The 205,768-nt window shown below is 70.4% G+C and carries 188 protein-coding genes and 22 pseudogenes; 101 read left to right on the top strand and 109 right to left on the bottom strand.

What is annotated here, in order from left to right; genetic code table 11:
- Positions 1-84 (top strand): annotated as a pseudogene (locus AC067M_RS18310) (IS5/IS1182 family transposase); the annotation flags it as partial.
- 6 nt (positions 85-90) lie between these two features.
- Here AC067M_RS18310 and AC067M_RS18305 read toward each other — a convergent pair.
- From AC067M_RS18305 to AC067M_RS18290, 4 genes are all read right to left on the bottom strand, one after another.
- The gene (locus AC067M_RS18305) at positions 91-972 is read right to left on the bottom strand and encodes a carbohydrate ABC transporter permease (protein ID WP_478698001.1); all 882 of its coding nucleotides are present in this window, start codon (positions 970-972) and stop codon (positions 91-93) included.
- Position 973: 1 nt separating this feature from the next.
- Positions 974-2,365, bottom strand: coding sequence for an ABC transporter substrate-binding protein (locus AC067M_RS18300; protein WP_478698000.1), 1,392 nt, complete (start codon positions 2,363-2,365; stop codon positions 974-976).
- 321 nt (positions 2,366-2,686) lie between these two features.
- Positions 2,687-3,757 (bottom strand): LacI family DNA-binding transcriptional regulator, encoded by a 1,071-nt coding sequence (locus AC067M_RS18295; RefSeq protein WP_478697999.1) that lies wholly within the window; start codon positions 3,755-3,757, stop codon positions 2,687-2,689.
- A gap of 204 nt (positions 3,758-3,961) precedes the next feature.
- A complete protein-coding gene (locus tag AC067M_RS18290) occupies positions 3,962-4,477 on the bottom strand; it encodes a hypothetical protein (protein WP_478697998.1) in 516 nt (171 codons plus the stop codon).
- A 39-nt stretch (positions 4,478-4,516) separates the two neighbouring features.
- On the opposite strand from AC067M_RS18290, the gene AC067M_RS18285 reads away from it, so the two are divergent.
- Together AC067M_RS18285 and AC067M_RS18280 are read left to right on the top strand one after the other, a co-directional pair.
- A complete protein-coding gene (locus tag AC067M_RS18285) occupies positions 4,517-5,467 on the top strand; it encodes an RICIN domain-containing protein (RefSeq protein WP_478697997.1) in 951 nt (316 codons plus the stop codon).
- A 455-nt stretch (positions 5,468-5,922) separates the two neighbouring features.
- On the top strand, positions 5,923-6,351 hold the full coding sequence (locus AC067M_RS18280; RefSeq protein WP_478697996.1) for a hypothetical protein: 429 nt from the start codon (positions 5,923-5,925) through the stop codon (positions 6,349-6,351).
- A 234-nt stretch (positions 6,352-6,585) separates the two neighbouring features.
- Here AC067M_RS18280 and AC067M_RS18275 read toward each other — a convergent pair whose 3' ends face one another.
- On the bottom strand, positions 6,586-7,428 hold the full coding sequence (locus tag AC067M_RS18275; protein ID WP_478697995.1) for a 4'-phosphopantetheinyl transferase family protein: 843 nt from the start codon (positions 7,426-7,428) through the stop codon (positions 6,586-6,588).
- A gap of 287 nt (positions 7,429-7,715) precedes the next feature.
- Here AC067M_RS18275 and AC067M_RS18270 point away from each other — a divergent pair, with 287 nt between their 5' ends.
- The 13 genes from AC067M_RS18270 (at position 7,716) to AC067M_RS18210 (ending at position 27,260) form a co-directional block, all read left to right on the top strand.
- Positions 7,716-10,259 (top strand): Pls/PosA family non-ribosomal peptide synthetase, encoded by a 2,544-nt coding sequence (locus AC067M_RS18270; RefSeq protein WP_478697994.1) that lies wholly within the window; start codon positions 7,716-7,718, stop codon positions 10,257-10,259.
- A 5-nt stretch (positions 10,260-10,264) separates the two neighbouring features.
- Complete coding sequence (locus AC067M_RS18265; protein ID WP_478697993.1) at positions 10,265-13,870, top strand: non-ribosomal peptide synthetase; 3,606 nt, start codon at positions 10,265-10,267, stop codon at positions 13,868-13,870.
- Positions 13,867-14,937, top strand: coding sequence for a 2,3-diaminopropionate biosynthesis protein SbnB (sbnB, locus tag AC067M_RS18260; RefSeq protein ID WP_478697992.1), 1,071 nt, complete (start codon positions 13,867-13,869; stop codon positions 14,935-14,937). The genes AC067M_RS18265 and sbnB overlap by 4 nt, the downstream gene beginning before the upstream one ends.
- A gap of 45 nt (positions 14,938-14,982) precedes the next feature.
- Positions 14,983-16,155 (top strand): 2,3-diaminopropionate biosynthesis protein SbnA, encoded by a 1,173-nt coding sequence (gene sbnA, locus AC067M_RS18255; protein ID WP_478697991.1) that lies wholly within the window; start codon positions 14,983-14,985, stop codon positions 16,153-16,155.
- A 44-nt stretch (positions 16,156-16,199) separates the two neighbouring features.
- Positions 16,200-16,784, top strand: coding sequence for an ECF RNA polymerase sigma factor SigK (gene sigK / locus AC067M_RS18250; RefSeq protein WP_478697990.1), 585 nt, complete (start codon positions 16,200-16,202; stop codon positions 16,782-16,784).
- Entirely contained in the window at positions 16,784-17,527 is a 744-nt protein-coding gene (locus AC067M_RS18245) for an anti-sigma factor (protein ID WP_478697989.1), read from the top strand. The genes sigK and AC067M_RS18245 overlap by 1 nt, the downstream gene beginning before the upstream one ends.
- Positions 17,528-17,665: 138 nt before the next feature.
- The gene (locus AC067M_RS18240) at positions 17,666-19,159 is read left to right on the top strand and encodes a HEAT repeat domain-containing protein (RefSeq protein ID WP_478697988.1); all 1,494 of its coding nucleotides are present in this window, start codon (positions 17,666-17,668) and stop codon (positions 19,157-19,159) included.
- A 249-nt stretch (positions 19,160-19,408) separates the two neighbouring features.
- On the top strand, positions 19,409-19,996 hold the full coding sequence (locus AC067M_RS18235; RefSeq protein ID WP_478697987.1) for a hypothetical protein: 588 nt from the start codon (positions 19,409-19,411) through the stop codon (positions 19,994-19,996).
- Between the two features lie 30 nt (positions 19,997-20,026).
- Positions 20,027-22,147, top strand: a complete 2,121-nt coding sequence (pabB, locus tag AC067M_RS18230; protein WP_478697986.1) for an aminodeoxychorismate synthase component I — start codon at positions 20,027-20,029, stop codon at positions 22,145-22,147.
- Positions 22,144-23,670: an AMP-binding protein gene (locus AC067M_RS18225; protein ID WP_478697985.1), complete on the top strand. Its 1,527-nt coding sequence runs from the start codon at positions 22,144-22,146 to the stop codon at positions 23,668-23,670. The genes pabB and AC067M_RS18225 overlap by 4 nt, the downstream gene beginning before the upstream one ends.
- Positions 23,671-23,700: 30 nt before the next feature.
- Positions 23,701-25,269 (top strand): class I adenylate-forming enzyme family protein, encoded by a 1,569-nt coding sequence (locus AC067M_RS18220; RefSeq protein WP_478697984.1) that lies wholly within the window; start codon positions 23,701-23,703, stop codon positions 25,267-25,269.
- Positions 25,266-26,444 (top strand): FAD-dependent monooxygenase, encoded by a 1,179-nt coding sequence (locus AC067M_RS18215; protein ID WP_478697983.1) that lies wholly within the window; start codon positions 25,266-25,268, stop codon positions 26,442-26,444. The genes AC067M_RS18220 and AC067M_RS18215 overlap by 4 nt, the downstream gene beginning before the upstream one ends.
- Positions 26,445-26,456: 12 nt before the next feature.
- The gene (locus AC067M_RS18210) at positions 26,457-27,260 is read left to right on the top strand and encodes an aminotransferase class IV (protein ID WP_478697982.1); all 804 of its coding nucleotides are present in this window, start codon (positions 26,457-26,459) and stop codon (positions 27,258-27,260) included.
- Between the two features lie 90 nt (positions 27,261-27,350).
- Here AC067M_RS18210 and AC067M_RS18205 read toward each other — a convergent pair whose 3' ends face one another.
- Together AC067M_RS18205 and AC067M_RS18200 are read right to left on the bottom strand one after the other, a co-directional pair.
- Complete coding sequence (locus AC067M_RS18205) at positions 27,351-27,836, bottom strand: carboxymuconolactone decarboxylase family protein (protein ID WP_478697981.1); 486 nt, start codon at positions 27,834-27,836, stop codon at positions 27,351-27,353.
- A gap of 48 nt (positions 27,837-27,884) precedes the next feature.
- Complete coding sequence (locus AC067M_RS18200) at positions 27,885-28,790, bottom strand: hypothetical protein (protein WP_478697980.1); 906 nt, start codon at positions 28,788-28,790, stop codon at positions 27,885-27,887.
- A 98-nt stretch (positions 28,791-28,888) separates the two neighbouring features.
- Here AC067M_RS18200 and AC067M_RS18195 point away from each other — a divergent pair, with 98 nt between their 5' ends.
- Together AC067M_RS18195 and AC067M_RS18190 are read left to right on the top strand one after the other, a co-directional pair.
- Complete coding sequence (locus AC067M_RS18195) at positions 28,889-29,284, top strand: cupin domain-containing protein (protein ID WP_478697979.1); 396 nt, start codon at positions 28,889-28,891, stop codon at positions 29,282-29,284.
- A gap of 27 nt (positions 29,285-29,311) precedes the next feature.
- Entirely contained in the window at positions 29,312-29,806 is a 495-nt protein-coding gene (locus AC067M_RS18190) for a hypothetical protein (RefSeq protein WP_478697978.1), read from the top strand.
- Between the two features lie 26 nt (positions 29,807-29,832).
- On the opposite strand, the gene AC067M_RS18185 is transcribed toward AC067M_RS18190, so the two are convergent.
- Positions 29,833-30,240, bottom strand: coding sequence for a DUF3224 domain-containing protein (locus tag AC067M_RS18185; protein ID WP_478697977.1), 408 nt, complete (start codon positions 30,238-30,240; stop codon positions 29,833-29,835).
- Between the two features lie 179 nt (positions 30,241-30,419).
- On the opposite strand from AC067M_RS18185, the gene AC067M_RS18180 reads away from it, so the two are divergent.
- On the top strand, positions 30,420-31,406 hold the full coding sequence (locus AC067M_RS18180; RefSeq protein ID WP_478697976.1) for a helix-turn-helix transcriptional regulator: 987 nt from the start codon (positions 30,420-30,422) through the stop codon (positions 31,404-31,406).
- Positions 31,407-31,574: 168 nt separating this feature from the next.
- Positions 31,575-31,904: pseudogene (locus tag AC067M_RS18175) on the top strand (transposase); the annotation flags it as partial.
- Positions 31,905-32,110: 206 nt separating this feature from the next.
- Here the strand turns inward: AC067M_RS18175 and AC067M_RS18170 are convergent.
- On the bottom strand, positions 32,111-32,548 hold the full coding sequence (locus tag AC067M_RS18170) for an Lrp/AsnC family transcriptional regulator (protein WP_478698017.1): 438 nt from the start codon (positions 32,546-32,548) through the stop codon (positions 32,111-32,113).
- Between the two features lie 85 nt (positions 32,549-32,633).
- Between AC067M_RS18170 and AC067M_RS18165 the strand changes: the two genes are divergently transcribed.
- Positions 32,634-33,551 (top strand): SMP-30/gluconolactonase/LRE family protein, encoded by a 918-nt coding sequence (locus tag AC067M_RS18165; protein WP_478697975.1) that lies wholly within the window; start codon positions 32,634-32,636, stop codon positions 33,549-33,551.
- Positions 33,552-33,610: 59 nt separating this feature from the next.
- Here AC067M_RS18165 and AC067M_RS18160 read toward each other — a convergent pair whose 3' ends face one another.
- Both AC067M_RS18160 and AC067M_RS18155 read right to left on the bottom strand, forming a co-directional pair.
- Entirely contained in the window at positions 33,611-33,925 is a 315-nt protein-coding gene (locus AC067M_RS18160; protein WP_478697974.1) for a hypothetical protein, read from the bottom strand.
- A gap of 51 nt (positions 33,926-33,976) precedes the next feature.
- Entirely contained in the window at positions 33,977-34,456 is a 480-nt protein-coding gene (locus tag AC067M_RS18155; protein ID WP_478697973.1) for a DUF4279 domain-containing protein, read from the bottom strand.
- A 94-nt stretch (positions 34,457-34,550) separates the two neighbouring features.
- On the opposite strand from AC067M_RS18155, the gene AC067M_RS18150 reads away from it, so the two are divergent.
- The gene (locus tag AC067M_RS18150; RefSeq protein WP_478697972.1) at positions 34,551-35,666 is read left to right on the top strand and encodes a right-handed parallel beta-helix repeat-containing protein; all 1,116 of its coding nucleotides are present in this window, start codon (positions 34,551-34,553) and stop codon (positions 35,664-35,666) included.
- Positions 35,667-35,713: 47 nt separating this feature from the next.
- The gene (locus tag AC067M_RS18145; protein ID WP_478697971.1) at positions 35,714-36,763 is read left to right on the top strand and encodes a methyltransferase; all 1,050 of its coding nucleotides are present in this window, start codon (positions 35,714-35,716) and stop codon (positions 36,761-36,763) included.
- A 75-nt stretch (positions 36,764-36,838) separates the two neighbouring features.
- On the opposite strand, the gene AC067M_RS18140 is transcribed toward AC067M_RS18145, so the two are convergent.
- The 8 genes from AC067M_RS18140 to AC067M_RS18105 all read right to left on the bottom strand — a co-directional run bounded on the left by AC067M_RS18140 (position 36,839) and on the right by AC067M_RS18105 (position 42,998).
- Positions 36,839-37,171 carry a TcmI family type II polyketide cyclase gene (locus AC067M_RS18140; protein WP_478697970.1) on the bottom strand — a complete coding sequence of 111 codons (333 nt, stop codon included), beginning with the start codon at positions 37,169-37,171 and terminating at the stop codon, positions 36,839-36,841.
- 21 nt (positions 37,172-37,192) lie between these two features.
- Positions 37,193-37,672 carry an SRPBCC family protein gene (locus tag AC067M_RS18135; protein WP_478697969.1) on the bottom strand — a complete coding sequence of 160 codons (480 nt, stop codon included), beginning with the start codon at positions 37,670-37,672 and terminating at the stop codon, positions 37,193-37,195.
- 1 nt (position 37,673) lies between these two features.
- Entirely contained in the window at positions 37,674-37,931 is a 258-nt protein-coding gene (locus AC067M_RS18130; RefSeq protein ID WP_478697968.1) for an acyl carrier protein, read from the bottom strand.
- A 47-nt stretch (positions 37,932-37,978) separates the two neighbouring features.
- On the bottom strand, positions 37,979-39,229 hold the full coding sequence (locus AC067M_RS18125) for a ketosynthase chain-length factor (RefSeq protein ID WP_478697967.1): 1,251 nt from the start codon (positions 39,227-39,229) through the stop codon (positions 37,979-37,981).
- Positions 39,226-40,494: a beta-ketoacyl-[acyl-carrier-protein] synthase family protein gene (locus AC067M_RS18120; RefSeq protein WP_478697966.1), complete on the bottom strand. Its 1,269-nt coding sequence runs from the start codon at positions 40,492-40,494 to the stop codon at positions 39,226-39,228. The genes AC067M_RS18125 and AC067M_RS18120 overlap by 4 nt, the downstream gene beginning before the upstream one ends.
- Positions 40,491-40,928, bottom strand: a complete 438-nt coding sequence (locus AC067M_RS18115) for a cupin domain-containing protein (RefSeq protein WP_478697965.1) — start codon at positions 40,926-40,928, stop codon at positions 40,491-40,493. The genes AC067M_RS18120 and AC067M_RS18115 overlap by 4 nt, the downstream gene beginning before the upstream one ends.
- Positions 40,929-40,996: 68 nt before the next feature.
- Entirely contained in the window at positions 40,997-42,142 is a 1,146-nt protein-coding gene (locus AC067M_RS18110) for a SchA/CurD-like domain-containing protein (protein ID WP_478697964.1), read from the bottom strand.
- 280 nt (positions 42,143-42,422) lie between these two features.
- On the bottom strand, positions 42,423-42,998 hold the full coding sequence (locus AC067M_RS18105; RefSeq protein ID WP_478697963.1) for a hypothetical protein: 576 nt from the start codon (positions 42,996-42,998) through the stop codon (positions 42,423-42,425).
- Between the two features lie 263 nt (positions 42,999-43,261).
- Between AC067M_RS18105 and AC067M_RS18100 the strand changes: the two genes are divergently transcribed.
- Complete coding sequence (locus AC067M_RS18100) at positions 43,262-44,929, top strand: cellulase family glycosylhydrolase (RefSeq protein WP_478697962.1); 1,668 nt, start codon at positions 43,262-43,264, stop codon at positions 44,927-44,929.
- A 64-nt stretch (positions 44,930-44,993) separates the two neighbouring features.
- On the opposite strand, the gene AC067M_RS18095 is transcribed toward AC067M_RS18100, so the two are convergent.
- From AC067M_RS18095 to AC067M_RS18085, 3 genes are all read right to left on the bottom strand, one after another.
- Positions 44,994-45,671: a LuxR C-terminal-related transcriptional regulator gene (locus AC067M_RS18095; RefSeq protein ID WP_478697961.1), complete on the bottom strand. Its 678-nt coding sequence runs from the start codon at positions 45,669-45,671 to the stop codon at positions 44,994-44,996.
- 95 nt (positions 45,672-45,766) lie between these two features.
- Entirely contained in the window at positions 45,767-46,333 is a 567-nt protein-coding gene (locus AC067M_RS18090; RefSeq protein WP_478697960.1) for a TetR/AcrR family transcriptional regulator, read from the bottom strand.
- Positions 46,333-46,653, bottom strand: coding sequence for a DMT family transporter (locus tag AC067M_RS18085; RefSeq protein WP_478697959.1), 321 nt, complete (start codon positions 46,651-46,653; stop codon positions 46,333-46,335). Before AC067M_RS18085 ends, AC067M_RS18090 begins: the two co-directional genes overlap by 1 nt.
- A gap of 398 nt (positions 46,654-47,051) precedes the next feature.
- Here AC067M_RS18085 and AC067M_RS18080 point away from each other — a divergent pair, with 398 nt between their 5' ends.
- A complete protein-coding gene (locus AC067M_RS18080) occupies positions 47,052-48,776 on the top strand; it encodes a hypothetical protein (protein ID WP_478698016.1) in 1,725 nt (574 codons plus the stop codon).
- A 57-nt stretch (positions 48,777-48,833) separates the two neighbouring features.
- Here AC067M_RS18080 and AC067M_RS18075 read toward each other — a convergent pair whose 3' ends face one another.
- The 6 genes from AC067M_RS18075 to AC067M_RS18050 form a co-directional block, all read right to left on the bottom strand.
- Positions 48,834-49,475 carry a cutinase family protein gene (locus AC067M_RS18075; RefSeq protein ID WP_478697958.1) on the bottom strand — a complete coding sequence of 214 codons (642 nt, stop codon included), beginning with the start codon at positions 49,473-49,475 and terminating at the stop codon, positions 48,834-48,836.
- Between the two features lie 151 nt (positions 49,476-49,626).
- Positions 49,627-50,844: a PucR family transcriptional regulator gene (locus tag AC067M_RS18070; protein ID WP_478697957.1), complete on the bottom strand. Its 1,218-nt coding sequence runs from the start codon at positions 50,842-50,844 to the stop codon at positions 49,627-49,629.
- A gap of 122 nt (positions 50,845-50,966) precedes the next feature.
- Positions 50,967-51,914: an alpha/beta hydrolase gene (locus AC067M_RS18065; RefSeq protein ID WP_478697956.1), complete on the bottom strand. Its 948-nt coding sequence runs from the start codon at positions 51,912-51,914 to the stop codon at positions 50,967-50,969.
- 79 nt (positions 51,915-51,993) lie between these two features.
- Positions 51,994-56,046: an acyltransferase domain-containing protein gene (locus AC067M_RS18060; protein ID WP_478697955.1), complete on the bottom strand. Its 4,053-nt coding sequence runs from the start codon at positions 56,044-56,046 to the stop codon at positions 51,994-51,996.
- Positions 56,043-57,806 (bottom strand): fatty acyl-AMP ligase, encoded by a 1,764-nt coding sequence (locus tag AC067M_RS18055; protein ID WP_478697954.1) that lies wholly within the window; start codon positions 57,804-57,806, stop codon positions 56,043-56,045. The genes AC067M_RS18060 and AC067M_RS18055 overlap by 4 nt, the downstream gene beginning before the upstream one ends.
- Positions 57,807-57,858: 52 nt before the next feature.
- The gene (locus tag AC067M_RS18050; protein WP_478698015.1) at positions 57,859-59,433 is read right to left on the bottom strand and encodes an acyl-CoA carboxylase subunit beta; all 1,575 of its coding nucleotides are present in this window, start codon (positions 59,431-59,433) and stop codon (positions 57,859-57,861) included.
- 326 nt (positions 59,434-59,759) lie between these two features.
- Here AC067M_RS18050 and AC067M_RS18045 point away from each other — a divergent pair, with 326 nt between their 5' ends.
- The 3 genes from AC067M_RS18045 to AC067M_RS18035 all read left to right on the top strand — a co-directional run bounded on the left by AC067M_RS18045 (position 59,760) and on the right by AC067M_RS18035 (position 63,573).
- Entirely contained in the window at positions 59,760-60,224 is a 465-nt protein-coding gene (locus AC067M_RS18045) for an SPW repeat protein (protein WP_478698014.1), read from the top strand.
- A 127-nt stretch (positions 60,225-60,351) separates the two neighbouring features.
- Positions 60,352-62,034, top strand: coding sequence for an alkaline phosphatase D family protein (locus AC067M_RS18040; RefSeq protein WP_478697953.1), 1,683 nt, complete (start codon positions 60,352-60,354; stop codon positions 62,032-62,034).
- 162 nt (positions 62,035-62,196) lie between these two features.
- Positions 62,197-63,573 (top strand): alpha-lytic protease prodomain-containing protein, encoded by a 1,377-nt coding sequence (locus AC067M_RS18035; protein ID WP_478697952.1) that lies wholly within the window; start codon positions 62,197-62,199, stop codon positions 63,571-63,573.
- Between the two features lie 28 nt (positions 63,574-63,601).
- Here AC067M_RS18035 and AC067M_RS18030 read toward each other — a convergent pair whose 3' ends face one another.
- The 5 genes from AC067M_RS18030 to AC067M_RS18010 all read right to left on the bottom strand — a co-directional run bounded on the left by AC067M_RS18030 (position 63,602) and on the right by AC067M_RS18010 (position 66,706).
- Positions 63,602-64,336: a serine hydrolase domain-containing protein gene (locus AC067M_RS18030; RefSeq protein ID WP_478697951.1), complete on the bottom strand. Its 735-nt coding sequence runs from the start codon at positions 64,334-64,336 to the stop codon at positions 63,602-63,604.
- A gap of 354 nt (positions 64,337-64,690) precedes the next feature.
- Positions 64,691-65,614, bottom strand: coding sequence for a DUF6895 family protein (locus tag AC067M_RS18025; RefSeq protein ID WP_478697950.1), 924 nt, complete (start codon positions 65,612-65,614; stop codon positions 64,691-64,693).
- The gene (locus AC067M_RS18020; protein ID WP_478697949.1) at positions 65,611-65,814 is read right to left on the bottom strand and encodes a hypothetical protein; all 204 of its coding nucleotides are present in this window, start codon (positions 65,812-65,814) and stop codon (positions 65,611-65,613) included. The genes AC067M_RS18025 and AC067M_RS18020 overlap by 4 nt, the downstream gene beginning before the upstream one ends.
- Positions 65,811-66,515 (bottom strand): hypothetical protein, encoded by a 705-nt coding sequence (locus AC067M_RS18015; protein WP_478697948.1) that lies wholly within the window; start codon positions 66,513-66,515, stop codon positions 65,811-65,813. Before AC067M_RS18015 ends, AC067M_RS18020 begins: the two co-directional genes overlap by 4 nt.
- An 11-nt stretch (positions 66,516-66,526) precedes the next feature.
- Entirely contained in the window at positions 66,527-66,706 is a 180-nt protein-coding gene (locus tag AC067M_RS18010) for a hypothetical protein (RefSeq protein ID WP_478697947.1), read from the bottom strand.
- A gap of 197 nt (positions 66,707-66,903) precedes the next feature.
- Here AC067M_RS18010 and AC067M_RS18005 point away from each other — a divergent pair, with 197 nt between their 5' ends.
- Positions 66,904-67,566: an HAD family hydrolase gene (locus AC067M_RS18005; RefSeq protein ID WP_478697946.1), complete on the top strand. Its 663-nt coding sequence runs from the start codon at positions 66,904-66,906 to the stop codon at positions 67,564-67,566.
- 67 nt (positions 67,567-67,633) lie between these two features.
- Positions 67,634-69,658: a M36 family metallopeptidase gene (locus AC067M_RS18000; RefSeq protein WP_478697945.1), complete on the top strand. Its 2,025-nt coding sequence runs from the start codon at positions 67,634-67,636 to the stop codon at positions 69,656-69,658.
- Positions 69,659-70,138: 480 nt separating this feature from the next.
- Here AC067M_RS18000 and AC067M_RS17995 read toward each other — a convergent pair whose 3' ends face one another.
- Positions 70,139-70,624, bottom strand: coding sequence for a MarR family winged helix-turn-helix transcriptional regulator (locus AC067M_RS17995; RefSeq protein ID WP_478697944.1), 486 nt, complete (start codon positions 70,622-70,624; stop codon positions 70,139-70,141).
- A gap of 124 nt (positions 70,625-70,748) precedes the next feature.
- Here AC067M_RS17995 and AC067M_RS17990 point away from each other — a divergent pair, with 124 nt between their 5' ends.
- The 6 genes from AC067M_RS17990 to AC067M_RS17965 all read left to right on the top strand — a co-directional run bounded on the left by AC067M_RS17990 (position 70,749) and on the right by AC067M_RS17965 (position 76,693).
- On the top strand, positions 70,749-71,909 hold the full coding sequence (locus AC067M_RS17990) for a PP2C family protein-serine/threonine phosphatase (RefSeq protein ID WP_478697943.1): 1,161 nt from the start codon (positions 70,749-70,751) through the stop codon (positions 71,907-71,909).
- 187 nt (positions 71,910-72,096) lie between these two features.
- Entirely contained in the window at positions 72,097-72,990 is an 894-nt protein-coding gene (locus AC067M_RS17985; protein WP_478697942.1) for an STAS domain-containing protein, read from the top strand.
- Positions 72,987-73,394 (top strand): STAS domain-containing protein, encoded by a 408-nt coding sequence (locus tag AC067M_RS17980; RefSeq protein ID WP_478697941.1) that lies wholly within the window; start codon positions 72,987-72,989, stop codon positions 73,392-73,394. The genes AC067M_RS17985 and AC067M_RS17980 overlap by 4 nt, the downstream gene beginning before the upstream one ends.
- Positions 73,394-73,840: an anti-sigma regulatory factor gene (locus tag AC067M_RS17975; RefSeq protein WP_478697940.1), complete on the top strand. Its 447-nt coding sequence runs from the start codon at positions 73,394-73,396 to the stop codon at positions 73,838-73,840. The genes AC067M_RS17980 and AC067M_RS17975 overlap by 1 nt, the downstream gene beginning before the upstream one ends.
- On the top strand, positions 73,837-74,919 hold the full coding sequence (locus AC067M_RS17970) for a SpoIIE family protein phosphatase (protein ID WP_478697939.1): 1,083 nt from the start codon (positions 73,837-73,839) through the stop codon (positions 74,917-74,919). The genes AC067M_RS17975 and AC067M_RS17970 overlap by 4 nt, the downstream gene beginning before the upstream one ends.
- On the top strand, positions 74,903-76,693 hold the full coding sequence (locus tag AC067M_RS17965) for a PP2C family protein-serine/threonine phosphatase (protein WP_478697938.1): 1,791 nt from the start codon (positions 74,903-74,905) through the stop codon (positions 76,691-76,693). The genes AC067M_RS17970 and AC067M_RS17965 overlap by 17 nt, the downstream gene beginning before the upstream one ends.
- Here AC067M_RS17965 and AC067M_RS17960 read toward each other — a convergent pair.
- From AC067M_RS17960 to AC067M_RS17930, 7 genes and pseudogenes are all read right to left on the bottom strand, one after another.
- The gene (locus tag AC067M_RS17960) at positions 76,633-77,154 is read right to left on the bottom strand and encodes a MarR family winged helix-turn-helix transcriptional regulator (protein WP_478697937.1); all 522 of its coding nucleotides are present in this window, start codon (positions 77,152-77,154) and stop codon (positions 76,633-76,635) included. The genes AC067M_RS17965 and AC067M_RS17960 overlap by 61 nt on opposite strands.
- 196 nt (positions 77,155-77,350) lie before the next feature.
- On the bottom strand, positions 77,351-80,494 hold the full coding sequence (locus tag AC067M_RS17955; RefSeq protein ID WP_478697936.1) for a glycoside hydrolase: 3,144 nt from the start codon (positions 80,492-80,494) through the stop codon (positions 77,351-77,353).
- A gap of 191 nt (positions 80,495-80,685) precedes the next feature.
- The gene (locus tag AC067M_RS17950) at positions 80,686-81,828 is read right to left on the bottom strand and encodes a 3-hydroxybutyryl-CoA dehydrogenase (RefSeq protein ID WP_478697935.1); all 1,143 of its coding nucleotides are present in this window, start codon (positions 81,826-81,828) and stop codon (positions 80,686-80,688) included.
- On the bottom strand, positions 81,797-82,867 hold the full coding sequence (locus AC067M_RS17945) for a ferritin-like domain-containing protein (protein ID WP_478697934.1): 1,071 nt from the start codon (positions 82,865-82,867) through the stop codon (positions 81,797-81,799). Before AC067M_RS17945 ends, AC067M_RS17950 begins: the two co-directional genes overlap by 32 nt.
- A gap of 228 nt (positions 82,868-83,095) precedes the next feature.
- Positions 83,096-84,388 carry an iron uptake transporter deferrochelatase/peroxidase subunit gene (efeB, locus tag AC067M_RS17940; protein WP_478697933.1) on the bottom strand — a complete coding sequence of 431 codons (1,293 nt, stop codon included), beginning with the start codon at positions 84,386-84,388 and terminating at the stop codon, positions 83,096-83,098.
- 302 nt (positions 84,389-84,690) lie between these two features.
- Positions 84,691-86,586 (bottom strand): annotated as a pseudogene (gene efeU / locus AC067M_RS17935) (iron uptake transporter permease EfeU); the annotation flags it as partial.
- Positions 86,587-86,661: 75 nt separating this feature from the next.
- Entirely contained in the window at positions 86,662-87,627 is a 966-nt protein-coding gene (locus AC067M_RS17930; RefSeq protein ID WP_478697932.1) for an alpha/beta fold hydrolase, read from the bottom strand.
- Between the two features lie 212 nt (positions 87,628-87,839).
- On the opposite strand from AC067M_RS17930, the gene AC067M_RS17925 reads away from it, so the two are divergent.
- Complete coding sequence (locus AC067M_RS17925; protein WP_478698013.1) at positions 87,840-88,112, top strand: DUF6355 family natural product biosynthesis protein; 273 nt, start codon at positions 87,840-87,842, stop codon at positions 88,110-88,112.
- 135 nt (positions 88,113-88,247) lie between these two features.
- Here the strand turns inward: AC067M_RS17925 and AC067M_RS17920 are convergent, their stop codons facing one another.
- The 4 genes from AC067M_RS17920 to AC067M_RS17905 all read right to left on the bottom strand — a co-directional run bounded on the left by AC067M_RS17920 (position 88,248) and on the right by AC067M_RS17905 (position 93,897).
- Positions 88,248-89,132: a LysR family transcriptional regulator gene (locus tag AC067M_RS17920; RefSeq protein ID WP_478697931.1), complete on the bottom strand. Its 885-nt coding sequence runs from the start codon at positions 89,130-89,132 to the stop codon at positions 88,248-88,250.
- 63 nt (positions 89,133-89,195) lie between these two features.
- A complete protein-coding gene (locus AC067M_RS17915) occupies positions 89,196-90,911 on the bottom strand; it encodes an FUSC family protein (protein WP_478697930.1) in 1,716 nt (571 codons plus the stop codon).
- Between the two features lie 112 nt (positions 90,912-91,023).
- Positions 91,024-92,067 carry an AEC family transporter gene (locus AC067M_RS17910; protein ID WP_478697929.1) on the bottom strand — a complete coding sequence of 348 codons (1,044 nt, stop codon included), beginning with the start codon at positions 92,065-92,067 and terminating at the stop codon, positions 91,024-91,026.
- A 123-nt stretch (positions 92,068-92,190) separates the two neighbouring features.
- The gene (locus AC067M_RS17905; protein WP_478697928.1) at positions 92,191-93,897 is read right to left on the bottom strand and encodes an NAD-dependent malic enzyme; all 1,707 of its coding nucleotides are present in this window, start codon (positions 93,895-93,897) and stop codon (positions 92,191-92,193) included.
- 335 nt (positions 93,898-94,232) lie between these two features.
- On the opposite strand from AC067M_RS17905, the gene AC067M_RS17900 reads away from it, so the two are divergent.
- From AC067M_RS17900 to AC067M_RS17890, 3 genes are read left to right on the top strand one after another with little or no spacing between them, the layout of a single operon-like run.
- Positions 94,233-95,783 carry a S8 family serine peptidase gene (locus AC067M_RS17900; RefSeq protein ID WP_478697927.1) on the top strand — a complete coding sequence of 517 codons (1,551 nt, stop codon included), beginning with the start codon at positions 94,233-94,235 and terminating at the stop codon, positions 95,781-95,783.
- Complete coding sequence (locus AC067M_RS17895) at positions 95,783-96,106, top strand: hypothetical protein (RefSeq protein ID WP_478697926.1); 324 nt, start codon at positions 95,783-95,785, stop codon at positions 96,104-96,106. The genes AC067M_RS17900 and AC067M_RS17895 overlap by 1 nt, the downstream gene beginning before the upstream one ends.
- A 2-nt stretch (positions 96,107-96,108) precedes the next feature.
- Entirely contained in the window at positions 96,109-97,179 is a 1,071-nt protein-coding gene (locus tag AC067M_RS17890) for a M14 family metallopeptidase (protein ID WP_478697925.1), read from the top strand.
- Positions 97,180-97,353: 174 nt separating this feature from the next.
- Here AC067M_RS17890 and AC067M_RS17885 read toward each other — a convergent pair whose 3' ends face one another.
- A complete protein-coding gene (locus tag AC067M_RS17885) occupies positions 97,354-98,310 on the bottom strand; it encodes a helix-turn-helix transcriptional regulator (protein ID WP_478697924.1) in 957 nt (318 codons plus the stop codon).
- 284 nt (positions 98,311-98,594) lie between these two features.
- On the opposite strand from AC067M_RS17885, the gene AC067M_RS17880 reads away from it, so the two are divergent.
- Positions 98,595-98,891 carry an ANTAR domain-containing protein gene (locus AC067M_RS17880; protein WP_478697923.1) on the top strand — a complete coding sequence of 99 codons (297 nt, stop codon included), beginning with the start codon at positions 98,595-98,597 and terminating at the stop codon, positions 98,889-98,891.
- A 38-nt stretch (positions 98,892-98,929) separates the two neighbouring features.
- Here AC067M_RS17880 and AC067M_RS17875 read toward each other — a convergent pair whose 3' ends face one another.
- The 4 genes from AC067M_RS17875 to AC067M_RS17860 all read right to left on the bottom strand — a co-directional run bounded on the left by AC067M_RS17875 (position 98,930) and on the right by AC067M_RS17860 (position 103,291).
- Positions 98,930-99,370 (bottom strand): ATP-binding protein, encoded by a 441-nt coding sequence (locus AC067M_RS17875; RefSeq protein ID WP_478697922.1) that lies wholly within the window; start codon positions 99,368-99,370, stop codon positions 98,930-98,932.
- A 158-nt stretch (positions 99,371-99,528) separates the two neighbouring features.
- Positions 99,529-100,275 (bottom strand): thioesterase II family protein, encoded by a 747-nt coding sequence (locus tag AC067M_RS17870; RefSeq protein WP_478697921.1) that lies wholly within the window; start codon positions 100,273-100,275, stop codon positions 99,529-99,531.
- 101 nt (positions 100,276-100,376) lie between these two features.
- Positions 100,377-101,936 (bottom strand): glycoside hydrolase family 97 catalytic domain-containing protein, encoded by a 1,560-nt coding sequence (locus AC067M_RS17865; RefSeq protein WP_478697920.1) that lies wholly within the window; start codon positions 101,934-101,936, stop codon positions 100,377-100,379.
- A 146-nt stretch (positions 101,937-102,082) separates the two neighbouring features.
- Positions 102,083-103,291, bottom strand: a complete 1,209-nt coding sequence (locus tag AC067M_RS17860) for a hypothetical protein (RefSeq protein ID WP_478697919.1) — start codon at positions 103,289-103,291, stop codon at positions 102,083-102,085.
- Positions 103,292-103,498: 207 nt separating this feature from the next.
- Here AC067M_RS17860 and AC067M_RS17855 point away from each other — a divergent pair, with 207 nt between their 5' ends.
- Positions 103,499-103,882 (top strand): hypothetical protein, encoded by a 384-nt coding sequence (locus AC067M_RS17855; RefSeq protein WP_478697918.1) that lies wholly within the window; start codon positions 103,499-103,501, stop codon positions 103,880-103,882.
- A gap of 65 nt (positions 103,883-103,947) precedes the next feature.
- Here AC067M_RS17855 and AC067M_RS17850 read toward each other — a convergent pair whose 3' ends face one another.
- From AC067M_RS17850 to AC067M_RS17830, 5 genes are all read right to left on the bottom strand, one after another.
- A complete protein-coding gene (locus AC067M_RS17850; protein WP_478697917.1) occupies positions 103,948-104,721 on the bottom strand; it encodes a M23 family metallopeptidase in 774 nt (257 codons plus the stop codon).
- A gap of 53 nt (positions 104,722-104,774) precedes the next feature.
- Positions 104,775-105,650 (bottom strand): C40 family peptidase, encoded by an 876-nt coding sequence (locus tag AC067M_RS17845; RefSeq protein WP_478697916.1) that lies wholly within the window; start codon positions 105,648-105,650, stop codon positions 104,775-104,777.
- A gap of 62 nt (positions 105,651-105,712) precedes the next feature.
- Positions 105,713-106,243, bottom strand: coding sequence for an RNA polymerase sigma factor (locus AC067M_RS17840; RefSeq protein WP_478698012.1), 531 nt, complete (start codon positions 106,241-106,243; stop codon positions 105,713-105,715).
- Positions 106,244-106,514: 271 nt separating this feature from the next.
- The gene (locus tag AC067M_RS17835; RefSeq protein WP_478697915.1) at positions 106,515-107,174 is read right to left on the bottom strand and encodes a M15 family metallopeptidase; all 660 of its coding nucleotides are present in this window, start codon (positions 107,172-107,174) and stop codon (positions 106,515-106,517) included.
- A gap of 106 nt (positions 107,175-107,280) precedes the next feature.
- On the bottom strand, positions 107,281-107,679 hold the full coding sequence (locus AC067M_RS17830) for a hypothetical protein (protein WP_478697914.1): 399 nt from the start codon (positions 107,677-107,679) through the stop codon (positions 107,281-107,283).
- A gap of 306 nt (positions 107,680-107,985) precedes the next feature.
- Between AC067M_RS17830 and AC067M_RS17825 the strand changes: the two genes are divergently transcribed.
- A complete protein-coding gene (locus AC067M_RS17825; protein WP_478697913.1) occupies positions 107,986-111,150 on the top strand; it encodes an AfsR/SARP family transcriptional regulator in 3,165 nt (1,054 codons plus the stop codon).
- Positions 111,151-111,188: 38 nt separating this feature from the next.
- Here the strand turns inward: AC067M_RS17825 and AC067M_RS17820 are convergent, their stop codons facing one another.
- Together AC067M_RS17820 and AC067M_RS17815 are read right to left on the bottom strand one after the other, a co-directional pair.
- Positions 111,189-111,722 (bottom strand): hypothetical protein, encoded by a 534-nt coding sequence (locus AC067M_RS17820; protein WP_478697912.1) that lies wholly within the window; start codon positions 111,720-111,722, stop codon positions 111,189-111,191.
- 85 nt (positions 111,723-111,807) lie between these two features.
- On the bottom strand, positions 111,808-112,569 hold the full coding sequence (locus AC067M_RS17815; RefSeq protein WP_478697911.1) for a carbonic anhydrase: 762 nt from the start codon (positions 112,567-112,569) through the stop codon (positions 111,808-111,810).
- 401 nt (positions 112,570-112,970) lie between these two features.
- Here AC067M_RS17815 and AC067M_RS17810 point away from each other — a divergent pair, with 401 nt between their 5' ends.
- On the top strand, positions 112,971-114,995 hold the full coding sequence (locus tag AC067M_RS17810) for a LodA/GoxA family CTQ-dependent oxidase (RefSeq protein WP_478697910.1): 2,025 nt from the start codon (positions 112,971-112,973) through the stop codon (positions 114,993-114,995).
- Positions 114,992-116,200, top strand: coding sequence for an FAD-dependent monooxygenase (locus AC067M_RS17805; RefSeq protein WP_478697909.1), 1,209 nt, complete (start codon positions 114,992-114,994; stop codon positions 116,198-116,200). The genes AC067M_RS17810 and AC067M_RS17805 overlap by 4 nt, the downstream gene beginning before the upstream one ends.
- On the opposite strand, the gene AC067M_RS17800 is transcribed toward AC067M_RS17805, so the two are convergent.
- A complete protein-coding gene (locus tag AC067M_RS17800) occupies positions 116,179-116,709 on the bottom strand; it encodes a hypothetical protein (RefSeq protein ID WP_478697908.1) in 531 nt (176 codons plus the stop codon). The genes AC067M_RS17805 and AC067M_RS17800 overlap by 22 nt on opposite strands.
- 110 nt (positions 116,710-116,819) lie before the next feature.
- Positions 116,820-117,446, bottom strand: coding sequence for a TetR/AcrR family transcriptional regulator (locus tag AC067M_RS17795; RefSeq protein ID WP_478697907.1), 627 nt, complete (start codon positions 117,444-117,446; stop codon positions 116,820-116,822).
- Between the two features lie 63 nt (positions 117,447-117,509).
- Between AC067M_RS17795 and AC067M_RS17790 the strand changes: the two genes are divergently transcribed.
- The gene (locus tag AC067M_RS17790; protein ID WP_478697906.1) at positions 117,510-118,469 is read left to right on the top strand and encodes a GNAT family N-acetyltransferase; all 960 of its coding nucleotides are present in this window, start codon (positions 117,510-117,512) and stop codon (positions 118,467-118,469) included.
- Between the two features lie 126 nt (positions 118,470-118,595).
- Here AC067M_RS17790 and AC067M_RS17785 read toward each other — a convergent pair whose 3' ends face one another.
- Positions 118,596-119,414 (bottom strand): SAM-dependent methyltransferase, encoded by an 819-nt coding sequence (locus AC067M_RS17785; protein WP_478697905.1) that lies wholly within the window; start codon positions 119,412-119,414, stop codon positions 118,596-118,598.
- 140 nt (positions 119,415-119,554) lie between these two features.
- On the bottom strand, positions 119,555-120,409 hold the full coding sequence (locus AC067M_RS17780) for an alpha/beta hydrolase (RefSeq protein ID WP_478697904.1): 855 nt from the start codon (positions 120,407-120,409) through the stop codon (positions 119,555-119,557).
- Between the two features lie 131 nt (positions 120,410-120,540).
- On the opposite strand from AC067M_RS17780, the gene AC067M_RS17775 reads away from it, so the two are divergent.
- The 4 genes from AC067M_RS17775 to AC067M_RS17760 all read left to right on the top strand — a co-directional run bounded on the left by AC067M_RS17775 (position 120,541) and on the right by AC067M_RS17760 (position 123,233).
- Positions 120,541-121,041, top strand: a complete 501-nt coding sequence (locus AC067M_RS17775; RefSeq protein ID WP_478697903.1) for a MarR family transcriptional regulator — start codon at positions 120,541-120,543, stop codon at positions 121,039-121,041.
- Between the two features lie 126 nt (positions 121,042-121,167).
- Positions 121,168-121,659: a flavin reductase family protein gene (locus AC067M_RS17770; protein WP_478697902.1), complete on the top strand. Its 492-nt coding sequence runs from the start codon at positions 121,168-121,170 to the stop codon at positions 121,657-121,659.
- Between the two features lie 65 nt (positions 121,660-121,724).
- Entirely contained in the window at positions 121,725-122,084 is a 360-nt protein-coding gene (locus AC067M_RS17765) for a hypothetical protein (protein ID WP_478697901.1), read from the top strand.
- Positions 122,085-122,372: 288 nt separating this feature from the next.
- The gene (locus AC067M_RS17760) at positions 122,373-123,233 is read left to right on the top strand and encodes an oxygenase MpaB family protein (protein ID WP_478697900.1); all 861 of its coding nucleotides are present in this window, start codon (positions 122,373-122,375) and stop codon (positions 123,231-123,233) included.
- A gap of 94 nt (positions 123,234-123,327) precedes the next feature.
- On the opposite strand, the gene AC067M_RS17755 is transcribed toward AC067M_RS17760, so the two are convergent.
- The 3 genes from AC067M_RS17755 to AC067M_RS17745 form a co-directional block, all read right to left on the bottom strand.
- Entirely contained in the window at positions 123,328-123,972 is a 645-nt protein-coding gene (locus AC067M_RS17755; protein ID WP_478697899.1) for a pyridoxamine 5'-phosphate oxidase family protein, read from the bottom strand.
- A gap of 35 nt (positions 123,973-124,007) precedes the next feature.
- The gene (locus tag AC067M_RS17750) at positions 124,008-125,165 is read right to left on the bottom strand and encodes a globin domain-containing protein (protein WP_478697898.1); all 1,158 of its coding nucleotides are present in this window, start codon (positions 125,163-125,165) and stop codon (positions 124,008-124,010) included.
- Between the two features lie 675 nt (positions 125,166-125,840).
- The gene (locus AC067M_RS17745) at positions 125,841-126,926 is read right to left on the bottom strand and encodes a DUF5937 family protein (protein ID WP_478697897.1); all 1,086 of its coding nucleotides are present in this window, start codon (positions 126,924-126,926) and stop codon (positions 125,841-125,843) included.
- A 100-nt stretch (positions 126,927-127,026) separates the two neighbouring features.
- Between AC067M_RS17745 and AC067M_RS17740 the strand changes: the two genes are divergently transcribed.
- Positions 127,027-128,220 carry an MFS transporter gene (locus tag AC067M_RS17740; protein WP_478697896.1) on the top strand — a complete coding sequence of 398 codons (1,194 nt, stop codon included), beginning with the start codon at positions 127,027-127,029 and terminating at the stop codon, positions 128,218-128,220.
- 402 nt (positions 128,221-128,622) lie between these two features.
- Here AC067M_RS17740 and AC067M_RS17735 read toward each other — a convergent pair whose 3' ends face one another.
- Both AC067M_RS17735 and AC067M_RS17730 read right to left on the bottom strand, forming a co-directional pair.
- Positions 128,623-129,423: a DUF5995 family protein gene (locus tag AC067M_RS17735; protein WP_478697895.1), complete on the bottom strand. Its 801-nt coding sequence runs from the start codon at positions 129,421-129,423 to the stop codon at positions 128,623-128,625.
- 285 nt (positions 129,424-129,708) lie between these two features.
- The gene (locus AC067M_RS17730) at positions 129,709-130,017 is read right to left on the bottom strand and encodes a hypothetical protein (protein WP_478697894.1); all 309 of its coding nucleotides are present in this window, start codon (positions 130,015-130,017) and stop codon (positions 129,709-129,711) included.
- A gap of 324 nt (positions 130,018-130,341) precedes the next feature.
- Here AC067M_RS17730 and AC067M_RS17725 point away from each other — a divergent pair.
- A pseudogene (locus AC067M_RS17725) lies at positions 130,342-130,515 on the top strand (lamin tail domain-containing protein); the annotation flags it as partial.
- 105 nt (positions 130,516-130,620) lie between these two features.
- On the top strand, positions 130,621-131,382 hold the full coding sequence (locus AC067M_RS17720; protein ID WP_478698011.1) for a ZIP family metal transporter: 762 nt from the start codon (positions 130,621-130,623) through the stop codon (positions 131,380-131,382).
- Positions 131,383-131,796: 414 nt separating this feature from the next.
- Here AC067M_RS17720 and AC067M_RS17715 read toward each other — a convergent pair whose 3' ends face one another.
- The 6 genes and pseudogenes from AC067M_RS17715 to AC067M_RS17690 form a co-directional block, all read right to left on the bottom strand.
- Positions 131,797-132,795 (bottom strand): aldo/keto reductase family protein, encoded by a 999-nt coding sequence (locus AC067M_RS17715; protein ID WP_478697893.1) that lies wholly within the window; start codon positions 132,793-132,795, stop codon positions 131,797-131,799.
- Positions 132,796-133,399: 604 nt separating this feature from the next.
- Entirely contained in the window at positions 133,400-133,774 is a 375-nt protein-coding gene (locus tag AC067M_RS17710) for a hypothetical protein (protein ID WP_478697892.1), read from the bottom strand.
- Positions 133,771-135,483, bottom strand: a complete 1,713-nt coding sequence (gene ctaD / locus AC067M_RS17705; RefSeq protein ID WP_478697891.1) for an aa3-type cytochrome oxidase subunit I — start codon at positions 135,481-135,483, stop codon at positions 133,771-133,773. Before ctaD ends, AC067M_RS17710 begins: the two co-directional genes overlap by 4 nt.
- Positions 135,484-136,076: 593 nt before the next feature.
- Entirely contained in the window at positions 136,077-136,511 is a 435-nt protein-coding gene (locus tag AC067M_RS17700; protein WP_478697890.1) for a DUF2267 domain-containing protein, read from the bottom strand.
- Positions 136,512-136,584: 73 nt separating this feature from the next.
- Positions 136,585-136,921, bottom strand: a pseudogene (locus AC067M_RS17695) (DUF2267 domain-containing protein).
- 126 nt (positions 136,922-137,047) lie between these two features.
- Positions 137,048-137,479: an Hsp20/alpha crystallin family protein gene (locus tag AC067M_RS17690; RefSeq protein ID WP_478697889.1), complete on the bottom strand. Its 432-nt coding sequence runs from the start codon at positions 137,477-137,479 to the stop codon at positions 137,048-137,050.
- A 130-nt stretch (positions 137,480-137,609) separates the two neighbouring features.
- Here AC067M_RS17690 and AC067M_RS17685 point away from each other — a divergent pair, with 130 nt between their 5' ends.
- Positions 137,610-138,266 (top strand): type III effector protein, encoded by a 657-nt coding sequence (locus tag AC067M_RS17685; protein ID WP_478697888.1) that lies wholly within the window; start codon positions 137,610-137,612, stop codon positions 138,264-138,266.
- A 328-nt stretch (positions 138,267-138,594) separates the two neighbouring features.
- On the opposite strand, the pseudogene AC067M_RS17680 reads toward AC067M_RS17685, so the two are convergent.
- Both AC067M_RS17680 and AC067M_RS17675 read right to left on the bottom strand, forming a co-directional pair.
- A pseudogene (locus tag AC067M_RS17680) lies at positions 138,595-138,936 on the bottom strand (LysR substrate-binding domain-containing protein); the annotation flags it as partial.
- A 420-nt stretch (positions 138,937-139,356) separates the two neighbouring features.
- A complete protein-coding gene (locus AC067M_RS17675; RefSeq protein WP_478697887.1) occupies positions 139,357-139,911 on the bottom strand; it encodes a winged helix-turn-helix transcriptional regulator in 555 nt (184 codons plus the stop codon).
- 91 nt (positions 139,912-140,002) lie between these two features.
- Between AC067M_RS17675 and AC067M_RS17670 the strand changes: the two genes are divergently transcribed.
- Both AC067M_RS17670 and AC067M_RS17665 read left to right on the top strand, forming a co-directional pair.
- On the top strand, positions 140,003-140,770 hold the full coding sequence (locus AC067M_RS17670) for a methyltransferase domain-containing protein (protein WP_478697886.1): 768 nt from the start codon (positions 140,003-140,005) through the stop codon (positions 140,768-140,770).
- A 161-nt stretch (positions 140,771-140,931) separates the two neighbouring features.
- Positions 140,932-141,054: a hypothetical protein gene (locus AC067M_RS17665; RefSeq protein WP_478697885.1), complete on the top strand. Its 123-nt coding sequence runs from the start codon at positions 140,932-140,934 to the stop codon at positions 141,052-141,054.
- Between the two features lie 179 nt (positions 141,055-141,233).
- Here AC067M_RS17665 and AC067M_RS17660 read toward each other — a convergent pair whose 3' ends face one another.
- Positions 141,234-141,857 (bottom strand): LysE family translocator, encoded by a 624-nt coding sequence (locus AC067M_RS17660; protein WP_478698010.1) that lies wholly within the window; start codon positions 141,855-141,857, stop codon positions 141,234-141,236.
- Positions 141,858-142,036: 179 nt separating this feature from the next.
- On the opposite strand from AC067M_RS17660, the gene AC067M_RS17655 reads away from it, so the two are divergent.
- The 3 genes from AC067M_RS17655 to AC067M_RS17645 all read left to right on the top strand — a co-directional run bounded on the left by AC067M_RS17655 (position 142,037) and on the right by AC067M_RS17645 (position 143,761).
- Positions 142,037-142,546 (top strand): N-acetyltransferase family protein, encoded by a 510-nt coding sequence (locus AC067M_RS17655; protein WP_478697884.1) that lies wholly within the window; start codon positions 142,037-142,039, stop codon positions 142,544-142,546.
- Positions 142,547-142,557: 11 nt separating this feature from the next.
- Positions 142,558-143,271 (top strand): maleylpyruvate isomerase family mycothiol-dependent enzyme, encoded by a 714-nt coding sequence (locus tag AC067M_RS17650; protein ID WP_478697883.1) that lies wholly within the window; start codon positions 142,558-142,560, stop codon positions 143,269-143,271.
- Positions 143,272-143,407: 136 nt separating this feature from the next.
- Positions 143,408-143,761, top strand: coding sequence for a hypothetical protein (locus AC067M_RS17645; RefSeq protein ID WP_478697882.1), 354 nt, complete (start codon positions 143,408-143,410; stop codon positions 143,759-143,761).
- 150 nt (positions 143,762-143,911) lie between these two features.
- Here AC067M_RS17645 and AC067M_RS17640 read toward each other — a convergent pair.
- A pseudogene (locus AC067M_RS17640) lies at positions 143,912-144,256 on the bottom strand (AraC family transcriptional regulator); the annotation flags it as partial.
- 227 nt (positions 144,257-144,483) lie between these two features.
- On the opposite strand from AC067M_RS17640, the gene AC067M_RS17635 reads away from it, so the two are divergent.
- On the top strand, positions 144,484-145,047 hold the full coding sequence (locus AC067M_RS17635) for a cysteine hydrolase family protein (protein ID WP_478697881.1): 564 nt from the start codon (positions 144,484-144,486) through the stop codon (positions 145,045-145,047).
- Between the two features lie 161 nt (positions 145,048-145,208).
- Here the strand turns inward: AC067M_RS17635 and AC067M_RS17630 are convergent.
- Both AC067M_RS17630 and AC067M_RS17625 read right to left on the bottom strand, forming a co-directional pair.
- Positions 145,209-145,337 (bottom strand): annotated as a pseudogene (locus AC067M_RS17630) (MBL fold metallo-hydrolase); the annotation flags it as partial.
- A 302-nt stretch (positions 145,338-145,639) separates the two neighbouring features.
- Positions 145,640-146,257, bottom strand: a complete 618-nt coding sequence (locus tag AC067M_RS17625) for a CGNR zinc finger domain-containing protein (RefSeq protein ID WP_478697880.1) — start codon at positions 146,255-146,257, stop codon at positions 145,640-145,642.
- An 86-nt stretch (positions 146,258-146,343) separates the two neighbouring features.
- Here AC067M_RS17625 and AC067M_RS17620 point away from each other — a divergent pair, with 86 nt between their 5' ends.
- From AC067M_RS17620 to AC067M_RS17610, 3 genes are read left to right on the top strand one after another with little or no spacing between them, the layout of a single operon-like run.
- A complete protein-coding gene (locus AC067M_RS17620) occupies positions 146,344-147,111 on the top strand; it encodes an MBL fold metallo-hydrolase (protein ID WP_478697879.1) in 768 nt (255 codons plus the stop codon).
- 23 nt (positions 147,112-147,134) lie between these two features.
- Positions 147,135-147,410, top strand: a complete 276-nt coding sequence (locus AC067M_RS17615) for a hypothetical protein (protein ID WP_478697878.1) — start codon at positions 147,135-147,137, stop codon at positions 147,408-147,410.
- Positions 147,411-147,460: 50 nt separating this feature from the next.
- Complete coding sequence (locus tag AC067M_RS17610) at positions 147,461-148,498, top strand: hypothetical protein (protein WP_478697877.1); 1,038 nt, start codon at positions 147,461-147,463, stop codon at positions 148,496-148,498.
- A gap of 111 nt (positions 148,499-148,609) precedes the next feature.
- On the opposite strand, the gene AC067M_RS17605 is transcribed toward AC067M_RS17610, so the two are convergent.
- A complete protein-coding gene (locus AC067M_RS17605; RefSeq protein WP_478697876.1) occupies positions 148,610-149,419 on the bottom strand; it encodes a GNAT family N-acetyltransferase in 810 nt (269 codons plus the stop codon).
- A gap of 175 nt (positions 149,420-149,594) precedes the next feature.
- Between AC067M_RS17605 and AC067M_RS17600 the strand changes: the two are divergent.
- From AC067M_RS17600 to AC067M_RS17590, 3 genes and pseudogenes are all read left to right on the top strand, one after another.
- Positions 149,595-149,711 (top strand): annotated as a pseudogene (locus AC067M_RS17600) (IS630 family transposase); the annotation flags it as partial.
- Positions 149,705-150,403, top strand: coding sequence for a beta-galactosidase domain 4-containing protein (locus AC067M_RS17595; protein ID WP_478698009.1), 699 nt, complete (start codon positions 149,705-149,707; stop codon positions 150,401-150,403). The pseudogene AC067M_RS17600 and the gene AC067M_RS17595, both read left to right, overlap by 7 nt.
- Before the next feature lie 22 nt (positions 150,404-150,425).
- The gene (locus AC067M_RS17590; RefSeq protein ID WP_478697875.1) at positions 150,426-150,671 is read left to right on the top strand and encodes a methyltransferase domain-containing protein; all 246 of its coding nucleotides are present in this window, start codon (positions 150,426-150,428) and stop codon (positions 150,669-150,671) included.
- 29 nt (positions 150,672-150,700) lie between these two features.
- Here the strand turns inward: AC067M_RS17590 and AC067M_RS17585 are convergent, their stop codons facing one another.
- Positions 150,701-151,450, bottom strand: coding sequence for a MerR family transcriptional regulator (locus AC067M_RS17585; protein ID WP_478697874.1), 750 nt, complete (start codon positions 151,448-151,450; stop codon positions 150,701-150,703).
- A gap of 47 nt (positions 151,451-151,497) precedes the next feature.
- On the opposite strand from AC067M_RS17585, the gene AC067M_RS17580 reads away from it, so the two are divergent.
- Together AC067M_RS17580 and AC067M_RS17575 are read left to right on the top strand one after the other, a co-directional pair.
- Positions 151,498-151,977, top strand: coding sequence for a DUF6194 family protein (locus AC067M_RS17580; RefSeq protein ID WP_478698008.1), 480 nt, complete (start codon positions 151,498-151,500; stop codon positions 151,975-151,977).
- A pseudogene (locus AC067M_RS17575) lies at positions 151,970-152,287 on the top strand (transposase); the annotation flags it as partial. The gene AC067M_RS17580 and the pseudogene AC067M_RS17575, both read left to right, overlap by 8 nt.
- 271 nt (positions 152,288-152,558) lie before the next feature.
- Here the strand turns inward: AC067M_RS17575 and AC067M_RS17570 are convergent.
- The 4 genes and pseudogenes from AC067M_RS17570 to AC067M_RS17555 form a co-directional block, all read right to left on the bottom strand.
- Positions 152,559-152,722 (bottom strand): annotated as a pseudogene (locus AC067M_RS17570) (alpha/beta fold hydrolase); the annotation flags it as partial.
- Positions 152,723-153,226: 504 nt separating this feature from the next.
- Complete coding sequence (locus AC067M_RS17565; RefSeq protein WP_478697873.1) at positions 153,227-153,427, bottom strand: hypothetical protein; 201 nt, start codon at positions 153,425-153,427, stop codon at positions 153,227-153,229.
- A gap of 916 nt (positions 153,428-154,343) precedes the next feature.
- The gene (locus tag AC067M_RS17560; RefSeq protein ID WP_478697872.1) at positions 154,344-155,255 is read right to left on the bottom strand and encodes a phosphotransferase family protein; all 912 of its coding nucleotides are present in this window, start codon (positions 155,253-155,255) and stop codon (positions 154,344-154,346) included.
- Between the two features lie 473 nt (positions 155,256-155,728).
- Positions 155,729-156,346 carry an SUKH-4 family immunity protein gene (locus tag AC067M_RS17555; RefSeq protein WP_478697871.1) on the bottom strand — a complete coding sequence of 206 codons (618 nt, stop codon included), beginning with the start codon at positions 156,344-156,346 and terminating at the stop codon, positions 155,729-155,731.
- Between the two features lie 698 nt (positions 156,347-157,044).
- Here AC067M_RS17555 and AC067M_RS17550 point away from each other — a divergent pair.
- A pseudogene (locus AC067M_RS17550) lies at positions 157,045-157,243 on the top strand (IS5/IS1182 family transposase); the annotation flags it as partial.
- Between the two features lie 50 nt (positions 157,244-157,293).
- Here the strand turns inward: AC067M_RS17550 and AC067M_RS17545 are convergent.
- Together AC067M_RS17545 and AC067M_RS17540 are read right to left on the bottom strand one after the other, a co-directional pair.
- On the bottom strand, positions 157,294-157,584 hold the full coding sequence (locus AC067M_RS17545) for a hypothetical protein (RefSeq protein ID WP_478697870.1): 291 nt from the start codon (positions 157,582-157,584) through the stop codon (positions 157,294-157,296).
- Positions 157,585-157,687: 103 nt separating this feature from the next.
- Positions 157,688-158,083 carry a hypothetical protein gene (locus AC067M_RS17540; protein WP_478697869.1) on the bottom strand — a complete coding sequence of 132 codons (396 nt, stop codon included), beginning with the start codon at positions 158,081-158,083 and terminating at the stop codon, positions 157,688-157,690.
- A 356-nt stretch (positions 158,084-158,439) separates the two neighbouring features.
- Between AC067M_RS17540 and AC067M_RS17535 the strand changes: the two are divergent.
- Together AC067M_RS17535 and AC067M_RS17530 are read left to right on the top strand one after the other, a co-directional pair.
- Positions 158,440-158,983: pseudogene (locus AC067M_RS17535) on the top strand (transposase); the annotation flags it as partial.
- Positions 158,984-159,055: 72 nt separating this feature from the next.
- The gene (locus AC067M_RS17530; RefSeq protein WP_478697868.1) at positions 159,056-159,595 is read left to right on the top strand and encodes a DUF6817 domain-containing protein; all 540 of its coding nucleotides are present in this window, start codon (positions 159,056-159,058) and stop codon (positions 159,593-159,595) included.
- A gap of 191 nt (positions 159,596-159,786) precedes the next feature.
- On the opposite strand, the gene AC067M_RS17525 is transcribed toward AC067M_RS17530, so the two are convergent.
- The 3 genes and pseudogenes from AC067M_RS17525 to AC067M_RS17515 all read right to left on the bottom strand — a co-directional run.
- Complete coding sequence (locus AC067M_RS17525; protein WP_478697867.1) at positions 159,787-160,842, bottom strand: hypothetical protein; 1,056 nt, start codon at positions 160,840-160,842, stop codon at positions 159,787-159,789.
- Positions 160,843-161,019: 177 nt separating this feature from the next.
- A pseudogene (locus AC067M_RS17520) lies at positions 161,020-161,807 on the bottom strand (IS5 family transposase); the annotation flags it as partial.
- A 399-nt stretch (positions 161,808-162,206) separates the two neighbouring features.
- A pseudogene (locus tag AC067M_RS17515) lies at positions 162,207-162,539 on the bottom strand (MBL fold metallo-hydrolase); the annotation flags it as partial.
- A gap of 625 nt (positions 162,540-163,164) precedes the next feature.
- On the opposite strand from AC067M_RS17515, the gene AC067M_RS17510 reads away from it, so the two are divergent.
- The gene (locus AC067M_RS17510) at positions 163,165-163,290 is read left to right on the top strand and encodes a hypothetical protein (protein WP_478697866.1); all 126 of its coding nucleotides are present in this window, start codon (positions 163,165-163,167) and stop codon (positions 163,288-163,290) included.
- Between the two features lie 10 nt (positions 163,291-163,300).
- On the opposite strand, the pseudogene AC067M_RS17505 reads toward AC067M_RS17510, so the two are convergent.
- The 6 genes and pseudogenes from AC067M_RS17505 to AC067M_RS17480 all read right to left on the bottom strand — a co-directional run.
- Positions 163,301-163,671, bottom strand: a pseudogene (locus AC067M_RS17505) (alpha/beta hydrolase); the annotation flags it as partial.
- A gap of 35 nt (positions 163,672-163,706) precedes the next feature.
- Positions 163,707-165,644, bottom strand: a complete 1,938-nt coding sequence (locus AC067M_RS17500; protein WP_478697865.1) for a hypothetical protein — start codon at positions 165,642-165,644, stop codon at positions 163,707-163,709.
- Between the two features lie 76 nt (positions 165,645-165,720).
- Entirely contained in the window at positions 165,721-165,972 is a 252-nt protein-coding gene (locus tag AC067M_RS17495; protein ID WP_478697864.1) for a hypothetical protein, read from the bottom strand.
- A 36-nt stretch (positions 165,973-166,008) separates the two neighbouring features.
- Entirely contained in the window at positions 166,009-166,344 is a 336-nt protein-coding gene (locus AC067M_RS17490; RefSeq protein ID WP_478697863.1) for a hypothetical protein, read from the bottom strand.
- A gap of 1,161 nt (positions 166,345-167,505) precedes the next feature.
- Positions 167,506-168,276, bottom strand: coding sequence for a phosphotransferase enzyme family protein (locus tag AC067M_RS17485; protein WP_478697862.1), 771 nt, complete (start codon positions 168,274-168,276; stop codon positions 167,506-167,508).
- Positions 168,277-168,318: 42 nt separating this feature from the next.
- Positions 168,319-168,540, bottom strand: a complete 222-nt coding sequence (locus AC067M_RS17480) for an aldehyde dehydrogenase family protein (RefSeq protein WP_478697861.1) — start codon at positions 168,538-168,540, stop codon at positions 168,319-168,321.
- Between the two features lie 34 nt (positions 168,541-168,574).
- Here AC067M_RS17480 and AC067M_RS17475 point away from each other — a divergent pair.
- Positions 168,575-168,942: pseudogene (locus AC067M_RS17475) on the top strand (IS630 family transposase); the annotation flags it as partial.
- Between the two features lie 843 nt (positions 168,943-169,785).
- Here AC067M_RS17475 and AC067M_RS17470 read toward each other — a convergent pair.
- From AC067M_RS17470 to AC067M_RS17460, 3 genes and pseudogenes are all read right to left on the bottom strand, one after another.
- Complete coding sequence (locus AC067M_RS17470) at positions 169,786-170,106, bottom strand: hypothetical protein (RefSeq protein WP_478697860.1); 321 nt, start codon at positions 170,104-170,106, stop codon at positions 169,786-169,788.
- 37 nt (positions 170,107-170,143) lie between these two features.
- Positions 170,144-170,637: pseudogene (locus AC067M_RS17465) on the bottom strand (transposase); the annotation flags it as partial.
- 146 nt (positions 170,638-170,783) lie between these two features.
- The gene (locus AC067M_RS17460) at positions 170,784-171,482 is read right to left on the bottom strand and encodes an SDR family NAD(P)-dependent oxidoreductase (RefSeq protein WP_478697859.1); all 699 of its coding nucleotides are present in this window, start codon (positions 171,480-171,482) and stop codon (positions 170,784-170,786) included.
- Positions 171,483-171,596: 114 nt separating this feature from the next.
- Here AC067M_RS17460 and AC067M_RS17455 point away from each other — a divergent pair, with 114 nt between their 5' ends.
- The 4 genes from AC067M_RS17455 to AC067M_RS17440 all read left to right on the top strand — a co-directional run bounded on the left by AC067M_RS17455 (position 171,597) and on the right by AC067M_RS17440 (position 175,409).
- Positions 171,597-172,463, top strand: coding sequence for a helix-turn-helix transcriptional regulator (locus AC067M_RS17455; protein WP_478697858.1), 867 nt, complete (start codon positions 171,597-171,599; stop codon positions 172,461-172,463).
- Positions 172,464-172,674: 211 nt separating this feature from the next.
- Positions 172,675-173,535 (top strand): class I SAM-dependent methyltransferase, encoded by an 861-nt coding sequence (locus AC067M_RS17450; protein WP_478697857.1) that lies wholly within the window; start codon positions 172,675-172,677, stop codon positions 173,533-173,535.
- A 51-nt stretch (positions 173,536-173,586) separates the two neighbouring features.
- Positions 173,587-174,297 (top strand): ThuA domain-containing protein, encoded by a 711-nt coding sequence (locus tag AC067M_RS17445; RefSeq protein ID WP_478697856.1) that lies wholly within the window; start codon positions 173,587-173,589, stop codon positions 174,295-174,297.
- Complete coding sequence (locus AC067M_RS17440) at positions 174,267-175,409, top strand: Gfo/Idh/MocA family protein (protein WP_478697855.1); 1,143 nt, start codon at positions 174,267-174,269, stop codon at positions 175,407-175,409. The genes AC067M_RS17445 and AC067M_RS17440 overlap by 31 nt, the downstream gene beginning before the upstream one ends.
- A 19-nt stretch (positions 175,410-175,428) precedes the next feature.
- On the opposite strand, the pseudogene AC067M_RS17435 reads toward AC067M_RS17440, so the two are convergent.
- From AC067M_RS17435 to AC067M_RS17425, 3 genes and pseudogenes are all read right to left on the bottom strand, one after another.
- Positions 175,429-175,703 (bottom strand): annotated as a pseudogene (locus AC067M_RS17435) (glutamate--cysteine ligase); the annotation flags it as partial.
- A 57-nt stretch (positions 175,704-175,760) separates the two neighbouring features.
- On the bottom strand, positions 175,761-175,928 hold the full coding sequence (locus tag AC067M_RS17430; RefSeq protein WP_478697854.1) for a hypothetical protein: 168 nt from the start codon (positions 175,926-175,928) through the stop codon (positions 175,761-175,763).
- A complete protein-coding gene (locus AC067M_RS17425) occupies positions 175,901-176,308 on the bottom strand; it encodes a hypothetical protein (RefSeq protein WP_478697853.1) in 408 nt (135 codons plus the stop codon). The genes AC067M_RS17430 and AC067M_RS17425 overlap by 28 nt, the downstream gene beginning before the upstream one ends.
- Before the next feature lie 299 nt (positions 176,309-176,607).
- Between AC067M_RS17425 and AC067M_RS17420 the strand changes: the two are divergent.
- Positions 176,608-176,944 (top strand): annotated as a pseudogene (locus AC067M_RS17420) (FAD-dependent monooxygenase); the annotation flags it as partial.
- Between the two features lie 168 nt (positions 176,945-177,112).
- Here the strand turns inward: AC067M_RS17420 and aztA are convergent.
- Positions 177,113-177,853 (bottom strand): zinc ABC transporter ATP-binding protein AztA, encoded by a 741-nt coding sequence (aztA, locus tag AC067M_RS17415; protein ID WP_478697852.1) that lies wholly within the window; start codon positions 177,851-177,853, stop codon positions 177,113-177,115.
- 15 nt (positions 177,854-177,868) lie between these two features.
- Here aztA and aztB point away from each other — a divergent pair, with 15 nt between their 5' ends.
- The 6 genes and pseudogenes from aztB (at position 177,869) to AC067M_RS17385 (ending at position 183,012) form a co-directional block, all read left to right on the top strand.
- On the top strand, positions 177,869-178,726 hold the full coding sequence (aztB, locus tag AC067M_RS17410) for a zinc ABC transporter permease AztB (protein WP_478697851.1): 858 nt from the start codon (positions 177,869-177,871) through the stop codon (positions 178,724-178,726).
- A gap of 63 nt (positions 178,727-178,789) precedes the next feature.
- Complete coding sequence (locus tag AC067M_RS17405) at positions 178,790-180,001, top strand: hypothetical protein (RefSeq protein WP_478697850.1); 1,212 nt, start codon at positions 178,790-178,792, stop codon at positions 179,999-180,001.
- A complete protein-coding gene (gene aztC / locus AC067M_RS17400) occupies positions 179,998-180,957 on the top strand; it encodes a zinc ABC transporter substrate-binding protein AztC (protein WP_478697849.1) in 960 nt (319 codons plus the stop codon). Before AC067M_RS17405 ends, aztC begins: the two co-directional genes overlap by 4 nt.
- Before the next feature lie 92 nt (positions 180,958-181,049).
- On the top strand, positions 181,050-182,249 hold the full coding sequence (gene aztD, locus AC067M_RS17395; RefSeq protein ID WP_478697848.1) for a zinc metallochaperone AztD: 1,200 nt from the start codon (positions 181,050-181,052) through the stop codon (positions 182,247-182,249).
- A gap of 295 nt (positions 182,250-182,544) precedes the next feature.
- Positions 182,545-182,667, top strand: a pseudogene (locus AC067M_RS17390) (exonuclease SbcCD subunit D); the annotation flags it as partial.
- A gap of 222 nt (positions 182,668-182,889) precedes the next feature.
- On the top strand, positions 182,890-183,012 hold the full coding sequence (locus AC067M_RS17385; RefSeq protein WP_478697847.1) for a hypothetical protein: 123 nt from the start codon (positions 182,890-182,892) through the stop codon (positions 183,010-183,012).
- 443 nt (positions 183,013-183,455) lie between these two features.
- Here AC067M_RS17385 and AC067M_RS17380 read toward each other — a convergent pair whose 3' ends face one another.
- Positions 183,456-183,776 (bottom strand): peptidase inhibitor family I36 protein, encoded by a 321-nt coding sequence (locus AC067M_RS17380; RefSeq protein WP_478697846.1) that lies wholly within the window; start codon positions 183,774-183,776, stop codon positions 183,456-183,458.
- A 566-nt stretch (positions 183,777-184,342) separates the two neighbouring features.
- Here AC067M_RS17380 and AC067M_RS17375 point away from each other — a divergent pair.
- The 3 genes from AC067M_RS17375 to AC067M_RS17365 all read left to right on the top strand — a co-directional run bounded on the left by AC067M_RS17375 (position 184,343) and on the right by AC067M_RS17365 (position 187,668).
- Positions 184,343-184,936: an isochorismatase family protein gene (locus tag AC067M_RS17375; RefSeq protein WP_478698007.1), complete on the top strand. Its 594-nt coding sequence runs from the start codon at positions 184,343-184,345 to the stop codon at positions 184,934-184,936.
- A 336-nt stretch (positions 184,937-185,272) separates the two neighbouring features.
- Positions 185,273-187,105, top strand: a complete 1,833-nt coding sequence (locus tag AC067M_RS17370) for an alpha/beta fold hydrolase (protein WP_478697845.1) — start codon at positions 185,273-185,275, stop codon at positions 187,103-187,105.
- Positions 187,106-187,509: 404 nt separating this feature from the next.
- A complete protein-coding gene (locus AC067M_RS17365) occupies positions 187,510-187,668 on the top strand; it encodes a hypothetical protein (protein ID WP_478697844.1) in 159 nt (52 codons plus the stop codon).
- A gap of 188 nt (positions 187,669-187,856) precedes the next feature.
- On the opposite strand, the gene AC067M_RS17360 is transcribed toward AC067M_RS17365, so the two are convergent.
- Positions 187,857-189,302 (bottom strand): MFS transporter, encoded by a 1,446-nt coding sequence (locus tag AC067M_RS17360; protein ID WP_478697843.1) that lies wholly within the window; start codon positions 189,300-189,302, stop codon positions 187,857-187,859.
- Complete coding sequence (locus tag AC067M_RS17355; protein ID WP_478697842.1) at positions 189,299-189,877, bottom strand: TetR/AcrR family transcriptional regulator; 579 nt, start codon at positions 189,875-189,877, stop codon at positions 189,299-189,301. Before AC067M_RS17355 ends, AC067M_RS17360 begins: the two co-directional genes overlap by 4 nt.
- Before the next feature lie 387 nt (positions 189,878-190,264).
- Here AC067M_RS17355 and AC067M_RS17350 point away from each other — a divergent pair, with 387 nt between their 5' ends.
- Complete coding sequence (locus tag AC067M_RS17350; protein ID WP_328395468.1) at positions 190,265-190,849, top strand: GNAT family N-acetyltransferase; 585 nt, start codon at positions 190,265-190,267, stop codon at positions 190,847-190,849.
- Positions 190,850-191,341 carry an ATP-binding protein gene (locus AC067M_RS17345; RefSeq protein ID WP_478698006.1) on the top strand — a complete coding sequence of 164 codons (492 nt, stop codon included), beginning with the start codon at positions 190,850-190,852 and terminating at the stop codon, positions 191,339-191,341. It begins immediately after the preceding gene.
- Here the strand turns inward: AC067M_RS17345 and AC067M_RS17340 are convergent, their stop codons facing one another.
- Positions 191,342-192,631, bottom strand: coding sequence for an MFS transporter (locus tag AC067M_RS17340; protein WP_478697841.1), 1,290 nt, complete (start codon positions 192,629-192,631; stop codon positions 191,342-191,344).
- A gap of 1,451 nt (positions 192,632-194,082) precedes the next feature.
- Between AC067M_RS17340 and AC067M_RS17335 the strand changes: the two genes are divergently transcribed.
- The 5 genes and pseudogenes from AC067M_RS17335 (at position 194,083) to AC067M_RS17315 (ending at position 197,374) form a co-directional block, all read left to right on the top strand.
- Positions 194,083-195,417 (top strand): glycoside hydrolase family 68 protein, encoded by a 1,335-nt coding sequence (locus AC067M_RS17335; RefSeq protein WP_478697840.1) that lies wholly within the window; start codon positions 194,083-194,085, stop codon positions 195,415-195,417.
- Positions 195,418-195,546: 129 nt separating this feature from the next.
- Positions 195,547-195,875: pseudogene (locus AC067M_RS17330) on the top strand (transposase family protein); the annotation flags it as partial.
- A 562-nt stretch (positions 195,876-196,437) separates the two neighbouring features.
- Positions 196,438-196,608, top strand: a complete 171-nt coding sequence (locus tag AC067M_RS17325; protein WP_478697839.1) for a hypothetical protein — start codon at positions 196,438-196,440, stop codon at positions 196,606-196,608.
- 98 nt (positions 196,609-196,706) lie between these two features.
- Complete coding sequence (locus AC067M_RS17320) at positions 196,707-197,069, top strand: MarR family winged helix-turn-helix transcriptional regulator (RefSeq protein WP_014173936.1); 363 nt, start codon at positions 196,707-196,709, stop codon at positions 197,067-197,069.
- Positions 197,070-197,095: 26 nt separating this feature from the next.
- Complete coding sequence (locus AC067M_RS17315) at positions 197,096-197,374, top strand: DUF1330 domain-containing protein (protein WP_478698005.1); 279 nt, start codon at positions 197,096-197,098, stop codon at positions 197,372-197,374.
- A 79-nt stretch (positions 197,375-197,453) separates the two neighbouring features.
- Here AC067M_RS17315 and AC067M_RS17310 read toward each other — a convergent pair whose 3' ends face one another.
- Positions 197,454-197,600, bottom strand: a complete 147-nt coding sequence (locus tag AC067M_RS17310; RefSeq protein WP_478697838.1) for a hypothetical protein — start codon at positions 197,598-197,600, stop codon at positions 197,454-197,456.
- A gap of 83 nt (positions 197,601-197,683) precedes the next feature.
- On the opposite strand from AC067M_RS17310, the gene AC067M_RS17305 reads away from it, so the two are divergent.
- Positions 197,684-198,133, top strand: coding sequence for a hypothetical protein (locus AC067M_RS17305; protein ID WP_478697837.1), 450 nt, complete (start codon positions 197,684-197,686; stop codon positions 198,131-198,133).
- A 273-nt stretch (positions 198,134-198,406) separates the two neighbouring features.
- On the opposite strand, the gene AC067M_RS17300 is transcribed toward AC067M_RS17305, so the two are convergent.
- Positions 198,407-199,876 (bottom strand): non-reducing end alpha-L-arabinofuranosidase family hydrolase, encoded by a 1,470-nt coding sequence (locus AC067M_RS17300; protein ID WP_478697836.1) that lies wholly within the window; start codon positions 199,874-199,876, stop codon positions 198,407-198,409.
- 543 nt (positions 199,877-200,419) lie between these two features.
- On the opposite strand from AC067M_RS17300, the gene AC067M_RS17295 reads away from it, so the two are divergent.
- From AC067M_RS17295 to AC067M_RS17275, 5 genes are all read left to right on the top strand, one after another.
- Positions 200,420-200,593 carry a hypothetical protein gene (locus tag AC067M_RS17295; protein WP_359730452.1) on the top strand — a complete coding sequence of 58 codons (174 nt, stop codon included), beginning with the start codon at positions 200,420-200,422 and terminating at the stop codon, positions 200,591-200,593.
- Between the two features lie 57 nt (positions 200,594-200,650).
- Positions 200,651-201,970, top strand: coding sequence for a transposase family protein (locus tag AC067M_RS17290; RefSeq protein ID WP_478697835.1), 1,320 nt, complete (start codon positions 200,651-200,653; stop codon positions 201,968-201,970).
- The gene (locus tag AC067M_RS17285) at positions 201,871-202,257 is read left to right on the top strand and encodes a hypothetical protein (protein WP_478697834.1); all 387 of its coding nucleotides are present in this window, start codon (positions 201,871-201,873) and stop codon (positions 202,255-202,257) included. The genes AC067M_RS17290 and AC067M_RS17285 overlap by 100 nt, the downstream gene beginning before the upstream one ends.
- Before the next feature lie 646 nt (positions 202,258-202,903).
- Entirely contained in the window at positions 202,904-203,029 is a 126-nt protein-coding gene (locus tag AC067M_RS17280; protein ID WP_478697833.1) for a hypothetical protein, read from the top strand.
- 197 nt (positions 203,030-203,226) lie between these two features.
- A complete protein-coding gene (locus AC067M_RS17275) occupies positions 203,227-203,841 on the top strand; it encodes a hypothetical protein (protein ID WP_478697832.1) in 615 nt (204 codons plus the stop codon).
- A gap of 91 nt (positions 203,842-203,932) precedes the next feature.
- Here the strand turns inward: AC067M_RS17275 and AC067M_RS17270 are convergent, their stop codons facing one another.
- Positions 203,933-204,661, bottom strand: coding sequence for a sulfite exporter TauE/SafE family protein (locus tag AC067M_RS17270; protein ID WP_478697831.1), 729 nt, complete (start codon positions 204,659-204,661; stop codon positions 203,933-203,935).
- A gap of 197 nt (positions 204,662-204,858) precedes the next feature.
- Between AC067M_RS17270 and AC067M_RS17265 the strand changes: the two genes are divergently transcribed.
- Positions 204,859-205,674 carry a sulfite exporter TauE/SafE family protein gene (locus AC067M_RS17265; RefSeq protein WP_478697830.1) on the top strand — a complete coding sequence of 272 codons (816 nt, stop codon included), beginning with the start codon at positions 204,859-204,861 and terminating at the stop codon, positions 205,672-205,674.
- Positions 205,675-205,768: the final 94 nt, after the last annotated feature.

The following is a 205,768-nucleotide window of genomic DNA, read 5'->3' as shown; positions in this document are numbered from 1 at the left end:
CAGATCTTCCGCAGAGCTCGCATCAGCCCCAATCGCATGACCGTCATCGCCAAGGCCGTCCTCACCCTGGAGAGGCAACGCTGAAAAGGCTCACTGCGTCCTCCTGCGGTTCGCGGTCAGCAGGACGGCGTAGGAGGCGATCACGATGACGAGGCCCAGCAGGAAGGACACCGTGGCCGCGTAGTTGAGCTGCTGGCCGGTGAAGGCGAGGGTGTAGGCGTACAGGTTGGCGGTGTAGGAGCTCGTGATGACGTCCGGGGCGATCTTCATCAGCAGGTTCGGCTCGTTGAACAGCTGGAAGCTGCCGATCACGGAGAACAGCAGAGTGAGCATCAGCGCCGGGCGCAGGGCCGGCAGCTTGACGGACCGGGCGATCCGCCAGGCGCCGGCACCGTCCACCGCGGCCGCCTCGTACAGCTCCTGCGGGATCGTGCGCAGGGCGGCGTACAGGATGATCATGTTGTAGCCGACGAACTCCCAGGTCACGATGTTGGCCAGGCTGCCCAGCATCCAGCCCTCGCTGAGGAAGTGCGGGGCCGGCAGGTCCAGACTCCGGCCGATCTGGGCGAACGGGCCGAAGTCCGGCCCGTACAGGTAGCCCCACATGAGCGCGGCGACCACGCTCGGTACGGCGTAGGGGACGAAGATGCCCAGCCGGATCACGCGCGCCAGGCGCAGCAGTCCGCTGTCGAGCGCGAGCGCGAACAGCAGCGCCAGCAGCAGCATCAGCGGGACCTGGATCACGAAGAACAGCACGACGCGCCCGACGCCGTGCAGGAGGAGCGGGTCCTTCAGGGCCTTGACGTAGTTGTCGAGGCCGACGAACACCGTGCCGCCGATGAGGCGTTGCTGGAACAGGCTCAGGCAGGCGGCGTGGGCGAGCGGGGCGAGGAAGAGCAGCAGGAACAGCACCATGAACGGTGCGACGAACAGGGGACCCGCGGCACGACGGGCCCGCACGGGGGAGGTCATCTCAGCTCCCCTTGACCGTGAAGCCCTGGTCCTTGGCGTACGTGGTGAGCCGTGACTGCCAGGTGCCCAGCGCGCGGACGGTGTCGGTGCGGTCGGCGAGGGACTTGCCGACGGTCTCCGTCCAGTCGGTCGCGGCCTGGTCGAGGAACGGTGGCCACTGGAAGGAGGAGTTGACGGTGGAGCTGATGTCGGCGAAGAGCTGGTTGACCTTCTGGCCGCCGTAGAAGGACGGCGCGTCGCCGACGAAGGAGGCGTCCGTGAGCAGTGCCTTCGTCGCGGGGAAGAAGAACTGTTCGGTCGCGAACATCTTCGCGCTCGCCGGGTCGCTGTTGAGGAACTTGGCGAACTCGGCCGCCGCGATGGGGTTCTTGGTGGACCGGATGACCGCGGTCGTGGAGCCGCCCCAGTTGCCGGAGCTCGGCTTGGCGGCGTCCCACTGCGGCAGCGGGGCCGCCCGCCACTTGCCCGCGGTCGCCTTGGCGGAACCGGACAGGAACACCGGCCCCCAGGCCGCGGTCAGCCAGGTGGCGTACTTGCCCTTGTTCAGCGCGGCGTACCAGGAGTCGGTGAAGTCCGCCTCGACCCCGATGACGCCCTCCTTCGCGAGACCACCCCAGAAGGCGCCCAGCTTCTGGGAGACCGCGTCGTCGACGCTGATGGTGATGTCGCTCTTGCCGCTGGTCGCATAGGGCTCGGCGCCCGCCTGCCAGAGCAAGCCGTGCCAGGCGGCGACCTGGTTGGCGGCGAGATTGGTGAGGTAGACGTCCGGGTCGGCCTTGTGCAGCTTGCGCGCGGTGGCGGCGAACTCGTCCCAGGTCCCCGGGACTTCGATCTCGTGCTTGTCGAAGATGTCCTTGCGGTACAGCATGCCCATCGGGCCGGTGTCCTGCGGTATCGCCCAGACCTCGCCGTCGCTGCCGCTGACCTGGCCCCAGGTCCAGTCGACGAAGGTGGACTTGAGCGCCGAGGCGCCGTACGGCCGCAGGTCGAGCAGGCTGCCCGTGATGGTGAAGGTGGGGATGGCCTGGTACTCGATCTGCACCATGTCAGGGGCGCCGCTGCCGGCCTTCAGGGCCGTACGCAGCTTCGTGTACTGGGGTGTTCCCTGGCCGGCGTTGACGACCTTGACCTTGATGGCCGGGTACTTCTTCTCGAAGAGCGCGATCTCCTGCTGGATGTTCGGGACCCAGGTCCAGAAGGTCAGCTCGGTCGGCGTCTTCATCGCCTTGTCGATGTCGGCCTGGCTGACCGGCTTCGCGGAGGCGGAGGAGCCGCCCGAGTCGCCGCCGCCGCACGCGGACAGGGCGGCACCGAGCGACAGGGCGCCCGTCGTGGTGAGGAAGAGCCGGCGGCTCAGGGAGGAGGAGCTGGGGAAGGATCCGGGTGTGGGCATGGTGAACTCCCGCCGATGCGAAGGTGGCGGCACGCCTGGCGAGGGCGTGCGGATACAGGGGTGGAGGGGAGGGGAACCGGGACGCGACGGACGGATGTCGCAGGGGCCGGGCCGCGTGCGGCGGCCGCCCCGCCTCAGGGGGCCGTCGGTGAGGGGGAGTGAGCGCGCGTCGCCGGTGTCACGGGATCGGCCGGAGCGGCGTGGGCGCGGTGGGGGAGAGGCGGTGGCCGGCAGGGACCGGTGGGGCGGCTCGCCCGCGGGCCGGGTGTCCGGCCGCGGGGTCCTGCTGGGGAGTACGGGTGGTGGCGTACGGGGTGCGGGTCAGGAGTGTGCGGCACGACCTCCCTTCGCGGGTGCGGGACCGGTCGACGCGCGGACGACGAGATCGACCGGTGGGCCGGTCGTCGGCAGCGGGTCCGCGCCAGGGTTCTCGATGGCGTGGACGAGCCGTTTCAGCCCCTCCTGCGCCACGGCGTCGAAGGGCTGACGCACCGTGGTCAGGGGAGGAGTCACATAGGCGGCGACCGGGACGTCGTCGAATCCGACGACGCTGACGTCCTCCGGCACCCGCCGACCGGCGTCGGCCAGCGCGCGGATCAGACCGATCGCCATGTCGTCGTTGGCGGCGAAGACCGCGGTCAGGTCGCCGTCGGAGGCCAGTTCGCGGCCCGCCGCGTAGCCGGAGGCGGCCGACCAGTCGCCCTCGACGACCGGCGGCACCGGTCTGCCGTGCGCGACGAGCGCCGCCCGCCAGCCCTCGAGGCGGTCCTTGGCGGCGTACCAGCGCTGGGGGCCCGCGAGGTGATGGACCGTCGCGTGACCGAGGTCCAGGAGGTGTTCCACGGCGGTCCGCGCCATCAGGTCGGCGCCACCGCCCGCGGCCAGCACCGTCGGAGCGGCGACAGGCGGCGGCGCGCCGAGGACCAGGACCGGCACGTCGACCCGGACGGAGCCCTCGCCGCCGCCCGACTCCTCGTCGATCGGCTCGGAGATGACGATGCCGTCCACACCCTGGTCGAGGAGTGAGTCGACGGCACCGGAGATGCCCGCCGGGTCGCCCTCCATCGTGTTGACCACCCGGAGCGCGTATCCCGTGTCCCGCACGACCCGCTCGACACCCATGAGGAGCGAGGCGGGCCCGTACAGGGCGGTCCCCAGCGTCACCACGCCGATGGAGCGGGTCCGTCCGGAGGCCAGCGCCCGGGCGGCGTTGTTCCTTCGGTAGCCGAGCTGCTCGGCCGCCTCGAGAACGCGTCGGCGCACGTCGGCGGAGACGTACGGCTCGTCGTTGAAGACCCTGGACACCGTCTTCTGGGAGACGCCCGCCAGCCGGGCCACGTCCACGCTGCGCGGCGCGGCGGAAGTCCCGCCCCGTCCTGTTCCTCGCGTCATGGTGTCTCCCGCGGCCCACTCGGATCGAGCCTTCATGCTGTCAGACGCGGGTCGTCTGACTGCGCTGTCATGTCTACGCAGTCATACGGCACCCGTCAAGACTCGGGGGGTAACGGCTGACATGAGGGAGCCCGGACGGTGTCTCCGTCCGGGCTCCCTTGTCGGCGCGTCTCGTAGGCGTCGTACGTATCGGGCGTGGCCGGGTCAGCGCGGCCGGCCGTAGTCGAGGACGATCCGCAGGACCGCGCGGAGTTCGACGTGGAGCGAGACCGGGGGAGTGCTGCGCTGGGCCCAGCGGTAGACCGCGCCCAGGTAGCAGTCGCGCAGGACGTGGCCGACCCGCTCGGAGTCGGTGTCAGGCGCCACCCTGCCCTGTTCCTTGCCCGGTTCGATGATCTCGGCGAAGATCCGGGCCGCGCGCGGCTCCTCGGTGAGAGGTCGCCCGGTCTTGACCCATGCCTCCAGCATGACCGGGGCGACCTCGCGCTCCGCCTGGAGTGTGCCGGCCACATCGCCGAGGCGGAGGTGGCCGGCGCCTTCCGCGCCCTGCGCGCCCTCGCACCGGGCGCGGTCGTCCTCGGCAGCTACCCGCGAGCAAGCCTGACGACGCCCCCGGTGCGCGAAGCCGTCGGCGCGGGGTGAGGACTTGTCCGGGCTGGTCAGTCGCTTGAGCGGGGCTGTCCCGGACAGACGGCGGTGCCCTCGGATGGCGTGATCCACCGTTGTCTCCCGTATCACCTCCGCCGCACGATGAGGAGCATGGGAGAGCCGGGGGAGCCGTCGCCGTACGAAGTCGTGGATGCCGCCGGTTTCGTGGAGGCGATGCAGAGACTCAAGGAGCGGTCGGGGCTCACGTACCGCGAGTTGGAGGTGAAGGCCGCCCGCAGCGGGGACGTGCTGGCCCGCAGCACGATCGCCGACGTCCTACGGCGGTCCGGTCTGCCCCGGCCCGAGCTCGTGGCCGCGTTCGTCCGCGCGTGCGGCGAGGAGCGGCACGTCGACGACTGGCTCGCGGTCAGAGAACGCATCGCCGCCGAGCAGGCCGCATCGCCGGACGGACCTGGGGAGGCGCCCGAGACCGGGGAGGCGGGCTCTGGACGTCCCCGTGCGAGGAAGTTCCGCCCGACCGTCCTCGCCGCCGCAGTCCTGATCCCGCTGCTCGCCCTGGTCGCCTGGAGCCTGCTCCCCGACAGCTCCGACGACGACCCCGGCAGCTCCGGCACCCCGGGCACACCGACCACGTCGGCCACGGGCTCCCCGGCCCCCGCCGACGGGTGGGTCACCATCCGCCCCTCCCGTACCCCCGACCTCTGCCTCACCGACGGACGCGACCGCGCCGGTGCCTACGACAGTGCCGTCGCGGTCCAGCTCCCCTGCGCGCAGGCGAGTGTGCCGCGCACCTACCTCGAACCGGCGGGCGAGGGCTTGTACCGCGTCCAGTGGCATCACCCCCAGCTGGGGAAGGGGTGCCTGACGGTCATGGCCTCCGGCCCGGTCAAGGGCATGCTCGAACCCCGGAACGACTGTGCCCACGCCACCCTGTTCCGTCTGCTCCCGGCCGGCGCGAAGGACACCGCGGGGTACTCGCTGCGTCCCGTCGGCGGCCGGTGCGTGGGGATCGCCGACGACGACACCGCCGTAGGGGCGGAGGCGGTCGAGGAACGCTGCACGGGCGGTGCGGACCAACGGTTCGTCGTCAGGGCGGACTGAGCGCGAGCCGCCCCAGGCCCGTCGCGGTCCGAAGCGGCAGGGACAGGTTTTCGGACAAGCCCGCCACCAGCCCGGACAGCGCTCCGCTGTCCGGGACAGCCGCCCCCTCTTGGCCGAGCCCCCGGCTCCCGGAACCATCGGTGGTGCCCGATCGGCGACGGGACCGACCCGCCGACGGCCGGCCCCGCGGGGGTGAGTCGGCCGAACGGCATCCGGGGGAAGGGGAAGCCGGCCGCGGCGCCATCTGCGCGCCGCGGCCGGCCACGACCACCCGTACGTTCCCCTACCGCCTGTTTGACGGCGATGGCCGGGTCGATCACGAGCTTTACGGACGAGAGCAACGCGATTGCCCTGGAGGCCTTCTGGGTAGCGTGGTTGCTGCTGGCCCGCGACGGAGGCGGTGCCGAGGTGAGTGCCCAGGTTCAACCGTCCGCGCTCTCCCGTCGGAGGTGCCCGTGACCGGCCCTGACATGCGCAACCTGATCGCGCAGGCCCGTGAACTGATGGCCGCTCTGCGGAACGATCCCGACGTCCGGCGCCGTGAGGAGCGACGGCTCGTCGCCTGGGACGAACCTGCCGACGAATTCCTCGAGACCGTCGGCGTCGTACTCGCCCTCGCCATGTGTCGAGTTCGGCGGAATCGTGGCGGACCGCCGCCCGATCCGGGGGCGAGTACGGAGTTCTGGCACGCCGTGCTCCGGGTCCTCGCGCCGGACGCGGTCGCGGAGGAGCTCTTCGCCGGCCTGCCCGTCGACCTCGACAGGGATACCCGGCGCCAGGTCCAGGCCCTGCGTCTCGCCTCGGTCGGTGTCACTTCCGCTTCGAGCCTTCGTTGGGCCCGTCTTGTCAGTGTGGCGCGCGATGTGGCCGCACGTCAGATCTAGGGCCTGACAGCTGTGCTATCGTTGATCTTGAGCAGGTCGCCGAACGGCGCAAGATCTGCCAGGCGTTGGTGGTCCAAGGAAAGACGCCCCGCTTCCTGCGGGGAGATGCAGGTGCAAGGCCTGCCCGGCGCTCCACGAAACCCCACCCCGGACACCCGGGGTGGGGTTTTTTCGGTTCGCGCCACGCCGTGAGGGTCGATGTCGATAAGGCGGCTTCGCCTGCGGCACCAGGAGTCACCGACCTCGTGCAGGACCGTCCGGTGCCGCTCGGGCCGCGCGGAGCGCGCATGCTCCCGCGTACCCTCCCGGCGCTGCCACATCCCCCAGCACCCAACCGCGCGGGTCGGTGCCGGGCCTTCGCCCGGCACCGACGTAGTCCCAGGCAGGGTCTCGTGAGAGTCCGGTTCCGATCCCCTTGAGGTACGCCTCCTTGCGCGCCCAAGTGCGGGTGAACGCCAGCGCCTTGGTGTGATCGGGTTCAGCGGCCAGTTCCGCTGCTTCCTTCCGGTGCAGGCAGGACGAGAGCTCCGCGACCACATCTGGCCGGGGAACCTGTTCGATGTCCACGCCCACGGGCCTGTCGGCGATTGCGATCAAGACGACGTCGCCGCTGTGGGAGATCGAGAAGTGGGCGTCTGCGTCGCGGACTGCGGGCTTCCCATGCAGGGCTCCGCAGGCAGGGCAAGGTTCTCGAACCAACTGCACCGCGTCGGCGGGGACGCCCAGGCGTGCCCCCAGCAGCACGCGTACCGCCACATGCGCCACGACGTAACGCAGGCGATCATCGGGCCGACCGAAGGCAGCCGCACGTCGTTGTTCCGCCGGCTCAAGGACGCCGGGAGCGAGGCGAGCTGCGTCGACCCCTTGATTCAGCGCGTCGACGAGCCACAACGACGGCCTGTCGTCGTAACGGGTGTCCCTGGGGGACGCTCGCCGGAACTCGGGCGCTTCGCTGAAGATCAACTCCGCCGGAGGCTGCTGAGCAGTGGGCAACTCGATCCCCGGCCGGGTCCGGGGACGCCGCTCGGCTCCCTTGTCGCTCAGCTCCAGAACCACGGTGTCAACGTACGACGTCACGGGAGAACGGTCCAGTTCTGCCTGGAATGCCTCTTCGGCGCGGCGAACTCTGGGGCGCGGTCGGGGCGGTGACGAATGCCCCGTCTCGCGATTCGAGACGGGGTCCGGGTCGCGAGAAATCTCCCCATGCGGAGATCCGTCCATGGCCCGGTGCCGAAACAAGAGCATGGGTGGTTTTGCCTCCGGCCCGCGGCGTTCGCACGCGGAGTCTGATGGGGAGCGGCGGTGTGCACCGCACACCGGCCCGTGCAGGCCGACGCTTCCCGGGAACCTTCCACGGAGCTGACATGGTGGACAAGCTGACGGAAACGCTGCCCTCCGCCCTGGAGGAGCCCACGGCAGTCCAGGACGGGGAGGGTGACCCGGCCGCAATCGAGAAGATCCTCACTGCTGTGCTGGCCGATGTCGTGCGCACCGAGCAGGTGCCGGTCGACGGTCACTTCTTCAATGAACTGGGCGCTGATTCGTTGGTGATGGCGCACTTCTGCGCCCGGGTCAGGAAGCGGGCGGACCTGCCGCCCGTGTCGATGAAGGACGTCTATCGGCACCCGACGATCAGGAGCCTGGCGACGGCGCTCGCGGACGCCCCACCCGCTCACCCGACCGAGCCGTCGGCCGGTGCGGCCCCGGCCCCGGAGCCGTTCCCGGCAGCGGCACAGCCTCCGCAGGGCACGCCGCATTACGTCCTGTGCGGCGCACTGCAGCTCCTGGCCTTCCTCGGCTACTCCTGCCTCGTCGCCCTGATCGCCGCATGGGGCTACGAGTGGATCTCCGCCGGATCCGGCCTGTTCGACGTGTACCTGCGGTCCGTCCTGTTCGGCGGTGCGGCCTTCCTGGGCCTGTGTGCCCTTCCCGTACTCGTGAAGTGGACGCTCATCGGCCGGTGGAAGCCCCGGCAGATCCGAGTCTGGAGCCTCGCGTACGTCCGCTTCTGGATCGTCAAGACGCTGGTCCGGTCGGATCCCCTGGTGCTGTTCAGCGGCTCGCCGCTCTACCTGCTCTACCTGAGAGCGCTGGGCGCGAAGGTCGGGCGCGGCGTCGTGGTCCTCTCCCGGAGCGCGCCCGTCTGCACCGACCTGCTGGTCATCGGCGACGGTACGGTCATCCGCAAGGACTCGTCCTTCTCCTGTTACCGGGCCCACGCCGGAGTGATCCAGACCGGCCCGGTCGCCCTCGGGAGGAACGTGCTGGTCAGCGAGGCCACGGTGCTCGACATCGACACCACGCTGGGCGACGGGGCCCAGCTCGGCCATGCGTCCTCGCTGCACCGCGGGCAGACGGTGGCCGACGGCGAGCACTGGCACGGATCTCCGGCACAGCGGACCGACGTGGACTTCCAAGCGGTGGGGGAGGTCCGCTGCGGTGCGGTGCGCAGGGCGGCCCACAGCGTTCTGCAGATGCTGGTCGCACTCGTCGTGTACGTACCGCTGGCGGTCGGCGGCGTGGCCGCGCTGCTCGCCGAGGTCCCGCAGCTCAGCCGGGCTGTGGAGCCTGGACCCGCGGCCTTCGCCGACGGGACGTTCTACCGCGACTCCCTGGTGTTCTCCTTCGTGCTCGTCTTCGGTGCCGTTCCCGTCGGTCTCCTCGTCCTGGCCGCGGTCCCCCGTCTGCTCAGCCTGACCATGACGCCGGGCAAGGTCTACCGTCTGTACGGCTTTCACTACGGGGTCCACCGGACGATCGCGCTCATGACCAACTGGAAGTTCCTGAAGCGCCTGTTCGGTGACAGCTCCGGCATCGTCCACTACCTGCGGTGCCTCGGGTACGACCTTTCCCAGGTCGAGCAGACCGGGTCGAACTTCGGTACGGAGATGAAGCACGAGACGCCGTTCCTGAGCTCCGTCGGGCGCGGGACGATGATCGCCGACGGGCTGTCGATCGTGAACGCCGAGTTCTCCAGTACCGCGTTCCGCGTCTCCAGGGCGTCGATCGGGCCGCGCAATTTCCTCGGGAACAGGATCGCGTACCCCACGCAGGGCAGGACGGGCGACAACTGCCTGCTCGCGACGAAGGTCATGGTGCCGATCGACGGGGAAGTCCGCGAAGGCGTCGGACTGCTGGGATCGCCGAGCTTCGAGATTCCCCGGTCGGTCCTGCGGGACAGCAGGTTCGACCGGTTCAAGGGCCCCGAGGAGCTCCGGCGCGGCCTTGCCGCCAAGAACAGGCACAACGCCGCCACCATGGGGTGGTACCTGCTGACGCGGTGGATCTACGTCTTCGGCCTCACCCTGCTCGCCGCGGGAGCCACGGAGCTCTACACCTCGTTCGGCGCGTCGGCGATCGTGCTGGCCGACGTCCTCGCCGTGGGGTTCACCGTCGCCTACTTCGTCGTCGTCGAACGTGTCGTCACCGCGTTCCACCCCCTGAGGCCACTGCTCTGCTCGATCTACGACCCGCGCTTCTGGCAGCGCGAGCGCTACTGGAAGGTGCCGTCGGAGACGTACCTGCGGGTCTTCAACGGCACCCCGTTCAAGAACGCGATCTGGCGGCTGCTGGGAGTCCGGGTCGGCAGCAGGGTCTTCGACGACGGCTGCCACTTGACCGAACGGACCATGGCCGCCATCGGGGACGACTGCACGCTCAACGCAGGGACCGTCATCCAGTGCCACTCGCAGGAGGACGGCACCTTCAAATCCGACCGCAGCACGATCGGCTCCGGCTGCACCCTCGGGGTCGGCGCCTTCGTCCACTACGGAGTGACGGTCGGCGACGGCGCGGTGCTCGCCCCCGACTCCTTCCTCATGAAGGGTGAGGCCGTCCCGCAGGACGCCCGGTGGGGCGGGAATCCGGCCAGGCAGCTCCGCCCGCCCAGCAGAGGTGAGGGGAGGTAGGGAGCATGGGAACGCCTGCGGAAACCGACCGGGAGTTCTGGCGGGACGTGCTCACCGCCGGCGGGGCCACCCTGGTCCCTCGATGGACCCTCGACCCGGTGAGCGGCATCGCCGAGCACGAGGCGATGCTTCCCGAGGACCTGATGGCCGCGGTGAGCCACCTGACGGACGATCCGGCGGTACCGCTCGGTTCGGTCCTGCTGGCCGCGCACGCCAAGGTGCTCGCCGCGCTGTCCGGCGAGCGTGAGGTCACCACCGGCTACGTCGCCGAGGAGGGCGGCCGGCCGCTGCCCTGCCGGCTGACCACCGAAGCAGACTCGTGGCGGACGCTGGTGCTGCACACCCACCGGGCCGAGTCGGAGATGCTGCTGCACAAGGACTTCCCGGTCGACGGTCTCCGACGTGAACTGGGCCTGCCCGGACCGTCGACCGAGGCCGTGTTCGATCCGACCGGCGGCGGGGGCGAGCTCGCCGAGGATGCCGTCATACGGCTGGAGTTCCCGCGCCGCGGCGGTCGGCGCTCTCTGCGGCTGCGGTACCGGACCGACGCGCTCGACGCGGACTGCGCCGCCAGGATCGCGGGCTACCACCTCACCGCGCTCAGGCTGATCGCCGCCGATCCGGACGCCGCGCACGGCCGGCAGAGCCTGCTCTCCCCCGAGGAGTACCGTTTCCAGCTCGAAGGACTGGCCGGACGCCGCCGGGAGCTGCCCGGCCACCGCTTCCACGAGCTGTTCGAACAGCGCGTCCGGGCGCACCCGGAGGCCGTCGCGGCCGCATGCGGCGACCGGCGGTGGACCTACCGGGAACTCAACGCACGGGCCAACCGGCTGGGGCGAGCCCTGCTGGCGCGGAAGCTGCGCCGCGAAGGCGTCGTCGCGGTGGTGACCGAGCGGAACCTGGACTGGGCGGCCGCCGTCCTCGCGGTCCTCAAGGCCGGTGGGGTGTACCTGCCCATCGAGCCGCACTTCCCGTCCGACCGCATCGCGACCATGCTCTCCCGTGCCGGGTGCGATCTCGTGCTGACCGAGCCGGGCAGCACCACGACACTCGACCGTGCCCTCGACTCACTGCCCGCGGTCCGGATGCTCTCCGTCGACGAGGCGTACGCGGAGGGCCACCCGGACTCCGACCTCGGCGTCGACGTCGCACCCGACCAGCTCGCGTACATCTACTTCACCTCCGGCTCCACCGGCGAGCCCAAGGGAGCCATGTGCGAGCACGCGGGCATGCTCAACCACCTCTACGCCAAGATCGACGACCTGGGGATCGACGAGGGGCAGGTGGTCGCCCAGACCGCGCCCCAGTGCTTCGACATCTCGCTCTGGCAGTTGGCCTCCGCGCTCCTGGTCGGCGGGCGGACCCTGCTCGTGGAGCAGGACGCCATCATGGATGTCCCGCGTTTCGTCGACACGATCGCCCGCGGCGACGTCGGCGTGCTCCAGGTCGTGCCGTCCTACCTCGACGCCGTCGTGTCCTACCTGGAGCGGCACCCACGCGAGCTGCCGGACCTGCGCTGTGTCTCGGTCACGGGTGAGGCGCTGAAGAAGGAGCTCACCGAGCGCTGGTTCGCGGTCGGAGCGAAGATCAGGCTCGTCAACGCGTACGGGTTGACGGAGACTTCGGACGACACCCACCACGAGGTCATGGACCGGGCGCCGGAGCGTGAACGGGTGCCGCTCGGGCCGCCCGTGAACAACGTGCACGTCTACGTCGTGGACGAGCGGCTGACGCCGGTTCCGCTGGGCGCTCCCGGCGAGATCGTGTTCTCAGGGGTGTGCGTCGGCCGGGGGTACGTCAACGACCCCGAGCGCACCCGGCTGGTCTTCACCGCCGATCCGCACCGCCCCGGCGAACGGCTCTACCGCAGCGGCGACCACGGCCGATGGCTGCCCGAGGGGAAGCTGGAGTTCCTCGGCCGCCGCGACACCCAGGTCAAGATCCGCGGCTTCCGGATCGAGATCGGCGAGGTCGAGAACGCCATGCTGCGTGTGCCCGGTGTCCGCGACGGTGCCGTGGTGGCAGCCCAGGGGAAAGGTCAGGGCGGACGCCTGGTGGCCTTCTACTCCGGTGAGCGCCCGCTGGAGGACGACATCCTCAGAGACCAGTTGGGCACATCGCTGCCCGCGTACATGATCCCGTCGGAGTTCCGCCGGCAGGAGAGCCTGCCGGTGACCGCCAACGGCAAGGTCGACAGGAAAGCACTGACCGCACTCGCCGCGCAGCTCGGCACCGTGGCGCCCGATGCCGGATCCGGCGGCACCGAGTCCGACCGGGCAGAGAAGCACCAGGAGGGCCGGGACGCGCCGCGCACGCCGACCGAGCGGCGGCTGGCCGCCGTGTGGGCCCGGGTGCTCGACATCCCGGAGCGTGACATCGGCCGGCACGACCACTTCTTCGACCGTGGCGGCACCTCGCTCGCGGCGGTGCGGCTCGCGATCGCCCTGGACCGCGCGGTGGACATCACCGACCTCACGCGCCACCCGATCCTGGCCGACCTGGCCCGCACGGTCGACGGGCACGCGACCGCCCGCGGGGGCACCGGGGGTGCTGAGCGCCGCCGGACCGTCGGCCTCCTCCCGAACCGCAACCGAAAGGAGACCGAGATGCCGTCCTCGATCCCCCTGTCGCTGCCCAGTGTCGACCTGCGGCCCGGCAGACCCCCGATCCTGCGTGCCGACGCCGCCGGCGATGCGGCGGGGTGGGCGGCCGAGCACCGGGAGGCGCTGCGCGCCGTCGTCACCGAGCACGGGTCGGTCCTGGTCCGAGGCCTCGGACTGGGCGACCAGGCCGAGACCGCTGCCGTCTTCCGGCAACTGGCCAACGGTCTGATGACCGAGAAGGAGGCCTTCGCGTCCCGGCGGACCTACTCCGACGGCGTGTACTCCTCGTCGAAGTGGCCGCCGAACCAGCCGATGTGCATGCACCATGAACTCAGCTACACGCTGGAGTTCCCCGGCCTGCTGCTGTTCGCCTGCCTCAGTGCTCCCGCCGCGGGCGGGGCGACCGCGCTGGCCGATGCGCCGACCGTGCTGAACGCGCTGCCCACCGAGCTCGTCGAGCGGTTCCTGCGGGAGGGCTGGCTGCTCACCCGCAACTACAACGACGAGATCGGAGCGTCCGTCGCCGATGCCTTCGGCACCGAGGACCGCAGCGCGGTCGAGAGCTACTGCCGCGCGGCCTCCATCGCGTTCGAGTGGCAGCCCGACGGTGGACTGCGGACCTGGCAGCGGCGCAGCGCCGTGGTGCGTCACCCGGTCACCGGCCAACGCTGTTGGTTCAACCAGATCGCGTTCCTCAACGAGTGGACGATGGCCCCCGAGGTGCGGGAGTACCTGACGGACGTCTACGGCGCCGACGGGCTGCCGTTCAACACCCGCTACGGAGACGGCGCACCGATCAGCGAGGACACCGTGCAGCTGCTCAACGACGCCTACCAGTCCAACACCGTGCGCGAGTCGTGGCAGACCGGCGACCTGATGCTCGTCGACAACGTCCGCACCGCGCACAGCAGAGAGCCCTACGAGGGGCCGCGCGAGGTGCTCGTCGCGATGACGGACGCGCTGCTTCTGGCCGACTGCTCACCGACCGTGGAGGTGACCGTCGCATGACCGCGACCAGGACCGCCGCGAGGGGGTCCACACCGGCCGGGCCGGTCACCGTGCCACCGTTCGCAGTGGTTTCCGGCGCCCAGGTCCAGCAAGCGCTGCAGGGGCGTGAGAACGAGATCGTGGAGTTGGTCGAGGCCACCTATCGGCTGCACAGCGCCGGTCGATCGGTGAATCCGCCCTCCATGTTCCTGCGCTTCCCCGACCGCCCGTCGTCCCGGATCATCGCGCTGCCCGCATCGATCGGCGGGGAAGAGCGGGTGGACGGCCTGAAGTGGATCTCCAGCTTCCCGCAGAACGTGTCGGCCGGCATCCCGCGGGCCTCGGCGGTGCTCATCCTCAACGACCCCGACACCGGCTACCCGTTCGCATGCATGGAAGCCTCGATCATCAGCGCCACGAGGACGGCCGCGTCCGCGGCGCTGGCGGCGGACCGGCTCAGCCGCGGCCGGCGGCGCCCGACGCGCATCGGGTTCGTCGGGACGGGCCTGATCGCCCGCTACATTCACACCTTCCTGACGGGTACCGGCTGGTCGTTCGACGCCATCGGCTTGCACGACGTGTCCGCCGGCAGCGCGGCCGGGTTCCGCTGCTACCTGGAGCAGTCGGGCGCCCCCGGCTGGATCGCCGTACACGACAGCCCCGAGCAGCTGATCCGCATGAGCGACCTGGTGGTCTTCGCCACTGTCGCCGGCCGGCCCCACATCCACGATCCGTCGTGGTTCGCGCACCGTCCGCTCGTGCTGCACGTGTCGCTGCGCGACCTGGCTCCGCAGATCGTGCTCGCCTCGGCCAACATCGTCGACGACGTCGAGCACTGCCTGAGGGCCGAAACCTCGCTTCACCTCGCCGAACGCCTCACAGGCAACCGCGACTTCCTGACCGGGACGCTGGACGACGTGCTGGCCGGACGCGTCACGCCGTCGGGGCACCAGACCGTGGTGTTCTCCCCCTTCGGCCTGGGAGTGCTGGACCTGGCAGTCGGCAAGTACGTCTACGACCAGGTGGCCGGCTCCGGAGAGCTCCACGTCGTCGACGGCTTCTTTCACGAGTTGCGCAGATACGGATGACCAGCATCCGCCCCTGGACCGCACTTCCGACACGCGGAGGACATCGTGTCAGTCATATCCGTTCCCTACACCTTCAACGAGGAGGATCTCTACGTCGACCTCGAGCCGGTACTCGAGCACCGGATCTTCCTGAAGTGCGAGGGGTTCAACTTCGCCGGCTCGATCAAGCTGAAGCCCGCGACCCAGATGGTCGAGGCCGCCGAGCAGGCCGGGGTCCTGACGCCGGAATCGGTCCTGCTCGAATCCTCGTCCGGCAACATGGGCGTGGCCCTCAGCATGATCGCGGCGAGCAAGGGCTATCGGTTCGTGTGCGCGACGGACTCCCGCTGCAATCTGTCGACCAGGTTGCTGATGGAGGCCCTTGGCGCTCGCGTGCACGTTGTCACCGAGCCGAGCGCCGAGGGCGGCTTCCTCGGCGCGCGGCTCGACTACGTCCGCAGGCTGTGCGCCTTGGACGACCGGTACGTATGGCTGAGCCAGTACACCAATCCGGGCAACTGGAAGGCGCACTACCACAGGACGGCACCGGCGATAGCCCGCTCTTTCCCAGGACTGGACGTGTTGTTCGTCGGGGCCGGCACCACCGGGACCCTGATGGGGTGCGCACGCTACTTCCGGGAGTGGCACCGGCCGGTCCGGATCGTCGCGGTGGACAGCGCCGGGTCGGTGACGTTCGGCGATACTCCGGGACGCCGGATGCTTCCCGGCCTGGGCATGAGCGTCCGCCCTCCCCTGCTCGACGAATCCTTCGTCGACGAGGCGGTGCACGTCGAGGAGGCGGACAGCATCCGCGTCTGTCGCCACCTGGCCAGACGCGGCTTTCTCTTCGGCGGCTCCACCGGCACCGTGGTCAGCGGCGCGATGCGCTGGCTGTCCCGGCATGACACGTCCGGCCTCACCGCGGTGGCCATCGCCCCGGACCTCGGCGAGCGCTACCTCGAAACCGTCTACCAGGCCAACTGGGTACAGGCCCTCTACGGCGAGGACGTGCTCGGGCCCGAAGGGACGGCCACCGCCGGCTCCCCGGCCACCCGCCCCGCACCACCGGCGACCAAGCCGGGCCCCCTGTACCGGCGCAAGGAGGACGAGACCCGGGCCGGTGACGGCACCGCCGCCAACACGAGCCGGCCGCCACCGGGGTCCTGGACAGCCCCTTCGCGCTCGCTGCCGGATGCGGCCGACGGCCGGGCCCCGGAGACTGTGGAGAGGGGCAGGTGAACCCGGTGAGGCAGGCCGGGGCAGGCACGCAGGCGGGAGAGGGTGTGGCGAAGCGACAGCCCCCCGGGGCCCGGCAGCTCGGTGCATCCGAGACGGACCGTCTCATGGTGGCCGTCGCCGCCGGCAGCCATGACGCCTTCGCCCGCCTGTACGACGCGGTCGCCGGCCCGATCTACGGAATCGCGTGCCAGGTCCTGCAGGACCCGGCACGCGCCGAAGAGGTCGCCCAGGAGGTCATGCTGGAGGTCTGGCAGACCGCCCCCCGCTATCGGCCCGAGAGCGGGCACGCAATGACCTGGATGATGACCATCGCCCACCACCGCGCCGTGGACAGCGTCCGCACCGCGCAGAGGTCCGCCGAACGCGAGCGCGCCGTCTCCCAGCACGAATCGACACCCGACTTCGACGACGTCGTGGAGACCGTGGAGGCGCTCGGAGAACGCGAGCAGGTCCTCTCCTGCCTGAAGGAGCTGACCACCGAGCTGCGGCAGCCGGTGCTGCTCGCCTACTACCGCGGACTGACCCATACCGAGATCGCTTCGGTACTGTCCCTGCCGCTGGGCACCGTCAAGAGCCGCCTGCGCAGGGCGCTGACCCGCCTGCGGAACTGCCTGGGAGCCCTGCGGTGATGACCGACGACCCGCACGACCTCACAGGCGCGTATGCCGCGGACGCCCTCGACCGGGAGGAGCGGGAGGCGTTCCGGCAGCACGTCGCCGGCTGCCCCGACTGCGCCCAGGAGACCGCCGGCCAGCAGGAGGCCGCAGCCTGGCTCGCCCTCGTGACAGCCCGCACCCCGCCGCCGCATTTGAAGGAACGCGTCCTTGCCGAGGCGGCCCGCGCTCCCCAGTTCCCCATGGAGCTCCCCGGTCGGGCGGACGAGCGGGGCGGCAGACGATCCCCGTCACGTCTGCTGCGTCTCGCGCTGGCCGCCAGTCTGGCCGGGGCCGCCGCGTTCGGCGGTCTGGCGGCCTGGCAGTACCAGGAGACGCTGCAGGCACGCCAGGAAGCCCAGAGCCACGCCGCCGACCTCGCCCAGCTCCTTTCGGCTCCCGACACCACCTTCGTCAAGAAGGACATCGCCTACGGCGGCTCCGGCACCCTGGCGGTCTCACACCGCCTGAATCAGGCCGCCTACTTCTGCCAGGACCTCGCTCCCCTCCCCTCCGGAAGGACCTACCAGTTCTGGTACGCCGGCCCCGGCGACACAGTCCGCTCCGCCGGGCTCCTCCCCGCCAGAGCCAGCATCCAGGCCGTGCCCCTCCCTCCGCCCGATGCCGCGGCCGCACTTGCCATCACCGTCGAACCGGGCACAGGCTCCCCCCGGCCCACCACTCATCCCCTCACCATCTGGCCCGTCCGCTCTTCCTGATCGTGTGGCGCCACCGGTTTCGCAGGCTCGCTCCGGGCGCAGCGGAGCGACCCGTGAACGGGCCGGTGCGGAGCACCCTCGGCGTCCTCGCGCTACAACCTCCGGGCGACTGAGGAGTCTTGCTTCACGGGGGGTGTCATGGGGGCTGATCACCAGATCGCTCACTTTCTGCGGGAACTGGGAGGACCGGCCCCGGAGCGGCGTGCGGCTGCGGCCAAGGGGCTGGGGAGGGTCGGCCGCCCCGATCACGCGGCCGTCCTCGTGAAGGCCACCGCTGACCGCGACCCCGTGGTGCGGGCGGCCGCGGCGCAGGGTCTGGGCCGGCTCGGGGCGCGGGAAGCCGGGCGCGAGGTGCTGCCGCTCCTGATGGGCGATGCGGACCCCCGCGTACGTCGCAGGGCCTCGCTTGCCGCGATCCGGCTGGGACTGGACGGCCAGGCGGGGACGGCGGCGTTCACGCGACTGCTCCGCGATCCGGACCGGCATGTGCGGATCAACGCCCTGATCGGGCTGGACGCGGTGGGAGTCCCCGGCGACGCTCCGGCCCTGGTGGCACTGCTCGGCGATCCCGACGGCGTCGTCTGGGGACGCGCCCGGAAGCTGGTGTACCGGTTCGAGGTGAACCCTGCCATCAGGGCGGAGGTGCTCCGCGCGGCCACGGAGGGGGTGGGCGCCACCCGGGCCCGGGCTTTGGACATGCTGCCGACCCGTTGCACCGAGGGGCTGCTGGAGTCGCTGCTCACCGGGCTGCGCGACCCGTCCCCGCTGGTACGGATCGCGGTGGCGAGGCGGCTGCTCGACGCCGACTCCGAGAACGCGGACGACGCCCTGGCCGCAGCGCTGGAGGGTGAGCGGGACCCGGACGCGGCGGCGCAGCTCTTGGTCTGGCTCGGGGAGCGCGGCGACCGGCGCGCGACCGGCCCGGCGGTGCGGTGGCTGCGCGATGTCGAGGCCGGACGGTGGGCCGCCCGGGCCCTGGGCCACCTCGGCACGCGAACCGCCGCCGAGCACCTGCGAACGGCACTCGACGACGAGAGGCTGCCCGGCCCCAGCCGGGCGGCCGCGGCCGCGGCCATCGGAGAGACAGGGGGATGGGACGCCGTGTGGCTGCTGCTCCCGCTCCTCGACGACCCCGATCCCCACCTGCGCGCGGGCGCGGTCGACGGTCTGGGCGCGCGGGTGTCCGGCGGACTCCGTTTCTGGGAACGCCATCTGGTGGCCTGGTCGCTGGGCGCGCACCTGGCCTCCGGGCGGGACGACGTCTGGCGGACACGCGACGCACTGCACGGACTCGCCCAGGCACTGCCCGCCGTACGGCGCTTGGCGGACGAGGCGCCCTCGGGGGAGGTCCGGGCCGCCGCTCTGTCGCTCCTCGACCTCGACGACACCACCGACGACAACGCCCGGAGCGATGTACGACGTTTCGTCAGAGCCCTCGACGATGCGCGCGACGCCGTCCGCTACCAGGCCGTGCGAGGGCTCGGGCGTTGGGTGGAGGGCGCAGGGGCCCTGCCGCCGGACAGCGCGGGCGTACGCCGACGACTGCTCTTCTTCGCCTCGAACGGCTCCGTTCGGCTGCGGTGGGCCGCCACCGACCTGCTCAAGGCCCTGGAGCGCGCCTCTGACGACTGACCCGGCCCGGAGCCGGGACTTTCGCAACAGGGATCTCCTCCATTCGTTTCTGAGCGGACGGCGATCGTGCATGCCCATTCCTAGACGCGGCAAGCGGTTTCGGAAATTAGCGGAAAATTACGTCCGGTATCACCTCGGCAGACGACAACAAGGCGACCCAAAAGACGCCAAAGAGTCGCGATTCGGACAGGGTGAAAAAACCTCGTTGAATATTTGAACGCCCTGTGGAGGTCGCCCGTATCGGATGGCGTGACCAGGAATCCCGTTACCGTCACCCTCGCGTACGCGGTGGTGCCGGGCCGCGAGGACCACTTCCACAACTGGGGGTGGGCCGTGCTGCGCTCAGGCGCGCAGCAGCCGGGCTTTCTCGGGGGTGGCGTGCTCGTCGACGGAGAGGCGGAGTGGCATGTGGTCTACCGCTTCAACGCAGAGGAGGCCGCTCGGACCTGGGAGAACTCCCTCGACTGGGTGCAGATGGCGGCCCGGCTCGAAGGGCTGGCCCGGGAGACGGGGCGCCGGACGGTGGTCGGCTCCCGCAGCTGGTTCGACGCCCAGGCCCCACAGCCCGCCACACCGGCCGCGCCCCGGCCGCCCCCGAAGTGGAAGCTGTGGTTCGTGAACATGAGCGCGGTATTCCCGCCCGTGCTTTTATTTAATCTATTAGTGCTCCCCTATCTCGGAACCCTCAATCCCCTCATCCGGACTCTGCTGTTGTGCCTGTGTGTGACAGCGCTTGTCACCTGGATTCTGATGCCGCGACTCCAGCGTTTCTTGAAGAAATGGCTGTATCCGCCGCTGCAGGCACTCCGTGGACGGCACAAACGGCGGACGGCGTAGGGCCGAGAACGACGCAAGGGAGGTGGGCGGGTGAAGACCCTGCTCATCGACAATTACGACTCGTACACGTACAACCTGTACCAGCTCCTCGCCGAGGTGAACGGCGAGGAACCGACGGTGGTCCTCAATGACACCCCGGCCGACGAGATTCCCGATCTTCGGGCGTTCGACAACGTGGTGATCTCGCCGGGGCCGGGGCACCCCGCCGATGCCCGCGACTTCGGCATCGCCGCCCGGCTCATCGCCGACGCCGAGGTCCCCGTCCTCGGGGTCTGCCTCGGCCACCAGGGGATCGCGGTGGGGGAGCGGGGCCGGGTGGGCCCCGCGCCGCGACCCCGCCACGGGCACCTGTCCACCGTCCGGCACGACGGCCGGGACCTGTTCCAGGGGCTGCCGCAGAACTTCGCCGTGGTGCGCTACCACTCGCTCTCCGTCGCCGAACCGCTGCCGGAGACCCTTCAGGCCACCGCCTGGGCCGAGGACGGCGTCGTCATGGGGTTGCGCCACCTCACCCGACCGCTGTGGGGCGTGCAGTTCCACCCCGAGTCGGTGCTCACCGACTACGGCCACCGGATGCTGGTGAACTTCCGCAACCTGACGGCGGAACGCGCCCGACGGCTCCGTACGAAGAACACCGCGGTGCCCGCCGGCGCGGTCTCCATCCCGCGCCAGCGCCGGGCCGTGACGCCCGTCCACCGGCTGCACTACCGCCGCATGGCCACCGCCGTGGACACCGAGGCCGCCTTCACGTCGATGTACGCCGACTCGCCCCGCGCGTTCTGGCTGGACAGCTCCCGCGTCGAGCAGGGACAGTCCCGCTTCTCGTTCCTCGGCGACGGAAGCGGCCCGCTCGCCGAGTTCGTGCGCTACGACGTGGAGGCGGGCGTGTGCGAGATCGAGCGGCCCGACCGCCCCACGCGCAAGGTCCGCTCCAACGTCTTCGACTACCTCAAGCGGCAGTTGGCCACCCGCCACGTCGACGCCACCGGCCTGCCCTTCGACTTCACCGGCGGCTACGTCGGCTACCTCGGCTACGAGACGAAGGCCGACTGCGGCTCACCGAACCGCCACCGGGCCCAAACCCCCGACGCCTGCTGGCTGTTCGCCGACCGCCTGATCGCCGTGGACCACGAGGAGGGCGCCACCTACGCCGTCTGCCTCGCCGAGGACACCCCGCAGGCCGCGCAGGAGGCCACCGACTGGCTCGACGCCACGACGGCCCGCCTCACCTTCGTGTCGGAACAGACCGCCCCGGCCGCACCCCCCGCCGCCGAGTCGGCCCCCGGCACCGCCGAGCCGTGGCTGGTCCGCGACCGCGCCCGCTACCTCGCCGACATCGACTCCTGCATGCGGGAACTCAACGCCGGGACCAGCTACGAGATCTGCCTGACCAACGCGGCCCGCCTCCCCGCACCGAGCGACACCTACGACTTCTACCGGGCGCTGCGCCGCGTCAACCCGGCCCCGTACGCCGCCTTCCTGCGCTTCGGCGACCTCGACATCGCCGGCTCGTCCCCCGAGCGGTTCCTGCGCATCACCCGGGACGGCGTCGCCGAGGCCAAGCCCATCAAGGGCACCGCGCCCCGGGGCAACAACCCGGCGCACGACGCGCGCCTGAGAGCCGAGCTGGCCGCGGACGACAAGACACGGGCCGAGAACCTGATGATCGTCGACCTGCTCCGCAACGACCTGGGCCGGGTCTGCCGGACCGGCACGGTACGCGTCTCCCGGCTCATGGCCACCGAGACCTACGCCACCGTCCACCAGCTCGTCTCCACCGTCGAGGGACGCCTGCGCGAGGGCACGGACGCCGTCGACTGCGTCCGGGCCTGCTTCCCCGGCGGATCCATGACCGGCGCGCCCAAGCTGCGCACCATGGAGATCATCGACGGACTGGAGACCGAGGCCCGCGGGGTGTACTCCGGCGCGCTCGGCTACTTCGGGTGCAGCGGCGGCGCGGACCTGAACATCGTCATCCGTACGGCCGTGATCGCCGACGGCCAACTGCACCTCGGTGCGGGCGGCGCGATCGTCCTCGACTCCGATCCGGTCGCCGAGTACGACGAGATGCTGCTCAAGACCGTCGCCCCGATGCGTGCCTACCGGGACCGCGCCGCCGCGCCCGCCGCCGAACAGGAGCCGGCCCGATGACCACACCCCAGACGACGCTGCCCCCCGCGCACACCGAGGCGCCCGGAAACCTGGCCGCCCAGCTCGCCACCCTCGCCGAGCGGCGCGGCTGGACGGACCGGCCGGCCTTCCACCAGGGCCACACCTCCTTCACCCACGGCGAGGTGCACGACCTCGCGGCCCGCGCCGCCACCGTCCTCGCCGACCACGGCGTACGCCCCGGCGACCGGGTGCTGCTCGCCCTGCCCGACTCCGTCACCTGGGTGACCACCTTCCTCGCCGTCGCCCGCCTCGGCGCCGTCGCGGTGCTCGTCAACCCCGAACTCCCCGCCCACGAGCACACGTTCATGGCCGAGGACACCGGGGCCGCCCTGTGCGTGACGGGCCCGGGCCTCGACGACCGCTTCCCGCACCGCACCCGCCTCGGCGCCGACCAGCTCGTCGCGCTCACCCGGACCGCCGAACCCACGACCACCGCCCACCAGGTCGACGCGCACACCCCGCTGTACGTCCAGTACACGTCCGGCACCACGGGCCGCCCCAAAGGCGTCGTACACGGCCACGGCGACCCGAAGACGTACCACGACCTCATCGGCCGACGGCTGCTGCGCATCACCCCGGACGACGTCACGCTGTCGGTGTCCAAGCTGTTCTTCGCCTACGGCTTCGGCAACGCCTTCGCCTTCCCGCTCTTCTCCGGCTCCTCCGCCGTCCTCATCGACCGCCGCCCCAACCCGGCCGCCGTGGACGAACTCGTCGTACGACACCGGGTCACCCTGCTCTACTCCGTACCGTCCGCCTACGCCGCCCTGGTGGCCGACCGGGCCGGCGGACACACCACCTGCTTCGCGAGCGTACGGGCCGCCGTCTCGGCCGGCGAGGGCATGCCCGACGGGCTCGGCGCACAACTCACGGAGCTGCTCGGCGCGCCGGTGCTGGAACAGATCGGCTCCACGGAGGCCGGACACGCCTTCTGCGCCAACAGCCTCCTGTACAACCGCCCCGGCACCGTCGGCCGTCCCGTACCCGGTTTCGAGGTGGAGCTGCGCGACCGCGCGGGCCACCCCGTGCCCGAGGGCGAGGAGGGTGAACTCTGGGTGCGGGGACCGACGCTGACGCCCGGCTACCTCAACCGCCCCGAGGAGACCGAGCGCGCCCTGGTCGGCGGCTGGCTGAACACCAAGGACCTGGCGCGCTGCGAACCCGACGGCACCTTCACCCACCTGGGCCGGGCGGACGACATGGAGATGGTCGGCGGCATCACCGTCTCCCCGCTGGAGGTGGAGTCCGTGCTGCGGACGCACCCGGCGGTCGCGGAGGTCGCCGTCGTGTCCGTCACCGACCGGCTGGGCGCGAGCCGCCTGCGCGCCTTCGTCGTCCCCGCCGGCCCACTGCCGCCGGGCCTGGAAGAGGACCTCATCCGGCTGGCCCGCGACCGGCTCGCCGCCTTCAAGGTGCCCCGCAGCGTCAGCTTCGTGCAGTCACTGCCGCGCACTCCCACCGGAAAGCTCCGCCGCCATCTCGTCCGCCAAGGCGCGTGGTGAGTCATGACCGCCACTGAAAGGACCCGGCTCATGCGACCGCACCAGCCCCTGCTCACCGACCGCGGCTTCTACCTCGGGCCGATGTTCCGGCAGGCGGCGGAACGCCACGGGCCGGTCTTCGTCACCCTCGACCGGCCGCTCGACGTCAGCCCCGGCCTGGGCGTCGACCTCACCTACACCGTCCTCGCCGACCTTGTCGACGAGCTGTCCGCACAGCTGTGGGAGGCCGGCGTCCGCCCCGCCGAAGAGGTGGCCGTCCACAAGACGGACAACGTCGACATCGTGCTGCTGACCTGTGCCCTCTCCCGGATCGGCGCCGTCCCCGCCCTGCTCTCGCCCGGCCTCGCCGGCCCGGTCGTCGGCCGGCTCCTCGAACGCCTCCACACCCCCTGGCTGATCACCGACCGGGCCAAGCTGGAGGGCCCGCTGAAGGACGTCGGCGTGGCCGGGCTCGTCCGCGGCACCCTCTCCGTGGACGACGCGCCGGGCGCCGTACCGCTGGAGAAGTACGCCGGGTCAGCGCCCCGCCGCCCGGTGCGGCTCCACTCCAGGGAACCCGCCCTGATCACCCACAGCTCGGGCACCACGGGCCTCCCCAAGCTGGCCGTGCACTGCGCGAACACCATGTGGAACCGGCTCGTACCGCAGAAGGCGATGGGCTGGCCCACCCGCGGCGAGACCGCGGCGCTGCACATGTCGTTCGTGCACTCGCGCTTCTACCACCTGCTCGGCGTCCTGCTGAGCTTCGGCAGCCCCCTGGTGCTGATCACCGACCCGGACCCCGCGAACGTCGCCCCGATTTTCACCCGGCACCGCCCCGGCATCGTGGAGACACACCCCAACACCTTCGTCCTGTGGGAGGAGTTGGCGGACGCGCCCGGAGCACCGCTGTCCCGCGTGCGTTCCTACGGCTCCACGTTCGACGCGATCCACCCGCGCACCGTGCAGCGGCTGCTCGACGCGTCCGACCGGCGCTCCCCGTGGCTGATCCAGCTCTACGGGCAGAGCGAGACCGGCCCCGTCGCCTTCCAGTGGTTCACCCGGCGCGGTGCGTCCCGCATGGACGGCCGCCGGGTCGGCATCGGCATCCCCGGCTTCACCCGCGTACGCGTCGCGGACGACTCCGGCCGCGGCGTCAAACCCGGTTCGCCCGGCCGGATCGAGGCCCGCACCAGGGGGCGCATCCTCACCTACCTCGGCGCCCGCGAGCAGTACCAGCGCCAACTCGACCGCGGCTGGTGGCAGATGGGCGACATGGGCTACCGCAGCCGCTGGGGCGCCCTGTACCTCATCGACCGCGAGATCGACCAGATCGACGCCGTGCACAGCAACCTCGAGATCGAGGACACGCTGATGTCCCGCCTGGAGGAACTGCGCGAGGTCGTCATCGTGCCGGGTGCGGACCGCGAACCGGTCCCCGTCGTCTGCGTACGCGGCGAACAGGCCCTCGACCCGGACCGCTGGCGGGAGGCGACCGCCGACCTCCCGACGATGGCGGAGCCCCGGCAGTGGCGGTTCGAGGACCTGCCGATGACGGCCACCTGGAAGGTGAAACGCGTGGAGATCACCCGCATGCTGGCCGAGGGTGCCCGCACATGAGCCAGGTCCTCGTGGTGGGCGCCGGCCCGGTCGGCCTGGCCGCCGCGCTCGCCCTGCGCTCGCACGGACTCCCCGTCCTCCTCCTGGAGGCCGACCCCGAGGACCGCGTACGGCCCGGCAGCCGCGCCCTGTTCGTCCACCGGGAGACCCTCCAACTTCTGGACGGCATGCGCCCGGGCCTGGCCGCCGAGATCACCTCGTACGGCCGGACCTGGCACACCAAACGCACCCTCTACCGCGGCCGTGAGGTGTACGCCCGCACCTTCCCGCCCCCGTCCGGAACCCCGCCCTTCACCAGCCTGCGCCAGGTCGACACCGAGCGCTTCCTGCTCGCCGCCTGCCGTGACGCCGGGGTGGAGTTCGTGTGGGGCGCCCGGGTGGCGGGCGTACGGTCCGGCCCGGACGCCGTCGCCCTCACCGGTGAGGACGGCCGCACCTGGACGGGCAGCCATGTCATCGCCGCCGACGGCGCCCGCTCGGCCGTACGCCGCGAACTGGGCATCACCCTGCAGGGCGGCCACTCGGCCGGCTTCCACGTCGTCGTCGACATCGCCGACCTGCCGGACGCGCAACTCCCGCTGGAGCGCGTCTTCCACTACGAGCATCCTGGCCTCGACGGCCGCAGCGTCATGCGGGTGCCCTTCACGGGCGGCTTCCAGCTCGACCTCCAGTGCCGCGACGACGACCGGCAGGAGGCGTACGGCACCGAGCAGGCCGTCCGCGCGTGGCTGCCCCGGGTCGTGGGGGAGGGGTACGAGGACCAGGTCCTGTGGGTGTCGACGTACCGCTTCCTGCGCAAGGTCGCCTCGGAGTTCACCGACTTGCACCACCGGGTGCTGCTCGCCGGGGAGGCGGCGCACCTCTTCCCGCCGTTCGGGGCGCGCGGCATGAACAGCGGGATCGCGGACGCCGCGGCCGCCGCCGACGCCGTCGCCACGGGCACGCCCGAGGCGGTCGCGGAGGCCGCCGCCCTGCGCCGGGCGGCGGCCCTGTTCAACAGCGACGCGGCCGGCACGGCGCTGGAACACCTGCGTCCCGCGCGCCGGATCGTCAAGGCCAAACAGCGCGCCGCCGCCGCGCTCTCCCCGCTCCTGCCGTGGTGCGGTGCCTGGCTGGAACACGCGCCCTACGGACCCCGCAACGGCTCACCGGCGAGCGCCGGCCGCAAGTACTGAACGGAGACTTCCATGACCGGACCGGCCGTCCTGGAAGGGCTGTTGGCCTGGAGTCCCGGCAGCGGGCTCATCCCCGCCGCGCAGGACGCCGGCGGACGGCTGCTGGCCGCCGACTCGTGGCTCGTGCGCGAGGGACGCATGCGCGGCCACGAGCGGCACCGTGAGCGTTTCCTGCGCGCCTGCGGCGAGTGCGACGGGCCGCCGCTGCGTCGGCTGATCGAGTTCTGGCAGGACGTGACCGCGACGCTGCCCCGCACCGGCGAGTGGTTCCCCCGGGTCGAACTGGTCGCGGGCTCCCACCAGTTGCGTCTCCTGCTCCGCCCGGCCCCACCCCTGGGCTCCGGCGTGCGCGTCTGGGCCGTGGGCCAGCCCGACCCCCGCAGCCTGCCCCGCCGCAAGGGGCCGGACCTCCCCGCCCTGGCCCGCGTCCGCAGCCGGGCCTCCACCCACGGCGCCGACGAGGCCGTACTGGTCGCCCCCTCCGGGCTGGTCCTGGAGGCCGCCCACTCCAGCATCGTGTGGTGGGAGGACGACACCCTGTGCCTGCCCTCCCCCCAACTGCCCGTCCTGCCCGGCGTCACCATCGGCCTCATCCAGGAACGCGCCGCCCGCTCCGGGACCCGCGTGGCCCACCGCGACCGCACCATCGAGGAACTCGACGGCCGCGAGGTGTGGCTGGTGAACGCCCTGCACGGGATCCGCCCGGTGACGGAGTGGACGGAAAGCACCTTGAAAGCAGCCCCGGCGCCACGGGCCGAGGAATGGCGGCCATGGCTGGAGGAGATGATGGTGCCGCTGCCGGAATCCTTTCTGTAATCACCGTTCTCACGCAGAAACCCCGGGTCGGAGAAAGCTCCGACCCGGGGCTGAAAGGCATTCCCTGAAGGGAAATCAATTCACCTCTGATTACTTCTGGGCGGGCTGATAGGCACCCGGAACCATGCGTGTGGCTATCGCGATCCGGTTGTACGCGTTGATGACGGTGGCCGCCCAGATGAGCGCCGCGATCTGCGCGTCGTCGAAGACCTCGGCGGCCTCCGCGTACACCTCGTCCGGGACCCGCCCGTCGTGCACCAGCGTCACGGCCTCGGTCAACGCCAGTGCGGCGCGCTCCCGTTCGGAGAAGAACGGCGTCTCCCGCCAGGCGTTCAGCACATGGAGCCGCTGCTCCTGCTCGCCCTTGGCCCGGGCGTCCTTGGTGTGCATGTCGAGGCAGAACGCGCAGCCGTTGATCTGCGAGGCGCGAATGCGGACGAGCTCCAGAATCTCGTCCTCGACCTTGGCGTCCTGGGCCGCGGAAACGGCGGCACGGTGCAGACCGCTCATCGCTGTGGACACATCGGGAGTAATGCTCTTCAGGGAAACGCGGGAGGGGGAATCGTTCTTGACCATGGGGAGACTCTATCCCGGCTGGAGGGAATTCCATGCCGGATTTCGGAATTATTTTCGCTCGCCCGGTGGTCGCAGCCGGTCCACTTCCTCAGCGGCGTCGCGGGCCTCCCGCTCGGCACGGGTGAGCGCGTCGGTGGCCGCCTGGTACTGCTCTTCGGCCTGCTGCTGCTCCCGAGCCGTGTGCTGGACCTCCTCCTGTGCCTTGCGCAGTCGTTCCCCGGCTCGGGCGTGATGGTCACGGGCCTGCCCGAGGGACGCCTCCGCCTTGGCCTGCCGGGTGCGCTGGTCCCGTAGGCGCCTCTCCGCCGCGGCGGCCGTCCTGCGGGCCCGGGTGAGTTGCTCCTGGCGTTGCCGGCGTCGCTCGGCGACTTCGTCCTTCTCCCGCGCGGGGGTCGTCTTCGCCGTCGTCCGCGTCTCGGCGCGGCTCGGCGCGGGCGTTTCGGACGGGAACGCCGAGGGCGGGGTGAGGGCGCCCTCCAGGCGGCCCGCGGCCCACTGTTCGGCCGCGTCCGGGTCGGTGAGGACGGCACGCAGGGTGGACTCCACATCCTGCTGCACGCTGTCCGAGAGCCGGTGCCCGGCCTCGCGGGCCAGCTGGGCGGCCTGTAGGGACAGCGCGGAGACGACACGGCGCCGCTGCGCCGACAGCTCCTTGAGCTGGGCCGAGTCCAGGGTCCGGTAGGCCTCGCGCAGCGCCTGCCCGAGCTCCAGGAACTGCCGGCTCTCCTCCGGCCGGGAGCGCAGCAACTGGTTCGCCGCCCACGCCGCCAGCGTGGGCCGGCGGGCGGCATGGATCCGGCGGGCGTCCTCGGCGCGTCCCGCCGTGCGAGCGGCGGCGGCCAGTACCTCGCGGCGCGAGACGAAGTCGGCGGGCGGCGTGGCGTAGAGCTCGTCGAGCACCGCTTCCACGTCAAAGCTGCCGTCGCCCTCACGACTCACACCCTTGCGCCGCATGCCCCTCAGCCTCCACCGGCCCGGGCGGTCCCGCACGTCGGGTCGGCCCCCCGGGGGAGGCGCGGGCCCGACCAGGCCGGCTGCTAGCTTCCCGACTCATGAACGACAGCGTGTACGTGGGCAACGCGGGCAAGGACGCGGCCCTGGACCGGGGCTGGCTGCTCGGCCACTTCAAGGACACCGGCGACCCCCGCCACAGCGAGGACGTCGAGATCAAGTGGGGCGTCCATCCGAAGGGCGACGAACGGGCCCACTGGGTGAGGGGCGAGGAGCGCACGGCCCTGCTGGTCCTCATCAGCGGCCGCTTCCATGTGAAGCTGCCCGCCCGCGATGTCGTCCTGGCCGAACAGGGCGACTACGTGGTGTGGGGCCGCGGCGTCGACCACTCGTGGTACGCGGAGGAGGAGTCCGTCGTCCTGACGGTCCGCTGGCCGTCCCTCCCCGGCTACAAGGTGGGGGACGGGTCGCCCGCCCCTTGCGAACGCCTAGGGTGAGTGTTCGACGAAAGGGGGCTGAAGCTCGTGGTGAGTGACCTGGTGCGCGCGGAACTGGGGCGGGTCGACTGGGCTTCGCTGGAGTGCGGCTGTGGTGACTCCGCCGAGCATCTGCCCCTGATGTTCGAGGCGCTTCTCACCGCCGGGACCCCGAGGGAGATGATCGGGTACACCCTCGAAGGCCACGTCGAGGCCGAGTCGAACATCTTCGCCTGCACCGCTCCCGCCGTCGGCGTGATCATGTCCGCGCTGGCGGGCGAGATCGCGCCGCTGGCCCGTGGCGTCCTTCTGCAGACGCTGGAGTTCGTGGCCGCGGGAGCGGACGACGAGTGCCGCGCCCGGGTGCGGGAGGGCCTGCGGACCCTCCTGCACCTCGGGCTCACCGGAGACGCGCAGGACGCCGAAACGGTGGCCGACATCTGCGAGTACCTCGACCTCGGAGACGAAGACGCCGAGTTCTACGCGACCTTGCTCCGCGAGCGCGCGGGCGCGAAGACCAAGCGTCGCCGCCGCACGGTCTGACGATCCCCGGGCCTTGTGACGGTTCGTCAGTCCAGGTCGTAGGCGAACGTGTACGGCACGGAGGGCTCGCCGTGCCTGGCCGTGAAGCTTCCGGTGCCGCGCAGGCCCGTCAGTTCCCCGGTGCCCGAGCCCGGGACGACCTCGAAGACGCAGTGCACGCTGCCGTCGGCCTCGAACGAGCCGCGTTCCTCGACGGCGAAGCTGCCCTTGCGTCCGTCGACGGTGCCGTGGAACAGCTCCATGCCGGTGTACGTGCCGGTCTTCTCCGTGACGTAGACGATGGTGTACTCGCACGCCGTGTCGGCGGCCTCGACACCGCCGGAGAAGGTGTTGGTGACAGAGGCGTGCGCCATTCTCGGGTGGCCGTCGCTCCGGCCGACCGCGCGCTCCTCCCAGTCGGCGAAGGTGAAGTGGCCGGTGGTCTGCGTGGGCATGGGGGTCCTCTCGAACGGGTCGCGCGGGCTGTTGCCCTCGGCGCTCGAGCAGTCTGTCGGCCGTACCTGACACCTTCTGTCAGGTACGGCGGGCATCAGCACGGCGAACGCGACGAACGGCACCTCCATCAGCAGCCGCCGCGGAGGTACGGGGATCAGCGACGGCGGACAATGTCACCATGCGCGCCGACCGGCTCCTCTCCCTGCTCCTGCTGCTCCAGAACCGTGGGCGGATGACCGCCCCCGAGCTCGCCGCGGAGTTGGAGGTGTCGGTCCGCACGGTCTATCGGGACATCGAGGCACTCGGCGCTGCCGGTGTCCCGGTCCTCACCGACCGCGGCCCCGCGGGCGGCTACCGCCTCATGGACGGCTACCGCACCCGGCTGACCGGACTCACCGACGCCGAGGCCGGCTCGCTCTTCCTCAGCGGAGCGCCGGGACCGGCCCGCGAACTGGGCCTGGGCGCGGTCCTGACGACCGCTCAACTCAAGGTGCAGGCCGCGCTTCCGGCCGAACTGGCGGAACAGGCCCGCCGCGTCCAGGACCGCTTCCATCTGGACGCCCAGGCCTGGTTCAGGGACGCCGACCCGGTGCCGCATCTGGAGACCATCGCGCGGGCGGTGTGGGAGCAACGGCCGCTGCGGGCGCACTACCGGCGCTGGCGCGGGGAGGTCCACCGGGAACTGCGTCCGCTCGGCATCGTCCTCAAGAGTGGCATCTGGTATCTGGTGGCAGGAATGGAGGAGGCGGTACGGACGTACCGGATCTCCCGGTTCCTGGCCGTGGACACCATCGGTACGCCCTTCGAACGCCCCGCCGGATTCGACCTGGCCGCCTACTGGGAGGCTAGCTCCCGGCGTCTGGAGGCGGCCCTGCACCAGGAAACCGCACACCTGCGCATCTCGCCCCGAGCCCAGCGACTGCTCCCCATACAGTTCGGCGCGGTGGGCGCACGAGCCCTGGAGAGTGCCGGCCCGCCGGACGACGACGGCTGGGTGCACGTGGAGATGGCCGTAGAAGCACAGTCCGTCGCGGTCAGCGACCTCCTGAGACTCGGCACGGACGCGGAGGTCCTCGGGCCTCCCGCACTGCGACGGGCCGTCGCCGAGGCCGTGACCGTGCTGGCGGACCGCTACGCGGTCGGCCCGGCGCCCACGGACGGGTAGGGCCTACGACGTTCGTGTGCACCTGAGTCGAGGAATACGGGGAGGCGAGGTCGATGACCGCGCTCAAGGCCACTGCCGTGCGCAGCGCCCGGATCATCCTCACGTCCCGGGCGACGGTCTGACCTCATCCGGATCACCCTCGCCGGGAGCGTGAGCCCGCGAGGTGACCTGTTGCCTGAAGTGACGCTGCTGGTCGAATGGCCCGAGGACGCCCAAGAACCCACCGGCTGCTGGCTCACCAGCCTGCCCGCCGACACCCCGCCGGCCGAACTGGTCCGCCTGGCCAAGATCCGCTGGCGCATCGAGCACGACTACCGGGAACTCAAGCACGGCCTCGGCCTGGACCACTTCGAGGGACGTTCCTGGGCCGGGTGGCATCACCACGTCACCCTGGTCACCGCCGCCCACGCGTTCCTCACCGAACAGCGACTGGCCCCAAAAGCCGATACAGCGGACTCACCCTCCACCAGACCCTCGACGCCATCCAAGACCTGCTGAACTGCTGGACCGGAACCTGCACCACCTGCCACCGCCCCCTGCCCAGAACATCCCCCACCAGCCCAAACTCAAGAGCCAGAGCAACCTAACGGAGTCCTACTAGGGCGTGATGCGGAAGTCCGGCCGTCCGGACTTCCACAACCCGCCCTGGCCGAACCCGCCGTGCGGGAGCATCCCGCTCCCGCACGGCCCCCGAGCCGCCGGCCCTAGTCGACGTCTACCGCCCGCTCGAAGAACGTCTCCAGCACCACCGTCGCCTGCGTCCCGCTCACGCCCTCGATCGCGTACAAGCGACGCAACACGTCCTGGAGTTGCTCCGTGGTCGCGGTGCGGACCTTCACCAGGACGGCGGCGCTGCCCGCGATGACGTGGGCCTCCTGGATCTCGGGTATCGCGGCGAAGGAGTCGGCGCGGTCGCCCATCCAAGCCGTCGCGTCGACCAGGACGAAGGAGAGGACACCGCGGTCGAGCGCCGCGGGGTCGACATCGACGACCGTGGCCCGGATGACCCCCTGTTCGCGCAGCTTGCGCACGCGCTCGTGCGCGGCGCCCGCCGACAGGCCGACCGCCCTGCCCAGCGCCGCGTAAGACCGGGTGGCGTCGCGCTGGAGCAGGGCGATCAACTGCCGGTCGATGTCATCCACTCGTCTCATGGGAAAACCATATAACGTTCGGTCATACGCGTGTTAAGTTGAAGGAAATCCTGCTCCATCTCGCCGAGGGGACCCCATGTCCGGCCACATCGTCGACGACCCGTACGAGATCCTGGACGACCGTTTCCGCACCGGACGCTGTACGAACGGCGACAGCAGGCTGGAGGTGCTGTACGACGGCTGCCGCTGGACCGAGGGTCCCCTGTACCTCCCCGCCTGGCGTCAGCTGATCTGGAGCGACATCCCCAACGACCGCATCCTGCGCTGGGACGAGGCCACCGGCGCGGTGTCCCTCTTCCGCAGCCCGGCCGGCCACAGCAACGGCAACACGCTCGACCGGCAAGGCCGGTTGGTCACCTGCGAGCAGGGCAACCGCCGCGTCACCCGCACCGAGCCCGACGGCTCGGTCACCGTCCTCGCCGACCGGTACGCGGGCAAGCGGCTCAACAGCCCGAACGACGCCGTCGTACGCTCCGACGGCACCATCTGGTTCTCCGACCCGGACTTCGGCATCACCAGCGACTACGAGGGCCACCGGGCCGAGTCCGAGATCGGCGCGTGCAACGTCTACCGCATCGACCCGGCGACCGGGGAGGTCCACCTCGCCGCCGACGGATTCGACGGACCCAACGGCGTCATCCTGTCCCCCGACGAGAAGCGGCTGTACGTCTCCGACTCGCGGGCCGCCCGCATCCATGTCCACGACGTCCGCGACGACGGCTCGCTCGCGAACGGCAGGATCTTCGCCCAGGCCCGGGAGGGCGTCCACTTCGACAACATCCGCTTCGACGACGAGGGCCGCCTGTGGGCCGCCGCCCTGCACGACGGCATCCACTGCTACGACCCCGACGGCACCCTCATCGGCCGGCTCCGCGTGCCCGAGCCCGTCTCCAACATCACCTTCGGCGGCCCGAAGAACAACCGCCTGTTCATCACGGCCACCACCTCCCTGTACTCGCTGATGATGTCGGTGACGGGCGCGCCCCGCGTCTGAACAGTGACCGACGCGCCGCCCGGGGGCCGTCTCGCCGGCCCTCACGCGGCGCACCGTGCTCACCGGCCGAGGAACCCGGTGACCGCCTCGCGGTACACGGCGGGCTGTTCCACGTCGATCAGCCGGCCCGCCCCGGTCACCGTCCGGACGGTGGCCTCCGGCATGACCTCCGCGTACCCCCGTGCGATCCCGGGGTTCTTGTAGTCGCACGCGCCCCGCAGGGCCGGCACCGGCACGTGGCTCCGGCCGGTCGGGGTGGTCGGCGAGGTGCGCGGCGGCGGGCGTCGCCCCCCCAGGGCGAACCGAAGCAGCACCACCCGCTCGGCGCCGATCCGCCGGCGTACGGCCTCCAGGTCGGCGACCTGACGGGCCACCGTGCAGCCGCGCGGATCGGCCGGTTCGAGCGCCGGGGAGACCGAGGCGCCTCAGCGCTCCGGCGCGTCAGGCGTCATGTCGTACTCGTCGACGTCCACGACCGCCCCGGTGGCCGCGAGGAAGGCGAGTACGTCACGGCCCAGGTGCCAACCGAACAGACCCGGAGACGCCGACAGGCCGCCCTCACCGGGCTCCTCCGAGTCGTCGGAGTCGTTGAAGTAGCGGACGATCTGCAGCACCGCGACCGCGCCCGGCCCGTCCTCCGCGCCCAGCCGGGCGGCGAGTTCCGCGATGCGGGGGGTGTGCGGGCGGAGCCGGTCGAGCAGCCTCGCCACCTGATCGTCGACGCCCAGACCGCCGTCCCGGCACGCGACCTTCCAGCGGTGCACGGCCGGCCGTACGACGGGCTCGGTGCCGTGAGCGCCGCGGACGGTCGTCTCGTCCGGCTCGATGCCAAGGAACGCCGTCATCTCGCGGGCGGTGGTGTTCTCACTGGAGAGGGCGAAGTAGACGTACTGACGCACAGGCACCGGGAGAGCGTACCGGCGCGGCCGGTCGGCGTGACACGCCGCCGGACGGCCCATCCTGTCGCAATACGGCTTATCAGGTCATAACGTACAGAATATGACGAAACCTCATTTCGCCTATCTCGCATGCACCGCGGCCCTCGTCGGCTCGGCACTCGGCGCGGCCCCGCCCGCCCCCGCCCCCATGGTCCACGTGGTGCTCCCGGGGGAATCGATTCAGCAGGCGGTGGACGCCGCGCGGCCCGGCGACACGGTCCTGCTGACCCCCGGCGTCTACCGGGAGAGCGTCCGGGTGACCACGTCCGGGGTGACCCTGCGCGGCGTGGGCCGCAGCACCGTCCTCCAGCCGGCCGCCACCACGAAGACCAGCACGAAGACCACGACGAAGACCACCACCAAGGCCTCCGGCACGAAGGCCGCCGACAGCTGTGCCCGGGCCGGCAACGGCATCTGTGTGGAAGGCATCGACGGCAGCCCCGTCGAGGGCGTCACCGTCGCCTCGCTGACCCTCTCCGGCTTCGCCAAGAACGGACTGTGGGCGTCGGAGACCGACCAGCTGACCGTGCGCAAGGTGACCGCCGAGAAGAACGGGCAGTGGGGCATCGCCCAGCAGCGCTCCACCGGCGGCGTCTTCGTGAACAACGCCGCTCGCGACAACGGCGACGCGGGCCTGTTCCTCGCCAACTCGGTCACGGAAGAGGGCGGAGCCACGGACTCCCGCGGAGCGCTGATCGCACGCAACCGTCTTGAGGGCAACCGGGTCGGCGTCACCGTACGGCGCCTGAGGAACCTCACCGTCGCGCGCAACGACATCACCGGGAACTGCGCGGGGGTGTTCGTCGTCGGTGACGAGACGCCCCCGCGGGCCGGCGCACTGACCGTGCGCGACAACCGCGTCGTGCAGAACAACAAGTACTGCGCGAAGACCCCCCGGCTGCCCTTCCTTCAGGGCTCCGGCATCGTCCTGACCGGCGCCGAGAAAACCCTGGTCACCCGGAACCTGATCACGGACAACGCCGGCGCCTCCCCGTTGTCCGGTGGCGTCGTGCTCTTCAAGAGCCTGGTCGGCACCACGAACGAGCGGAACCTCATCAGCGACAACACGCTGGAGCGCAACGCCCCGGCGGACCTCGTCGACACGGACACCGCCGCGACCGGCAACACCTTCGAGGGCAACGCCTGCGGCGCCTCTCGGCCCGCCGGCCTCTGCTGACCCGCCCGGCCCCACCCCACTGGACCCAGAAAGAGGAAAGGCGGCACATGACGACCGCAAGCACTGCCGACCCGACCGCGGGAACGGCACCCCCGCCGTCCATGCGGCTGAGGGAACTCGCGTTCGGGGCGGCTTGTGCCGCCGCCCTGCGCGCGGCCGCCCGGCTGGGGGTCGCCGACGCGCTGGGGGACAGCCCCATGAGCGTGCCGGACCTCGCGGCCGCGGTGAAGGCCGAGCCGAAGCCGCTGCGACGGCTCCTGCGCGCCCTGTCCTGCTACGGCGTCTTCACCGAGCGCGAGGACGGAACGTTCGCGCACTCCGACATGTCCCGGCTGCTGCGCGAGGACGACCCGGGCAGCCTGCGCTACATCACCCTGTGGTGCACCGAGCCCTGGACCTGGGACGCGTGGCCGCTCCTCGACGAGGCGGTGCGCACCGGCGGGAACGTGGTGGAGGAGCTCTACGGCAAGGAGTTCTTCCAGTACCTCAACGAGGACGCCCCCGCGTCGGCCGACATCTTCAACCGGGCCATGACGACGTCGAGCATGCAGTCCGCGCGGGACGTCGCCCAGCTCCTCGACCTGTCGGGCAGCAAGTCGGTCGCCGACATCGGCGGCGGCCAGGGGCATGTGGTGGCGAGCCTGCTGGAGAAGTACCCGAAGATGCAGGGCAGCCTTCTCGACCTGCCACGCGTGGTGCAGAACGCCGATCCGCGGCTGCGCGACGGGGGCGCCCTCGCGGACCGGGTGCGCATCGTCCCCGGCGACGTTCGCGAGGCCGTCCCGGTCCAGGCCGACGTGTACGTCATCAAGAACATCCTGGAGTGGGACGACGACAGCACCGCCCGGACCCTGCGCAACGTCATCGAGGCGGGCGGGCCCGGGACCCGGGTCGTGGTCATCGAGAACCTCGTCGACGACACCCCGTCGATGCGGTTCAGCACCGCGATGGACCTGCTGCTGCTCCTCAACGTCGGCGGGGCGAAGCACACCACCGAGAGCATGGTCTCCCGGCTGACCGAGGCGGGCCTGGTCATCGACGAGATCAGTCCCGTCAACCCCTACCTGCACGCGTTCGACTGCATCGTCCCCGCATGAGCGCCCCTTGAGACACCGCCGGTCGCCGGGCCCGCGACACAGCGGACCCGGCGACCGGCGGCCGTCGACACAGGCTCAGGCGGAGGAGTCCCGCTCCCAGCGGTAGAAGCAGTGCGCCATCGCGTCCTTGGGGGAGCGCCACGTCGCCGGGTCGTACGCGCTGACGTACGCCGACAGACGCTCGCTGACGTCCCTGAACTCGGGGTGGCCCGCCACCTTGGCGATGGCGGGGCCGGGGTCCTGCTCGGACTCGATGAGGTGCAGGTACACGTCACCGAACTGGAAGAGACCGCGTCGGGCCACCCCCACGAGGTGGGGGAGTTCTCCCCGGTCGGAGTCCTCGAAGATCTTGGCGATGTCCGGGGCCGAACCGGGTGCCATCCGGGCGACGATCAGGGCTTGGTGCATGGGGACTGTCCTCCGTACGGCTCAGTCGGTCAGGCCCGGGGCGGACCCGTGCTCGGCGGCGGCCTTCTCGATCCGGTCCCGGATCAGGGCCATCTGGATCTTGGAGTTGCGGTTGATGTTGTCCGTCATCCAGGCGTCGTCGACCGGCGCGTCGGGCTTCATGGCGAAGTCCTGGGTCCAGATCATCCGAGTGCCCTGGGGGACCTCCTCGTACTGCCACCGGATGTCCATGTGGGCGAACGGCCCGGTCTCGACCCGGCGGGCCTTCACGGTGAGCGTGTCGCGGTCGGGCTCCCGTTCGGAGACCCAGCTCCACACCGTGCCGTTCTCGTCGGGGTGCATGGTCAGCCGGAAGGTGGTCTTGTTCCCCTCCTTCGACAGGATCTCGACTGAGGCGTACTCGCTGAACAGCCGCGGCCAGTTGGCCAGGTCGTTGGTCATGTCCCAGACGAGGTCCAGCGGCGCGGCGATGGTGATCTCGTTCTGCGTGTGTCCGGCCATGTCACGCTCCTGCCATGAAGGCGCTGTTGACGAGCTCGAGGAACTGACGGGGCGTCTTGCTGCGCTCCGCGTCGGGCGGCATCGGCGTGCCGTAACGATTCTCCAGCTCGCCGACAATGCCCAGCAGACCGAGCGAGTCGATGCCGAGGGTGTCGAAACCGGCGTCGTACTGCTCCTGAAGCTGCTGCGGGGCGACGGTGACCCCGGCGGCCTTCTTCATGAGCTCGGACAGCTCTTCCACGGTGATGCGGTCACTCATGCGGATCCTCTCCTTGCGCTGCTTGCTGTGGGCTGTGCACTGCCTCGCTACGAGGCGTCGGCGGCGCCGTGCCTGAGCACGAGCGCCGAGTTCGAACCCATGAGTCCCCGACTCAGGACCAGCGCCGTGCGCACCTCGGCGGCGCGGGCGCGGACGGTCACCACGTCGAGGTCATGGCAGACGTCGAAGACGTTCGGGGTGGGTGGGATCAGGCCGTGCTCCATCGCGAGCACCGCCGTCGCGGCGTCCAGGACGGGTGCCGCGCAGTAGCCGCGCCCCGTACCCGTCTTCGGCGCGGTGACGGGCACGCGCCTGCCGTGCGCGCCGAGGGCGTCGGCGATCGCCAGCGCCTCGGCCCGGTCCGCCTCCGGCACACCGAGCGCGTCGGCGAAGACCACGTCGATCTCCTCGGGCGCGCAGCCGGCCTCGTCCAGGGCACCGCGGATGGCCTGCGCGAGCCCTTCCCGGGACCTGTCCCAGCGGGAGGCGCCGGTGAAGGTCGCCGCGTGCCCGGCGAGCGTGGCCCGCACCCGCACGTCCCGCTCCCGGGCCGAGGACGCCTCCTCCACGACCACCATGGCGCCGCCCTCGGCCGGTACGAACCCGCAGGCGCCGTCGGTGAACGGCCGGTAGGCGCGCGCCGGGTCCTCGACGGTGCTGAGCTCCTCGTAACCGAGCTGGCACACCATCGAGTACGGCGCGAGCGGCGCCTCGGTCGAGCCGGCCACGATCACATCGGTGCCGCGCCGCACCGCCCTCGCGGCGTGCGCGAGGGCGTCGAGACCGCCGGCCTCGTCGGCGGCGACCACCGAGCAGGGCCCCTTGAAGCCCCGGCGGATGGAGATCTGGCCGGTGCTGGCGGCGTAGAACCAGGCGATGGACTGGTACGGGCCGACGAACCGGCTGCCCTTGCCCCACAGTTGCTGGAGCTCCCGCTGGCCGAACTCACCGCCGCCGGACCCGGCCGCGGTGACCACGCCCACCGAGAACGGTGCCGCGTCGGTGTCGGCCTGGCCGAGGCCGGCATCCTCCAGCGCGAGGTCGGCCGCGGCCATCGCGAAGTGCGTGAAGCGGTCGGTCTGGACGAGGAAGCGCTCCTCGACCACCGCCGACGGCTCGAACTCACGCACCTCGCCGGCCACCCGCAGCGGCAGGTGCTCACAGCCCTCGCGGGTGACCCGGTCGAGGACGCTGACGCCCTCCTGGGTGGACTTCCAGAACGTCTCGGTGCTCGTTCCGTTGGGCGCGATCACACCGATACCGGTGACGGCCGCGCGCCGTGCACGGGGTTCGCTCATCGTGTCCTCTCCCTCGACCGGCTCAGGACCACTGCGGACTGGAAGCCGCCGAACCCGCTGCCCACGGAGAGCACGCTGTTCAGTCTCCGTTCGCGGGCGACGCGCGGCACGTAGTCCAGGTCGCACTCGGGGTCGGGCGTCTCGTAGTTCGCGGTGGGCGGTACCACCTGGTGGGCCAGGGCCAGCACACAGGCCACGACCTCGATCGCCCCGATCGCTCCAAGGGAGTGACCCACCATGGACTTGATGGAACTCATGGGCGTGTCGTAGGCGTGGTGGCCCAGCGCCCGCTTCACCGCGGCGGTCTCGTGGCGGTCGTTCTGCCGGGTACCCGAGCCGTGCGCGTTGACGTAGTCGATCGCCGAGCCGTCGAGGCGGGCGTGGTCGAGGGCGTCGTCGATGGCGCGGGCCATCTCGAGGCCCTCGCTGGTCAGACCGGTCATGTGATAGGCGTTGCCGAAGGTGGCGTAACCGGAGAGCTCGCAGTACACATGGGCGCCGCGGGCCCGCGCGTGCTCCAGCTCCTCCAGGACCAGCACCGCCCCGCCCTCGCCCATGACGAACCCGTCCCGGTTGTTGTCGAACGGCCGGGAGGCGTGCGCCGGGTCGTCGTTGTTCGGGGACGTGGCCTTGATCGCGTCGAAGCAGGCCATGGTGATCGGCGAGATCGGCGAGTCCGAGGCACCCGCGATGCAGACGTCGGCCCGGCCCTCCTGCACGGTGTGGAAGGCGTACCCGACCGCGTCGAGCCCGGAGGTGCAGCCCGTGGAGACGGTCTGCACCGGCCCGCACGCCCCGAACCGCTCCGCCACCGTCGAGGCCAGCGTGCTCGGCGAGAACGCGCGGTGCAGATGCGGCTCCGCCTCGCCGTGGTCCACGTCCCACCGCTGGCCCCGGTGACTGACCAACACGTAGTCGTGCTCGAGGCGGGTGGTGCCGCCGACCGCCGTGCCCAGGGAGACTCCGACCCGCCAGGGGTCCTCCCGGGCCAGGTCGAGACCGGAGTCGCGGACGGCCTCGGCCCCGGCGACCAGGGCGAACTGGATGTACCGGTCGCCCCGGGCGACGTCCTCGGCGTCCAGTCCGTGCGCCGCCGGGTCGAAGTCGCACTCGGCGGCGATCCGCGACCGCAGACCGGTCGGGTCGAAGAAGGTGATGCCCCGTGTCGCGGTGCGCCCCTGGGACAGCAGGTCCCAGAAGGCCGGTACGCCGATACCGCCCGGGGCGACGACACCTATGCCGGTGACGGCCACGCGCCTGGTCATGAACGCACCTCACGTCGCTCGGCGGTGCGCTCCTCGCCCGCGTCGGCGTCGGCTCCCTCGGTGTCGACATGGCCCAGCCGGGGCTCGGGGGCCAGCGGGCCGAGGTGGAAGACGATCCGCGCCTCCACGTTGCCGACGTTGCGGAACCGGTGCCGCAGGTAGGCGGGGATCATGAGCCCCTGCTCCGGCAGCAGCGGGTGGGGCTCACCGTCCAGGTCCACCTCCAGCTGCCCGCAGACCACGTACACGAACTCCTCGGAATACGGGTGGTAGTGCTCGCCGATGCGGTCGCCGGGCTGGACGACGGCCACGCCCATGAAGCCGCTGGTGGAGCCGACCGTGGTGGGGGTGAGCATGGCGCGCAGGTCGCCCCCGCGCCGGGTGTTGGGCTCGACCTCGCTGAAGTCCACGATTCTGGGACGGGTTTTGATCACGACGTTCCTCCGATGGTGTGCTGCGTCGACATGAGGGGCGTGGCCGCCGCGGCCCGCGTCCTGGTGGATCAGGCGTCCGGCGACCGGCGGTCGGTGACGAGTTCCATCCGGGTGTGGGCGAGGAAGTGCGAGACGTCGCCGCCCCTGAGCGCGGAGGTGTCCGCGTCGAGGAGCTCCGCCAGCTCCGCCGCCCGCCCGGCCTCGGGAAGACCGAGGGCGAGGACGGGGTCGGCGGCGTCGAGGCCGCCGCGCACGTCGATCAGCCGGACCACGACGTCGTCGCGCTGGAAGATCGTGCTGCGCAGCACCGGGCTGCGCGGGTCGTCCGCCGCCGCCTCGTCCCGCTGGGCGAGCAACTCGGCCAGCCGCATGCCGCACCCCGGCCGGGCCGGGTAGTACAGCGCGTGCCGCTCGGCCTCCGGGTCCTGCTGGTTCGCCGTGACGTGGTGGACGGCGGGCAGCGCCGCCCGTGTGAAGAAGAGCCGGGCGGACTCGGGGTCGTTGAGGTCCCGGTCCTGCTCGAGATAGGGGTTGATGGCCTCCTCGACCGCCCGCACCTCGGGCTGCCGGGAGACGTGGCGCAGCGCCGCGAGCAGGTCGCCCCGCACCTCGATGGCCCGGACGACCCGGTTGCCGTGCATGAACAGCGAGGTGCGGCACAGCCGGGTGGTGTCGTCGACCCGCGGCTCGGGCGAGGCGTAGTCGGCGAGGATCTTGGCGACGGCCTCCTCGCTGCCCGGCTTGACCGTGAAGGTCAGCGCGTGCCGGATCACGCCGTCACCGATCCGGGGAGACGTCTGGAGCCGGCGCTTCCCGGCCTCGCGAGCGTCCGCCGCCGGGCCGCCGGTCTCGCGGACGACGTGGAAGCGCAGCGACCGGGTGTCCCGGACGCAGCTGTGCAACGGCTCCACCATCCGCACGTGCTCCTCGCTGTTCACCCAGGCGAGGAACGGCGGGGCGCTCTCCCACTCGCTGGTGATGAGCCACTGGGAGGGGTTCTCGATCGACTGGCAGAGCTGGTCGCTGACGTGCCCGGGAACCGACGCGACCTGGTTGCAGAGCTGCTCGTAGGCCTCCAGGAACTGCTGCTGGGCTCCGTCGTAGACGTCGACCAGCAGGACGACCCGGAGTCTGGAGCCGTCGAACACGGACTGGGAGACGCGTTGCGACGCCTGGCGGGTGGGGGGTGAAACAGGGGCGGACGTGGTGGTCATCCTGCGCACAACTCCTTCGCGGGGCAGAGGTGAACGCCGACCGCGTGAGGCGACGTCAGCGTTCCTCGATCTTGTGTCCGTCCCCGGAAGCGCGCGACTCGTATGAACTACGTGGGTGATCGCGGGGGCGGAACTGAGGGTTCCTCAGAGGTCTCGGTGGTGGCGTGAACATGGCAATCTCGGAACGCCGACCGAAGTGATTCCGGGCATGGCTGGGCCGCCACGCCGTGCCGGTGGGTCACGGGTGGCGGCCGCAGCGGGGTATCGCGTCGGGCACGGGTCAGGCCAGGCCGGCCGCGGTCTTCCTGCGGCGCAGGGTGTAGGCGCCGGCGCCGCCGAGGGCGAGGACGGCGAGGCCGCCGGCGGTCACGCCGGTGGTGCCGGCGAGGGCGCCGCCACCGGTGTGCATGCCGCCGTGGGGCTTGTCGTGGTCACCGCCGCCGCTCCAGGAGCCCTTGTCCTTCTCGCCGCTGCCGCTCCAGTCGTCCTTGTCCTTGGCGTAGTCGTCCTTCTCCTTGGCGTAGGAGTCCTTGGAGTGGTCGTCCTTGGAGTAGTCGTCCTTGGAGTAGGAGTCCTTGGAGGTGTCCTTCTCCTTGTAGGTCTCGGGGTCGTACTTGGGGTCGTGGGCGGTGGCCCAGTCGTCGCCGCCGGTGAGGGCGGTGAGGGCGCCGCCGCCGGTGTGGACCCCGCCGTGCGGCTTGCCGTGCTCGGCGTCCTTGTCCTTGTGGTGTTCCTTGCTGTGCGAGGAGGAGGTGTCGTCGTGGCCCCAGTCGTCGGCGGCGTGGGCGCCGGTGGCGGCCAGGGCGAGGACGGCGGAGGCCGCCGCGGTGGTCAGGAGCAGGCGGGCAGAACGCATGGGTAGTCCTTCCGTCATGGCCGGGCAGCCGACATGGCGTCAGCTGAACGGACCCGGTCTTGACGTGATCCACCGTCAAACAGCCACACTGATCCCACCACTCCAGACGCTCACTCGGGCGAACCCGACTGCGCCTTTTGGGGCTCGCGCAACGCGAACGCGCCCGATGTCTTGACGTGTTCTCGGCAAAGTGGCTTTCATGGGAGCGCTCCCATGCTCTCTTTCATGCCCACGTTTCTTGGCGCTCACTTTCTGGAGTCGCAGTGAGAAGAGCAAGAAGCACGACCCGAAAGACGCCCCTCGCCCGTCTGCTGACGGCACTGGCCGTCCTGCTCGGCCTCGTCGTCCTCGGCGCGGTCGTCCCGACCGCCGCACAGGCGGCCCAGTCGCCGCCCGGCGTCAAGGCCGCCGGTCTGCACATCAGCAACGGCCGACTGCTGGAGGGCAACGGTAATGACTTCGTCATGCGCGGCGTCAACCACGCCCACACCTGGTATCCGAACGAGCTCCAGTCGCTCGCCGATGTGAAGGCGCTGGGCGCCAACACCGTCCGCGTCGTCCTCTCCGACGGGCACCGCTGGACCAAGAACAGTGCCCAGGACGTGGCCAACGTGGTCGCCCAGTGCAAGGCCAACCGGCTCATCTGCGTCCTGGAGGTGCACGACACCACCGGCTACGGTGAGGAGGCCGCGGCCGGCACCCTCGATCACGCGGCCGACTACTGGATCAGCCTGAAGAGCGTCCTCGCCGGCGAAGAGAACTACGTCATCGTCAACATCGGCAACGAGCCCTGGGGCAACACCGACCCCGCAGGCTGGACCGACCCCACGGCCGCCGCCGTCAAGAAGCTTCGGAGCGCCGGGTTCGAGCACACCATCATGGTGGACGCGCCCAACTGGGGACAGGACTGGCAGGGCGTCATGCGTGCCAACGCCAAGACGGTCTACGACGCCGACCCCACCGGCAACCTGATCTTCTCGATCCACATGTACAGCGTCTTCGACACCGCGGCGGAGATCACGGATTACCTCAACGCCTTCGTCACCGCCAAGCTGCCCCTCCTCATCGGTGAGTTCGGCGGACCCGCCGACCAGTGGGGCGACCCCGACGAGGACACCATGATGGCCACCGCCCAGCAGCTCAAGCTCGGCTACCTCGCCTGGTCCTGGAGCGGCAACACCGACCCGATCCTGGACCTGTCGATCGGCTTCGACCCGAATCAGCTCAGCTCCTGGGGCCAGCGCATCTTCAACGGGGCCAACGGCATCGCCCAGACCTCCAAGGAGGCCACGGTCTTCGGCGGCGGCAGCCCGGGCGACACCCAGGCGCCGACCGCCCCCGGCACGCCGACCGCGTCCGCGGTGACGGCCACGTCCGCCACGCTCGGCTGGAGCGCAGCCACCGACAACGTCGGCGTCAGCGGCTACGACGTCGTCCGCGTCAGCGGCGGCTCCGAGACGAAGGTGGCCTCCTCCGCGACCAACAGCGTCTCCTTGACCGGCCTGGCCGCCGCCACCTCGTACACCTTCGCGGTGTACGCCCGTGACGCAGCCGGCAACCGCTCGGCACGCTCGGCCACGGTGAACGTCACCACCACGAGTGCGCCTGCCGGGAACTGCTCCGTCGGTTACCGCGTCGTGGGCGAGTGGCAGGGCGGCTTCCAGGGCGAGATCACCATCCGGAACACCGGAAACAGCGCCATCGACGGGTGGACCCTGGGCTTCGCCTTCGCAGGAGGCCAGACCGTCAGCAACATGTGGGGCGGGGCGCCCACCCAGAACGGTGGCGCGGTGAGTGTCGCCCCCGCCTCCTACACCTCGACCATCTCCGCGGGCGGCTCGGTGAGCGTCGGCTTCATCGCCGCGAAGGGCAGCACCAACACCGCGCCGACCTCGTTCACGCTGAACGGCAGCACCTGCGCGACCGCCTGACCCGGAACACCCCGTCGACCGGCGGGGGGCGCTCGGCCCCGGCCGGCCGCCATGCCGCCTGTGGTCAGGCCGGCCGCACCAGGCCGGACTCGTAGGCGAAGACCACGGCCTGGACGCGGGCGCGGGCACCGATCTTCGCGAGGATGTGGCTGACGTGGGACTTGACGGTGGTCGGAGCGATGGAGAGGCGGGCGGCGATCTCGGCGTTGGACCAGCCGGAGGCGACGGCCGTGAGCACGTCGCGCTCACGGTCGGTGAGGGCGTTCAGCCGGAGTTCGCCGCCGACGGGGTGGGTGGGGTGCTGTTGGCGGACGGCGTCGATGAGTTTGCGGGTGAGGCTTCGGGTGATGACGGCGTTGCCCGCGGCCACGCTGCGGATGGCGGAGGTGAGGTCGTCGGGCGTGGCGTCGTGGAGGACGAAGCCGGCGGCTCCGGCGCGCAGGGCGGCGTAGGAGTGTGCCTCGTCGTTCGTGGGGGTCAGGAGCAGCACGCGCGGGGCTCGGGTGCCGGCGCGGGGGAGGGGGTCGGGCCTGGTGATGCGGCGGATGGTGTCGATGCCGTCCCTCTGCGGGACACGGCTGTCCATCAGCACGACGTCCGGGCGGAGTTCGGCGCTCATACGAACCCCCTCGGCGCCGTCGGCCGCTTCGCCGACGGCGGTCAGTCCGGGATGGGCCGCGAGGAGCATGCGGAGGCCGAGGCGTTGCAGCGACTGGTCGTGGACGATGAGAACGGCAGTCATGATGGTTCCACTCTGAACGAAACCGTTTCGTTCACCCTGGGGCTCAGCGTAGCCCCGCACCCATCGAAACTGCACCGTTTCTTTGGTGGCTTCGATCACATCCGCCCTTGGTCGCTCCCCCCGATCACCCGGCTCAGCGCGTCCCTCGTGTACTCCTCGTCGTACTCCCCGCCCGTCAGCAGCACCTGCAGGCAGATCCCGTCGAGCAGGGCGAGCAGGGCTCGCGCGGTGGGTGGGTCGGTGCGCTCGGTGAGCAGGGCGGCGGCCTCCTCGCACCACTCGGCGGCGACGGTGCGCAGTGCGGGCCGGCGCAGGGCGGCGAGGTAGAGCTCGTACTCCAGCTCCACGCCGGTGCGGTCGCCGTCCAGCCACTCGCCGGTGAGGCGGGCCAGCTCGGCGGCGAGGTCGCGGTCGGGGTCGGCGAGGGCACCGCCGTGTTCGCGTACCACCTTGGCGAAGCCCTCGTTGGCCTGGCGCAGGGCGGCCACGAGGAGGTCGTCGAGGGTCTTGAAGTGGTACGTGGTGGAGCCGAGCGGCACATCCGCCTCGGTGGCGACGGTGCGGTGGCTGAGTCCGGCGATGCCGGAGCGGCCCACCACCCGGATCGCGGCGTCGATGATCCGCTGGCGCCGCTCGGGGTCGTACCGCCGTGCCGGCGCCATCAGTGCGCCCCGCCCAGATTGAGCAGCACGACACCGAAGATCACGAAGACGATCCCGGCGAGCTTGACGAACCCGGCCGACTCTCCCAGGAAGAGGATCCCGATCGACGCCACCGCCGCGGTGCCCGCCCCGGCCCAGATCGCGTACGCGGTGCCGACCTGCATCGACTTCAGCGTCTGGGCGAGCAGTGCGAAGGCGAGCAGATAGCCGGCGACCGTGCCGACCGAGGGCCAGACTTTGCTGAACCCCTCGCTGTACTTCATGGCCGTCGTCCCGGCCACCTCCGCCGCTATGGCCGCAGCCAGCAGTCCGTATCCCATGTGTACGAGTGTACACATCGTTGTGTACGTGCGTACACAGCGTGCGCCCGGTCCATCGCGGGCTGAGCGCAGCAGGAGCACGGTGATGTCGTCCGTGTACTGGGCCGTGGGCCAGTTGTGGTCGACGAGACTGCCGTCCAGGCCGTCCAGGCCGTGGTCGTCGGTCTACGCCCAGCAAAGGGCCGGGTTCGACGTCCAGACGCGGGCGCGTCCGTCCGGCCTCGGGCGTTCGCTCACCGCGTGCCGCCGGCTCCGATCGCCGAGCGTGCCCGAAGCGTGCCCGTCCGCGCCTCCTGGGTTGCCGTGTGGCGTGGTGACAAGGCCCCGCCGGGAAGCTGCGTTCCTGTGAGTACTGCCTGATCCCGCGCCCGTCACGGCCCTACCGTCCGGCCATGGACATGATGAATCGCACCAGACTGTTCGACGGGAGAAAAGGACGAGGAGTGGCCGCCGTGCTGGCGGCCCTGCTGACGGCGGGCGCGCTCACCGCCGCCGCCCCCGTGGCCCAGGGGCAGAACGCACGGACCGAGACCCCCGTGGTGTCGACGTCGCCCGTCACCGAGGTGACCGAGTCGGTGGTGCGGGTCAAGGTGCCGCTGCCGACGTCGTTCGGGGCCCGTCCGGCGGCCTGCGACTGGCTGTCGTACCTGCGCTACCGCTCCGTCGACGGCCCCGCCTCGTCGGCCGACGCCGACCGGATCCTCGTCGCCCAGCCCGGCATCCTGGAGGGGGCCGGGGCCTTCGACAGCGTCGCCCGCAACACCGTGGCGCGCGCCGCCGAGCAGGGACGGCACATCGAGTTCTGGGCCCTGGACCGGCGCTCCAACTGCCTGGAGGACCGCACCGGGATCGCCTCCGGCGACCAGCACACGGCCGTGGACTACTACTACCGGGGCAAGAAGGTCGAGGGCCGTACCTTCGCCGGGTACGCCGGCAACGGGGAACTCGGCTGGATGGCGAAGCTCGGCATCGAGCAGACCGTCCGCGACGAGTACGACCTCCTCACCGCCGAACTGCCCGACCAGGGCCTGCGCAAGCGGAAGGTGCTGTGCGGCGGGCACTCCCTCGGCGGCGTGATCACCGGCTACTTCGCGGCCGCCGACTTCGACGGCAACCGCGCCACCACGACGGACGCCGGATACCAGCAGTGCGCCGGCTACTTCGCCCTCGACACCACCGTCTCCACCTCCCTGGCCGACCTCAGCGGCAGCATCCCGGACGACACCAACCTGCCCGACATCGGCCTCGGGTACGGCGTGGTGCAGGCCGGGCTCGACACCGGGGTGCTGTCGCGCACGCTGTCCGCGCCGGTGCTGCTCAACCCCGAGACCATGACCCTGCTGGGCATCGCGGGCCTGGGTGCCGTACGGAATCCGGGCGGCGAGGCCGACCTGCCCAGCTACCTGCCCTCCAACGTCAACATCGAGGCCACCAACCGCTTTCTGTTCTCCAAGAACGCCGCCGCGTTCCTCACCGGCTCGCCCGCGGTGAAGGACTTCCGGCTCACCAACGCGGCCGTGCTCGGGGCGCTGCTCGACGACAACTCCGTACCCCTGGCGTTCCTGCAGAGCAGTGTGGGCTTCTTCGACGGCGGCCCCATCGCCGACAAGAGCTTCCCCGTCGCCAACGGCGGCTCCCAGCAGCCCGGGCTGTACGGCACCGCGTACAAGGCCATCCCGGACCAGCCGGGCGGGCCGCTGTACACCTGGCGCAACTACGACCGGGTCGGCGACCCTGACGACCCCCGCTACCGCTCGGCCGACGGCACGCCGTTCACGGGCGCCGACAAGGAGGTCACCGACGTCCAGGAACTGGCGCGCAGCTTCGCGGAGCAGCCGCTGGACTTCACCGAGCAGTACTTCCCGACCAAGCTGGTCACCGACATCCAGCTGGCCACCTCACCGCAGGTCAAGCGGCTCGTCGTCCACCCCGACGGGCTCAAGGCCAACCCGACGCTCACGGTCCTCGCGGGTGACGGGCTCCTCGCGGGCCGCGTCCCGGCCGACCTGCACCCCGTGGTCGCCGACGGTTACCAGCACCTCGACGTGCTGACCGCGGCAGCCGCGCAGAACAACGGGCGCCCCGAGCCGGTCTCCACCAACCTGGCCGCGTTCGCCCGGTAGCCGCACATGAGAAGGGCCCGGGAGGTGAATCCTCCCGGGCCCCATGCGTGTGCCGGATCAGACCTTGCCGACGGCGAAGACGGCCGCCGCGTCGGCGTCGTCGCGATAGCTCAGATGCGCCCCCACGTCACCCCCGCCGCTCTCGCAGATGGGGTCACCCTTCGCGCAGGTGTCGAAGGTACGGCTCTGGTAGGTGCCGGTGACGCTCTTGCCGAGGGCCCGGATCGGGTTGCCGAACAGCAGCACCGCGGCGACCTTCGGCTCCAGCGCGGCGGGGATGGTGGCCACGATGGGACTGCCGACCACCGCGCCGGCGCTGCTGATGCCGATCGAGTTGTCGACGACGTTCGCGCCCTGCGAATAGCCGACGAGAACGAAACGCTGATTCGGGCACGCCGCGGCCTGGCTCTTGACGTGGTTCACAAGATCCGAGTTTCCCTGTGCGGCGGAAGTGAGGGAGAGGTCCGCGGGGTAGTTCACCTTGTAGCTGGACAGACTCCGGCCCGTCAGTTTCTTCTGCAGCGCGGAGTACACCGGGTCGCCGACGATGAAACCGAGCGTGCCCGGTTCGAATGTGCCACGAGCTGCGACGACGTCGATGTCCGAACAGGCGGCGGCCGACGCGGCGGGCGCCGAGAGGCCGGCCAGTCCGGCCCCGCCGAGCAGCGAGAGCACGGCGAGACACAAGCGGATACGCATGGGGATCCTTTGTGGGGTGGGGCGCGATGCGCCTGGGGAAAAGGACGGTCCCGAAGGTATTCGCGTTGTCTGACGGGGTGTTATGAACAGGAATTCAGAATTCCCGCGTCTTTTTGTTCTGCCGTGAGTGGGTGGCTCGGGAAAGAATCTTTCACGTGTCCTGCCCCCGAAGCGCCTCCGCGCGCAACGCGAGGACGAGATCCAGGCGCGCGTCGGGGTCGTGCAGGGCGTCGCCGAAGAGCTTGTCCAGCTGGCGCAGGCGGTAGCGGACGGTCTGCGGATGGATGTGCAGACGGGCCGCCACGTCCGGCACGTTGCTGCCGCTGAGCAGCCAGGCCAGCAACGTCTCGGCCAACCGGGGCCGCTGCCCCGCCGAGACCGCGTCGAGGGGAGCGAGGACCCTCGCCTGCAACTGGCCGAGAAGCGGTTCGTCGCCGTGCAGCAGCAGCGTCGACAGATGGTCGGCGCAGCGCACCACACCCTGCCGGGGCAGGATGCCCCGGCCCATCAGCCCCAGCGCCCGGGTGGCCCAGTGCAGCGACTGCGCGGCCTCCGCCAGGGGCACCGTCGGCCCGATCGCCGCCGGCCGTCCCCGCAGCGCCAGCGCGAACGCCCGGCCGCCGAAGCGGCCGGAACCGTCCGGGTCCGGCACCAGCATGCGCGGCGGCCGCGACTCCATGTCCACCAGCGCGCCCGCCGCGGCCAGCGGCCGGTCGTCCGCACGCTGGTCCGCTGTGGCCGCCAGCGCGACGACGGCGACCTGCCGGGGCACCGACCAGCGGGCGCCGTGCGCCATGTCCTGCACGGCCTCCAGGGAGACGGGGCCCTCTTCGAGCAGCAGGTCCAGCAGGCGCCTGCGGCGGCGCTCCAGCTCGTCCGTACTGCGCAGCCGGGCCTCCGCGTACCCGGCCGCGGCCGCCTCCGCGACCTCGTGGACCGTCCGCATGCTCAGTTCGCCCAGCGCGGCCACGACCGTGGAGTCCAGCCCGAGCTCCTCAGCCGTACGTCCCAGCCGCCGCCAGGCATGCAGCCCGCCGATCCGCAGCGCGGACTGCAGCGCGTCCAGGCTGCGGCCCTCCAGCGCCTCTCCGCGCCCGAGCTCGTAGTACGTGGCGGCGATCGCGTCGGCCTGGCGGCGCGGGTCGGCGATGTGGTCGACGAACAGCGTCAGCGCCTGCACCACTCCGGACCTGAGGTTCTTGCCGTAGGCGCCGTCGGCGGGCCGCGCGTACTCGGGGACCTGTCTGCGGACCTCCTCCTCCACCTCGTCGGCGACGGCCTCGAGTTCGGCGCGCAGCAGCTCGGCCAGACCCGGCGGCACCGGAACTCCGAGCTCGTCCGGTACCTCGTGCGGGGTGGGGACAGCCACGGCGGACACTCCTTTCACCCGGAAGCGGCTCACCCGCGGAACGTTGCCCGTGAGGTGAGGGGGAAGTCCAGGCTTTGACGGACGTCCCCTGCGCTCCGTTCCGTGCCCCGACGGCACCGACATCACTCCGGCACCCCCAGTGCACGGGCGAGCATCGGCCATGACGCGGTGAACTCCCGTTTCCAGTAGGTCCAGCTGTGTCCTCCTCCCGTGTAGTAGTGGACGGTGGCGGGGATGCGCATCAGCGCCAGCGTGTCGGTGAAGAAGTGGGCCGAGGGCCACAGCGCGCTCTCCAGCGCCTCGGGAAACCAGTCGCCGCTGCCGCCCGCCACCCCGCTGCCGCTGGACACGTACAGGGGCGTGCCGCGCAGCCCCTCGGCGCGGGCGCGCGGGTTGAAGTCGCGCCAGGTGAGCAGGTTCAGGACCGGATTGCCCCACAGGGACAGCGGCAGCAGTTTCTCCCGGGCCACGATGGCGTCCAGGATGCTCGGCACACCGGGTGCGGTGGTGTCCAGGATGCCGCTGTAGGAGGCCGCCGCGGTGAACATGCCCGGGTGGCGGGCCGCGTGCGCCATCGCACCGTAGCCACCGGTGGAGACCCCGGCGACGGCCCGCACCCCGGACGCCCGGTAGTCGCGGGCCAGCAGCGCCGGGACCTCCTTCAGCTGGAACGTCTCGTAGTCGGGGCCGCTGCGCCACGCGGTGGGTATGCCGGTGGGGCCCGCGTCCGGCATCGCCACGATCAGGTCGCGGCCCGCGGTGAAGGCCTCGATGTCGGTCTCCCGCGTCCAGGACGTGTAGTCGTCGTGGGCGCCGTGCAACAGGTACAGGACGGGGAAGGTCCGCCCGGGCTGCGAGTCGAAGCCGGTCGGGAGGATCAGCCTGACCGGCGCGCTGCGGCCCAGCGCGGTGGAGGGGACGGACACGTCCACGGTGCGTGGACCGAGGCGGGTGGTGGCGGCTCGGGCGCGGGCGGTGGCGGACGCGGCGCCGAACAGGACGGCCAGACCGGCGGCCGTAGCGGCTCTGGTGACGGCGCGTCGGGACACGCCGGTGGTGCGGTCGGACATGGCGGCTCCTCGGGGGGCGGGTCGGCGAGGTGGGGGTGTGCGGCGCGCGGGTCGTGGGTCCATCGGCGCTCAGCGGAGCTCAGCGGCTGTCGTCGGCTGTTGTCGGTTCAGAGCGGCTCTGCCCGGCGAGGATCCGCCGCAGATGGGCGGCGATCGCGTCGACGTGCGGCGGGTCCAGCAGGGAGAGGTGGTGCCCGGCCACCGGTACGACCTCCAGACGCGGGCACACCTCGTCCCAGCCGAGCGCTTCGTCGTCCCGCTCGTACGCAGGGTCGCGCACCGTGTGCGGAGCGGGCTCGGTGGCCCGGTACAGCACCACCGGGCCCGCGTAGCGGCCCGGGCGGTGGGCCTCCCCGATCCTCAGGTCCAGGTAGGAGGCGCGCTGGTGCGCCAGCGCCGCGGGCGGCACGTCGGCGGCCTCGCGCAGGGCCCGCAGCACGGTGTCGATACGGTCGCCGTCGTCCGGCATCGCCACCAGCTCGTCGTACGGCAACTCGAGCCGGACACCGTAGTTTTCGGCGACATGCCGGGCGAAGCCCGTGAAGTGGGCGCGGATCCGGTCGGCCGGGGTGCGGCCGGGCTGGGGGAGGGGCCGAACGGAGTCGATGAGCGCCACCGACGGCACCTCCCGCCCGGCCGCGGTCAGTTGCCGCGCGACTTCCTGGGCGACGAAGCCGCCGAAGGACCAACCGCCCAGCAGACAGGGCCCCTCGGGGTGGACGGCGGTGATCGCCTCGGCGTAGCGGCGGGCCTTCTCCGGCACGGTGCGGGCGTCCTCGATCCGCTCGAGCCCGTGCACCGGCCGCTCGTCGCCGAGCCGCTCGACGAGGGGCCGGTAGACGTCGGTGGGTCCGCCCGCCGCGTGCACAAGGAAGAGCGGGGCGCCGGAACCGGTGGCGCACAGCGTGCGCAGGGGGGTCGCCGCGGGGAGCGCCCGCTGGATCCGGGCGGCGGCCTCCTCGACGGTGGTGGCGCCGAGCAGGTCGCGCAGGGGTACGTCGATCCCGAACTCGCGCTCCACCGCGGCGCGGATGCGAACGGCCATGAGCGAGTCCAGCCCGAGGTCGGCGAGTGCGGTGCCGGCGGTGATGCGAGTCGGCGGGTGGCCGGTGACGGCGGCCATGTGGTGGGTGAGGCGGGCGAGGACGGAGGCGGATCCACCGTCGACGCTGTCACCCGCGGACGGAGCCTGCGTGGGAGGGCCGACCTTGGGAGCGGGTGTGGGAGCGGGTGTGGGCGTAGGTGTGGGTGCGGGTGTGGCGCGCCCGTCCGTCCACCAGTACCGCACATGCCGCCACCGGGGCACGGGCAGGTCGATCACCCGCCCGGAGGGCCGAGGCAGCTCCTGCCCCGCCGCGTACAGGGTGCCCAACTGCCCGGCGAACGCGGCGGAATCGTCGGCGTCGCGCCGCAGGGTGCCGACGAAGAGCGCGTCGGGCACGGTGTCCGCCACGGCCCCCGCCAGCACCGGGTGGGGCGAGACCTCGACGAACGCGGTGTGGCCGTCGGCGGCGGCCGCCGCGAGGGCCCGGTCCAGGCGCACGGGACGCCGTAGGTTGGCGGCCCAGTGGGCGGCGTCGAACTCGCAGTCGCCGCGCGGATCGTCGAGGACGGTGGAGTAGACGGGGACGCGCGGTCGCCGCCCTCGGATGTCGGACAACGCCCCGGTCAGCTCCGGCAGCAGCGCGTCGACCTGGGGCGAGTGCCCGGCCCCGACGACCCGCATGGCCCGCGCGACCCGCCCCCGCTCCTCCAGACGCCGCACGAGCCGGGCCACCGCCTCCTCCTCGCCGGTGACGACCTTCTGCCGGGGTGAGGAGTGAACGGCGACATGGACGTCGGGGAACTCCCGTTCCAAGACGCCCAGTTCGGAGTCCGCCACATCGACGACCGCCATCGCCCCGCCACGCAGCCCGCTCAGCAGACGGGCTCGTACGGCGATGACGCGCGCCGCGTCCGGGACCTCCAGCGCGCCCGCGCACACGGCGGCGGCCACCTCGCCCATGGAGTGGCCGATCACGGCGGCAGGCTCGACACCGTGGGAGCGCCACAGCTCGGCGAGCGCCACCTGGACACCGAACAGGACCGGCTGGGAGACCTCAAGGCGATCGAGCTCGCCCCCGGTCGCCAGGTGGTCGTGGAGCGACAGCCCGCACTCCGGGCCCAGTTGCGCGTCGAGCTTCGCGACGGCCGCCGCGAATGCGGGTTCCTCGGCCAGCAGCCGCCGTCCCATGCCGGCCCACTGGCTGCCGTACCCGGAGAAGACCCACACCGGCCCGCGCCCGAGACGATCGCGCCGGCCGGTCACGACCCGGGGGTCGGATCGGCCCGCCGCCAATGTGTCCAGGGCGTCGGCGAGTTCGTCTCCGTCCCGGGCGACGACGGCGGCCCGTAGGGATCCTCGGCCGGTGCGCCCGGCGAGTGTGCGCACCACGTCGGCGGGGTGCGCGGCGGTCCCCTCGGTTGTGCGGAGCCAGTCGGCGAGCCGGGACGCGGTGTCACGCAGGCGGTCGGCGTCGGTGTCGGAGAGGAGGTGGAGGCGGGCGCCGGGTTCGTCGGACGGGTGCGGCGGGAGGGCGGCGGGCCGCCATTCCTCCAGTACGGCATGGGCGTTGGTGCCGCCGAAGCCGAAACCGGAGACCCCGGCGGTGGCCGTGCCGCCGTAGCGCGGCCACGGCTCGGGTTCGGTCACCACCCGCAGGGGGGTGTCGCCGAGGGAGCTGCCGTCCGCGCAGTGCAGGGACGGTGGAATCAGGTCGTGGTGGAGGGCGAGCACCGTCTTCACCAGGCCGGCGATGCCCGCGGCGGACTCCAGGTGGCCCAGATTGCCCTTGACGGAGCCGAGCAGCAGCGGTTGGTCCGGGTCGCGGCCCTGCCCGAGGACGGCGGCGAGGGCGCCCGCCTCGATCGGGTCGCCGAGCGGGGTGCCGGTGCCGTGCGCCTCGACGTGGTCCACGTGGGCCGGGGTGAGCCCGGCCCGGGCGTAGGCGGTCTCCAACAGGGCCCGCTGGGCGGCCGGGTTGGGGGCCAGGAGGCCGTTGGAGCGGCCGTCGGAGTTGACGGTGGTGGCGCGGATGACGGCGAGGACGCGGTCGCCGTCCCGCTCGGCGTCGGACAGCCGCTTCAGCAGCACGGCCGCGCATCCCTCGCCGCGGCCGATCCCGTCGGCCGCCGCCGAGAACGGCTTGCACCGCCCGTCCGGCGCGAGCGCGCCCGCACGCCGGAACGCGACCGTGACGGTGGGGGAGAGCAGCAGGTTGACCCCGGCGGCGATCGCCGTGTCGCTCTCGCCCGAGCGCAGGCTGAGACAGGCCTGGTGCACGGCCACCAGCGACGAGGAGCACGCGGTGTCGACGGCCATGCTCGGGCCCCGTGTGTCCAGGACGTACGCCAGCCGGCCCGCGGCGACGCTCAGCGCCCCGCCGGCCGGTGCCCAGGGATCGACGGCGGCCGGGTCGGCGCCGGTGAGTTGCCCGTACTCGGGGGCGGAGACGCCCACGAAGACGCCGGTGGCGGTCCCGGCGAGGGACGCCGCGGGCACGGCGGCGTGGTCGAGGGTCTCCTGGACGACCTCCAGGAGCATGCGCTGCTGCGGGTCCATCACCATGGCCTCGCGCGGACTGACGCGGAAGAAGTCCGCGTCGAACCCGGCGACGTCGTCGAGGTAGCCGCCGTACGGCAGGGCGTCGGCGGGCGGGAACGCGGTGAAGTCCCGCCACCGCTCCTCGGGGACCGGCCGGATCGCGTCGACGCCCTCGGTCAGCAGCCGCCAGTAGTCGGCGGGACCGTGCACCCCGCCGGGCAGCCGGCAGCCGATCCCGATGACGGCGACGGGCTCACCGGACTGCGGCGCCGGACGCGTCCTCACCGCTACGGGCTCGGCCTCTTCCGGCGCATCGGCCAGGCGCGTCACCAGCGCCTCGACCGTGGGCGTCTCCCACAGCAGCGTCGACGGCAGCTCACGGCCCAGGGCGAGGGAGAGCTCCCCGGCCAGGGCGACCGCGTCGCGCGAGGCCATGCCGAGGTCCGCGAGCGGGCGGTCCGTCGGAACGTCCCCGGGATCCGTGCCGTTCCACGCGGCCACCCGCCCGGTGATCAGGCGGCGCAGGGCACCCTCGTCGGCGGCCGTCATGCCACGGCCCCGGGAACGCGCGCCGTACGGCCCTCGTACGCGCCCTCCAGGTATCGCTCACGGGTGAGCGCCCGCGACACCTTGCCGCTGGAGGTACGGGGCACGGTGCCCGGCGGCACCACCACCACGTCGGCCAGCCGCAGCCCGTGCCGGGCGGAGACGGCCGCCCGCACGCTACGCACCAGGGCCGGTCCGTCGATATCGGCGAGGCTCGTGGTCCGCGCGTGCTCGGCCACCACGACCACCCGCTCACCCTGCTCCCCCGCCCCGGCGGGCACGGCGAACGCGGCGAGCCGGTCGCGGCGCACGGCCGGATGCGCCTCCTGTGCGGTGGCCTCGACGTCCTGCGGGTAGTGGTTGCGCCCGTCGACGATGATCAGGTCCTTGAGGCGGCCCGTCACGAGCAGCTGCCCGTCCAGCACGGTCCCCAGGTCGCCGGTGCGCAGCCAGCGGCCGCCCTCGGCCGTCTCGGCGACGAAGGCTCGCCGCGTGTGCTCGTCCCGGTTCCAGTAGCCGCGTCCGACGTTGGGGCCCTGCACCTCGATCTCACCGACCTCCCCCTCGGACAGGAGGACGGCGGTCACGGGGTCGGCGATGCGGACCCGCTGCCCCGCCGGGGTGCCGCAGCCCGCCAGGAGGACGGCCGTGGGGTCGTCCGGCCGGGCGGGCAGTGCCTTGCCGGCGGCGAGGGCGTCCCGGTCCAGAGCGAAGCGTCGCAACGGCTCCCCGGGGCGGGCGGCGCTGACGAAGACGGTGGCCTCGGCGAGGCCGTACGAGGGACAGTGGCTCTCCGCCGGGAGGCCCTGGGCGGCGAAGGCGGCGTGGAAGCGGTCGGCCGTGGCGGGGCGGACCGGCTCGCTGCCGTTGATCAGCGCGGTGACCCCGCCCAGCCGCAGGCCGGCCTTCTGGCCCTCGGCGACGGCCGCGACGCAGTAGTCGTACGCGAAGTTGGGCGCGGCGCTCACCGCGCGCGGGTGCGCGGCCAGCAGCCGGAGCCAGCGCACGGGCTGCCGCAGGAACGCGGCCGGGTCCATGAGCACCGACAGCAGCCCGCGCGCGACGGGCGCGGCGACGCTCAGGACGAGCCCCATGTCGTGGTAGAGCGGCAGCCAGCCCACGCAGGTCACCGGGTCCTCGTCGGCGCCGTAGGCGGTCAGCGCCTGCCGGGCGTTGGCGACGACGTTGGCGTGGGTGATCTCCACGCCGGCCGGGGCCCGGGTCGAGCCGGAGGTGTACTGGAGGTAGGCGGTCGCGCTCGCGTCGGGTTCGACCGGCCGCCAGTCCCCGGCGGCCTCGTCGGGCACCTGGTCCGCCGCGACGATCCGCACCCGCCGTTCGGCGCAGAAGCCGCGGACCTCCTCCAGGGCTGCGCTCGTCGTCACAACGACCGAGGGAGCCGCGTCGGCCAGCACGCCCGCGAGCCGGTCGGCATGTCCCGGCAGGCCCGGCGTATACAGCGGTACGGCCACGAGGCCGGCGGACAGGGACGCCAGGAACGCGGTCACGTACTCCGTGCCCTGTGGACACAGCAGCGCCACCCGGTCCCCGGGTTCCGCCTCCGCGGCGAGCCGGGCGGCCACCGCCCGCACGCGCAGCTCCAGGCGGCGCCAGGTCAGGGTGCGGTGGACGCCGCGCGAATCCGGGTCGGGGTGGTCGACGAAGGTGAACGCCCTCCGGTCGGGAGTGGTCTCGGCCCAGTGCCGCACATACTCCGGCAGGGTCCGGCACGGGGGCGCGAGCGGGGGGCGGCGGCTGTCCATGGGGGCGTGGCTCCTCACATCGCGGGGTTTACGAACAGGCCAGGTCAGTGGGTCAGAGCGGGATGTTGCCGTGCCTGCGCTGCGGCATCGGCGCGCGTTTGCCGCGCAGCGCGCGCAGGGCGCGGCAGACGTGGGCCCGGGTGTCGCGGGGGGTGATGACGTCGTCGACGTAGCCGCGTTCGGCGGCGATGTAGGGGGTGCCGTAGGTGCTCTCGTACGATGCGACGAGCCGGGCGCGCAGCGCCTCGGGGTCGGCGGCGGCGGCGAGCTCACGCCGGTGCAGGACTCCCACGGCGCCCTCGGCGCCCATGACCGCGATACGGGCGGTGGGCCAGGCCAGGTTGATGTCGGCGCCCAGGTGCTTGGAGCCCATCACCGCGTATCCGCCGCCGTACGCCTTGCGCACCACCACGGTCACCTTGGGGACGGTCGCCTCGGCGTAGGCGTACAGCAGCTTCGCCCCGCGCCGGATGATGCCGGCCTGCTCCTGGCGGACGCCCGAGAGGTAGCCGGGGACGTCGGCGAAGGTCAGCAGGGGGATGCCGAACGCGTCGCAGAACCGTACGAAGCGCGCGGCCTTCTCGGAGGCGTCGATGTCGAGGACGCCCGCGCAGTGCAGCGGCTGGTTGGCGACGACACCGACGGAGCGGCCCTCGACGCGGGCCAGGGCGCAGATGATGTTCGGCGCGAACAGTTCCTGCACCTGGAGCAGTTCGCCGTCGTCGACGACCGCGCTCAGGATGTCCCGCATGTCGTAGGCCTGCCCGAGCCGGTCCGGGACGATCGCGTCGAGCCGGTCCCCGGCGGGCGCCGGCCCGGGCGCGTACTCCGGAGGCGGTTCGAGGTTGTTGCCCGGCAGGTAGGCGAGCAGGTCGCGGACGGTGTCGAGGGCGTCCTCCTCGTCGGCGGCGAGGAAGTGGGCGTTGCCGTTGACGGCGTTGCTGGTGCGGGCGCCGCCCAGCTCCTCGGCGGTGGTGCGCTCCCCGGTGACGGCCTCGATGACGTCGGGACCGGTGACGAACATGTGCGAGGCGCCGTCCACCATGACCGTGAAGTCGGTGATGGCGGGCGAGTACGCGGCCCCACCGGCGCACGGCCCCAGGACGACGGAGATCTGCGGGATCACCCCGGACGCCTGCACGTTGCGGCGCACCAGCTCGGCGTACAGGGCGAGCGAGGCGACGCCCTCCTGGATGCGGGCGCCGCCGCCGTCGTTCAGCCCGATGACCGGACAGCCGGTCTTGAGGGCGAGGTCCATCAGGGCGGTCGTCTTCTCCCCGAAGGCCTCGCCCATGCTGCCGCCGAAGACGGTGGAGTCCTGCGCGAACACGCACACCTCACGCCCGTCGACCGTGCCGTGCCCGGTGACGACCCCGTCCCCGTACGGACGACGGGCACCGTCCCCGAGGGACCGGGCCCGCACGAACAGTCCGGTCTCGGCGAAGGAGCCCGCGTCCAGCAGCCGCTCGATCCGCTCCCGCGCGCCGAACTCCCCCCGTCTTCTCGTCCCGCCCGGGGCCTTCGCCCCCGACCTGCGGCGTTCCAGGTCGGCGATGCGTTCGGCGGTGCGGTCGGGCTCGTGCGTCGCCGTGTCCCTCGCCTGGGATGTTGTCGCCTCTCGCGTCACAGCCACCTCCGAAGTGGCTTTCGAATATGGCAGCGAGCGGGCGGGAACCGGGCGGATCGCGGCTCTGTTTGCGCGAGGTGAGTCCTCCGGGACGGAGCTTCGTCCCCGGGTGACAACGGACATGACAGGACAGCGGGGAGACGGGCCGCCGCCGCTCACGGGACGCCCGCCGGTCGCGCACGGAGTGTGACGGCCCTCTCGGGCCGAGTGGGAGCGCGCTGACTTTATGCGTGGTTTACCCCCAGGGCCGGGGTACTCGGGGGCGCACGTACGACCAGCAACAACTTCCGGAGGTGAGGGGAGTGGCAACGTCTCCCAGGTCGGACATGGAGACCCACCCCGACATAGTCGCCATGCGCAACCGCCACGAGATGGCGGAGCGAGCCATGACCACGCCGATGGCCCAGGGAGTCGAGACCCTCGCCTTCCTCACGGGTCTGTATCTGGCGGCCTCGCCGTGGATCGCGGGGTTCAACAACCTGTCCACGCTGGCGGTCAACAACCTGATCGTCGGCATCGCCTACGCACTGGTGATGAGCGGCGGCTTCGGCCGTGCTTACGAGCGGACCCACAGCATGGCGTGGGCCGCCTGCGCGCTCGGCGTGTGGACCATCATCGCGCCTTGGGTCATCGCGGGCGATGTCAGCACCACCAGGAGCGTCGTCAACAACGTCATCGTCGGTGCCGTGGCCGTGCTGCTGGGCATGGCCGCCAGCGCCGGCGCCCGGGCGGAGCGCTCGTCCGCGGCCGAGTACGGCAGGACGGGACGGTACGGAATGGGCCGGAGGTGAGCCCTTCACCTGACACCACATCAGGCGGCGCGCCGGTCGGCGCGCCGCCTCTTGTGTGACCGCACCGCACGTCGTCCCCAGTTTCGGGCGTTTTGTCTGATTAGCATGCGGGGTCCGCCGCCCCCGTATGAGAGGACGTCAGCCAGTGCGAACGGGCCGTCACCGCCTGTCGGGCCAGCACCCCTTCTCCCCGCACGACGCCGTCCTGCGTGCCGCCGCCCGCCACGTCGACCGCCGCCGTTTCCTCACCGTCGCCGCGGCGGCCGCGGCCCTCGCCTTCACCACCAACCGGCCGGCCCGGGGCGCGTCGGCCGCCCCCGCACTCGACGCGGCCCGCATCTCCGACGACCCGTTCACCCTCTCGGTCGCCTCCGGAGACCCCCTCCCGGACTCGGTGGTGCTGTGGACACGGCTGGCCCCCGCCCCGTTCGAACCGGACGGCGGACTCGGCGAGCAGAGCGTGTCCGTCCAGTGGGAGGTGGCCCTGGACGAGTACTTCGCCATCGTGGTGAAGCAGGGCACGGCCCTGGCCCACGCCGAGTACGGCCACAGCGTGCACGTCGACGTCAAGGGCCTGCTGCCCGGCACCGTCTACTACTACCGCTTCAGAACCGGTGCCTGGATCAGCCCGACGGGCCGCACCCGCACCGCCCCCGGACAGGGCCTCGACGCCTCGACGCTCCGTTTCGCGGCCGTGTCCTGCCAGGCCTACCACGACGGCTACTACACCGCCTACCGCCACCTCGCGCAGGACGACGTCGACCTCGTCCTCCACCTCGGCGACTACCTGTACGAGTACCCCGTGAACGCGGCCGGAGGAGAGCGCCGTTACACCGCAGCCGCCCAACTCCCCGACACTTTCGACCGCGTGACCCTGACCCTCGCCGACTACCGGCTGCGCTACGCCCTCTACAAGAGCGACCCCGACCTGCGCGCCGCCCACGCCGCGCACCCCTTCGTCGTCACCTGGGACGACCACGAGACGGAGAACAACTACGCCGGGAGCATCTCCGAGAGCGACGTCCCGCCGGAGCAGTTCCTGTCACGCCGCGCGGCCGCCTACCGCGCGTACTGGGAGAACCAGCCGCTGCGTGCCGCGCACCTGCCGCAGGGCCCCGACATGCGTCTGTACCGCCGCCTGCAGTGGGGCACGCTCGCCCAGTTCGATGTCCTCGACACCCGCCAGTACCGCTCCGACCAGGCCTACGCCGACAAGCCCCACGCGCCGGGCCCCGAGTCAGACGACCCGGCGCGCACCCTCACCGGCGCCGAGCAGGAACGCTGGCTGATCGACGGATGGCGGGCCTCGACCGCCCTGTGGAACGTGACACCGCAACAGGTGTGCTTCTCGCAGCGCAAGTTCGACCTGGCCGAGCCGTCAAGGGTCTCCATGGACGCCTGGGACGGCTACCGCGCCTCACGCGACCGCATCGTCGCCGGCGCGAAGGCTGCCGGAGTCGCCAACTGGCTCGTCCTGACCGGCGACGTCCACGTGGGCTACGCCTTCGACATCAAGGACGACTTCGACGACCCCGCGTCCAGGACCCTCGGGACGGAACTCACCTCCACCTCGATCGCCAGCGGCAAGGACGGCGCCGACAAGCCCGCCAACTGGGACCGGTACATGACGGCCAACCCTCACCTGAAGTTCTACAACGGCCGACGCGGATACGTGCGGGTCGAACTGGGACGCCAGGCGGCCCGGGCCGACTTCAAGACCGTCTCCGCCGTGACCACGCCCGGCGCGGCCCTCACCACGGCCGGCTCCTTCGTCACCGAGGTGGGCGCACCGGGCCTGAAACCGGCCTGAAACCGGCTGGGCCGCGAGCGGCGGCCCGGGGATCCGGGCGTGTACTGCACATGGCACCCAGGGCGTCCCCCAAAGCGCGAAAACCTGACCTTTCGGCATCTCGGGGGGCGGCTCGGGCAAGGCCTCGCCATGTCTCATCCATCCTCGAAGGAAGGACACCGTATGGTCGGCAGACCTGCCGCCGGTGGGCGCCGTGCCGCCCTGACCCTCCTAGGCGCCCTCGCCCTCACCGCCGTCCACCCGGCCGACGCGGCCGAGCCGCCGCCCGCCCACGGACCCCAGCCCTCCGCCGCCCAGACCCTCGGCGCCGACCGGCCGTCCCAGGAGGTGCTGCGCGCCCTGCAGCGCGACCTGCGGCTGACGCCGGAACAGGCGGCCGCACGGCTGGTCAACGAGGCGGAGGCGGGCGCCCGCGCGGGCCGACTCCACAACGCGCTGGGCAAGCGCTTCGCCGGGGCCTGGGTCAGCGGCGCGACCGCCGCCGACCTCACCGTCGCGACCACCGACGCCGCCGACGCCACCGCCATCCGGGCCCAGGGTGCCAAGGCCAAGGTCGTCAAGACGGCACTGGGCGACCTCCGGTCCCTCAAGGAGAAGCTGGACCTCGCCGCCCAGCGCGGCCACACCCCCGACACGCCCGTGTGGTACGTCGACGTCCGCAGGAACCGGGTCGTTGTCCAGACGACGAACCGGTCGGCCGCGTCGGCCCTCATCAAGGCGGCCGGAGTCGAGGGCCGGGGCGTGGCCGTACGGGTCTCGGCCGACCGCCCGCGCGTGCTGGCGGACATCGTCGGCGGCGACGCCTACTACATCGACGGCACCGCCCGCTGTTCCGTGGGCTTCTCCGTCACCAAGGACCTGCAGCAGGGCTTCGCCGGCGCCGGCCACTGCGGCGGGGCCGGCGCCAGGACCACGGGCTACGACATGGCCGACCAAGGGACCTTCCAGGCGTCCGTCTTCCCCGGCAAGGACATGTCCTGGGTGGCCGTCAACAGCGGCTGGACGGCCACCCCCGACGTCCGGGGTGAAGGCATGCGGAGGGTGCAGGTCGCCGGCTCGGTGCAGGCGCTTGTCGGGGCGTCGGTGTGCCGCTCCGGCTCGACCACCGGATGGCACTGCGGAACGATCCAGCAGCACGACACCAGCGTCAGGTACGCCGAGGGCACCGTCGGCGGCCTGACCCGGACCACGGTGTGCGCCGAACCCGGGGACTCCGGAGGCCCCTACCTGGCGGGCGCGCAGGCTCAGGGCGTCACGTCGGGCGGCTCGGGGAACTGCACGAGCGGCGGCACCACGTTCTACCAGCCGATCAACCCGCTGCTCGGCGAGTTCGCCCTCACCCTCAAGACGGCTTCGGGCCAGTTGGCCACTCCCACACCCGGACAGAAGGACCCGAAGAACTCGTGGGCCGCGGGCCGCGTCTACGGCGTCGGGGACACCGTGACCCGCGCCGGCGTCCGCTACCGGTGCCTGCAGTCCCACCAGGCGCAGGACGTCTGGTCGCCCGAGGGCACTCCGGCGCTCTGGCAGCGCGTGTGACGGTCGTGCGCACGGCCTGCTCCTCGGCCTACTCCTCCTCCAGGACCTCCGCGAGGAGTGAGTAGGCCGTGGCCACGAACGGGTCGCCGGCACGGAACCGGCGGGTGCACAGGGCAGCCAGAGCCGTGCCGGTGTCCGGCCGGAAGCCCACGAACGTCTGCTGACCCATGGTCGCCCCGCCGTGGAAGTACATGGGCCCGCGATCGGTGGGGTGGCGGAACCAGGCGACCGTGTGCACGTGCCGGTGCCCCGGACCCCGTCGCAGCACCGGAGTGCGTACGGACAGCAACGCGTCGGCGAGGGGGCCGCGGGGCGGATCGAGGTGCGCTTCGAGGAAGGTGAGCAGGTCGCGAGGCGTGGCGCGCAAGGCACACGCGGCCGGGAAGCCACCGGCGTCGAAGGCGCGAACGGCTGTGCGGCCGTCCTTGCCATGTCCCACGGCGTCCACGCCGGGGCCCAGGGGCCGGGTGCCGGTCTCGCTCAGGGCGAGGGGGCGCAGGACCTGCGCGGCCAGCAGTTCGTCCCAGTCCGTTCCGGCGGCCGCTGCGACGGCGTGCCCGAGCACCGCGACACCGAAGTCGGAGTAGTGCCAGCGCGTACCGGGCCGGTGTCGCGGACGGTGGCGCAGGAAGGCGTCGATCACGTACGGGGCGGGATAGCGGGCGTAGGGATTGGTGCGCCAGGCGGGCAGCGCCCGGACGAAGAAGTCGCGCGGCAGCGAGGGCAGCCCGGAGGTGTGGGTGACGAGATGCGCCGACGTCACCGGGGGCCGGCTCGGCCGCCCGGGGCGAGGCAGGCGACGGCCGGCTCACCCCCGACAGCGGGCCGTGCTGGATCAGCCGGGCCGGCAGCAGCCCGGTGAACGTCTTCGAGGCGGACCCGAGCTCGTAGCGCAGCCCGGGCCGGGGCACCGGCGGCGGCGCGGTGCCGCCGGAGCGGATGGTGCGTCGGCCGCGGAGGGAGACGGCGAAGACGACGTCGGGCGCGTCGCAGGCGTCGACGGCCTGCTCCAGTGGCGGTCCCAGGGTCGCGTCCTCCGGGGCCGCACCCGTCGCCGGCCCGCCGGACGCGCGCAGGTCGTCCTCGACGGTGCCCGGCCAGGGCATCAGCCGGCCCGTCATGACGGCGCGGCGTGCACCAGCTCGGTCAGGGCGTGGGAGGAGGCCAGTACGGAGGCGAACGCGGCGACCAGCGTCGGGTGGTAGACGACGTCGAAGACCTCGCCGGGATCGCCCTCGGGCATCGTGTGCACCGCGGGCATCGCGCCGTCAGGCTGTTGCGCGGCCGCGAACCCCGCCCAGGCCCGCTCGTCGAGCGTGGGCCGGGGCAGACAGGCGTCCACGACGAGCAGTTCACCGAGCAGGTCCCAGCGCTGGAGGTCCAGCCAGTCGTCGATCCAGGCCGGTAGCCACAGGGTGAGGTAGTCGGCGATGTCGGGCGGCAGGCCTTCCGGGTTCTCTCCCCAGTCGGTGAGGTGGAAGACGGTGTGCGTGATGGCGTAGCCGATGTGCCCCTCCACCGTCCAGGGCTCGGGGGTGCGCGCCAGCCAGGTCGTGGCGAGGGCCTCGGCCTCGGGTGGGCTGGGGGTCAGGCCGAAGCGGCGCTGGAACGCGGACAGGCCGAGCCGCCGGTTGGGTGTCACCTCCAGGGCCGACCAACTGCCGATCCGGTGGTTCAGGAGCGCGGCCCGTTCCAGCTCGGGCCGGCTGTACCCCAGTTCCCGGAACGGCAGGTACACCTCGAACGGGACGGGGGAGATCGGCTCGGTGCGCTGCCCTCGCACCAGCATGCGGCCGCCGTCCAGCGTCTCCCGCCACACGTGGTCCACCAGTTGCCGCGCCAGCTGGGCCTGCCGGGCCCCCGCGGCCCCCTCGCGGAACAGCACCTTGCAGATCAGGGCCAGTTCGCCGATCGGTTTGAAGCGCTCCAGGAAACCCACTTCGGGGTCGACGTCCGGCTCCAGACGGAATCCGTCGCGTTGGGACCACAGCCACTCCAGGGCGTGGACACCGACGGTGTGGATGAGTCGGGTGTCGGTCATCCGAGCGCTCCTTGTCCGTCGTACGGCATCCGGGTGACCTGTGTGCCGTACCGCATCCGTGTGTCCCGTGCATGCGGCCGTTCTGCGTCCCCCGCGCCCTCCCCGTCGACGCCCAGGGCGAAGTCGTCGCGGTGGGCAGCGATCCACGAGAGGGCCGTTTCCTCCACCTGCCGGACCTCCTGGACGTACGCCGCCGTCACACGAGCGCTCCTGCCCGCATCAGGCGTGCCGCCTCCACTTGGAGCGCGACGCGGGGGTCGTCGCCGCCCATCAACTGCACGAAGTCGAGGCCTGCCGCCAGCCCCAGGGTTTCCGGCACGCCGGGCAGCAGGGTGAGCCAGCGTCCGGCTCCGGCCGCCTGCTGCCAGTCCCTGCGGCGTACCGCCCGGACGAAGCCGCGGGCCACGTCGACCGGCCGTTGCCTCGCCATACGGGCGACGGGGCTGTCCTCTTCGGGCAGGGCCAGCATGGCCAGCACCGCGAGTTGGTGCGTCAGGAACCGCCAGTCCGACTCGAACAGCCAGGAGCCGTCCGGTTCCTCGGCGGGCCGGCCGGGAAAGGGCGCGTCAACCCCTCCCAGGCGCCGAAGGGTCCGGCGCATGGCCCAGTGGCTCCAGGCGATGGCAGGTGCGGCGTCGGCGCGGGGCGGGTAGGCCTCCACAGCCCGGGCGAACAGGGTGAGGTCCGTGTCGTCGGGCGGGGTGCCGCACAGGACGTTCGGCAGGAGCAGGTCGGCTCCCAGTACGCGTACGGCCGCGGTGAGGAGGCTCTGCGCACCACCGTCCACCGCCGTAAGGGTCGCCACTCGAGCGTGGTCTCCGCCACGAAGGGCGCACACCACGCCGGAAGCGAGGTCCTGCACCGTGCCCAGCAAGAGGGGCGAAGTGCCTGACTGCTCCATTTCGAGGTGCCTCAGCCCTTCTTCGGGCGCGGGGTCGGTGGAGAGAGCAGCACAGCTCCGCCCCCCGCGACGACCGCCAGCGCGGGGCATTCCCTGCTGTCGCGGAAGACACCGTCGGGTTCGGCGGGGTCGAGTGCTGCCTCGATGTCGACCTGGGCGAGCTCTTCGGCCACGTTCTCGGCGGAAGACATACCACCAACTCCTTCTGGGGTGTCGGTCAGTAACCCTCCTCCATGCAGTTCACCGAATCGGGCAAAGATATGCAAATCGACCAAGTTGCCCGAAAGTTGCATGGTTAAGAGGTCCGGTGATCAATCGACATGCAAGGGGGCGGTTCCGGGATGCGGGAACGTGATCCTGGGGCGACGATGGAGTCGGAGGCACTGTGATGGCCGTGCTCTTCTTCGACATCGGAGCGACCCTGGCCGATGCCCGCCCGGAGGCCGACGGTTCGCTGACGTTCCTGCCCAGACCGCGCGTCGTCGCCGTGCTCGACGCGTTCGGTGACGTACGCAAGGGCATCATCTCCAACCCCGGTCCGGAGGAAGGGGCCGTCCCACGGGCCGCGTCGGCCCTGCACGCGGCCTTCCCCGGCCGGTTCACGGACGACCGGCTCGTGCACTGGGGGCCCAAGGACAGCCGCCGGATCTTCGCGGACGCGGTGGCCGGCACGGCGGTCGAGGGGGCACCGGCGTCGGCCGCCGACGCCTGCGTCTTCGTCGGCGAGGACGCCCAGGAGCGCGCGTTCGCCAGGGAAGCGGGAATGCGCGTCGCGCCACATCCGGTCTTCACCCTCGCCGCCGTGGAGGACAGGCCTGTCTTCCACGCGCGGATCGAACTACCGCAGGGGAAGGGGCTGCCCGAGCTGACGGCGGTCGTGAACGCGACCGAGGCCGTTCCCCTGCGTGTCGCCTCCGCGCGGCTCGTTCTGGCGATGGTGAGCATGCGCGGCGCCGACGCGCTCGAACAGGCCGCATTCACGGTGGACTTGCGGGCACCGGTGGACGGTTCGCGGCCACGATCGCCCGCACCGTCACGGCCACCGCCCTGACACTCGCGGGCCTGTAACCCCCCAAGACCGCCGACAACGGGCCCGGCCCGCGGCAGGAGCATCCGTCATGACACATTCGATCGACCAACGGGACATGGAGTACGACCGGCTGACCGAGGCCGAGGGCGCCGGTGCGTTCCTCGAGGCGACCGACCGCGTGGCGGAGTCGGTGAACCACACCCTGATCGCCGAGAGCAGCAAGCTGAACCGCTTCACGGGGCATCTGACCGAGCTGCGCGTGGAGGGCGCGCCCGCCGCCCTGGCCGACAGGGCGGGCCGGGACGTCACGGATGGTGACTACATCGCCCGGGCCAAGGAGTACCTCTCCTCGGTGGCGGAGGCGATCGGCTTCGCCGCCAGGGAACCCGCGGAGTTCGTTGCCGATCCGAAGGTGACGGTCACCAGCGGCGGCATGCGCGTGGTCAGCCTGCAGCAGACGCTCAACGGCATCGAGGTGTGGGGCATGGCCCCGAAGGTGTGGCTGCGCGAGGACGGCACGGTGGACCGGGTCGTCGGCGACACGGCGAGCGTGTCGGCCGACGTCCCCACGATGCCGCGGGTGCCGGCCGAGACGGCCCTGGCGGTCGCCGCCGCGAAGGCAGCCGAACCTGTCACGGTCGAAGGTCCGTTCGGTACCGACGAGCTGCCCGCCCTGGACGCCCCGGCCGCCTTCACACGGCTGACGTACCAGACGCGCAACGACCAGCCGATGACGTTCGAGGCGGGCCCCTTCGACGAGGCGATCCCCGCCCGGCTGTTGTACGTCAACATGGGGCCGGTCGTCCGTCTCGCCTGGGCGTTCAAGTTCTCCCGGGCCCACCTGGCCGTGCAGTACCAGGCGCTGGTGGCGGCCGACGAGCCCCCGCGGGACGGAGCGGCGCCCCAGATCCTGTACTTCCAGAACCTGACCAGCCATGTCTCGGGACGAGTGTTCCGGCGCAACCCGGCCGAGAGCAGTTTCGACGAGGTCGCCTTCCCCCTGCCGCTGAGCGACTACCCCACCCTGCCACCGCCGGACCTGGCGCCCGGGTTCCCCGGCGCTTGGACCAGTCAGGAGAACGGGCATGTGTCGACGGTCGGCAACAACGTGCTGGCCGTCGACGGGACCACCGAGCGGGCCGTCGAGGTCGAGCTTCCCATGGCGGGCAACGCGGTGTTCGCCCCGCAGCCCGACACGCCCGAGCAGTTCGTCACCAACATCTTCTTCTTCTGCAACTACATGCACGACTTCTTCGTGACCCTCGGATTCACGGAGGAGCACGGCAACTTCCAGACCGTCAACGTCTCGGGCGTGGGCCAGGGCGCCGACCCGGTCATGGCCTTCGCCCACCCCGGGCCGGTCGAGGGCACGGCCAACATGACCACCCGGGCCGACGGCGTGGCGGCGGTGATGAACATGGGCATGGTCGCCGGCACCGGCAGACACACGGCCAACGACGCGGACGTCGTCTTCCACGAGTTCGTGCACGGGGTGACCAACCGGCTCGTGGGCGGTCTGCACGACGCCAACGGCCTGCGCGAGCGCCAGTCACTTGCCATGGGCGAGGGCTGGTCGGACTTCTTCGCCCTCACCACCCGCAACATCTCCCAGGACGAGGAACGCACCGTCCTCGGCAACTGGGTGATCCGCGACGAGAAGGGCATCCGCCAGCGGCCGTACGACACGCAGTACCCGGGCGGGTTCGGGGACATCGGCAAGGGACGGGGGCAACTCGCGGGCGAACTGGACTACACGAAGATCCACAACGTCGGCGAGATCTGGAGCGCCGCCCTCATCGAGATGACCCGCCGGGTTGTCGCGGCCCTCGGCAGCAAGGAGGCGGGCTACCGCATCACCTGGCAGGCCGTCGTCGACGGACTGAAACTCACCCCCAAGAACCCGACGTTCCTCACCGCCCGCGACGCGATCCTGCGCGCCCTCAAGGACTTCGAGGGCAGCCGGCTCACCGAGGACGAGTACACCGCCGTACGCGACGCCGCGTGGCAGGGCTTCGCCCACTTCGGCATGGGCTTCGACGCCTCCTGCCCCAACGCGTCCTTCACCGGCTGCCAGGCCGGCACCCAGCCGCCTCCGGAAGGGCACGACGACTAGGGCCTCTCGTTTGACCCTAGGCCTGTCCGGCGACTGTGCCGCAGACGCGGGGCTCGGCACGTCCAGCTGCCGCGTCGTCGTCGGCGGTTGCGCGTCTCTCCGCGGCCTCTGGTGGTCGCTTCGCATCACCCTGACCCGCGTCGACCGACGCACGGCCGGCACCCGTTGAGCCTCGCTCCGGGGGCCGGCTCCTTTGTCGTGGCCGTCGCCTCGGCGAGACGTCCACCACAGTCCATACAGGGTTATGGCTGCTCGGGGTAGTCGGGTTCTGAAACAGTCGCTCACAAGACAGACAGTTGCCGTTTGACAACTATGGTCACGAGGCAACAAAGTAACCGTGACGGACGTGCACGGGGAAGGAGCAGGTATGTTCCGGTGGACGGACGCCACTCCGTGCTCTGGCCGCCGACGCCGACAGGCGTCCGCGAGCCCGGCGTCGCGACGACAGACCTCCGCGAACTCGGTGCCGCGACGACGGCCTCAGGCCGTCCTGCTGCCGGAATCGTGGTCCTCGTCGTGTATCCGCGCCGCCGCCGCGTCACAGAACGCCTCCAGCCCCTGCAGCAGCGCCGTCCGCTTGGCGGCGGGCATCTGCTCCAGCACCGACCGCACCGCCGACTCCCGGCGCACCCGCAGATCGGCGAGGAAGGTACGGCCCCGGCCACTCAGGTGCAGGCGCACCTCGCGTCGGTCGCTCGGGCCCACCACGCGCTCCACGAACCCGGCCGCCTGCAACCGGTCGCACAGCCGACTGGTCGAGGGCGGCGTGGAGGCCAGGGAGTCGGCGAGGGTGCGCAGGTTGATGCCCTCGTGGTGCTCGAGGATCAGCAGCACGCGCAGCTGGGAGGCGGACGCGGGCGCGGTCGAGGCCCGGCCCCACAGGACTTCCAGCAGCTCCGCGGCGGTGGAGGTCACGCGTGCGACCTCGTCTGGCTCCGGGCGGGGGCGGAAGGTAGTCACTGTCACATTCTCGCAGGCACTGGGACGCTCGCCAGCGTACTAGGCGCGCGAGCCGACCGAGATGGCCGAGTGGGCCGGTCTTGTGAGCGAGCCCGTAGGTGTCCGGCGAAGGATTGGTGTTTTCCTCATCGTGAAGAGATTCGTTGCCGCTGAGCGTGCCCTGCGTACGGCGGCCCCCCACGAGTTGCTCGACGCCGTCCGTCGTGTACTGGCCGAGCAGTACACGGCGGACTCCGTCGAGCTTTACATGGCCGACTACGGTCTGACCGTGCTGCAACCGGTGTCGATGCTGCCGCACACGCTGGAGTCGGTGTCCGTGCACAACAGCCCGCCCGGCCGGGCCTTCGGCGCGCAGCAGCCGTACGTGGAGCCCCGGCGTGACGGCAAGGTGCGCGCCCACCTGCCCGTGTCCGTGCGCGGCGACCGGCTCGGCGTGCTGTCGGTGACCCTGCCCGGGCAGAGCGAACCGCGCGACTGCCTGGACGAACTGGCGCAGATCGCACAGGTACTGGGCCACGAGGTGTTCGTGGCCGAGCGCGACACCGACGTCTACCTGCAGGCGCGGCGCAAGGACCGGCTCACGCTGGCCGCAGAGATGCAGTGGCAACTGCTGCCGGGCCGCGCCAGCACTCGCGCCGAGTACGAACTCGGCGCCCAACTGGAGCCCGCGTACGCGATCTTCGGCGACAACTTCGACTGGTCCGCCACGGCCGACCGGCTCACCCTCTACGTCACCAACGGCATGGGTGAGGGCATAGAGGCCTCCCTGCTGACGAACCTGGCCATCAACGCCCTGCGCAACGCCCGCCGCGCGGGCATCCCCCTCGCCGACCAGGCCGCCCTGGCCGACCAGGCGATCTACGCCCACTACCGGGGCCGGTGCTACCTCTCCGTCCTCATGCTCGACTTCGAGCTCGCGACGGGACGGGCCCGGGTCGTGGACGCCGGGTCCCCGCGACTTCTGCGGCTGCGGCATGGCACGGTGGAGCGCGTCACCTTCGAGGCCCAACTCCCGTTGGGCATGTTCGAGGAGACCGACTATGTGGCACAGGAGTTCCAGGCCGAGCCGGGCGACCGACTCGTGTTCGTCAGCGACGGGGTCTACTCGGTCGCCTCCCCGGGCGGCGAGACCTACGGCGACACCGCCCTGGCCCGGGCGATCACGTCCACCCGTCTGCTGCCCGCCGCCGAGGTTCCACGGGCCATCCTGCGGGAACTCACCGGCCACCGGGGCAGATCCGCCCCGGACGACGATGCCCTGGTGGTGTGTCTCGACTGGCGCGGACGATGACCCGGACGGCGATCGCGCAAGCCCGCCCGGGGGTTCGCAAAGTCCGACCAGGACCGACGACCACGTGTTGTTCGCCCAGGAGCCCGGGCGTTAATGTTTGTCATACGGCAACAATCACCTGAGGACTGCCAAGCGGCGGGCCCCACCAGCCGACAGTACGAAGCAAGTGCGGAGGGAGACGGAACAGGTGCCGGAACAGGACACGGCCCACGAGCCGACGGAACAGCAGGTGGCCGCCTTCCTTGAGAGGCGCCGGGAGCAGATCGCCCAGCGCTGGGCGGACGCGGCGTTGTTCCGCACGGTCTTCACCGTCGCCCGCGACGAGGCGGTGGAGGCCTGCAAGGCCGTGGTGGACGCCCTGACCGACGTGGCCGTCGCGGGGCGCCTGGAGGACATCACGGCGCCCGGATTCGACAGGGCGCGCGACCAGTTGGGACGGATGGCCGCCTCGCGGACCCGTACGGGATCGAGCCCCTCCCAGATCGCGGACGAGGTCGCCGGCCTGCGTGTGTCGATCACGGAGCTGCTGCGCGGCGAGTTCACCGACCCGTCACAGGAGCAGGCCCAGGAGTGCGTGCTGGCCCTGAACCTGCTGATGGGCACCCTGCGCCTGGTGGTGATGGAGACGACACTCAGCGCCGGTCAGGAGCTCATCGAGCGACAGGAGCAGCAACTCCTCGAAGCCGCCACGCCTGTCATCAAGTTGTGGGAGGGCACTGTCGCCGTACCGCTGATCGGCACCCTGGACAGCGCGCGCAGCCAGGTGGTGATGGAGAGTCTGCTGGACGCCATCGTCGCCGAGCGGGCCCGGTACGCCATCCTCGACATCACCGGAGTGCCCACGGTCGACTCGCTCGTCGCCCAGCACCTGATGAAGACGGTGGCCGCGGCCCGGCTCATGGGCGCCGAGTGCATCGTCTCCGGCATCCGTCCCGCGATCGCGCAGACCATCGTCCAACTCGGCATCGACCTGGGATCCGTGCTGACCCGCGCCTCGCTGTCCGACGCCTTGGCCTACGCGCTCGGTCAGCAGGGCATCGAGGTGTCGCCCCGCCCGACGACGGGTGCGGGCCTGCGGTGAGCACTTCCTTCGGTCGAAGCACCCCCGTCCCGGTCCTGACGCTGGGGGACGTCCTGCTGGTGACCCTGCAGGGCGAGTTGCACGACGGGATGGCCGAGCAGCTGCAACAGGACATCACCGAGCGCATCTCGCAGAGCGGTGTCACCGGTCTGGTGATCGACATCTCCGGTGTGGAGATCGTCGACTCCTTCCTGGGCCGCGTCCTCGCGGAGATCGCCTCCGTCACCAGTCTGCTGGCGGCGCGCACCGTGCTGGCCGGCATGCGTCCCGCCGTGGCGATCACCCTGGTCGAGCTGGGGCTCACCCTGCCCGGACTGGTCACCGCCCTGGACGTCGAACGCGCCCTGGAGCTCCTCAAGGAGACGACGCCGACCATCCCACCCGCCTTCGAGGGGGGTCCCTGATGACGGCCTCCCGCCCCACCGCCACGACCAGCCTGCCGATCTGCTCCGACACCGATCTGGCGTGGGTGCGGCAGGAGGTGCGACAGACCGCAGGCGACCTCGGTTTCAGCCTCGTGCAGCAGACCAAACTGGTCACCGCGGCCAGCGAACTGGCCCGCAACACCCTCGTTCACGGCGGCGGCGGGCAGGTGGACATCACCCCCCTGAACAACGGGCCACGGCGCGGACTGCGGCTGACGTTCACCGACAACGGCCCCGGCATCCGCGACCTCGACCTGGCGATGACCGAGGGCTACACCTCCGGTGGCGGCCTCGGCCTGGGGCTCGGCGGAGCCAAGCGGCTCGTCCAGGAGTTCGCCGTCCACACCGAGCCCGGGCGGGGCACCACCGTGACCGTCGTCGCCTGGGCCGGCGTGGTCCCCGCCTCCCGTCCGGAGCCGCGATGAGCCGTGTGTGGGACATCCCGGTCCACGACTCCACGCGGGTGCGCGACGTGCGCGTGGCGGTCGAGGCGGCCTGTGCCCAGGCCCGCCTCGACCCGCGCCGCGCCGACGTCGCCGCCCTGGTGGGCACCGAGTTGGCGACCAACCTCGTCAAACACGCCGACGGCGGCCGTGTCGTGATCGAGCTCGTCGAGAGCCCGACCCCCGCCGCCGAACCTCGCAGGTCATCGGTGCAGGTCCTCTCGCTCGACCACGGCCCGGGCATCGCCGACGTCACCGCGGCCATGAGTGACGGCTACAGCACCGTCGACGCCTCCCTCGGCGCGGGCCTGGGCACCTGCCGGCGCATATCGAACGACTTCGACCTGCACAGCGTCCGAGGCCGGGGGACCGTCGCGGTGGCCCGCATCGACCACGAGCCCGCCCCCCGGCCCTCGGCGCGGCACCAGCCCCCGGACGCCCCCCGGGCGGGCGGGGTCAACCTCCCCCTCGCCCGGGACGCCCACTCCGGGGACGCCTGGGGCTGGGTACGCACCGACAGCCTCGTCACCCTCATGCTCGCCGACGGCCTCGGCCACGGCGCCAAGGCCGCCCACGCCTCCGACACCGCCGTGGAGGAGCTGCGCCGCGTCGCACACCTGTCGCCCACCGACATCCTGCGCCGCCTGCACACCGCCCTGCGGCCCACCCGGGGCGCGGCCGTCGCCGTGGCACAGGTGGACGTGCCGGCCGAACAGCTCCGCTTCGCCGGCGTCGGCAACATCGGGGCGCGCCTGCACACCGCGGGTCGTTGGCGTTCGCTCGTCTCGCGCCCCGGGATCGTCGGCGCGCACTTCCCGGCCACAGTCCCCGTGACCCAGCTGCCGTGGTCGGCCGAGGCACTGCTCGTGCTGCACAGCGACGGCCTGCCCAGCCGCTGGACACCCCCCGACGAACCGGAGCTCCTCACCCACACTCCCGCCGTGGTGGCCGCGGCCATCCTGCGGGACGCCAGCAGCGCCGCCCGCCCCCTGCGCGACGACACCAGCGTGGCCGTACTCGTCCCCGACCGCCGGATCCGTGCCCATGACCGCCGCCCCTGACACCTGGAAGATCAGCTCGGCCGCCGACGCGGCCCTCGCCCGGACGACCGTCGCCCTCCTCACGGCCGACGCCGACGTACCGGTGCTCGAACGCGCACGCTTCCTGACCGCCCTCACCGCGGGAATGCGGCGCTGCCTCGGCCAGGGAGGCACCTGGGAGCTGACCCTCACCCTCGACCAGCCCACCGCGGACACCGACGGGCAGCTGAACGTCACCCTGCGGCCCATCGGCCACTCCCAGCGGCGCCCACCCGCCACGGAGTTCACGCTCGCCTGTCGCCGGCCACTGCCGTCGCCCACGGCAGGACCGGACCACGCGGAGCTCGCCGACGGCCTCCTGGCCGCCGACGAGGACACCGCGGCCGTACTGGACAGACTGGACGAGACGGAGGAACTGCTCCGCGTCCACCGCGACGAACTGCACCAGACCAACCAGGGTGTACTGGCCCTGCACGCCGAACTCGACGCCGCGGCACTGGCCGAGCGCGAACTGCTCGACGCCGAACGGGCCGCCCGCACCCAGGCGGAGAGCGCACGCAGCCTGCTGACCTTCCTCGCCGACGCCAGCGCCGCCGTGACCGCCTCGCTCGACCGAGAGGCCATCCTGCACCGACTGCCCGAACTCCTCGTCCCCGAGTACGCCGACCACGTCGACGTCTGGCTCTTCGACGACGAGCCCACCCCCGGGGGCGGCGGCCGCCCCGCCGCCACGGTGACCGCCGCCCGCACCGGACGCCCCCAGCACGCCGCCGCCCACCCCGGCGACCTGCCCGGCGTCGACGACCTGCCGGCCTCGGTCCTCTCCCCGAAACGGCCGCTGCTGTGCATCCCGCTCACCGCCCACCGGATGCTGGGCGTCCTCACCCTGACCGCGCCCGGCCCCCGCTTCGACCCCGACGCCTCGGTCATGCTGATCGAGCTGGCCCGCCGCACCGCCATCGCCCTCGAGAACGCCCGCCGCTACGAACAGCACCGGGACACCGCCGAAGCCCTCCAGCGCGCCCAGCTCACGGACCTGCCCACCGTCGAGGGCCTGCTCCTGGCCGCCCGCTATCTGCCTGCCACCCGCGGCCTCAACATCGGCGGCGACTGGTACGACGCCTTCACACAGCCTGACGGAAGCCTGCTCGCCGTCATAGGGGACGTCACGGGGCACGGGCTGCACGCGGCCGTCATGATGGGGCAACTGCGCACCGCGCTACGGGCGTACGCCGTCGAGGGCGACAGTCCCGGCCGGATCCTCACCCGTCTGCACCACATGCTCTGCCACCAGCAGCCCGAGTTGTACGCGACCGCCGTCATCGCCCGCTTCCGGCCCGGCGACCCCGAGGTTCTCTGGGCCGCCGCCGGGCATCCGCCCCTGGTGGTGCGGGCCCCCGACGGCACGGTGCGGGTCCTGGACGCCAAACCGGGAATCATGCTGGGCGTCCCCGTCCCCTACGAATACGAGGACCACGCCCTCTTCCTCTCGTCCGGCTCGACCGTGGCCCTCTACACCGACGGCCTCGTCGAGCGGCGGTCCGACGGCATCGACCCCGGCATCGACCGACTCGCCCACACCCTCGGCTCGCTGGGCACCACCGAGTTGGAGCAGGATCTGGACGCGTCCGCCGAGTCCCTGCTCAAACCCATGCTGCACGGATCCGAACGGGACGACGACGTCTGCCTGCTGCTCTGCCACACCACCCCGGTACCCGAGCCGGCCGGTGTGCCTCACTCCCCATCGACCAAGCCCGCGGAACCCGCGGCGGGCGGTGGCCCACCGCCGTCCTGAGCCGCGAGGAACGCCCGCATTCCGTGACGCAGCGCAGCCCGCTCGGCGGACCCCATCCGCGCCAACGCCGTTGCCAACGCCTGCGCCCGTCGCTCGGCGATGTCGTCGAGCACGTGGTGGCCGTGCGGGGTGAGAGCCAGCCGCACCTCGCGACGCCGCTCGGGATGCAGCGCCCGCTCCAGCAGACCCGCCGCCTCCAGCCGGTCGCACAGCCGGCTGGCGGTGGGCAGCCCGGTCTCCAACCGTTCCGCCAGGGCCGTCAGATTCAGTCCCGGCGACGACTCCAGGGCCCGCAGGGCACGCAGCTGGTGCTGGGAAAGCCGTAGAGCCGCCTGCTGGGCGGCCAGGGTCCACAGGTTCGTCAGGCTCTCCACGGCATCCGCCATCTCCAGGGCGACGGCCTCCGGGCCGTCGCCCGAACCCCTCACCTGGTCATCGCGGGGATCGCCGAGATGAGTCACGAACACATCACTTTCAGCAAACTCCAGGGGTTAAGAGTGTCACCTTCATTCAAACGCTGTACCCGATGAGCCGACCAGCAAGCGACCCGTGATGTGTGCGAAATTCGAGAGCCCGTGGGGCGATTTGCGACGGAGATCACCGCTGTGGGGTGGCGGGGAGGGGAGTCGTCCCGCGGACGCTCCCCTCCCGGACCCCTCAGCGGCGCACGAGTTCGACCCGGTACTTCCGCGTCTGCGACCCGTCCTCGCTGGTCACGGACACGACGGCCAGGTTCTTGCGGCCGTCCGTCGTCCTGGCGACCGTGACCGTCGCATAGGGGTCGCGGGCCGTCGCCGTGACCGCGCCGCGGCGCGGGTCGTCGACGGCGACCCGGTACGTCGTCGTCTCGGGGTCGAAGGAGGCGACTGGGACCCCGGCCACCTCGATCGAGGCGGCGGCCGCGTCCGAAGAGGTGCCCGGTGTCCTGGCGTACACCTCGATCTCGCCCATGGTGATGTAGCCGCCCGGACGCGCGGTCATGACCACACGCGCCCCCGTCGCCGGCCCTTCCGCCGTCACCGGCACGTCGACGACGGGTGCCCCCTCCGTCCCGACCTCGACGGTGTCGCTCGCGTCCACCCACGTGCCGCCGTCGGCCGCCCGCGCCTGCACCTTCAGGCTCGCGGGAAACGAGGCCGTGCTCCCGTCGCGGTAGAAGTGCGCCACGACCCGGTTCAGGTCACGTGCCGCCGGCAGGGTGAAGGTGACGGTGTCCGAGGGGTTCTTGGTGTTCCCCGGCTTCCAGTTGGACCACGCCTTCTCGGACAGGTCGCCGTTGCGCAGGCGCTCCGCGGAGTACCCGCTCTCGGTGAACGTGGCGTCGACCGAGACGCCCTCGTCGGGCGCGATGTTGGTCTCCGCGGACTCGGTGACCTGGACCCGTACGGCCGCGTCGACGGTGGTGCCGTCCCCGACGTGTGCGACACCGAGCAGCGTTACGACGCCCGTCGTGTCGAACGCCCCGTCGGGTGCCGGCGCCCAGGTCACCGGCAGGTCGGCCCTGCCGCCGTGCCTGCCGATCCCGGCGACCGTGGTCGGAAGCTCCGGCTTCCCGCCCACGTACGTCTTGGCCCGGCCGGGGACGGTGGAGGCGATCGTGTCGACGGTGACGAGCGCTTCCGCCGGGATCCTCCGCCCCAGGGAGTCCGTGGCCCGCCCCTTGACGCGAACCGTCCCGGGATCGCGCCACTTGCGGTCCGACGGCAGAGTCCATGCCACGGGCAGGGAACCGCGAGCACCGTCCCGGAACACCGGCGTCACCGTCTCCGGCAGCTTCGGCGGCAGGCCCGGGACCGTGAACGCGTCGACCTTCTCGGTGCGCAGCACCGTCTCGTCGCTCACGGACCAGCGCTGGTTCCCCGCGGAGGTCGGGGTGGACGTCGACACCTCGGCGCCGTCCGCGGACGACTGACCGGTGACGTCGATGAGGCGGCCGGTGGCGGCGTTGACGAACGTCCAGGTGCCGTCGCCGGTCGTCGACATGACCCACTGCGCCGCTTCGTCGGCCCTGCCGCCGCCCGGGGCCTCCAGAACGGCCTGGTTGTCGCGCACAGCCAGCCGTTTACCGGTGGCGGCGCTGGTGAGGGCGTAGCGCTCGCGGTTGCCGGTGCCCCGGGTCAGCTTCCTGACGGACCACAGCTGGCGCGCGCTGCCCGCGTCGGTCGTACGGATGACGACACCGCTGCCGTCCTCCGACGGCGTGAGGGACTTCCCGCTCTGGGCGCCTTGAAGCCGGTAGACATGGCCGGGCTGGACGAGGGCGGCGTCCTCGGCCACTCCGCTGACGCCGTCGACCAGGAAGGTCGTGACCGACTTCGCGGGAACCGAGAGGGTGGCCTCGCGGTCGGTCACCCGGACGGGCGTGCCCCGTACCAGGGCACCGTCGGCGCTCGTCACCACGGGCGTCACCATGGCGCCCCGCGCGACCCTGCCGAAGCGTGACAGGTCGAGGGTCACGGAACGCGCGGACGTACCGCTGTTGACGTGCACCACGGTCGCCGCGCGGCCGGACTTGCGCACCGCGGCGACGCTGGAGGGGTCGTCGACCTTGGTGAAGTGGTCGCCGGGGCGGATGTAGTGGGTGAAGTTCCGGATGGTGTGGAACTTGGTGTTGGCCCGGATCGGGCAGGTCTCCAGAGTGTCCTGGGCCGTGCAGTTGAACGGAACGTGGATGCTGCCCCAGTTCTTGCCGGCCGCCGCCTGGGGGATCGAGTCCTCCACGGGCTGCCAGAACACCCAGGCGGAGGGCTCCAGTTCACGCATGTCGTCGACCATGCGGGTGGCGATCCCGAGCCCCGGTTCCATGCTGGTGAAGTCGGTGCCCGTACCCCAGGTGCCCTCGACCTCGCTCATCCACAGCTTGTTGTCCGCGCCCTTGGCGATGTCGCGTGCGCTGGTGCGCATGCCCGTGCCGTAGGTGTGCACGTTGAGCTGCTCGACGGCGGCTCGGGCGGGAGCGCCGTAGGCGTTCCAGTTCTGGGTGAAGATGCCGGGGTTCGTCTCGTCCATCGCGGAGATCCCGGCGTCGGTTTTCGCTCCCTGGAGGGCCTTGTCGAGGGCGAGGACCACCTTCTGCTGGAGTTCGGGACCGGCGTGCGCGCCTTCCTGGCGACCGCCCGTGGGCCGGCCGTCCGCGCCGATCTGCGTACCCCAGTAGGGGGTGTTGGGCTCGTTGAGGGGGTCGATGGTGTCGAACTTGATGCCGTGCGCCTTCTCCAACTGGTCGGTCACACGCACGAGGTAGGTGGCGAAGTCGTCGACGCGGTCCGTGCGGATCTGGTCCGTGGAGGCGTCGAAGCCGCCGGAGACATAGCCGCTGACGGTCTGGAACCAGGGCGGCGAGTTGCTGAACGCCTCCCAGCGGGTGACCTTCTTCTTGATCTGGTCCACCCACCAGCGCTGGCCCGCGTCGGCGTTCCAGTCCCAGTGGTCCGGGTTGTTCGGGTCCCACCAGTCCATGTCCTGCCGGGTGGTCCCGGCGGGGGCTTTCCAGAAGCCGTCCATGGTGGCGCCCGCCTTCATGTAGTCCTTGCGGACGTCGGGCGCGTTGCCACCGCCGATGTTGTAGCGCGCGATGGTGAGGGCGAGCCCGTCTTCGCCGAACAGCATGTCCACGAGCCGTCTTCGGATGGGTTCCGGATAGCGGCCCGTGGCGTTGGCGAACCAGACGAGGCTCGTGCCCCATCCCTCGAACTCCTGCTGTTGGTACGACGGATCGATCCGCACCGTGACCGCGTTCGGCGGCGAGTCCGCGGCCGTGGCGGCCACGGCGGGTGGGACGACGAGACCCGCGCCCAGCATCAGGGGAACGGTCGGCACCAACGCTCGGACCAAGCGATGTCGGTGGGACAAGGCACTTCCTTCCACGGCCTGAGGCGAACAGAATCGACCAGAAGCAATCGAGCTCAGAGCATGCTTGACGACGAAAATGGACACGTCAAGACAGTGCACAGGCTTTGAACCGGCTCCAGAGGACTCCGCGAAGGCCTCCCTCAGGCCGCGTAGTCGAAGAACCCCCGGCCCGACTTGCGGCCCAGCACTCCCGACTCGACCATGCGGCGCAGCAGGGGCGGCGGGGCGTACAGCGGCTCCTTGTACTCCTGGTACAGCGCGTCCCCGATCGCCGCCACGGTGTCGAGGCCGATGAGGTCGGCCAGTCGCAACGGGCCCATGGGGTGGGCGCAGCCGGCCGTCATCCCCGTGTCGATGTCCTCGGCCGTCGCCGTGCCTGAGGCGACCATCCGCACGGCCGCGAGGAGATACGGCACCAGCAGGGAGTTCACCACGAAACCGGCGCGGTCCTCCGCGACGATCGTCCGCTTCCCCAAGGCCTCACTCGCGAAGGCACGCACCCGCTGTTGCGTCGCCTCGGAGGTGTGCAGCGAGGGGATCACCTCGACCAGCGGCATGACGGGCACGGGGTTGAAGAAGTGCAGGCCGAGCACCGACTGGGGGCGCCGGGTCGCGGCGGCGAGGCGGGCGATGGGGATCGAGGAGGTGTTGCTGGCCAGTACGGCGTCGGGTTGCTCCACCACCTCGTCCAACCGCCTGAACAGCTCCGTCTTGGCCTGCTCGTCCTCCACGGCGGCCTCGACGACCAGGTCCGCTCCGGCCAGCCGGGACAGATCGGCGGCCACCGAGATACCCGCGAGGGCGTGCGCGCGCTCCTCGCAGGTGAGCGTTCCCTTCTTCTCCGCCCTGAGCAGCGAGTCCGCGACACCGGCCAGACCGGCGCGGGCCCTGTCCTCGGTCGTGTCGCACAACGTCACGGACAGTCCCGCACGGGCACAGACCTCGGCGATGCCCCGGCCCATCTGCCCGGCGCCGACGATCCCCACGTGCTTGACGGCGGTCATGGGCGCCTCCCTTCGACGGCGGTCCCAGCGGCCGCCACGACGGTGAGCGTAGTTCGGCCACACCCCTTCTGACCTGCGGCGAAGGTGCGTCTTTCGCGCACAAAGATGCGTGGGTACGCCGTTGACGCGGGCTTGCGGGCACGGTCGGGCTCCGTGCTGACGACAGCGCCGGACCAGGACTACGGCGCCGACGGCACATGCATCTGGGCCGGACAGGAGCTCACCCCCGAGACCGCCAGGAACGACTTCAGGGATCCGTGTACCTGAATTCCGGTCCATAGGTCTTGCCACTGCCGTCGGGCAGGGCGCGCTGCATCAGGAGCTGGGCGGGGTCGACGAGGAGACGCATCCTGGTCACCGCTGCTGAGAGCCGGCTTTGTGCCGTGGCCGACGTAGTGGCCTGCCAGGCCTGCTCAAGGAGCCGAAGCATCTCGCTGTACCCGTGGTTGACGTCATTCAGCAGATTCTCGGTATCAGGGTCCGGTGCGGGCAGGCCTCCCGCTTCCCAGCCGCCTGCCGGGACCGTCCCCATGGCAAGGGCGGACGGCATCGGTATGTCGTCCCCGACGAACTCCCACCGGTCAGGGTCCTGCGAGGTTCTGATCAGCTTGCGGCCGTGGAAGAGTTCCCGGAAGACATAGAAGTGGGCCAGTTCGCCCTGTTCACCGGGGTGGGGATTCTCCGGTGACGCGGCCGTGCCCTCGCCTTGTTCCTTGATGATGCCGATGGCCTTCTCGACGTCGACCAGTGAAGTGAGCTCCACTACGTCGTTGCCCTCGCCGTGGACCGCCGCCATCAACCGGCGTATCTGTCGGGCACCGGTGATCAGCTCCGGATGACGCCCGAAGACCTCCTGGATCGCAGTGTAGAAGGCCCCGATGGACGTGCGCGCGCTCCTGTCCACCGCGACCGGGTCATCGGGTTCTTCGATCCGGGAGTACAGATCCAAGGAGTCCTTGGTCAGCCCGCTCAGGAAGACCGTCAGTTCCGGGCGTACACCCCCGGGCAGCGGGCCGGGATACTTCGGCACCGTCCTGTCGTCAGCGAGACGGGGGTCTCCGCCGATGGTGGTCAACAGATTCCCGGCGAGCCCCAGATGCGACATCTCGTCGAAGACGATCCGGCGTATGGCCATGGCCACGTCCGACTCCTGGTCCTCAATGGACCACAGGGCGCACAAATACGGCGGAAGCGTGGCCAGTTCCAGCATGACGGCCTGCTGCAGCGCCTCCTTCAGCCACTCGGGCCCACGCTGATCGTCACGCTCGTCCATCAATTCGACGATTCGGTTGCTCTGATAGTCGACGAGTGCCGTCATAAGGAGGTCACTTCCCCGCAGTGGTCCTGCGCGACCAGAAGAACGATGGGCGGAAAGAGGGCCGGGCGTCGGGGGCCGGACAGGTCACACGCTTCGACGCACATCTCCGGCAATTCCGAGCCTACGACGTGCACGTATCGGGCGCACTTCGGCTGTCGTCCTGACCTCGGTCGTCGTCATGGCCGTTGCCGCACACCAAGTCAGGTCACAGCGCGGAGCAGACGCGGATCAGCCCCGCAGCAGGGAGCGACCGAGCCAGTCGGAGCGGTCGCGGACGCCGGGCAGGGTGAAGAAGTAGCCGCCTCCCGTGGGGGTGATGTAGTCCACGAGAGGCTCGTCGATCAGGCGTTCCTGGGTGGCCTCGAACTGGCGGACCACGTCCTGCTGGTAGGAGCAGAACACCAGCCCCATGTCCAGGTCGCCGACCTTGTCGACGCCCCGGTCGTAGTTGTAGCCGCGCCGCAGAATGCGCGAGCCGTCCGTCGTGGCGGTGCGCGGGTTGGCGAGGCGGATGTGGGCGTCGAGCGGGATGGCGTTGCCGTGCGGGTCCTTGGCGTAGTGGGGCGTGTCGGTCTCGAGGGCGCCGTCGAGCGGGGCCCCTGTGTCGCGGCGTCGGCCGATCATCTTCTCCTGCTCGGTCAGCGAGACCCGGTCCCAGAACTCCACCCGCATCCGGATCAGACGGATCACCTGGTACGTACCTCCCGCCGCCCACGACGGCTCACCTTCCGACCCGGTCACCCACACCAGCCGGTCCATCTCGCGGGCCGACGACGTGTCCGGGTTGGCGATACCGTCCTTGAAGCCGAGCAGGTTGCGTTGCGCACCCGTGGGACGGGACGGGTTCTGGAAACCGTCGACGCGCCATCTGATCTGCAGAGCGCCCCGGGTGTGCCGCGCGATGTCACGCAGCGCGTGCAGCACGGTGTCGGAGTGGCCCGCACAGATCTGCAGGGACAGGTCACCGTGGCACTCGGCCGCGTCGAGGTCGTCGTTGGGGAAGGTGCGCATCGGCTCGAGGTGCCGCGGCTTGGCGGAGGCGAGGCCGTAACGGTCGTCGAACACCGAGGCGCCCAGACCCACGGTGACGGTCAGGCCGTCGGCGGGGACGTCCGGGCCGAGGATGCCGCTGTCGGACGGCGGGGCGCCCACGCCCAGGTCCTCGGGGGTGCCGCCCGCGGTCAGGAACCTGGCCCGAGCGGTGAGGGTGCGCAGCAGGTCGGTCAGTTCCCCGCGGCCGTCGGCGATCACGTCGAAGGAGACGAAGGCGGCGGCCTGCGGCGCCGGGGTGGTGATCCCGGCCTGGTGGACGCCGTGGAAGGGGACGGCACGGTCATCCGTGGCGCCGCCCTGCGCGGCCACCGCTTCGCGTCCGCCGGTGAGTTCCGCCCCCGCGAGTCCCGCTCCGGCGATCGCCGCCCCGGCCGCGCCGACACCGAGGGCGGCCCTGACGAACGTACGGCGGTCGGCGGGACGGACGCCCTCGTGACCGGCTGCGGGGCCCGGTTGCTGGGTCGGCATCGGGGTGGTCCTCTCCTCATGGGGTGGTGGTGGGGCGGAGTACTGCAGCGCACGGGCCTTCGGCCCGACCCTCGGGTACGGCCCTCACGCCGCCCGGCGGATCTCCAACAGGTCGGGGATCGGAGCGAGTTCCTCCAACAGTTGCCCCATGGCGCCGTCGAGCTGTTGGCGGGAGGTGGCGGGGAGACGGTCGGCCGGCGTCCAACTCCGTCGCCATGGCGGGCGGCGAGCACCAGATGCTCCGTACGCGACATCCACCGGTCCACGTCCGTGAGGAGCCCGGCATCACGCCGTTCGATCAGCGGGCGCAGCACACCGAGCAGGACCCGGGTGCCCTTGATGTTGGCCTCGGCGGTCGCCAGGGTGGTGCCGCTGCCGTAGTCGGTCGCGCCGGTCAACTCCTGCTGCAGGGTGCCCTCCAAAATCTCGTGGGTGCGCAGGGGCAGGTCGCCCGGGTCGAAGTCCTCGTGGGGAAAGTCCTTGCGCAGGGCGGCGACATCGGAGGTGAGCCGCCGGGCGGGCCCGGTGAGGGAGGTGGCCGACTCGCCGTGCCACAACCCGTACTCGACGCGATGGAAACCTGTGAAGCCGGCGTCCTTCACCCCGAGAGGAAGCCCCGCCGTCGTCCCGTTGATCTTCGCGTCGAAGTCTTTGAACGTGCCGTAGGCGGCGCCCAGTTCGGCGTACGCCTCGTGTGCGGGCAGCCAGTCCGTGCGGGCCCGGTCGAGCCGGCCGGCCTCGATGTCGTGCTGGAGGGTCCGTGTCCTGGTCAGCAGACCGGACAGGCCCTTCTCGACGTAGGCGCGGTAGGAGGCGAGGGGCGCGGCGAGATCCTTCTCCGCCACCGGCAGTACGGCCGTGCGCGCACCGCCGCCCGTGACGCGCACCGCGGCGGAGGTGACGGCCCTGCCGCCGGTCGGTACGCAGCGCCAGGCGTAACTCCCGCTGCCGATCGTGGCGATCAGGCTGCGTGTGGTGCCCGGTGCGATGCCCTCGACCTCCCCGTAGACGGCCGCGGAGGTCGGATCGATCAGGTACGCCTCGACCGTGCTCCGGCCCGCGTTGCGCACCTCGAAGGACCGGTGTCCCGGTCGCGGAGCGGTGAACCCCTTGCCGCAGTCCGCCGTGGACACGGCGATGGTGGCCGCGGCGGCGGGCTTCGATTCACCCACCGCCACCAGCACCCCCGCGAGCAGGGCGGGCGCGGCCAGCGCGGCCACCGGCACGACCCACCGGGGCACACGTCGCCGGACGGTCGAGGCTGGAGCAGATTCGACCGTGGCCGCCCGCACCGGCGCGGCTGACCTTCCGGTCCCACGCACCCCGCGCACGAACAGTCCCATCACCACCACGAGATAGCCCCCGTGCGCCCCCAGCTGAAGCCACGTCATCTGCGGCGTCACGTTGAGCGTTCCGCTGAGCAGCGTTGCGTACCAGGAGCCGGGGTCCACGCGCGACGACAGGTCGAAGGCGTACGCCGTGGCGCCCGGCAAGATACCGCCCTCCTGGAGGTCGCGCACCCCGTACCCGAGCACACCGGCCGCGATCACGACGAGCGCGACGCCGGTGAGGGCGAAGAACCGGGTCAGGTCGAGGTGCAGCACCCGCCGGTACAGCCCCCAGCACACGACGACGGCCAGCAGCAGTCCCACCCCGGCGCCGACCAGCGGACCGGTGGACTCCCCGGCCGACTGTCCCGTCGTCCAGAGGAACAGCGCGGTCTCCAGCCCCTCGCGGCCGACGGCGAGGAACGAGGTCACGATCAGGACACCCGCCCCCAGGTCCAGGGCGGCCGTGACCTTCTCCTTCAATGCACCGGAGAAACTCCGCGCCGACCGCCGCATCCAGAACACCATCGCGGTGACGAAGGCGACCGCGACCACGCTGAGCGCACCGCCGAACGCCTCCTGCGCCTGGCCGGACAGCCCGGCCGCGGTGAACGTCAGCACCGCGCCGAACCCCATCGACACGCCCACCGCGGCGAGCACCCCGGTCCACACGTGCGGCAGCCGCGAACGGTGCCCGGACCTGACCAGAGTGGCCACCAGAACCGAGACGACCAGTCCGGCCTCCAGCCCCTCACGCAGTCCGATCAGGAAGCTCGGGAGCGCGTTGTCCCACACCGGGGAACTCCTCTCGACACACACGGCACGGTCCAGCCCCGGCCATGGCGGGTTAGTGCAGGCAAACCTAACCATCCGCGATCAAGGGCGGGTCGGTGTGGCGTTAAGAGTCGGGTGAGAAGCCGGAAAGCGGGCGCGCCCTTCGGCCCCTCAGCCCCTCAGCTCGGTGAGGAAGTCGAGGAGAGCCGCGTTCACCTCGTCGGGCCGTTCCTGCTGCGTCCAGTGCCCGCACCCCTCCAGCCTGAGCGGCTTGCGGCGCAGGTCGGGCATCAGGTCGGGGAGGTCGGCGATGAGTTCGGGCGTACCGGGGAAGGCCGGGACGGGGTCGAGGTCGCCGTAGACGTACAGGGCGGGCGGTCCGACGACGGCGCCGTGCCAGGGGGCGGTGAGTTCCCAGTTGCGATCGATGTTGCGGTACCAGTTGAGCGCACCCGTGAACCCCTCGGCGAAGCTCTCGGTGAGTGCGTCGAGGTCGTCCTCGGTGAGCCACGCCGGCAGAACCTCCGGGTCGGGCATGTTCACGAGCCAGCCCTGCCCCGGTTCGATCAGCGGCTGCTTGCCCTGGCCGGCGTCGGGAGCGTCACCGGAGGCCGAGTAGAAGAACTTCCGCAGGGTGAGGCGCGTGTCCTCGGCGAACTCGGCGTCCGCCACCCCCGGCCGGTCGAAGTAGTTCCAGTAGAAGCGGCCGTCGAACATCCGGTCCATGACGGTCAGTGGGGGCTCCGTCCCCCGGAAGGGCGGCGGCACGCTCAGGCCGGCCACCCCGAGCACCACGTCCGGCCGGAGCAGCGCGGTGTGCCAGGCGACCGGAGCGCCCCAGTCGTGTCCGACGACGTACGCCTTCTCCTCGCCCAGCGCCTGGATCAGCCCGACGACGTCACCGACGAGGTGGAGGATGCTGTACGCCGCCACGTCGTCGGGGTGCGCGCTGCGTCCGTAACCACGCTGGTCGGGAGCGACCACCCGGAAGCCCGCTTCGGCCAGCGGGCCGAACTGGTGCCGCCAGGAGTGCCAGGATTCGGGAAAGCCGTGCAGCAGGACGACGAGGGGCCCCTCGCCCTCCTCCGCGATGTGTAGCCGGACTCCGTTCACATCAATCATCCGGTGTTCAACCATGTGCATCAGCGTATACACGCCCGCTTCTGACCCTCAGTGAGTGATGCGGTGGGCGATCGGCGCAGAATCAATCGGTCGGCGTAGCGACAAATCGATTCCCCGGGTGAACGACCCGGCAGCCGAGCAAGTCAGGTCGCCGGAGCCGCGATTGTGGAGGCGGACCTGCAACCCACCAGCTGCCTAGGAGTCTTCCCTTGCGTGTACGTCGTACGGTGATCAGCGCCCTCGGTTCCGCCGCTCTCGTGCTCGGCTCACTGGCCGCGATGACGGCCACCGCGAGCCCCGCGGCGGCCGACCCCTGCGGCTTCTACGAGACCAGTTCCGACGCCTTCTACAACCACTGCACCTCCGACGGCTCACGGGTCGTCATCAAGGTCGAGGTCGCCTGGGGATCCGACTACGAACGCTGTGTGGCGCCCGGCCAGACCTGGCTGGGCTCGGCCGCCAAGATCCAGGGTGCCCACTACGTGGGCCGCACCTGCTGACCGGTCCTCCCGACGGCAGGCCCCGGACGCGTCACGTCGTCCGGGGCCTCCCGCGGGTCAGGGTGCGGGCCAGGGCCTCTCGTTTGGATCATGCCGGGCTCGCGGGGTGATCCGGCCTGATCCAAACGAAAGACCCTAGGCGGCCGACTCCAGGGCCTGGTCCAGGAAGCGCTGGGCGATCGGCGGCAGGGCGCGGGAGCTCAGCCAGGCGATACCGATGTCCCGGGCACCGCGCACATCGGTGATCTCCAGATAGCGGATCGGGAAGTCGGAGGTCGCCGCGGTGTCCGGGGACGACGGGACCAGGGAAACGCCCAGACCGGCGGCCACCAGCCCCCGCAGGGTCTCCACCTCCTCGCCTTCGAAGCCGACGAGCGGGGTGAAACCGGCCTCGCGGCACAGCCCCTCGGTGATGCTGCGCAGCCCGTATCCGGGCTTGAGCAGGATGAACCGCTCCTCGGCCACCTCCGCGAGGCGCACCCGCCGACGCCTGCCCAGCCGGTGCCGGGCCGGGACGGCGAGCCACAGCGGCTCCACCAGTAGTCGCCGCCAGGTGATCAGTGGGTCATCCGGCTCGCTGCTGGTGATGATCAAGTCAGCGGTGGCGTCGAGGAGATGCCGGACCAACCCGATCTCACCGTCCTGGAGCAACTCGAACCGGGCCTGTGGGTACGTCCGCCGGAAGTCCGTCACGAGCCTCGGCACCAGCCAGGTGCCCAGCGTGTGCAGAAACGCCAGCGACACCACGCCCGCGTCGGGATCGACCACCTCGGCCACGGCCCGCCGCCCCCGGTCGTAACTGTCGAGCACGGTGTCCACGTACTCCTTGAACACCCGCCCGGCCGGGGTCAGACGCAGGACGCGGCCGACGCGCTGGAAGAGTTCCGCGCCGACCTCCTCCTCGAGCCGGTTCAGTGCCCGCGACAGGGCGGGCTGAGTGATACGGGCGTCCGCCGCCGCGTCGGTCACCGTGGTTCCCTCGGCCACGGCCTGGAAGGAGCGCAGTACCTGGAGATCCATGCGGCCATTCTCCCCCTGTATGGATCGGTGAGGATCCAGGAGGCAGCGACATGGGTTCCGCCGCTACGGCCGCCCGGCCGCCGCTCCCGCCACGGCCTGCGCCGTCACCTGGTCGCACAACCGCTCCGCCGCCGTGATCGCGCCCTCCCAGTCGGGCAGCGACCTGCCGGGGCGGGCGGGTTCGTCGCGGGCGTGGGCGACGGTGCGGCGGGCCTCCGCGAGTTGGTGGTACGCGTCCCGGCGCAGCGACTGCCGCCGGATCGGGCCGGCCTCCGGGGCGAGCTCGCGGTAGCGGCGGGCCGCGTCCACGGCGGCCTCCGTCTGGGCCTCGGCGCGGCTCGCCGCGGAGTCGGGCCACACCGCGAAGTGCGCGACCAGCACCAACGCCGAGGCGAGGGCGGTGTCGAGGATGCGCGTGCCGTGCAGCGGCCGGTCGTCGCCGAGCAGGTCGAGGAGCACGAACACGACCGCGGTCAGGCCCAGCGTGGCGAGCGCGTAGTGGTGGCGCACACCGACGGCCATCAGGGCGCCGAAGACCGCCACCACGGCGACGACGGTGTACGTGCCGGTCGCCAGCAGCGACACCGCCCCGATGGCGGCCACTCCGACGACCGTGCCGACGCAGCGGTGCAGGGCCCGGGTGAACACCGGGCCGAAGTCGGGCTTGTAGACGAAGGCGACCGTCATGGGGAGCCAGTAGCCGCGGGGCCCGTGCAGCGCCTCGGCGAGCAGGTGGGCGGCGAGCACACAGCCCGTCAACAGGACGGTGTAGCGCAGCCGCGCCGCTCGGCCGGGCCAGGTGCGCGCGGGCAGGCGCAGGGTGAGGCCGTCGACCTCCGGCTCGGCGTCGACGGCCGCGCACAGCTCGGCCAGGGCCCGCCCGCCCGGCGAGTCGGCGTCGGCGGAGGGCACCGCAGGCAGGGGCGGGGCGGGTGCCGCGTCCCGCTCCGGCAGCAGACGCTCCGCCAGGTGCAGCGGTACGCCGGTCACCGCGGGCGGCAGGGGACGCGCCTCCCACACCAGTGCCGTCACGGCCTCGCCCAGCCGTACGGCGCAGTGGAACGCCCGCACCAGCTCGCTGACCTCCGGCTGCCGTCGCTGCCGGGCCGGTGCAGCGAGGTGGCCGACCATCACCTCGTGGGCGTGGTTGAGGGCCAGCGTCATCCGCCGCCGGGCCTCCTCGGCACCCTCGGAGCCGACCGCGGTCAGGGCCTCGGCCGCGCTGCGGTACACGGCGAGCACGGCGGCCCGCTCCACATGGTGCCGGCGCCAAAGCCACGGGGCCGCGGACAGCACGAGGACGAGGGCGACCCCGGCGAGCAGTTCGAGCGGCGGCAGCCACCACGGCCCCGGGACCGGGATGCCGCTGCCGATCGTGACACCCAACAGCAGGTGCATGCCCCCGACGGACGCGATCCGACCGCGCAGACCCACCGTCCCCGCGACCAGCGCGGCCACGACCAGGCAGGCCGCCACCGCCACCGACTGCCCGCTGCGCAGGACGAGTTCACCGGCGAGCAGACCGAGCGCACTGGAGACGCCGGTCACGCCCAGCCTCCGTACCCGCACCCGGTAGGGGTCGGAGCCGTCCTGGCTCACGCCCCACAGGGCGCCGATCGCCGCGATCACGGACGGCACCACCCACCCCGTGAGCTGCCCCACGAGCAACGGCAGCGCGAGGGCGAACGCGCCCCGCGCCGCCGCGGCGAGCGGGAGCCGGCGCCAGGGCAGGCGGGGGATGCGGGAGGGACGGTCCGCTCGCGCGTCTGCCGGTGTCATGCGGTCACGTCCTTTCTTTCTTGTGGCTCGGTTCGCCTCCGGGGCTCACTCGCTTGCCGGCGCTTGTTGGGCGGATCCTCCAACGGGCGGGGCCTCCTTGGCCAGGCCGGGCTCAGCCGACCAGGCCGATGAGGAGGGGGAGGGTGACGAAGGAGAGGAGCAGGCTCACGACGACGGCGGAGCCTATCGTCCCCACGTCCTCGGGGTCGCCCTGGCGGGCGGCGAACATCAGCGGGACGGGGGAGACGGGGAAGGCGACGATCAGCGCGGCCTGGGCGGCGTCCGCCGCGGAGGCCACGGCCAGGCCGACGCCGTAGACGAGCAGCGGCAGGACGACGACGCTGGTGAGGGAGACCGCCCACACCGCCGGTGTCAGCTTCGGGCGGCCGATGCGGGCCACCGAGACGCCGACGTACAGCAGGGCTGCGGCCGAGGAGGCACCGGACAGCAGGGTCAGCGAGGCGTCGGCGACCTTCGGCAGGCCCACCCCGGCGACGGACAGGATCAGACCCAGGACCGGCCCCCAGCAGAACGGCTCGCGCAGCGCGTGTCCGACGGTGCTCAGCACGGACGGCCGCTGCTCCGCGGGCGCGCCCGCAGCTTCGGTGACCACCGCGGGGGCGTCCGCGCCCCCGCCGACGGTCGCCAGGGCGGGCTGTCGTAGCGCGGCGGCGGCCGGACGGGACTCCTGGCGTTCCGGCAGGCCGAGCAGGATCAGCACGATCGGGTCGAGGACGACGTTCACGAGGATGCCCGCGACCGCGATCGGCACCGCGGCCTCCGCGGCGCCGAACAGGCCGCCCAGGATGGACGTGCCCATGAAGGCGTACTGCGGTTGCACGCACGCCAGCGCGAACAGGGCCGCCCGCCGCAGCGAACGGCGCGCGGCCAGGCGCAGGACGCCGAACAGGACGGCGTACACCCCGAGCAGTCCGAACGCCAGCAGGCCCACCAGGGGCAGCTGATCGACCAGCACGTCCCGCGGGGTCTGCCAGATGCTCAGCAACAGGGCGGCAGGAAGCGCGAGTTGCATCGTCAGCTCGCGCAGGGCGTGTGCTCCGCCGGCGTCGAAGAGCGCGCGGCGGCCGGTGCCGTAGCCGACCGCGATGATGAGGAAGACCGGCACCACGACGGTGAAGATGTCGGCGAAAGACATGGCTGCGTCAATCCTTCGAAGTGGGGGTGGCTCGACCGACCGTGGGCCCAGAAGACGGTCCGTCAGAGCGCCGCAGCGCTACGGTCGTTGAGTCGTGCGGATGAAGAGGTGAGGGGGGTTCGTTCAGACGGCCTCGATCGGTCGGTACTCCGGCTGCCACATCGCCGCGCGGACCCGCTCCTCGACCGTGTCGTCGTCGACGGGCTCCCGGGCGACGCCTTCCTCGGCGGCGGCGCGGGCCACCGCGACGGCGACCGCGGCGGAGGTGTCGCGCAGCCGGTCGATCAGGGGCAGCACGGGCGCGCCCGGCGAGGCGGGGTCGGTCTGTTCGGCGACGGCACGGGCCGCGGCGACGAGCATGCCGTCGGTGATGTGCGCGGCCCGGGCGACGACGGCGCCCAGCCCCAGGCCGGGGAAGACGAGGGCGTTGTTGGCCTGCCCGATGTGGTGGGTGACTCCGTCGACCTCCACCGGGTCGAAGGGGCTGCCGGTGGCGATCAGGGCCCGGCCGTCGGTCCAGGCGAGCAGGTCGGCGGGGACGGCCTCGGCCAGCCGCGTGGGGTTGGACAGCGGCAGGATGATCGGGCGCTCGGTGTGCGCGGCCATGGTGCGGACGACGTCCTCGGTGAAGGCCCCGCCCTGCCCGGAGGCGCCGATCAGCACGGTCGGGCGCACCCGGTCGACGACCTCGGCCAGCGGGATGCCGCCGAGAGAGTCGTCGCGCCGCCAGTCGGCGACCTCGGCGGTGCGACGGGCGAAGTACGTCTGGAAGTCGCGGAGGTCCTCCTGGTCCTCGGTGAGCAGGCCGTGCCGGTCGACGGCCCAGACGCGGGCGGTGGCCTCCTGACGCGTCAGCCCGTCGGCGACCATCGCGTCCCGGAGCTGTTCGGCGATGCCGATGCCCGCGGTGCCCGCGCCGAACATGACGACACGGTGCTCGCGCAGCGGGATCCCGCCGGCGCGCACGCCGGAGAGCACGGCGGCCAGGTTGACCGCGCCCGTGCCCTGGATGTCGTCGTTGAAGGTGAACACCTTCTCGCGGTACCGGTCCAGGATGCGGCGGGCGTTGGACGGGCCGAAGTCCTCCCAGTGAAGCAGGGCGCCCGGGAACTGCCGCGTGGCGGCGGTGACGTACGCGTCGACGAACGCGTCGTAGGTCTCCCGGTCCACGCGCGGATGCCGGTTGCCCAGGTAGAGCGGGTCGTCCAGCAGCTCCTGCCGATTGGTGCCGACGTCCAGCATCACCGCCAGGGTGCGGGCCGGGTCGACGCCAGCGGCGGCGGTGTACACGGCGAGCTTGCCCACCGCGATGTCGATACCGCCCACACCCCAGTCGCCGATACCGAGGATCGCCTCGCCGTCCGTGGCGACGATCAGGTCCACGTCGTCGGCGCCCAGCCCGGACGCGCGCAGGGCGGGCCCGATGTCCTCGGGGGCGTCGACCGAGAGGTACACACCGCGCGGGCGCCGGTACTCGTAGCTGTAGCGCTCGATCGCGGTGCCGACGGTGGGCGTGTAGACGATCGGCAGCATCTCCGCGAGATGGTCGCCGAGCAGCCGGTGGAAGAGCACCTCGTTGCGGTCGCGCAGAGCCGTCAGATAGACGTTCTTGGCGAGGTCGTTCGGCTGGGAACGGAACTGCTTGTAGGCGCGGGCGGCCTGTTGCTCCTGCGTCAGCACCTGCGGCGGCACCAGGCCGACCAGATCCAGGTCCTGTCGTTCCTGCGGGGTGAAGGCGGTGCCCCGGTTCAGGCGCGGGTTGTTCAGCACGGTGTGCCCGCGCGCGGTGGTCCGGATGCGACCGTCGACGGCGTTCCACTCGGTGCCCATATGACTGCTCCTCCTGAACGTTGGGGACGGGGACTGGGGACATCCACCAGCCTCCGAGATCGCGGATGCATGCGTCCAATGCCTGGTATTCACGTGATTCATGACTTCTAGGCATTCGGGCATCTGACGTGCAGGTTTCCGGTGAGGCGACGGTCGCCCGGGCGGGCCGCTGTGAGGAACGCCGCAGCCGTCCGTCGGCCCGTTTGGCCTGGAGTTGCCGGGGGATGGGGGCGCGAGCAGACTGGACAAAAGGGGGTTTTGTTCCTCGAGCTGCGGGCTCCGGAGCCGTGATGTCACCGGCCGGAGCACCCACGCCATGAGAAGAGGCGAGTGCGATGGCACGTCAGTACTACCAGCGTGGCAACCTCGTTGAGGCCGAAGAACTCGACGATGTCGTCGCGGTCAGGATGGACGAGGACACTCGGGCGGCGGGCCTGACCGAGGCGGAGGCGGAACTGGGCACGAGCGCGCGAAGCGAGATCCGCGAGGCCGGAGTCGACGACGAGACCACCGAGGCGTTCGCACGCGCGCGGTGGGTCTTCGTCAAACCCAACCCGCAGACCCGCGAGGCGTTCGCCGCCGGCGGGGAGGTCTCCGGAGCGGAGGCCACCGGCAAGGTCATCCGGCGTCCCAGCGGCCGGATCGGCATCGCGACCGACGCGTTGAGCGTTCAACTGCAGCCGAGCCTCACGGAGGAGGAGGCCGAGCGGGAGCTCGATGCGGCCGGTCTGGAGATCATCAACAGGCTCACGTTCGCGGACAACCTGTACGAGGTACGGACCCGGGCCGCACAGGACGCCCTCGCCGCCTCCGTCGAACTGCACGACAACGCCCGGTTCGTTTTCGCCGAACCGTCGTTCGTCGAACACGTCCCCCCGCGGTTCACCCCCGCCGACCCCCGCTTCGACGAGCAGTGGCAGTGGCACAACACCGGTGCCGACGGCGGCACTCCCGGCGCCGACGTCCACATCGAACCGGCGTGGGACCGCACCTTCGGCAGGGGCATCCGGGTCGCCCTCATCGACAACGGCTTCGACACACGGCACGAGGACCTCGCCGCCGGCGTGGGCCCGCTGTCGGGCTTCTACAGCGACGGAGTGGTGGGCACGACCTTCACCCAGGAGACCGCGGGGATGCCCGACAGCGACCACGGCACGTTCTGCGCGGGCATGGCCGGAGCCCGGCAGGGCAACGGAAAGGGCGGGGTCGGAGCGGCCCCCGAGAGCGAGCTGATGCTGGTGGCGTGCCTGCCGGACCAGGTCGGCACCCAGACGACGCTGGCCCGCGCGGTGGCCTACGCGGCCGACCCGTCGACGGAATTTCGTGACGGCGACCCCGGGAACGGAGCGGACATTCTCGTCAGCAGCCTGGGCCCGAACGGCGCGGAGTGGGATCTGACCGCCACGCTGGACCTCGCCCTCGAGTTCGCCGCGACGCGAGGCCGCCAGGGGAAGGGGCTGCCGATCTTCTGGGCGGCCAGCAACGGCAGGAACGTCGACATCCTGATGGACGAGGTGGTCTCCCATCCCGATGTCATCGCCGTGGTGCGGTCGGACAACCGGGATCTGGAGCACAACGCGGCACGGGGCCCCGAGGTCGAACTCATCGCCCCCGGCGTCGACGTCCTGAGCACCACCTCCGGCGGCGGCTACGGCAAGAGCACCGGCACCAGCTTCGCGGCGCCCTGCGCGGCCGGATGCGCGGCGCTGGCCCTGTCGGTCAACCCCGGCCTGACGCGTGACCAACTGCGCGAGATCATGCACAAGTCGGCCGACCAGATCGGCGGACCCGGTGTCGTCTACGACGCCGACGGCCACAACGACGACTACGGCTTCGGCCGGGTGAACGCGGCCAACGCCGTGGCGCTCGCCGACGGGTCGCTGTGATGACCGAGCAACCGGCGGTCTACCGCTGCCGTGTCGTCGCCGAGGACGCCGACGCCCTGCGCGCGTTCATCGCGGAGACCGGGCCCGACCTCGGCTGCCGCGCCGTCGCGCGCGGCAGCCGGGCGGGCGGGGTCGAGCTGGACCTGTACTTCCCCCAGGACCAGCTCGACCGGGCCCGAGGGGCCAGAGCGGCGTCAGGCGTGGACATCACCGACGTCGAGGACATCACGGAGAACTGGCGCGCCCGCAGGGAAGAGGTCGGCGGCGGTGACCGGTTCGCCGCCCGGGGCGCCGTCCCGCACGGTCTCGGCCGTAAGGAGTGACCATGTATCTCAACGTGGCCGAGATCGAATCGGCGATCACCAGCCTGCAAGCCGCCCACCCCGAGGTGACGGAGATCCTCACTCCGCCCCACCCCACCCACGAGGGCCGCACGGCGCGGCTGCTGCGGGTCGGCACCCGCGCGGCCGACGAGGCGGACGGGATCCTGCTGCTGGGCGGGGTGCATGCCCGGGAGTGGGTGCCGCCCGACGCGCTGATCTCGCTGGCGGCGGACCTGCTGGAGGCACACGACCTGGGCACCGGCCTCGGCTACGGCTCGGCGTCGTTCACGGCGGCCCAGGTCGCTCAAGTGGTGGAAAACGTCAACCTGTTCTTCTACCCCTGCGTCAACCCCGACGGCCGGGCCTTCAGCCAGACGGCGTCCCCCATGTGGCGCAAGAACCGCCGCCCGGCGCCCGCCGGGCACACCGGCCCCTCCTGCGTGGGCGTGGACCTGAACCGCAACTTCGACTTCCTCTGGGAGTTCACCACGAAGTTCGCACCGGACGCCGACGTCCACACGTCGCTCGACCCGTGCGACGAGCAGATGTACTGCGGCCCGGCCGCCGCGTCGGAGCCCGAGACACGCAACGTGGTGTGGGCGCTCGACCAACACCCGCGCATCCGGTGGATGGTCGACGTGCACAGCGCGGTCCCGGTCATCCTGCACAGCTGGGGATCGGACCAGAACCAGACCACCACCCCGTCCGACAACTTCCGCAACCCCGCCCTCGACGGGGTGCGGGGACGCAAGGACGACGGTATCGGCGAGTTCATCCCCGAGCAGGACCTGAAGATCGCGGTGGGGCTGGCCGAGCGGATGAGCGACGCGGTGCGCGCGGTGCGCGGAGTCGACTACGGCGCCGAGCCGGCGTTCGGCCTGTACCCCACCTCCGGAGCGAGCGACGACTACGCGTACAGCCGGCACTTCACCGATCCGGCCGACACGAAGGTGTTCGGCTACACGATCGAGTGCGGCACGAGCTTCCAGCCGCCGTTCGGCGAGGCGGAAGACGTCATCCGGGAGGTCTCGGCGGGACTGCTGGCGCTCGCGCTCGACGCCCCGCACACGTGAAGCGGCCCTGGACGAGACGGGGGCGGTGATTGTCAGTGCCCCCGTCTCCTGTTTCTGCGTGAGCTCCTGGACGCCGGGATCGTCGGCCCGGAGACCATTCCGTCATCGCCGCTCGCCGTCGGGTAGGGCCGGCATGATTCGCCGGAGAGGCCCTCGCGGATCGGTGCCCCCGGGTCACCCGGCGCCGAGGGTCTCGTGCGGCGGCCTGCCGTACGCGCTCCGGTAGGCGGCGGCGAAGCGGCCGGGGTGGAAGAACCCCCAACGGGCGGCGATGTCGGTGACGGTGGTGCTGAGGGGATCGGCCACGAGCAGGTCCTGGTGGGCGTGGGACAGGCGCACCTTGCGCAGGTGGGCGAGGGGCGTGGTGTCCAGATGCCGTCGGAAGGCGTACTGCAGTCCGCGCACGGTCACATGGGCGGCCGCGGCGATGTCGGCGACGGTGACGGGCTCGTCGGCGTGGTCCTCGATGTAGGCGAGCGCGAGGCGCAGCGTCACGGGATGCGCGTCGTTGCGGTCGGTCGCGCTGGGCTCGTCGAGCGCGGTGTTGGGAAAGGCGGCCAGGACGCTCGCCGCCAGGTGCTGGGCCGCGGTCGAGGCGATCAGGGGCAGGCCCGCGACGTCGGGATCCGCCAGGACGTGGTCGCGCACATAGGCGATGGAGTGCCTGAGTTGTCGCGCCGCGGCCGGGGAGTGGGGCCGGTGTCCGGTCAGGCGGACCGGCTCGGCGGAGCGCTCGGGGGCGGTGGCGGCGACCTGGGAGAGCAGGTCGGTGTCCAGCATGGTGATGTTGTACCGGGCGTTGCAGATCCGCCCCGAGTACGGCCGGTCCGGTGGGACGAAGGACACGACGTCGCCGGGACCGAAGGCGTCCTCGACCCCGCTGTAGGTGTGGTCCCGGATGGTGCCGTCATGGACGAGACACAGGCAGATCTTGCCCAGGGGAGTGACCGAGTAGCTCATCTCGAAGTTCAGGTCGAGCTCGTCCACGCTCACCGACGGCATGCTGGTACGGACGACTCTCGCTCTGGTGGCGCCCGGTCTGTCGCTGCCGATGCTCATTTTGGCGTAGGCCTGGCTGAGGAATTCCTCGGTCTGTTCCAGGTTGTCGCTGTCGAAGCGCAGTGTGTCCATGACGGCCCCGTTCGGTGGATCACGCGGCATCACTGGGTTTCCGGTCCATGCGTCGCACCTCGCTGCCGCGATGCCCCGAGAGGCGACTGCGGAGGGTTCCGCCCGGCTCGTCTACCCGGGGTCGGGGCGGACATTCGTTTTGCGGACAGGCGTAGGCGGGGTTGTTCGTTCGAGGTGTGGCGACGGCGCTCCGTGGCCCGGAGGCTGGGAGCAGGCGGCACCGCCGGGGGTCCGCCATGCGCGCCGTTTGTGGATCTTGGGACAGAGGGGTAAGGCAGTTGACCATGGCCGGGCAGGAAGACCTCGTCGAGAGGATCAGTGCCCTGCAGGAGGAGGTCGGCCAGCTGCGCCAGGCCCTCGCCTCGCACGCCGTCGTGGATCAGGCGATCGGTGTCGTGATCGCCATCGGGCGGCTGCGGCCGGAACAGGGCTGGGACGTCCTCAAGGAGATCTCCCAGCACACCAACACCAAGCTGCGGGAGGTCGCCGAGTACGTGGTGCAGGGCACCCACTGCGGCTGGCTGCCGGACGAGATTCACGGCGCCCTCACCGCCGCCCTGCGGCGCGCGAAGGCGGAATGAGCCCCCTCCCCTGGAGGGACACCAGGGGGTCGGGGGACCTACCAGCGCACGAAGACGTTCACGGTCTTGCCCCGGGGGCCGGGCGTGGTGATGGTCTCCTCGGCCAGAGCGTTGATCAGATGCCAACCGATGCCGCCCCGTCCGTCGAGGTCGAACCGGCGCGGCTCAGGCACCGTCGGGTTGGTGTCCTCGAGGGCGACCTGCACGGTGTCGGCCACGGCTCGTAGCCGTAGCGTGAACGGTCCGGGCGCGAAGGTGAACGCGTTGGACGCCAGCTCGGTGACCACCAGCAATACGTCGTCGGGCGCGTCCGGAGCGTGGGGCGTCTGCATGCGTTCCAGGCTCTGGAGGAAGACGGCTGCGTCGTCCCTGGCCTGTGCCACGTCACTGAGCGCGCCGCCGAAATGCCAGGTCTGCTCAACGCTCAGAGTGTTCAGTAGGCCGGCTTCCCGATCGGTGGGGTCGCGTTCGGCGGACATGTGGCTCTTCTTTCCTTCCGAGGAACTGGCCCGTACCGGCTTCCCGATCCGAGCAAAGGCATGCCCAATTTCTCCCCGTCGGCACGAAGAACAGCCATCCGCGCGCCGACCCGGCCATGACGGAAGCACTACGGTGCGTGACACCTTCGTGAATCGGTTCACGAAACGTGCTGGCGGCTCCGCTCGCGGATGTTCCACTCCACCGCCCGGTCGAACGACGCGGATATCGCCTGGGCGACTTCCTCCTCCCGGCCGAAGAGGTAGAAGTGCCCGTCGGGCCAGGTGTGCCTGCGCACCTTGTTCCGGAAGCACGGTTGCCAGTGGTGGTCCTCGAGGCCTTCCACAACGGGGTCGTCCGCGCCGTGAAACACCTCGGTGTACGTACCGAGCGGGGCGTCGACGCTGGGCATGTACGTGTCGACGATGGCCAGGTCGGGGCGCAGCACGCCGAGCAGGTACGCAACGATTCCCGGATCCTCGAGAAGCTCCTTCGGCGTGCCGCCCAGCTCCCGCAGGAAGGCGACCAGGCGTGCGTCGTCCCAGAGGTCACGCCGGACCCGCGAGGGACGCGGATGGCCGGGCGGGCGGCTCGCGGACAGACCCAGCCACCTGGCGGGCGTGCCGCGCCGCTCCAGCTCGGCGGCGAGTTCGAAGGCGATGACCGCCCCCATACTGTGACCGAACACGCCCGCCGGCTCGATGCCCTCGGAGCCGATGACGTCGAGGCAGAACGCGACGGCTTCCCGGGCGCTCCTGCAGGGCTTCGCCCCCATGGTCGCGCCGCGTCCGGGAAGCTCGACGACACGGGTCCTGAACCGGCTTCCGAGCGCCTTCGCCAGACCTCTGTAGGGGACCGCGGACCCGCCGGCATGGTGCAGGACCAACATGTCGGGCGGCACTGCCATCACTCTGAGCTCCCCCTGCGATCAGCCGACTCGCCTGCCTCATGCTAACCGCGGCGAGCCCGTGGCCCGCGGGCATCGGCGGCGGGCCCCGCGCACAGACCTCAGCTCGGCCGCAGTACGACGGCCTGACCGCCCGCGGCCGCCATCGCCACGCTCAGCGTGGTCGCCGAGGAGACGGTGCGCGTGCTCACGACGACGGGCGTCTGGTAAGGGCTGGTGCCGGGCGTCCCGTCGGCGTAGACCGTCGCGGTGTAGGTGCCGGAGCCGAGGAAGGACAGCGGAAGCGACAGGGTGCGGGCCGTCTCGTCGGTCATCGCGCCCAGATACCAGGTGGTGCCGCTGCGCCGGGCCACGGCGACGTACTCCCCGATCGACCCCGCCAGGGTCCTGCTCTCGTCCCAGACGGTGGGGATCGCGTCGAACCAGGGCAGCCCGGGCCACTTGGACGGCGTGGAGTACTTCGACGGTGCGTCGTACCAGTACAGGAAGGACAGCGGCTGGTAGTAGACGGCCGCCATCGCCATCTGGTGGGCGTTGGTCGTCTGGTCGCGGGACTGGCCGTAGCAGATCGTGTAGTCCATCGGACCGCCGATGTTGCGGGCGAAGGGCAGGGTGACGTTGTGGGTGGCGGTGGGGAAGCGTTCGTTGCCCCGCACGCCCTCCAGGCTGATCCAGTTGGGGTAGGTGCGCTCGTAGCCGAACGGCCGTACGTCGTCGTGCATGTCGATCAGCAGCCTGTGCGCGGCGGCGGTCCTGACCCAGTCGGTGATGCTGTTCGTCATCGCCTGGGTGCCGTCGTTGATGAAGCCCAGTTTGACGCCCGCCACGCCCCAGCTCCGGTAGAGGGCGAACAGGGAGTTCGGGTCGCTCAGCGCGATGCGGTTGACGTAGAGAAGGACACCGACGCCCTTGCCGGCCGCATAGGAGAGGACCGTCGACAGGTCGATCGCGGAGATCGGCCGTGTCGCGTCGGTCGTGCTGTTCTCCGGGCCGTACCACCCGGCGTCGTACTCGATGTACTGCAGCCCCCGGGCGACGGCGAAGTCCACGCCGGCCAGTCCGTCCGCGGTGGTCAGGTTGCAGCGGAAGGCCTTGCCCGGTCTGATCCACGAGGTGTCGGTGAGGGCGCCGGGCGGGGCCAGGTTGAGCACGAGGTCGGCGTTGTCGGCCAGCTCGGCATGGGTGGAGCCGATCACCACCGCCCGCCACGGCGTGGTGAACGGTGTGGTGGCGGTGGAGGTGGCCTGGACCGGTCCGGAGCCGCGGGCAGTGTGCCGCATCAGGTACGCGGCAAGGGTGTTGGGCTCTCCCGGCACGGAACTCAGCATCAGACGGGGATAGTTGACGCGGGCCGACTCGCAGACGCAGGCGATGAGCCCGCCGTCCGCGTACGTGGCGGTCAGGGGGAGGTCGGTCAGCGGGCCGGTGTCGGTCGACGAGGTCCCGGTGGACGGGATGGACGCCGACCGATGCCGTCCCCGGGGCCGTGCGCCGTCACCTCGTCGGCGCGCGGCCCCGGAGTGGTGCGGGACGTACCACCACACCGCGGCCGCCGATCGCAGGGCGCGGTACGCGTAGACCTCGGCCGGGTCCCAGCCGGTGTCCGCGCTGAACCCGCCCGGGGCCTCGGCGGCGGCCGCCGCGTCCAGGTCGGCCGTCAAAGCCGGTCGGCGCGATGCGGTCCGGGAAGCGGCCGTCGGTGAACGTGCAGTGGTCGGTCCAGATCTTCTTGCCGGTGGGCCGTCTCACCAGCGGGACGGTGTGCCGGCACACGCCGTGAGAGCCCGGCGCCACCGTCCGTCGCGCGTCAGCAGACCGGCACACCCGGAACCTGGTTCTCCGGCACGCTGAGATAGATGTTGCTCATGTAGCCGCCGTACTGGGGCAGGTAGGCCCACCAGTCGTTGACGTACGGCGGCACGCTGACCTGCTGGCCGCGCTTCTGGCAACGGACCAGGACCTCGACGCCGGCGGGCAGCGTGGTGACCGCGGTGGACGTCGTCGTCGCCTGGGTACGGACGCGGACCCCGCTGCCCCAGGTGCCGATCCAGGTGCCGGCCGGGCGCGAGGCGCCGGGGACGTTCAGCGAGCGGGTTAGCCGCCCCACGTCCGAGTAGGCCTTGCCGTAGGAGGTTCCGCTCGGGTGCAGGGTGAAGACGGCGACGATGGAACGGTCGCCCGCGCCCACCACCCCCGTCGTGTGCAGCGCCGGACGCGACAGGTCCACGGCGTCAACCGCCGCGCCCGCCCGGGCCCCCGGCTGGGGTGCCCCCTCGGCCGTCGCCGTCGCCGCGCTCGCCGTACAACCGCCCGAACTGAAGCCCGACCAGCCCTGCTTGACGGCCCACGGGCGGTCGAAGGAGCCGGCGATGCCGAAGTGCTGGTCGTAGCCGTCGGTGGCGCAGCGGGTGGACTGGCGCAGGTTGCCGAGGACGTAGTCGCGGACCGGTGCGGGAGCGGAGTCCAGCAGGTAGCGGTAGATCTTCACGGTGTCGCGGGCCGACAGAGCCGTGTAGCCCCAGTAGCCGGGGTGGGTCGACGGCGGCCGGGCGGTGTCCGTCAGGCCGAGGCGCGCGACCATCCGGTCGACGATCACGCCCTGGCCGTTGTCCGCCCAGAACGTGCTCGCGGCCGCGTCGTCGCTGCCGCGCAGCATGGTGTCGATCCGGGACCGGTCGGTGGCCGTCAGCGCGTCGGGGCTGCGGTTCCACAGCACATCCAGGGCGATCAGCAGTTTGACCACGGACGCCGACCGGAACTGCCCGGCCGTGTTCACCTGCTCGGTGAACGTGCCGGTCTGCCGGTCGAAGACCGCGACACCCGCCGTCACCCCGGCCGGCACATCGGCCCGCGCCGACGCGGGCGGCGACGGGGACGGGCCCGGTGCGGCGGTGGCGGTCGTGACCGTGGTGCACAGGAGCGCGGCGAGGGCGGCGGCCAACAGGCCTGCCCCGGCCGCGCGACGACGGGCCGGCCGTGCCAGGGCCCATCCGGAATCGCTGCGTGTGGTCGTCATCGTCATCCTCGTGTCCAGGTCGAGGTGCGTCGCTCGCACCACCGCCTGGACGGCGCCACGACCCGCGCCGTATGAGAACCGGGCCGAGGAGACCACATGCGCCGAAACTCTCATACGACGGGTCCACGGCACCCGTCCGTAGGGCGGGGCCCTCGCCCCCACCCACATCCGGCCCCGCCGGTTTCCGGACACCTCCAAGGAGCACCCATGTCCCCTCGCCGCACCCGTCTCGCCGCCGCGGGCCTCGCCGCAGGCGCCGCGCTGTCCCTGTTCGCCTCGACCGGCACCGCCCAGGCCGGCACCTCGGGGTTCTACGTCTCGCTGCAGACCCACAGCAACGTCCGCTCGGCGCCCGACACCCAGAACGTGCCGATCCTCAACACCGGCTCCATAAAGGACCGTTACTACATGGACGGCGTCTGCTACGTGCACGGTCAACCCGTCACGGCCGGCGGTTACACCACGGACGTCTGGTACTACGGCACCGTCTTCGACGGCGTCGACTTCTCCAAGACGTACCGGAACGTCTGGGCCTGGGGCGGCAACGTCAACGTCGGCAAGGACCCCTCCGACTCCGTCGACGTGTGCTGATCCGCACCGCACGAGTGGCCCCTGGAATCCCAGGGGCCACTGCGGTACCGGTGTTCAGCCGCCGGTCAGCACTCACGCACTCCCGGCAGCCAGGCGGCCGGGTGGTCGATGTAGATGTTGCTGATGTAACCGCCGAGCCCAGGGATGTACGCCCACGCGTCGTTGCTGTAGCCCTCGGCGTTGACCAGGTCCCCGTGCTTCTGGCACTCCACGAAGACCGGCGTCGGCCCGCTCAGCGTGCGCACGACCGCCGCGTTCAGCCGGGCGTCTGCGCGGACCCGGACCGACGTGCCCCAGGTGGTGAAGTTGGTCCCGGGCGTTCCACTGCCCGGAGTGCACGGCAGGCTCACGCCGCGTGCCGCCAGGTAGGGAACGGGGTCCATGCCCCGGGTGCTGGACGTGGAACTGTGCGCCTCGAAGTGCAGGTGGTTGCCGGAGGAGTCACCCTCCGAGCCCATGCGCGCGATCAGCTGACCGCTGCTCACCCGCTGGTTCACGGAGACGAGACGCTCATACATGTGGCCGTACTCGGTGACCGTGCCGTCGTCGTGCTTGATGCGGATCCACTGGCCGTAACCGCTGGCGGTACCGGAGACGATGACGGTGCCCGGACCGGTGGAGTAGATCGGCGTGCCACGGTTGTTGGCGATGTCGACGCCGTCGTGGCCCGAGTGCCACCACTGGGTCACCGTTCCGGCGGCCGGGCAGGATCCGGCGTAGTCGGCGGGCTTGGCGGGCGGAGCGGCGTCGGCCGTGCCGGCCGCGAGGGGGATCAGCCCGGTCGCGGCGACCGTGGCGACGAGCAGGCCGATGGACTTGGTCCGGTTGAACACGCGCATGGCGAGGTCTCCTCCGTACAGGAAGGGGGGAAGCGGGAGTCGGTAACCGCGGATCAGCAGGGGGCGACGCCGGGCAGCCAGGCCGCCGGGTCGTCGATGTAGATGTTCGAGATCCAGGCCTTGTACTTCGGCAGGTAGGACCAGGCGTCGTTGCTGTAGCCCTCGGCGTGGACCATCTCGCCGTGCGTCTGGCACAGCACGTCCACCGCCGTGGGGCCGGGCAGCCGGGCCACCGGCGGCTTCTGCGTGCCGGGCTCCGGGCGCAGGCTCACATCCGTGCCCCAGGTCATGAACCGCTTCGTGCCGGCCGGCGGCTGCTCGTTGCCCGCGATGCGCAGCGCGCCCGCGTATTGGGCGTTCAGCCGCACGTCGCTGACCATCACGAGCGTCCCGGACTCCCGGGCCTCGACCATCTTGCCGTCGCCGAGGTAGATGGCGATGTGGTGAACGCTGTTGAGGTTGTTCGGGTTCGACGCCCACAGCAGCAGATCGCCCGGCTGGAGAGGGGCGATCCCCTGATCGCGCGAGAACCGGGCCGTCGCGTCGCTCCACTGGGCCTGGTTCCAGGACCCCTCGGGCAGCGCGATCCCCGCTCCCTGCCAGGCCGCGTACTGCACCAGATGCGAGCAGTCGAAGCCCTTCACCTGGCTGTCGTGGGCGCCGGGGCCACCGCCGGGGTAGTCCTGACCGTACGTCGGCCCGTGGATGGAGCCGCCGCCCCACGAGTACGGCACCCCGATCTGCGAGCACGCGGCGTTGACGATCGCCTGCGCCGGGGCGGGCGCGCCCGCCAGGGGACGACAGTCGGCGGCGGCCGCCGTCTTCGAGGAGAGGGGCGACGCGACGGCCATCGCCGTACCGGTACAGCTCAGCGTGGTGGCGAGCAGCAGTCCTCCTGCCATCGCCAGAGTGCGGTGGGTGCGGCGCATGTGGGGTCCCCCTGGTTCGGTGCGCGCGGTGAGCGGATGTGCGAGTGAGCGGGCCGAGGCGGTCACGGTCGGCCGGTCTTCATGGAGGAGACGGGAGCGACGCCTGGTTCGTATGAGCCCAGTGCGGCGCGCATCTTGGCGAGTCCGCGCATGCGGTTGCGCTGCACGGTGCCGCGATGGGCGCCGAGCCGCTCACCCGCCATGTCATGGGTCAGACCTTCGAGGTCGACCAGGATCACGGCGGCGGCCTCCTTCGGGGACAGCCCGCGCAGCAGCGCGGTCGCCACCGCCTCGGCCTCCCTGCTCGCGAATCCGCCGTCCCAGCTCTGTTCGGGCAGTCGGTCGGTGCAGCGCTCCTGGCGCGCGGGGTGCCGCCACAGGTCGCGCAGCAGGTTCAGCGCCGCCGCGCAGGTGTAGGCGTAGGGCTGCTGCTGACGGGCCAGGGTGCGGGCCCGGGCCCGGCGGGAGAGTCTCAGGTACGTCTCCTGCAGCAGGTCGTCGGCGTCGTGCGGGTTGCCGGTCAGGGCCAGCAGCCGACGCCGCAACCTCGGCATCACCGCGGTGAACGCCTCGTCGAACTCGGCCGCGGTCATGTGGTCGGCAGCGCCCCCGTCGAACCGGGAGGCGAACGGCTCGGTGCGCGCGAACTCGGTGTGTGTGGTCGTGCTGGACGACTTGGTCATCGTCGTCGAGATACAGGTGTTCTCCACGGTGTTCCCCCGGGTCTGTGTCTCAGCGTGCGGTCCAACATGTGGTGTCGTGGTGGTGGTGGTGCCGCGGCCTGACGGCCGGGCAGTCGGCCGTCGGGGCTACGGGGCTACGGGGCTACGGGGCTACGGGGCTACGGGCTACGGGGCTGCCGGGCTACGGGAGTGTCCGCGCGGCGGGGCCGTAACGTGCCGCTCGCGCCTCGGTCAGCAGCGCCCAGTACCGGTCGCCGTACGACCAGTGCCACCACTCGGTCGGATAGTTGACGAAGCCCGCGGCCGTCATCGCCCGGCCCATCACCGCCCGGTTGGCGCGCGCCTCGGCGTCGATGTTGACCGCGGCGGTGCGGCAGCCGCCCTCGCTCTCCTCGGGCGTGGCGTTGACCTCGGTGCCGAGGGGGAGTTCCCCCCCGTCCTCGGTGCACAGCGTCAGATCCACCGCACCGCCGCTGACGTGCGGGGCGACCTCCGGAGGCGAGATGTAGGCGCTGGCCAACTCGCGTATCCGGTCCGCCGGGGCACCGGGGTGGGCCGCGCGCAGTGTGTGCGCGTACTCGTCGAAGTACCGGCGTTGCAGGGTGGGCGGCCGGTACCCCTCCACCATCAGCAGGCGCACCCCCCGGGGCAGCGCGGCCTGGGCGAGCAGGAGCCGGCGCACGACGTCGGCCCGGACGTGCGCGTACGAACCGTCGTCGTCGGCCTTGCGCGCGTCGACCCGCAGCGCGGCGCTCTCCCGGGCGTCGACCAGGGGTTCGCCGCACTCGGCGACGCGCGTCGCGGCGATTCGGTGATCCGAAAGCAGGATGATTTCCGTCACGCTCACAGCGTGGCGGTGTGCTCTGCAGGAACGATGCAGATCGTCTGTAGGACGAACTGCAGCGCCCCTGCAGAGCGGGCACACGTGTGCCTTTGAGCGGACCGCGTCAGAAGCAGTCCTCGAAGTTCTCGGAAACGCCGGGAATGGGACCCCAGTTGACGCCACCGCTGACATATACCGCACTGATCCAGCCACGCGGCCCACCGGCGTCCACCTGGACCCAGTAATTGTTGACGTAGTTCCCGTCCCTGACGGTGTCGCCCTTGTTCTGGCAGTACGCCGTGACGTTCATCCGACTGACCTTCACGCCGCTGTACGGCGGGCATTCGAACGAGGCGCACGCCCGCATGTTGACGCCGCTGGCCCAGACGTAGACGGTGGTCGTGGCCGCCGCCTGCGGGGCCGGCGCGGCCGCGACCAGGGACACTGCGGCGCCGCAGGCCGCCGCCGCGGCGACCGCCGTGCGGCGCAGTCGGGTGGTTCGCTTGCTGGGTGTTCCGTTCATGGAGTCCTCCGGTCGAGGGTCGTCGATTCGCCCGGATGACGGCCACGGCACGCCGGTCGTATGCGTCCGACCCGCACGACGTTCCCGGCACTCATACGACAAGCGGGTCACTTCCGTCCAAGGGGTGAGCTCGGACATCGTTCCCTCAGATGGAGAGGAAATCTCACCGGACACCCATCGAATTCCGGCCACGCGCCATCCACACCGGTCCGCCGTGAAAAAAGGGCGGACCGGTGAGAGGCATGCCTGTCAGTGGGCGCCGGTATGTTGTCCCTGACTTGCGAGAACGTGAAATCGGGGGACACGGTGGACGTTCGTCTTCTGGGGCCGGTCGAAGTGTCGAGCGGTGGTACTCGGATTCCGCTGAACGGTGCCAAACCGACGGCGATACTCGCCGCCCTGGTCGTGCATCTCGGTGAGGTGCTGTCCGCCGAGCGGCTGGTCGACCTCGTCTGGGAGGAGGAGCCGCCCGCCACCGCGCGGGCCCTCGTCGCCACGCACGTCTCCGGACTGCGCCGCGCGCTGGCCGGCACGGCGGGCGGCGAAGCCATCCGCACCCGCTCCCCGGGGTACGTCGTGGAACTGCCCTCCTCCGCCGTGGACGCGCGGCGCTTCGAGGACGCGTTCGCCGCCGGCCGCGGCGCGGCGCTCGACGGGCGGGCCGAGGAAGCCGTCGAGACCCTGCAGGCGGCGTCCCGGCTCTGGCGCGGACAGGATGCCCTGGAAGGCCTCGGCCAGTCCTTCGCCCGTGTCGAGGCCATGCGCCTGGCGGAACTCCGCCTGGAGGCACAGGAGTACCGCTTCGCCGCCGAACTGGCCCTGGACCGCAGGACGGACCTGGTCGCCGAACTCGTCGCCCACGTCGCCGCCCACCCCCTGCGAGAGCGCCCCCGCGGCCAGCTGATGACCGCGCTGTTCCGCACCGGCCGGGTGGCCGACGCGCTGCGCTGCTACGAGGAGGGCCGCCGCCTCCTGCGTACGGAGCTGGGCCTGGACCCCGGCCAGGAACTGCGTACCCTGCACCAGGCCCTGCTCCGCGCGGACACGACCGTGCTGGGGGGAACCCCGGCTCGCCGCGGGACCACACCCACGCCAGGAGGCCCCGCACCCACGCAGCGACCTGCCCCCGCGCGCGTGGGGAGCGAGAACCCCGCGCTCCCACACCCGCGACAGCGCCGTCCCGAACCGCCGTACGACGACACGGACCGCCCGGCGCCCACCCAACTCCCTCCCGACGTCGCCGACTTCGTCGGACGCGAGGAGCAGATCGCCTGGGCGACCGCCCTCCTCGAGCAGGTGCGGGACCCACGGCGCACCGCGCCGCCCATCGGCGTGATCTCCGGCCGGTCGGGCACCGGCAAGACCGCCCTGGCCGTCCACGTGGGCCACCGCACCGCCGCACTCTTCCCCGACGGACAGCTCTTCGTCGACCTGCGGGCCTCGGACTGCGAACCCGTACGCACCGCGGACGCCCTCGCCCGGCTGCTGCGCGCCCTCGGCGTGGACTCCGACACCCCGGCCCACGACGAGGAGGACCTCCTCGGGCTCTACCGCACGCACATCGCGCGGCGCAGAGTGCTGCTCATCCTCGACAACGCCGTCAACGAAGCGCTGCTGCGCCCCCTGCTGCCGCCGGGCGGCGGCTCGGCCGTGCTGATCACCGGCCGCCGCCGACTGGTCGCACTCGAAGGCGCCGGCCACCTCGATCTGGGCGTCCCCTCCGAGCCGGAGGCCCTCGACCTGCTGGCCCGCGTGGCCGGTCCGGCACGGCCCCCCACGGAACCCGGCCAGGCCTCCGAGATCGTCGCGCTGTGCGGACGCCTGCCCCTCGCCGTCCGCATCGCCGGCGCCCGCCTCGCCGCCCGCCCCCACTGGACACCGTCGCGGCTCGCGGCACGGCTGCGCGACGAACGCCGCCGCCTGGACGAACTCCAGGCCGGCGACCTGGAGGTGCGCGCCAGCCTCGGGCTCGGCTACGCCGACCTCGACGCCCAGGAGCAGCGCGCCCTGCGGCGCCTGGCACTGATGGACCTGCCCGACTTCGCCGCGTGGGTCGCCGCACCACTCCTCGACGTGACCGCCGACGACGCGGAGGACGCGGTCGAGCAACTCGTCGACTGCCACTTCGTGGAGGTCGTGCGCACCGACGAGACGGGCAGCACGCGCTACCGCATCCACGACCTCGCACGCGAGTACGCCCGCGAACGCTGTCTCGCCGACGAGGACCGGCAGGACAGGGAGGCGGCGGTACTGCGCCTGGTGGACCGCTGGCTGACCATGTCCCGCAGCGCGGCGGCCCGGGGCCCGGGCGGCGCGTCGAGACTCCTCTCGCCCGCCGCGACGAACGAGCCGAAGCGACGGGCGGACGAACCGACACGACCGGCGTACGACGGGAAAGGGCCCGCCGACGATCCGACCGCGTGGTTCGCGGCCGAACAGCGGTGCCTGCTCGCCGCGGTCACACACTGCGCGGAACACGGGATGCTCGACGCCGCCCGCGAACTGGCCGCCGCCCTCATGGCAGCCTCCGCCGCGCTCTACAACCAGTTCGACGCCTGGTCCCGCTCGCACGACGTGGCCCTGGAAGCCGTGCGCCGCGGCGGTGACGTGGAGGGCGAGGCCTGGCTGCTCAACGGGCTCGGTCAACTCCGCCTGGAACAGGACCGCTTCGACGAGGGACATGCCTTCTTCGCCGCTGCACTGCGCCTGTTCGAGGAGCAGGCCGTACGGCGCGGCCGCGCGGACGCCCTGGCAGGCATGGGCGCGGCCCGCCGAGAACAGGCCCGCTTCGCCGAAGCCCTGACCCTGCTGAATTCGGCGCTGGAGCACTACCGGGAGCCGGAGGACACCGCCTCCATGGCGCACGTCCTGTACGGCATCGGCTGCGTGTACCGGGACCAGGGCCGCCACGAGGAGGCGTGGGACGCGCTGACCCGCTCACACCGGCTGTACGTGACCGCACACGACCGGCACGGCCAGGCTCTCGCCCTGCGCTCCCTGGGCCTGTGCCACCGAGCTCGGGGCGACCTGCCGAGCGCGGAGGCGCTGCTGCGGCAGTCCCTCGACATCTTCGAGGAGACGGGCGACGCCTTCGGCATCATGTACGCGAACCAGTCCCTGGCCAAGGTCGAGTTCCGCCAGGGCCGTATGACCGAGGCCCGGCAACGCCTGGACCAGTGCCTGGAGATCACCCGCGAGCGCCAGGACATGTTCGGAGAGGCCCTCGTCCTGCGCACCCTCGGCGAATGGCACCTCGCCGCGTCCGCCTGGGAGCCCGCCACCGAGACCCTGCGACAGGCCCTCGCCCTGTGGGAAAAACTGGACCTGCCCCTGTGGCGCGCCCGCACCCTCCGAGACCTGGGCTCCGCCCAGCTGGCCAGAGGCGACGCGGCAACAGGACGAGACCTACGTCAGGAGGCGCTGCACATCTTCCGCGAACTCGGCAGCCGCGAGGCACTGGAGGCCCCGTAGGTCCCGTGGACCCCAAAGGCCGGGAGTCATACGTGGAGTCATACGTGGCGGACATCCGTGAAGAGGGGCTCGTAGGGCTCGCCCTCCGGCGTGAAGATGAGGACGTAGTCCTCGCCGGCCCCGGTCACCACCTCACGCAGGCGGGCCAACACCACTTCTTCGCCCGGGAGTTCAAGACCAAGGACCGCGGCGGACCGCTCCTGCCGGGCCGCGAGGTCGGGCATGTCCTCCAGGTACTCCGCTGCGAGTTCCTGGCTCTCCTCCACCGTGAAGTCCTGGAAGCTGTGCCACCAAGGTGCTGTCAGGAGGAGCCTCAGGAGCTCGGGCAGGCCGATGGCGACGAGCGCCGTGCCCCCTTCGGAGTCCGCGTACAGAACGGGACGTTCCTCGCCGCCCTCACCGCAGAAGAAGAAGGTCCCCCCGGCTCCGTCACCCGCGAAGCCCTCCAGCGCGGCTCCGGACGCGAGATGGACCTCCTCGACGTGGTCACGTCGGTCGAGGTCGAAATCGCCCGGCCAGGCGAGGAAGGCGGCGATGTCGTCGTGCTTGCGGATGGAGCTGATCAGCGACATGCGCGGCACTCTAACGGCAGGCACCGACAGTACGTTCGTAGGCCGGGGCGCGCGGGCCGTGCGGCCCACGCGCCAGGATCAAGGGTCAGACGACGGAGTGGACGAGCTGGCTGGTCAGCTCGTAGCGGGCACCGGCGACGACGAGTTGCCCGCTCGCCACCTTCGCCGCGAGGTCGGGCTCCGCGGCGAGCCGGGAGCGGACGGCCCGTACGTTGGCGTCGATGGTCGCGTCGACGCGCGCGGCACCTTCCTTCGTACGGTCGATCGACGGGCGTATCTGGTCGGCCAGGTACTGGATGTGGTCGGGCAGCCGCCCGCCGGACGCGTCCGCCTCGACCGCCGCCTTCACGGCACCGCACGACTGGTGCCCGAGCACCAGCACCAGCGGTATCCCGAGTTCGAGCACGCCGTAGGCGACGCTGCCGATGACGGCCTCGTCCAGGACCTCGCCGGCGCTGCGCACGGTGAGAAGGTCACCGAGACCCTGGTCGAAGACGAGCTCCGGAGGAACACGGGAGTCCACGCAGCCGAGCACGACGGCGAACGGGTGCTGACCGGACGTCAGGGCCGTTCGTGTCGCGGGTGTTTCGTCCGGGTGCCTCTCCCGGTAGGCGCGCCACCGCCGGTTGCCCGCGGCCAGCTCCCGCAGAGCCTCCTCCGGGGTGCTGGGTCGGTGCTGCGGTCGGCCAGGGGGCGCGGCGGAGGCGGGAGCCGCGCCCAGGGCGATGCCGGCACCGAGGGCCGTGGTGCCGGTCAACCCGGCCCGCAGGAGGGCCCGTCGGGGCGTGGCGGCGGATGCGGTCGGCACAGGGCCGACGGATCTGTGAGGGGTGACGTCAGAGTTCACGGAGAGGAACGTATGTCCGAGTGCACGCCGGGGACTTGGCGTTACTGAACCATGGGAAAGCATGGCGATTCCAAGATCAGGCATTGCCCATTTCTTGGTTCTCTCCAGTACCTCCCTTGACCCTGGCGCAAGGCACAGGGCGCCGGGCACGCACTCAGAGGTCGATCACGTAACTGCGAGGCTCTCCTGTCTGCCCGGCGCCCCCCGGAACGCCCACCCGCCGCCGGACATCCCGCGCGTACCTGCTGGTCCGTAAGGAGCTGAGCCGAGCCGGCCCACCGCCACCTGGCCCGACGGTGTGAAGCCGTCCCTCCAACGGCCCACCGCACCTGCGAGGACACGCACCCGTGCCTAAGTTCGCTTCGGTGTGTCCGACCCGCGTCCCGCTGAAAGGCCCCCCCATGGACCAGCAGATCGTGCAGGTGAAGATCCATCCGGCGATCGGCGTCGCCAGGGTCGGCAACAGTGCCGCGGCACCGTTCATCGGCCCCGAGTCACCGCACCAGAAAGCTCTTCCCCCCGGCTCCCACAAGGACGCGGCCGGGGCGGTCATCAAGCAGGCGGCCCGGTTCCGGGTCTACGGCTACAACCAGGCGGGCGAGGTCGTCCGGGAGCTGAAGCTCGGCCAGGACGGCGTGAGCGAGATCCGCTGGTCGGTGCATCTGGCCAACAAGAAGGCCGCCTGGTACCGCTTCCACCTCGCGCTCGACATCCCGGAAGCGGCTTCTCTCTCAGCGGTACAGCGGGGCAGACGCAACGCGGGCGTGATCGGCGCCGAGCGCCAGAAACTCGTCATCGACCCCGGCATCCGCACCATCCACGCCTCCCTGCACGACGTCGGCACCTTCGACACCGGCACCATCATGGGCCGCAAGGTCCCGCTCGGCGCGATCTCCACCGAGCCCACCGGCCGCCTGCTGGTCGTCGGCGGCAACGGCAAGTCGGCCTCCTACACCACCCCGGAGAAGCCCATCTCCGGCGTCACCAACAACGACACCTGGTACGACGACGTCTCCGACGGCCCCGTCACGGCACAGGTCACCATCGACGGGCAGACGAGGACGGCGACCCCGGCTTGGGTCGTGGTGGCCCCGCCGCACTACGCACCCGGCGTGAAAACCGTCCGCACCCTCTATGACGTACTCCAGGACGTCTTCACCACGGAGGGCACCCTGCGGGGCGAGGACGTCGTCTCCTACGCCGACCACATCGAGCCGATCCTCAGCCGGTTCTGCGGGCTGCAGTGGACCAACCACGGCTTCGCCACCCAGTTCGGCTGGAAGGGGCCCCACGACTTCCTCGACCCCACCCTGCGCAGACGCCTCGCGGACCCGGGCAGCAGCAGCCAGGAGCTGCGCCGACAGATCTACGTCCAGATGCGCGACTGGCACCGGGACGGCACGTCACCCCTGCCGTGGCCCTGGCTGTACGGCGACGCCATGTCCAGCAAGGAGGGCACCTCGGAACGGCAGCACATCATGCTCTCCCCGACACAGGACCGGCTGCTCGCCCGGTGGGCCGAGGGCCGCTTCCAGCCCGGCCCGCTGCATGAACACCACGAGAACGTCGACGAGGCACCCGTCCGCGAGCAACCCGCCCTGCTGGACCGGGCCGCACTGGAGAACTGCGCCGCGGACGCCTTCCACCCCGGCTGCGAAGTCACCTGGCCCGTACGGCACAAGACCATGTACGCCGAGCCGTTCCGCATCCTGCACCGCGCACCGGACAACCCCGAGCGCGACTACGGCGACGTCCTCAGCGACCAGGAAGTCAAGTCCAAGGACGGCCCCCTGCACGCGCAGGGCCCGGGCGACCTCACCCGCTGGATGGCCGCCCCCTGGCAGTGCGACGCCGCCGGCTGCCGCTCCGGTTACCAGGTGCTCAGCGGCCTGGGTCCGCGCTACAGCCCCTACCTGCCCACCTTCTGGCCCGCCCAGGTCCCCAACCACGTCCTGAAACGCGCGGACTTCGACGTCGTCAACGACCCCACCATGGACGACCGGACCAGGGAGCAGGCATTCGATCGACGGGCCGTGTGGCTGCGCGGGCTCACGGGCTCCGACATCAACAAGCAGCGCCGGCAGATGATCGACGACTGGCCGGATCTCGGCATCGTGGAGACCCACGCATACGAGGTCGGGGACGGCAAATTCCCGGAGTTCATCCAGGTCGAGTCGGTCCCCGGCGAGCAGCTGCGCGGCGCGCCCGACCACGCCAACCTCGTCAACGTCCAGGTCCCGCAGGCCGCCAGCCCCCAACTGGCCGCGGACGCCGGCACCTGGAGCGGCGAGCTGCCGGCCGAACAGGTGGAGGCCGCGCTGGTGACCCAGGCCATCGGCGAAGCCATGCGCGCCACCGGCCACGACGAGGCGGCGATCGCCGCCGGCTACCTGGAGAAGCTCGACCCGTTCCGCGCATCCCCGTGACCCCCACAACGGCGACGCACACCCCGCCACGCGACCACTACGACGTCGTGGTCGCGGGCGGCGGCCCGGCCGGCTGCGCCGCCGCCCTCACCCTGTCCAGGTCAGGCCGTACGGTGCTCCTCGCCGACTCCGCGACCGGCCCGCCCAAGACCGGCGAGGCCCTCGTGCCGGTCGCGCGCCTGCTCCTGCACGACCTCCAGGTCCCCGACACCGTCCTGGCCGCGGGACATCTGCCCTGTCACGGCAACGCCTCCGCCTGGGGCTCCACCGCCCTGCACACCGTCGACTTCATCCGCGATCCCTACGGCCACGGCTGGCACCTGGACCGGCCACTGTTCGACCGCACCCTGCGCGCCGCGGCCCGTGCGGCGGGCGCCGACGTCGCCGAACACACCGCCGTACGACGGCCCGTGCGCCGCCCCGACGGCACCTGGCGGCTGACCCTGTGCGCGGCACACGCGGGCCTGCGCACCGTGTCCTGCCGCTGGATCGTCGACGCCACCGGCAGACGCGCCGCGATCGCCGTCCCCGCCGGTGCCCGCAGACATGTCGAGGACCGGCTGACCGCCCATCACCTCACCCTGGACGTCGCCCTGCCCGCTGCCACCGACGGCCACTCCCTGGTCGAGTCCGCTCCCGACGGCTGGTGGTACACCACCCTGCTGCCCTCCGGCCGCCGCCTCGTCGCCTACTTCACCGACCCCGACCTGTTCACCCCCGCGGACTTCCGCCGCCGTCTCCTAGCGACCCGGCACGTGGCACCCACTGCCGCCGTACACGGACTCGCCACACTCGACCCTCCCCGCCGCGCCCCTGCCCATGGCGCCCACCTGGACCACGTCCACGGCGACGGCTGGATCGCCGCAGGAGACGCCGCCGTCGCCTTCGACCCCCTGTCCTCGCAGGGCATCCTCACCGCGCTCTACACCGGACTGAGCGCGGGCCAGGCGATCGATGTCCACCTGCGTGGCTCGCCGGGCGCCCTGGACGACTACGCGGCCAAGGTCAGCGCGGCCCGAGCCGCCTACCAGCACGCCCACCGGACCGCCCACGCCCAGGAAACCCGCTGGCCCGACCGCCCGTTCTGGTCCCGAAGGCGAGGGACGCCGACGACAGAACGAGGGACGGCGGCGACCCGGGCGGAATACGACCCCCGCGCCGTGCCGCCGCCGTCAGCGCGGGCTCAGCAGCGCGTGCTGGAGTAGCCCCCCACGGGTGCCGGGTCGCCGGCCCGGCGCACGGTGCCCACCCCGGCGGTGCACTCCGCGACCGTGCTGGTGCCGTTCGACCAGAACTCCTGGACGGTGGTGTTGGTCCAGGACCGCTTGCCCAGGACCTCGTCCTGCGAGCCGCTGTAGACGGCGGCGGTCACGTCGTAGTCCCCGGCGGTGTCGCGGAAGCTGTCCCAGACCCAGACGTAGCCGTAGTTCTTGGCGCAGGACGGCGAGTAGAACTGCTTGACGGACGCGATGGTCGTGCCGCTGCGCTTGACGTACCCGGTGGTGCCGATCTGGTACGCGTCCGCACACACCCCGGCGGCCTGCGCGCGCGTGCTCGCCGGATTCCCCGCCGGGGACGGCGCGGTGGACACGGCCGACGGCGCGGTGCGGGCACCCGGCGCGGGAGCCGGCCCGGATCCGGCGGAGGCGATGCCGGCCGGGACGAGTACGAAGGCACAGGTGAGCGCGGCTGCGGCGGTCTTCAGGTAACGCATGTGGTCGGTTCCCCCTGATGGTCGTCGGTCCCTGTCGAGACACTTCGCTCGAAGCGGTGATTCCGGATGTCCCAGAACCTTTCGGACGTCTGGTGAGACCCGTGGGACCCTCAGAGGGTTGTACGCCGCGCGGTGGGGGAGTCACGGACCGCTGCGATCGAGGCCAGGAAGTCGTCGAGCATGGCGGTCTGTACGTCCTCCGGGAACCGGCCGGGGTCGAAGAGCGCCTGGACGACGAGCCCGTGGACGAACGCGACGGCGCCGGCGGCGAGTTGCTCCGGATCGGCGGCGTCGGAAAGCTCGCCGAGGCCTCGCGCGGCTTCGAGGTGCGGACGGATCGACGCGCGCAACCGCGTGTAGCGGTCGGCCTGTTCCGTGGCCAGCCCGTCGTCGGCCAGGGCCAGATCCCAGGAGCTGACCCAGATGCGGTTGCGGGCGGTGTCGTCCGCGGTCAGCGGCAGGATGTCGAGCAGCATGGCGCGCACGGTGGCGAGACCCTCGGTCGGACGCTCACGGCGGGGACGCTCGGCAGTGCGCCTCTCCAGCAGATCCAGGGCGTGCGCGATCAGGACCCGCTTGGTCGGGAAGTAGTGCATGAGCATCCCCGTCGAGACGCCCATCGCGGAGGCCACGGCGCGCAGGGTCAGTCCGCCGAACCCCTTCTCGGCCAGGACCTGCCACACCGCCTCGGACACGTCCGCACGGCGGGCGTCACGGTCTCCGGGGGCGGGTGGCATGCTGCTACCTTACATACCGAACGCTTGTTATGTACCTTCACCACATCAGGGATCGAGGTATCCGTGTTCACACTGCCGCTCGGCGACAACGCTCAGCTCCGCCCCCTGGAGCCCTGGCACGCGCGGGAGTTCCTCGCCCACATCGACCGCGCCCGCCCCAACGTGGACCCGTGGATACCCTGGGCGACCCTCAGCACCGACCTCGACTCCGCAACCGCCGTCCTCCAGCGCTACGCCGACAACCAGGCCAAGGACACGGCACGGATCTACGGGATCTGGCTGGACGGCACGCTGGTCGGCGGCGTCATGTTCACCCGCTTCGACGGCGCCTTGGGCGTGTGCGAGATCGGCTGCTGGCTGGAGGCGGCCGGGGAGGGCCGAGGGCTGGTGACGCGGGCCTGCCGGGCGTTGATCACCTGGGCCTTCAAGGAGCGCGGGATGAGTCGTGTCGAATGGTGGGTCGCGGCGGGCAACACCCGTAGCGCCGAAGTGGCCCGCCGACTCGGGATGACCCGTGACGGCGTACTGCGCCGACGCTATCCGTACCAGGGTGTCCGCCACGACAGCGAGATCTGGTCCGTCCTCGACGAGGAGTGGTCACCCGAGCGGGACGCACCCGCGTCCGACACCCGGGCCGAACTCGACCGTCTGACGCGAGCGTTCTTCAGCGCCTTCACCAACACGGGCGGCAGCCGGCCGAACGTCGACATCATCCGAGAGGTGTTCATACCGCAAGGAATGATCATCAAGAACCTCGGGTCCGACCCCGTGGTCCATGACCTCGACGCGTTCATCGAGCCCCGCGAGAAGATCCTCACCGACGGCACGCTCACGGAGTTCTCCGAATGGGAAGTCGCCGACCGCACCGAGGTCTTCGGGTCGGTCGCGCACCGGTTCAGCGAGTACCGCAAGTCGGGCTACCTCGACGGCGAGTGGTTCGAGAGCTCCGGACACAAGACCACCCAGTTCGTCCGCACGCCGGTCGGCTGGAGGATGAGCTCGATGGCCTGGGACGACGTGTAGAGACGACAAGAGCGCCACCTCGTCTCCGAGGGGCGCTCTTCCAAGTCGTGGGCCCCGGGCTGCTGTCGGGGTTGGTGTCACGGCTTACGGCAAACAGCAAACAGCAAACGGCTTACGGCTTACGGCTTACGGCTTACGTGCGAGACCACCGTGTTCGGCGACGAGTTCCGGGGCGGGGGAGTCGGAGTCCGGACGCCAGAAGGGAACCGAGACCACTCCCGGATCCAGGAGCTCCAGGCCGTCGAAGAACGCCGTGATCTCGTCGACGGTACGCAGGTTGTAGGGGACCGCACCGCTCTCGTTGTAGGCGTCCTGCGCCCGCTCGAAGACCGGGTCGATGCCCCGCGAACCGTCGTTGATGGACAGGTAACTGCCGGACGGCAGCGCGTCCATCAGCCGCGTCACAATGGAACGGGCCTGGTCACGGTCGGCGACGTGCCCCAGGATGTTGCTCAGGATGAGGGCCGTGGGACGGCTGAAGTCCAGCGTCTCGGCCGCGACCTTCAGGATGCGGTCCGTGTCCAGGACGCTGGCGTCGACGTAGGCCGTCGCCCCCTGAGGCGTCGAGTAGAGCAGGGCGCGGGCGTGCGCCAGGACCATCGGGTCGTTGTCGACGTAGACGATCCGGGTCTCCGGGGCGATCCGCTGCGCGACCTCATGGGTGTTGTCGGCGGTCGGAAGCCCCGTACCGACGTCCAGGAACTGCCGAATACCCGCCTCGGCGACCAGGTACGTGATGTTGCGGCGCAGGAAGGCGCGGCTGCTGCGGGCGATGGTGACGATGCCGGGAAAGACCGCGGTGTACGCGTCGCCGGCTTCCTCGTCGACGGGGTAGTTGTCCTTCCCGCCCAGCCAGTAGTTCCAGATCCGGGCCGAGTGCGGCACCGACGTGTCGATCTTCTGGTGCACCGCTGCTGGTCCTGGCGTTCTCGCGTGGTCGGTCATGAGTCGCGTCCGTCTTTCAGCCGAGGCGTCGATAGTTCAATGCACAACTTACGCACAACGGCCCGGGTGCGTACACCAGTTCACGCTTCTGTCGGATTCGAGCGGCGGTTTCCCGAAAATGCGACGGGCTCCCCGCTGGATCATCGCGTGAGTGCGGCCCTGAGCACGCGCGCCGTCGCCCGGGGGAACGCGGTGTTCCCGTTGTGACCACCGGGGAACACGACCGGCTCCGTGCCCAGCAGTTCTGCCAGTGCCAGCGCGCAGCGGTAGGTGTGGACAGTGGGAGGCGTGTCCTGGCCCACCGCCGGGATGACCCGCGTCCCGGCCCGGGCTGCGGCCCGCACGGACTCCGCCGGATCGAAGCCGTCGCCGATGACGGCTGTGAACTCCGTGCCGATGAAATGGGCGAAGTTGGCTTGCCGTCGGGGCGTCATGGGCTGTGGGGTGAGACCGTCCTCGGTCCGGTCGTGGGCGGGGTCGATACCGAGATGCCGGCCGATCACGGCGAACGCCGCCGCCAGGCCCCCTGCCGCGTGCGCTTCCTGGATGGCAGTCAACTCCGCCGCGTGCTGGGCGCGGTCGGCCTCGGGCAACAGGTTCGGTGTCACCGGCTCATGGGCGATCAGTGTGTCCAGTACGCCCGGGTGTCTGGTCAGCACCTGAAGACCGATCGCGGCACCCATGCTGAACCCGGCCAGCATGGCCGGTCCGTCGCCCACCTCGGCGAGCAGCCGTGCGACGTCGTCGGCGTGGTCAGCCATGCTGACGGGACGGCCGGGGTCGTCGAGCGTGCTGCGTGACAGGCCACGGCGGTCGTAGGTGACGACGGTGAAGGTGTCGGTCAGGTGAGGGACGAGGTCGACGGTGCGGTCGGCGTCGCCTTCGCCGCTCTGGGAGAGGAGCAGGACGGGACCACTGCCCGTGACCTGGAAATGAAGGGTGGCGCCAGGGACGGAGAGGGTGCGGGCGCCGGCGATGGCGGTGGTTGTGGACATGGCGGTTCCCCTCGTGGGCGGCAGTCGGCGTCTCCGACTGGCATGCATCACGACCATAACCCATCTAATTAGATGCATCAAGATTGATGCATCAAGAGAGATGTATCAATGAAGATGTACCATCGGCGGTCATGAACGGAGTCGAACTGTTCCTGCTGGGCCGCACCCTGATGAAGATCGGCGAGCACGCCATGCCCCAGCCGGAAACGCGGCAGCGAGGCTCGGACCGCTCGGTCCTCATCATCCTCGGCGACATCGTTGCTCACCCCGGCACGACCGTCGGCGAGGTCGCCGCGCGGACCGGCCTGCCCCAGAGCCAGGTCTCCACCGCCGTCGCCCGCTTGGAGGAGGCCGGCTCCGTGGACACGGCCCCCGATCCGACCGACCGGCGCCGCCGCCTCATCCGCCCCGTCCCGAAGCCTTCCGCCCGAGTGGCCGAGGTCCGCGCCGCCACCATCGACGGCGCCCTCGCCGCCGCCCTGACCGACCCCGACGGCACCACACCCACCCCGGACACCCTCCACGAGGTCGCCGCCGCCCTCGACGTGCTGGCCCGCCACCTGACCCCGTCGGCCGCCGCACGCGCCCGCGCTCTCGACGGCCCGGGCGGAACCCCCACCGCCCAGCCGTAGGGCTGCGGGGACGACCACCGGGGGCGTTCATCCGCGGATGCCGGTGCCCCATGTCGGGCGTGAGGATGGTCTCTCGGGATACACCACGTGCAAGGACGGGCGCCGCATGGCTGGAGGAGCACGAACATGCCGGAGATCAACCCCTTCACCGACCGGCTGAACCCCGACATGTGCGTCGTGACCGCTACGGCGGGCGGCGAGCGGGCGGGCTGCCTCGTGGGGTTCGCATCGCAGTGCTCCATGCGGCCGGTGCGGTTCGTGGTGTGGCTGTCGACAGTGAACCGGACCTACGAGGTGGCCGCTGCCGCCGACCTCCTCGCCGTACACCTGTTGACACCGCAACAGTTCGAGCTGGCGGCCCTGTTCGGCGGCGTGAGCGGCGACCGGGTGGACAAGTTCGCGCACACCCGCTGGACAGTGGGGTACGGCGGGGCGGTCGTCCTGCAGGAGGCGGCCGCGTGGTTCATCGGCAGGATCGAGCAGCGGATCAACGGAGGCGATCACGTCGGCTTCGTCCTGGACCCGGTGCAGTGCGGTGAGCAGGAGAAGGCCGAGGGACAACCGCTGCTGCGCCTCGCGGACACCCTCACGATCGACCCCGGACACCCGGTGGACTGAGTCGCCGCGCCGGCCTGCCCGAACGCCGGGTTCCGTCGTTGAGGCTGTTGCGTAGGCTCATGCCCATGGATGTGGATGTGCTCTTACCGTTCCTGATCACGGTGGGCGCCCTTGCGGCCGTCCTGGGCTTCTTCACGTGGCTGGCATTGCGTATCCGCCGCCGGGGCCTCGCAGGCGGGGCCATGAGCGCCGCCCTTGCCTCCTACGAGGAGGCGTTCCGCATCACGGCTCATGAGTCTCATGTCGAGATCCAAGCTCAAGCAGAACGCAAGGCGCCGATCCTGTCCCCCGACGACCACTGGCGTCGCGCCGCCGGGCAAGCCAGTCGGCCGGGGGCAGAGCAGCGCCGGCCGCTCCAGCGGAGTTCTCGCCGACCGCGACGCACGCTTGACCGCTGGACCGGCTGGCTGAGGCGTAGTCGCTGACCGGCGCCTCGGAGAGAGGTGCTGAGATGAACAGATGGTCGCCAGAGGTGCGCGAGGTCTTGGAGGCTTCCGAGTGGACGCCTGGGCGTAGGGTGGACACGACTTCGGGCCAATGCCACAAGCCCTCGAAAACCTGGTGCCCGGTGTGGCTCCTCGCGTGATCGACGACGGAGAGGCGCCGTCGGAGAGGCGCCGTCGGAGAGGCGCCGACGTGGCGAGCGCCCTGACGTTTCAGTGATCCGGGAGCAGGATCCGCTCGCGCAGGAAGTCACACAGGGGAGGTCGACCGTGCTGACCGTCGTCCGTGAACAGCTGGGCCAAGCTCTGTTCCGCCGTGTCGCCGGCCCCGGCGGCCCGGCGACACGTGCCCGTATCCACCACACCCCCGGCCCGCGCTGGTTCGGGCCGGACCGCCCGATCCGCACGGTCCACGGCGATGCCTCGATGTTCATCGGCGGGCTGAGCGCACTGCTGCTGCAGTCCCTGCACCCGCTCGCCATGGCGGCGGTGGCCGGGCACTCCGGTTACCGCGGCGACCCCTGGGGCCGACTGCAGCGCACCAGCACCTTCCTGGCCGTGACGACCTACGGCACCGCCGCGGACGCCCAGCGGGCGGTCGACCACGTCCGGGGCATCCACGAGCGGATCCGCGGCACGACGGCCGAGGGCCTGGCGTACCACGCGGCCGACCCGCACCTGCTCGGCTGGGTACACGCGGCCGAGACGGACAGTTTCCTGCGCGCCCACCAGCGCTACGGGGCCAAGCCACTGGACGCCGCCGACTACGACGCCTACGTCGCCGACACCGCCCGCGTCGCCGAGGCCCTGGGGGTGCTCGACCCACCCCGCGACCGCCGTGAGCTGTCCGAGCGCCTCGCCACCTACCGGCCCGAGCTGCGGGCCACCCCCGAGGCCCGCGCCGCCGCCCGCTTCCTGCTGCTCCGGCCTCCACTGCCCCTCGCGGCACGACCGCTCTACGCCGGGCTGGCCGCGAACGCCGTCGCCCTGCTCCCGCCGTGGGCCCGGGGCATGCTCTGGCTGCCCCGCCTCCCCGTCGTCGAAGACATCGCCGTACGCCCCGCGGGCCACGCACTGACCAGGACCATCCGCTGGGCCATGACCCCGCAACCGCGACCGAGCACGGACTGATCCGCATCGGCCCAGGGGCCCCGCTCGACGATCTCCGTTCGAGGCTGTGCGGTGAGTACGGTCGTCAGGGCCATGTCGTCGGCTTCTGACTCGATCAGGTGGAGGCCGGCCCTGGCCGGCTCGGCTGCGGGAGGCTGCCGGGCGCCGGGTCAGAGCCGGTGAAATAGTTCGCGTCCTTGGGGCGCGCGGCGTCCTGGCTGGTGGGGCGGGGAGCCGGCTCCAGGTGGGGTATGTACTTGGAGCAGTGGATGTAGGCCTCCTCGACGCTCACGTGGACCCACATCTCAGGGCTTCGTCCAGGCGCGACATCGGTGGGCAGGCCGGGATGGACGGAGCGCAGGCCCGCGTCGGTGTACAGCTGGGCCGCGCCGTTCACATGAAGCCCCACGTGGTGGTGCGTGAAGTCCAGGAAGAGCATGCCGAGGTGCGGGTTCTCCGTCATGTTGCCGGCGCTGGCGAGCACACCGTTCCCACGGAATTCGGGGTACGCGAGCGTACGGTCGTCGATCACGTGGACAAATCCCGGTGGCCCGGCGCGGAAGCTGGCATCACATTCTCCGTGCGAGTCGGCGGTGGCCAGGAAGACCATGGCCTGGCGGCCGATGAAGTCCCGCATCTCGGGCGTGAGGCAGGGGCGCACCTGGTGGTCGTAGAAACGGGCGGCGCGGTCGGCGGTGCCCAGTTGCTGTTGGAGGCGGTGTTCACCTGCTGATCCGAAGGGCGGCGGGGGGATGGTCACGTGCGTTCTCCTGGCAGGACGGCCAAGTGGTTGGCTCAGGCAAAGGACAGAACAGGCGTCTCGAACGGGTCGTGATGGATGCGCTCGGGCGAGGTGCCGCCCAGCGTGAGCGTCTCGGTGGCGGCGACGATCATCGAAGCCGGGCCGCTGAGATAGGCGTCGTGCTGGAACCACGGCCCGTACTCGGCCAGAACTTCCGGCAGGGACCCCCTGATCCCAGGGACGTACTCCTGGGAGACCGCACCCCTGATGGTCAGCCAGTGGTGCCGCTGGGCCATCCGGAGCATGTCGTCGAACCCGTACAACTCGGCGCCGGTTCGGGCGCCGAGGAACAGGTCGACCCGGTAGCGCTCGCCGCGGCGGGCCACCTCTTCCACCAGGGCGCGGATCGGCGCGAGACCGGTGCCGCCGGCCACACACAGCAGGTCGCTGTAGGCGGCTGCGTCCAGAACCATGTCTCCCAGCGGGGGTCCGAGCTGGATCGCGTCGCCCACCGCGGCCCGGTGCACCAGCGCGCCGCTGACGCGGCCGCCGGCCACCGCGCGCACGTGGAAGGTGAGGGTGCCGTCCTCACGGGGCGCGTTGGCGGGGGAGTAGTAGCGCCACAGCTTGGGCCACCAGGGAGTCTCGACGCTCACGTACTGTCCGGCGGCGTACTCGTAGGGCATGTGGGGGCGTACGGTGATTTCGACGATGCCGTGTCCACGCGGGACACGGTGTACGACCGTGGCGGGCCACACGGCGGGCCGAACCGCCTCGTCCTGCTCGGCAGCACTGATCATGACGTCGGCGACCACGCCGTACGCCTTGGCCCAGGCGGCGGCGATGTCCGCGGTCCACGCGGGGCCGGCGTAGCGGGCCAGCGAGGCGAGAAGACACTCGCCCACGGCCGGGAAGTGCGCACTGAGCGTGCCGAACTTGCGGTGATCGCGTCCGAGGTGTCCGCAGAAGCGCACCAGTCCCTCAGGGTCGTCGACCAGGTCCACGATGCGCAGCAGCGCGCGCAGCAGACGGCCGCGCTGAGTGTCCATTCCCGGCGGGAACAGGGGACGGACCTCGGGGTGGCGGGCGAAGAGGATCGCGTAGAAGTAGACCGTCATATCTGCGGCGAACGGCTCGACCACCGAGACGGAGGCGCGTATGAGGTCTTGCTCGTGGGCCGACAGAGGGGGCTCGGCGACCTCGGGCTGCACGTCATGTACCGCCTGGGCTGGGACAGGGCGCTCCGGGGACGGCTGGGCGGATGCGCTGCTTGAGCGGTTGATCCGGATTTTCAACGAACCGGCGCTCCCCCGTCCGTTGTCCGGGATGGCCTCCCGCCGGCGGACCGCTGGGCGGCATCGCTCCGGGGGCCAAGTCCCCGAAGCACGCGAAGGGCGGGGCCTTGAGGCAATCTTCGTCTCTGGGGGGCGGCGATCGGGGCATCGACATCGGCGGGCATGAGACCTCATCGGGGCGGCAGCGTCGAAACGGATCGAACGATTCCGGACGCTACATGACCACATGGGTGACTCAGAAGTAACTCTCGTCATACGACCCACTGGTCACCGGGGACTTCACCGGCGGGGTCCTCGCCGTGTCCCGCGCCCCCGCCTTCCCCGAGCCCACACCCCGACCTACTGCGGGCAACCGAGGCCGGAGAACCGGCGAACTGCGCCACACAGCACTCTTCCACCAACACGACCGCGAACGCTACGCCTTGGCGTATCCCATTGCGGCAAAGCTGGGACGTCGTCGGCGGCTGAGCGGATCTCCTCGTCCCTGGAATTCGCCGGGCCGCGTGTCGACGAAGCAGCGAGGCAGTGCTTCGTCCTGGACGACGCCGACCAGGACACGGGCCCGCCCGCCTTCTGGCAGACCGAAGCCGCTCAGCGCAGTACGGCCGCCAGCAGGTCGGTGCCCAGCGCCGTCAGATCGGGCAGATTGAGGGTGTATCGCACGTAACGACCGTGCCGCCGGGCTGTGAGCAGACCCGCGCGGCGCAGGACAGCGAGGTGGCGGGAAACCTCCGGGGGTGAGAGTTCCCAGGCGTGGGCCAGCTCACCGGTGGTGTGCGGGCCGCGGGCCAGGGTGCGCAGCAGCCGCAGCCGTACCGGATGTGCGAGTGCCTCCAGCCGTAGTGTGACCGTTTCCAGCGACACCGGCTCTGATGGACCCGGCTCCGCCACGGGGTACTGCACCACCGGCTGCCACCCGGGCGCGTGGACCGCCACCAGGTGCGGGCGGCCGAAGACACTGGGGATGAAGGTGACTCCGGCGCCGTGGGCGGCGGTCGTCTTGTCCTGCAGCTTGTCCACGATGATGCAGTCGCCGTCCGGCGCCAGATCGACCGCTGGGGAGACCGATGCGAGTGCTGCCCCGATGCCCCGGCGTTTCAGCAGGTCGTTCTTCAGGCGCAGGTCGGTGGCGAGTTGCACGGCAACGCTCGCCCAGGCGGCGTCGAAGAAGGCCTCGGCGCACTGTTCGAGGGTGTGGCGCACCCGCGCTCGCACGGCGGCCGGGTCCGCGAGCAGCCGTTCCGCGAAGGCCTCTTGCCGCGCGCCGCGGGCCTGGGCCAGGTCCAGGGCCCGCTCGCGCGCAGTCGCATCGGTGAGCGGCGACGGCGCGGCGAAGTGGACCCGGTTGCCGCCGCAGGTGGTGACGAGCGCCGCGGTCACATACGCCTCGTCGTCGATCCGGTCCACGTCGTCCAACTCCTCGGCGAGGGTGGGCCGAGGCCGGGCGGGGATCAGGAAGTCGGCCTGTGAGGAACGCCAGAGGAACTCCGCCTCCCTGAGCCGCTCGGCCAGCTCCGGCCGCAGCCCGGCCCAGACATCGCCGGCCCAGCCGGCGTGCTGCGGATGATGCCCGGGTTCGGCCAGCACGTGCAGCATCGCGGTCAGTTCGGCCAGCGGGGAGGCGGCGAACCGCAGCCGCTCGGACGGCAGGCCGCTGATGTCGATCCTCAACGTCATCCCCGCATCATCACTGACCGGCTGGCCGGCGTCGACGTTGATTGACGGTGTCCGTCAACCAACGTGCCAAGCCCGGTGGCCGAACGCACCGTTTGACGCCATGACAACCACCACCAAGATCCAGCCCCGCGCCCTCGTCCGTGCCTCCGGAGGCCCCCGCTATGCCGTCGCCGTGGCCGTGGACGCGCTCGGCACCGGGCTGCTGCGGCCCTTTCTGCTGCTCTACGGGGTGACCGTGCTGAGGCTGTCCGCGCCGGTCACCGGCACCGCCATGACGGCCGCCGTCGTCGCGGGTCTGGTGTGCATGCCCGCGGTGGGCCGATGGCTGGACCGGGGCGCACGCAGCACGGTCGTGACGGCGTCGATGCTGGTACGGGCGCTGGGCGTGGCGCTGCTGCTGGCCACCCCGGCGGGGCACGTCTGGCTGTTCGCGGCGGCGGCGCTCTTCCTCGGCCTCGGCAACCAGGCCTGGCCGGCCGCCCACGCGGCTCTCGTGGCCACGGTCGCCCACGGCAGGCAACGCGACGCCGCTCTCGCGGGAGGCCGCGCCCTGCGCAACGCCGGCCTGGGCGCTGGCGCGCTCATCGCCACCGCATGCCTGGCGGGCGGCACCAGCGCATTGCAGGCGCTGGCAGCCGTCACCGGGCTCGCCTACCTCGCTGCGGCGGCCTTGGCGTGGTCGGTCCATCTGCACGCGCATCCGGCCGCTGCCCCGGCCAAGGACGGTATGGACAGTGACAACGGGCCCGCCCCTCGGATGGGCGCGCTGCTGGCCGCCAACGTGGTCTACGCCTTCTGCCTCAACGTCCCCGAAATCGCCCTCCCGCTGGTCCTGGTGACACAGTTGCACGCATCCCCTGTGTGGTCGGCGGCCATCTTCGTGGCCAACACGGTGCTGGTGGTCACCCTGCAGGTTCCGGTCACCGTCCTGATGTCCCGCTTCTCCCGGCGGACCGTACTGGCACTCGCCGGCGTGGTACTCACCGCGTCCTACCTCGGCTTTCTCGTGGCCACCCCGCTGGGACACGGCTGGGGCGCCCCGGCCGTCGCCACGGTGTCCGTGGTCTGCACGATCGGCGAGATCATCTACGCCGGCAGCGCCACCGCGCTCGTCACTCACCTCGCCCCGGCCCATGCTCTGGGTCGCGCCCTCGCCCGTTTCGAACTCTCCACGGGTTTCGGCCTCGCCATCTCCCCGGCACTCATCACCACCCTCGCCCCCCACGGCCCGGCCGCCCTCTGGGGCACCCTCGCCGCCGCTACGCTCCTCTCCGCCTTCGCCGTCGCCTGCTGAGCGGAATCCGCCGTCATCGGCGCCGACCGGGCGCCCCAGCAGATCAGCCTCGACGACACCAACCGGACCGCGACGGCCACGGAGGTCGGAGCCGTACTGCCTGACCCGCCCGGATGGCCGGGGCGGGCTCAGGGGCTGCAGCACTGGCCGTACGTGCGGGCGTGCGTGACGGGCGCGTACCCGACGGCGAGTACGACTCCCGCTACGACCACGGGATCGCCCGTACGGCCGCATGCGCTCGTCCCGCCCCAGCAGCTTGGTGACCAACCGCAAGCCATGATGTCGGCGGGGGAACCGTCCTCCCGTGGGCCTGACGCATCGCTTCGTCGAGCGACAGCTATGGCTGGTTCTGACACTGTGTGAGCAGGTGTTCGCCGCTGGCCCCAGCGGGATGCCGGGCGGTCAGTCCGCCGGACCTCGCCCCGTCACCTGCCGGGCGGAGGCTCGCTCCATGGCGTTGTCCAGATGAGTGATGACGGCCGGCACGTCATCACTTTCGGTGCTCCGGATCAGCTGCAGGGCCGGCCGGACGACGCCGCCCGGTCGCGCTATCAACCGTGCGAGCACGGCGGCCCGGATGTCGAGCCGCTGGATGGTGGCCTCGCGTTCCTCCTCGTTCTGGCCGGCAAGCAGGACGGCGTTGTACCACGCCTCCTCTCGGGACTGACGGACACTGAAGTCGAGGATCCGCTCGTCGGTGCGGGCTCCGACCTGATCCAGTAGCGACAGGAGTGGCGACAGGGCGCCGACCGAGTCCTGCACCACCAGCACCACCCGCGCAAGGATGTCGTTGATCAGCAGAAAGTCGCGCCGCAACGTGTGGATGGCCTCGCCTGGGGCGGTCCGCGCGGCGGCGATGGCCAGGTCGAGGTTGATGTGCGCGTTCACGCCGAGTAGCAGGTGCTGGACGATGACGGTGTCGGCTTCGTCGAGCAACCCGAACGCCTCGCGCCAACAGCGCGGCCCGCTCTGGTCACGACGCCAGGCGTCGTACGCGTCGATGTAGCGGTTGCCGAAGAGCGTGTCGAAACGGTCCATCCGGGCACCGTCGTCGAACAGCCCACCGTGAATGGCCGAGCGGACCTCAACGGTCACCTGTCGGTACAGCGCCGCGAAGTATCCGACCCGGTCACCGGCGCGGCCGGCCTCCCGCACGATGCCGGCAAGCTCGTCCACGACATCGTCGATGTTCTCTGCCGCCATGCCCAACTCCCCTCTCACGTACCCTCGTTCGGGCCGCCGTCTGGCTGCTGCCCGCAGTGCCGGTTACAGCCCCGTCTTACCACCGCACACCGGCGAAGGTCCCCGCCCTACGGGAACCGGGACGGGAGCTCCGCTCGTCACCCGGCCATGTCCTGCCGCAGCGCACACCGGGGAACGGGACTGCGCGTAGGGCATGGGGATTCATGAACGGCTCGCAGACCAGCTGGAGATCCGGGCCAACGGCTGGAGGCGGTCGACTGAAGTCGAAAGCTCCACTTCCGACCGTCAGGCGGTGAGGATCTCCATCAGGCGCTTGTCGGCGAGCGTCTCGCGGGTGGCGGTGGGTTGTTGGGTGGTGTGGGTGAGCCAGCGGTGCAGTGCGGTGTGGACGTGGTCGGGCAGGGTGCTGAGGTGGTCGATGGCTTCGCGGTCGCCGGGCATGGGGGCGATGCCCGCGGCGGTCAGTGCCGCGTGGATTTCCAGGCGGTGCACATCCGTGGGGGCGAGGTCGATGCGCTGGGTGGGGTTGGGCGGCGACAGCAGGAAGTCGTCGTGTGCCCAGGACGGCCGGCCAGACGTGGTGGTGTGGGCCATGGACAGGCTCCTTTCAACAGGTGGGTTGTGAAGGGGGACTTCACGTGCGGTGCGGCCGGTTGCGGCCGGAGCGAGGGTCCACCCGGATGCAGCAGAGCGGCTCGGAGTGCTCGTATGACCTGGTGAACTGCCCGGTGACTGCCCGGGGCTGTGGGGCGGGAGTGCCCCGCGGGCCGCTCCTGGCCCCTGGCGCCCTCACGGGGCGGCCTGACCGCGTGCTGGAGGCGTGCCCGTACCTTGCAGGGAAACCCATGACCTGTGGCCGTTTCCGCGACTGTGCCCACCCGTCGTCTGGCCGCCGCCGTACAGCGTGACCCTGGACGGCTGGACGGCTGGACGGCTGGACGGCTGATGGACGAGGACGGCAACACCTACACCTTCGAGCACTACCGCCTGGCCGGCCGCGCTCCCGTACGTCTCCACACCGGCCAAGGCCGCGACCGCGACGCGGACCTGTACCAGGACCGCAGCCACCACGTGTGGCGCAACCGCTCCGACTGTCGGCGACCGCTGAACACGCCACCAGCGGGACGACGTGGAGACAGGCCCGCCGTTCGCGTGCTGCCGTGGGTCATCACCGCTCACACGGGTAGACGCGGCAGCATGTCAGACGTGGTTGAGGCAGGCGGTTGGGGATTGGTGGCGGGCTCTGCCCTGCTGCTCGGAGCAGTGCTCGGCTACGGGCTGCGCGTTCCGCAGAATGTCATCGCCTTGGTGATGGCCTTCGGCGCCGGCGTGCTCTTGTCGGCAGTCTCCTTCGAGCTGATCGGTGAAGCCTACGAACAGGCAGGGCTGGGCCCGGCAGCCGCGGGAACACTGGCGGGGGCAGTGGCCTACACGGTCGGCAACCTGTGGCTGGCGAGGCACGGCGCCCGTCATCGCAAGCGATCAGGTCACCACTCCGGGCAGGCCCAGCCCTCCGAGGAGGCACAAAGCGGCTCGGGCCTGGCCCTGGCGCTGGGCGCGCTACTCGACGGGATTCCCGAATCGGCGGTGATCGGCGTGAGCCTGCTCGACGGCGGCGCCGTCAGTGCTGTCACAGTGGCAGCGGTGTTCATCAGTAACATCCCGGAAGGGCTGTCCAGTTCGGCCGGGATGAAGAAGGCCGGGCGCAGCAAGGGCTACGTCTTCGGCGTATGGGGAGCCATCGCCGCCGCGAGCACCATCTCCGCCGTGCTCGGCTACGCCGTGGTCGGCGGCTTCTCGGCGGCAGTGATCGCCGGGGTGACGGCCGTGGCCGCCGGCGCGATCCTGGCCATGATCGCCGACACGATGATCCCCGAAGCGTTCGAGGAAGCGCACCTGGCGATCGGGCTGGTCACGGTCAGCGGCTTCCTGGTCTCCTTTGCACTGTCCCACGCCTGACCCCCCGACGTGTGCCAGTACTGCGGGGCGCTGCGCGAGAACCGGTGACGGCGCCGACGATCGCGTCCTGGCCCTCGCGTACGGAGGGTACGAAGCCCGCCCGCGGCGCATCGTGTCCCGCCACGAGCCGCCGCCTGTCCCGGGGTGCTTCGTCACCTGCGTCTACAACCCCGACCGCGCGCTGTGCCGCACGTCCGCCCGCGCCGGCGACCAGCCGGTCATGGCCGACCGCCACCTCTGGCCTGCCGCTACACAGCGCCTACGCCCCCAACCGGTAGGCGTTCCGCCCCGAGAACACCGACCTGCGCCAGAAATCAACGGCCGTCTCCTGCGCTGACGGACGGGGCCCGCTGCTGCTGGAGACGGCTCGGCGCCCCGAAGACGGCACGATGCGCCGAGCCGAACATCGGCGCGTCAGCGGTGCTTGATGCCGGACTGGGCGGCGGGGGCGAGGGTGGGTTCGGTGACGGGGACGTCGCCGAGGGCCTGGTCGACTGCCGCCAGCAGGTCGTCGGACAGCTCCACGCCGGAGGCGGCTGCGTTGGCGTGTACCTGCTCGGGGCGGGAGGCGCCGGTGATGGCGGAGGCGACTTCGCTGCGTCGCAGGACCCAGGCAAGGGCCAGCGTGGGCATGCTCATCCCGGCTTCCTCAGCGATGGGGACGAGGCGCTGGACCGCTTCGAGAATGGCGTCGCTGTAGACGAGATCCTGCGAGACAGCCATGTCTGCGGAGGCGAAGCGGCTGCCTTCCGGCACGGGCTGCCCAGGCTTGTACTTGCCGGTGAGCACTCCCTGGGCCAGAGGCGACCACACGATCTGCGAGATGTCGTTGGTGGCGCAGAGGCCGAAAACCTCGGCCTCGGGGGCCTGCCACAGCATGGAGTACTGCGGCTGGGAGGAGACGAACAGGTCGGGGTAGGCGATGTCGATCGCGGCCTGGATCTGCTCGGGGGTCCACTCGCTGAAGCCGAGGTAGCGGGCCTTGCCCTGCTCGACGACCTTCTGGAACGCCTCGACAGTGTCCTCGATCGGGACACTGGGGTCGAAGCGGTGCGCCTGGTACAGGTCGACGTGGTCGGTCTTGAGGCGGGTGAGGGAGGCGTCGATCTGCTTGCTGATCTGGGCGGGGGCCAGGCCCCGGTCGGCCGGGTCGTCCGACATCGGGAAGTAGACCTTGGTGGCAAGGAGGTAGGTGTCACGGGGGTGGGCGGAAAGGATCTCACCCCAGGCCGTCTCGGCGGCTCCCTGCCCGTAGACGTTGGCGGTGTCGAAGAAGTTGATCCCGGCGTCGAATGCCGCCTCGGTGCAGGCACGGGTCGCGTCCGCTTCGATGCCGCCGGAGTAGGTGAGCCAGGACCCCAGGGAGATCTCCGAGACCTCCAGGTCCGAGCTGCCGAGCTTGCGGTACCGCATGGTTGCTCCTTTCGGTGAACGAATGACGTGTACCCGGTCGGCGCCGACGGGCCCCCGGCTCCAGGGCGGGGTTGATGCAGCTGGTGCAGGCCGGGCTGATGACCGGGCCGGGGGTGACGATCTCGTCGACGCGGTCCAGTACCGCCGCTACTGGTCCGGCACCCGGTACGACCCCTACGTATGGGAGGGCGTCGCGACCAGCCAGACCATCCCGGTCGCCACCGGCCACCCTGGAGGACCTGTGCGAGTACGGCGCGGGCGCGGTGGTGCGGCCGCGACTGGGACGCGAGCAGCCCAGACGCTGACCGATGCGCTCGACGCCCCGACGGCGAGGACCTCCGCCGCCAGGCCGCAGCCGCGCACGCCGAAGCCCTATGCCGCCTCGCCGCCGAACGCGAGGCCGGACGGCCGGTGGGCACGCGGTGCGGGGTGAAGTTCACCGATCAGTGCTGGGAGGAGACCACGGCCTGACGGTGTGCGGGAGCTGCCGCGCCGACGATGTCGCCCCTGTGAGGGCTGCCGTCGAAGAGCCTTGGGAGGAGACGCCCGCGCAGCCCGATCCGGACCGCGACCAGGAGGAGGACTACCCGGCGGGGTGATGCAACTAGCGGGTGAGCAGGCTCGGAAGTGCGCTCAGTGCGCCGGCGAAGGTGAGGACGGCGCAGGCGCATGCTGCGTGGCGTTTGAGCAGGTCGTGTCGGAGGGTGGCGTAGCGGTCCTCGTACTCGTGGCGCAGCTGGGCGGCCCGTTCGGCCGTGCTCTGCAGTATGCGGCGGCTGACGTCGATGCGCTGCAGGATGTAGTGGCGGGTGACGTCCTCGGCCTGGGCGCTGGTCAGCCATGGCAACTGGGCGCAGAGCTCCTCGGCTTCGCGACGTACCTGCTCGTGGTGGCTGTGGGCGAGGAGGTATCCCTCGACCGTGTTGGACAGTTCGCCGTCGCGCTCGTCGTGTGATGCCTGGTGCCTGAGGCGTCTCACTGTGGCCGGCCTCTGTGGCTGTCGGCGTCCAGTGCGTCGCGCTTGCCGGCGTGCTCGGCGTATTCGATCTCGGCCAGGTCCGGGTGGTGGAGGTCGAAGGCGGGGGATTCGGAGCGGATGCGCGGCAGGGTGACGAAGTTGTGGCGGGGCGGCGGGCAGGAGGTGGCCCACTCGAGGGAACGGCCGTATCCCCAGGGGTCGTCGACTGTGACCCGCTTGCCCTGCTTGGCGGTCTTCCAGACGTTGTAGAGGAAGGGCAGCGTGGACAGGCCGAGGAGGAAGGAGCCGATGGTGGAGACGGTGTTGAGGGTGGTGAAGCCGTCGGCGGCGAGGTAGTCGGCGTAGCGGCGGGGCATGCCCTCGGCGCCGAGCCAGTGCTGGACGAGGAAGGTGGTGTGGAAGCCGACGAACAAGGTCCAGAAGTGGATCTTCTCCAGGCGGTGGTCGAGCATCGTGCCGGTCATCTTCGGCCACCAGAAGCTGAATCCGCCGAACATCGCGAAGACGATCGTGCCGAAGAGCACGTAATGGAAGTGCGCGACGACGAAGTACGTGTCCGTCACATGCCAGTCCAGAGGCGGAGAGCCGAGGATGACACCGGTCAGGCCGCCGAAGAGGAAGGTGACCAGGAAGCCGGCCGCCCACAGCATCGGCGGTTCGAAGGACAGTGAGCCCTTCCACATCGTGCCGATCCAGTTGAAGAACTTCACCCCGGTGGGCACGGCGATGAGGTAGGTCATGAACGAGAAGAACGGCAGCAGGACCGCGCCGGTGGCGAACATGTGGTGGGCCCAGACGGTGACCGACAGCCCCGCGATGGTGAGGGTGGCGGCGATCAGCCCCATGTAGCCGAAGATCGGCTTGCGGGCGAAGACGGGGATGATCTCGGTGATCACGCCGAAGAAGGGCAGCGCCAGGATGTAGACCTCGGGGTGGCCGAAGAACCAGAAGAGGTGCTGCCAGAGGATCGCTCCACCGTTCTCCGGGTCGAAGACGTGTGCGCCGAACTTCCGGTCGGCCTCGAGTGCGAACAGGGCGGCCGCCAGGACGGGGAAGGCGAACAGCACCAGCACCGAGGTGAGCAGCACGTTCCAGGTGAAGATCGGCATGCGGAACATGGTCATGCCGGGGGCGCGCATGCCGATGATCGTGGTGATGAAGTTGACCGCGCCGAGGATCGTCCCGAACCCGGCGAGCGCCAGCCCCATGATCCACAGGTCACCGCCCAGTTGCGTGGTGCGCTCACCGCCGCTGAGGGGCGTGTAGGCGGTCCAGCCGAAGTCGGCGGCTCCGTCGGGCACCATCATGCTGCTGACGACGATCAGGCCGCCGAAGAGGAACAGCCAGTACGAGAACATGTTCAGCCGTGGGAAGGCGACGTCCGGGGAGCCGATCTGCAGCGGCATGATCGCGTTGGCGAACCCGGCGAACGTCGGGGTCGCGAACAGCAGCAGCATGATCGTGCCGTGCATGGTGAACGCCTGGTTGTACTGCTCCTTGGAGAGGATCTGCATCCCGGGGCGGGCCAGCTCCGCCCGGATCGCCATCGCCAGCGCCCCACCGATCAGGAAGAACCCGAACGACGTGATCAGGTAGAGGTGTCCGATCTTCTTGTGATCGGTCGTGGTCAGCCAGGTGACGATCACCTGACCCCGGCTGCGGCGCTCCGCCGCCGGTACGGGAGAAACCGGTTCGGTATGTGTCGCCATCAGTTCCCTCAGTCGGCAGCAGTGCACAGCGGCGGGCAGCGTGTGACCAGCCCAAGCCCAGCGGAAACTAGTCGTCATGATTCGGTGGTGTCGCCCAAGGTCGGGGGATTTTGGACCGAATGGCAGTTTGGCCCACCCGTCCGAGTGAGCCGATCACGACGTGGGTGCGAGTGCCTGGCGCAGACTTGCAGGGGTGCCGGCAGCAGTGCGCGCAGGGAACGCCGGCAAAAGCGGCTGGGACGCGGTGGCAGCGACACGGTCACCCCAGCCGATTCCTGTAAGGAGAGGCGGCAAGCTGCTCGGCTAGGACCTGTCCGGCCGATCACGGTGGAGGAAAGCACCGGCGCCGACCGGCCGGACAGGTCCTAAGGGGCTCCGGCACCTGTCCTGCCACGTCGGGGTGACGCCGCGAAGACGCGTGGACATCCGACAGCGTTCCGTCCGGTCAGAAGGGGACCGAACCGGTAGCCGCAGCCCCCGGCGTCGGGCGCGGTACCGGGTGCGCCGCCGAGTGCACGAGTCCTGTGTAGTTGGCAACCCGTGCGCGCATCACCGTCACCTACGCGCTTTAACGCCGCGAGGACACGGGCCGCCTATGCGGCGGGGGTGAGTTCGGCGCGGCCGAACAGCAGCGCGTAGCCCGAGGGGAGCCGGCGCAGGATGCGGGTGAGGAGGTCGGGGCCGGCCAGGGTTGCGACGGCACAGAGGACGGAGCCGGTGTCCCAGCGGGTGGTGGCCAGGGTGGCGTCGGTGCGAACGGCGAGGTCTTTGACGAAGGCCCAGCCGGTGAGGGGCTGGGTGTCGGGGATCTCCGCGGTGAGGGTGCGGGCGGCTTGGAGGGGCAGGCGGGCGGCCAGTTCGACGCGTTCGTCGCCCGTCAGTTGGCGTCCGAGTCCTGCGAGGACCAGGCGGACGGCTTCCTCGGCCCGTTCCCGGGTGGGGTAGGCCCCTTCGTAGCGGACCTTCTCCAGCATCTGCTCGTACGTCATCACGGGCAGGTGCTGGAGCGGTGCACGCCGGTCGGACATCACTGCGGTGGTTGCCTTTCTCTCGCTGAGGTGGTGGTGCCGGCGCCCGGAGGAGGCGCGGACAGCAGGGTGTTCAGATGGGTTGGGGGCGGTCGAAGAGCAGGTCGTCGCCAGCCGCGTCGGCGACCGTGCTGAGGACGGCGCTGACGTCCCAGGCCGCAGTCCGGTCGGTGGCTGCCTCGATCCACGCCACGGTCGCCCGCACGAACTGCTCCGGGGGAGGAGGGGTTCGGCGCTTTGCAGCGGACGAGAAGAATCAGGGCGAGGTCTTCCGGCAGACGCGCCGCCAGTTGGGCGCACTTCGCCGACCGGGTGCGCGCCCAGCACGGCGAGGCCTACGCGGGCCGCGCGTTCCGCTTCCTGCCGGCTGCCGTACTCGCCGCGTTCGTCACCTGGTCGAGGTTCGTCACCTGGCCGAGGAACGCTTCGCGTCGTAGGAGTACGTCGGGCGCCGCCCTTTTTCGGCTACGGCGGTGTGGAGGACGGGGTGATCAGGTGCCCGTCCTCCACCGCCTGTTCGGCCCGCATCGTCCGGCTCAGCCGGAGATCTCCTTGCGGTCGGATCGGCTGCCGATGGCGATCTTGCGGGGCTTGGCACGTTCGGCGATCGGGATGCGCAGGGTGAGTACCCCGGCGTCGTAGTCGGCCTTGATGCGCTCGGTGTCCAGCGTGTCGGCCAGCACGATCTGGCGGGAGAAGACGCCCAGCGGCCGCTCCGACAGTTCCATCTGAACGTTGTCGGCCTTCGTCACGGGCCGGCGCTCGGCCTTGACGGTCAGCATGTTGCGTTCGACGTCGATGTCGATCGCCTCCGCGTTGACGCCGGGGAGGTCGAAGGCCACGACGTACTCGTCGCCCTCGCGATAGGCGTCCATCGCCATCGCGGCCGGCCGTGACCAGGTGCCCGGGCCCATCAGCTGCTGAGTCAGCCGGTCGAGCTCGCGGAAGGGGTCGGTGCGCATCAACATGGCGAAACACCTCCAGAAGGTTCGGGCAGTTGCTGCCAATGCGCCTCACTGAAACCGTTGTAACATGTCATCCAATGGATGACAATCGCTGTGTCGTCATTAGGATGACAGAGATGAGAGGGAGGTGCCCATGACAGCAGCCGACCAGCCGGTCTCTTCCAGCGTCGACGCCCAGAGCCCGGCTTCGTTCCTCGCCGCCGCGGCGGCTCTGCAAGCCATAGACGATGCCCTGCGCGTCGCCCAGCACAAGACCTCCGCCACCTCCGACGTCGACCCCGCCCCGGAGCAGGCCCTGGCCTCCCTCCTGCTGCTGCGGCAGGTTCGCGAGCAGCTCGCCGGATGGGAAACCGGCCTGATCGAAACGGCCCGCGACGCAGGAGCCAGCTGGGCCGACCTCGCCCACCCCCTCGGCGTCGCCAGCCGCCAGGCCGCCGAACGCCGCTACCTGCGCAACCGGCCCGGCCCCGCCGGAACCACCGGCGAACAACGCGTCCAGGCCACCCGCGAACGCCGCGCCGCCGACCGCACCGCCGCCACCTGGGCCCGCCGCAACGCCGCCGACCTGCGCCGCATCGCCGGCCAGATCACCGCCCTCACCGACCTCCCCGCCGCCGCCCACCACCCACTCAGCCAACTCCACGCGGCCCTCGCCCACGACGATCCCGCAGCCCTCATCAGCCCCCTGAACGCGGCCCGCCCCCATCTGACAGCCACCCACCCCGACCTCGCCGCCCGACTCGATGCCCTTACGAACTCCGCCACGGCCACGGGCGCCGCCCCCGACTGACCGACAAGCAGCTCCCTTGCGCGACGCGGGACCTGACGCGGCGGGCCCCGGCAAGCCGGCCGGGGGCCCGCTGCTCTTCAAGATCATTCGCCTGACCAGGAGCGGAACCTCAACTGGCTCGGCAAGTCCCGCACCCGGCTGGGATGGGCCTACTCCCCGATGATCCGCCTGATGGCTCTGTGCGAGACGGGGCACCCGCCGCCTGACAGTGCCTCTGGCCTGCGGATTCGTTGGCTCGCATAACAGTTTGACTTTACTTTTCCTTTGCGATTGGCTGCGGATCCGACCTTCACGATCCGGGGGGATCCTTATGAACCGCGTCACCCGCGGCGATCTGCGGCTCGCACCTGGCTGTGTGGCAGCTGTGGGCGAGGGCCTCGGTCACCGGGTGGCTCTCGGCACGGGTGATCCAGAGGTCGTTCGCGAAGTCGGCGAGGGCGGCCGAAGAGCAGCCCGCGATACGGGCGCTGCGCACCGTCAGCCGCACGTCGGGGTGCGTCTCCCGGAGGGCGATCAAGGCCCGGGGGAGGAGGGAGGCGCCGACGGTGGGGGAGGCGCCGACGCGAAGGGTGCCCGCGCGCAGTCCCGCGAAGTCGGCGAGCTCGTTCTCCGCGGCCGTCAGTTCGCGCTCGATCCGCTCCCCTCTTTCGGTCAGGGTGCGTCCCGTCTCGAACTGGGCTTGGGCCTGACTGCCGGGGTAGCAACGGTGCCCGGACCGCGCAGCCCGCAGGGAGATCACGCTGCGGCCCCGCGTGATCGTGGGGCATCCGGTCGAGCCTGCCGGTGATGTCAGCTATACCGGCCAAAATCCCACCAGTCAGCAGACCCTTCTCGGCAGGCACCTTGCAAGGCATGGCGGCGCCCTCTCCATGTCACGGCAGAAAGAGCTCGTAAAAGGATCTTGGGTATCGGGGCTCGTCGAGCGTGGCTGGTGTGACGATCCGGCCGTTCGTGGTGCGTGAGCGGGCGGCCGGGGATCGTGGACGACAGTCTTTTGGGTGCGGTCAAGCCGCTACTGCGGCTGAGCGCCGCGTGGTGTGCACCGGGCAGGACGTCTGGGTGAACAAGACTTGGGCCGCCGACAACGAGATCACGAAGGAGCTGATCGGAGGGCATCCGGGGCCGTAACCGGCTCTGGGACCCCCTCTCCCCGCGCAGCGATCAGCGGTCCCAGCAGCTGCGTGCCCGGCCCCACCCGCCCGCCGGGTCCGGGCAGTTGCGTCGTGTCGGCTACCGTGAGCGGCTCCCGGCAGGCGTCGCAGGCCATGACCGGCGAGGCCAGGTGCCCGCAGGTGTCGTGGCGGATCTGGGCGGGCGGCCCCGCGGGCCCCGCGTACCACTTGTCGCCCCAGGCCATCAGCGCCAGCAGGACGGGGTAGAACTCCCGGCCCTTCTCCGTGGCCACGTACTCCTCGCGTGGCGGGGCGGCCTGGTACCGCTCGCGCGTCAGTACGCCCTCCTCGACCAGCCGGGCCAGCCGCGCGGCGAGGGTCTTGCGGGACAGGCCGAGGTCCTCCGCCAGCTCGTCGAAGCGGCGGAGGCCGAGGAGGACGTCGCGCATGATCAGGGCCGTCCAGGCGTCGCCGAACAGATCGGTCGCGCGGGCGATCGAGCACGCGACGCCGGAGAGGGGGGTGCGGGTCACGAGCCCATCGTATCGCCGCCGGGTTCCCTCAGGGAACTTGTGGATGCTAGGTTTACTGAGGGAACCCGACCCGCCACAGAGGGAGCCTGCCATGGCCACCGGCCCGCACATCGCACTCGACACGGCCGGACCCACGGCCGTCGACGGCCGCCACATCCGGGCCCTGACCTTTCAGTCCGTACGCCTTGAGTACCTGCGGCACGTGCTCTCGGAGGCGGGCCTCGCGGCGGCCGGCAGCCGGGCGCTCGTCGTCGGCAGCGGGCGCGGCCTTCTGGCCCGCGGCCTCGCCCGGCTCGGGTTCGAGGTCGTCGCCGCCGACCCGTCCCCCGCCGCGACGGCCCTCGCCCTGGACGCGGACGACGGGCTGGGCATCACGTACCTGACGACACCCGCGGAGGGACTCGACCTGCCGGGCGGCTCCTTCGACCTCCTGTACTGCGCCGACACCCTTGAGATCACCGAACGGCCGGACGCGGTCCTCGCGGAGGCGGCGCGCGTGCTGAGTCCCGGCGGGGCCTTCGTCTACGACACGGTGAACCGCACCCCTGTGTCCCGCCTCATCTACCTCGGCGCTTTCCAAGCCTTCCCGGGCACACGGATCATGCCCCGCGGCCGCTACGCCGCACACCGGCTGCGCCGCCCGGCGGAGCTCGCCGAGGCCCTCGACCGGGCGGGGCTGTCCGCGAAGGACGTCTCGGCGTTCAAGCCGCGCGACGTACTCAGCCTGGTGCGCGCGACGCGCGGTCGCAGGCGTGGCACGCTGGCCGACGAGCAGCTGCCGGAGCTGGTCGACATGGTGCTCGAGCCGGAGGGCAGCCCGGTGGTGACGTATCTGGGGTACGCGATCCACCGGGCATGAGCCACACCCCCGGCCCGGGCCGGCCATCCCAGGCGCACCGCAAAATGGCGCCGGTAGTTTTGCCCAGTCGGACTTGCAATGAGGCCGGAACGCGATGATGGAGCGGCATTCTTCAGGCGCCGCCAGCAGATGAGGCTGCAGGCCAACGAGGAGACGGCGTCGTGGAGTTCGAGGCGACGTTCCCAGCGCACGGCCAGGCGCTTGAACTGGTGAAGCAGGGCGAAGGTCTGCTCGAAACAAAGCGGGGCACGCCCCGCGGCTGCAACCCGGCTCCGAGTCAGTGATCCTACGAATGATCGGGACCGACCCCACCACCAAGGTAGGGAGCCTTTTCAGCGCTGAGTGGCCACACTGAAAAGGCTCACGATCTCCCACGGCTTCCGCCGCACGAGGGTCACCCCCACACAGCACGGAATCACGTACAACTCCACCGTGCCACAAGAAGATCAGACTGCAAGGACCCCTAAGACTCGGTAGCCAGACGCACCCCCAGCCCGACCAAGAGCGCCCCGGAGGCCTGTTCCATCCGGCGCCGAACGGACTGTCGCTGAAGCACTCCTCCGACACGTCCGGCCAGCCAGACCAACGGTAGGTACCAGATCAAGTCGACCACGGCCCAGATCACCGAGAAGGCGAGCAGCGTCGGAAGAACAGGGGCTCCATGCGGAACGAACTGCGGGAGGAAGGAAACGGCGAACACGCCGGCCTTCGGATTGGCGAAGTTGGTGACGAGGCCTTGCCAGTACGCCTGCCGAAGCGACACGGCGGTTTTTCCCGCTGGTCCCTGATCCGGCCGGCCAGCTCGCCTCGCCTGCCACAAGGCACGCGCTCCCATCCACACCAGCATCGCTGCGCCGGCCATCCGGATGATGTCGTAGGCGACCTGCGAGGCCAGCAGCAGGGCGGAGAGACCGAAGGCCGCGGCGAGGCCCCATAGCAGCACGCCGCACTCGTTACCCAGGACCGTGGCCATGCCGGTCCTCCGGCCGTTCACCACCGCTCGGCGCAGGATCACAACGGTGCTTGGCCCTGGGACCATGGCGATCAGGAAGGCCGCACCGACGAACGCAAGGACGGAAGTCATCATCGAGGCAGCATCGCCAAGCGTGTTGCTGCGCCACAAGGCTCTTGTCGGCCCAGCTGCGGACGTGTTCCGCAGATCGTTCAGATCGTCCGTCGAGGGGAAGACCACAGTCGGGTTCACGCCGCTGAGAAGGCGTGGAATCGGATGGACACGGCTCGGTACGGTGGCCGATGATCTCCGGCATGATCCGGGCTGCCACTGTGGACGACATCGCGGAGATCCGCGCGATGATCCGCGAACTCGCTGAGTACGAACGGGCTGTTGAGCAGGCCCGAGCGACCGAGGAGCAGCTTCGCGAGGCGCTGTTCGGAGAACATCCCGCTGGTTTCGCACTGATCGCTGAGGACGACGAGACGGGCGAGGCCGTCGGCGATGCCCTGTGGTTCCCCCGTTTCTCGACCTGGACCGGCACGCGCGGCATGCACCTGGAGGACCTCTACGTACGGCCGCACGCCCGAGGTGGAGGACACGGCAAGGCTCTGCTCGCCTCCCTGGCCGCGGTCTGCCGGCAGAACGGCTACCAGCGCTTCGAGTGGTGGGTCCTGGCCTGGAACGAGCCGACGATCGACTTCTACAAGTCGCTCGGTGTGGAGCTGCTGAACGAGTGGACGGTATGCCGGCTGAGCGGTGAACCACTCAAGGAACTCGCTGCCCAGGCCCCGGCAGTCCTCAGCCAGACCCCGGCCCCGTAGGACGGAGGGTCATGCAACCTCCTGTCGCAGCTGTGATCGAAGCCCACCGGACGCTGGAAAGGGTCGTGGCCGCACTGAACGACCAGCAGGTCGCCGAGGCATCCGCCCTTCCGGGGTGGTCACGCGGCCACGTCCTCGCGCATCTCACCGACAACGCGAGAATGTTCGCCCGCCTCGCGGAACATGCCCTGCGCGGTGAACTCGTGGCGGGATACGACGGCGGGGTCGACGAGCGCAACGCGATCATCGAGGCGACGGCTGGCCGCAGCGCAGCCGAGCACCGCGCGCAACTCGCCGCGCACACGGCCGGGCTGGAGGCAGCCTGGGCACGCGCCACCGACGGCGACTGGAGCCGTCCAGTCACGTTCCGCAACGCGGACCTTGCCGCCACCGTCTTCGCACGCTGGCGCGAGGCATGGATCCACATGGTCGATCTGGACCTCGGCGTGCGGCCGGACGACTGGCCCGAGGACCTGGCCGCACACGCCATCGACTTCCTCCTCGGCCGTCTCCCGGCAGGCACTCGCGTTCATGCCGAGGACGTGGGCCGCCAGTGGTCCGTCGGCGACGGGCAACCGGGCACGGCGGTTACCGGAGGCGTGCGCGACCTGGCGGCCTGGCTGGCCGGACGTACGCCCGTGGTCTCACCGATGGCGGCAGCAGAGGAGCTGCCGACTCTCGGGCCCTGGCCGCCCCACCCTCCACAGCGCCTGGACCGGGTGTGACGTCGCCACCGGGCACGGCGTGAAGGGCGGCGCCGATCTTGGCCCGCGCGACGGAAAGAACTCCCCGCGTCGCACTGTAACCGCGTGCCCGTGGCCAGCCGACAGCCGGATTCCGTTCTCGAAAGAAAGGAGCGCCATGCGCGCCGACATCGTTTGGTGGGACCTGTCCGCCTCCGGACAGACCATAGAGTCCATGCGTGAGTACTTGCGTGAGGAATCCGTCGCCGCCTTCTCCGAGGTACGCGGGCTTCGCTTCAAGATGTGGCTCTCCGATCCGGACACCAACCGGTGGGGAGCCGTTCTGTTGTGGGAGTCAGAAGAGGCATCCCAGCAGGCGCTGCCCAGCCGGGCGCTCGAACTCGTCGGCTACCCACCGGAAGTCGTGCACGGGTTTGACGTGGAGGCCACGACCGAGGGCCGATACGAAACGCAACGACTCGCCCTGCAAGGGCTGGCCTTCGCCGAAACCAGGCACAGAAAGTCAAGTTGAGGGCCAACGAGAGCGGGTGCCGAGACCTCAGCCTTCCCTTGTTCCGCCGCGTCCGCCATTCGCGACTACCTCAGACAATGCCACGCCCTCCATGCGTTCAGGAGTCGTCGCCGTGACTGCAGGCGGCCCCGAAAGGCGGACCGCGGGATGTCAGCGCAGTGCGACCTCGCCTGCGTGGACGGCACGCAGGGCGGGCTCGATCGTCTCCTGGTTCTCGCCGACCGGTGCCATGTAGTCGAGGACATCGCGGGCGGCGTCCTCCCCGGGCATTCGGGTGATCACCCAGGTGGCGAGGTACTGCGACGCCGGACAACCGCCCGCCGTGGCCATGTTCCCCTCCGCGTGGAACGGCGCGTCCAGCACGGTGACGTCGCAGGCTTCGACAAGGGCCGGCTCTTCATGTCCGTACAGGCGGGCGTGCCATCCCATCCAGCAACCGGAGCCGGGCGAGCACCAGCGCGCCGGAGCACTGCGCCCGATCAGCTGCCGCGAAGGGACGGCTCACCCAGGCTGATGGGCTTCGTAACTGACGGGCGACATCGCCTATCACCGAGTGTGGACGGCACTTGGTGATCACAGGGCAGGAAAATGTCGAACGAGAACTGACACCGGTCATGGGCGCACTGCGGTGCGACGCTGATGAGGATCTCCGGAACCTCCACCGCGGCTCGGTTGATCCACCAGACTTGTTCTTGTTCCCCAACGGAGAAGGGTCGGCAGGCATGGCGAACAGCGCACTTCTGGTGATGGACGTCCAACGGGACGTGGTGGCCATCGCCGATGACGGTTCCGGATATCTGCCGCGCTTGCGCAGGGCCATCGACGGTGCCCGGGCTGCCGGTATCACCGTGATCTACGTGGTGCTCGGGTTACGGCCGGGCGATCCAGAAGTCAGCCCCCGCAACAGGGTGATGACAAACGCCGTGCGAGCCGGCCTGTTCACCGAGGGGGCCCCTGGCACCGAGATTCATCACGACGTCGCGCCCCAGCAGGGCGACGTGGTGGTCACCAAGAGGCGGGGGAGCGCGTTCTCGGGCAGCGACCTCGACTTGGTGCTCAGGGCTCGCGATATCGACAGCCTTGTCCTCACCGGCATCGCCACCAGCGCCGTAGTGCTGTCCACCCTGTGGCACGCCATTGACCTGGACTTCGACCTCACCGTCCTGGCGGATGCCTGCCTCGACACCGACCCCGAGGTGCACCAGATGCTCACCGAAAAGCTGTTCCCGCAGTGGGCGGATGTCGTCGCCGTCGAGGACTGGCTCAAAGCCATCGCACCGCAATAGCGGGAGGCCGTCGGGACCCTCGCGTGTGGGCCAAACGGCATCGCCTCCCGTCGCAGGCCGGTTTCGATCAGGCGGATCGAGGGGGAGAGCTGGTACCCGTCGGCGGGTCGGTCGTACCAAAGGTTGTTGTGGTAGGCGGCCCAGATGTCGTGGGCGCGTGCGTGGGGGAAGAGGGCTGCGTTGAGGGTGTGATCGGGATGGTGGTGGCTGAAGACCACGTCGGTTACCTGCTCGGGGCTGATTCCGGCGGCGGCGAGCGGGCCGAGGATGAGTTTGCGGTCCTCGACCATGCCGGGGTCGACGACGACGATCGTGTCGCCGTCGTGCAGGAGGGAGACGGTCGAGGCGACGTGCCACGGTTCTCGCGGCCGTCGCGGTGGGCGTTGCGTGGGTCGAGGCTGTCGTAGCCGGTGGTCAGCAGGGTGAATGTGGCCGTCATGAGCCGTGATGGTCCTTCGTTGATCGTGGGGAATGGCCGGATGGAGCTGGATGGAGGGCGAGGTGGGCCATCCATGCCGGGGGCTTGAGGGCGTGCGCAGCCGCGCCCCGCCGCGGATCCCGTGGACCGTCGGCGGGGCGGGGATGGCCGAACTCAGTCGGCGGTGGTCCGGGTGCGGCGGGCGTAAGCGCGGGCGGCGCGGGCGCGATCACCGCAGCGGATCGAGCACCAGTGGCGGCGTCCGGCGCGGAGCAGGTAGCGGTTGCAGGGGGTGGAGGGGCAGGCCGTCAGCCGTTCGGCGTCGGGGCCGGTGAGCAGGTCGGCGGCGTCGGCGGCGAGGATGCCGAGGGCTTGGTCGACGATCTGGTCGATGGGATGTGGGGCGGTGCGGTGCATGCCGCGGACGGGGTCCCAGCCGAGCGGGGAGGCGGTGGGGACGCGGGTGAGGGCGTCGTTGACGGCGGTCAGCGCGGTGGTGGGGGCGGGGTGTCCGCCGACCTGGGCGGCGAGCAGGGCGCGTACTTGTTCGCGCAGGGAGCGCAGGCGTGCCGCGCAGATCTCCTGCAGACCGGCGTCCGCAGGGGCCAGGTTGTGGTCGACCAGCCACTGGTTCGCGCCGGACGGGGTGCCCAGCGCGTCGAGGAACTGGCCGCCGGGGAGGGCGATGGCGCTGTTGGCGAGGTCGAGCGCGGGGTAGAGCTCGGCGCCCGGGGCCGGCGGCAGACCGGGATCGACAGTGTCGGCGGTGGCGGCGGTATCGGTCTCACTCACGCTTCTCACGTTACTGCTTGCCTTCATCCGTGACAAACGCCTATGGTCACGGATGTAAGCCAATCTATCCGTGAGGTGATTTCGTGATGACCGCAACCGGTGCGTCCAGCGAGCAGGTACCCGTCCATGTCTTCGGCGGTCCGACCGCGCTCATCGAGTACGGAGGGCTGCGGTTCCTGACCGACCCGACCTTCGACGCCCCTGGCACCTACCCCTCGGGGCTGACCAAGACCGCGCCCGCCTCCGCCGCGCCCGCCGCCCTGGGCCGCATCGATGTGGTGCTGCTGTCGCACGACGAGCACGACGACAACCTCGACGCCTCGGGCCGGGCCCTGCTCGCCGATGTCCCCCTGACCCTGACCACGCCCAGCGGCGCAGGCAGGCTGGGCGGCACCGCACGCCCCCTGAAGGACTGGGCGTCCATCGAGCTCGACCGTCCCGGCGGCGCCACGATCACCGTCACCGGCGTCCCGGCCCTGCACGGCCCCGGGGCGCGCGAGGACCTCGAACCGGTCGTCGGCGAGGTCGTCGGCTTCGTCCTGACCGGTGACGGCCTGCCCACCGTCTACGTCAGCGGTGACAACGCCCAGCTCTCCCTGGTCCGCGAGATCGCCGACCGCTTCGGCCCGGTGGACACCGCTGTGCTCTTCGCCGGCGCGGTCCGCACCGATGTCCTGGACCGCCAGCTGCTCACTCTCGACAGCGCTCAGGCCGCCGAGGCCGCCCGCATCCTGGGCGCCCGCCGGATCGTGCCGGTCCACTTCGACAGCTGGGCCCACTTCACCGAGGGCCGCGAGCAGCTCGTGGACGCCTTCACCACTGCCGGGTTGATCGACCGCGTGGAACTGGCCTGACTCCGCACGCCCCGGCCGCTGCGGTGCCTCACGAGCGCACGCAGCGGCCCTTCTCCTGGCCGGCCATCCCGCACCGGGCCGGCGCACCCCAGAAGGATTCCCCCGACCCCATCAAGGGCACGGCCCGCGGATCTGCTCCCGCGCCGCTGTCCGTCCTCGACACGGCCCTGGCCGGCTGTGACATCAGCGCCGCCGAGGCCCTGTCCGGCAGCATCGCCCTGACTGAACTCGCCGAGAGCGGCTTCACCCGCTACTGGATGACCGAGCACCACTCCATGCCCGGCGTGTCCTCAACCTAAGTAACTGGAACAATGGCAGATCTTGCAGACGTCACCGGGGAGATTCGACTGTGAAGGTCGGACTGGCACGTTCCGCCGCGATCCAGTGGGTCGCCCAGCATGCCCAACCCGATGCTGGCTTCCGGGGTGCGTACTTCAGCGGCTCGACCGTCGGGCTGCCGGACGACACGGAGCTGTCGCCCTCCTCCGACATCGACATCTTCGTCGTCACCGCCCAGGAGGACCCACCGGCCAAGCCAGGGAAACTTCGCTTCCAGGACGCCCTGCTGGAAGTCAGCTACGTGCCCTGGACCGAGCTCGACTCCGCCGACGATGTCCTCGCGTCCTACCACCTGGCGGGCAGCTTCCGCACTGACGCGATCATCGATGACCCCACCGGCGATCTGCACAAACTGCACGCACACATCTCGCGCCACTTTGCCGCCCGCCCCTGGGTCCGCCGCAGATGCCAGGATGCCCGCCACCGGGTCGAAACCCGCCTCGCTGCGATCGACACCTCGGCGCCGTTCCACGAGCAGGTGCTCTCTTGGCTGTTCCCCACCGGCGTGACCTGCCACGTCCTTCTCGTCGCCGCCCTGCGCAACCCCACCGTCCGCTTGCGCTATCCGGCCGCCCGCGAGGTCCTCACCGACTATGGCCACCTCAGCCTCTACCCGGAACTTCTGAACCTTCTCGGCTGCTCACACCTGCCCGCGCAGCGTGTCCAGCACCATCTGCGTGAACTCGCCGCGACGTTCGACGCCACCGTCCAAGTGGCGAAGACCCCGTTCTTTTTCAGCAGCGACATCACGCCCACCGCACGGCCGATCGCGATTGACGGAAGCCAGAGGCTCATCGACTCAGGCGACCACCACGAGGCTGTCTTCTGGATCATCGCGACCTTTACCCGCTGCCACACCATCCTGGCTGCCGATGCCCCCCAACTGCACGAAGCCCTCGCCCCGGCCTTCCAGGCGGCCGTCGCCGATCTCGGCATCAGCTCCACCCGTGACCTCATCCACCGGGCCGAAGAGGTGACCCGGTTCCTGCCCCGGCTCTGGCAGACCACCGAGGACATCCTGCGCAGCAATCCCAACATCACCGAATAGCAGAGAAAGACATTGCCTCGGCCCGAGCGGTGTCAGTTCTCATCGACATTGCACGGCTCGGCGATCGACAAGTGCTGCCCAAACTCGTAGACAAGTGGTGTCTGTTCCCGCCTACGAAGCCAGCACCGTATCGGGGACCTCGGCTTTCCCGAGCCTCGAAGCCGCGCTGGCGTGCCCGCTCAGTTGCATCGTCGACGTGCTCGGAGAGCACGTGCACGTGACCGTCGCCGCCGGTGTGCCGGCCGTTGCCGGAGCGGTGACGACGTAGTCGAAGGTGGAGCTCGCGCCTGGGGCGAGGGTGCCGTTCCATGCCGCGTTCGTGACGGGCCCCTGTCGGCGGCGGCCCTGGAGAGTGTTGCGTTGAGGACGTCGGGGCGATGCCGGAGGCGTTTGAGCCGGATGCGTACGAGGGTTTCGAGGCGGTCTGCTCATACGCTGGAAGCCGAGGCGGGTGGCGAGCTTGAGCCAACGCTCGTTGGCTGTCTGGGTCACTACCAGGACCGGCTGGTCAGGCAGCTCGTCGGCGGCGGCCCGCAATGCGGCTGAGGCGGCCTCGAACGCCAGCCCGGCGCCCCAAGCGGTGCGTCGTAGCAGGTAGGTCAGTTCCAGTTCCCCACCCTCCTTGGTGACATGCCCGGGAAGGTCGGCGGAGCGTCGGTCGAGCGTGAGCGTCCCGATGAGCTGGTCTGTCGTCCTGTCGGCGATGACAAACGTGCCCGGCTGGTTGGTCGTGTCAGTGGTGCCGATGGCATCGAGATACTGTTCGACAGCGCTCCGCGGCCTTGAGCCGCCGAGGTAGAGCCGGACCTGTGGATCGGTCTGAAGCTCGATGAATCCGTCGCGGTCGGCGTCGTGTGCTGTGCGTAGCCGGAGACGGTCAGTGGTGATCTCGGTGGAGGACATCGCGGGTAATGGGTTCATGGGGTCCCTCCTGGCTGAGCACCTTGCCGTTCTGCCCGCGGGACTCCCGGATTCCGTTGCATTCGGATCAGTGCCGGCATATTGCCCGCCCGGATCGCTACGGATTTCGGATCGCCAGGGTGTTGTTCACTGAACTTCCTGATGCTGACGGGACGTTGGCGGTAGTCCGTGGTGTGTGAGGTATACGGATGGGGGCGGGCTGACACCGGCGGCACGCCGACGCCGGGAGGCGGTGCGGATGCAGGCCGCGGAGCTGTTCACCAAGAACATCAAGCCGCTGCGGCTCTGTCGCACCTGCGGTTCACCTGGTCGCTGGCCAGGGACGGGATCGAGCTGGCCCGGGGTGTGCCGCCCACCCCGGACGTGGCGGCCGGGGGACAGGGCCGGCTGCAGCTGCCCCCGCTCGACCCGTCGGCGCGGGACGAGGACGGCGAGCTCTGGCTGACCGTACAGGCGGAGTTGGCCAAGCCCGCCGACTGGGCGGCCGAAGGGCATGTGGTCGCCTGGGGCCAGCTCCAGCTCTCCGAGGTCGCCCGCGGTCGCCCGACCGGTGCTACGGTCGCGGCCCGTACCGAGGGCGAGCACGTCCTTCTTGGCCCCGGCCGCTTCGACAGGACTACCGGCAGTCTGCTGGGCATCCGTGCGGCGGCTCTGCGAGGTCCGCGATTGAATCTGTGGCGGGCCCCTACGGACAACGACCTGGGCTGGCCCCAGCGCGACGCCGCCTACTGGAAGGGCCGCGGCCTGGACCGGCTGCGGCACCGTACCGTGTCCGTCGAGGCCGGCCCGGACGGCCTGACCGTCGTAGTACGCAGCTCCGCCGCCGCAGCCGCCTGCGGCTACCTGACCACCTACCGCTGGGACAGCGACGGGGAGAGCCTGCGCGTGCGCGTCCACGCCGAGCCGGTCGGCCACTGGCCGGAGCGGGGCGACGACTTTGGGGCACCGCCGCCGCAGTTGCATGTGAGCGGGGAGCGAAGGTGACGGCGGTGATGCCGAACCCAGCATGGTCGCCCGGGCCGCGCTGGCGGCTCCGGAAGCTGACGTGCGGCTTGCCGCTCTGCCCCGCCTGCCGTTCGCCGACGACGAGTTCGATGCCTTGGTCGGCAACTTCGTCCTCGATCATGTCGGACGGCCTCGGGAAGCCCCGAGGGAGTTGCGACGGGTTCCCCTACCTGCACACGTTCAGCCAGGTGATCATTCTGGCCGTCCAGTGCCCAGCCCGGCGCAGCAGCCGAGCGCTGCCGCATGACAGGGCGAACGTTGCTGATGCGGCACTAGCTAGGTGGTCGTCGGTCCCTGGGCGGCCAGGACGACGGATGCCAGGTCTGCGCCCGCTCGGAGGAGCTCCACGGTTCGTGTGGCGATCTGGTCAAGACGCTGTTGCAGGATGCGTTGGGTCTCTCCCAGGCCCTCGAGGTGCTGCAGGGAGCCCATGATCTCGCGTACCGCGGGAATTCCGTAGCCGGTGCTGCGCAGGGCCGCGATGATTCGGGCCGCTCTGATGGCTGACAGGTCGTAGCGGCGCGCTCGCAGGGACGTCACCCGGTCGGGGGTGACAAGCCCTTCCTGCTCCCAGAACCGCAGGGTCGAGGGGCGTATATCAAGCGCTCTGGCGAGCTCCGTGATCGTCATCGCGTCGCTCTCGTGTTCGAGCTCGGGAGTGTTCGCTTCGGCTTGGATCGCACGCAACGCTTGTTGAGCGCGCAGGGCCTCCTCGCGTTCACGCGCGAGCCGAACATGTACCGCGTTGATCGCTGAGGCTGCCTCCGTGATCGTCTCGGTTCGCAGTTCCGCGAGCATCTGCCGGGCTGTGACAGGCCCAACAGCACCTGCGAGTCCTCGATAGGCGCGAAGCGCGTGCACATGCAGCGGCGTGTAGGACCGGTAACCGTTGCTCGATCGAGCGGCTGGGGGAATGACTCCCAGCCGCTCAAGGTCGCGAACCTGTTGCACCGAGTACCCCGACTCCACGGCGACATCGGCGGTTCGGAGCGGTACCCGTTGCGAACCGCTCACCGCCTCGCCCATCAGCCAACCCCACACAAGCACTTGAAGGTGATCCTGGAACCATGAGTATGGAACAGATCATCGCGACCGTGCGAGGCTTCGTCGGGGCGCTCGTGGTTCTCCCGGAGCCGGGCGGCGGCTTCCCCGAGATCGCGTGGGGGGATGCGTTCTTCTACTACGCCCCCGACGGCCAGATGCCTCAGAACGTCCAGCCTTACGGAACGATCGTCACCAAGAACTACCCCGACGACGCCGCTTCCGACCTCGAGCCCGCAGGCCGCTGGCGCGTGAACATCCACGCCGACCGTGCGACGTTCCGGGAACTCACGGGGGAGGATCCGCGCAGCCTCACCCGACCTCGCGACTACGCAGCCGCCGACAGCGTGATGCCGCACCCGGTGTACGGGGCACTCGGCTGGATCTGTGTTGTCAGTCCTGGTGAGAGGACAACGGACACGGTCGTGCAGCTCCTGCGCAGCGCCCACGACGCCGCTCGTGCCAGGTGCGCGCGGCGACACGAACCGGGAAGGTCTCCGGACGATGACTGACACGGTTCCAGATCAAGTGACTTGGAAGCGAACGTTGCCTGATGCGTCACTGGGCCGTACCTCTTCGATCAGGGACTTCGTTGTTCTGGTCATGCTCAGCAGGGGGAATCCGACTGACGGCGAGTGGGCTTTGCTGGAGCCGCTGCTACCGGTGAGCAGCAACCGATGCGGTCGCCGGTGGGATCACCGTCAAGTGATCAACGGGGTCATTCACCGGCTCGGCACCGGGGTGCAGTGGTGCGAACTGCCCGAACGCCTCGGCCCGTGGAACAGGGTCCCCAAGCGGCGTTTGCCGTGGTCAACCGACGGCACCTGGGAGATGCTCCCTCAGCACGTCCAGGCCGCTGCCGACGTCGGCGGCGACCTCGCCTGGAACGTCAACGTCGGCTCCACTTCCATGGACAAGATCCGCGTTCCCCGCAAGGGGCTCGGACGTCCCCGCCGCACCCCGGACAGCGTGAGCGCCGATAAGGCGTACAGCAACCGCAAGATCCGCACCCACCTCCGTAAGCGCGGCATCCGGCACGTCATCCCGGAGAAGAAACAAGTGAGGGTACGTCTACCTCGGCACCGTCACCGCCGTCCTGCGGCGCCTGGTAAGCGCGCGGGTACGTCGCGGCAAACCCGTGCCCCGGAAGGTCGACGGCGACGGAGCGGTGCCCGAGGAGGCCGGTTCGGCTTGGAGCGGTGCGAAGGAGAAGGAGTTCGCGAAAGCTCCGTGAACCAGTACGAACGTCGGTTGCATCTATCTGCTCACTTTCTGACCCTCGCGGCGTCGACGGCACACGCGTCGCCCTTCCGGTGCCGCGAACCACCTCGCGATCGAGGAACGAGTCGTCGCCCCGCGGCGCACCATTCCCCCGCGGAGACGACTTCGTGCGTGGCAAGCGCCAGCGGTCAAGCGCGGAGTCACAAGGGCAGCCTGCGAACAGCTGCCCGTATCTGATGGTTCACAGTACTCAGTGAAATATCATCCGCATTAGTCGGACGAGTCCTTCCGTTTGTGTACTTCGCTACCCGTCCCCGCGCGACCTTGGCTTCGACGGACGGGCGTTCTCCTCACCGCTGTTGCGCCCGGACCATTTCCGCCATGTTCCGGTCTGCGGGAATCCGGTATGAAACCGGTGGAACCTGGCCACCGTGATCCGGAAGCCCGACTACAGCCTCTGACGGGCGTCTCTCCGCCGAAGATCGAAGAGACGGCCTTAGCTGGCGGGGTGGGTTGCGCGGACGCAGCCGAGATCGGGCGTCAGCGCGGCGGCGCCGTCATGTGGGGGAGAGGTAAGGAGGGCACGGTGCAGGCGTGCGGGGTGGCGCCACCGGCGGGAGGCATCGCGGGCGAGTCGACGCCGACTTCCACCGCCAGCTCGGGTTCCACCGGCGTGACGTCCAGCGTCTCCCGGCTGCCCCACCCGGCGGAGAACGACCAGCCGTCCACGGATGACCGCACTCGTCCGCATCGGCGAAGACCGCTACGCCGGCTTCACAGGATGCTGGAGCCTTCGGGCCTCCAGATCAGCGAAGACGACTTCACCCTGCTGTACGGGCCCGTCCTCGCCCGGCTCTTCGTGTGCGTGGAGTCGAGGGGGGCGGCGGCGTACCTTCGACTTCGCGGACTGCGAGATGCCCGGCCGGCACCAAGACCTGACGATCGCGGTCGCGTCGCGGATCGGCCCCGGGGGGGGGGGCCTGCGCACCGGTGCCTCGGCGCTGGCCATGTGGGCGCCGTTGCGCCGGTTCCTGCGGCCGGCGGCGATCCGCTCGCGCAGTGCGGTCACGTCGGCACGCGCGGCCGCCAGCAGGCGCCGCAGCTCGCCCTCCGAGTAGCCGACGCCATGTCCGGGAACCAGGCCTGACCCGTGCTGCCCGGGGCGGCTCCGCAGGGCGGCAAGGGACGGCCGGCTGGGAAACCCACCACGACACGGCCACAGACAATCACCGGGATACGCATCAGGCAACCGAGCGACAGCGGAGGGATCTTCAGACGGCTGCCGCGAGATTGCTAGGGATCGCCTCGGGACAGACGATGCCGCACTTCCGTGCGCGCTGGTGCTTGTGAACCGCGGTCGCGCTTCCAGCGCCCCTCTCACGGGCGGTTTGGCATCCGGAGCAGGGCAAGCCCTGCCACAGGACAGTGACACACGGATGGCTGCGGGGGAATGACCTGACCATCGGGGCGGGAGCCGTCCGCATGCCTTCCGTCGACCCCTCAAGGGCCCACGCTGTCCCGCCCTGGACCTCACGGACCAGGGCGGGTTAGTCCCGTGCATGCCGACGCGCGTGCATCATCCAGGCCAGTGACCTCTCGACCACCCAACGGTGGGGCAACACGATGAAGCCCAGGGCGCGCCCCGGATCGTCTTGGCTCAGCCCAGCGTGTCCATCAGGGCGGTGACATAGGCGTCCAGCCGCTCCTCCACGGCTCGCGTCGTCAGGTCTGTCCTCCCTGCCTCCCGCCATGGCCGCGACACCGACCGCACTTCTTCCGAGGACGCCAGCCCGTCCCGTACCAGCCAGTACAGCCGCTCGCTCGCTGTCGCGGCCAGCACCCCTCCGGCCTCCTCGTACTCATCGGCGAACCGCAGACCCCACGCCGGGCCGTGCAGCAGCGCGAGATTGACGGAGCAGTGCGCCACATCGAGATCCGCCGGGCCCCAGGAGGTCGCTGCCCAGTCGACGACACCGGTGATCCGGGCACCTGCCGGCCTTGGGGGCGGCCCGTCGAACAGCACGTTGCCGGGGTGGAAGTCCCGGTGCAGGAATCGCCCTTCATAGGGCGGGGCGGGCTTGCGGATCACGTCGATCGCCGCGGCCCACGCCGCCGCGTCGGCGCCCTTAGGAGTCACGACGGTGTCGGCGGTCGTCAACGCCACATACGTGCGGGGTCGCTCGGCGGGTTGCAGCGCGTGGATCGCCACGAGTTGACGAGCCAGCAGAGGGAGGCGCGTCTCCAATCCCTCATCATCGAGGACCGTCCGGCCCGCCAGATGCGTCATGAGGAGCGACGGATACTCGCAATGCGCGGCGGTCGGATCAGCCGCGACCAGTCCAGGGGCCGGCACGCCGGTCCCCATGAGCAGGGTCAGGGCGCCGGCCTCCCTGTTCAGCCAGTCCTCGGCGTGCTCCACGTAGAACGCGTCAACGAAGCTACGCAGCACCAGGTCACGGGTGCCTCCATCCCGCCTGCGGATGGTCAGCCTCCGCATTTCGGCTGTGATGCCGCCGTGTAGTGCCTCGGTTCTGACGATCCGTTCGCCGACCTCCAGGTGTCGGCTCACCCAAGCCAGTGTCAAGGGTCGGACAGCCACCGCCTCATCGTGGTCGGTCACCGTGCCACCTCATCATCCGGACGGCGACACGCGCGAACGTTTATTGGACGCGATGGCTGTGCTGCTCAGTCAGAATCACACCGGCACGAGACGGACCGTAGCCAGCACCGACGCCCGCGGGGCGATCTTTCCGTGAACCCCAGCGGCAGCCGCATCACACAGCCGGGACCCCGGCTGCCTCGCCCGTCGGGAAGAGCCCTCCCATGCGGTGCCCGTCCGCGAGTCACCGTGATGAGGGCGTTGGGCGAGCGGGTCTGTCCGCACCCATAGCGAGGGGTGGGGAATTTCAAGGGTTCTGGCAGCACTTCCGTGAGGCGAGCACGGGCAGTCATGGCTGACGCTCGGATCGGTCTCCGCGGGGTTGCGGTTGCCTCAAGATGGTCAGTGCGGATCTCGTCCTGGTCGACAGTGTCGGCTGACGATCACCCGTAGAGCGAGTGGGCTCCCGGGCTGTTGCCCTTGAAGCGCTGGCCCGCGGCGATCTCCCCGCCGACCACCGACCAGACGGTCTCGTCGTCCTGGAAGGGGAGCGGGTCAATGCTGCTCGTTTCCTGACAGATGCGCTCGACCTCGCGCTCCAGGCGCTCGAAGTCGGCTTCCTCGTCGCCATCGTCGCCGCTGACGGTGAACTCCTCGAGCAGGCGCTGGAACCGGAGGGTGACATGGACGAGGGAGGAGACGTCCGTGTGGAGTTCCTGCACGGTCTCCTCGTCGGCGTCGAAGGCGTGCACCTTGCCGGAAGCGGGGTCGAGGGCGAGGTGGGCGTTGAGCAACCAGCCGATGACGGGCCATTCGCCCGCGTCCTCCGAGGCGTCCTCGAAGTCCTCGGCGTCGACGACGTCCTGGACGAGGGCCAGCCGACCGGAGTCCTCGTCGGGCTCACGCAGCCGGAGCGTCCCGGTGGGGACGCCGACGGTCCGCAGGAGGCGGGCGCCCTCGGTGTCCGCGGTGGAGGGCGGGAAGGCGGTGGCGGGCAGGGTCGCGAGCCGGTCCTCGCCGAAGATGTCGGCGAGTTCGCTGCGGGTGACGTCGAAAAGCACTGCCGGAACTCCGAACTCGGCGGCGGCACGGGCGCCGTGGGACTCTTAGTGGACGCAAGCGGTCACAACGACAGCGCCCGCTTCTCTTCACATGTGCTGATGAGCGAACCAGGAACTCGCTGAGCTGCCGAATCACGGTGTGCGGGAGCGCCTCAGCAAGCTCGATCGTCAACACTGGTCCGCTCATGGCTCGGAGCCTACTGACCTTGGAAGCGCGGTGTCGTAGGGCTGACGCCTCGTGATCCAGGGCGACGAAAACACGGTCATCGCTCACGACCTGCGGGTCGACATCCGGTCTATTCAGCGTTGGTGCAAGGCTTGGTCGCTGGACGGGCCGAGAGCCCTTGCGGATGCCTCGAAAGGCCCGGCATCGCTGCCGCTGCTCAGCGACGAACTGTTCGCCGTGCTGGAGCGTGAGCCGGCCAATGGGCCAGTGGCACATGGCTGGCCGGACCAGCGCTGCTGCCTCTCGGTTCTGGCACAGATCTTGGGAACCGGTCGCGGAGGGTCACCGCAGTGCTCGATCGCGAGGGTTCGGATTCGAGTGAGACCGCGTACGTCCCACCGTCTGTCAGACGTAGGTGACGCTCCATCAGGGTCTGTGACGGCATCCGCCATGGTCGGCTCTGGCCCGTGACCTACCGGTCGGTCAAGAACGCCCGGGACGGGGAGTCACGGTGCTGGGGGAGCGGCGCTGGCGCAAGCCCCACGTGCTGTATGCCGACCGCGGTGACGACCACGACCTGTACCGTCATCGGGCTGCGCGAGCGCGGCATCCTCCCGAAGATCGCCCAGCGCGGACAACCGCATGGCTTGGGCCTGGGCAGGGTCCGGCGGGTTGCCGAGTCTGCCGTCGCCTGGCTCCACGGCCGTCACCGCCTACGAACCCGCTGGGAAAGATGACCTGTAAAGGTCGAGCAGCACGCGGTGCAGTCCTGGACTGGTGATCACTTGATGTGTCCGGTGTCGGGGTCCACCTGCGAGAGGAAGTCCCGAATGGCCTCCTCGAGGTCGGCCCTGCCGACTTGCGTCGGAGGGTGGCTGCGGAACCCGAACCCGTACTGTGGGTCGGGCCCGGTCAGCCAGGTGAAGTCGTACGTGCCCGGGCTGTCGTCCGGCTGGCTGACCTCGAACTCTTCACCGTCGACCGAAATCCGCAACGGCTCGTCCGCCGACATCACGACCTGCTTTCTCTGCCCGGAGATGAGAGCGCACGCGGCCCCAACTGCGCTTGCCACGATCACATGCGTGTCTGGATCACACAACGGTAAACCCCGACTTGACCACGCCCAGGGCGGCCGCGGTCGGCGCCGGCCACGTCCACAGGCGGCCTGGACATGCTCAGTGGTCGCCGGTGTGCGGGCGCACGGGGCGTGGCAGTGGCTGACGCCAGTCGCCCAGCGTCGTGAGGAGAAACTGGCGGGCGAGAGAACGTATTTCGTCCCACGCCGGATCTGTGGCCAGGGCGTCGCCCCAGAGGCCGGCGCGGCAGGCAGCATCGATCTCGCCGAGGCGACGGCCGATGGCCTGAAGATCGCGCAGATTCCTGTGTTCGAAGGCTCCGCGCTCCGCGATTTCTTCGGAGACGCGGCAGAAGAGCTCCACCTCTTCAACGACGGACTCCGTCTCCAGCTCACGCTCGCCCAGCCAGGCAAGTTGATCCTGGGTGTCGGCTGCGAGGAGGGCCATGAATCGCAGCGTCAAGGTGCGCAGGTGCGCGTCGCCGAGATGGTTCATACCTGCAGGATCGCACCTAGGGCCTCTCGTTTGGATCATGCCGTGCTCGCGGGCCCCGGCACCGCGCCTCGCCGCGTTGTCGTCGGTTGGCAGGGCTCCGCCCTGCCGCCCTCCTCCGCCTTGCGATGCACGGCACCGGACCCCGCTCCCTGATCCGGCCTGATACAAACGAAAGACCCTAGCTCCCGCCAGGCCGTGTTCGATGGCATGGAAGGGCGGCAATGGCTGGCACGCGACGGCCGCCACTGGCGCGACGGTCACCACGGCCGCCGGCGTCATCGAGGTCAAGGCCCCACGGGTGACGACAAGCGCGTCGACGAGTCCACGGGCGAGCGCAGGCTTTCCAGGAGCGAGATGTCTGCGACGGGGCCCTGGGGTTCTGGAAGGCCCTACGGGAGGTCTTCCCCGAACCCGCGAACACAGTTGTTGGGTGCACAAAACGGCCAACGTCCTGGACGCCATGACGAAGTCGGCTCAGCCGGTGGTAAAGGAGGCGATCAAGGACATTTGCAACCCCGAGGGCCGTGAGGCCGGCCGAACAGGCGATTGAGACCTTCGCCAAGCTGTATCCGCGAAGTTCCCCATGGCCGACACGAAGATCACTCACGACTGGTACGTGCTGCTGAAGCTCTTCGACTACCCGGCCGAGCACTGGATCCACCTGCGGACCACCAACCCAACGAATCGACCTTCGCCACCGTCCGGCTCCGGCTCCGCACCAAGGTCACCATGGGCGCAGGCTCACGCGCGGCCGGTCTCGCGATGGTCTTCAAGCTCGTCGCCTCCGCCCGGACCCGTTGGCGGGCGGTCAATGGGGCCCACCTTGTCCCGCTCGTCCGAGCCGGAGCACGCTTCGAACGCGGCCTGTTGGTCGAACGCGGCGAGGCGATCGCAGCGTGATCGGCAGCTTTCCGTCCTACGATCACGGGTGCTTCAGATCAGACGGCGATCGTTCGGACGGGTGATGTTGAGATGACCGCAGAAGCGTTAGCGATCTTGCAGGCGGCCGGAGCTGAGGGGATCGAGCACCCCGGCGGAACACTGCTGGCGCACCTGCAACGAGTCAGCGCCCTTCTCGCCTCGTGGGGTGCTCGCTCGGCGCTGGTGTCGGCCGGGCTGTGTCACGCGTTCTACGGGACCGACGGGTTCCCGGTCGCGCTGCTGGACTTGGAGCGCCGGCCGGAACTGGTCGAGGCGATCGGCGTCGAGGCCGAAGCACTCGTCTACTCCTACGCCTCCTGCGACCGCAAGTCCTCTTACCAGGGGCTGACCGATATCCAAGGCGCGTTCGTCGACCGGTTCACCGGCACACGGATCCATCCAAGCCTGGAAGCGCGTCGGGACTTCGCCGAACTCACCGCCGCCAACGAGCTGGACATCGCCGCAGTCAGCCCAGAGGCCCGTACCCGCTACGGGGCGGACCTACTTGACCTGTTCACTCGATGGCGGCCGCTGCTGTCCGAGTCGGCCTGGGCGCACTGCCGAAGCGTGCTGGACCAGGCCGATCACTGACCGACCAACACCTAAGGCCGGCAGGCACATCCACAGGAATTGACACTTTCTCGCCGAGGAGCGCGCGGTGGCGCTGCACATCAAATGGCGTTCACTAATAGCGCCTAACACAATGAGAAGAGACGCTCCTGCTTCTTGTCAGTCAATGCGGCCGGAGCGTCTCATTCCGATCTTCAGTGGCCCAACCGGCACTATCGGTTATCGAGGTGCTTGTGGGAAGTTTCATGCTCCTTGAGGGCCTGGTAGCGGTTCGCCAGGGCGTGGAACGCCTTCTTGGGTTCCCAGGGCATGTCCGGGTACGTACGTGCGTCCGCTGGGTAGCCGCTGTGCTCGTCGAGGATCTTGACGATGCCGTAGGAGGCGAGGTCGGGGTCCGGTCCGGACAGGCGGTGGGGGGTGCCGTAACCGGCGAAGCTGAACCAGAAGACGGAGTCGACGCCTTCGTCTTCGAAGATGGGCATGAGGTCGTCGAGATAGCGGACCTGCTCGCTCTCGTCACGCACCAGATCAGGCTTGGGAGTGACACCGTCCGGCTCCATGGCCACGTACCAGCCCGAGCCGCCGTAGTCGCCCGCCCCGCGGAAGGTGCAGCAGCCGACTTCCATGATGGCGACCGGCTTGCCGTGGGTGAACTCCTTGCGCAGGTCGTCGCGGTAGGTGGCAGCGTTGCGCAGACCCCGGAAGGCGTCCAGGCCGACGATGTCGAACGGGCTCCAGTCCACGCCGTCCAGAGGGCACGAGGCGTAGCTGACCGGGCCGGCGAAGAGGGGGCGGACGGTGCGCACGACGTCGCCGAGGAAGGCGTTGACTTTGTCGGGGATGGGCCGGAGCGCGGCTTCGCGATCGGGGCCGGCCAGGACCGGGATGCGCTCGTTGAAGGTGTCGCCGGGCAGGTACCCGCGGGCGAACAGGCTCAGTTCGCAGCCGGTGACGAGGACGACGTCGGCGCCATCTCGGCGCAGGCGTTCGGCTCGCTCGGCACAGTCGGCGAAGTACGGAAGCATCTGGTCGTTGGTCATCTCGCAGGGGAACGGCGAGAACCAGACCTCCAGCCCGGCGGCGGCCGCATGCCGTGCGGTGGTCTCGATCCGGTCCGGGTCGCCGCCCGTGATGCGGATCGCGGTGCAGTGCAGATCTTCGGCGATGACCCGCATGTCCCGCGCGACGACGTCGGCGTCGAAGACGGGGCGGGAGGTATCGCCGTTGGGAAAAGTGCCGGTGTCGTAGTGGATGCCTTTGCCTCGCATGCCGTGCGCCTCCGATGAGAATCCGCGTGTCGCCTACAGCGCGATCGTGAAGTCTCCAGCGGCGTTAGAGTCAAGCCCGGATGGTGATCAGCCGTTTGAACCCGATCGCTGCCTCCTCGCCGACGGCTCCGTCCTCCTCAGCCGTTTTGATGGGCGGCTGAGCACCAGCACTTGGCGGTATGTGATGAGACAGCATGCGAGTCGCAGGAAGGCTTCGTGGATGTCAGCCCTGCGTTCCCAGCGAATGCGCAAGCGTCGGAAGCCATGGAGCCAGGCGAAGGTGCGCTCGACCACCCAACGGTAGGTGCCCAGTCCGGTGCCGTGCCGGGTCCCACGGCGGGCGATGGCCGGCACGATGCCGCGAGCGCGGACCTGCTCGCGGTAGACGTCGTGGTCGTAGCCACGATCTGCGAACAATGCGTCCGGCTTGCGGCGAGGACGCCCGACCCGGCCGCGAACCGGTGGGACGGCATCGAGCAGAGGCAGCAACTGGGTGACGTCATTACGGTTGCCACCGGTCAGAAGGACCGCGAGCGGAGTACCGCGCCCATCGGTGATCAAGTGGTGCTTGGAGCCGGGCCGGCCCCGGTCGACCGGCGACGGGCCCGTGTGTACCCCCCTTTTAGCGCCTTGACGTGGGAGGAGTCGACTACACAACGGGACCAGTCCAGTTTCGCTGCCGCGTTCAACTCAGCGAGCAGGACCTCGTGAAGGCGTTGCCAGACGCCAGCTTCATTCCAGTCCCGCAGCCGACGCCAACATGTCATGCCCGAGCCGAAGCCCAGGTCCTGCGGCAAATACTCCCACTGGATCCCGGTGTGCAGCACGTACAAGATCCCGCACAGCACATCCCGGTCCGGCAACGGCTTGCGGCCCGGATACCGAAACCGCCGCTCACGCCGCGGCAGCAACGGTTCAAGGCGGTCCCACAGCTCATCCGACACGATCCACGGTGACGTCCCCACAAAGAGCCGAACGCTCAACCCTCGCCCCAGACACGGTAACAAGGGCCGATCCACCTCATTGTGTTAGCCGTTGTAAGCCCGAGGACCAGAGCACCAAGGACCCGACCCGCTGCACCGCACGGTGAACAAGACGCGCAAGGACGACAGCCGCAAGGCCGGGCGCGGGCACGGCCCTGGGCGCCGTGGTGGCCCGGCCGCTGCTGCACCAGGTCTTCCAGGGCGCTGACCTCGGCACGGTGGGCGTCGCGCCGGCGATCGACTCCTGGGTGTAAGCGACCACCATGCTCGGCATGCCCGCGGTGGTGGTGCTGGCCGCGCTGGTTCCGGCGCTGCGCCGGCCTCGCCCGGCACCGGTCCGCCGTCCGCGGGCAGCGAGGTGACTAGCGCGACCAGGTCGAGAGGGATGCCGGACGCGCTCTCCGCTGCCATCGCCTGCGCCCGCTCTCGGGCTTGACTCGCAACGTGGGCTGCGGCGGGGGTGGCGTAGCGCGGCACGTCGCCGAACCGGGGATGCCAGAGCAGGTGGTCCCAGTGGGGATGGGTGGAGAACCCGGCGACCACCGGAATGCCGAGCCGGTCCACGTCATCGGCGAGTTGGTTCAACTCGGAGCCATCGACGCCGGGATCGATCAGGATCAACCCGTCCTCCCCGCGCACCGCGATGGAATTGGTCCAGACCCACTCGCTCTGCCGGACCCAGACGCCGTCGGCCACCTGATTCAGCTTGCCCATCTCCACTCCCGTCGGTTGGTTGCAGTGCTGAGATTGCGATCCGCAGCCAAATTCATCGCTTTCAGCGCCCGCTGGGCGCGATGTTGTGCTTGAGGGGAAAGGCGGTGTCGCCGACGTTCAGGTCATCCGCTGATCGGCCGTCCGCAGGGCGAGTCAGCCCGGATCTTGCATCAAGGCGACCCCGGCCAGGAGGTGGTCCCGAACGCCGCCTTCGTGTCATGGACGAGCTGATCGAGGAGGAGCTGATTCGCCTCTGCAGCCCGAAGGGCGCGCACGACCCGGAGCGAGGCGCGAAGCGCCACGGCGCCCGGCAGGCCAAGGTGGTGCTCGGGGGCGCAAGTCAAGGCCCGGCGGCCCAGGGCCCGGACGACCGCGGGCGAGGAGGCGGAGCTCCGCACCTGGGAGCTGTTCGCATCCGAGGACCTGCTCAAGGAGCGGGCCGTGGAGACGATGCTCGCCGGACTCCAGACCCGGCGCTACGAGACGGCGCTCGAGCCGACCGGCGAGCCCGGCTCTTCGACCTCGCGCTCGGTGGTCTCGCGAACGCCCCTCCCGCTTGGGTTAGTTGGAGTCGCCTTGGTGGGGCCGCTGAACGCCGCCCCAGCCAGACCGGCCGGTACCGCCGATGGCCGGTACCGCCGCGATCGGGGCGGTTGTGCATCTGCTGGCTGCCGCCATCGAGGAGGGCTGGGGCCTGGTCCTCGATGAGCGGTGCACGACCGACATCAGCTACCGTCTGCTGCCGACCTGACGGCCCGGCCTCACTTCTGGTGCCGGGCGAAGAACCGAGCCCTGGCGTCGAGCTCGAACTGCGGGACGCCGGTGTGCCCGCCGAGATTGGCGTGCAGGGTCTTCTTCTTGGAGCCGAAGGCGTCGAACGGGTCCAGGGCCGAGTGCCGGTCGTTCCCTTCGTCGTCCCACTGCAGCAGGACGCAGCGGAATGGTGACCTGGCGGGCCTGCTCGAAACATGGCGGCGGGCACGAAATTCCCGGCGAAGAAACCGGCGGCGGAGATGCGCGGCTCGACCACCGCCAGCAGGATGCCGATGGAGATCACTCCTTCTTCGTACCCGACCGGGCCGCCGATCTCGGGCGGCGAAAGGAGGGCGTCCAGGGGGGCCCGCCAGTCCGGTGGCCGTCGGCCGACGGCCACCGGACTGGCGAGGATCAGACCCCGAACGGCTCGCTGGGTCCCACCACGGCGGTGAAGCCGTTGGTCGCGATGACACGTACCAACAGCTCTCGACCGGAGTCGAGCTGGCTCGGGTCCAGTGTGACGGACGGCGTCTTGAGCCCCACACCGACCGTCTGCCAGGTCCGGCCCTGGTCGCTACTGATCTGGACGGTGAACGTGTGGCCCTCCTCGGCGGGCCGCTCGAGATCGGCTGCGACCCTCAGCCTCTGGCGGTCGACCAGCTCGGTGCGCACGGCACGTGTGACCGGCGGTGCCGCCCCGGCACGGAAGGTGTCCACCACGGCTCCGCCGACGACCAGTTCGACCACGGACACCTCCCGGCCGACGGTGACCGTCGCGTCCACGATGCCGACTCGGTCCTCGTCGGGGGCGAGTTCGGAGTCGAGTTTCACCGGTGCGGAGTGTTCTTCCACCACGGCGCCGCCCGCGGTGGTGAACCGCAGCGTCACGGGGCTGTCCGGTACGGGAGTGGTCGGTGACACGTTCGGAGCCGGGTTGACGAACGCGATCTTCCCCTGGCCTTGCGTCAGGTTGACCGTGCTGATGACGTTGACCACGGTCTGTCCGGGCGCAGGGCCGCCGCCACCGTCGGCGAACGACGGCAGGGCGTTCTCGGCCACGAGTCGGCGCCGGATCCCCTCGTAGGTGTAGATGGACAGCCACTCCCGGGGGCAGTAGGTCATGACGTCATGCCACTGGGTGCCGGGCATGGCGGTCATGGGAAGCGTGTTGGCCGGATCGCCGACGTCGAAGCCCGCGAATCCCGCATCGGTGTTGGACAGCTGCCCGGCGGGGAAGGGGTAGTTGTTGAGGTCGTTCGTGGTCTCCCCGCAGAATCCCGGATGCAGCCTCCCCAACGTGTGCCCCAGTTCGTGGCCCCCGTACCAGTCTCCGTACGACCCGTCCACGTCCCAGCTGAAGGTCCCACTGGGTACTCCCGTAGGACCGCAGGCCACGACGGCCGGGTCGGGACTGGTGTCGGGGACGCTCGCCGCACTGCCTCGCATGAAGAAGCCGGCGTCGCTGACCATGCCGTAGTAGTGGGTGCGCGCGTCGGTGCCGGCGTTGACATCCTGGGTGCGGATCGCAGCCAGCTGCGCGTTGATGTCGCTGGAGACGAACGGCACTGTCGCCGTGGCGGCCACCACGGCCTGCGAGTTCAGCACCTGGGCCACCGGATAGGCCCGGCCGAGCCAGGACACGAGCAGGTCGAAGTCGATGTTGCGCGGAGCATAGGTAACCGACGGTGTGCCCTGCTGGTAGGTGAAACGGACGATCCGCACACGCAGTGGGGGGCCGGGCTGGAAAGTCACCGTGGGGCGGCGTTCGCCGCCGAGCGCGATCGGGTTTCCGGTCACGCTGTCGGTCACACCGGACAGCCAGACCGTGAGCTGACCGGCAGCGGTGGCGGCGGCCGGCAGCACGAAGTTGAGACTGCGGTTGGCGTCGTCACGGGCGCGGGTGAGGTTACCCGCATCGGCGGGATTGAGGGTCACCGTGTTGGCGGAGGGAACGACCACCGGCGCGGCCGACGGCCCCCGCACCGACAGCTGGGCCCTGACCGTGACGGGCGCGCTGCCGTAGTAGCTCAGATACGCCCTCACCACGGTCCGCTTATCGGCCACCAGCGGTACGGAATGGCCGAGGTCCTGCACCCCCTGGGTGACCTCCAGGGCGTCCATCTGCAACGGGTGGGTGCTGGTGTTTCCGGCGGAGAGGTCAACGCTGACCACCTCGGCCGAGTCGTCGGGGTGGGTGGCCTCGACCGCGCGCCCGGTGACGAGCGCGTTCGCCATGACCTGGATCATGAGGCGCTTGGCGGTGCGGACGGCCTCGGACTCGTCCGCGCTGGACTGGATGGTCAGCAACTCGTTCGCCGCAGGGTCGGGTCCGACCCACAGGCATGCCATCAGGCTTCCCTGCATGGACGACAACCGCTGAACGTAACCTTGTGTTACAGCCATGACAACACGCGCCCTTCGTCCGTCACACAGGGTCGATCTCGACCGAGGTGATCTTCGCGTCGCTGTCGCCGTGCCCGGCCGCAACCACGCGATAGTTGGTCGCCGCCGCGGCGAGCGACTGGACGAGGTTGGCCGCGTACGCGGCATCGGCCGCTGACCCGTCATTACTGACAGCCAGCACTTCGGAGTTGTCCGGTGTGGGACCTATCCAGACGCAGGCGGTGGTCTGCGACAGGATGGACAGTCGTTGTACCGGTCCGGTCGTCGTAGCCATGGCAGGGAACCCCTTCGGTGGATGACGGAATGGCTGTCAGAGCGGCCTGTCCAGCAATCCCAGTTCGAGGGCGCCGTCACTGAAGTAACGCAGGTCGCCGCGGACCCGGATGCCGCCGGAGAGGAACTGCTCCCGTGCGTCGGCCTCTCCGTCGAGAACGGCACGGATGACTGCGGCGTCGCCCATTACTTCGACCAGGGTGGGCCTGCCCACGCCGGCCGCTACGTTCTCCGAAACGTTGACCTCGTTCGCCCCGCACTCCAGAACGTAGGTTCCGCCGCCCTCTCCGGACAGATGGAGCACGATGTTTCCCGGCCGCAACGACCGGTTCTTCGCGAGCTTGTCAGCGAGGTTCTGCAGCGACTCTTTCATGGTTCCTCCGCCCGCCTTCGGCACGTCGGGGTTTCGCATTCATGAACCACTCCCGATCAATGTCACAGCGATACGCTCTGCCTCGACAGGGAGCGGGGAATCGAGCCAGCACGGGATCAACGGCTGCAATATCCGGGCCATACGTGATCGCGACCCGATGTGCTCATCACCGACCCGGCACGCGTCGAAAGCGGTAACGAGATTGTTGATCGATTCGTGCAGTCGGCGGCTTCGTGGTGCCGCTGTTCCATCCTAGGCATGGTGGGGATATCGCGCAGCCTGTGCTGGAAATGCCTTCACCTCGCACCGCGTCGAGCAGTACATCGAGCAGTACGTCGAGCAGTGCAAGGCCGTCGAGCGCCGGTCGACGCCGGTGATCCACCGGTCCCCGCACTCGGGGCACTCGACCTCACCCGCACCGTCCTGAACGGCCGCCGGACGCTTGCGCAAATGCCGGTCTGACCGCTACTGCCTCGCAGGCAGATAAGGGCCAACTCGTATAGAACCTGTTTTGTCGACGGTGCAACCGATTCAGCCAAGACGCCATCAGATCGCCGTACACCGCAGGCAGACGTGCAAGAAGCGCTGACTTCCTCACTCGCACCACATTGCGTAAGCACGTTGATTTTTGCGAATTCACCTTCCGCCCCCAGGCGCCGCTGCTCGTCCCCGACACCCTGCAAGTCCCGACGCAGACCATCGACGTACGCGACCTGGCGACGCCCCCTTGACGCTGCGGAACGCCGAACCACAGGCACCCCCAACGCGGTTGGCCCGACTGTGCCCTTCGCCGAGTGGATCGAGCTGTCCCGGAGCGTCGGGGGACACGCCGGGCCGGTCATCCCCGTCGCGTCCCAGCAGTTCCTCGCGCACCGAGTGGCCCAGTACATGGGCCCCGACTCACTGCCCATGTGGATGGTCGAACCGGGAGGATGGGAGGGGCTGGGCGGCGCACGACGGATCTGCCGCCACGGCCGCGGGCCTGCGCCACCACTCCCGCACCGGCTTCCTTGCCGACACCCTGTGCTGGGAATACGAGCAGGGACTTCACCGGCGCAGCGGGCGGGAGTAGCTCCTCATGGAGGGGCAGATATGACACCGTGCTGACGGTCAGGTTCGCCGCGCGCTGGCCGCCAGAAGGCCGGGCGACAGGCGAATTGGTTACTCGACCAGATGCCGGTGCGCCTTGCTCCAGTCGATCCTGTTGTCGAGTTCGGTCAGGAACCCATCGGCAGCCCAGGTGGCCTGGGGCTCGTGCCCCTGCTCAGCCAGCCGGCGCACGAGGTCGGCGTTTTCTTGCTGTCTGGTGATGACGGCGTCGACGATCCCCGCGGCCGAGTCGAGGCCGTACGCGCTGCAGAAGTCCTCCAGCCGCGAACGGCGGTCGGGCGGCGCCGGGTACTGCAGCCAGCGCAGGCAATCTGCATCGTTGCGGAACGGGGCAACGTACTCCAGGGCGTAGGCCACGTCCTGCATGCGTGGTGCCGGGCGGGCGAAGTCCCAGTCGATGATTCCCATCGGCTGGTTACCCTGCCAGACGACGTTCCAGGGACCGAAGTCCCCATGGCAGATGACCTCGTCGTCGCCTGGACTGCCTGCGTCCGTGGACCAGCTCGCGCCCGGCGGAGGTGAAAAGCTCCTGCAGGCGTCGTGGTAGTCGCGCAACAGCCGGGCGAAGTTCCTCAGACCTTGGTCGTCCACGACGTTGACCCAGCTCGCAGGACCGGAGTCACCCTCGATGTAGGTAAGGACCTCACGCCCCTCGTCGTCGATTCCCAGCGGCTGCGGCGCATAGGCAAAGCCAACCTCCGCCAGGTGCCGCAGCAACGCATGGACGGTGGGTGTCCACGGCTGGACGGGCCTGCGGACAGTGTCACCGATCCGCACCACCCGACGATGGGCACCGTCCTGCATCACTTCCTCACTCGACACGCGGTTCACGTTACCCAGCCGCCTGAAGGCGCGGCACCTCGATCAACCCAGCCCGAATGTGGCTCGGTCGGCGACGGACGACCACAACGCCGAGGACAAGGAACGCTGTGGGGTCGACCAGGTGTTGGTCCATACCGTGCCCGTCTTGATCCCGCGGCCGACGCGCAGCGGGCGGTCGGAGTCGCGTGTCCAGATGGATGCGGCGAGGCCGAACTCGGTGGCGTTGGCGCGCTCGGCGGCCTGATCCTCGGTGTCGTCCGGCACAGCCGGGGGCCCGCCGCAGGAATGACGTAGCCCGATGGTGGGGCTGACGGCTGAGGAGCGGTGCGGCGTGAGCGGGTCCGGTCGGCGGCCGCTGATCTGATTGACGCGGGGGCCAGTGACCGTGAGGTGGCCCGGCGGTACAGGGTGCCGCGGATGTCGGTGAACCGCCGGCGGCGGGCGTTGGCCGAGAGCCTTCGGGCCTTCAAGGCCCGAGCAGCGCCCGCTGCAAGCTCAAGGCGGGTGAATCGCGCGTGGTGCGGGCGGTGTTGGATGACGGCACCGGCTGCCTCCGGCTGGCACTGACCAGTGCTGGACCGTTGGCGGGGATCGCCGAGGTCGTACGCCACCAGTTCGGCGTCGAGTCACCCCCTGGCCGGGCTGGACCTGCTGTTGCGCCGCATCGTCGGCACCGAACCGCGCGCTGCCCGCGCTCGTCGTCCTGATCCTGGCGCTGCTCAGCCGCGCCGTACGGAGAACAGGCGCACCGCCACAGCCAGCGCCAGCCCGGCCGCGATGAGGTACAGGCCAAGACGTTGTTCGGGCACTGCCGGTGACCACACCCGCCAGGCCGACGGGGTGTAGCTGTCGGCCGCCAGGTAATCTCCGTAAAACCTTGGAGGCGCGCTGGTCTGGCCGCGAACCCACAGCAGGGCGCCTATGGCGGCAGAGGTTGCGGATATCGCATACATGGCCGTGGCGCAGCGCGGGGCCGGTCTGTTCATGGGTCCTCTTTGGTCGTGGTGGTTGTGGTGTGGATTCTCGCCGCCCATACCGGTCAGGTTCGCGCCGGGGTCAACGTCGGATGCGGGGCGCTTTTGAGCCTGGCTCGGCAATACCGGTTGCTCGTACGGTGACCGCATGGCCAGGGGCGGGGTGCCGGATGCGGCTGAGTACGACCTCGGACGACGACTTCGGGCCCGCTGCGGTGCCGTGGGTGCGGCGATTCACTGATATGTGCGGCCAACGCGACGGTGCCGGCGTGGACCTGGACGGCTGGGCGCCGGGCGCCGATGCCGAGTTCGCTGATCCATTCCGGCGGCTTCGGCCGGCTGCGCCGGCCGTGCTCTTCCTCGGCCCGGCGCCTCTGCGGGGCCGCGATCTTGCGGTCGATGCGCTGCAGTCACATCGCGTGCCACACCCGCATTCTGTGGAATCAATCGGGGCGGGGTGCGGCTCTTCCGGAGTGACCAAGCGATCAAGCGAAGAGGTCGTATCCCTCCTGGTAGGGCCTGCCCAGGGTGGCGTTCAGGTCTCCTTCGTCACCCACCCGGCGGAGAACGTCCAGCCCGTCCATGGGCGCCTGCTGGTGGCCAGGGACAGCAGACCGGCGAACGTGGCACTGGCCGCGTTGGAGAGGGGGGCGGTGCGGCCGGTCCACTGAAGGGGGCAGCGTTGCTGGCGCAGCCACCAGAAAGCAATGCCTACGGCTCCGGTGCCAGCGGCGCAGGAGGCACCGCGCAGGGCGCTGGAGAGGAGGGCACCTCGACGGCGTCGGACCCAGGCGACGGCTCGGTTTGACCAATGCGGCTGCTGTGCGTGGGAGGAGGGAAGATCAGGATCGGGCATGGTGGTGCTCCTTGGGGTGGGTGTCGCTGGGTGTCCGACGGCGCCTGTGTCGGCGCCGGATGCGGCGCCGTTCCTCCCGAGTGGGGTCGGTGTCGGCGGCGTGCCCGGCTTGTCCTTCCTGCACACCCCCTTTCGCCGGGCCTTCTCCTCCTCGGCGGCGGCCTTCTCCAGGGCGCTGAGAACGTCGTCATCAAGGTGCATCCCGGCGGCGTCGTGGTGGGCGCGGGCGGTGGTGGAGTCCACGCTGATCAGGGACAAGTCCACCTCGTCCCGCTCAGCGGCTTGTGCGATCAGACCCTCCAGCAGGGCCTCGAAGACACCGGCGTCCCGCCACCGCCGGAAGCGGTTATGGACAGTGGGCCAAGCCCCGAACTCCGCTGGCATCTCCCGCCATTGCCCGCCCGTCTTGAACCGCCGGATCACGCCCTCGAACTGCTGCCGAAGCTGCTCTGGATACGGGCCATACCTGCCGATCGGCAGGTACGGCCCGGTGAACTTCCACTCCTCGTCCGTCAGTTGTGCTCGTGTCACGCAAGAAGATCTACCGGTCCGGGCCCCGCCGCGAGAGCGAACCGCAGATCGATCACGATGCGAACTGCACGCTGGAGCACCCCGGACACTGCAACGTCTTCGCGATGTCCTCCGCGCCAGAAATAGCTGATCCAGCGCGGCCGGTGTCAGGACCAGGCGATTTCGCCCTGGCGGGAGACGAAGCGTCCGCTGCCGGCGCCGGGCTCCTCGGTGGCGAGGTGGACGATCGCGTCCGTGCCTTCGGTGACGGTTTGGGGGCCGCTGTGACCGTTGAGGTCGGTCGCGGTGTAGCCGGGGTCGGCGGCGTTGACGCGGATGCCCTTGAGTCCCTTGGCGTACTGCGTGGTCAACATCGTCAGCGCCGCCTTGGAGGAGGTGTACAGCGGCGCGACGACGTGCGACTCGGGTCGGTCGGGGTCGTGAGTGAGGGCGAGGGAGCCCATGCCGCTGCTGACGTTGACGATCACAGGGTCGTCCGAGCGGCGCAGCAACGGCAAGAACGCGGTGGTGGTGCGGATGACGCCGATGACGTTGACGTCGAGGACGTCGCGGGCGTCGGCGGCGGTGAGGTCGCTGGGGTCGCCGACGGGGCCGAGCACACCGGCATTGTTGATCAGGACGTCGATCCTGCCCTCGTGTTCGGCGACGTTCGCGGCCGCGGCGGCCACGGACGCGTCGTCGGTCACGTCGATGGGGACGTAGCGTGCGCCGAGCGCAGCGGCGGCTCCCTCGCCCTGCTCGCGATTGCGCGCTCCGACGAGCACGGTGTGGCCACACTCGATCAGGCGGCGGGCGGTCTCGCGGCCGAGACCCTTGTTGGCTCCGGTGATGAAGGTGATCGTCATGCGCTCGATGCTGATCCCGACGAGGGAGGCGGACCAGGGACGCTCCGACGGTAGGAAGACCAGTACCACCCTCGGGCCCCCATGCACGACCGGGGATGCAGGAGGATGGAGGTCATGTCGGCGATACCCGGAACCGGACTGGGCGTGACGATCCGCACATGGCGGGAACGGCTGCCCCCGTCGGCCGCCGGGCTGCCGGTGGCCCGCGGGCGCCGGGCTGCCGGGCTGCGCCGCGAGGAACTGGCTGACCTGGCCGGGGTATCGGTCGACTACGTCGTGCGCCTGGAGCAGGGGCGGGCCACGACACCCTCCGCGTCGGTGGTGGCGTCCCTGGCGCGCGCCCTGCAGCTGTCCACCGCCGAGCGGGACCACCTTTACCGGCTGGCCCAGCTCGTACCGCCGGTGGACGGCACGATCGCTTACCATCTCCCGCCCGGCGTGCAACGGGTGCTCGCCCGCCTCGGTGACGTGGCGGTTGCCGTGTTTGCGGCGGACTGGCAACTGGTGTGGTGGAACAGCGGATGGGCCGGCCTGCTGGGCGATCCCTCCGCATCGCCGCCGCGGCTGCGCAACTTCGCCCGCGACAGGTTCCCAGTAGACGCCGGGCCCGCCCGCCTCGCGCTGTGGCCAGTGGCCGAGACGGACCGCGACGCCACCGACGCAGCCGTCGTCTCAGACCTGCGCCGCGCCACCGGCCGCTTCCCCCAGGACAGCCGCCTGGCCGCGCTGATCATGGATCTGAACGCGGGCAACAGGAGGTTCGCCGAGCTGTGGACGACCGGAGAGGTGGCCGCGCACCGCGAGGACCACAAGACCATCGACCACCCGTCGGTGGGCCCGGTCACGGTGGACTGCGACGTCCTGACCGACGGCGACTCCGAGCTCAAGATCGTCATCATGACCGCCGTACCCGGCAGCGAGGACGAAACCAAGCTTCGGCTCACCGCCATCGCCGGCCCACCGGCCACCACACGCAACTGATCCGACCTACGTGTCGATCGACCGGCCGCTTGTGCGTGGCGAGCGCCGAATCACGACACCAACCTCTACAAGGAGAGGAACACTGTCGAGCGCCTGATCAACAAGCTCAATGCCTGGGCATCGCTGTGTTCCTCAATGATCTGGATCGAAGACCTCACACCGGACCACCGACGATCACAACTCGATACGCGCCCTAGAAGGAGAGAAAGTCATGGACTCTGCGCGCAGGGCCGACGACGAGCAGGCAGCCCGCTGGAAAGGACCCGCCGGTCACGCGTGGGGCGAGCTGAGGGGAGTACTGGACGAGATGTTCAGGCCCATCGAGGAGCTCCTCGTCGATGCCGTCGCCGCCGAACAGGCTCGGCATGTGCTCGAGGTCGGCTGCGGTACGGGCGGCCTCACGCTGGCCGTGGCGCGACGGCTCGGTCCGGAGGGTCGCTGTGTCGGCGTCGACATCTCCGAACCGATGATCAGCACGGCCCGGGAGTACGCCGAACAGGAGGACGTACCGGCGTCGTTCATCTGCGCCGACGCACAGGACCCCGCCTTTGAACCCGGCGCCGTCGACGCCGTCATCTCGCGGTTCGGTGTCATGTTCTTCCCCGATCCCGTCCGGGCCTTCGCCAACCTCCGGCGCGCTGTCAGGGACGAGGGCGTGCTGCGGTGCGTCGTCTGGCGTGATCCGGCCGAGAACCCGTTCATGACCACGGCCCAGCGCGCCGCGTCACCGCTCCTCCCGGACCTGCCCGTCCGCCGGCCGGACGAGCCGGGACAGTTCGCCTTCGCGGACGCGGACAAGGTCCGGCGCATCCTGGCGGAGAGCGGCTGGGCCGGGATCGACATCCGGCCGGTCGACGTGGTCTGCACCCTGCCCGAGAAGGAGCTGGTCCGTTACTTCACCCGGCTCGGTCCGGTGGGCATGTACCTGCCCGAGGTGGACGAGCAGACCCGCGGACGGGTCGTCGAGACGGTCCGTCCCGCCTTCGAGCCCTTCGTGCACGGCACGGAAGTCCGCTTCACCGCGGCCTGTTGGACGGTCGGCGCCCGAGCCTCGTCAGCGAAATTTTCGTGAGGCCCGGCCCTCTTTCGTGAGCGCGGGCGCCCGGCGCATAGTGAGATCACGATGACGCTGAAGAAAGCCCTGGTGGTCCGCGGCGGCTGGGAGGGGCACCAGCCGGCCGAGGCGACGGAACTGTTCCTGCCCTTCCTGCGGAGCAACGGATACGCCGTCCGGGTCGAGGAGTCGACCGACGTCTACGCCGACGCCGCCGAGATGGCCGGCACCGACCTGATCGTGCAGTGCGTCACGATGTCGGAGATCACGCGCGAGCAGCTCGCGGGGCTGACCTCCGCGGTCGTGGCCGGCACCGGGTTCACCGGCTGGCACGGCGGCATCGCCGACTCGTTCCGCGCCTCCTCCGACTATCTCCACCTGGTGGGTGGGCAGTTCGCCACGCACCCGGGCAGGGAACCGTGCGAGCGCCGGGGCGGGCCGGAGGACAACTTCCTGCCGCATACCATCGCCGTCACCGAAGCCGGCCGCGAGCACCCCGTCACCGCGGGCATCGAGGACTTCGAGCTGCACACCGAGCAGTACTGGGTGCTCCACGACGACCTCATCGACGTCCTGGCCACCACCACGCATCCCACCCGGCCGTGGGAGCCCTGGCACCGGCCGGTCACCTCACCGGCGGTCTGGACCCGCCGGTGGGGGGCCGGTCGGATCGTGGTGACGACGCCGGGGCACAGCCTCGACGTGCTGGAGAACCCCAACGTCCGCACCATCATCGAGAGGGGCATGCTGTGGGCGACGCGCACCGCGTCGGCGTCGTAGGGCTCGGAGTCATCTCCCGCGCGTACCTGGACACGCTGGCCGGTCATCCCGCCGTGCGCGTGACCGCGGTTGCCGACCTCGACGCCTCCCGGTCGGCAACGGTCGCCGCCGGACTGCCCGGCGTCCGGGCGCTGACCGTCGAGGAGCTGCTGAGCAGCCCGAACGTGGACACGGTGCTGAACCTCACCACCCCCGGGGCGCACGCCGAAATCGCCCTCGGGGCCATCGGCCACGGCAAGAACGTCTACGGGGAGAAGCCGCTCGCCGCCACGCTCGCCGACGCCCACACCGTCATGGCGGCCGCCGCGCGGGCGGGAGTCGGAGTGGGGTGCGCGCCGGACACCGTGCTGGGCACCGGAGTGCAGACGGCGCGGGCGGCCCTGGCCGCCGGGAGCATCGGACGCCCCCTGTTCGCCTCGGCCGTAATGATCACCCCGGGCCACGAACGCTGGCACCCGTACCCCGACTTCTACTACACCGAGGGTGGCGGCCCCCTGCTGGACATGGGGCCGTACTACCTCGCCTCCCTTGTCCATCTGCTGGGCCCGGTGCGGGCCGTGACGGGGGCGTCCAGCCGGCTGCGCGCCGAGCGGGTCATCGGTTCCGGCCCGCGCACGGGAGAGCGGATACCGGTGGAGGTGGACAGTCATGTCTCCGGTGTGCTGGAGCACGTGGACGGAACGCTGACGACGATCACGACGAGCTTCGACGGGGTGGCCACCACGGCGTCCCCGATCGAGGTCCACGGCGAGGTGGGAACCCTCGCCGTCCCCGATCCGAACCGCTTCGACGGCGACGTACGGCTCTTCGGACTCGGCGACACACAGTGGCGCACGCTCCCTCCGTCCGCGGGCTACGTCGACGGCGCACGGGGAGTGGGCCTGCTCGACTTCATCGCCGCCGACGGGCAGCGGGCACCGCGCGCGAGCGGCGAACTCGCCCTGCACGTAATGGAGACGATGACCGCGCTCCTGCGTTCGTCGGCCGAGGGACGGCGCATCGAGTTGACGACGTCGGCGCAGCCGCCCGCCTGCGTACCGCTGACGGCCGCCGAGGACTGGGGTGGCGGCGCCGAGGAGTGGGGCGGCCGGGCCGCGCCCAGCCCCGCGTGACCCGGCGATGCCGCGGCGGTCAGTCCACGGGCCAGGTGTGCGCGGGCGCGTTCATGTGCATGTAGTCCATGTATGTGGCGGTCATCTGCCGCAGCGCCTCACGCCGGTCGGAGACGCCGGTCTTCTCCAGATGATGGACCCTCTCCGCCTGCCACAGGGCGCCGTTGCGGGTGGTGACACAGCGCTGCTCGACGATGCCCAGCAGGGGTTCTCGCCACTCCGCGCCATACCGGTCAGCTCCAGACCCCGGTGGGCCAGCGGCAGCAGACGCCGCAACACCAGTTCCGTAACAGGCTCGTCGACGCCAAAACGCCCCGGGGCCTGGCCTGGCCGGGTCGGCTTCGAGCCCGGTCAGTGCCTCCTCGAGGGCGGCGGCCGCCTCAGGTCGCGGCCCTGCTGGGCGAGGGTGGGCAGCAGAGCCCAGGCGGGGAGCTGGACCAGGCCGGCGGGAACCGCGGCCGCGCCGCGCTCGGCGTACGCGAGCGCGGCGGTCAGGTTGCCGGTGTGGCGGGCCACCATGCTCTGCGCCCCGTAGGCCCACGCCGCCAGCGCCGTATCCCCGCACCGGTTGGCGTACGACACGGCGGTGCCCAGGTGGTGTGTGCGCCGGCCGGGTCGTCGAGGTGGAAGGCCAGGTTGCCCAGCAGCCCTGAGAGCCGGCCGACCTCGCGGTGCAGCCCGGTGCCGTCCGTGCCGGGAGATAGCAGCCCGGCCAGCAGGGTGCGGGCTGCGCAGACCTCCCTGAAGAGCACCGGGACGGGGTGCTTGCTGTAGTTGAGGTGGTAGTGGTCGGCGGCGGCTTCGGCGAGTTCGTCCACCGGCGGACTGCCCTCGCCTTCCGCCAGGTCCACGAGCTGGAGGGAGTCTCTGACCGAGGGGAGCCCAGCGTCGGTGGTCATCGGATTCGCCCGTTCCTGCTATGCGGCAGCGAGCTCGAGGAGTTTTGGAACGCCCTGGGCCTTCTGGTAATGCTGGAAGCGGGGGAGAAGGTCGTCGACAAGCTGCACGCAGCGGGGGGCTCCGATGCGACGTGCCAGGAGCAGGGATTCTCCCCGGCGATCCTGCCGCCACGGTGCCGCGCACGTCCTCCGAGGTCGCCGAGGTGCTCCCGCTGCTCTACCTGCTCGGCCTGTCCTGCGGCGACTCGTACAAGCCGTCCCCACAGAGACGGCCGGCCGGAGCTCACCGGGCGGCCCCGATCCCGAAGGAGCCACCTCACACCCCAGTCACGATCATCGGCGCCGGATGCGGCGAACTCACGCTGACCCGCGTCCTGCACGTTCGCGGAATCCCGGTCACGGTCTACGAGGCGGATTGGCCGGCATCCACGACAACAACGGGCAGCTCACACTCAAGGCGGCCAGGGTGATGGACGAGTTCACGCCATCGTTCTGGAAGGTCGCCAGGCAGTGCGGGTCCTCGACCGGGATGGGACCGTCCGGCTCGACCAAGCCGACGACGGCACGGGCGGAGGCCACGTAGGCCGGGGTGAAGCACAACTCGACCTTGTTCTTCTTCGCCCAGCGACGGATGTCGGCGCCTTGCGTGCGGACAGGTTGTCCAGGATCACGTAGATCGGGGCGCCGACGGGCCGGGCGGCGCGGATCGTGGGCCCATCGACGTGTGAGAGCCCTGAGCCGGGCCGGACCTGCGGCAGCGGCACATGAGTACCGTCTCCACGAGACAGGCCGTTGGCGGTCGCCTCACGTCGGTTGCCAGATGCGGGCGAGCGTTGATGCGGTGAGGAGTTGTTCGGGGTGCCCCTGTCCTGCCAGGTGGCCGTTGCGGAGGAGGAGGCAGGCGTCCGCGGAGCGTGCGGCTTCGAGGTCGTGGGTGGCGTGGACGACGGTCACTCCGTCAGCGACCAGCTCGGTCAGCAGCGCGCTGATCCAGCCCCTCGCCTCGGGGTCGAGTCCCGTGGTCGGTTCGTCAAGGAGGAGCAGGTCCGATTCCTGGGCGAGTCCTTGGGCGATCAGGGCGCGTTGCCTCTGTCCGCCGGACAGCTCTCCGAGTTGGCGGGTGGCGAGGTCGCTGATACCGAGCCTCTCCATGGCCTGGTCCACGGTGATGCGGTCCTGTCGGGTCAGTCTGCGCCACGGTCCGCGTTCGCCCCAGCGCCCCATTTCCACCGTCTGCCTGACCGTCAGCGGCAGTGCGTCCCCGACGGCGCCGCGCTGCGGGACGAACGCCGGTGGCCGGTCGCCATGGTGGTGGAGCTCGCCTGATGTGGGTTGGATCACTCCGGCCAGGACTCCGAGCAGGGTGGACTTCCCGCTTCCGTTCGGGCCGACGAGCGCGGTGGTGGCCAACGCCGGTATGTCCGCGTCCAGTTGATGGAGGACGGGACGGCCCGGGTAGCCGGCGGAGAGCTCGGTGAAGCGGACGCGGGACGTTTCGCCCTCGGCTTGGGCGAAAGAGGGGGATTTCTTGAACATGATTTTCATTGTAATGTCCATCGCATGGAGTGGTTGACGGGTCCCTTCGAGGTGACCTTTGTGCAACGGTCCCTGTGGGGCGGGATGTTGGTGTCGGTGATCTGCGCACTGGCCGGTACCTGGGTAGTGCTCAGGGGGATGGCCTTCCTGGGTGACGCCATGTCCCACGGGCTGCTGCCAGGAGTCGCGCTCGCCGCGCTGCTCGGTGGCAACCTGCTGGTCGGGGCGGTGCTGAGCGCGGTCGTCATGACCGCCGGTGTGACCGCCCTCGGCCGCACCCCGAGGCTGTCCCAGGACACCGGTATCGGCCTGCTTTTCGTGGGGATGCTGTCCCTCGGCGTCATCATCGTGTCGCGCTCGCAGTCCTTCGCGGTCGACCTGACCGGGTTCCTCTTCGGTGACGTCCTCGCCGTCCGTGAGCAGGACCTGGTGCTGCTCGGCGGGGCGCTGCTGCTGGCACTGGTCGTCTCGGTCCTCGGCCACCGGGCTTTCCTCGCCTTGGCCTTCGACCCGCGCAAGGCTCGAACGCTCGGCCTGCGTCCCCGCCTCGCTCACGCCGTGCTGCTCGGCCTGCTGGCGCTGGCCATCGTCGCCTCCTTCCACATCGTGGGGACGCTGCTGGTGCTGGGCCTGCTCATCGCTCCGCCGGCGGCCGCGTTGCCCTGGGCGCGCAGTGTGCGGGGCGTCATGGCCCTCGCGGCGCTGCTCGGCATCACCGCCACCTTCGGCGGTCTGCTGTTGTCCTGGCATCTGAGCACCGCGGCCGGCGCGACCGTCTCGGCCCTCGCGGTGGCCCTGTTCTTCCTCTCCCACCTGGCATCCGGTCTCCGCGACCACCGCCGTGCGCGCTTCGTCGGCGTGCACGCCGCGGCAACCGACTGAAAAGAACCTGAGGCGATCCCTTTGCTCGTCCGAAGTAGCGTCCGAAGTAACGTCATTCCTTGGGTGGCTGCCGCGCTCGTGGCCGTCTCCGTGTTCACAACGAGCTGCGCCGGTCAGAACGACGACGCGTCCGCTCCGAAGCCCGGCGCCTCGGCCTCCGCTCCGCACGGGTACGTCGAGGGGGCACAGGAGAAGGCGGAGCAGCAGTCGCGGCTGCTGCTCAACGACCCGGGGACCGGAGACACCCGGGTACTCGATCTGATCACCGGAAAGGCGCAGGAGGCGTCCCGGAGGACGGGCACCACCGGACTCACCACGGACGGTCGGTTCGGCTACTTCCATACCTCAGGCGGCACGCACGTCCTCGACAGCGGCGCCTGGACGGTGGATCACGGCGACCACGTCCACTACTACCGCGCGGCCATACGTGACGTGGGCCGGCTGCCCGGAGGGCCCGGCACTCGCGTCCGCAGCGACGCTGCCGTGACCACGGTGACCGACGAGGACGGCCGCGCCAGAATCTACCGTCGGGCCGAACTGGAGAAGGGCAAGGTCGGCTCGCCCCGCACGCTTCCCGGTACACAGGCGGGCGTTGTCGTGCCGTACGCGGAGCACCTGCTCAGCCTCACCGACAACGGACAGGACGCCGCGCAGCTCGCGGTGTACGACCGCGAGGGCAAGCGCGTCGCGTCGCCGGACGCGGCGTGCGAGGACCCGCGGGGCGATGCCGTCACCCGGCGCGGAGCCGTCCTGGGCTGCGCCGACGGTGCCCTGCTCGTCCGTGAGACCGACGGCGCGTTCACAGCCCGGAAAATCCCGTACGGCGACGACGTACTCGACACCGATCGCGCCACGGCCTTCCGGTACCGGCCCGGCAGCGACACGCTCACGGCTTCGGCCGGGGAGCGGGCCGTGTGGGTTCTGGACGTCACCGAGCGCACATGGACACGGGTGAAGACCGGTCCCGTCGTCGCGGCCAACACGGCAGGCGAGGGTTCTGCCTTGATCGTGCTCCAGTCCGACGGATCGCTGCACGGCTACGACATCTCCACCGGCAAGCAACTTTCGAAGACAAAGCCGCTGGTGACGGGCGCACCCGAGGCCGCCACCGACCAGAGCCCGGCGCCCGTCATCGAGGTCGACCGCAGCCGCGCCTACCTCAACGACCCCCGAGGCAAGCGCGTGTTCGAGATCGACTACAACGACAACCTGCGCATCGCGCGCACCTTCGACCTGGACATCGAGCCGGCCCTGATGGTGGAGACCGGACGATGACGAGACGGACGCGAGGGTCGCGGCCGCTGCGCACCTTCCTGCCGGTCCTGCTCATCCTCGCCCTGGCCGGTGCCGGCACCGCCTGTACGAGCAGCGGCGACCAGCCCCGGGTGGTCGTGACGACCAACATCCTGGGCGACATCACCCAGGAGATCGTCGGCGGCGCGGCCGAGGTGACGGTGCTGATGAAGCCGAACGCCGACCCGCATTCCTTCGGTCTGTCGGCCGTGCAGGCCGCTGAGTTGGAGCGGGCCGATCTGGTGATCTTCAACGGGCTGGGGCTGGAGGAGAACGTACTGCGGCACGTGGAGGCTGCCCGCGAGGCAGGGGTGGCCACCTTCGAGGCCGGCAAGGCGGTGGACCCGCTCACCTTCCAGGCCCACGACGACGGCGGACCCGAGGAGGAGGCCGGGCAGCCCGACCCGCACTTCTGGACCGACCCCGACCGCGTACGCAAGGCCGCCGGCCTGATCGCCGACCAGGTGGTCGAGCACGTGGACGGCGTCGACGAGACGGCCATCCGCGACAACGCCGACCGCTACGACGACCAACTCGCCGACCTCGCCACCTGGATGGAGAAGTCCTTCGACCGCATACCCGAACAGCGGCGCGCGTTGGTGACCAACCACCACGTCTTCGGCTACCTCGCCGAACGCTTCGACTTCCGGGTGGTAGGCGCGGTCATCCCGAGCGGTACGACGCTGGCCTCGCCCAGTTCCTCCGACCTGCGCTCACTCACCCAGGCGATGCGCAAGGCAGGCGTACAAACCGTGTTCGCGGACTCCTCCCAGCCCAAGCGGCTGGCCGAGGTGCTGCGTACGGAGATGGGCGGACAAGTACGCGTCGTCGAGCTCTACTCCGAATCGCTGACCGAGAAGGGCAAGGGCGCCGGCACCTACCTGCAGATGATGCGCGCCAACACCACCGCCATGACGGACGGCCTGACCGGCGCCTGAACCAGCGCGCCCGACGTGGACACCGGCCGACCGGCCGCTCAAGCACACCCACACCCATGCCGCACCCGCGCGGCACAGAAAGGAACACCCCGGTGAACAAGTCGATACACACCAGAGCCCTCACGGGCACGGCGCTGGCTCTGGCGGTCTCCGCGGTCCTGACCGCCTGCGGAGGGGAGACCACTTCCTCGTCCGACACGAAGGCCAAGAACGCGCCGGGCACCAAGGCCGTAGAGGTCAAGGACCCGCTGGTCGCCACGTTCGACGGCGGCCTGTACGTTCTGGACGGCGAGAGCCTGAAGGTGGCCGACACGATCGAGCTGCCCGGCTTCAACCGCCTCAACCCCGCCGGAGACGACTCCCACGTCATCGTCTCCACCGACTCCGGATTCCGCGTTCTGAACGCCACCGAACAGACCTTCACCGGCACCGAGTACAAGGGCGCCAAGCCCGGCCACGTCGTACGGCACGCCGGCAAGACAGTGCTGTTCACCGACGGCACCGGCGAGGTCAACGTCTTCGATCCCGAAGACCTCTCGGGCGGCGAGAAGCCGCAAGGCCGCACCTACACCTCCGCCGAGCCGCACCACGGCGTCGCCATCGAACTGAGCAACGGCGAACTCCTCAGCACCCTCGGCACCGAGGAGAAGCGCACCGGCGCCCTCGTCCTGGACAAGAACAACAAGGAGATCAAGCGCAACGAGAAGTGCCCCGGCGTCCACGGCGAGGCCGCGGCCAAGGGCGAGGCCATCGGGATCGGCTGCGAGGACGGCATCCTGATCTACAAGGACGGCAAGTTCACCAAGGTCGACGCCCTCGACGACTACGGCCGCATCGGTAACCAGAGTGGCAGCGACGCATCGCCCATCCTCCTGGGCGACTACAAGACCGACCCGGATGCCGAACTGGAGCGGCCGACCCGCATCTCCCTCATCAACACCGAGACCGGGAAACTGCGCCTCGTCGACCTGGGCACCAGCTACTCCTTCCGCTCACTCGGCCGCGGACCCAATGGCGAGGCACTCCTCCTGGGCACCAACGGCACCCTCCACGTCATCGACCCGGAAACGGGCAAGGTGGACAAGAAGATCCCCGTCGTGGACAAGTGGCAGGAGCCGCTGGACTGGCAGCAGCCCCGCCCCACCCTCTTCGTCCGCGACCACACCGCGTACGTCTCCGAACCGGGCAAGCGCAAGCTGCACGCGATCGACATCGAATCGGGCAAGAAGGTCAGGTCCGTGACCCTGCCGAAGACCACGAACGAACTGTCCGGCGTCGTCGCCGGCCACTGATCGTCCGACCTCGGCGAGGCCGCTCCACACCCGGGCCGACGGCCTACGACGGCCTGGGGTGTCGGCGCGCCGCCGCCTCGCCGAGGTTGTTCGTTGCGGGGCCGACTTCGAGAGCCTGCCGGCCGGCGAAGCGGTCGTGTGGTGAGCGCCGGGACGGTGACCTGCCAGGGCACGGCAGGAGACGCGGTGCGAAATGCCGTGCTCGGTCCCGAAGTCGCTGATCGCCCCGACCACTTGAGACGGGTCCGCCACGGTACTTCACCCACAGGACCGTGCAGCGTTTGAGGACACCACGCTCCATGACCGCGCGCGTGGCACCCGCTCCGTCGTCCTCGCCCACGCTTTCGTCACCGGCGGCGAGGCCAGCGACAGCGAGCGGGACATCACCGTCGGCGGCCTTCCTCCCCGAGAAGCCGGAGAACCGCCAGCTCGTCTCCACCGCGGACGGCTTCGCCGCAGCGCACCAGGCATTCCACAAGGTGACGTGGCCGGGCTCGGTGCCGGCAACGGTCATGGTTTCGGAGAGGACCCCGTTCGACGGGTCTCCAGAGGACGCCCAGCGCCGGCGTGACGCCGCCGCTTCATTCGCCCAGGAGGAGCCCAACCGAACGCTCGTCACCGCCAAGGGACCTCCCACGAGGTGCCGGCAGAACGTCCCGACCTCGTGCTCAAGGCGATCGAAGACATGTTCACCGCACAGCTGCTGGTCGCGGGGCTGGTGTGCGCTGTGTTCAGGATGCTCAGGCTGGCCGCGGGCGTATGACCGCAGTTCGTCAGGACCAGCAATGCCCTCACCGGCGCGGTTGCCCACTTCGGGTCGGTGCCTGCGGTGCAGCGAGACGACGGCGCGCGCACCGCGATGAGCGGCGCGGCGCACGGTGCGCGCGGCGCGGCGCACCGCCCGGCGGTGGTGCGCACCACCGCCGTCCCCAGGGTGCGCACTACCCGATGGTGAGGCGCACCGGGTGCGCACCGGCCAATCGGGCAGGAACGCGGTGTTCGCCTTTGGCTTTACGCATGACGCCTCACGGTGACGCGCCCGGGACGCGTCTCAGGTGGTGAGGTCGACCGGTCAGCCTGGACTCCTCGATGACAGCACAAGCACAGGTCCCCTGGTGATCACATACCGTCGCAACTTCATGATCACTAAGACCCGTGCCTGCCTTGCTGCCGAGGCCCACCACCGCGCCTGTCTGCGCGACCTCTTTAGGCCCACTCGACCCGTTCGACGGTGTCGTTGTGGTCGGCGGGCTCTTCCAGGGACTCGCCGGCCTTGAGGATTCGGGTGCCCTTGCTGCTGACCAGCTTCGCGTCGCTTTGGGTCTTGTTGACCCATGAGGACACGTTCTTCGTCATGCTGCCGCCGTCCGCTGGCAGTTCACCGAGGGACACCGTGTACCCGGCGCCGATGCCGTAGGCGGGGCCCTTGCGCCCGTAGTGCTTCCACAGCCCCAACGTCGCCGGAGGGCACTCGCTGCCCTCGATCACGACCACGCCGGCAGGCAGCCTTGTTCCTTGAGTCGTCATAACCCGTTCCCTTCTTCCGGCCCGCCGGCCTGACGACAGGCGGTGCCGCTTCCCATCTCAGTGGAAAGCAGCCCAAAGCGCATGTCGGCCAGGCGGCAATCCGGAAGTGGGTAAGGAGAATGAAGCCGATCGGTGGAAGGCCCGGCCCTCGCAGGGCGGCGGGCCGGAGCACCTGTGAGCGCTGCTGCGCATGGCACGCACGCCCGACAGCATCCTGCGCAGGGTGCTGACCGCCCGCGTCCAGAGCACCGATGCTGTACCCCCGGAAAAGTTCTAGCCGTCCTGTACCCGCTCACTCATCGCGGCCTCGTGTTTCCTCCGAACCGTACGTCCAACAGAGATGTGGACTCCGCGGGATCCCTGTGCCGGGCGGGGGACAGGACGCCGTTGAGGACGGGGCGCAGATCGCCCCGTCCCGGTTGCCGGACCAGTGCCCAGTGCTGCCCGGCTTGAGGCCACCCGTTCGGCGTAGCTGGTCGGGCGCTTCCTACTGTGACCGCCCAGCATCGGAAGGGATGGCCGCAGTGGTTCTTTCCTGTGTTCCACCGTGCTGAGAGGTGGTCGTGATGAGCCGGGGCTTGGTTGTGGTCGATGTGCAGAACGACTTCTGCGAAGGGGGCAGCGTTCCCGTTGAGGGAGGGGCGCGGATCGCCTCGGCGATCGCGGACCTGGTCGAGCGGAGCGCGGGGCGTGAGTACCAGTACGTGGTGGCCACCCGGGATCATCACATCGATCCGGGCAGCCATTTCTCCCAGACCCCGGACTTCCATGACAGCTTCCCCGTGCACTGCGTGGCAGGAGACGAAGGAGCCGACTTCCACCCCCACTTCGCACCGGTCGTCATGGACGGCAAGGTGCACGCCGTTTTCTTCAAGGGCGCCCACAGCGCCTCCAAGAGCGGTTTCGAAGGCGCGGACGCGGAGGGAACCTTGCTGGCGGACTGGCTGCGCGCCCGCAAAGTCGAGAAGGTCGATGTGGTGGGCATCGCGACGGACCACTGTGTGCGTGCGACCGCCCTGGATGCCGTCGCGGCAGGCTTTCGTACGCGCGTACGCCTCGACTACTCGGTCGGGGTGGCCCCGGACACGACGGCTGCCGCCCTGAACGACTTCCGCCGGGCCGGCATTGCGGTTTGCGGCAAACCACCGGTACCGAAATAGTCGTGGCACCGGTGTTCCGGGATCATCCGTCAGAGGTTGAGCACGATGCGTGCTGAAGCGCGCTGAACCCGCGCGGACCCGTTCGCGTCCCGGACGTCCCTCAACTACGGGCCGGCGAAGGTGCCGTGGGCCGTAGCCCCTTCGCGCGGGGCGCGCGTGGCGTTCAGGGGGCGCTCGGATCGCGCTGAGTGGTTGCCGTGCTTCTGCACACCCTGCGCCCTGTGCCCTCGGTGGAGGAGTGGACCGACAGGATCGGGGAAATGCCGGGGTCTCCGGCAGACGGCATGTGCCGGCGGTGCCTCAGGCTCGGTCGGCGACAGGGAGAGGACAGGCATCGTGAGCCACCCGCACAACAACGACGTCGTGGGTACCGCAGCACAGTTGAGCCGGATCGCCCGGCACGGCATCTACACCTCGCCCACGTCGCTGGACCCGGCCGCCGCCCACGTCGCCGAGGCGTTGATCGCCACCTTGGACGGCACGGCTGAGCAGCCGGTACTGCCCCCTGACCTCCAGAGGCTGACGGAGCAGGTGCAGCAGAAGGCGACCATCGGCTTTCCCCGCATCACTGCCGAGGGCGGCGTACAGCTGTCGGCGCACACGATCAAGCTCAAGACCGATGAACCCGCTCCCGTGGTGATTGTGCCCGCCGGTTGGACGCCCTTCGGTTGGGGCCTGTTCGAGTACACGTACCTCCAGCTGGCGCTGCGCGGCTACCACGTTCTGGCCTACACCCCGCGTGGGATCGGGCTCACGATGGCCGTGCCTGGCAAGGGCTACATCGACGGGCCGTTCACCTCCGGGGGCACGATCGACGTCGCCGGACCCCTTGACTGCAGAGACGGCTCAACCGTCATCGACTACGCGGAGCAGCACTTCAACCCCAGCCGGATCGCCTTCCTGGGCGAGTCCTACGGTTCGGGCATCAGCCAGCTGGTCGCGGCGCACGATCCAAAAAAGCGCGTGGCCGCGGTCGTGGCTCTGAGCACCTGGGGCGACCTGGCCACGAGTCTCCTCCAGCACGACACCCGGCACCTGGCGGCGGTGACGGCCCTGATCAACTTCACCGGCGGTCCGGTCGAGCGGAAGTTCGACGAGGCCACTCAGAAGATCCTGGCGGACTTCCAGGCCGGCCAGAACCTCCACACCGTAGAGGAGTGGGGCAAGGAGCGATCTCCCTCTTCCTGCACCGACGAGACCAATGCCCGCGGCGTTCCCACGTTCTTCTCCAACACCTGGCACGAGACGCTGTTTCCGGTCAACCAGGTCATCGAGCACTTCAACGGCCTGACTGTGCCCAAGCACTTGAACCTGTGGATCGGCGACCACGCCGCACCCGAGGGCGCCGGTCTGACCATCCCGTTCAGCGGGCCGAACCAGCCGGTCGAGGAGGCGTTCGCCTGGCTGGACCACCACGTGCGCGGGATCGACAACGAGGTGCCCACCTGGTCCCCGGTCAACAGCCAGATCATGTTCACCTACGAGACCCGGACCGATCCGCAGACCGGAAAAAGCGAGATCGTCACACCTGCTGACCGCGAGTCCAGCCCGTCCTGGGAGGACGTCACCACCTCCACCGAACGGTGGTACCTGACGGCCACCGCATCGGACGACCGCGACGGCGGCCTGGCAACTGAACCGGAAACGGGCTGGGAGCGGGAGTTCACCGCCGGGCAGCCGACCGAGGCCATCGCGGCGGACGCCGTCATCACGAGCGGCCAGGCCGAGTGGAACGGCAACCCGAAGACTTACGTCACGGAAAAGTTCGACCGACAGAACCTCGCGGTCTGGACGAGCGATCCGATCGCGGCGGACAGCCACGATGGCGCCGCACGCCAGATCCGGGGCATCTGCGAACTCACGCTGACCGTGCGCAGCACGGCCCGGTCCACGACCCTGGTGGCCTACCTCTTCGACCTCGGCCCCGACAGCATGGCCCGCATCATCACCCACGAACCACTTACGCTCACCGGCCTGGCCCCCGACCAGGACCACAGTGCCACCTGGAAACTGCAGGCCGCAGGATACGACCTGCCCCAAGACCACCAGCTGATGCTGGTCGTCACCAGCAAGGACCCGCTCTACTCGGACGCGAGCGTCGACGGCAGCACCACAACGATCAGCTCCCCCGACGGCAAGGCCGCATACCTGACGCTGCCCCTGGGCTGACCAGCTTCAGGCGGCGTGGACGTCTCGCAACTTGCGTACGGCGCGTTCGTCGCGCCATGGTGCTGGTCGGCGCGGACAGCTCCAGCGCCCGCTGCTGGCTCTCCAACGCGCGGCGGGTGTCTGCGAGAGTGGTGAAGGCGTGGCTCAAGTGGACGTGGTGCTCCTGCTCGCCGTATGTCAGCCACGTATCCGACCGCTCGGATTCGGGGAGCCGGTCCATGAGGGCGTCGCCTGCGGCCAGTGCTTGGCGGGCCTGCTCGGGTTGCTCGTTGAGGGCGTAGGCGCGGGCGGCGACCGCGGCCGCCAATGTCGCGTCGGCGGTCGGCCGGTGCCTGGCGGGCCTGCGACCGCCGCCGCGACAGGAGGACGCTGGCGTCGCGATCTGCCGCTGCTCGCCTCACCCGATGTCCAGGCCGATCAAGCTCGCCATCCACTCGCGGGACGCGATCGTCCACGGTCGCCTCGTCGCGGTCGTCGGCCAGGTGGTACTTCCGCTGATCACCCGTCAGTATCCTGACGAAGCAGACAGGGCGGGTGTCCGCAAGGACGAAGGGCCCGCTTGAGCACGGCTACGAGCACGGGCTCGACCCGGTACAGCGCGTGCGCTCATCCCGCCCCAAGCAGCTTGGAGTTGTTCTCCGGACCGGTGCGCGCCGCCGTGTCGCCTGGATGCTGGCCTCGCTGCGCGGCCCTTTACAGTCTCCCTCTCGGCGCAGTCCGTTCCATAGTGGTTCTTCTCCGGTGGCCCGGATCACGGCTCGCGTTCGTCCTTCTTGTCTTCATCGTTGCGCACTGATCGCGTTCCATCCCTCGCGGGGCGGGCGGGTCGGGGCATTCGTATGGCAAGAGGAGCACCGAGCGCGGCCACGCCGGCCAGGACCAGTAGTGCGTAGCCCGTGCCGAGGGGCATCAGCGTGGTCGCGGCCGCCACTCCCAGTGTCGGGCCGACGTTCATCGCGGTCTGCTGGAGCCCGCCCGCCACCCCGGCCGACTCCGGCGGCGCATGCCGTACGACGACGGTGGTCGCGGTGACCATCAGCGCGCCGAAACCACCCCCCAGCAGCAGGAACCCACTGCCGATCAGCGCCGTCGACGACCCGGGGCCGAGCCGGGACAGCGCCAGCACCCCGGTGGTGAGCAGCGCCGTCCCCGCGAGGGCGGTGGGACGGGCGGCCCATCGGCGCAGCAGTACGGCCGACAGTGGCGCCCCGAGCACCATCATCACGCCGCCGGGCAGGGCGACGAGACTGGTGCGCAGCGGGTCCATGCCAAGGACGTCCTGGAGGATGAAGCTGCACACGAACAGCGCCCCGAACATCGCCGCCGACGCGGCCACCAGCACCCCGAGTGCCGCACTCACCGTCGCCGAACCCAGCAAGGCCGGCGGCAAAAGCGGGTCGAGGGTGCGTCGTTCATGGCGGACGAGGGCACTGGCCGAGACGGCCGCGATCAGCAGGCCGACCGCACCGGTCGCCGTCCAGACGTGCTCCGGCACCCCGACCAGCGTGTGCACGAAAGCCGCCAGGGCGACGGCGAGCAGCGCGGCGCCGGGCAGATCGAGCCGGGGCCCGGGCCCCTGCCTCGTCCGCTCCGTCTCCGGGGGACGCACCGCCAGCGCCAGGAGACCCATGACCAGAGCCGGTACAACGTTGAGGAAGAACACCGCCCGCCAGCCCAGCTGGGAGACGAGCACACCGCCGACCAGCGGACCGGCCGCGGCCGCCACCCCGATTGCGCTGGTCCGCAGCGCGATGGGCATCCCCAGCCGGCCGGGCGGGTACGCGGCCCGCAGCATTCCTAGCGTGGCGGGCTGCAACAGCGCGCCGAAGACGCCCTGGACGACCCGCAACCCGATCACCCAGCCCACTTCGGGTGCGAATCCGATCCCCGCCGAGGCCGCGCCGAACCCCAACACGCCCAATGAGAAGACCCGTTGATGACCGAACCGGTCGCCAATCCGCCCCGCGAACACCAACAGCCCCGCAACCGCGATCAGATAGCCGGTACTGGTCCACTGGACCTCGGTGAGGGACGCGTCGAGATCTCGCCGCAGGGTGGGCTGGGCGATCGTCAGTACCGTCCCGTCGAGGGCGACGATCACGGCACCGAGCACACTGTTGGCGAGCGTGAGGCGGCGGTGCGGCGCGCGTAACGGCCTGCCCCGGTCGATGCCGGCCTCCGAGGAGGACGCCGTCATCGACCCTCCCTCCCCAGGTGTGCCTCCAGTGCGGTGTCGAGCAGGGGGACAAAGTCGTCGGCGCCCGTTGTGAGTTGGAGGCTGCCCCACGTCCACAGCTGGGCGATGCCGTACAGGTTCGCCAGCAGTGCGCCCGCGACGAGGGGGGCGTCGGCATCGGACCGGGCCCGTCCGACGAGATCCACCAGCAGGGAGAAGATCGGCAGGCTGGCGTCCCGCAACCCCAACCTATTGCTCTCGAGCAAATCATGACGGAACATCAGCTCGTGCATGCCCTGGTGGGTGAGCGCGAAGTCGAGATACACGCGCCCCAGCGTCGCGATCTGTTCGCGCGGGCTCGCTGTGCCGTCCCCGAGCGCCGCGGCCCCCCGACCCGCCAACTCCTCGAACCCCCGGCGCGCGATGGCCGACAACAGCTCCAGGTGGGTCGGGAAGTAGCGGCGCGGTGCCCCGTGCGACACGCCCGCCCGCCGCGCGATCTCCCGCAGGGAGAGCGCCTGCACGCCCTCCGTCGTCACCAACTCGACCCCGACATCGACCAGCCGGGACCGCAGCCCCATGTTCGGCTCGCTCATAGACGCTATCTACCAAGGAAGATAGACGGTGTCTACTCCTCAGTGGCGGTCGACTGCCTTCTCCAGGGGCGCAGGGCGGTTGGCGCGCTTGTAGGTACCGGTGCCGGCCAGTCTTCTGAGAGGTCGTTAAGTCCGTTTCTAGTAGTGGCCTTGCGTGGTTGGGCGAGGAAGCCTTGGCGTCCGAGGCGGCTGCGGTTGACGTTCACGTCTGGGCCGTCGGTGGGCAGGCCGAGTAGTCGTGCCGTTCGCAGACCCTGACTGTCTGGTCGGGGGTGCTGGTTGAAGGCACCCACGATCTGCTGGTAGGCGGTGCCTTGGTCGTCAGGGCCGGACCGTGATCGGATATTCGGTGTTCTGCCCTCCCCATGAGGACGCAAGATGGTGCGCATGACTTTGGCCACCCCCATACTGCACACCGCTCGCCTGCGACTGCGACCCTTCACCGACGCCGACGCGGACCCCCTGTTCGCGCTGCACAGCAGCACCTATGTGATGCGCTACTGGGACTCCCCGCCGTGGACCGACCGGGCCCGCGCCGAGCGTTTCATCGCGATGTGCCGGACGATGGCGGACGAAGGCACCGGAGCGCGGGTGGCCATCGACCGTGCTTCTGACGGGGCCTTCGTCGGCTGGTGCGTTCTGGCCGAATGGAACCCGGACTACCGCAGCGCGTCGTTGGGCTACTGCCTTGCCGAGGCGATGTGGGGCCACGGCTACGCGACGGAGGCGGCACACGCCCTGCTGCAGTGGGCATTCGACACACTGGACCTGAATCGAATCCAGGCCGAGACCGACACGCGCAACGTGGCATCTGCCCGGGTCCTGGAGAAGATCGGATTCATGCGTGAAGGGACATTGCGGGAAGACTGCGTCGTGAACGGCGAAGTTTCCGACTCGTGGGTGTTCGGATTGATCAGGCGAGAGTGGCGGCCGTCGGCCGTGCCGATTCCAGCCCACGCAAAGCGGCGCTAACTGGCCACCTGCGACTGGGTCAAGAAGGGCCTGCCGCTCTGCCTGATCGGCGACTCCGGCACCGGCAAGTCCCACCTGCTCATCGCTCTTGGCACCGAAGCCGCGATAGCCGGCTACCGGGTCTCCGCTACACGCTTGCCACCAAACTGGTCAACGAGGTGGTCGAGGCCGCGGACGAGAAGGTGCTGGCCAAGACCATCGCCCGCTACGGTCGCGTGGACCTCCTCGCGATCGACGAGCTCGGAATACATAGAACTGGACCACCGCGGTACGGAGTTGCTGTTCCAGGTTCTGACCGAGCGGGAGAAGAAGAACAGCGTCGCCATCGCCTCGAACGAGTCGTTCGGCGTGTGGACGAAGATCTTCACCGATCCGCGGCTCTGCGCGGCCATCGTCGACCGCTTCGGAGGGAACATCATCGAGACCGGCAGCGACTCCTACCGCCTCGCCAGCACCAGGGCCTCCCAGGTCCAAAATGCCGCCGCGAGCTGATCAGTCCTTGCTCTCCCCGGCAGCGGCTTCTTCGCCGTGCCGTGTCAGATCAGCTGTCGAGGGATCGAGTTCGTCGGCAGTACGGGCCCGCCGGGTGGGAGAAACCGTCAGCACGAGTGCCTGGATGACTGCTCCGGACAGTCCGATCCACAGGGCGAAGCGATAGCTGACCTGGTCGGCGAGTACTCCGCCAAGTGGGGCCCCCACCGCTACCATTCCCCAGTTCATCGAGCGGATCGTCGCGTTCATCCGCCCGCGCAGCCGGTCGGGTGTCACCGCCTGGCGGTAGCTCATCTCCACCGGGCTTTCAATGCCGATGGCCAGGGACACGAGGAAGAAGGCGAGCGACACGGAGGCGAGCGCCCATGGTCCGCGCTCAGCCAGGACCAAAGACAGCCAGCCGATGGCGGCGAGCGGGCGGAAGGCGATCAGAGTGGCGCCGACGTCCAGTCTTCTGGCCACGCGCCCGGAGAGCGCACCGCCGAGTACCGCGCCGACACTCGCGCAGGCATACGTGACCCCCAGACCGAATTCCCCGATCTTGAGGCTCTGCAGGGCGAAGACCACGAAGACGGTGCTCACCATGCTGTTGAAGAAGAGCATCGCGTGCGAGGTCAGGGCGATGGACGCCAGCGTGCGATGCCGGTAGACCCATGCCACGCCCTCGCGCAGCTCGCTGCCCAGGCTACGCCGTGCACCTCGATCGGGGACGGAGTCGGGCGCCTTCACCGAGGCGAGCAGCAGGCCGGATATCAGATAGGTGAGGGCGTCCACCAGCACGGCAAGCGGCGCTCCCATGATTTTGATCAGTACCCCGGCGATCAGAGGGCCCGTCGAGCCGGCCACCGCGTCGGCCTGTTGCACACGGGCGTATCCCGCGTTGAGCAGCTCTTTTGGTACCAGCTGTGGCACATACGACTGGTTCGCCGCCTCGAACAGCAAAGACAGCACCCCGAACACGAAGACGAACATGCACAGAGCGGGGATGCTGAGCCGATCCAGCGCATACAGCACGGGTATCGCACCGAGCAGGACCGCCCTTCCGAGGTCCGTGGCGACCATCATCGGCTTGCGCCGCCAGCGGTCCACCACGACCCCGGCTATGAGTCCGAAGAGCAGATACGGAACCCAGCGGGCGGCGTTGACGATGCCTACCTCGGTGGCGGATGCGCTCAGTGCCACGGCGGTAAGGATCTGCAACGCCAGCCCCGTGACCTGAGAACCGAACGCAGACACAGACGAGGCGGTCAAGAAACGTACGTACCCAGGGACTTTCACCAGGCGCGACATGATCGGACCGTATCAGCGAAGATCACCGGCAGACGATGTCGGAACAGGTCACCCAACGACGGCAGGCATGCGCCAGTGTTGTCAGCTCTCATCGATATTTCCGAGCGATCTGATCGTTAAATGCTGCCCAAAACCAGCGATAAACGTTGCCCGCTCTCGCTTACGAAACCAAGCAGCCCGGCGCCGAGCGCGGAAACGGCCCCGGACCTGACCAGCGGACGTGACCGCCGTGCGCACGGTGCGGCTCCAGCAGAGTGCGGTGGGATCCGTCCTGCGGGACGGGGGACGAAGTCGCCGGGCCAACCGTCGGGACGCGACCGGCAGGCGGGCCCGGAGCCGTCGGGCAGCGGCCAGGGTGCGGGGACCGACCCACTTGAAGGCGGAGGACCCGCATGATGGACCCGACCGGGCGTCAGCTCTCGCCCGAGCGACACGCACCTGGAGCGGCACACCGGGCCCGGCGGACTGCAACAGATCCGACAGCTTGTTGAGGAGAGCCGGCGGTCGCAAAGCGGCGCTGTACCCGCCCTTGAAGCAGCCGCAGCGCCGTCGCCGAACGCGGCAGTACCCAGGCGGCCGGCCGAATCCGTGGGGGTTCGCGCGCCGACGCCGCCAGAAGTGAGTGCGCGACATCCCGACATCCGGTGCGCGCACCGACGATGTCGCGGACTCCCGGCCGCCGCACTGGTGCGCGCAACTGGTGCGGCCACGCGCGCACCGCCCGCCCGAGTCGGTGCGCACCGCCCGGCGGGAGCGCGGCACGCGCCCTCTGGAGCCGCCCGCACACCGATTTCGTGTGACCAGCCGTATATTTGCCGATTGGTCAAAATGGCAGACAAGGGGCTGTGTGATAGACGATCCCGGCCCTGTCGGCCCCCTCCCGCGCTGGCATTGCGCCTCATCCCCGAGCCGCGCCGCGCACTGCGATGTGTGCTACCGGGTGGCGGTGCGCGCTCCACCCGCACCGCCACCCGCACCGGCCCCACCTTCAATGCGCACCACCGCACCGGGAGTGCGCGACATCGTGCGGAGCGCCCGGGCCCGGTCGGGCGCTCCGTCGTTCCTAGACCGGGTTCGCTACGTGCGACATCCCGCCCGAACCAGACAGCGCCCGAGGGAGGAGAGATCTTCCATCCCGGGGCTGTCCCGGCTTCCGTCTCGGCCCGGGCCGCAGCCGCCCCGTCACCGGTGCCGGCGTCGCCGCGGACATCGACGTGGAACTGGTGGACCTGGTCGACCTTCTGCATGCATTCGATCAGGAACCCCGCCGCGATCCAGGCGGCCTGCGCCTCACGACATCACCACGTGAGACATCCTCTTAACTTCCTGAGCCCAGAACTTCATTGCCAGTGGCGAGAGGTGAGGGAGTATCAGGCGAGGCGGGGGGTAGCAGCGCATGCAATCGCTTCTAGTTCTGTTCCATTCGATCACCCTCTTTGGAAGGACGACGCATGCGCAGAGCACGAAGAGTGCTGCTCCGGCTGGCCACGGGCTTGATGGCCCTCGCGGCGCTGGGCGGTGTGGCGACACCGGCTTCCGCCGACACACCGGCCTCGTCCCAGACGGGAACGCGGCAGTACAGCGCGGACGACGACTACACCGCCGTCTGGTCCCGCGCGGACGCGTTGAAGCTCCGGCAGGACAAGACCAACACCGCCCCCCGTGTGTCTCCCGACTTTCCGGTGATCAGCGACAGGGTGTGGCAGTGGGACACCTGGCCGCTGACCAAGCTCAACACGAAGACCGCCACCTACAAGGGCTGGCATGTCATCTTCGCGCTGACGGCCCCGCGCTCGGTCCCCTTCGGTGACCGGCACTGGTACGCGAAGATCGGCTACTACTACTCGCGTGACGCCAAGAGCTGGAAGTACGGCGGCGACCTGTTCCAGCCCGGCACCGCGTTCGGCTCACGTCAGTGGGCCGGCTCGGCGGCGCTCGTCGGCGACAAGGTGTACTCCTTCTACACCGCCTCCGGGCGCGACAACGGTGGGGTCGACCCCAACGATCCCCTGCAGCGCCTGGCGATGGCGAGCGGCCGGATCCACGCGGACAGGACGCACGTGTGGTTCGACGGGTTCCAGAACCACCGCATCATCGCCGAGGCCGACGGCAAGCTGTACCAGACCATGCAACAGTCCCAGGCGGGCCCGATCATCTACGCCTTCCGCGACCCGTTCGTCTTCCGAGACCCCCGGGACCGCAAGATCCATATCTTGTTCGAGGGCAATACGGCCGGTGTCGCCGGCAGCTACCAGTGCACCAAGCGCGACATAGGTGACGTCCCGGCCGGCCATGAGGTGCCGGAGAACGCGAAGTACTACACGGGCAACATCGGGCTGGCCACGGCTGACAGCGACAGCATGGGCAAATGGCGGCTGCAGCCCCCGCTGCTCTCGGCCAACTGTGTGAACCAGCAGACCGAACGGCCCCACCTGGTCATCCGCAACGGCAAGTACTACCTGTTCACCATCAGCCACAAGTTCACGTTCGCGCCGGGGCTGAGCGGCTGGGACGGCCTCTACGGGTTCGTCGGTCCGTCCCTGCGCAGCGACTACAAGCCGCTCAACGGCAGCGCACTGGTCCTGGGCAACCCGGAGGACGCCCCGACGCAGCAGTACTCGCACTACGTGATGCCCAACGGGCTGGTGGAGAGCTTCATCGACACGGTCCCGACCGCCGACGGCGGGACCCGCTTCGGCGGCACCCTGGCACGCACGCTCTTGCTGTCCCTGAAGGGCGACAAGACCAAGCTCACCAAGCAGTTGGACTACGGCTTCATCCCGTAACCAACCCACAGTCGAGCAACCCGCCGTGGCCGGCCGCGCCAATCGTGGCCCCACGGCGGGTGTGTCAATTTCACGGGCCTGGCCCGTAGTCGGTGGTGACGCCGAGTAGCCGTCCTAGATCATGATCTCGTGGTGGATGCCAACTCCCTTATCAGGACGGTGTTTCTGGGCTGTCGGTGCTGGTTGTCGAGGACGTGGTGGACGGCGGCGGCGCGGTGGTGGTCACGGCTCGCACTCGGGAGGTGGCGGTGCCGTGTCCGGTGTGCGGGACGCCGACGGCGAAGGTGCCCGGTCATCATCGCCGGGCGGTGACGGAAGTGCCGGTCGACGGCCGTCAGGTATTGGTCCACCTGCGGGTACGGCGCCTGGTCTGTCCGGTCCTGGGCTGCGGGCGGCAGACCTTCCGCGAGCAGATTCCCGGACTGCTGGAGCGCCATCATCGCCGCACGGTGCGGCTTGCCCGGCGTGACCGGGGACCGCATGCCGAGGCACTGCTCGCGGTACCGGGGACCAGCGCGCCGGCCAAGCGCCGGTCCGGCAGAACGCGTTCAGCGGTGAGGTGCCGGAGGCAGGACGCGCTCGAGGAACTCCAGCCGCGTCTGACGGGGGAGCTGGCTGTCCAGCCCCAGTGCGGTGCGGATGGATTCGGCGGTGACGTCGCGCGGGATTTCCAGGCGGCGCTCGGCGTCTCCGATGATCTCGCCGATGACGTGGTGGGCAGCCAGGGGGTGGTGGCCCGATCAGCCAGTCCAGCATTTTGGCCACTGGGGTCACGATGCCGCAGAAGGTCGTGGGCCCGGTGTCTCCCGTTGCCTCGTCCAGTTCCTTGCCGTAGGCGAGCTCGTCGTGCCTCGGAGGGCGTCTGATCAATGAGCAACTCTGTCGGGAATCTTGAGGTTCGGGGTCATTTACCCTGCCTCCACCACAGGGGCCGGGGCAGTCCTCGTTTGTCGAGGTACTGCTGGAACGCCGTGGGCGGGCGCGCGGGCCGCCGTTCTGTCGCCGGGCACTGAGGCGGCCATGGCCCACCACGCGCCGGAGGTGCTGGACGAGCACTTCCTGGTCGACGGGCGCGGCAGGTTCCGGCCGCGCACCGAGCGCGATGGCCGGCCGCCGTCGCGGGTGCGGATCGAGGCCGCCCGCGACAGTCCCATTTCCATAAATTATGAATATAAAAATGCTATGCTTTGAGCATGAGTCGTCAAGACACCGCTCCTGGCGCGTCCGCCGCCATCGGGGCAGCCCTCTACGGCCTGGCCACCAGGGCCGCGAGACGCCTGCCCCGGGACATGAGCCTGACGTCCGCCGCCACCCTGGCCACCCTGGACCGGACCGGCCCGCGGCGCATCACCGATCTGGCCGCGGTCGAGGGCGTCACCCAGCCCGCGATGACTGCCCTGGTGCGGGTGATGGAGGAGTCCGGCCTGGTCGAGCGGCGGGGCGACGCGTCCGACAAGCGGGTCACACTGGTGTGCCTGACCGAGGCCGGCGCCTCCTATGTCCGGACGCGGCGCCAGGCGGGCGTCCACGCGTTCGAGCGGTTGATCGGCGAGCTCACCGGCGACGAGGTCGAGGCGCTGGTGGCGGCCCTTCCGGCGCTGAAGCATCTGGCAGAGCTCGAAAGCCAGGACCGCGAAGGGCCGAAGCAGTGACCGGGCAGCCGGTCGGCGGGGTCGCGGTGAAGGCGTTCCCGGTGGCGCGTTCCGAGGCGCGGCTGCTGGTCCCCGCCCTGAGGCTGGCCGCTCCGGCCGTCCAGGCCGGGGGCGGTCGAACCTTCGCCCGTGGCGGTCGGGTCGTGGCGGATGACGCCGGAATCGCCGAGCGCACCGTCCTGATCGAGTTCGACAGCTTCGAGCAGGCCGTCGCGGCGCACGAGAGCGCGGCCTACCAGGAGGCGCTGGTCGCCCTCTCCGACGGCGTCGAGCGCGACTTCCGCATCGTCGAAGGCATCGACTGACCGAGGTCCAGTCGGATCTTCACTGAAGCGCGCTCAATGGACCCGCCGTTGGCCGGTCCGTCTCTACCGACGCAACGGGTCAGCTCGCCTCCGACAGCGCGACCGACCAGGGCGAGACCAGATGATCGACGTCGCGATCGAGACGGCCGTGGCGGAGCTCACGCCCCTGCCCGGGGATGCGTACCGGGCCACCGGCCGGGCACAGGCCGGCCACTACCGCCGTCACCGCCAGTCCCCGCGGCCATCGGCCAAGCCGCGCCCGCCGCACGACCGCAGCCACGCGCCCTGTCGACCCAAGAGCGGGCCACCGTGCGGTCGCCGCTCAACACCGGCGACTTCGCCGACACGGCCCCGGCATCGGTATACCAACAGCCGCTCGACCAAGGCGTGTACGTGGTCGGCGTGTCCACCATGTACCGCATCCTGCGCGAGCCCGACGAGGTCCGTGAGCGTCGCCGCCACGCCGTCCACCCAGCGCACGCCGAACCGGAACTGCCGGCCACCCGCCCGAACGAGATCCGTTCCCGGGACGTAACGCGGCTGCGCGGACCGGGCAAACGGGTCTTCTACCACCTGTACTCGATCATAGACATCTACAGCCGCTACACCCTCGTCTGGATGGTCGCCGTCCGCGCCGACGTCCTGACCGCCGTCTACCTGCGCAACCCCGAACGGTTCGTCAACAAGCCACCCACCCCGCCGATCATCCCCACCAACGTGTGGATCAACCAGCCGGACGACCACGCCGCCGCCCAGTGATCACCTCGGACGCCGGCGACCCCGGCTCACTCGACAAACCCTGAAACCGACCGACTCACCAGGCTTGACACGTTCCGCATCTCGTGGTCGACCAGGACGAGGCCGCCACCATCCGGGTTCTCCACGTGCACGGGCGGGCTCGGTCTTGTACCGAGCCCGCCGTTCCAACTCCACCTGTTCCTGATCGCTCGCTGTGACGCTCACCCGGTTCGGCGTACGTCGTGGCCCGCGAACGTCAGGAACAGCGGAGCCGGACCTGTGTCACGCCATTGGCTAGCGCTGCAGTGTCAGTACCCCCGGGCGGTACGGCAGGAGGCCGTAGTCCCCGCCCTCGCTGCTGGGGTCGCGCCCCTGGTAGAGGAACTGCAGGTTGCAGGGGTCAATGGTCTTGGTCTGGTCGGGGTTGGTGCGAACCAGATCGCCGTGGCTGATGTCCTTGGTCCAGGTCGCGCCGCTGTTGGCACTGCCGGCGAAGGGGCTGGTCACGGTGTTGGCCTGCGGTGACGGTGTCCAGGTGCCGTTGAGGCTGGTGGCCGTGAACGCACGGAAGTAGCGACCGTACCCCGTGTAGTTCTGTGCCTCGACGATCATGAGGTACTGGTTCTGGCCCTGGACCTTGTAGACCTCCGGCGCCTCGAACAGGTCGAGCGCCGATTCGCTCATGATCTTCGTGAACGAACCGAAGGTGCCCGGGAAGTTGCCGATGGGCATGCTGGCGCGGTAGATGCCGCCCTCGTCGTCGGCGAAGAACATGTACATGTTCGTGTCGTCGCCGATGAGGGTCACATCGAGGGGGCCCCTCTTCCGGGTCGTGCCGTCGGGATTCACAACGTCCGGGAGGGTGGTCGTGAAGAGATCCTGCTGCGGGCCCCAGCCGTTGGGGTTGGTGGGGTCGGTCGAGGTGCGGTAGGAGAAGCTGTAGGGCCAACCCCCGTTGTAGGCGAGCACCCAGATGTTCTTCGGCGCGAAGTAGAACAGCGTCGGCGCGATGCCGTCGAAGGGGATCGTGGTCTGGGTGGCGGTGGCCATGTCGGACCAGTTCGTGAAGGGGCTGAAGGTCGCCAATCCCCAGCGCCCATCGTTACCGGCGAGGTTGTTGTGCGACGTGGCATAGACGACGTGCTTGCCGTTGTAGACGACGCTGGTGAAGTCCTTGAGCGCGGACCACCCCGCCTTCGGCTGCGCCAGCGGGCCGGTCGAGTTCCACCGGTAGGTCGACGGAAGAGCACACGCGTTGCTCGCCCCGGCCAGGCCGGTCCACTTCTGGTTGGCGCCGCCGGTGCACGACCAGAGCTGCGCCACCGTGCCGTTGGCCGTACCCCAGCCCGCGGCTTCCAGGCACAACCCGGACCGCACGCCGACGATCGTGCCGTCGGAGTTCACCCGCCACTGCTGGTTGTCACTGCCGGTGCACGACCAGATCTGCACCGCGGTCCCGTTCGTGGTACCGCCGCCCCGGGCATCCAGGCACTTGTTGCCGTACACGGTCAGCTGGCTGCTGTCCGTCAACGTCCACTGCTGGTTGATCCCACCGTGGCAGTCCCAGATCTGGACGTTCGCGCCGTCGGTCTGGCTGAAGCCCGACACGTCGAGACACTTGCCGGAAGCAACACCGCGCACGTCGCTGGTGGTGGCCGCCTGAGCCGGGCCGGCGACGAGCAGCGCCGCCAGCGCGGCCAGGGCCGCGACCACGGCGGCGAGCACCGCGGGCGGACGTCTGCGGCTGAGAATACGTCTGTGCATAAGGACCTCGTCATCCTTGAGCAAGCGACTCCGGTCTGGCCCGTCAGGGGCTGTCCGGAGGCGGTGTGGTGCGGCCCTGAAGTGTTCGGCATAGCGAACACGGGTCGAAGTGTCGAGCAACTGGATAATAGGGTTCCGGTGATCAGCGTCAATACCTCGCGCAAAACACGCGGGCAGAAACGTTCGCAGGCTGAAACCGGGCGGCTTCAAGTCCCGTGGTTGTACGGGTCTTCGGCTGAGTGTCAGGTGGAGGTGCGGGCGCGGGCTTGGTGATCATTACGGACCCCGACCAGGTCGCTCACCTGAGCCTCTGGTTCGGCTCGGTGCCCGACCCGCCGCTCGCGGCGGGGCCGGTGGCACTCACTGACGCCGGTCTGGTCGACGTGTGCCTGCGGCGGTCGTCTGCGGTGCGGGGAGCGTCGAGAACTCGCCGAGCGGGGTGCGAGTGGCCGGGCGAGCAGTCCTGCTCATCCCGCACCGCACCGCAGCGACGCGGCCGATGAGGGCGCGCTGCCCGGCGACTACCACAAGATCCGGGCGATCGTGCGGGAGGCCGACGGTCCGGTGCAGGTCAGGGCGGTCGGCGAGCGGCTGGGCCTGGACGCCTCGGTGCGCGGCAAGCTGGAGCCGCTGCGGGCGAAGATGACCAAGCTCGCCGACCGCGGCTGGCTGCACAAGCGTCCCGACGGCAGGTTCACCGCACGCGCGCAGGCGTAGGGAGGCGGGCGCCGACCGGGCGTAACCCGCGGGCCCCCGGCGGCAGTTGAGTTTGCTGTGAAGAAAAACAACCATCCCGTCGAGGGCCCTGACGGCCTTGTCTGCACTGCCCGCCTGCCGCTGTCGAGTGCCCCCCTGAACTGGCTCGCCGATCTGATACGCGGCCACTGCAAGAAGATCAGATCACGGTGGCGGGCCCTGCCCTCGGGGATCGCCGCCATCGTGCTCGCGGTACCACGCTGTGACCAGCGGCCGGGCGACCTGGCCGGCGGCAACGGGATACACCGCACCACCGTGACCCGGTGGGTGCGGGAAGTCGTCGGCCTGCTGGCCGCCCGCGCCCCGCGCCTGGACCGCGCCCTCAAAAAGATCACCCACAAGGGTGGCGGGGTGGCGCTGTTGGACGGCACGCTGATCCGCACCCGGCGGCGCACCGGTAAAGAGAGCAAAGAGAACTGGAAGAACTACTCCGGCAAGAGCAAATGCCATGGCCTGCTCGTCATCGCGCTCACCGACGACCGCGGCCGACTGCTCTGGGTCTCGGCGGCCCGGCCCGGACGCACCTCGGAGATCACTGCCTGCCGCCACGACCAGCTCACCGCCAAGCTGCGGGCGGCCGGCCTCGGCGCCATCGCCGACCTGGGCTTCGTCGGGCTCGACGACAGCGGTCCCGACGCCGACCCGGCGGTGATCACCGGCTACAAGGCCGCCCGGAACCGGCCCCTGACCCCGCGGCCAGAAGCTGTCGAACACCGCACTGGCAGCGGTCCGGGCACCGGGGGAGCACGGCTTCGCCCACCTCAAGAACTGGCGCGTGCTCGGCAAGGTCCGCACCGACCCGACGTGGGCGACCGCCCTGGTCAGCTCCCTGCCCGTCCTCACAAACCGCGAAGTTTCCCGGTGACCGAAGATCTTCACCGAAGTCATCCACCCCACGACCAGCACGAGCATCCCGAACCCCGCACACACCAGACCCGTGACCAGCAACTTCACGATGCACAGTGCTCAATGCACAGGATGCCGTTTTGCGTCCAAGCGAGTGGGTGGCAGACGGGCCTTGCGCGAGTGTCAGGTCCATCATGCCTGTTCGGAGGTGGTTTTGGTAGGACCGAGCGCACGTCCGTTCGGCCTTGTGGCAGCTGTTGCCGCGCGCCAGACTCATCGTCATCCACTCCCCGGCCAACGTGTCGGCAACCGTTCTCGGCTGTCGGCGCGTTAGCCGTGCTGTCTCGCCGTGTGACGTGCACCGGCCGGGGGTGGCGCGACGAAGGGGATCGATGGATCAGGACATGGTTGTGCTGGCGAGGGTCAGGCTGCTCAGTGCCAACCGGCGGGTGGTGCGCGGTGCCGAGGGGCTGTGGATCTACCGCCTTCTGACACAGGTGGAGCCGGAGGCGTACGGGTCGAAGCTGGCGTACGTCCTGGTGGAGGCAAGCGCATCGCCCCTGGTGCGGGAGTTGCCTGAGCGACGGTTGGCCCTGTTGGACGAGGCCGTGGAGGTGGCGAAGGCCCTCGGTACATCGAACCCCTACCGGGCGAAGATGCTGGCGAGGGCCCTGGCCGCCAGGCAGCGGGAACTGGAGGGTCGCCCGGCGGAGCCGCTCGCGTCCGATGGGCGGGAGCATCGGGCGGCCCTTCAGGAAGAGCCGCAAAGACGCGCATAACTCTGTGGGTATCGGGCGTTGACTCCCCGGACGGTGAAGAAGGAGAGGATCCATTCCCGCTGTCTGGATGGAGCGGCGCCTGATTCCCTGGAGTACAGCTCGGAGCGTGGGGCTTCGATCACGGTCGGGACCCACGCTCCCGATGCCGGGCGCTGGAACTCAGCCCCTGTTCCGGAGGGCGCGTCCTGCCGCCGTCGGAGATGTGAGGCGGCGGTCAGAATGCCGTGGCGCGCCCGTTCTGTCTGATCCTTGGGGGGCTGACGTCCCGGATGCAGGTGGAAGGTCAGTAGTCGAGCTCGAGGTTGCCGATGTCGTCGAGGGTGACGTCGGTGAGTGTGGTGGCGCGGTTTCCGCTGTCTTTGAAGTAGGTCTCTTTGAGTACTTCGGCGATGATTCCACGCATCTGTTGGTCGCCGGCTCGTGCCTCGCGGGCGTCGGACAGGCGTTGGGATGATGCCCATCGTCCAGGCCCTTCGCGGCCGGGGCCCGCTCCCGACCGCCGCCGGCGCGGGCCTGCGGGTGATGGCCTCCGCCCCGCTGCATGGCGGTGAACTGCCCGGCATGGTCGACCAGGAGCTCGCCGACTTCATCCGGCCGGGCCTGACCCCCTCACAGGCGGGCGTTCTGGCGGTCGCGTCCTGCCCAAGTGACGGACGTCCTCATCGCCGCCTCAAGTGCGCCACACTGGAGGGAGGCGGCCGACGCCATCGCCCAACCCTCGCTGACCGCCGCCCAGTTGCGGGAGATCACGGGTGTACTCGTCTCCTCCTGACCCGGACACCGAGCGCCGCATGCGCGCCCACCACGCCCGAGCCGCCCAGGCCCTGGACGTGCAGACCGCGCCGGGCGGGGAGTTGTGGGGATGGGGCGGGGGCACCCTGGGTGCCCCGGCCCGCACCGCCGCCGGGCAACCAGCGTGGCTGCGGCTGATGTCCGCGCCGGATGACAAGGCGTCGGGGAAGTTGTGGGATGGCGCCCTTGATGCCGCATGCCTTCGGCGACCTCGCCGGGCACCGGCCGGCGCTCTTGGCCGTCCACGACGCCGTCGACGACGGTACCGCCTACCGGGCGGAGCTGTCGGTGCGCGTCGATCAGCCGGTCCTGTCCGACGACCCGATCCTCCAGCACGGCCTCCAGCTGCCAGACTCCTGGAGGGCCGACCTCGCCGGGACGCTTCAGAAGGTGTCGGCCGTCGACACCGACCGCGTCGCCGTACGACAGCAGTACATGGACCGGGCCATCCCCGAGTTCGCGGGCATCCCGGCGCCCGCCGGGACCTGCTGGACCACCGCCCACTCCGACCTGCACTGGGCGAACGTCACCGAGCCCCTGCGGATTCTTGACTGGGAGGGCTGGGGCCAACCTCCGGAGGGGTTCGACGCCGCCACGCTCTACGCCTACACGCTGCTCCAGCCGGACACCGCCGCCCGCGTCCGCGACGCCTTCCCCGTCCTGGGCAGCCCGGCCGGCCTCGCCGCCGAAGCAACCGTGTGCGCCCAACTGCTCCAGACCGTGGCCCGCGGCGACAACATCACCCTCGAAGACCAGCTCCGGCACTGGTCCGGAGAACTCCGCCGCCGCTGACCGAGATCCTTGGCCCTGGCCGTCGCTGAGCGGGTGAGGGACCAGGCTGCCCCGGTTCCCGTAATGATGGCCAGGCGGACCAGGCGCATGGTCAGCCGCCGGTGACGGCCAGCAGGAGACCGGAGATGACCAGGCCGATCTCGACCACGATGACGAAAACGTGGGCGGGAAGCCGGTCGACGATTATCTTGCCGGTCCAGGCGCCTGCGGTGCTGGCAGGTGCGAGGGCCAGGCCGATGACGGCGTTGGAGGTGGTCAGCACGGCTGCGGCGCCGAAGACCACCAACTTGGTCAGGTGCATCACCACGGCGGAAGCGGCCTCGGTGCCGATGTAGGCGCCCTTGAGCAGGCCGCGAGCGAGGAAGAACGGGGCGACCATCGGGCCGACCGAGCCGACCAGGGCGGAGCCGAAACCAGAGACGGCGCCGACGGCGGTGAACGCGGTGTCGTCCAGCCGGGCGGCGTGCGGCTTCCAGCGCCGCCAGGCGACCATGACCAGCAGGAACACGCCTATGAGGCGGGTGAGCGCAGGCAGGGGCGCGGTGGCGAACAGGAGTGCGCCGCCGACAGCGGCCGGGACGGCGCCGAGAGCGAAGATGCCGACCAGGCGCCGGTCGACCTCGTGGCGGTTGAACCAGACCCGGCTGCCGTTGCTGGCCAGTTGGGCGACAGTGAGGACGGCAACCGCGTCCCGGGTGCCCAAAACGGCGACGAACACCGGCACCAGGAGCACTCCGCCGCCGAACCCGGCGACCGCGGACAGAGCCGCAGTGCCGAAGGAGGCGACGACGATGGCGATGATCTGCAGTGTCTGTTCCATTGCGGGGGATTCTCCTGCCCGCGTTGGCGGCAGGGCCGGGGGCCCCGGGAGTTCAGTCTGCGGAGCATCCTGGGCCGGGCCGCTCTGGTGCTGGCGAGTCGCTCCGCGTCCGGCCCCGGCCACTGCTGGCCAGCACGGCGTGGGCCTTTGGGACGTGCCGTAGCGGGCGGGAGATGAGACCAGCGAGGATGCCCGCCATGGCCACTGACAAGGACCTCGCTCCACTACGTTCGACGTACTCAACGCCCCTGGTGTTTGGTGCAGGAGCGGTCATCGGCGTACTGGGCGGGATGATCGGCCTGGGGGGCGCGGAGTTCCGCCTGCCGCTACTGGTCAGTCTTTTCGGGTTCGCCGCACTCTCAGCGGTCATCCTGAACAAGGCGATGAGCCTGGTCGTGGTTCTGGTCGCGCTGCCCGCCCGCCTGGCAGCGGTCCCGGCCTCCGACGTGGCCGCACACTGGCCTGCCGCGATCAACCTGTTGTCCGGCAGCTTGTTGGGCGCCTGGGCCGGAGCGTCCTGGGCGGTGCGCATGCGCAGCTCCACGCTCTACAAAGTGCTGGCGGCGTTGATGGTGCTCATGGCCGCAGCACTGATGGTCACGCACACCACCACCCTGGGGACGCTCGCCCTGCCGCTGTGGGCTCAGGTGCCCTGCGGAGTCGTGGCCGGCTTCGGCATCGGGGTCGTCGCGGCGATCATGGGCGTGGCCGGCGGCGAACTGCTGATCCCGACGATCGTGTTGCTGTTCGCGGTGGACATCAAGACCGCAGGAAGCCTCTCCCTGCTGGTGTCACTGCCGACCATGCTGGTGGCCTTCGCCCGCTACAGCCGTGACGGCAGCTTCTCGGTGCTCGGTGCCAACCTTCGCTTCACCATGGTTATGGCCGCCGGCTCGATCACTGGCGCCCTGCTGGGCGGGCTGCTTCTCGGTGTGTTCTCAGACCCTTTGCTCATCCCCGTGCTTGCCGCGATCCTGCTCGTCTCCGCGGCCAAGCTCGCCCGCCACGAATGACCAGGCGCATGCTCACGAGCTTGCATCCGGTACCCAGGTACAGGTTTACCGTCGGTGGTGTCCCCGCCGAGGGACGTGATGACGGGAGTGAGTG

The sequence above is a fragment of the Streptomyces sp. NPDC043427 genome, from assembly GCF_056436655.1.
Note: the sequence above shows the minus strand (reverse complement) of the source record. Positions and strands in the feature narration are given on the sequence as shown.

Excerpts from the sequence above, each read along its gene's own strand:
- AC067M_RS17655 (WP_478697884.1), top strand. The coding sequence starts at position 142,037 with ATGATCCGGGCTGCCACTGTGGACGACATCGCGGAGATCCGCGCGATG.
- ctaD (WP_478697891.1), bottom strand. The coding sequence starts at position 135,483 with ATGGCGACACATACCGAACCGGTTTCTCCCGTACCGGCGGCGGAGCGC.
- AC067M_RS17360 (WP_478697843.1), bottom strand. The coding sequence starts at position 189,302 with ATGACGGCGTCCTCCTCGGAGGCCGGCATCGACCGGGGCAGGCCGTTA.
- AC067M_RS17895 (WP_478697926.1), top strand. The coding sequence starts at position 95,783 with ATGACCGAGCAACCGGCGGTCTACCGCTGCCGTGTCGTCGCCGAGGAC.
- AC067M_RS17525 (WP_478697867.1), bottom strand. The coding sequence starts at position 160,842 with ATGCGAGGCAAAGGCATCCACTACGACACCGGCACTTTTCCCAACGGC.
- AC067M_RS17830 (WP_478697914.1), bottom strand. The coding sequence starts at position 107,679 with ATGAACGGAACACCCAGCAAGCGAACCACCCGACTGCGCCGCACGGCG.
- AC067M_RS18080 (WP_478698016.1), top strand. The coding sequence starts at position 47,052 with ATGATGAATCGCACCAGACTGTTCGACGGGAGAAAAGGACGAGGAGTG.
- AC067M_RS17965 (WP_478697938.1), top strand. The coding sequence starts at position 74,903 with ATGACCGCCGCCCCTGACACCTGGAAGATCAGCTCGGCCGCCGACGCG.
- AC067M_RS17580 (WP_478698008.1), top strand. The coding sequence starts at position 151,498 with ATGGAACAGATCATCGCGACCGTGCGAGGCTTCGTCGGGGCGCTCGTG.
- AC067M_RS17265 (WP_478697830.1), top strand. The coding sequence starts at position 204,859 with ATGGCCACTGACAAGGACCTCGCTCCACTACGTTCGACGTACTCAACG.
- AC067M_RS18045 (WP_478698014.1), top strand. The coding sequence starts at position 59,760 with ATGGAGACCCACCCCGACATAGTCGCCATGCGCAACCGCCACGAGATG.
- AC067M_RS17780 (WP_478697904.1), bottom strand. The coding sequence starts at position 120,409 with ATGTCCACAACCACCGCCATCGCCGGCGCCCGCACCCTCTCCGTCCCT.
- AC067M_RS18025 (WP_478697950.1), bottom strand. The coding sequence starts at position 65,614 with ATGACCGACACCCGACTCATCCACACCGTCGGTGTCCACGCCCTGGAG.
- AC067M_RS17300 (WP_478697836.1), bottom strand. The coding sequence starts at position 199,876 with ATGCACAGACGTATTCTCAGCCGCAGACGTCCGCCCGCGGTGCTCGCC.
- AC067M_RS17455 (WP_478697858.1), top strand. The coding sequence starts at position 171,597 with ATGTCGGCGATACCCGGAACCGGACTGGGCGTGACGATCCGCACATGG.
- AC067M_RS17860 (WP_478697919.1), bottom strand. The coding sequence starts at position 103,291 with ATGACGACCACACGCAGCGATTCCGGATGGGCCCTGGCACGGCCGGCC.
- AC067M_RS17890 (WP_478697925.1), top strand. The coding sequence starts at position 96,109 with ATGTATCTCAACGTGGCCGAGATCGAATCGGCGATCACCAGCCTGCAA.
- AC067M_RS18240 (WP_478697988.1), top strand. The coding sequence starts at position 17,666 with ATGGGGGCTGATCACCAGATCGCTCACTTTCTGCGGGAACTGGGAGGA.
- AC067M_RS17325 (WP_478697839.1), top strand. The coding sequence starts at position 196,438 with ATGGCCCACCACGCGCCGGAGGTGCTGGACGAGCACTTCCTGGTCGAC.
- AC067M_RS18110 (WP_478697964.1), bottom strand. The coding sequence starts at position 42,142 with ATGACCACCACGTCCGCCCCTGTTTCACCCCCCACCCGCCAGGCGTCG.
- AC067M_RS17635 (WP_478697881.1), top strand. The coding sequence starts at position 144,484 with ATGGCGAACAGCGCACTTCTGGTGATGGACGTCCAACGGGACGTGGTG.
- AC067M_RS17275 (WP_478697832.1), top strand. The coding sequence starts at position 203,227 with ATGGCGCCCTTGATGCCGCATGCCTTCGGCGACCTCGCCGGGCACCGG.
- AC067M_RS17380 (WP_478697846.1), bottom strand. The coding sequence starts at position 183,776 with ATGACGACTCAAGGAACAAGGCTGCCTGCCGGCGTGGTCGTGATCGAG.
- AC067M_RS17470 (WP_478697860.1), bottom strand. The coding sequence starts at position 170,106 with ATGCCCGATCCTGATCTTCCCTCCTCCCACGCACAGCAGCCGCATTGG.
- AC067M_RS17490 (WP_478697863.1), bottom strand. The coding sequence starts at position 166,344 with ATGAAAGAGTCGCTGCAGAACCTCGCTGACAAGCTCGCGAAGAACCGG.
- AC067M_RS18145 (WP_478697971.1), top strand. The coding sequence starts at position 35,714 with ATGACGACCGCAAGCACTGCCGACCCGACCGCGGGAACGGCACCCCCG.
- AC067M_RS17975 (WP_478697940.1), top strand. The coding sequence starts at position 73,394 with ATGACGGCCTCCCGCCCCACCGCCACGACCAGCCTGCCGATCTGCTCC.
- AC067M_RS17800 (WP_478697908.1), bottom strand. The coding sequence starts at position 116,709 with ATGCGTTACCTGAAGACCGCCGCAGCCGCGCTCACCTGTGCCTTCGTA.
- AC067M_RS18210 (WP_478697982.1), top strand. The coding sequence starts at position 26,457 with ATGACCGGACCGGCCGTCCTGGAAGGGCTGTTGGCCTGGAGTCCCGGC.
- AC067M_RS18075 (WP_478697958.1), bottom strand. The coding sequence starts at position 49,475 with ATGCGTATCCGCTTGTGTCTCGCCGTGCTCTCGCTGCTCGGCGGGGCC.
- AC067M_RS18000 (WP_478697945.1), top strand. The coding sequence starts at position 67,634 with ATGACACATTCGATCGACCAACGGGACATGGAGTACGACCGGCTGACC.
- AC067M_RS18200 (WP_478697980.1), bottom strand. The coding sequence starts at position 28,790 with ATGCGGCGCAAGGGTGTGAGTCGTGAGGGCGACGGCAGCTTTGACGTG.
- efeB (WP_478697933.1), bottom strand. The coding sequence starts at position 84,388 with ATGCCGACCCAGCAACCGGGCCCCGCAGCCGGTCACGAGGGCGTCCGT.
- AC067M_RS17605 (WP_478697876.1), bottom strand. The coding sequence starts at position 149,419 with ATGAACCCATTACCCGCGATGTCCTCCACCGAGATCACCACTGACCGT.
- AC067M_RS17320 (WP_014173936.1), top strand. The coding sequence starts at position 196,707 with ATGAGCCTGACGTCCGCCGCCACCCTGGCCACCCTGGACCGGACCGGC.
- aztC (WP_478697849.1), top strand. The coding sequence starts at position 179,998 with ATGACGAGACGGACGCGAGGGTCGCGGCCGCTGCGCACCTTCCTGCCG.
- AC067M_RS17810 (WP_478697910.1), top strand. The coding sequence starts at position 112,971 with ATGGACCAGCAGATCGTGCAGGTGAAGATCCATCCGGCGATCGGCGTC.
- AC067M_RS17450 (WP_478697857.1), top strand. The coding sequence starts at position 172,675 with ATGGACTCTGCGCGCAGGGCCGACGACGAGCAGGCAGCCCGCTGGAAA.
- AC067M_RS18165 (WP_478697975.1), top strand. The coding sequence starts at position 32,634 with ATGTCCGGCCACATCGTCGACGACCCGTACGAGATCCTGGACGACCGT.
- AC067M_RS17720 (WP_478698011.1), top strand. The coding sequence starts at position 130,621 with ATGTCAGACGTGGTTGAGGCAGGCGGTTGGGGATTGGTGGCGGGCTCT.
- AC067M_RS17915 (WP_478697930.1), bottom strand. The coding sequence starts at position 90,911 with ATGACACCGGCAGACGCGCGAGCGGACCGTCCCTCCCGCATCCCCCGC.
- AC067M_RS17530 (WP_478697868.1), top strand. The coding sequence starts at position 159,056 with ATGACCGCAGAAGCGTTAGCGATCTTGCAGGCGGCCGGAGCTGAGGGG.
- AC067M_RS17650 (WP_478697883.1), top strand. The coding sequence starts at position 142,558 with ATGCAACCTCCTGTCGCAGCTGTGATCGAAGCCCACCGGACGCTGGAA.
- AC067M_RS17660 (WP_478698010.1), bottom strand. The coding sequence starts at position 141,857 with ATGATGACTTCCGTCCTTGCGTTCGTCGGTGCGGCCTTCCTGATCGCC.
- AC067M_RS18130 (WP_478697968.1), bottom strand. The coding sequence starts at position 37,931 with ATGAGTGACCGCATCACCGTGGAAGAGCTGTCCGAGCTCATGAAGAAG.
- AC067M_RS18300 (WP_478698000.1), bottom strand. The coding sequence starts at position 2,365 with ATGCCCACACCCGGATCCTTCCCCAGCTCCTCCTCCCTGAGCCGCCGG.
- AC067M_RS18185 (WP_478697977.1), bottom strand. The coding sequence starts at position 30,240 with ATGCCCACGCAGACCACCGGCCACTTCACCTTCGCCGACTGGGAGGAG.
- aztA (WP_478697852.1), bottom strand. The coding sequence starts at position 177,853 with ATGAAAATCATGTTCAAGAAATCCCCCTCTTTCGCCCAAGCCGAGGGC.
- AC067M_RS18295 (WP_478697999.1), bottom strand. The coding sequence starts at position 3,757 with ATGACGCGAGGAACAGGACGGGGCGGGACTTCCGCCGCGCCGCGCAGC.
- AC067M_RS18015 (WP_478697948.1), bottom strand. The coding sequence starts at position 66,515 with ATGGAGCAGTCAGGCACTTCGCCCCTCTTGCTGGGCACGGTGCAGGAC.
- AC067M_RS17885 (WP_478697924.1), bottom strand. The coding sequence starts at position 98,310 with ATGGACACACTGCGCTTCGACAGCGACAACCTGGAACAGACCGAGGAA.
- AC067M_RS17375 (WP_478698007.1), top strand. The coding sequence starts at position 184,343 with ATGAGCCGGGGCTTGGTTGTGGTCGATGTGCAGAACGACTTCTGCGAA.
- AC067M_RS18245 (WP_478697989.1), top strand. The coding sequence starts at position 16,784 with ATGACCGACGACCCGCACGACCTCACAGGCGCGTATGCCGCGGACGCC.
- AC067M_RS17910 (WP_478697929.1), bottom strand. The coding sequence starts at position 92,067 with ATGTCTTTCGCCGACATCTTCACCGTCGTGGTGCCGGTCTTCCTCATC.
- aztB (WP_478697851.1), top strand. The coding sequence starts at position 177,869 with ATGGAGTGGTTGACGGGTCCCTTCGAGGTGACCTTTGTGCAACGGTCC.
- AC067M_RS17795 (WP_478697907.1), bottom strand. The coding sequence starts at position 117,446 with ATGCCACCCGCCCCCGGAGACCGTGACGCCCGCCGTGCGGACGTGTCC.
- AC067M_RS17670 (WP_478697886.1), top strand. The coding sequence starts at position 140,003 with ATGGCCACCGGCCCGCACATCGCACTCGACACGGCCGGACCCACGGCC.
- AC067M_RS17540 (WP_478697869.1), bottom strand. The coding sequence starts at position 158,083 with ATGAACCATCTCGGCGACGCGCACCTGCGCACCTTGACGCTGCGATTC.
- AC067M_RS17900 (WP_478697927.1), top strand. The coding sequence starts at position 94,233 with ATGGCACGTCAGTACTACCAGCGTGGCAACCTCGTTGAGGCCGAAGAA.
- AC067M_RS17955 (WP_478697936.1), bottom strand. The coding sequence starts at position 80,494 with ATGCTGGGCGCGGGTCTCGTCGTCCCACCCGCCGTGGCCGCCACGGCC.
- AC067M_RS18265 (WP_478697993.1), top strand. The coding sequence starts at position 10,265 with ATGGGAACGCCTGCGGAAACCGACCGGGAGTTCTGGCGGGACGTGCTC.
- AC067M_RS17845 (WP_478697916.1), bottom strand. The coding sequence starts at position 105,650 with ATGCGCCGCACCCACCGCACTCTGGCGATGGCAGGAGGACTGCTGCTC.
- AC067M_RS18010 (WP_478697947.1), bottom strand. The coding sequence starts at position 66,706 with ATGTCTTCCGCCGAGAACGTGGCCGAAGAGCTCGCCCAGGTCGACATC.
- AC067M_RS17840 (WP_478698012.1), bottom strand. The coding sequence starts at position 106,243 with ATGACCGCGGCCGAGTTCGACGAGGCGTTCACCGCGGTGATGCCGAGG.
- AC067M_RS17920 (WP_478697931.1), bottom strand. The coding sequence starts at position 89,132 with ATGGATCTCCAGGTACTGCGCTCCTTCCAGGCCGTGGCCGAGGGAACC.
- AC067M_RS18125 (WP_478697967.1), bottom strand. The coding sequence starts at position 39,229 with ATGAGCGAACCCCGTGCACGGCGCGCGGCCGTCACCGGTATCGGTGTG.
- AC067M_RS18180 (WP_478697976.1), top strand. The coding sequence starts at position 30,420 with ATGCGCGCCGACCGGCTCCTCTCCCTGCTCCTGCTGCTCCAGAACCGT.
- AC067M_RS17745 (WP_478697897.1), bottom strand. The coding sequence starts at position 126,926 with ATGACGTTGAGGATCGACATCAGCGGCCTGCCGTCCGAGCGGCTGCGG.
- AC067M_RS18105 (WP_478697963.1), bottom strand. The coding sequence starts at position 42,998 with ATGCGTTCTGCCCGCCTGCTCCTGACCACCGCGGCGGCCTCCGCCGTC.
- AC067M_RS17770 (WP_478697902.1), top strand. The coding sequence starts at position 121,168 with ATGCCGGAGATCAACCCCTTCACCGACCGGCTGAACCCCGACATGTGC.
- AC067M_RS17430 (WP_478697854.1), bottom strand. The coding sequence starts at position 175,928 with ATGGTGGCCCGCCACACCGGCAACCTGACCGCCGCGCTCGCGTACGCC.
- AC067M_RS18060 (WP_478697955.1), bottom strand. The coding sequence starts at position 56,046 with ATGACGGCCGCCGACGAGGGTGCCCTGCGCCGCCTGATCACCGGGCGG.
- AC067M_RS17850 (WP_478697917.1), bottom strand. The coding sequence starts at position 104,721 with ATGCGCGTGTTCAACCGGACCAAGTCCATCGGCCTGCTCGTCGCCACG.
- AC067M_RS17585 (WP_478697874.1), bottom strand. The coding sequence starts at position 151,450 with ATGGGCGAGGCGGTGAGCGGTTCGCAACGGGTACCGCTCCGAACCGCC.
- AC067M_RS18090 (WP_478697960.1), bottom strand. The coding sequence starts at position 46,333 with ATGGCGCCGGCACGGCGGTACGACCCCGAGCGGCGCCAGCGGATCATC.
- AC067M_RS17340 (WP_478697841.1), bottom strand. The coding sequence starts at position 192,631 with ATGTCGCGCCTGGTGAAAGTCCCTGGGTACGTACGTTTCTTGACCGCC.
- AC067M_RS17335 (WP_478697840.1), top strand. The coding sequence starts at position 194,083 with ATGCGCAGAGCACGAAGAGTGCTGCTCCGGCTGGCCACGGGCTTGATG.
- AC067M_RS17700 (WP_478697890.1), bottom strand. The coding sequence starts at position 136,511 with ATGTCCGACCGGCGTGCACCGCTCCAGCACCTGCCCGTGATGACGTAC.
- AC067M_RS18055 (WP_478697954.1), bottom strand. The coding sequence starts at position 57,806 with ATGGACAGCCGCCGCCCCCCGCTCGCGCCCCCGTGCCGGACCCTGCCG.
- AC067M_RS17765 (WP_478697901.1), top strand. The coding sequence starts at position 121,725 with ATGGATGTGGATGTGCTCTTACCGTTCCTGATCACGGTGGGCGCCCTT.
- AC067M_RS18305 (WP_478698001.1), bottom strand. The coding sequence starts at position 972 with ATGACCTCCCCCGTGCGGGCCCGTCGTGCCGCGGGTCCCCTGTTCGTC.
- AC067M_RS17950 (WP_478697935.1), bottom strand. The coding sequence starts at position 81,828 with ATGGACCGGAATTCAGGTACACGGATCCCTGAAGTCGTTCCTGGCGGT.
- AC067M_RS17425 (WP_478697853.1), bottom strand. The coding sequence starts at position 176,308 with ATGACCACCGACGCTGGGCTCCCCTCGGTCAGAGACTCCCTCCAGCTC.
- AC067M_RS17785 (WP_478697905.1), bottom strand. The coding sequence starts at position 119,414 with ATGACCGACCACGCGAGAACGCCAGGACCAGCAGCGGTGCACCAGAAG.
- AC067M_RS18195 (WP_478697979.1), top strand. The coding sequence starts at position 28,889 with ATGAACGACAGCGTGTACGTGGGCAACGCGGGCAAGGACGCGGCCCTG.
- sbnB (WP_478697992.1), top strand. The coding sequence starts at position 13,867 with ATGACCGCGACCAGGACCGCCGCGAGGGGGTCCACACCGGCCGGGCCG.
- AC067M_RS17945 (WP_478697934.1), bottom strand. The coding sequence starts at position 82,867 with ATGACGGCACTCGTCGACTATCAGAGCAACCGAATCGTCGAATTGATG.
- AC067M_RS17500 (WP_478697865.1), bottom strand. The coding sequence starts at position 165,644 with ATGGCATGCCTGTGGGTCGGACCCGACCCTGCGGCGAACGAGTTGCTG.
- AC067M_RS18220 (WP_478697984.1), top strand. The coding sequence starts at position 23,701 with ATGCGACCGCACCAGCCCCTGCTCACCGACCGCGGCTTCTACCTCGGG.
- AC067M_RS17740 (WP_478697896.1), top strand. The coding sequence starts at position 127,027 with ATGACAACCACCACCAAGATCCAGCCCCGCGCCCTCGTCCGTGCCTCC.
- AC067M_RS17880 (WP_478697923.1), top strand. The coding sequence starts at position 98,595 with ATGGCCGGGCAGGAAGACCTCGTCGAGAGGATCAGTGCCCTGCAGGAG.
- AC067M_RS17460 (WP_478697859.1), bottom strand. The coding sequence starts at position 171,482 with ATGACGATCACCTTCATCACCGGAGCCAACAAGGGTCTCGGCCGCGAG.
- AC067M_RS18270 (WP_478697994.1), top strand. The coding sequence starts at position 7,716 with ATGGTGGACAAGCTGACGGAAACGCTGCCCTCCGCCCTGGAGGAGCCC.
- AC067M_RS17690 (WP_478697889.1), bottom strand. The coding sequence starts at position 137,479 with ATGTTGATGCGCACCGACCCCTTCCGCGAGCTCGACCGGCTGACTCAG.
- AC067M_RS17645 (WP_478697882.1), top strand. The coding sequence starts at position 143,408 with ATGCGCGCCGACATCGTTTGGTGGGACCTGTCCGCCTCCGGACAGACC.
- AC067M_RS17285 (WP_478697834.1), top strand. The coding sequence starts at position 201,871 with ATGGATCAGGACATGGTTGTGCTGGCGAGGGTCAGGCTGCTCAGTGCC.
- AC067M_RS18215 (WP_478697983.1), top strand. The coding sequence starts at position 25,266 with ATGAGCCAGGTCCTCGTGGTGGGCGCCGGCCCGGTCGGCCTGGCCGCC.
- AC067M_RS18085 (WP_478697959.1), bottom strand. The coding sequence starts at position 46,653 with ATGGGATACGGACTGCTGGCTGCGGCCATAGCGGCGGAGGTGGCCGGG.
- AC067M_RS17870 (WP_478697921.1), bottom strand. The coding sequence starts at position 100,275 with ATGGCAGTGCCGCCCGACATGTTGGTCCTGCACCATGCCGGCGGGTCC.
- AC067M_RS17715 (WP_478697893.1), bottom strand. The coding sequence starts at position 132,795 with ATGCGGTACCGCAAGCTCGGCAGCTCGGACCTGGAGGTCTCGGAGATC.
- AC067M_RS18285 (WP_478697997.1), top strand. The coding sequence starts at position 4,517 with ATGGGAGAGCCGGGGGAGCCGTCGCCGTACGAAGTCGTGGATGCCGCC.
- AC067M_RS17620 (WP_478697879.1), top strand. The coding sequence starts at position 146,344 with ATGACCGCAACCGGTGCGTCCAGCGAGCAGGTACCCGTCCATGTCTTC.
- AC067M_RS17905 (WP_478697928.1), bottom strand. The coding sequence starts at position 93,897 with ATGGGCACCGAGTGGAACGCCGTCGACGGTCGCATCCGGACCACCGCG.
- AC067M_RS17775 (WP_478697903.1), top strand. The coding sequence starts at position 120,541 with ATGAACGGAGTCGAACTGTTCCTGCTGGGCCGCACCCTGATGAAGATC.
- AC067M_RS18150 (WP_478697972.1), top strand. The coding sequence starts at position 34,551 with ATGACGAAACCTCATTTCGCCTATCTCGCATGCACCGCGGCCCTCGTC.
- AC067M_RS17685 (WP_478697888.1), top strand. The coding sequence starts at position 137,610 with ATGACAGCAGCCGACCAGCCGGTCTCTTCCAGCGTCGACGCCCAGAGC.
- AC067M_RS17270 (WP_478697831.1), bottom strand. The coding sequence starts at position 204,661 with ATGGAACAGACACTGCAGATCATCGCCATCGTCGTCGCCTCCTTCGGC.
- AC067M_RS17590 (WP_478697875.1), top strand. The coding sequence starts at position 150,426 with ATGGTCGCCCGGGCCGCGCTGGCGGCTCCGGAAGCTGACGTGCGGCTT.
- AC067M_RS17855 (WP_478697918.1), top strand. The coding sequence starts at position 103,499 with ATGTCCCCTCGCCGCACCCGTCTCGCCGCCGCGGGCCTCGCCGCAGGC.
- AC067M_RS18140 (WP_478697970.1), bottom strand. The coding sequence starts at position 37,171 with ATGCACCAAGCCCTGATCGTCGCCCGGATGGCACCCGGTTCGGCCCCG.
- AC067M_RS17355 (WP_478697842.1), bottom strand. The coding sequence starts at position 189,877 with ATGAGCGAGCCGAACATGGGGCTGCGGTCCCGGCTGGTCGATGTCGGG.
- AC067M_RS17930 (WP_478697932.1), bottom strand. The coding sequence starts at position 87,627 with ATGGTTGAACACCGGATGATTGATGTGAACGGAGTCCGGCTACACATC.
- AC067M_RS17875 (WP_478697922.1), bottom strand. The coding sequence starts at position 99,370 with ATGTCCGCCGAACGCGACCCCACCGATCGGGAAGCCGGCCTACTGAAC.
- AC067M_RS18005 (WP_478697946.1), top strand. The coding sequence starts at position 66,904 with ATGGCCGTGCTCTTCTTCGACATCGGAGCGACCCTGGCCGATGCCCGC.
- AC067M_RS17365 (WP_478697844.1), top strand. The coding sequence starts at position 187,510 with ATGTCCAGGCCGATCAAGCTCGCCATCCACTCGCGGGACGCGATCGTC.
- AC067M_RS17820 (WP_478697912.1), bottom strand. The coding sequence starts at position 111,722 with ATGTCGCTGATCAGCTCCATCCGCAAGCACGACGACATCGCCGCCTTC.
- AC067M_RS17970 (WP_478697939.1), top strand. The coding sequence starts at position 73,837 with ATGAGCCGTGTGTGGGACATCCCGGTCCACGACTCCACGCGGGTGCGC.
- AC067M_RS18040 (WP_478697953.1), top strand. The coding sequence starts at position 60,352 with ATGAGAGGACGTCAGCCAGTGCGAACGGGCCGTCACCGCCTGTCGGGC.
- AC067M_RS17445 (WP_478697856.1), top strand. The coding sequence starts at position 173,587 with ATGACGCTGAAGAAAGCCCTGGTGGTCCGCGGCGGCTGGGAGGGGCAC.
- AC067M_RS18120 (WP_478697966.1), bottom strand. The coding sequence starts at position 40,494 with ATGACCAGGCGCGTGGCCGTCACCGGCATAGGTGTCGTCGCCCCGGGC.
- AC067M_RS18205 (WP_478697981.1), bottom strand. The coding sequence starts at position 27,836 with ATGGTCAAGAACGATTCCCCCTCCCGCGTTTCCCTGAAGAGCATTACT.
- AC067M_RS17730 (WP_478697894.1), bottom strand. The coding sequence starts at position 130,017 with ATGGCCCACACCACCACGTCTGGCCGGCCGTCCTGGGCACACGACGAC.
- AC067M_RS18225 (WP_478697985.1), top strand. The coding sequence starts at position 22,144 with ATGACCACACCCCAGACGACGCTGCCCCCCGCGCACACCGAGGCGCCC.
- AC067M_RS18065 (WP_478697956.1), bottom strand. The coding sequence starts at position 51,914 with ATGTCCGACCGCACCACCGGCGTGTCCCGACGCGCCGTCACCAGAGCC.
- AC067M_RS18035 (WP_478697952.1), top strand. The coding sequence starts at position 62,197 with ATGGTCGGCAGACCTGCCGCCGGTGGGCGCCGTGCCGCCCTGACCCTC.
- AC067M_RS17495 (WP_478697864.1), bottom strand. The coding sequence starts at position 165,972 with ATGGCTACGACGACCGGACCGGTACAACGACTGTCCATCCTGTCGCAG.
- AC067M_RS18135 (WP_478697969.1), bottom strand. The coding sequence starts at position 37,672 with ATGGCCGGACACACGCAGAACGAGATCACCATCGCCGCGCCGCTGGAC.
- AC067M_RS17510 (WP_478697866.1), top strand. The coding sequence starts at position 163,165 with ATGGCCGGTACCGCCGCGATCGGGGCGGTTGTGCATCTGCTGGCTGCC.
- AC067M_RS18095 (WP_478697961.1), bottom strand. The coding sequence starts at position 45,671 with ATGACTGCCGTTCTCATCGTCCACGACCAGTCGCTGCAACGCCTCGGC.
- AC067M_RS17735 (WP_478697895.1), bottom strand. The coding sequence starts at position 129,423 with ATGGCGGCAGAGAACATCGACGATGTCGTGGACGAGCTTGCCGGCATC.
- AC067M_RS17350 (WP_328395468.1), top strand. The coding sequence starts at position 190,265 with ATGACTTTGGCCACCCCCATACTGCACACCGCTCGCCTGCGACTGCGA.